Raw genomic sequence first — 230,686 nt, 5'->3', positions numbered from 1 at the left:
TATCGCATAACTAAATGGGTTAATATCAAAATCCCTGTCGTATGTTCCAAAAACCGGATTACTGTTTCTGCCCAATGTACCCGGCGCAACCTGATCACGCACAGAACCCTGAGTTAATAATTCGAATGTTAATTTTTCACTTAACTTAAATGTTCCTCTTAAGTTACCGGTAAAACGCTTAACGCCATCGCCAATCGTCCAGCCGTTATCATTTAAAAAACTTGTTGAAGCATAAAATTTAGATTTATCTGTTCCGGATGTTACACTTAAAGAATGCTCCTGTAATAAAGAATTTTTAAATAAAACATCGAACCAATCTGTATTGGCATTAGCATAACGCTGTAAATATGCTTTTTGACTAGGAAAATCATTTCTTAAAGCGTAAGTGTTTGTTGCTGCGTCGTAAATATACATTTGGTTGTACATTTTGGTAAACACACCACCATTTGCATTATTTGCAGTAACTCCCTGGTTTAACCAACCTTTACTCTGCATTTCCAGATAAACATTCATCTGGTCGGCAGAATTTAAGATATCGTAATTGCTGTAAGAAGGTTTTAAATAGCTTGAAAAGTTACCAGTGTATGATACCAAAGGCTTTCCTTCTGTATTTCTACCTTTTTTTGTGGTTACAACAACCACACCATTCATTGCCCTTGCACCATATTGTGCGGTAGCTGCTGCATCTTTCAAAATATTAAAGCTCTCAATATCATCAGCGTTTAATCCTGCTACCGATGAACCAATTAACGTATTGGCATCACCAGATGATAGCTGTTCGTTTGAAATATTCACCACATCTTCTAAAATCACACCATCTACCACCCAAAGCGGCTTGTTATCTCCTGAAATTGAAGTAGCACCACGCACACGGATTTTAGGAGCAGCTCCAAATGTTCCTGAAACGTTTTGCACGGAAACACCTGCTACCCGGCCTTCAAGCATCCTGCTGATATCGGTAATACCATCACGTTTCACATCAGATGCTTTTAATGCAGTGGCAGCACCTGTAAAAAGTTTTTTATTCAGATCCTGATAACCTGTTGAAATTACGTTTACTTCTTTAAGCTGTGCAGCATCTTCTTCTAAAGTTACATTAACCACAGTGCGCGAACCAATTTCTACTTCAAGTGTTTTGTACCCAATGTAACTAAAAACCAAAGTTGCATTTTCTTTAACAGAAATTGCATAATCACCTGCAGCACTGGTTGATACCGCATTTGCAGCACCTTTTTCCCTTACACTTACGCCAGGTAATACGGCGCCGTTTTTATCCCTTACTTTTCCACTTACTTTTACCGCAACAAAATATCCGATCACTTTATCAATAATCGATTTTTCTTTAGGTATAATTAAAATGGTTTTATCTTCAATGGTGTAGCTTAGGTCATTTCCGGAAGTAATCTTTGCCATTACCTCGTCGATAGTAGCATTGCTAAAATTGGCGTTAAAAGTGGTAGTACTTTTAATTTTGTTGGTAGATAATAGCACATCATAACCAGATTGCAGCCTGATTTCCCTGAACATTTTTTCTAATGTTACATTTTTTTCCTTTAATGTAACCAGCTGGCCAAATGAAGCTGCACTTACCTGCATTAAAGAGGCAAGTAATATGACCGTAACTAACTTCATAATTAATAGCAATTTAGGTATGTAGCGTCGATGCGTACATAAAATTCTAATATAAATTTTGTACATTTAATAGTCTGTTTTTGTGCGGAACGCAATAAAGTTTGGACGCCAAAAAGCGTTTCGCGGTTATCCAAGAAATAAATTGATTTTAATCGATTCCGGCTTACGGAATAGCTAAACAGATATAAAAGGGGTGTTGCAAGCACTCCTTTTTTTATTTATCCAGCATTGAATGGTCAGGAGTGTTGTCGAAGTTTATTCATGGTTGTTCAGTTAGGTTAAAGTTGATTAATTAGTTATTTTTAGAGATAAAGGTTAGTTACTTCTTCATCTGTTCTCGTTTATTCTTTGTAGACAATCAATTTATTGCCTTTAATATCAAAACGTACTTCTCCGGTTTGTTCAAACTTTCTGAGCACCTTCGATATTTTTTCAAAACGGCTTACGGTGCCGTAATACATCACTTCTTTTGCTTCCGGATCGGCATATTCTACTTCTACATTGTACCAACGGGCTACTTTACGTAAAATGCTTACCTGTTTTTCGTTATTAAACATGAAATAGCCATTTTTCCATGCTATTGCCTCATCTACATCAACTCCTCTTACATCAATGCCTGAAACGGATAAGATAGACTGCTCTCCGGGCTTTAATATTTCGCTTTGATTAGTATTTTTCTGCGAAACACGTACACTACCTTCAAGCAAGGTTGTTTTGGTTATAATTTCGTCGTTATAGCTGTTAATATTAAAATGAGTACCCAAAACCTCTACCGATTGTTTATCGGTTTCTACAATAAATGGATGTAATTTATCTTTAGCTACTTCAAAATAGGCTTCACCATCAAGTTTTACCACACGCTGTTTAGCTGTACCTATATTTAAAGGGTACCTGATAGAAGATGCTGCATTTAGCCAGACGGTTGAACCATCAGGTAAACGGATCTGCCATTCACCTCCGTTGGGGGTAGAAATGGTATTTAACCGTGTATCTTCAACATTTTCTGATTCTGCAATGTTATATACCAGCTGGCCATCAGCTGTTTTGGTGATAGAAAAGCCTGCTTCCTCTGCAATGTTACCGGTGGTGGCGTCAGAAAGTGAAATCTTTTTCCCGTTAGCTAAAGTTAAAATAGCTTTGTTTTTACCAGGAGCAACATCAGTAGCAAAAACGTGCTCCTTCTTTTTATTTAAAGAAATGTAAGCAGTAAATGATAAAACAATAAATACAACTGCAGCAGCGGCCCATTTTATGGTATTCATCAGCATTTTACGGGGTGAGCGGGCTGGTTTATCTACAGTGAGAATTTTATTTAGAACCGGATTCCATTTTTCATCAACAATATCAACAGCATTCTCCTCCTCTGCAACAATCATTTTCACGATTTCGCCGCTAAGAACCGGATTGCCATGATCAGCCAGTGCTAAAAGTTCTTCTCTTTCTGCAGGGCTTAATGTTTTAGCCGTAAATTGTTGTAATAGATAAGGTATGCGTTCTTCCATATAAAGATTCTGATACTAAGAAGCCGCTAAAGAAAATCAGGACTATCGGGATTTTACTTTTTTTTATTTTATTTTAAAAAAGAAGCAAACAATAGGAAAAACGAATGTAATTCCATGCTGATTTAAATGCAACCTTATCGATTTAAGCGATATTACAAGGGCATTTTTAACGGTATTTGGCGAAATATTGAGTATTTCAGCAATTTCAGGAATGCTTTTACCGTCACGCCTGCTTAACTGATAAATATTTTTGCGCTGTTCGGGCAATTTTTCTACTGCCACAGCAATAATCTTGGTAATTTCGTTTAAATTAATCTCTTCCGAGGTGTTATTGTGGCTATTTGGCTGCTTATTGGTAAAAGCGTCCATCACTTTATCTTCTTTAAGCTTTTTCCGCAGGTAGCTCAGGCACTCATTAGATACATATTTATAAAGATATGCTTTTACATTCTCTACTTCTGCTAATTTATCCCGGTTTAGCCAAACCCTTAAAAAAGCATCCTGAATAATTTCTTCGGCAGCATCATCAGATTTGGTGAACTTTGTAGCGAATATTTGAAGCACAGGAAGATACTTGAAAAACAAGACAGAAAAAGCCTGCTCATCTCCTTCAACAATTTTTTTCACAAGTATTTTTTCACCCTCAGAATCTTTAAAGCGCATATTGTAAAATAAATCCTTCCAACTCCCTAACCGAGTTTATAATTGGTTTGTTTACGAAGCGTTCCTAATAGAATAAGTAAAACGCATAGCCTCATATAGATTAGGTAGATATATCTATAAATATACAATTTGATTTGATAGCTGCATGGAATAAAATAAAAAACCTCGCTTTTTTAGGGCGAGGTTTTTTAAAATCCAAAACTGTTTTTAGGTTAAAAACATGAGCTTATGGCGCTGTTGTTAATCTGGGAATCATTTTAAACGTATTGTTACTGTTTGCATAATAACCTAAGGGATATTGAGAAGTTGCAGCAAAAAATGTTAATTTGTTTACTTTAACACCTTCTACTGTATATTCTTTATAAAATTCGATTCCTGTATCTGTTACAATATAAGAAACGGTTAGTGCTGGTGTAGTAGCTAAAGTAAAACTACGGTTTGGCCTTGAAGTACCATTTACCGTTGCAAGTGTTGGCACTCCTTGTAATGTTTTTCCATTAACTTCGATAGCAAAGCCTCTGTAGGTATTAAATTTAGTATTAGCTGTTTTGTAACTGGTAATAATCGTTGCAAGCTGATCGGATGCAACGGCCCTCATCTTCATTACATTGCCGTATTTTCTACCTTTTAATACCATAGAATCCTGACTTGAGCTCAACACTAAAAATTCAAATTCTCCTTTCATACCACTATCAGAGGCACCAATACCTAAACTGGTGCTGTTGCCGGTGTAATATCCGGGTAACGAAAAATAGTGAATAATGGAATTATAGGAATCAAACGTTAATATAGGACCAGAACCTGCATAAACCTTAAACGTACTGCTTTGTGTGGTTGTAGCATAATCAGCCTGTAAGGTTACATCAACTGATGTGGTGAAATTAGGAAAAAGGTTAAATCCTCCATACTCAACATTTGCCCCAGGATAAAAGCTGAAAATCCAGGTTTTTTTTCCATTTAAAGCACTGTATGCATCGTTAATACTGGCATTTAGCCTTGCCGCAGGGCTATCTTCAAATATCCGGTCTTTCTTTTTATCACAACCTGTAAATAAAAGAACAGCTAATACCGTTATCAATAAATATTGTTTTTTCATAATTCTTCTAATTAAGGTAAAGTTGTTTGATCGAATGTGGACAGGCCTGCAACTTTAGCCTGAATATTTGCACGTAATGCATCCATATCGATACCGTATTCATTTTTCATGTATGTTTTAACAACTTCCATTTTGGTGTTAATAATGGCTATGCCTGCAGCTGTACTTCCTGTCGAATTTAAATAGGCGGTATATTCACTTGCAGATAAAGTAATATAAAATGAATACAGCTCAGCGAAATCTTCTGTTGATTCTTTTGAGGCATATGGAGAAATAAAGCCGGCAGCAATTGCAGCTCCATCGGTAACATAGGTTGTGTTCCATACATCTCCCACGTAACCAACCCCGGAAATGGTATTAAAACTTGTAGGGAATGGTTTGGTTTGATTTAGAATGTGCTGAAACTCGTGATGGATAACATGAAAATAATACTTGTTTAAATAACTGATGCTGGTTGAATTTGCGGCCAGGTTATTTAAGTTGTACAGGTTGATTTTCTTGCCTCCTTCGGCTGTTCCCAATACGATTGTACCGTTACTTTTAACAGATGAAGTACCTATATAAGTTAAAATTTTCGGAAAATAAGCCCTCATAAAAGCTTTGCTTCCGGTAATATCATCATATGGCTTTAAACCGAAGTTTAACAGTAATTTAGTCATCCTGATCGAACCGTCGTAGGTTGCAGGTACCAGGTTGTAAGTCTGATCGGATTCCCTGTCGACATATTTATAAATGATATCGATATTGTAGGGAACCGTATAATTATTATAGATGTAGTTATCTAAAGCATTTTTTGGGAGCTGTGAATTTACAAAAACACTTTCTTCGCTTAGTTTTTCTTTTTTACATGAGGTGTAAATCAGACTAATCAGCACTAAGCATACCAGGTTATATTTTATTTTCATATTATCTTGGATTAGGGGTTAAACCTGCTGCAATTACATCTTGTGGCAATTGAATCGCCCGTCTTGGGTCTCTGATAATCAAAGTATTTGTTGAAACACTATTTACCACCGCGCCTGTTGTACTTCTTCTGGTAATTTCAATACCGTATCTTTTAACATCAAACCACCTTAAACCTGCACTGTAAGTTTCGATCCTTCTCATAAATAGAAGTGCGTGCAACATGTTTTCCTGTGTTCCGGCTTCAACTGGAAATTCGGGATTTAACTTTTTCTTTGGTGTTGGGGCTGTTGGCGTAAAGTAGGCGAAAGAATTTGCCCAGTTATTAATGCTTGTTTCGGTTAGCGTTGGTAAACTGGCAGTTGTATAGGTAAAACTTCCCCAGTACTGCATATCTGCTAATGCAGCGGTATAGTTTTTTAGCTGAATATTGGCCTCAGCACGGGTAAGCAAAGCTTCTTCGAACGTAAAAGGCGTAAATACCCCATGAGCATAACCTGTACGTGCAACCGGATCGGTATATTCGAACTGATAACTTAAATGAGCAAAAAGCACCTTGTTATTGCTTGATGAATATGAAAATGCCTTAAGCCTGTAACCAGTTGTACTGAAAGTTCCGAACGGGCCTTTTGCTGCTATGGTTTCGTTATTTGAAATTGCCAGACCGGGCACAAACCTCGATAAGGTGCTATAACCTCCAAAAAGAGTTCCCATGGTAGAAAATGAAGGTGTAATTAAAAAATTGGCTTTAATTCCGCTTCCATTATACTCACGCGCCATATCTGAAAATGATGCAGCGTAGGATGCAATTTTAGCATAATCTCTAACATAACTGGTTGGCGAATTGGCGAATGATGCAGAGGCATAAGTTACTGCTTTTGCCCACTGCCCCATGTATAAATAAACTCTTGCCGCAAATGCATTGGCTGCCGATTTGTTAAAATGGAATTTTGCAGCATTTGCATTTGCATATGATGCATCATTGATTAAGGGCACACCAGCTTCTAAATCCTGTACGATATAATCATATACTTCCTTTACCGTATTCCTGGTATATTTCGGATTTAAGGTATTTTCTGACTTGGTCATATAAGTTATGCCCAGATCGGTGGCAGAATTGGCAGGCGAGTAATGTTGAGCAAATACATTTACCAGGATAAAGTGGCCATAAGCTCTTGCTACCAAAGCCTCGCCTCGGGCTGCGTTTAATGAGCTTGGATTACCTAACTCTTCTATGGCCGTAAGCGCCTGGTTTGCACTTGCAATTGAACTGTAACAAGCCCCCCAGATTCTTTCAATGCCATCGTTACTGGTTTCAGTAATATCTTGCCAGCCATACATCTGCTCAGTTAACCTCGAACTCGTAAAATTAGGCCCGTAATCATCAACATTATCTGACGCTAGTTCTGTAGTTACCACATAAGCATTAGTAGGATAGGCTGAAACCAATAACCGTGATATTTTATCAGTTGTATTTAATTCGGCCCTGTTATCTGGCAATTCATCTAAATATTTCTTACACGAAGAAAAATTAAATAATATAACTGCACTAAGTGCGATGTATATAAATTTCTTTTTCATATTAATAAAATTTAAAGTCCTAATTTTAAGGTTAGCGTATATTGTTTTGCTAAAGGCAATGCTACACCACCTGAATTTACAAACTCGGGATCTTGCCCGTTTAACTTCTTATCTGCATAAATGAGCCACAGGTTAGAAACATTAAACCTCAAACTTGCTGAAGCCACCTTTACACGGGCTAAAAATGTCTTAGGCAGCTGGTAAGTAAGTGAAATATCTTTTAACCTCACAAAATCTCCTTTAGCCACTGTAGCAGAAGAATAATTGTAGGCATTATAGGCATAGCTGTATTGACTGTTACTGCGGATAAATCTGGTATCTAAAATTACCGGGATGTTGGTGGCATGTTCTTCACCCGGAACAGTCCATGCATCATAAAATTCTCTTGTTGTAGCATCTAAATCTGAATAATCTGTTTTATATACGGGGTTTAAACGCACTACATTACCAAAAGAGTAGGTAATATATGGTGTTAAGCTAAATCCTTTATAAGTAAAAACGTTACCAAAACCGCCTAAATCAGTTGGATCTGTTGGTCCTTCATATTTTAAGAAATCAAGATTTGTTCTGTTTTGGAAATATACGCCTGTAACGGTTGTGGTTTGATCTGCATTTGTAAATACTGGTAAACCGTCAGCCTGCAAACCAACAAAAGGAATAGAAAATAACGACCTTACCGGATAACCTTTAATGGCAAAACCATTACCAGTGATCAGATCGATAACCCGTTGCCTGTTCTCCAGATTGGTAACTTTAGTAGTTGCATGGGTGTAGTTAAAAGTAGATGTCCACGAGAAATCCGGCGTTTTAATGATTGTACCGGAAAGTGCGATTTCTAAACCACCTGATTTCATATTGGCAACGTTACCGTATTTACTGATCTGTCCGCCTAAACCCTGTGTATTTATTGGGCCGATAAGGTCAAACTGTTTTCTTCTATAAAAGTTAACTTCACCATTTAACCTGTTTTTGAACAAGCCAAAGTTCATCCCTAAGTTTAATTCGTACTGTTTTTCGTAAGTTAAAGCAGAGTTTTCCAAATCGCTGATCTGTAAACCAGTTTCATTATCTGTTGTACTTGGCCTCCATGGGTTATAACTTTGAATTACCACTAATGAGTTGGTTACATTAGATGGTCCACGGTCTGCCATTAAGCTGTAAGAAGTTCTGAAAGTTAAAGTAGATATCGGTGTATTTAAATCTTTAAAGAAATTTTCTTCGCTCGCGTTCCATAATCCTCCTACAGACCACGTAGGCATCCATCTTGCTGATGTACTCTTACCTAATCTGTTCGATCCTTCATACCTGCCGGTTACCTCAATACTATATTTCTCGTCGTAAGCATATGCTGCCTTTCCAAAGAAAGCAATTTCTTTACCTCTGGTATTACCAACAGAATAGTATTGACTATTTTCTTCCTGACCTCTTTTAAAAACGCGGTAATCAACAAATGGAATTTCACCTAAACCATACTGTAAGCCCCAGCCTCTATACCAGTTGTTGTTCCTTTGGATAGAATTAACCGAAGCACTTGCTTCTACGTCAAGTACATGTTTTTCGGCAAATTTATTGTGATACTTGGCATTGGCACGCAGATCGTTTACCAGGGCTTTATAATCTGTTCTGTTATAGATACCACCTGAAGGCAAAATTGATATTGGCACTGCATAAAGCACAGACGGATCGCGATATAAATATGGATTATTATCACGTATAACCGTTGTTCCCATTGAACGGTAAGCCATTGCCTGGTTAGATTCATCTTTAACGTAATGCTGTTGCGAAGTTTGCTGGTACCTTACGCTACCAAAAGCACTTAGCTCTACATTTTTAATGGCTTTCCAGTTTAACTGCCCCTGAAATTTAAGCTCAGCAACATTGATATCCATATAATTGTTTTCCAGCTCTTTTAAGATATTAAACGGCGCATAATTTCTGGTGTAGGTTTCGTTAGGATCAAGTGTTCGCGAACTATTTAAAGCATAGGCAAAGGGATTGATGTCAAAGTCTCTTTTAACTAATGCGGTTACCACGTTGGTAGACTGGCCAAGTGTACCTGGTGCTTTTTGAATCCTGTAGTTACCTGTTGTTAAAATGTTTAGTTTAAGTTTATCAGATATGTTATACGTTGCATTTAAATTGGCAGTATATCTTTTTACCTGCGATTGTTTAGACCATCCCGGATCAGTAAGTGCACTTACCGAAGCATAATACTGAGATTTATCTGTACCCGAAGTAATGCTTAACGAATGGTTCTGCATAATATCTGTACTAAACAACTGATCAAACCAGTTCGTATTTCTATATTCAGCCTCTCTTAAATAAGCATTACGTGCTTCTTCGGTATTTAACAACTGACCAGAGTTTATCAACTGGTACATTTTACCATAAACCCCGCTCGAAGAAGCATTTGAAACATCAGATAAGTTTAGCCAGCCTCTTTGAAAAAGCTGTTGATAAACTCCCATTTGTTCCTGTGAGTTCATGATGTTAAACGTGTTATAAGAAGGGATAGCCCTTGAAGTAAGCTCGGCCACATAATTAAGCGAACTGTAGCCTGCACGTCCTCTTTTTGTTGTAATTACAATTACCCCGGCTTTAGCCCTTGCACCATAAATAGAGGTAGCTGAACCATCTTTTAAAACCTGAAATGATTCTATATCGTTAGCATTTATGCCACCTACAGCAGAACTGATCAGGGTAAGTGCGTCGCCGCTCGAAAGATCATCGGCAGAAACATCAGCCACATCTTCTAAAATAGCACCGTCTACTACCCATAAAGGTTTCGAACTTCCATAAATTGACGTTGCACCACGTACCCTGATTTTAGGCGCTGTTCCAAATGTTCCGGTGGTATTTTGTACACTTACACCGGCTACCCTACCCTCAAGCATTCTGCTTGGATCGGGCAAACCACCAAGTTCGGCATCTTTAACAGATATTTTAGTAGTTGCACCTGTAAAGGTCTTTCTATCTACTGTGCCGCCGATACCGGTAACAACAACATCTTTTAATTGTCCGGCGTCATCTTCGATTAATACATCAATTGTTGTTCTGCCGTTAACTGCAACTTCTATTGTTTTATAACCAACAGATGAAAAAACCAGTATTGCACCATCTTTTACCCTGATCTGATATTCGCCGGATGAGTTTGTTGAAACAGCATTTGGCAAACCTTTTTCACGAACACTTACGCCAGGCATGGTAGAATTATCTTTTTTATCTCTAACATGGCCTTTAACGGTAATCTCTTTCATTTTGGATACCGATGGCTGGATTTTAAGAATTACCTGACTACCTACCCTGGTATAGCCAATGTTTTTTTGCTTTAACTGATCAAGTGATTCTTGTAATGAGCTTAGTTTGGGTGGTACATCCAGGATCATCATTTTACTGATCTCAGATGCATCGTACACAAAACTCAGCTTGTAAATTTGTTCTATCTTTTTCAGATAGTTTTCTAATCTTTCGGGTTGCAATTTGGCTTGCTGAGCATCAGCTTTGGCCAAAACACTCCAAAAAATCGCACAGATAAGCGTGACCATTCGGCCCCAACTTAGCACAGCATTTCTTTTGTAGAAATTTCTCTCCATAGTTTGGTTGTTTGATATTAAGTTAATTGGTTTATTTTAAGGCGTTTTAAGGACTAGTTGGGTTCCTTCTTTTCGAATTTTTACATCATAGGTTTCTTGTAAAACCTTTAAAATATCTTTTAAGTCTTCATTCTTAAAAGTGGCATTAAACTTCTTGGTAATGCGTTTACCCGGATCGAAGATGATTTCTACACCGTAGCAACCCGAAAGCTGTTTACAAACCTCTTCCAGTGGTGTATCTACAAATACTAACTCTTTTGTAATCCACGAATCTGAATTTTGAGATTGCCTTGCTACAAATTGCTTTTGGCTTATGTTATAGGTTAATCCTTGCCCGGCAGATAATATGGATGAAACGGCATCTTTGTATGGCAAAAACAATACCCGGCCGGTTTTCACATCAAGATCGATTTTTGATTTTGAAAAGATTAGGTTAAAAGAAGTACCCAGCACACTTACCCTCGACTCGCCCATATTTACACGAAATGCATGTTTTGGATCTTTCGATATCAGGAAAAAAGCTCTGCCTTTATCTAAGCTCACATCTCTGGTTTTTTCATGGAATTTACCAGGATATTTTATTATACTGTTTTCAGCTAAAATGATTTTAGATCCATCTACCAACGCAATGGTATCAATTTGGCCGGCACCGGTTTTTACTGTAATTAATTCAGTTTTAGTTTTAGTGTTAAAAAAGATTAATCCGGCACCTGCTATAAGAATACCTGCTGCAACTCCGCTTAACCACTTTGTAATACCCGATGAACGAGATGATACGGCTTTTAAAGAAAATTTGAAATTCCTTTCGGCATCTTTAACTTTAAGCAGATTAAGCCTGGATGATTTAGATGAAAGTTGCCAAATCCTCTCCACTTCTTTAAAATGAAGTTCATTTTCCGGGGATTCTGCTCTGTAAGAAGTTATTGCAGCATGAAGTGATTCATCCTGAGGATTATTTAAATACCGAACAATTAAGTTCAGGTATTCGGGATGGTTACGCATTAGTTAGTTTGGTTTGTTAATAGGTAGACAATTAAAAAACCAAAAACCCCTAGTGTTAAATTAAAAAAAATAAAATAATTTAAAATAAAGTTAAAATTGGGCTTAAAAGCTTAATAAAGGAAGATATTTACCAGAAGTAAATAGCCTTTACCTTTTTTATTAAGATTTTCATCATTCATAAAGCGGTCTCTCAGGATTTTGAGTGCATTACCAATATGATTCTCAACCGTTTTTTCAGAAATACCCAGCTGCGAAGCTATTTCCTTATATTTCAAATGCTCGAAACGGCTTAACTTAAATACTTTTCTGCATTGAACGGGTAATCGCTCTATTTCAGAATGGAGCAAAACAATCATTTCATTCTCATCATCCAGATCCCTGACATATTCATCAGAAAATTCGGCTACTAATTTTAAATGATGTTCCTCTATATTTTTCTGACGGTTTACATAATTAATCGAGGCATTAATTACCGCCTTGTATAAATAAGACTTGATAGATTTTACCTCTGAGATGTGGTAAGGGTTTTCCCAAATTTTAAGAAAAATATCCTGTACAATTTCCTCTGTGATAAAAACATCTTTAACATATTTATCACTTGCCAGCAAAAGTTTCTGAAAGTATGAGGTATAAAATTGGGTAAAAACCGATGTCCGATTTTTTTCAATGATTTCGATCAATTGTTGCCCCGATTCTATTTCTAAAACATCCATCAAAAAATCTGATTAAAGAGTTTTGATTTCAATATTACAAATTAATGGATAAAAATATAGGCTAAACAGAGATTTTTAACAATAAAACGGGGACAGATTTTCTTAATACTGATAATAAGGCGAAATCATCAGGTACACCACTACCCCGGTTACCGCTACATACAGCCAAAGTGGAAAAGTAATTCTCGCGATTTTTCTATGGCGATCGAAACGCTGGGCCAATGCCCTGACATAGGTAACCAATACCAAAGGGATAATGGCAATAGAAAGCAGGATATGTGTTAAAAGGATAAAAAAGTAAACATATTTTATGGTACCATCACCCCCAAATTTGGTAGATGGGGTGGTCATATGATAAGCAATGTACATTACCAAGAACAATAATGAACAACCAATGGCTGTTTTCATTAAATTTTGGTGCAGGGTTATTTTACCGTTTTTTATTGCCCATACTGCAACTACCAATAATACTGCAGTTATACCGTTAATGGTGGCGTATATGGGTGGCAGAAAAGGAAGTGTTGGTGCGTCGATACCCAGGTCTTTTAGCTTTACCACAAACAAAAACGCTACTGCTACAGGAATAAAAATGGAAAGGATGATGATCCACTTGCTATACTTTTTCTCAATCGGGCTATTTTCCATGAGTATTTTAAATCTCTTTTATATTTATTTAATGTATTCGACTACGGACTAAAGACTATCTACCGTCTTTAACGTTTCTTAAATACTCCGCAATAAGTACTTTTATTTCGTCTTCCAATCTGGCATTTGCTTCGGCATTATCTGCATCATACATGCCACGGATGCGGTGCAGATTGTCGATCAGGATAATTTTATTACTGAAAATGAAAGTTGGTTTCGCTTTTGTGTCATCTTCAATTACATCAAGCAATAAGCCTTGCTTAATCAGCGGATAGGTTTTACCAGTATCTCCGGCTAAGAAGTCCCATTTGCCTTCTTTTGCTTTAAAACCAGCGGCAAAATCTTTTATTTTACTTTGATCAGCAGGATCTACAGATAAGCTTAAAAACTTTACCAGAGGCTTCTGTTCATAACCATCAGATAGTTGCTTAATGTATTTGCCGGCCTGCTGGTTATTAGCGCCTGTGTAAAACAGATTAAGCACAACAATCTTATTCTCCAGTGTTTTCCATGTTACGGTATCATTCTGCTGGTTGATCAACTTAAAATCAGGAACCAGGTGGTAAATCGTATCAGGGATTTTCTTTCCTTTTACGCTATGGAATGTGGATGCGACGATCTTTTTGCCGAAAACAGGTAAACTCTTATACCGGTTTTTGGCAAAGTGTGGCAATAAGTAAAAAAACAAAAATCCCGGTATAGCTAAAATGCTTACCAGGATTATTACCTTTTTTATAGGGCTTCTTTTCATTAATGGTGCATCATGTGGATGTTTAAAAACCCACCTTCTGTTAACATTAAAACAATAAAGTAAATAATGAAAATGAATGATACGGTTAACGCAAGCTGTAAGCCCAGTTTCTCATACTTTAAGTGCATAAAGTATGCTACAATATAAAATGCTTTTAATAAGGTTAATACAATGTAAACGTAATTACCAAAATGTTGGGTCATAATTCCTTTCGGGATCAATACCAATGCGATAATAAACTCGATTACAGTAATTAATAAAAGAATACCAAAAACTTTCCAGATTTTACCTTTCGATAAACCTGCATGCTCTTCGTGCCCGTGTTCTTCTGTTGTATGTGAGTGCTCTGACATAGTAATATTTTTATAGTATGATAAATTAAACCAAATAGAAGAATGTAAATACAAACACCCATACTAAATCTACGAAGTGCCAGTATAAACCAACTTTTTCAACCATTAAATAGTGACCGCGTTTTTCGAAAGTACCATTAATGGTCATAATTAAAATGATGATATTAATGATTACCCCACTGAATACGTGGAAACCGTGGAAACCTGTAATAGTAAAAAATAAGTTTGCAAATTGTTGTGAAGCGATTAAAGATACATCTTCAGGTTTATTGAAGAAGTGTTTTAATTCTTCAGCTGAAGGGATATGTCCCCACCAGAAACCGTCATGGTGTAAGTGAGTCCACTCAATTGCCTGACAGCCCAGGAACATGAAACCACCGATGATGGTTGCAATCATCCAGCCGATAACTTCTTTTTTAGCACGTCTGTGTCCTGCTTCTACGGCTAATACCATAGTGACCGAACTCATGATCAATATAAAGGTCATGATACCCACAAATACTAATGGTGCACCATGTTCCATCACACCCGGGATAGATTGGAAAACCTTATCCGGAGCTGGCCACGTTAATTTAGAGAAACGCTGAGCGCCGTAGTAGATCAATAATGATGAAAAGGTAAAAGCATCTGACAAAAGGAAAAACCACATCATGATTTTACCATATTCTACCGACCACGGAGAACGACCACCATTCCATGGTCCGGTTTTAACTTGATCTAATTGTGATACTGCATTCATTTGGAAATAGTATAATAGTTTGTTAACAAATTTAACGGTTCAAAAGTAAAAAAACATACAGATATATCCATAATATATCTATAAAATGCCAAAAAATAGAAGCAATTTCCATTCTGTACTGGCTTTTAGCGGTAGGGATACTTTTATAACTCCCTGCTAATGCATTAATAATAAGGCCAACACCTGCAATAATGTGCAATAAGTGCATGCCTGATACCACATAAATAAAAGAAATGGCGGCATTGTTACCCACTAAGGTAGCACCTGTTCTAACCATGCTTCCCCAGGCATTAAACTGCATAACGCCAAAAGCAATGGCCAATATTACGGTAACCCATAACAGGTTGCGCTGTAAGCTGAAATTGAGTTTTCGTAATGCCCTGGAGGCTAAAAATAAGGTAATACTGCTTGCTATAATCACTAAGCTGGAGTAAATAAACGCATCAGGCAATACTAAACCATGCCCTTTACCTTTAGATGCTGCAAATACCAGGTAATAACTGGTAAAGCCCCCAAACATAATGGTAGATGATACTACAAATAGCCAAACAATAAACTTTCTGGGTTTTGGATCAAATGTATCCTGGATTTTTTCCATTGTGATAACCATAAGTTATTTTGCTATAAAATTTAATAATAAACCCAACTGTACGGCCGGGATGTAAAAAAACGAACAGAACATCACTTTCTTCGCGTCGATCAGTTCTCTGTTCATTAAAAGTTTAAATGCCAGCCAGCTAAATATCAATCCGGCAATTAATGATAAACCAGCAATGTAATAACCGCCAAAACCATAAATGGTTGGCAATAAACTCACTGGAATTAATATCAAAGTACTTAAAAAAGTAAGCAAAGCTGTCGTCTTATCTCTTTTCTTAGTAGGCAATAACCTAAAGCCAGCTTTTTTGTAATCATCATCCAGCACCCAGGCAATGGCCCAAAAATGAGGAAATTGCCATACAAACTGAATTAAAAATAAGATACCCGCGATGTAATAATCAATTTCGTGAAACATTTCTGCCTTTAAGCTACCAAAAGCAGCTAAGTAGCCGATAAGTGGTGGTAATGCGCCTGGTATTGCTCCCACAAAAACAGCAATCGGTGATTTTCTTTTCAAAGGTGTATAGGCAAAAGCATATAACAAAATTGAAAATACCGATAGCAAACCGGTCTCAAGGTTTAATTTACCCAATAACCAGGTACCTAAAAATGCCATAAATACACCAAGAATTAATCCTTGTCCGGTGGTCATTCTGCCAGCAGGCATTGGTCGGTCCTTTGTACGCGACATTAATTTATCCAGATCTTTTTCTATGATCTCGTTAAAACAGTTTGCTGCTGCTGTAACTAAAAATCCACCAGCAATCAGAATCAACCAGTTACCCCAATCAATATTAGGGATATGGCCTCTCCCAACCTGCATTTTCTGCCCGATCAGAAAAGAAATCGACGCCGAAAACACTACCGTAAACGATAGCCTGAATTTGATAAGTTTAGAAAAATCTGAAAGATATTGTTTCAATTTCCTTAAATATTATTGTTTATAGGTACTTGTACGGTAAACCAACAGGTACAGATAAAACTGTAAACTAAATAACAGCGTTGAGAACAGAATATGTACTGCCTGCGCTGCAGGTGGAAAAGCAATATAAGCTAGTGCAAAACCACTTAATAACTGAATCAGGAGCGTAATTAATATAAATCGTGCGGTTAATAATGGTGCCGCTTTACCGCTAAAACGGTCGATAACCATTTTATAAACAATGGCATTGGTCACTATTACCAGAATGGCCAGATCGCGGTGATAAGAAAATACTGATCCAACCTTCGAAATCCACGTTGCCTTACTGCCATAAGCAAGTGCTTTTGCAATTACATCTACCGCTTCCCTGACATCCGTTCCTAAAACAATCTGGATAATGCTGATCACCAGCGTAAAGAACAAAAATCCTTTCAGCCAGAGTATCCGGTACATAATTACAGAAGGCGCTTTATTAAGCTGTTTCGCGTAGTTATAGGTGTAAATGGATATCGCTAAAATAACAAGTGCTAAAAGCATGTGTACAGTTACCACCCATTGGGCCAGGTTGGTTGATACTACGATGGATCCTAACCAGCCCTGATATCCTACTACAAACAGGTTAAGAATACTTAGTACGATTATCCGCTTTGCCGTTTTACGGTAGGTAAAAGAGTAAACAACAGTTAAAAACAAAAATATTCCTGCAGCTACTCCAGCCAATCTATTTAAATACTCCGTCCAGGTTTTAGCTGGATTAAATTCTTCGGGGATGGTAATGCTCTTATCGTGCCTGATACTATCAGCAAGAGCTACTTTACCCATGCTCTCCAGGTATTTGGCAAATTTTTCATTCTTTTTCAACCTGCCTGCCACATATTTCTCTTTATAATTGGCAGGAAGCTGAGATACATCGGTTGGTGGGATATAACGGTCGAAACATTTAGGCCAATCCGGACAGCCCATGCCTGATCCGGTACTTCGTACGATACCGCCGGCAAGTATAACCAATAGCGTAACTATAATGGTTATAAGATTAATTCTAATGAAACGTTGTTCTGATCTACTGACCATATATCTATTAAGATGAAAAGGGTATCCGGATAAGCAGAAACTTAATCAGATACCCCTTTTAAAATTTTTATTTTAAGCTTAAACTAGCCTTTATTTTCTGCAACTGGATTAGCTAATTCCCAGTCTTGCTGAATTTTCTCTGCTTCTGCATTTCCTTCAAAATCGTGAGGTAAGTTAGAACTCATGGTTTGAGAGAAAGGAACAGTTTGAGGAATAAAGTCTGCATCATGACCAGGTTTGCTATAATCATATGGCCATCTGTAAACTGTTGGGATTTCTCCCGGCCAGTTACCGTGCAGGTGCTCAACAGGTGCAGTCCATTCTAATGTATTAGATTCCCAAGGATTTTGAGGTGCAACTTTTCCTTTAAAGATTGAGTAGAAGAAGTTAAACAAGAACGCTACCTGAGCAAGCGCGGCCATAATAGCTGCCCATGTTACAAACACGTTAACAGTTAACCATTTTTTCATAAACTCAAATTCGGTAAATGCATAGTAACGACGTGGTACACCATCTAAACCTAAGAAGTGAAGCGGGAAGAATACCAGGTAAGCCGCGATGAAAGTTAACCAGAAGTGTAAGTATCCTAGTTTAGCGTTCATCATTTTACCGAACATTTTTGGGAACCAGTGATAAACACCTGCAAGCATACCGAAGATTGCTGCAGACCCCATTACAAGGTGGAAGTGGGCAACAACAAAGTAAGTATCGTGTAAGTTAATATCCAAAGATGCGTTTCCTAAAAAGATACCGGTTAAACCACCAGAGATAAAGAATGAAACCAAACCGATAGCGAATAACATTGCCGGAGTGAAACGGATGTTACCACGCCATAATGTAGCTAAATAGTTAAATGTTTTTACTGCTGATGGTACTGCAATGATTAACGTTGTAATCATAAACACACCACCTAACAACGGGTTCATACCCGTAACAAACATGTGGTGACCCCAAACGATGAATGATAATACGGTAATACCAATTAAAGAGTAAACCATTGCATGGTAACCGAAGATTGGTTTACGCGAGTTTACAGAGATAACCTCAGATGAGATACCCAATGCAGGCATAATTACGATATATACCTCAGGGTGACCTAAGAACCAGAATAAGTGTTGCCATAAAATTGGAGAACCACCTTCGTTTGGTAAAATATCAGTACCCATTACGATATCTGATAAGTAGAAACTTGTTCCGAAGCTACGGTCGAATACCATTAATACCACACCCGCTACAAGAACAGGGAATGATAAGATACCTAAAATAGCAGTCAAAAAGAAAGCCCAGATGGTTAACGGCATTTTCCAAAGGTCCATACCTTTTGTACGCATGTTTAAGATTGTACTTACATAGTTGATACCACCCATTAAAGATGATGCTACGAAAAGTACCATACTTATTAACCATAAAGTCATACCCATTCCTGAACCCGGCATGGCCTTGGCAACAACAGATAGCGGCGGATAAACCGTCCAACCACCAGATGCCGGACCTGTTTGGATAAAGAATGATGACATCATGATCACACAGGCCATAAAGAAGAACCAGTATGAAAGCATGTTCAGGAATGGCGAAGCCATATCCCTTGCACCAATTTGAAGTGGAATCAGTAAGTTACTAAAGGTACCACTTAAACCAGCGGTTAATACAAAGAATACCATGATGGTACCGTGAATGGTTACCAAAGCCAGGTAAAAATCGGGTTTGATACGGCCACCTTCTGCCCATTTACCTAAAAATGTTTCTAAGAACGGGAAGTTTTTATCTGGCCATGCCAATTGAATACGGAATAAAATTGATAAGCCCATTGCAATTACCGCCATAATAATACCGGTAATCAAAAATTGCTTAGCAATCATTTTATGATCCATACTAAAGATATACTTTGAAATCAAAGTCTCTTTATGATGCCCATGATCAGTGTGATCGTGATTGTGTTCGTCGTGTAATGCTATTGTTGACATAATTCGTTCGCTCCTGCTTAATATTATTTATTTAAAGCCATTTGGTTAGTTTTAACAGCTGCTGAATCTGTAGCTGTTGAATCTGCTGCTGCTTTTGCAGGCGCAGGTGCCACTGGCAAATTAAATTGTTTTCTTAAATCGTCGTTTAAGTATGTTTTCTGCTCAGCAAGCCAGGTTTTGTACTCGGCTTCAGAAACTACACGTACTACTTTCTGCATGTTGTAGTGACCAGATCCACAGATTTTAGCACAGAAGAAAAGGTACTTAAAGTTAGGATCGTTAGTTTCCTGCTGCATTTCGGCAGTAGTTTTTGTAGGCGTAAACTCAAAGAAAACCCTCATACCCGGTACGGTATTTAACTGTACCCTGAAATGTGGCATGTAAAAACTGTGAATTACATCTTTACTGGTTAAAATTAATTTTACTGGTTTTCCAACAGGGATTACCATTTCATCAGCCATCTCATCATCACGAGAGTTCAAATCTTTAAAATCGATACCCAACGGGTTGGTAGCTGTAGTTAATTTGTAGTTTTTGTTACCAACTACACCATCGGCTCCAGGGTAACGGATAGACCATTTAAACTGCTCTGAAGTAACTTCGATCTGCAGTGGCTTATTTTTAGGATCTTCCACTTTGAAGAAAATTGATCTCCAGGTTAAGAAACCCATTAATACCAATACGGTTAATACTAAAGCAGGAACGATTGTCCAGATTTTTTCGATTGTATTGTTATGTGGATAGTAGTAAGCTTTTCTTTTAGCTGAGTATTTATAGATATAAGAAAATCCGAATAACAGGATGTGTGTAGCCACAAATACGATTGTGGTAATGATTAACGTTAAGTTAAACATTTCATCAATTTTCTTTCCGTGTTCTGATGCTGCAGCTGGAAGTAACATGGCGCCATGCACCGTGTATTCCCAATATACACCATATAAACCGATCACTAAAAACAGGGCAAATAAACTCGCATGGATCCTGTTCCAGTTAATACCCACAGCTTTACCCTGTGCTTCGCGGCTTAATTCATATACCCTTATTGCTTTACCAATAATTGCAATGAATAAGCATACGGCAAGGAAAACCAGAATATAAAATATTACAGATTTATAAACCTCGCCCATATCAACTTTCGGTGCCGCGGCAGCACCTGCTGCTGCATCTTGCGCAAATACGCTAGTGTTGGCAAAAGCAGTAATCAATACTGCTAAAGCTGCGGTCGTTTTATTCGTTATAAACTTTCTTAAACTCATTTTCTTAAAAGTAGTACGCTGTACTGCTAATTATAATAATAATTAAATATTTGCTCTATCCTATCACCACTATAGCTGATGATGCAAACTTTCCTGTAATAATGGGTGATTCTTTGCAATTAAAGGTTTTTTGCTTAATGCTGTTAAAACCGTAAAGGTAAACAATCCTACGAAACCTATTGCAGTACCAATTTCAACAATACCAAAACCATTATGTCCATCTTCTACCGCTCCTGGCATAATCATCTGGTAATAATCTACCCAGTGACCTAACAATACCACGATGGCAACGAATAATAATTTAGCGTCTGTTCTTTTGTTATCTCTGTCCATTAACAATAATACCGGCGCTAAGAAATTCATGGCAAGGTTTAAGAAAAACCAGAATTTGTAATATTCAAAGCGTTTATAGAAATATACTGTTTCCTCAGGCATGTTTGCATAGTAGATTAATAAGAACTGTGCAAACCATACATAAGTCCAGAAGATAGAGAAACCAAAGATAAACTGGCCTAAGTTATGCAAGTGGCTGTTGTTAACCCATTGCATGTAACCTGCTCTTCTTAATAAGATAATGATGATCGCGATAGTAGCTAAACTGCTTACCCACATTGCTGCGAAGTTATACCAACCGAACATGGTTGAGAACCAGTGTGCTTCTAATGACATGATGGTATCGAAAGCAAATACAGGTGTTGTAAAACCGTATATTACCAGGAAGATACAAGCATTTTTAAAGCTTTTTCTGTAAGAATTTAAACCACCTGCTAAATCTTCATTGTAAGAAAATTTAACAAACAAGGTAGAAAAGATACTATAAACACCTAAAAACACCACCTGACGACCTAAAAAGAAAGGCACATTCAGGAACACTGATTTACCGGCAATTAATGAATCGTAATTCGGGCTGTTCGGATCAGTTAATCCCTCAGCATGCCAGTGGTGATATAAATTGTGTGAGTACAAACCAGCTGAAATAACTACAATAAGTATTACAGCTGCTATAGGCAATGTTTTTGCCATAGCTTGTGGTACACGTAAAATTGATGCAGACCAACCCGCTTGAGCTACATATTGAACAGCAAGGAAAAATGTACCCGACATACATACGCATGCAAAGTAATATGCCATAAGCAACAGGTTAGCAAAAGTACGCTCGTGCATCACTTTATCACCAGCTAAGAAACCGAAAGCGATAGCAGCAGCACCTAAAACGATACCAACTATGCTTAATGTTTTTACTTTACCTGTAAACTCAAACTGTTCACTAAAATTAATATTGTGAGTTCCCATTTATATTCTGCTTTACTTATTGTTGTTTTTGTAATTCCTGAACATACATCACCACTTTCCAACGATCTGTTGGTGTGATTTGTGAAGCATGCGAACCCATGTTATTTACACCGTATGTAATGGTGTGGTAGATTTTACCGGCGGTAAGCGCTTTCATTTCTCCACCTCTTGATGAACTTCCTGAGAAGTACGAAGGTACACCACTAAATTTCTCAATTTTAACCAGGTGTCCTTGTCCATCGCCTTTTTCTCCGTGGCAAGGGCTACAGAAAACTTTGAACAGGTGTTGTCCCTGTGCTAAATTGATAGTATCAACAGGTAAAGGATTAACCATGCTCACACCTGCTGCTTCGTATCCTTCTTTTGTATTAGGAAACTCGTCATACTCAGTAAAACCTACCGGTTTGGTATGTGCAGGTGGCAACTGTGCAGTTTTACCATCTTTAAAATTCTTGTTTGGCTGATCCGGATTGTAAGCAATCGGATCATACATGTTTCTGGCATATTCCAAGCCAGTACTGCGCTTATCTTTACAAGCAGAAAAGGTAGCTGCAAAAGCGATAGCTAAAAACGCCGTGTAAACAAATTTATTCTTATTCATAGCTAATGTACTTCCTTTCATTATACTTTACTTCTAAAGCACCTGCATCTTTTAATAATCCATCAATTACAGTGTGCGCTGCATTGTCTTTTGCATCAACTGCAATTACAAAGCGGTCATCAGTAGCCCTTAAATCCATCACACGTGGTGCTCTTCCCGGAAATAAGTGTGTTGATGCATAATAAGTTAACACCATACCAAAAGCACAGAACAATACTGTAAGCTCGAACATTATCGGAATAAAATCCGGCAATGCGAATGATGGTTTACCACCTATGTTTACTCTCCAATCGATTACTGCGCAGAAATAAATCAAAGCGAATGCACAGCAAGTACCGGTAATACCAAAGCAAAAAGCTGCGATATCGATTCTAGATCTTTTAATTCCTAATTTGGCTTCTATTCCGTGTATAGGCATTGGAGTATATACATCATAAATGCTGATGTTATTTTCCTGAAGTTTTTCGATGCCGTGCATCATTTCATCAGGATCGCCAAAGCTGCCTAAAATATATTTGATATCACTCATTGTTATATTTTTGCGTAATCTTCTTGTTTAACACTATCAAATTTTTCTAAAGACTCTATGTACTCAGCTACATATTCTTTATTCTCATGTCCTTCTTTAATCTGTTTCATTTTAGCTTGCTCACTTGCAGATTTCAATAATAATTTAACCTCTGCGATAGCGATTGATGGCAATACCCTTAAGAATAATAAGAATAAAGTAAAGAACAGACCAATTGAACCTACGAATACACTGATATCAACCCAGGTTGGATAGAACATTGCCCAGCTTGAAGGAATATAATCGCGGTGTAATGAAGTAACGATAATTACGAAACGCTCGAACCACATACCAATGTTTACTACGATAGAAAGGATCCAGGTAGCACGAATGCTTAAACGGATTTTCTTAAACCATAATAACTGTGGAGAGATTACGTTACAAGTCATCATCATCCAGTATGCCCACCAGTACGGACCGGTTGAACGGTTAACGAATGCATACGATTCATATTCAGAACCTGAATACCATGCGATGAAAAACTCAGTTAAATAAGCCACACCTACGATTGATCCGGTTAAGATGATGATTTTGTTCATCGACTCGATGTGGAACATGGTGATATAGTTCTCTAAACCCAATACTTTACGTGCAACCAATAATAAGGTTAATACCATCGCAAAGCCTGAGAAAATCGCACCCGCCACGAAGTATGGAGGGAAGATGGTAGTGTGCCATCCCGGAATTACCGATGTTGCAAAGTCCATTGATACAATGGTGTGTACCGAAAGTACAAGTGGTGTAGAGATACCGGCTAAGATTAACGACACCGCTTCGAAACGTTGCCATGTTTTAACACTTCCACTCCATCCAAAAGAGAAGATAGAATAGATTTTTCTACGTGTGCCCACTGCACGGTCGCGGATGGTAGCAATATCTGGCAATAAACCTGTGTACCAGAATAATAATGATACAGAGAAGTAGGTAGAGATTGCAAACATATCCCACACCAATGGTGAGTTAAAGTTTACCCAAAGTGAACCGAACTGGTTTGGCAAAGGTAATACCCAATAAGCTAACCATGGACGGCCCATGTGTGATACTACGTAAGTTGCGGCACAGATTACGGCGAAAATCGTCATCGCCTCTGCCGAACGGTTGATGGAGTTACGCCAGTTCTGACGGAAAAGTAATAGTACTGCCGAAATTAGTGTTCCGGCGTGACCGATACCTACCCACCATACGAAACCGGTGATATCCCAAGCCCAACCTACTGTTTTATTTAAGCCCCAAGAGCCGATACCATTCCAGAAGGTGTAGCTTACCGCAACCACCCAAAGTAAAGCGCCTAATGAAGCAAAGGTGAAACCAATCCACCAGGCTTTGTTTGGCTTATTTTCTACCGGCATCAGAATATCATCCGTAATTTTAGCATACGTGATATTATCGCCGGTAATTAATGGTTCTCTAAGTATTGATTCGTTATGTCCTGACATAATTTGTATTTTCTTTATGCTAAAGCTTACGCTTGTACTTTTGTATCTGTATTTCTAATCTTAGTCATATATCCGATACCTGGTTTCACATTGATTTCTTCTAATACGTAGTAGATACGCTCAGAACGTAATGCTTTTGAAACCTCTGAATTAGGATCGTTTGAATCACCAAATATGATTGCATTTGCTGAACAAGCTTCTTGACAAGCCATTTTAATATCGCCATCTTTTAATGGACGTTTTTCCATTTTAGCCTGTAATTTACCACCTTGTATGCGTTGGATACACATTGAGCATTTCTCCATAACACCACGTGAACGTGTAGTTACATCAGGGTTTAAAACCAATTGGGTAAACTCGTTATTTAAATAGTTATCGAAACGAGAATCGTTCCAGTAATTGAACCAGTTGAAACGACGAACTTTGTACGGACAGTTGTTTGCACAATAACGTGTACCTACGCAACGGTTGTAAGCCATGTGGTTTAAACCATCACTTGAGTGTACCGTAGCCAATACCGGACAAACGGTTTCGCAAGGTGCGTGATCACAGTGCTGGCACAACATTGGCTGGTGAACTACAGAAACATGATCTAAGTCTTCTAACTTGGCAATTTCTTTTTCTTTGGTTACATCACCCGTTGGTGTTTCGTAGCTATAGTAACGGTCGATACGGATCCAGTGCATTTCGCGGCGACGGCGAACCTCATCACGGCCTACAACAGGAATATTGTTTTCTACGTTACAGGCAACAATACAAGAACCACAACCTGTACAGGCATTCAAATCGATTGCCATTACCCAGTTGTTACCTGGTTTTTCGTATTGATCCCAAAGATCGTAATCTTTATGCTCGCCTTTTTCGTTACCAGCACCTGGATTTTTTAAGTACTCTTTAAAAGTAGCTTCTTTAATCACTGCACGGCCCTCGAAAGAGTGGTGAGTTTGTGTTTGTGCAAGCTCATAGTAACCGCCTGTTGGGGTAATGGTTACGTTTGTAGCATATTGCATGGTTCCGTTTACGAAAGTAACGAAAGGGAAAGCATTTTTACCCACATTGTTACCAGCTTTACCTGCTTTGGCACGGCCATAACCTACTGCAATAGATGCAGTTCCCTGTGCTTGTCCTGGCTGGATTAACACCGGAAGATCTACTGAATATCCGTTGCTTCCTTTAACAGATACAACATCAAATTCTTTAACTTTTAATTTCTCTGCAGTTTTAGGTGCAAGGGCAACAAAGTTATCCCAGGTTACTTTAGATACCGGATCAGGTAATTCCTGTAAGAATGCGTTGTTGGCATTTTTACCATCACGCATCGGTACGTTTTCGTAAACCTGTAATTCTAACTGATCGCCACCTTTAGCTAAAGCTTTGCTGCTATTGATAATCGAAGTAGCAACGGCATTTAATGATAAAGTGAAGCTATAAGCTGCAGGAGTTTTAGCTGTTGCAGAAACTACACCCTTCTCTAAAATGTCGTTCCATTTTAAGCCAATTGCAGGAAGCATTTTAGCCTCCCAGTTGCTGCGTACAAACTGATAGTAATCTTTAACAGGAGCATCAGCCCATGTTAATAAACTTTCTTCTGCCTGACGGCTGTTGAAAACCGGATTGATGGTTGGCTGTACGATAGAATAATATCCTTCGTAAGCATTTGCATCACCCCATGATTCTAAATAGTTGTGGTTAATAGCGATTGCATCACAAAGCGTTGCTGTTTCATCAGCACGGTCTGAGAATGAAATCTTTGCAGGTACTTTAGCCAGTGCATCAGTAAATGCTTTTGCATTTGCTGCATCGTAAGCAGGGTTACTGTTTAAGAATAAAACAGCACCAACTTCGCCACGGCTCATTTCGGCAACAAAACCGTTAAATTCGGCATCGTTACCTGCATATAAATAACAAGGGTTATCTAAATCGATGGTAGTACCATAACTACCGATAGCGGCGTTAATGGCATTTACCAAAATCTGAGTAGAAACATCGTTCGAACCGCAAACTACAAGGCCTTTACCTTTATTTTGCAATAATTCTTTAGCAGCTAATTTAATTACTTTATCGGCAGTGGTGTTGTTACCCAATGTTCCGCCAGGTAAAGCAGCACCGGTAATTGCATTGTATAAAGCAATTAACGCAGGACCTTCTTCCGATAATTTAACCGGAACACGGGTATCTGCATTGGTACCAGTTAAGCTCATTCCACTTTCGAACTGAATGTGGCGGCTCATTTTTTTATTTTCTAACGATTTATAGTTACGGTTAGCAGTGTATTGTGAAGTAAATTCTTCGCCACTGATCCACGTACCTAAGAAATCGGCGCTGAAACTTACAATTAAGTCAGCCTTATCAAAGTTATATTTTGGTAAAACTGCTTTACCGAAACTGTTCTGATTGGCCTGGATAATACCGGTATAAGAAACAGCATCATATTGTACCAGTTTAGCAGCAGGATATTTAGTCACAAACTGTGCAATTACTGCATTGGTTGACGGACTGTTTACTGTTGATGCTACAATACGGATTTTCTTTCCACCAGCTTGTGCTTTTGCCAGCTCACCTTTTACAAAGCTGTCGATTTTTGCCCAGGTAGTTTCTTCAACCTGTCCGCCTTTTACAGTTGCAGGTGCTTTTAGTTTAGATACATCGTATAAATCCAATACAGAAGCTTGCGCTCTTGCATCTGTACCGCAGTTAAACTGACCCGCATTTGGGTTTGGTTCAATTTTAATCGGGCGGCCTTCTCTTGTTTTAACTAAAATACTCTGGCCATTGAAGCTTGAAGTATAGAAGTTAGGAATACCCGGAGTTACTTCTTCAGGTTTTACCAGATAAGGAATTGATTTTTTTAACGGTGTACTTTGGCAGGCAGCTAATGTAACCGCACCTAAACCAAAACCTAACGCCTTTAAAAAGTCGCGGCGGGGGGTAACGGTACTTAACCCTGCTTCATTTAAAACATCTTCTATTGGAAGTGGCTCGGCGAATTCGTTTTTGTTATTCTTAACAAAATCGGGTGTATTGTTATACTCCTCTAAGCCTTTCCAGTATTTTTTATTGCTTTCCATTTAAGCTATATTACTGTTTATCGAACGTTCTTACTAAACTCTAATCTATTAATAGTGGCACTTACCACACTCTAAACCACCCAATAACGCTGGTGTGATTTTCTCGCCTTTTTTAATTTTCTCGTGCGCTTCGATAACCTTAGCGTAGAAAGCATTGTTTTTCTGACCAGAAATATCTGTTTCTTTATGGCAGTTAATACACCATTTCATGGTTAACGGAGAATATTGATAAATTTCTTCCATGGTATTAACCGGACCGTGACAAGCGAAACACACAGGCTCATTTGGTTGTAATCCTTTTGCTTTACGGATTGCATCTTCTGCAACAACTACGTGCTGAGAGTGATTGAAGTAAGCAAAATCAGGCAGATTGTGTACACGTACCCATTCCATTGGTTTTGATTTGCTTTCGTCGTATTTCTGTGTTTCAGGATCGTAACCTAAAGCACTGTAGATTTTTTTGATCTCAGGAGAAATCTCACCATCATATTTATCTCTTGCCTGTACAGCCTTGTGGCAGTTCATACAAACATTTAATGAAGGGATGGTTGCATTTTTAGATTTAAATGCTCCGTTGTGGCAATACTGACAATCGATCTGATTAATACCAGCGTGCAACTCGTGTGAGAATTTAATTGGCTGAACTGGCTGGTAACCGGTATGAACACCAGTATTCCACATGCCCATCCAACCGAATGAACCTAAACAGATGATCAGACACAAGATAAAGAACATTACGAACTTCTTGTTTTTGAACATTTTGCGCACACCAACTTTTAATGGCACATCTTCTTCGATCTCGATACCTTGTTTCTGCAGAATCAAACGCTCTAACAATTTAGAGGCACGACCTAAGATTACCAGGATTACGATAGCTAATACTACAATAGCTACGATACCCGCAATTGATAAACCTGAAGTAGAATCATCTTTTGGAGCAGCAGCTGCAGCAGCATCGCCAGTTGGTTTTGGCTCACCTTCTTTAATGTAGGCTAAGATATCTTTAACTTTCGTCTCATCTAACTCAGGGAAAGTAGTCATTGGTACTTTACCGTTATCGTTAAATAATTTAACAGCTGCAGGATCTCCGGCAGCAATCATAGCCGCGTTGTTCGGAATCCATTTTAACAGGAATGCTTCAGGGTGACGATCGCTTACTCCTTCTAATGCCGGGCCAACAACTTTGTGATCTAACGCATGGCACGAAGAACATTTTGCTTTGAAAAGCGTTCTTCCTTCTTTAGCATCCTGCGCATTTACGGTAGAAACCGCTATTACGGAAATTGCTGAAAATACGAATAACGACTTCCAAACGCTTTTTAAAATCATCGAGATATCTCTCATAATGAACACTTTATACTTATTTAATTTACTTTTTGTTGTGAAATTGATGCCTGAGCCCAGATAGCCCCACCAAAACTTGAACAAAAGTATAACTTATTAATAAATCCCATGACATAATAGTGACTGGAAATACAATTTATAATCATTCTAAACAAATGTCGTTTCAAGCCATTCAGGCCATAAAAATGCCCATTTTTGATACGATATCTCAAATGGGCATACCAGAAACCAATTTGGTTTATTAAAATGTTACGTTTATTGTTTTAATATCCAGGCAAACATTAACGGCGCAACAATTGTAGCATCACTTTCTACAATAAACTTTGGCGTATTAATATCCAGTTTACCCCAGGTAATTTTTTCGTTTGGCACTGCACCAGAATACGAGCCGTAAGAAGTAGTTGAATCAGAGATCTGGCAGAAGTAGCTCCAGAAAGGAATATTCTCCATTTCCATATCCTGATATAACATTGGTACCACACAGATCGGGAAATCGCCGGCAATACCACCACCAATCTGGAAGAAACCGATTCCTTTGCCCCCACTGTTTGCAATATACCAATCGGCCAGCCAGCCCATATATTCAATACCGCCTTTTACTGTAGTTGCGGTAAGTTCTTTTTTCATTACATAAGATGCAAAGATGTTACCCATGGTAGAATCTTCCCATCCTGGTACCACAATTGGCAAATTCTTTTCAGCCGCAGCCAACATCCATGAATTTTTAGGGTCGATTTCGTAATACTGCTCCAAATCGCCGCTTAAAAGCATTTTGTACATAAACTCATGCGGAAAATAACGTTCGCCCGCAGCTTCGGCATCCATCCAGATTTTGTGGATGTGCTTTTGCAAACGGCGGAAAGCCTCTTCTTCAGGGATACAGGTATCGGTAACGCGGTTGTAATGGTTTTCTAAAAGATCCCACTCATCCTGCGGACTTAAATCGCGGTAATTAGGTACACGTTTATAATGTGAGTGTGCAACCAGGTTCATAATATCCTCTTCAAGGTTGGCACCTGTACAAGAAATAATAGACACTTTATCCTGGCGGATCATCTCTGCAAGTGAAATACCCAATTCTGCAGTACTCATTGCGCCGGCAAGTGTGATCATCATTTTACCACCCTCATCTAAATGCGTTTCGTATCCTTTAGCCGCATCCATCATTGCCGCAGCATTAAAATGGAGATAATTACGCTCCATAAACTGAGATATTGGTCCTCTTGTATTGCTCATTTCGTTTTGTATTGTTTGCCGCAAAAATAGGCATTTAGGCCGAAAGGTGAAAGCGTAAAAGCGTTTGTGTTAGTCTACAGTCCAGAGTTGGCAGCCCTTAGTCAATTAAACTACGTAAATTCCATTCAGCGATCGTGATCCTGAGCGTAGTCGACGGATCTTTTTATTTGAAAAGCACCTGCAGTAGCATTTATTAAAGATAGTCCGGCTTTCTGGTACAAGTCCTCGGCTCGTGCCTCACCTGCGGGCTTTCCCCTACAATCCGGTTTAGGTGGCGGCTGGCATTGCTTCGAATCTTGGTGATCGTCATCCCGACTGAAGCGCAGTCCCGAATATTCGGGAGAAAGATTTATCTAGAAAGATTTCTCGGCTGCGTTGCACTCTGCTCTAAATAACGATGACTTTTGGAATTTGGGAATGAGCAATCGCCCGGCACAGTTAACCGGTTAAACAATATGCATTGCTGTCACCAATGAACAAATGACCATTAACTAATGAACTATTATTAAATTTCCTTTTCTTTGTGCCAATGAAAAAATATTATCTGATTATTTTACTTGCGCTCGTTTCGGGAAGTGCTTTTGCACAGATGAAACTGATCAGGAAAATGCTCTCAAACGAAAAAGATACTACCCGTAAAGCCAGTTTTTTGCCGCTTCCGGCTTTTGGCTATAGCCAGGAAACCGGGTTTGAATTTGGCGTTGGTGCCATTTACTCATTTTATATCGATCGTAAAGATACACTGAACCGAAGTTCCAATTTCGCACTCAACACGACCTACTCTACTAAAAAGACAGCTAATTTTATGCTGAAGGGAGATATGTGGACGAAAGGAAACAAATATCATTTTATCGGGGATATCCGTTTCAAAAACCAGCCCTTCAATTTTTATGGTATTGGTAACAACGCTAAAAAAATCGACGAGGACAAATTAGACCAAAGGGTTTTTAAAACACTTTTCGACGCAGAAATGAATACCCTGCCAAAAGCCTACACCGGTATTTCATTAGGTTTTGAGAATTACCATTTTATCGACAAGTTAGCAGGAGGCATTTACAGTACCAATCCGCAGATTTTAGATAAAGACGGTGGCTCGGTAGCCTGGATTGGTGCATCGCAGAGTTACGATACCCGCAACAGCAACAATTACCCAACAAAAGGTTTTTTCGGTCGTGCAACCTACCAATATGCTCCTGATTTTTTTGGAGGTGAAAGTTTTAATGGTTCGCAGATTAAGTTAGATCTTCGTGGTTTCTTTAGCCTGGCGCCAAAAGTGGTTTTAGGTGTGCAGGGAATCTACTATACTATTCAGAGCAAAAACACTCCGTTTTATTTATTACAGCAGTTGGGCAACGACCAGATGATGCGTGGCTACTACAGTGGCCGCTACCGCGACGAAAACCTGATGGCTGCTCAGGCCGAACTCCGCTACCGTTTTATGAATCGTTTTGGAATTGTAGCTTTTGCCGGTACGGGTAAAGTATTTGCTAACGGCCAGTTTAATGGAGATGGGCTGAAACCTAATTTTGGTGTAGGTGGTCGATACTTTTTCGATCCGGCCAAAGGTTTAAGTGTTCGCTTGGATTATGGTATAGGCGAAAAACTATCAAATGAAAAACGCCAGGCAGGGTTTTATATCAGTTTAGCGGAAGCGTTTTAGAAGGGATGGATGATGTAAGAGGGAAAAAGGATGATGGAGTATTTCTATCATCCAACTTTTCAGTCGTCCTGAGCGTAGTCGAAGGATCCTTAACCACAGATATATACATATAATGTTATTGCCACGGAGGCACTGAAACACGGAGAATATTTTGCTAATAATCATTCTGCCAAGTTTGTCATTCTGAACGCAGTGAAGAATCTTTAACCACAAATACACACGGATAAACACAGATAATATATTGCATAGGAGGCACAGAAAACGCGAGAATCTTTGCTAACAATCATTCAGCCAAGTTTGTCATTCTAAACGCAGTGAAGATTCTTTAACCACAAATACACACGGATCAACACAGATAATATATTGCATAGGAGGCACAGAAAACGCGAGAATCTTTGCTAACAATCATTCAGCCAAGTTTGTCATTCTGAACACAGTTAAGATTCTTTATCTACAGTCATCCCTATTCCATCTTACATCATCCGTTTTCCATCATTCCTAATTGCTCCTTTTCCGCTCCTCTTCATTACCGGGCTTCCGATCCGGCTGTTTAATTTTTTCATTACCGAAATTATAGCGGAAAGTAATCCGAAGTTGGCGGATATCATAATAATTATTGTATTCCTGCCTGATATTGTTAACTAAACTGTTATAACGGTATCGATTTGTTTTAAAAACATCGCTGGCAGTAATTGCCAATTGTATTTTTTTATGGAGTAATAAGGTTTTAATCCCCAGATCAAGATTATACTGACTTTTATTCTGGTTCAGCCCATCAACCGAAGGCAATTGATACCAGAAACTAGCTTCGCCTAAAATGGTTTTTGATTGATTAAACACAAACTGGTTAAGCGTAGAAAAATAAGCACCAAATCCGTTCAGGCTACTTACGGTTTGGGCGATGCCCGAATTTGATGCCGTATAAAAAACATCAAGCTGATTGATACTTTCCCAGCCTTTAACCGCATTAAACGTAATGGTATTATTCCATTGATAGTGATAGGCAGTTATAAAATTAACCGGTTTGATCGCCTGAATGTTCGTTGAAGCATCAATAAAATTAACATCATTAAATCCATTTGTAGTTTTACTAAAAAACAACGAGGCAGTATATATAGTATAGGTATAAGAAAGCTCGATGTTATCATTATAAGAAGGCTTTAAGAAAGGATTACCTTCTGCATAGGAAAACGGGTTACTGTACCAACGAAAGGGATTCAGTTTGCGATAAGCCGGCCGGTTAATGCGTCGGCCATAATTTACAGAAAAAGTATTTTTATCATTGGCATGATAGATCACGTAAAATGTAGGGAAAAGTAGCAAATAATTATCTTTATTCCGATCGTTAACTGAAATTCCATCAATCTGTGTATATTCACCTCTTAATCCGGCCTGAAAATCCCATTTTTTAATTGTTTTGTTCAAATTAACGTAAAGTGCCTGGGTATTTTCTTTGTAACTAAACAGATTGCTTTGTTGTGGATCTATTTCATATCCTTCATTACGTGCTTTGTAAAAAGCAAGATCACTCTGATTTTTGATAAAACCCAGCTTGGTACCAAAAGATAATTTAAAAGTTTTATAAGGTAAATCTACATCAGCTTTTAAAGTATATAAACCGATGTTTTGTTTACTGGTTGAGAGGTATTCGGCAAAGGAATTCGGAATTGTTATTCCGTTTTGAAAATAACTGGTATTATTAAAAAATCTGTCTTTATCATCTCTATAGGTAAACCAATCGCCATTAATAGTGAGTTGCTTTCCTGTCGAATCCAGAGATTGTTTTAAGTAAATATTTGCCGAATGGTAATGAGATTTAATTTTTGCATTCGCATCAGAATTCAATACAGAATCTAAACCATTGCTTTGATTATAAATTTTGGTTTTAATATTTTCTTCAGAATGGAAATTTGTCAGTCCGCCATTATACGATAAACCCAGCAATGTTTTTTTGGAAACCTGATAATCCATTCCGATCTGTCCACTGGGGACCGTTCTAAAATTCCGGTCTTTATTGACAATATTCCAGGTTTGCTCGGGATAAAAAACATTACTTTGCTCAAAAGGAACAATCGATCCTTTTCTGATATTGAAATTTGAAGAAAGTGTGATTTTGTTTTTCCGGTAATTCAAATTTCCACCAGCAGATGCAGTGAAATAGCTTGCCTGGGTTGCAGCTAAATTTACCGAACCTTTGAAACCTTCTGATGTAGTTTTTTTGAGTATAATATTAATTAAACCATTATTTCCCTGTGCATCATATCTGGCTGGCGGATTGGAAATGACTTCAATTCTGGCGATATTTTCTGAGGAAATGGACTTTAAATAATTCGAAAGCTCATCTGCCGATAAAGGCACCAATTTATCATTAATCATCACATTAGCCAGGCCTTTACCCACCAATGAAACTTTATCGTTCAACACCCGTACTCCAGGGACTTTTGAGAGTAGTTCTAATGCATCGGTTCCTATTGCAGAAATACTGTTTTCTACATTAAAAACGGCCAGATCGATCTTTTTCTCAATCAACGCTTTTTTAGCACTCACCTGAACATCGGCAAGGTGATGTTGATTTCCCTTGAGCTGAATATGAATTATGGTATCCTTTGTTAGCGTAAATATTTGGCTCATGCTTTCGAAATTAATTGCAGAAAAAACAACCGAATATTTACCTGGTAGTAGTTTAAATTGGTAAGTGCCTGTACTGTCGGTTTGGGTATAAAATATTTTATTTTGAGGCCCAGAAATTTTCACCGTAACAAATGGCAACGTTTTAAACTCCTGACCGGTTACCTTGCCCGAAAGCTGAAATTGGCCCTGTGATGATAAGACAGAAAAAAATGCAATCAGGAAGAAAAGAGATCTGAACATTTAGCGGTTTAAATCTGCTCCGTATAATTTAGCCTTTTGGGTTTTTAAATCAAAAAATAAGCTATCCGCCTTCACTTTATTATCTCCCGAGCCCATTGTTGCATCATTTACAAGTATCGTATTATTTTTTTTATTGTAAACAATCCTAGATCCCGATAACTTTATCTTATCATAGTACAGATTTGCATTTCCAAATAAAGATATGATAAGCCTGTCTTTACTTATTTTAACCGAATCTTTGGCAACATATTCTACCTTATTATTTAGCATTGCTAAAAAAGACTTCTCATGCTCAGCATCTCGTGTGCTGGCTCCTACATTCCCTTCAGCATTTTCTGCGCTGTAACTCCCTTTATTGAGGTCGAAAGTGAATAGTTTTGATTTGATTTGTCCTTTCCCATCCGAAGTTTTAAGAGTTGCATTTTTGGCGATTAATTTATTATTGGCCTGATCAAACTCTACATATTCTGCTTCTAATCTGTTATTTATAACGTCCATCACTGCATTTTCAAGATAAGAAATGTTATTCCTTACATCACCCCGCATTTTAGTATATGAAATGATTCTAGGTTTAATGATGTCCGTAACGATAGCCGGTTCATTTTTTACCAAACCAACTTTCTGTTTACCATCAGTTAAATAAAAACGATTGTAAAGCGCTTCATTTTTGATCAGATATTTTTTTTGTTCAGAATAAAGCACAATCATTTTATCAGTTGCGTAGGTATTTTTTGCCACCAGCTTTTCGCCGATAAATTTTACCAATACCCGGTCGCCTGCTTTAAAGTTATGATCCTTTATATTTTGGGCTTTAAGGTTTAGGCTAATCGTGAAGACACCATCATTCAAAACAATCTTTTGAATCTTATTATCACCATCTTTTTGTATGGATCTAATTTGAGATGATGCAGAACGGGCCTTATTCGCTTCGTACAAAAAAGCATGCTTTTCTATTTTTTGCTCATAAATTAAGCGTCCAGTTAAAGTAGTCACTTTTGTTGCATTATAGATCGGCCCGTTGGTTTCTGCAATAACTTTACCGTCTTTATCCAATTTTTTCATATTAAAGCCGCTACCTGATAAATAAGCAATCAGTTCATCGCCAACTTTAATTTTTTCTTTAAAAGTAGTGGCTTCAACCGGATAAACCTTCCCATCCGATAATAAATAGAATGTATAAATATCTATAGCTTCTTTTTTAATATCAATAACTTTTCCTTTCAATATTCCTTTATAAAAATCGGGAGAAGGCTTGTTTTCTGCTTTTATATGTTGTGCATAAACTACCTGTACAGCAAACATCCAAACCAGGCTCAAAGCAACGGGTAACACCAATAAATAAACTAACTTTTTCATATTCTTAGATTTGGAATTAAACAACATTTTAATGCGGTCTTTAACCGGGCTTTTCACAAAATTGTGGATCAGTGGCATATTGCTTTTGGTTATCGCCAGTTTTAACAAGAGGCTGGCATAAGCCTGATTACCCAAATCCGCTGAAGTCATTTCGTCAGCTTCGTATTCGTGCACTTGTTCTAAAGCTTTATCGTACAGGTAAATAATGGGATTAAACCATAAAATTGATTTAAAAACCATCAGCATTATCTTATCTACAGAGTGGAATTGCCTGGCATGCACCTGCTCATGTTTAAGCAGCACTGTTAAATCGGTATTGCTTAAAGCCTTTTCATCAATAAAAACGTAATTAAAAAAAGAGCAGTTGGTAAAACCTTCATTTTTATTGATCAACTTTAAGCCATCTCCATTTTTGGTGTACTTACCGGTATATTTTAGTAATTTAAACAAACTCCATAAGCAAACCAGCAGCAATAGCGAAGCCGTAATGCCATAAACGCCATACATCAGCATCATCCAGTCAATTTTAGGGCTTACTTCTGGCTGATATTCAACCATAATGGGTTGAATAAGTTGTACAGGATCTGTAGAAACTGGCTTTATTTCGGGTACATTGGCCGAAACTTCGGTATCTGTTGCCACTATTTCCCGTTTAATTTCAAATTGCAAAACCGGAATGATAAAACTCAGCAACAAAGTACCCAACAGGTAAAAGCGGTTGATTTTAAAGAAAGTTAGCTTTTTTAAAAACAACATATAAAAACCAAAAAACAATGCCGTACAGGCGGTAACTTTAAGCAGGTAAGTTAATCCTTCCATAATTTTAATTAATTAGCTTCCGCGTTTTGAGAATTGCACAAAGCCATCCAGAATCAGGTTGGAAATTTTACGGATATTTTTTTCCTGACTGATGTAACCCAGTGTTTTCGCATCCGAAATATTTCCCATTTCAATTACAATGGCTGGCACATTAGATTCTCTTAATAGAAAAAGATTTCCGTTTTTTAAGGAATCCCTTACTGCAAAATCTTTTAACTGCCTTAGTTTATTTAAAATACCGCTACCAAGCGCTTCATTAGTACTGATCTTTGGATTAAGTTTAGAAACATAAACTTCTATCCCACCAAAGGGTGCTGCTTCATTTGGCTGCGTTACATTATGGTGGATGGAAATAAATGCTGTAGCCTCTTGCTTTGGTAAACGCTCACTTAAGGTTAAATACTCGTCGTCTTTTCTGGTTAATACTATTTTTATCCCTCTTTTAACGGCTTCTTCGGCCAGTATTTTTACGGCTCTTAAGTTAAGGTCCTTTTCTTTTTGTCCGTCAAACGCAGTTGAGGCATCATCTTTACCACCATGCCCGGCATCAATAATCAATACCGGGTCTGCTTCTTTAAAAGCAGAACTTGCATTTACGTTCACTTTGGTATTGCTGTTTAAGTATTTCCGGGTATGCACATCAGGCTTTTCGGGCGCCTCCACAGAGGATAAATTCTGAATTAACGTTTTCTCTACCAACACTTCTTTACGGTTTACAAATGCCATACAGCAAATCATTAGCACAGGAAGAATGGCCAGATAAACAAGCTTTTGAAACTTTACATTTGGTTGTTTGTACAACATCATAATTCTGTTTTTTAATGGAAGTTTACTGAAACTATTTACCACTAAAGTTTTAGCAGGCATGGCCAGGTTTAAAAGCAGTGAAGCATACGCTTTTTTATCAGCAAACCGGGTTGTTTCCCGATCGGCCAAAAATTCGTGGTTATGATCGATTGCGTTACGCCAGAAATAAATAATCGGGTTAAACCAAAGTATAGCGGTTATTAAATTCACCAAAAGTTTATCAACGGCATGCAATTGCCCCACATGTACTGATTCGTGCTTGATAACCAGGTTCCTTTGGTCAGTTTTCAGCGAAGAATCGACAATTATCCGGTTAAAAAAAGTACAGTTTTTTATGGCTGATTTCTCGTCGACCAAAATAACTGCACCATCTTTATTTACAACATGTTTTCGCAATTGGACCTGAATGCGCGCAACCATAAAAAGCATCCTGAATACAAGAGCGATTAAAACGAAGAAATAACCATACGCGAGCAATTTTTCCCGGTTTATGCTGCTGTTTACTACATTTCTTCCACCCTCATTGTCCTGCTCTACCAAACCATTGTCACTGTATTTTACTTTTAATGGAATCTCCTGATTGGCTGCCACCACTTCATGCCGACTTTCGATAGTAACGGCCGGAATACTAAAACTCACCACCAGCATCAATAATAAATAAGCACGGTTAAGGTTAAAAAAAGTGAGTTTGGCTAATAAAAATTGATAAACCGCAAAAAATATCAGCGTACAGGCAGAAACCTTTAACAGGTAGATTAAAATCATGACTTTGAATTTTGGTTAATGATTTTTTGAATTTCTTCTATATCTTTTTCGCTCAGCTTTTCTTCTTTTACCATGAAGGATAAAAGACTGCCTGGAGAGTTATCAAAATAGCCCGAGAATAATTTGGAGAAAGTGGTTTTGGCGTATTCATCTTTACTAATAGCCGGAAAATACTCGTAGGTTTTACCATAAGCTTTGTAATTAACGTAACCTTTCTTCTCCAAAAGCCTAACGATTGATGAAATGGTATTATAAGGAGGTTTAGGTTCGTCATCCAGCTCATCGATAATGTCTTTTACAAATGCTTTTTGCAGTTTCCATAAAACCTGCATAATACGCTCTTCTGCTTTGGTTAATTCTTCCATAATCAAATCTATAACTTATTTTTCAGTTTTACAACTATAAAATAAGTTACATTACTGAAAAATCAGTTTAAAAATATAATTAACTGATTATTAAATAGATAAAATATTCGTAAGTAAAAAAAATACTAATTAGGATGAAAGAGGGATTTATCTAATGCTCTCTCTGCTCCGTTGCATTCCGGCTGAGATTGACGGATTGAGGAATAGCGGTTCGCTCAGATGAGCTCAGGTGGTGTCAAAAAAAGATATTATGGTATTAGATGATTTTAAAGATCCTTTACTGCGTTCAGGATGACAAAAAAGGGTAGCTTTAAATTTCCCCCACTCCGTTGAACTTCGGTCGAGATGGTGAAACGTCTATTAATTTGGAAATGAATGTACAGTGGTTCCTGGCAATTGTAGTCCTGCCATTCGCTTTACTTCGTGTTCGCTGCTGTCAGGTTTATAATGAATGGTCTGCTCCAAGCAAGGTGCCAAAGGAGCCTAACTATTGTTAATAAACCCGATTGAAGTGGTAGCTGCCAGCTTCACGCCGGCACTACAAACGAAAAGCGGGACTGAAGACCGCCAAATCAACAGAATCGTTCATTTTCAAAAAAAATGTTGTGCTTAACAGGTTACAGATGCTTCGTACCTCTGCATGACAGCTAGGGAAACCACTTGGATGCGCTCAGATGGTCAAAAAAGAAATTATGGTATTGGATGATTTTAAAGATTCTTCACTACGTTCAGGATGACAAAAAAGGGTGCGCACTAGATCTCTCCACTCCGTTGCACTTCGGTCGATATGACGGATTGAGGGGATCGCTTATTTACTCAAACCTGCAATGGCATTGATGGTTAAAGCCACAATTACGGTATTAAAAATAAACGCAATTAAACTATGTAAAAGCGAAAGTCTCCTCAACTTCCGGTCTGAAATTTCTACATCCGATACCTGAAAAGTCATGCCCAGTACAAATGAAAAATAAGCAAAATCGATAAAATCAGGCTCATCATCACCGGGAAATTCCAGTCCCGAGCCTTTTTTTTCTGTATTACCATCCTTATCGTCGCCATAATAGAGGTGCGCATAACGCATGCTAAAAGTAGTATGCACCAAAAACCAGGATAAAAACATGCCCGCAATGGCGACCACTAAATCAATCGGTTCGATATCTTTATTGATGAGCAGTAAAACTACTGCAAGCAAGCCTGCAAAGGTTGAAACCAGCACAATGGCAAAAATCTCGCCACGGGTTTCATCCTGCATCCTGGCCTTAAGATGTGTTTCGGCTGCCGAGGTATGAAAAAACATATACCAATGAAGACTGATCAGGATTAAACAAAATACATCCCAACCTAACATGATATGTGCCAGCACACTCATTTTAATAAAAAGCGAAACCAGGTAAACAGCAATCCCCGAAAACAGACTGATCAGCAAAATGAATAAGGCCGATCTTTTTTGAATACCCTCTAATTTCGGTTCAACTTTCATGTTTAAAATTTAAGCTTAAAGTGTTCTTTTACCTGTCCTTTTTTAAAATAAGCCAACCCGATCCAGAACAAATCTACTGTTACAGTAACTTCAGGATGGTTTTTAATTTCTGTCCAGGCTTCTTTCATGCCTTCGCTCCAATAAATATCGTCAAAAATTAGCAGCGAATTTTCATTAACTTTTGGCAGGCACCATTTAAAATAATTCAGGGTAGCATCTTTACGGTGGTTTCCATCAATATAAACGAAATCCAAACTGGGTTGTTTAGCAATAATATCAGGTAAAATCAGGTCGAAATTACCTACATGAAGTTCGATATTATCAAGTTTTAAATCCTCAAAGTTCTTTTTTGCTACTTCAGCGGTTTGCGGACAGCCTTCTATGGTAATAATTTCAGTTTGCAGGCTTGTTTTGGCCAGATACGCGGTAGTAATTCCTAAACAGGTGCCCAGCTCTATTGCACTTTCAGGTTTGGTATTTTTAGCCAAACGGTAAATCAGTTTAGCCAAACGCGGACTTTTTAACGCATTTTTCGCAATCTGACTAACCTTTTTTGTACGGTTTTTATTCAGGTGAGAACCTGCCCCGAGGTCGGTAACGGTGATTATCGAATCGTCATTAAAAAGTTTTTTTCGCTGTTCTTCTATATTTTTGTATTCAGGTTTGTCGGTAAAATCGTAAATTACCTCATCAGCTAGCTTGTACACGAATGGCGAATGCGTTCCATGTCGGCTTTTTGCTGTTAAACGGTGTTTAAGGTAATCTGTAATAAATTGAAATAGCATAATATTGCAAAAGTAATTAAACGCCGCAAACGTATGTATGTTTTATGGAAAATAACGCAGAGATAAGTGCTTTAGTAAAATTATTGGATGATCCTGATGAGGAAGTGTTCCAGCATGTGGAGAAAAAACTGCTGGAATATGGCGGCTCTGTTGTCCATTTCTTAGAAAATGCCTGGGAACAATCTTTCGACGGGCTGTTACAGGAACGTATTGAGAATATTGTTCATCAGATTCAGTTTAAAACGGTTAAAGAAGATTTAAATTTATGGTATTTAAGCGGTGCCTTTGATTTATTGCAGGGTGCATTGATTATTAACCGCTATCAATACCCTGATCTTGACGAACAGAAAGTAATTAACCAGATCGAAGAAATTAAGCGTGATATCTGGCTTGGACTGCAATATGAAATGAGTTCGGTTGAAAAGGTGAAACTGATTAACCATGTGCTTTATCAGCAATATGGCTTTGGAGGGAACACTAAAAACCACCACGATCCGCAAAATTCTTATTTAAACCAGGTATTGGAAAGTAAAAAAGGCAACCAGATTTCGCTGGCCATTATCTATTCTACGCTGGCTCAAAAACTGGATCTTCCTGTTTATGGCATTAATTTGCCGCAGCATTTTATTTTAGGCTATATAGACGATAGCAAACAGGAAGGAAATGAATATGGAGTGCTTTTTTACATCAATGCTTTTAACCGTGGTAATATTTTCGGTAAGCACGATGTGGATCAGTTTTTACGCCAGCTTAATTTAGAAGCCCTGCCCGAATATTACAGGCCTTGCAGCAATACCGACATTATCCGTCGCGTGATTAGAAACCTGATTTCGGCTTACGAAAATGCGGGAGCGACCGATAAAGTTGCTGAATTGAATGAATTGCAGGATATTATTGCCGAAAAATAGTTTATCTAAACCTCATGCATAAAAGAAAGCCTGCCACTCCAACTGTTTTGTTCTGCATTGCAGCCATTATCTCATTATCATTTTTGAGTATCCAAGCTAAAGCTCAAAAAACAGTTAAACCGAATGTTATTGCTTATTATACAGGGCAGAATTCGGTAATCGATAGCTTTCCCATCGAAAAATTAAGTCATTTGATTTATAGTTTCGGGCATTTGAAGGGCGATAGTTTAAATATTAAATCGGCTAAGGATTCGGCTTTAATTAGCAAAATGGTTGCCTTAAAGCAACGGAATCCTGATTTGAAGGTGATGATTGCACTTGGCGGATGGAGTGGCTGCGCGCCATGTTCGGAAGTTTTTAGCAGGGCTGGCGGACGAAAAACTTTTGCCAAAACCACCAAAGAAATTCTTGATTTTTTTCATGCAGACGGTATCGATCTCGATTGGGAATACCCTGCGGTGATGGGTTATCCCGGGCACAGGTACACAATTGATGACAAGCACAATTTCACGTTACTGGTTAAAGAACTGCGAAAAAAACTGGGTAAAAAGGCTGAAATCAGTTTTGCAGCAGGCGGCACAAAAAACTGCATCGACTCCTGTTTCGAATGGGATAAGGTAATGCCACTGGTTAACAGGGTAAATTTAATGAGTTACGATCTGGTAAGTGGTTATGCGGTTAAAAGTGGTCACCACTCACCTTTATATGCCACTACTGAACAAGACTTATCGGGCGATTTTGGAGTAAAAGCTTTAATTAAATTAGGTGTTCCTGCACAAAAAATAGCCCTGGGCGCAGCTTTTTATGCACGTATTTTCGAAAACACTACCGATGCTAACCAGGGTTTATATCAGCCCACAAAATTCATCAGCGGGGTTTCTTATAAAAACTTTAAAAAACAGTTTTCGAGTGTAAACGGCTATAGCTATTACTGGGATGAAACTGCCCAGGCACCGTATTATTATAATCCTCAAACAAAATACCTCGCCACTTTTGATGATCCAAAATCCATATCTCTAAAAACAAGGTATGTGATTGATCAAAAGCTAAACGGCATTATGTTTTGGGAGCTTACTGATGATGCTTATACTGATGGTTTATTGGATGTGATTGACCAAACCATCAAAAAATTATAATTTGCTGCCAAAAGTTACTACCCAGTAATTTTGCGCCATCCCTGCTCCTGCTTCTGTGCTTTTAGCATCCATCATCGCTTTGCAGTGACTTACACTATTTTTCCAGGCGGCAATTACCTGATCGGCCTGACTGTATCCTTTAGCTAAATTTTCTGCCCGGAAATCGCCTGTATAACCAGCATTTAATGTCCTTTCTTCCGGCGTACCCCCTTCAGGAGATAAATGATCAAAATAGTTTCGCTGCGCCATATCATTAGCATGGGTATTTGCAGCATTTTGTAATTGGTTATTTAGTGATAAATCAGGTACTGGTGGCATATATGTTGTACCACAATTACATCCGCTTTGCCTTAATGTGTTAATTTTACTAATCACCAAATTAATATCCTGCTCTGGTAAAGCCAATTCGTCCTTTTTACATTGCACCAGTAAAATAAAGAGCCACATAGCAGCGAATATGCCGAGGTATTTTTTCATATTTTATTTATACTAAAGAAGGAGGCAACTGCAAAGTTACCTCCCCAACATGAACATTGAATTTTATAAATTAAAAGGCCCTTTCTCTGCCCATATAAACATTTTTACCGGTGTAAAGCGTATTACCAGAAGGGCCGGGAGAACCACTATCACCTTCCATTTGCATGTTGATGATGAGCCACATGGGTTTATTTACCGAATTGCTCATGGTATGTTTAGCTACCCAAACATTATCGATATAATAATGACAGTCTACATCGGTCGCGCTTACTTTATTGTACCAGCATTTGTAATTGTGGTATGAGCCTGCATTAGATACTTGGGTAAGTTTATTCTCCCAGCCACCATCGTAAGTATTCTGCCAATTGGTGTTATTGCCTTTAAACTCCATAATATCGCTCTCAGGTGGCCACGAATTAACACCTGTAATCCAGAAAGCAGGCCAGGTTCCTTTAGTTGTTGGCACAGCGAAATCGCCGGAAATGGTGTAACTGGGAAACTGATCGTTAATAAGCACCTGCTGTTTTGCATAACAGGCACCAGAATTATACCATATGGCTACATTGGTAAAGCCATTGGCTGTACTGTTTCCCGGTGAGGAAGCTAAACGTGTAGCTTTGATGGTAAGTACCCCGTCACTTAACGAAATCTGGTTATGGTTTGTAGTACTCCCCACCATACGTGCAGAACCGTTATGATCGGTACCCCATGGGTAATTGTAATTCCATTGTGCCTCGAAAGCACTATAACTGGCCAGCGAGTTACCATCAATTAATGTTTCCCAGGCTTTAACCTGCCCATTTTCTGATTTAACCCCTCCATTATCTTTTTTGCAAGATAAAAGGGTTAAAAATGCGCATGCAATTAGCATACACCACATTTTTTCATTTCTCATTTTTCTTTGAATTAGGTAAATATTTGGTTAATTGTAATGGGTAGCCATTGACCGGCAAATCAAATAAAATGCATAAACGCCTGAAAATCATTATTAATAAATCAGGTTGATATGTTTTTCATAAAATTGGTTAGATCAAGTGCATGGCAAACGGTTTCGAAACGACATTACTGTAAGCAAATATAGACATAGACTTGCCCAGAAATGAGGGGCTAAATCGTAAAATATGAGTGGTAAAATGAGCTTTTTAATCAGTCAGGTATATGAATAATTTAAAAAAACTGATTAAAACAAAAGCCTGATCATGGTTTATGATCAGGCTTTCTAATACTTTTAAAACCTTAATTACAAGTATAATTTAAAGTGTATTTTGCGTTATAAGTTTCAGTTGTAGAAGGTGCGCCAGTGGGGTAAAAGGTAGAAACATTTGAAAAGTTAAGTGAACTGGCATTACCCTTTGCATCATATTGCGAAGTGAAAGTGATTACATCATCACTAAATGGTTTACCATCCTGATCAACAGTTTTAGATACACTTTTGATGAGTACATTTTTTGATTGTTTGCCGAAATATCCTCCTGGAAAATAATCAACATGATATGAAAGCGGATCGGAGATTTCGTAAGTATTAACGGCAATATCGTTGGAATAGGAATAGATAGTAGTTTCAGTAAAGCGCAGATCTGCACTAACTGATACAGCTTTTACTAAATTCCCATTTGCGTAAGTTAAATTATCAGTTGTACTCAGATCGCCATTCAAATAATTCTTTACCTGAACAAGGTAACCATCACTATTATAGCTATATTTTCTGGTATCATCATAATAAACACCCCCAACTTTAATTATTCCCGCACTTCCACTCGATACGGCTCTTCCATTTTCCAGCACAATTTCGGCCATGTAACCACTCTCATCAACTGCAGTAATTTTGCTGGCAGAATAGGTATAAGTGTTTGTTTCAGGCCCCGTGGTTGCTTTCGATATCCGCCCTAAAGCATCGTAAGCAAAAGTGATGGTATAACTGCCCAAAAAATCCAGATCGGCCTTTAAGGTAGTGAGCTTACAACCGTTGCCTTTAGCAACCAGCTGTTCGTTATAATTAATTTCTTTTTTACAACCGGCTATGGTTATGATGGCTACAAAGGCTACCATAGCATACTTAATTGTGTTTTGCATCGAGATTTCTGGTTAAGAGGTTAAAATATCCGTAAAGATATTAAAATTTCTCTTTTTTCAACCAGTCAGCCAGCAAGTTAAACCAGTCTACATCCGATGTTTTGTTAATTAAACCAAAACCGTGACCACCTTTTTCATAAAGATAAATATCGGTATCCACGCCTTGTTTTTTTAATGCTTCGTTCATCAAAACACTATTTTCGTAAGGAACCGTCTTATCATCTTTTGCATGTACAAAAAACGTTGGGGGCGTTTTTTTAGTTACATTTTTATTGGCAGAAAAATAGTGTTTAAGGTTTTCAGGTGGATTTGGTCCCAATAAATTTTTCATCGTCCCGGTATGTACCGATTCTTCAAAGCTGATTACCGGGTAAATTAATGCACCAAAATTTGGTTTTAGGTTTATCTTTTCGGGATCAGCAATTTTAAGATCGTTATAATGCGTAATTAAAGTTGATGCAAAATGACCGCCTGCAGAAAAGCCCATAATGCCGATTTTATTGGCTTTGATCCCGTACTTTTTAGCATTCTTCCTGATGAGGTAAATGGCTTGCTGCGCATCTTGCAAAGGGCCATAGGTTTTATTCTCCATAATGGCATCGCTAGGTAAACGGTACTTTAACACAAAAGCCGTTATACCGATGGCATTGAATCTTTTGGCCACATCGGTCCCTTCGTGACTAAAAGCGAGGGCACCATAGCCTCCACCCGGACAAATAATTACTGCGGTTCCGGTAGCGATATTTTTAGGCGCTTCGAAAACAGTAAATGTAGGAACAGATACTTTGGTAACACTTAAAGTACCATTTGACCGTACTTCGGTATTTTCTAAATAATCAGCAGGAGTTGGTTTGGCACCAGGAATTTCTGCCTGATATAAGGGCACGATTTCCTGGGCATTTGCACTAATGGAATAAAGAAACATTATTGAAATTAGAAAAAGCTTATTCATAACTATAAATGACTTGGATTAATACATTTTAAAGATTTAACTTTTGCAAAGTCTTTATCATTATCTGCAATCAGTATAAGGTTATTAACCAAACAAGTTGCAGCTATTAATGCATCAGGAAGTTTTAGATTGTATGTTTTTCTAATCCTGATTGTCTCGGAAATAATCCCATTTTCCAGGCCTAAAATGGTTGAAATTGATACAAATTTTTGATACACAATAATGTCATCTGGATTTATTGGATTCCATACCTGCAATTCTATTTCTGAAATAAATGATAGTACGGGTTCTACATCTACAACATCATCGATATATTTCAAACCTTTTGGAGAGAAGCTTCCATTTAAATATTTTATTGCAGCCGATGTATCAATTAAATATCGCTCTGCCATTCCCCACGCAAATCATTTAACTGCGCATCAATAGCTTCAGCATTCATCCTGTTTTTAATTTGATTGCGGAGTTCAGAAGTTTTAACATCGTTTTTAATCACCCTAATAAGATGCAATTCTTCCAATTCCTTTAAAAGTTTATAAGCTTTTTGGTTAGTTAATTCTATAATCAATGTATCCATAAATCTGGCATTAATAAAGCTCCGTTTTACTCAAATATACAAAATTTACAATCAATTAATCTGAAGATGCCACTTAAAACTCCATTAAATATGCCTTTAAAAAATCGTTGATATCACCATTTAAAACCGCATCAGGGTTGGAAGTTTGATAATTGGTGCGATGATCTTTCACCCGCCTGTCATCCAGCACATAACTCCTGATCTGCGAGCCCCACTCAATTTTCTTTTTCGATCCTTCTATCAGTGCAGTTGCTTCATTGCGCTTACGTTCTTCGATTTCGTATAACTGCGATTTTAATAAACGGATGGCATTTTCTTTATTCTGCAACTGCGATCTCGACTCCTGGTTTTTTATGATAATACCCGATGGTTTGTGGTATAAACGTACGGCAGTTTCAACCTTATTTACGTTTTGTCCACCGGCACCACCAGCTCTAAAAGTTTCGAATTCTATATCTCCAGGGTTGATATCGATCTCTATCGTATCATCTACCAAAGGATAAACATATACCGAAGCAAAAGAAGTATGCCTGCGGGCGTTCGAATCGAATGGAGAAATACGTACCAAACGGTGCACCCCGTTTTCGCCTTTAAGGTAGCCGTAAGAAAAATCGCCATCAAACTGAAGCGTTACCGATTTTATACCCGCAACCTCCCCTTCCTGACTATCTTGCTCGGTGATTTTGTAGCCGTTTTTCTCGCCCCACATCATGTACATGCGCATGAGCATGTAAGCCCAGTCGCAGCTTTCTGTTCCACCGGCACCTGCGGTAATCTGTAGCACAGCCGAAAGCTGGTCTTCTTTGTTGCGCAGCATATTTTTGAGTTCCAGCTCTTCTACAGCGGTTTTGCCGATTTCGAACTGGTCTTTCAATTCTGCTTCCGATGCATCGCCTGATTGGAAAAACTCAAACATCACAGCGGTATCTTCAACTGCATTATGGGTTTGATTAAAACCTTCCGTCCATTTTTTCTTTGAACTGATTTCGGCAAGAATTTTTTCTGCTTTTTTTGGATCGTCCCAGAAATCGGGCGCCATTGTTAATTTTTCTTCTTCGCGTATGGCGTAAAGTAGCTCATCAACGTCAAAGATACCTCCTCAGCGACGTTACTCTGTCCCTTAAATCCTGAATTTGTTCTTTGGTCATGGAGCAAATATATAAAATCGCTTTGAGCATAGCGCATGTCGGAAAGCAATTTCAGTTAAAACTGCTTTGCTAACCATTTTATTCTCATTAATAATCCATCAGGAACTATGACTAATAAACCACCTTATTTCTTCATCCCCATATAATCCAAGGTTAAATTCGACAATAACTTAACCCCCAATACAAACCCGCTTTCATCAAGGTAAAAATCCGGCGTATGGTGCGATGGTGCTTTTAATGGATCTTTTCCTTTTGGCATTCCACCTAAAAACACAAATAAACCAGGCACTTTTTCCTGAAAGAAAGAGAAATCTTCTGCTCCTGTTACGGGTGGTTTTAATTTAACATGATCTTTACCTGCGGTAGCTTGCATACCTGGCAGCATTTTTTCGGTTAGGGCGATATTATTAAAGGTAACGGGATAATGATTGCTGTATGGAATTTTAATTTCAGCCGTTGCACCGCCGGCTTCGGCTGTTTTGGTTACAATGGTTTTAATACGCTCTATAAACATCGCCTCATCCTCTTTGCTAAAATTCCGAACCGTACCCAGCATCTCTACCTTTTCAGGGATAATGTTCGACCTTACGCCACCATTAATGGCTCCAATGGTAACCACACCGGGGTTTTCAGTTACGTTTAGGTTCCGGCTGACGATGGTTTGCAGGTTATTGATTATCTGCGCAGAAATTACCACCGGATCGATGCTGCTCCATGGGTAAGCACCATGCGCTTGCCTGCCGGTAACTGTAATTTTCATATCGTTTACCGCAGCCATGGTACCGCCCGGACGGTAAGTTACCTCACCAACCTCTGTTTGAGAGTTGATGTGCAAACCAAAAATTACATCTACTTTAGGATTTTCTAATACACCTTCTTTGATCATTAGAGCGGCACCGCCTTCCTCTCCTGCCGGAACACCTTCTTCAGCAGGCTGAAAAATGAATTTCACTGTTCCCTGGATATCTTTTTGCATTGATGCCAGTACCTCAGCTACGCCCATTAAAATAGCCACGTGGCTATCATGTCCGCAGGCGTGCATTACACCAACTTCTTGTCCGTTATATTGTGTTTTTACTTTTGAAGCAAATGGAACATCTACCCTTTCGGTAACGGGAAGTCCGTCCATATCGGCACGAAGCGCTACAACCGGGCCGGGTTTACCACCTTTCAAAATCCCAACCACACCAGTTTTGGCTACACCTGTAGTTACTTTTATGCCTAATGATTGAAGATGTTTTGCAATAATGCCTGCTGTTCTTACTTCTGTATTGCCCAATTCGGGATGCTCATGAAAATCGCGCCTCCAGGTAATTACTTTCTGTTCGATGGCATCGGCTTTTTTTGAAACCAGTGGTCTTAAATCTGATTTTTGAGCAAAGGCATTTAATCCCAGCAGGGAAAAACCGATCAGGTATATTTTCTTCATAAAATGGTAGTTTAGTTTAGGTGCCCTAATCTAAACAATTTTGAGGAGAGATGGAATTGTATAAAATGACAAAAGCCATCCTGATTAGGAATGGCTTTTGTGCAATTTAGATAAAGTAACGTTAACCTTTTTTGAATACGACTATCCTCCGGCCATAAACATCGCAGGCTAGAACATCTCCATTCGGGGCAATTGTGACATCTACTAAATTTAAAAATGAGCCAGCACCTATTTTTTCTTGTATATCTCCGTTTTCATCGGTCTTAATCACAACACTTTCACCCGAATTGGCTATATAAATGTTATCACCAAAAGCCCTTAATCCAAAAAGATACCCCTTTACAGCAAAAATTTTCAAGAATTTACCATTCTTGTCAAAAACTTCAATACGATTATTCCTTGTATCTGAAACGTATATTTTGTTTCTGAAATAGCATATACCAAAAGGGGCATCAAAGTCTCCTTCCGCTTTTCCTTGCTTTCCAAATTTCAAAAGGAGATTACCATTTTGATCATACTTTTTAATTCTGTGGTTTACTCCATCAACTATCCAGATATTTTGTTCATCATCAATTGTTAAACATTCAATATTTCCAAAATTGCTATCTCCTGTACCATAGGTCCCCCATTCCTTTAGCAATTGTTTATTCGGATTAAAGATCTGTACATAACTACTGCTTTGGGTACGTGTTGCAATATAATTTCCATTACTGAAAAACGCTACGGCTCTTGCTGCAGATCCACTATAAAACTGTTCAATAAAAGTTCCTGTAGCACTAAACTTTAAAACCCTGTTCAATCCTTCATCGCTAACATAAACATTTCCGGTCTTATCAACTTCAACATGCATATTGAAGTTAAACTGTGCAGCGCCTGTTCCTTCTGAGCCAAAGGAGAATGCTTTATAATAGCTTGACGAAGAAGTATATCCAAAATCGGCATCACTAAACCTGCTAAATGATTTCGCGCTATTGTAAGTTCTAACCTTGTAGAAATTTTTTGTTAAAGATTTACTAATCGCAGAATCATCAAAAGTAGTATCAGCCAGTTCTTTTAACAAAACATATTTTTGAGTCGTATTATCAAACTTGTATAATTGATATTTTTGAGCCAAAGGCATAGGTGTCCAGGATACGGTTATACGAGATCCGTAAATACCTTTTGTTGCTTTTAGATTTATTGGCCGGTCAACATCAAGCGTGTCGATAAGTCTTAGGGTATCAATTTTGGTCAACCCCTCTTTTTCACAAGAAGAAAAAAGAAAACAGGAAAAAAACAGGCAACAAGCTGCTATTAATGAGAGCGATCTAAACATATTTTTAAAATTTTGACGAAGATAATTATTTAACAACACTTGTTCAATAATTATCTTCTATTAGTGTTATCCAAACATCCCTTTTAATTTATCCATAATTCCGCCTTCACCTGTTTGGCCGGTTTGTGTTGTTTGTTTACCTCCGTTAAACATACCAATTACATCGCTCACATCAAACTTACCATCATTACCACCCAAACTCCCTAAAACATCTTTCAGGTTAAAAGAACTATCGTTCGGGTCATTTGTTTTTTGGGTAAATTTCGCAATAAGCCCGGGAATAATGCTCGCCGCTAAAGATTTTGCCGTATCAGCATTAATCCCCAATCTGCTTAATTTATCAATAAAACTTCCGGATGCCTGTTCGGCAACCTGGGTACCTTCGGCTTTGTTACCATTAAAAATATCCGTCAAAGCGCCAATATTACCTGATGACAACTGATTTTTCAGGCTATCGAAAATAGATCCTGATGCCGCCTGGATTACCGCTTCATTATGCTCGTTTGGAATAGCGGTATTGTTTACAACACTTTCCTGTACGTTTTCACGCACCATTTCATTTAAATTTTCTAACATAAGTGTAGAATTAAAAGATTAAAATAATTAATGAACTAACAGGGATGTTATTTTAAAGTTACTTTGTTTAACCGGAATTAAAAATTCTTAATGATTTTGAACATTAAAAAGACCGTTTTAAATTTTTGCTTTATTACTTTTACAAAAAAACAAAGATTATGTTACCTAAAGTAAATTTTACCGAAACTGAGGCCTACAAATATTTAGCCGATCATTTTATAGATATCAACCAGAAAAGCATTAAAGATCTTTTTGCTGAAGATGCAGATCGTTTTAATAAGTTTTCTGTTTTTTTTGAAGATATTTTGCTGGACTACAGTAAAAACCGCATCAGCGATGAAACCCTGGCGCTGTTAATTCAACTGGCACGTGAGTGTAAATTGGACGAGGCCATAAAATCGATGTATAACGGAGATAAGATCAACGAAACGGAAGATCGCTCAGTACTACACATCGCTTTACGCAACTTAAGCAATACGCCGATTCTGGTTGATGGTAAAGATGTAATGCCTGAGGTAAATGCAGTGTTGGCTAAAATGGAGAAATTTAGCAACAGCATTATCAGCGGTGAATGGAAAGGTTATACCGGTAAAGCCATTACCGATATTGTTAATATTGGTATCGGAGGTTCTGATTTAGGACCGGTAATGGTTACCGAAGCATTAAAGCACTATAAAAACCACTTAAATATCCACTTTGTTTCAAATATTGATGGTACACACATCGCAGAAACATTAGCAGATTTAAATGCTGAAACCACTTTATTTTTAGTAGCATCTAAAACCTTTACCACTCAGGAAACCATGACGAATGCGCACTCTGCCCGTACCTGGTTTTTAGAAAAAGGTGCTAAAGAAGACGATATTGCCAAACATTTTGCGGCACTATCTACCAATGCCAAAGATGTTTCTGCTTTTGGTATTGATACAGAAAACATGTTCGAATTCTGGGACTGGGTTGGTGGCCGTTACTCGTTATGGAGTGCTATTGGCTTATCCATCTCGTTAAGCATCGGTTTTGATAACTTTAAGCAATTACTGGCCGGTGCACATGCCACCGATAACCACTTTAAAACTGCTGAATTTGAAAGCAACTTACCCGTAATTTTAGGCTTACTTGGCGTTTGGTACATCAATTTCTATAATGCCGAAACACAGGTTATTTTACCTTACGACCAGTACATGCACCGTTTTGCTGCTTATTTCCAACAGGGTGATATGGAAAGTAACGGTAAACATGTAGATAGAAACGGAAATGAGGTGGATTACGAAACCGGACCAATTATCTGGGGCGAACCGGGAACCAATGGTCAGCATGCTTTTTACCAACTGATTCACCAGGGTACCAGGATTATTCCTGCCGATTTTATTGCCCCTGCACAAAGCTTAAATCCACTGGGCGATCATCACCCTATTTTACTGTCGAATTTCTTTGCGCAAACAGAAGCTTTAATGAACGGTAAAACCGAAGAGGAAGTTAAAGCCGAATTAAAAAAAGAAGGCAAATCGGATGCTGAAATTGAAAAAATTGCTCCTTTTAAAGTTTTTGAAGGTAACCGCCCAACCAACTCCATCTTATTGAAAAAAGTAACGCCATATACTTTAGGTAGTTTGGTAGCGATGTACGAACACAAAATCTTTGTTCAGGGGGTAATATGGAATATTTTCAGCTTCGACCAATGGGGCGTAGAACTGGGTAAACAACTGGCCAAAAAGATTCTTCCGGAACTGGCGGGCAACGAAAAAGTTTCAAGTCACGATAGTTCGACAAACGGTTTAATCAACCAGTATAAAGACTGGAGATAAAATTTCAAAAAAAATCATAAAAAAGCGGGTTTAATATCCGCTTTTTTTGTTTTAATGCATACTTTAGGACTTCCTTATTTTCCATTCCACCCTTTAGTGGAAAAATCCAAATTAACTTATAAAAGAAATAATCGCTTGCTCTTGCCTTTGATCATTTCGAAGTATTAAAAAACAAAAACTCATGAAAAAAAGAATTCTTTTTGCTTTGGTTATTTCGGGCCTGTGCTTAAGTGCTTCCGCACAAAAAGTACAGTTTACCGAATTTGATCTTGACAATGGCCTCCACGTTATTCTCCATCAAGACAAAACCGCCCCTGTTGTTGCCGTTTCGGTAATGTACCATGTTGGATCAAAAGATGAGGAAACCCAGCGCACCGGTTTCGCACACTTTTTTGAACATTTACTTTTCGAAGGCTCCGACAATATTAAACGCGGCGAGTTTATGAAACTGGTAAGCAGCAATGGCGGACAGAACAATGCCAACACCTCACAAGACCGTACTTTTTATTACGAAGTATTTCCTTCAAACCAATTAGAACTGGGTTTATGGCTGGAAAGCGAACGGATGTTGCATCCTGTAATAAACGAAGTTGGTGTAAAAACGCAGAACGAAGTGGTTAAAGAAGAAAAGCGTTTACGTATCGATAATGCCCCTTACGGAAAATTTACCGAGAAAATCTTTTCCCATCTATTTGATGGCCACCCTTACCGCTGGCAGCCTATCGGTTCGATGGAACATTTAGATGCTGCGAAACTAGATGAGTTTATTGCTTTCTTCAAAAAATATTACGTGCCAAATAATGCTGTTTTAACCATTGCCGGCGATTTAGATCTCGATAAAACCAAAGCTTTGGTAAAATCTTACTTTGCTGAGGTACCTAAGGGTGCGCCGATTGTGCATAAAGATTTCAAATTACCAGAAATTACCAAAGAAATTATCGATACCGCTTACGATGCCAACATTCAGATCCCTGCAATTTTTGCAGCCTACCGCGTACCGGGAATGAAAACCAGGGAAAGTAAGGTTCTGGGTATGATCAGTTCTATTCTGTCAGAAGGGGGAAGCTCGAGATTGAGCACTAAAATGGTCGACCAGAAGAAAACAGCCCTTCAGGTTGCTGCTTTTAATTATTCGCTTGAGGATTATGGCGCTTACATCACACTGGCTCTTCCAAATAAAGACACCCCACTTAATGATCTGTTAAAAGATATTGATGAAGAAGTTTTGCGCCTTCAAACCGACCTGATTAGTGAAAGCGATTACAAAAAGCTGCAGAATAAATTCGAAAACAATTATGTAAGTGCTAACAGCAAAATGCTTGGGGTTGCAGAAAACCTGGCGGATGGTTATACTTTCCATGATAAGGATACAAACGACATTAACAAAGAATTAGAGGTAATCAGATCCATTACCCGCGAAGAGATTAGAGATGTTGCCAAGAAATACCTGAACAAAAACCAAAGAGTTGTATTGTATTACTTACCTAAGAAATAAGCTGACCGCTTTTCATTTTAATTATTAAAAACATGAAAAAATTATTCATTATAGCTGCAGTTTCCTTATTGGCTCAAGGCATTTCAGCGCAAACCATAGATCGCAGCCACAAACCAAAACCTGGCCCGGCACCGATAATTACCATCGGCGATCCTGTTATTTATAAATTATCAAACGGCATTACTGTTTTAGTAGTAGAAAACCACAAACTGCCAAAAGTATCGGCCAGTTACAGCATTGATGCCGGACCAATTACCGAAGGCGCTAAGGCTGGTGTAGTAGGGTTAATGGGCAATATGTTAAATGAAGGAACCACCACCAAAACAAAAGCACAATTTGATGAAGCTGTTGATCAGCTGGGTGCCGACGTAAGTGCAAGTGCAAATGGCGGTTCAGCTTCGGCTTTAACCCGTTATTTTCCTCAGGCATTTGCTTTAATGGCAGAAAGTATCCGCAAACCGGCTTTTCCGGCAGAATCTTTCGAGAAACTAAAATCACAGACCATTACCGGGTTAAAATCGAGCGAAAAAAGCGCAAAAGCCATTTCTGCCCGTGTGGTAAATGCTTTGGCTTATGGCAAAAACCATCCGATGGGAGAATTTGAAACCGAAACTTCGCTTAATGCCATCACCCTGGCTGATGTTAAAGCTGCCTATCAAAAATATATTACCCCATCGAGAGGTTATTTAACTTTTGTGGGTGATATTAAACCAGAAGCAGCAAAAGCCCTGGCCGAAAAAGCATTTGGCGACTGGAAGGGAACAGCGCTAAGCTTACCGGTGTTAACCAAAGTAGCTAATCCCGCAAAAACAGAAGTCGATGTGATCAATGTAAGCAATGCGGTTCAATCAGAAATTACCGTGGTGAATTTAATTGATTTACCAATGAGCAATCCTGATTATTTCCCGGTTTTACTGGCTAACCAGATCCTGGGTGGCGGTTCTGAATCGAGATTATTCAACAATTTACGGGAAAAACATGGTTTTACATATGGTGCTTATTCCAGCACAGGCTCAGGCCGTTTCCAGTCTAAATTTTCAGCCAATGCGGCCGTTAGAAATGAAAAGGTAGATAGTGCTGTGGTAGAGTTTTTAAACGAAATCAATACCATCCGCACCACAAAAGTTACTGCAGATGAATTGCAGAATGCCAAAAACCTGTTTAACGGATCTTTTGCACTAGGTTTAGAAAACCCGGCACGTACCGCAGCTTTTGCCAGTAATATCCTGATTAACGGCTTACCAAAAGATTTTTACCGTACTTATTTACAAAAGGTAAATGCAGTAACCACTGATGATATTTTAAGGGTAGCTAAAAAGTATTACAACCATGATAATACCCGCATTGTGATTGTTGGTAAAGGTGAAGCTTTTATACCAGGATTATTGAGGGCAAATTTTACCCCAAAAGTTTTCGACAATTATGCAAACCCGGTTAAACCGCTTGATGTAACACTCTCTCCTCCACCTCCGGTACCCGCTCAGATTATCAGCAATTACATCAAAGCCATTGGCGGTGCAGAGGCGATCAAAAAAATAACTTCTTTACAACAAACCGGCGAGATGGAAGTACAGGGACAGAAACTAACGGTTAACATTAAAAACATGGCTCCTAATTTAAGCAGCATGGAAATGTTGATGGGTGGACAGACAGCTGTAAAACAAGTTTACAATGGCAAAACTGGCTACTCGATGCAAATGGGGCAAAAAGCCGAATTAACTGGTGATGACCTGGCTGAAAAGAAAGATGACAAAGGTTATGGCAGCCAATTGTATTATGCAACTGATGGAACTAAAATTGAATCGGCAGGAACAGCTAAAGTAGGCACAGCTGATGCATTTAAATTGAATATCACTTCTCCGTCAGGCAAAAAGAAAACCGAATATTATGATACAAAATCAGGTTTGCTTTTAAAAGAAGAAAGCACCAGTACAAAAGGTACTGTTGAAGTTAGCCAGTCAACAGAATATTCCAACTATAAAAAAGTTGGTGATGTATTGTTCCCATTCAACCTGGCACAATCCGTTTCAACCGTGCAAGGCTCACAGGAATTTTCGATTGTGATTAAAGACATTAAGATAAATCCGCCACTAAAAGCTGAGGATTTTAATTAAGTTATAGTTAACCCATTATGAAAGCCGTCCCGACGTAAAAATCGGGACGGCTTTTTTATTTTTTTTATTTCGCGGGCAACCCATTTACAAAAACTTACGTATCGACTAATATTTTGATGGAAGCACGATTTAAAAGTCAATAACCCCATCAAAACGGCAAATATTTCAAACAAACGAAGGATAAATTTTAAAAAAATCGAGCTATGAAGATAAAAAAGCAGGTAATCGCATCATTATTCGCTGCATTTCTATTTATGTTTTAAATATCTGCAAAAGCATAGTTAAATTCTTTATAAAAAATTTTCAAAACGATAAAAACCTAAATAAATCTACAAAATCAATTAAATGCCTAATCCAATCTACCATTACTTATGAAAAAACAACTTTCTATTTTTTTCTTAGCCACTTTTGCCGCATTTCTTTTTGCCTGCTCTAAAAAACAAGCAGAAGAAATAAAGCCTGAAACTCCAACCACTAATGGTCCTACACCTGTAACTACGGCTAACGTAACCTATACCAATTTTGCCAGCGCACTTTTTCAAACCAAATGTAATGGCTGCCACGGGCCTAATGGTGCACTCAAATCGATCTGGTTATTTAACGGTATCGCTTCGGTCAAAAACGATACACGCGTGGCCAATAGCATACTGGTTACCAAAACTATGCCTAAAGGAGGCACCCTAACGGTAAGCGAAAGGGAGCTGTTACAAGCATGGTTTGATAAAGGTATGCCAGAATAACCCATCCAGATTAACGCCGGTTTTATTAAGAACTTAAATACATTACAGATGCAAAAATTATTTTTCACACTAACAATCCTGTTTTTATGCACAGGTGTAAAAGCACAAATTTGGGTAAGCAAAAGCGTTAATTCTTCGTTTTTTTCTTCAACACCTGTAGAAGACATCGATGCACAGAGCAAAACAGGAGCTTCGGCCATTAATACTAAAACAAACGAAATTATTTTCAAGATCAATAATACTTCTTTTCAGTTTAAGAAAAAGCTGATGCAGGAGCATTTTAACGAAAATTACATCGAGAGTGATAAATTTCCTACCTCTGATTTTAAGGGAAAAATTGTAGAACAGATCGATTTTTCGAAACCCGGCACTTACCCTGTTACGGTTAAAGGAAACTTGCAGATCCACGGGGTAACCAAAGAATATACGGCAAAAGGATCGATGGTGATTACCAGTGATGAAGCGAAAGCCATCTCTACTTTTAATGTAAAACTGGCTGATCATGACATCAAAATTCCAACAATCGTTTTTAAACAGATTGCAGAAACTGTACAGGTAAAAATGACCGCTATTTATCAACCAAAAAAATAATTTTTATGAAATATCATCTAAAATCTCTTTTATACCTGTCTGTAATCTGCCTGCCCTCTTTGGCTTATGCCCAGGATTCGCTCGAAAAAGCATTACAGATGCCTACCGAAAAAAAGAATGTACAGGCGACTTTTAAGGCTACCAAACTAATCAATATCCAAACCAACGAAACCATCTATAAAAACGAACTGGATTTTAGGGTAGATCACCGTTTTGGCGATATTGCAGGCAGTGCAGGGGGAATAAAAAACTTTTTCGGGCTGGATCAATCAACAGATATCCGCATCGGTTTTGAATATGGAATCAGTGACAGGCTTTCGGTAGGGTTATCAAGGGCAAAAGGCGCAGTAGTAGTTACGCAATTGTACGAAGGAAACTTAAAATACCGCTTATTGGAGCAAACTGCCGATGATAAAATACCTGTTGCGGTAACTTTATTCGGCAGCACCACCGTTTCAGCAGCAAAAGCCTCTACCGATCCGACGGCAGCAAATGCATTCAGCGAATTTCAGGATCGTTTAACCTATGTGGTGCAGGCAGTAATTGCCCGTAAATTTAATTCGAACTTTTCGGTGTTGGTTATGCCTTCTTATGTACACCGGAATTTCACGGTTTTTGGCGATCAGAACGATATGCTTGCGGTATCAGTTGGGGGACGTATTAAAATCACCAAACGCATGGCTTTTGTGGCCGATTATACGATTCCGTTCAGGGATAAAGATAAAAAAGCTTATCTCGAAAATACATTGGGAACTCAATATTACAAAACGCTTGGTGCCGGACTGGAATTTGAAACGGGAGGACATATCTTCCACCTGAATTTTACCAATGCAACGGCGATACAGGAATCACAATTTATTACCGACACCAATACTTCATGGCTTAAAGGACAATACCGTTGGGGTTTTAGTATTGCGAGGAGATTCTCTTTTGATAAGAAAAAAGCAAAATAATTGAATTGCAAGAAAGTGTAAATTTTGTTTTTAAGGGTGAAAGCGGTATCGTAACGGTACTGCTTTTTTACGAAAGTATTTTTTAAACAGTAACGTTTTGGCCCTTAACATCAAAAGCATCACGCAGGCCAATGGCCAGCACGTTAAATGCGTAAACCGTAAGCATAATGGCTAAGCCTGGCAGAACAGCGAGGTAGGCGGCATCCATAATAATGTAACCATAATGTTCTTTAATCATGCTTCCCCAGCTTGGCATGGGCGGCTGTGCACCAAACCCCAAAAAGCTTAATCCGGTTTCTAATAATATGGCCGAGGCAAAATTAGAGGAAGCAACCACCAAAATCGGCCCGGCGATGTTAGGGAGTATGTGTTTAATAATAGTTCTGCTGGTACTAAAACCCAGAGCCCTTGCAGCTTCCACAAATTCGACTTCTTTAAGCGCCATTACCTGCCCGCGTACTAACCTCGCTACGTCTACCCAGGTAGATAAGCCAACGGCAATAAATATCTGCCAGAAACCTTTTCCAAGTGCAAATGAAATGGCAATCACCAGCAAAAGCGAAGGTAACGACCAAACCACATTCATAAACCAGCTGATGGCCGCATCTACCCTGCCACCAAAATAACCTGCAATGGCACCTAAACTCACCCCGATAAAAAGAGAAATGAGCACGGCCATTAAACCTACTGATAAGGAAACGCGGATACCTAAAATCAAGCGGCTTAATAAATCGCGTCCGTAAATATCAGTTCCCAGAATATAGGTTTGCTTATAGATATTGTTTTTCTCAAAAATTGCTTCGGGAGAACCAATTTTTGAAGGTAAAACACAATCCGGGCATAAATCTTTTAATTCGTACTCCGTTTCTCTGGCTTTTTCATCGTCCCCGATGTATTCCTGCACAAAAACAGCCTGATTTTTTATTTTATACGAGGTAATCGGGATACTTTTAAAAGCCGGTGTTTGCCCGTTGAGCATTCTGGAGAAAAAATTTACTTTTTCTACTTTAGGGTTCCGGTTGATGATTAAAAAAGTAAAAGTACTGCCTGGTTTCTTTTTGTTTAACTGAAGCGTTTGAACATTGGCGTCGGGAGAATGATCGGGCATAATTAAATAGCCCAAAATGCCCATCAGCATTAACAACAGGATAAAAATCAGCCCGCCGAACGCAAGTTTATTCCGCTTAAACTTTAACCATACTTTTTTTGATGGGCTATTATCCATTATCTAACCATTCTGCCTTTCCAATTGTATTTCCCGCTGTTTCCGGCAATGCCGATATATACCATATAAATAACATGCAGCACATTTAAAACAGGGATTAAAATGAGTAAACTGCGCCTTTTGGCAAAGCCGGTTACATCCCATAAAAATAAGGTTTCTAAAACCATTTTAATCAACAGTTGATAGAAAGTAAGGGTTAAAAAACCCGGAATAAACAGTCCTGTAACAAAGTTTGACAATATACTGAGATTGAAAATCCAGATGAGCACGCCCAAAACAATAATCGCTTTATTTTTATAACGGGTACTTTTTGAAGCCCAACGTTTACGCTGCTGGATAAAAGAACCCAGGGTTTCTTTTGCATGGGTATATACAATGGCATCCCTGTTTTTCAGAAAACCGATCTTATCCGGATATTTTGCGGCAATTTTATGCAATAATAATTCATCATCGCCCGATGCCAGGTCATCAATTCCCTTAAAACCGCCAACCTCGTAAAAAGTAGCTTTCTCATAAGCCAGGTTTGCACCATTACAGGTTGATGGTTTCTGGTTTCCAATGGTAGAGGCACCTAATCCAATCAGGTATAAAAACTCTAAGGACTGTAATCGTTCAAAAAAACTTTTCTCCTGAAAATAAGCGACCGGGGAAGAGATCATTTTATAGTTTTTTTCCTCATATAAATTAACGATGGTATTCAGCCAGTTTGGCCCCATTCTACAATCGGCATCAGTGGTAATGATCAGGTCGCCTGTACAGGTTCCGATAGCGGTTTGTATCGCTTTTTTCTTATAAGAATTTAACGCCCGGTCTTCATTCAGCTTAATCAGTTTCACATTACGGTCTGCATAGCTGAGTACAATTTCTGCGGTACGGTCGGTAGAATGATCATCAATAATAATGATCTCGGTTAAAGTTTTCGGGTATTGTTGTGCAATCAGATCGTCAATGGTTTTATTGATATTGGCTTCTTCATCCCTGGCGGCTACAATAATCGATACTTTGGTGTGCAGATCTGATTTTTGAGGGATAAAATAAACCAGCCTGTGCCATCCTCTTATAAAATAAAGGACTAAAAAACCATAGATTAGGGTTAAAACAGCAGATAATAGACTAATTAGATTTAGAATTTCCAAAAAAATTGAGTTTAAAAACGAAATAAGTGCCTAAGATAGCAGGAATTATGATATTTATAAGCCAAATACTGGCAGTACATGCAATAACAGCCACATGTTGATCGGTTACATGCTTAAATAATTCAACGGCAGTAACACTTCTGATGCCTACATCGAAAAGATCAAGCGAGGGCAGTGCCGATTGCACCAAAAAGAGCAAACAGGTCATCATTACGATATCTGCATAATGTAAACCGGGTACCAGCCAAACAAACAGAATGAAATATTGTGAACTAAATACCAGGTAACGTGCAAAACAGTAGGTGATGATTTTAAAAAGTTCCCTTTTTCTGTACCTCGCTAAAATGCCGTAAAACTTTTTGTACTTCCTGGTGAATTTAAAGGATAACAAAATTCCGTTCAGCCATCGGATATTAAAGTAGAAAATCAGAAAAAACAGGCAAAAAATTACCGCGAAAAATACCAGGGCGATAAATAGTACCCGATCAATCGGGATAAAGCGGTACACAAAAAAACACGCTGCAATAGCGCCAAAAACATTGGTTAATACCAGCTGACCGATGCTGCCCACGCTCATGGCCACTATGCCAACTATCCTTCTTTTGGGCGAAAGAAAAAACACCCTTCCTCCATATTCGCCTAACCTGTTGGGTGTAAAAATAGCTAATGTTAAACCGCAGAAAACAGATTCGATAGCCCTGTAAAAACTGATCGGCTCAATGTGGCTCATCAGGTACTTCCACTTACCGGCCTCTAAAAACCAGTTTACCAACATCAGGAGCACAACGATGCCAATCACGGAGATAATTTCTACCTGCGGAATATCTTTTAAAAGTGTACTAAAATCGCGGAGGTTTTTATTGGCAACGAGTTTATGGTAAATAAACCAAAAGGCAAATACTACAATTGCAGCTTTAATTAAAAGTGATAGTATTTTTTTGTGCTTGCCTGTCAAGATGCTCTTTTTATTTGCAAATATGCTTAATATTGCTGTAATGTTGAACGAAAAAAAGGAACGGATAATTATGGGCATCGATCCGGGCACTGCGGTGATGGGTTATGGCGTAATTTTAGAGAAGGGAAATAAAACGGAGCTGATTAGTTTAGGAGTGGTTAAAATGACTCATTTAGACGATCCTTTTCTTAAACTTCAGCGGATATTCGAAAAAACAGTTGTACTCATCGATCAATATAAACCAGATGTTCTCGCTATCGAAGCACCATTTTATGGTAAAAACATTCAGGTATTGTTAAAACTTGGCCGTGCACAAGGAATTGCGATTGCGGCTGCGCTATCGAGGAATATTTCCGTTACGGAATATTCCCCCAGGAAGATTAAACAATCGATTACAGGCAGCGGAAATGCCACTAAAGAGCAGGTGGCAGCCATGCTGCAACGTTTGCTAAACTTTAAAGAGACACCCGAATTTTTAGATGCTACCGATGGATTGGCTGTTGCGGTTTGCCATTCCTTTCAAAAAATTACTTCCGGGGGTAAATCCAAAACCTATTCGGGTTGGGAATCTTTTGTAAGCGATAATAAAACCAAGGTTAAAGGGATTGTAGTTAAGGCAAAGAAATAGTTTATTATATAAATGGTTCGTGGGGACACGAACCATGGCAAGATAAAAGATAATTTGCATAGTAAATTCCCTGATTCGTCATTGCGAACTGAAGCGAGGGGCACAGGTAACTGAGTGAAGCAATCTTTCATAATTAAATAATATGAAATGGTTCGTGGGGACACGAACCATGGCAAGATAAAAGATAATTTGCATAGTAAATTCCCTGATTCGTCATTGCGAACTGAAGCGAGGGGCACAAGTAAGGGAGTAAAGCAATCTTTCATAATTAAAGAATATAAAATGGTTCGTCAGAACACGAACCATGGCGCGGAGAATAGAATAATTGTCATCGTGAGCGTAGTCGAAAAATAAATTATTTTATGTTCGATTATAAAAAGACCTTAATTAAGCCCAGTTTGGCAATAAACGATATCCCCTTATTGCCTGGCACGATCAATAATATTTCTTGTGGCTTCTTCAGTAGCTAGCCTGTTCTTTCTGATAAAATGTTTTATCACAAAAAATACCACAAAACCAATCAATATTAGCATCCAGAGATTAGACACAGCAATAATGATTTCTTTAAAGATTGTCCACCCATTTACAATGCCCAACCAAAGCCTGTTTATAAATGCCGGACGATAATCATACAGGTTATCATTGGCAACAATCATCGTTTTAACCGTATTGTCCTGATAAAAATTAAGGGTTATGGTGCTAAATTTTACGCGGCTATCGATTTGCATATTCTCGATTTTCTTATCCACATAATCGTCTTTGATGTAAAGAGAAGATTCTACATTGGCACTTTTTTTCGTGGCTACTTTATTAATTTTTTCAATTGCATCAACCCGGTTCTGCGCCTTTAATTTATTGGCCAAATAGGCAATGCTCTGATCGTCCATCTTCATCGATTGATTGTCAACAAAGACAGCCATTTTTGCGATGGTGTTGGTAAATTCATCCAGTTTATCAGATGGTACCTTAGCTACCAGATAACCCTGGGTGCGGTATGAAGTAATTTCTTTTAGCGAATCCGTTGATTGTTTAATTTTATCGGTTTCCTGTATGGTACTTTCGATTGAGAACTCGGCAACTGTGCCGCCTTCGGCTTTAATGGTTTTGCTGAGCTGTTCTTTGGTTTGCTGCACATCTTTTACCCTAAACCGCATATCGGCAGTTTTGATGATTTTCTCTGTGGCAGTGCTATCTGAGATTTCCTTATTTAACTCATTTGATTCGACAGCATCAGCACCTGCGTACTTTTTATTTTCCTTTTGGCAGCCAAAAATGGTTAAAACGATGGCTATAGCAATAATATTCCTTTTCATGATTGTGTGGTTCTAAATAAATAATCATTTTAAATATTTGCTTCAAATGGCCATAAGAAGTACAGCGTATTGGTTAGTTTTTAACGCTGTATTTATCCTTAATACGAGAATTGTATTTAGGTAACCCAACGTTGAATTTGGAGTGCTGAGGTGGGAGTTTGGAGTAGTTACTTTAACCTTGCAGGTTTTAAAACGGCGCATCCCTCAATAGGCAATTAAAACAAATATACAATACGAATTACTTCTGCGAGGTTAAAATAGAAAAGCTTAAAGAATAATTTTTTCAGAAAATGTATGGTTCTGTTTTAATGGCAGAAGGCAGTCCCGCTATCCCTCCAAGTCCTCACTCGTACCTCGCTCCGGGCTTTTCGTTCTATCGGGTTTATTTAACAAAGCTGGTGATTCTTGGTATTTAAAAGAACCCGATTAAACCCGTGAGGTTTTTAAAACGGTGGGTTTTGCGTTAGGGATTGTAAGGGTTTAGTACCGATCCTTCATCGGTACCGGAGCGAAGCGCAGCCCTGTAAAGCCCGACCTTTGCAATGCTTAGGTAACGCCCAAATAAATCGGAAGTTGACAATCTACAGTTTTCGACTTTAAGTTTTTTTTCCAAACCTGTCAGATTTTAAAACCTGATAGGTTTGGGCAGTAAAACAAAAAAGCCGTCCCGATGTGAATCGGAACGGCTTTATATCTTGATAGCAAATTGCTTATGCGTCTAATATTTTGAAAACACCCTTAATAGCGATAATTGCACCGACAAATAAGATAATCCATGAAACTAAAGACATTTGCCAAGAATCGTGAGCGAAACGCAAATAAGTACCCACCATGCAAACCACTACACCAAAAATTATTAATTTATAAATTCCTGGCTGGTTAGCCGCTTTCATACTTTCTGTATTGTGCTTTAATTCGTTGTTCTCCATAATATTTATGTTTATGATGCTGCAAAAGTAATACTTATTGCTGAATAATTATAAAACTTAGTAACTTTTTAATCGTTCTAATCTTTGTTTCGCTTTATCTTTGTCGCTAAGCTTTTCGCCCTGATACAAAGGCTTTTCCCAATCGCCGTACATCGGGTTTGGCAATACAATATACTTCGTTCCAAATAAGGCCTGGTTTGTATTTACCTGCTCAAAGGTGTTTTTCTGTTCACGGTAAAAAATATTGCTGAAATCGCTCAGATTATCGCCACATAACAACATAATATTATGCGTTTCTGTTATTTTTTGCCTGCGCGGCTCCTTATTTGAGGTACCTTTTGAAACAATCAAATGTGCATCGTCTGCATAAGGGAATCCAAATTGCTGCAGGTTTTTTAAAGTAGCAGCATAATCTTTTTCATCGCGGTTGCTTACATAAAATGTTTCGATGTTTTTTGAGGCGGCAAATTTTAAAAATGCCAAAGCACCCGGAACGGTATCGGCTTTAGCCAGATTTGTCCACGCTGTCCAATCGGCGGGTACATAACTTTGACCTTTTTTAATTTCGTGTCCCTGAAAGGCAGAGTTATCCAGAACCGTTTCATCAATATCAACAATTACGCAGTTTGGTTTTCTACTTGTATCAGCCCATAATGCTTCTTTTAACGATAAACGGGCGAAGTTATAAGCCTGGAAACATAAGGCTCTGTACTCGCCCGAGGTTTGCTGCCAAAGCACTGCATTGGTATAATCTCGTGCCGGGTTTTGGGCCTTTACAAAGAATGGAGCGAGTAACAGGATAATAATGGAGTATCTTTTCATGATATATAATAAAGGACAAAGATAAAGTTTAACCGTTCAAAAAAGTTCCTCTATCAGTTTTTGATATCAACAATGTTTCTGCATCGGGATAAGCCTGCGTAAAAGTAACGGTATCTTGCTGTTCTATTTTCACCGTATTCTACATTCGAATCCATAAAAAACATAATAATTCTGGATTACAATCCATAAAAATCATAATAATTTTGGATTACATAAATCTTAAATCAATAAAAAAGCCCATTTCAATTAAGAAATGAGCTTTATATTTTATACAAATAGTATTGCTAATTCAAAACTAAGAACTGCAGACTATTATCCGTTTAATGCTGCTGCACCACTTACAATCTCAGTTAACTCAGTTGTAATTGCTGCCTGACGTGCCTGGTTGTACGAAAGTTTTAAAGCTTTCAATAACTCACCAGCATTTTCAGTTGCTTTATCCATTGAGGTCATACGTGCACCGTGTTCAGAGGCATGAGAATCTAAAACCGCTTTATATAATTGGATTTTAATTGATTTAGGAATTAACTGTTCTACAATTTCTTCCTGAGAAGGCTCTAAAATATAATCAACATTTGTTGTTTTCTTATCGGTTTTAAGATCCGCTGTAGTAGCTTCTGCTTTAGGCAAAGGCAATAACTGCTCAGTAGTAATAAACTGTACAGCTGCGTTTCTAAAACGGTTATAAACAACTTCTACTTTATCAAACTCACCTTTAATAAAACCAGCCATAATCGCATCTGTAATTTTGGTTACATTTTCGAAAGTTAAGGCCGAATATACTTCGTTATTGTTGCCAATAACATTATATTTACGTTTTTCATAAAAATCCTGAGTTTTCTTACCGATAGAAATAATGCTCACGTTACCGTTTTTCAGCTGTTCGCTATATTTCTCAGCAATTAAATTGTTGGCCGCTTTAATTACGTTCATGTTAAAAGCACCAGCCAAACCACGGTTTGAAGATACAGTAACAATTAAAACCTTATTGGGCTCACGCTCCTGGATAAAAGGCGATGACGATCCCTCTAAACTTGCCGACAGATTACCTAAAATCTCTTTCAGTTTAGTTGCATAAGGACGTAAAGCGATAATTGCATTGGTAGCACGTTTCAACTTTGCTGCCGAAACCATTTTCATAGCTTTGGTAATCTGCTGTGTTGATTGTACCGACGCAATCCGGTTTCTTACTTCTTTTAAATTAGCCATTCTTTATTTAGATGTGAGATGTGAGATATGAGATTTTAGACGTTTCTGCCCAATCTCAAATCTCAAATCTCATGTCTCAAATCTTATTAATATTTACTTGAAATCTCTTTTGCTACGGTATCTAATACACCAGTAATGGTATCGTCAAATTTACCAGCTTTTAATGCCGCTAAAGTTTCCGGATGACGTAATTCCAATTGGGTTAAAAATTCAGTTTCAAATTCTTTTACCTTGTTAACCGGAACACTACGCATTAAGTTTTTAGTACCAGCGTAAACAATTGCAACTTGTTTCTCAACAGTAAATGGAGAGAACTGTGCTTGTTTCAACATTTCTACGTTACGTGCACCTTTATCTAATACCGATTTAGTTGCAGCATCTAAGTCAGAACCGAATTTAGAGAAAGCCTCTAACTCGCGGTATTGAGCCTGATCTAACTTTAAAGTACCTGCTACTTTTTTCATTGATTTGATCTGCGCGTTACCACCCACACGTGATACCGAGATACCTACGTTAATTGCAGGACGGATACCAGAGTTGAACAAGTTCGACTCTAAGAAGATCTGGCCATCGGTAATCGAAATTACGTTGGTTGGAATATATGCAGAAACGTCACCCGCTTGTGTTTCGATAATCGGAAGTGCAGTTAATGAACCACCACCTTTAACGATATGTTTAATCGACTCAGGTAAATCGTTCATGTTTTTAGCGATATCATCGTTAGCGTTGATTTTCGCAGCTCTTTCCAATAAACGACTGTGTAAGTAGAAAACGTCTCCAGGATAAGCTTCACGGCCCGGTGGACGACGAAGTAATAGAGATACCTCACGGTAAGCTACAGCCTGTTTAGATAAATCATCATAAACAATTAAAGCTGGTTTACCTGTATCACGGAAAAATTCACCAATTGCAGCACCTGCAAACGGAGCATAGAACTGCATTGGAGCAGGATCTGCAGCCGAAGCAGCAACAACAACTGTATATGGTAAAGCACCGTTTTCTTCCAATGTACGTACAATGTTGGCAACGGTAGAGTTTTTCTGACCGATAGCTACATAAATACAGAACACAGGCTGGCCTGCTTCATAAAATTCTTTCTGGTTGATAATGGTATCGATACAAACGGCAGTTTTACCAATCTGACGGTCGCCGATAACCAACTCACGCTGACCACGACCGATTGGAATCATCGCATCAATTGCTTTAATACCTGTTTGTAAAGGCTCGTTTACCGGCTGACGGTAAATTACACCTGGTGCTTTACGCTCTAAAGGCATTTCGTAAGTTTCACCCAAGATTGGTCCTTTACCATCTAAAGGCTCACCTAAAGTATTAACTACGCGGCCAAGCATACCTTCACCAACTTTAATAGAGGCAATTTTTTTGGTACGTTTAATGGTATCACCTTCTTTGATTTCGTCTGAAGCACCCAAAAGTACCACACCAACGTTATCTTCTTCAAGGTTTAATACAATACCTTGCAGGCCGTTTGCAAATTCAACTAACTCTCCCGATTGAACTTTAGTTAAACCGTAAACACGGGCAATACCGTCGCCCACTTGCAACACGGTACCAACTTCTTCCAGTTCGGTTTCTGATTTGAAGCCCGCCAATTGCTGTCTGATAATTGCCGATACTTCGTCTGGTCTTACCTCTACCATAATTTTACTTTATATCTTTTTATAAATGTTTAGTGCTTAGCGCATGGCGCTTGGCGTTTTCCGTGCCATACGCTTATCGCAATACTCTTGTGTTTGGCGGTTTGCGTTTGGCGTTTTACCGCCAACACTTACGCTTCACTATATTTTTTTAGGCATTTTGCGAATCAACGCTAAACGCCTCACGCAAAACGTTATCCGCTATTGCGCAAATTCTTTTTTAAGTTTACTTAAACCGCTGGCAATACTTGCATCAAATTGCTTATCACCAACTTTTAATATAAAACCACCGATCAGTTTCTCGTTAATTTTTTCGTTAACAATAACCTGGTTGGCGTTTAGTTCTCTTTTTACAATTGCTACAATCTGCTCTTTAGCTGCAGGGCTTAAAGCACTTGCAGTAGTTACATCAGCAGTAACAATACCTTTGATTAGGTTATATTGTTGTACAAATTGTTTTGCAGTGGCAAATAAAATCGAAGAGCGACCTTTGCTAACTACAATCTTGAAAAACGAGATGGTTAGTGTACTTACCTTATCTGCAAAAATACCGTTTAAAATACCAGTTTTCTTATCTAAAGGTACAATCGGGTTTTTTAATATTGCTTCTAGTTCAGGGGTTTCATCAACCACTTTTTCAAACAAAACCATATCATTATAAGCGGATTCTAACGCGTTGTTTTCAACGGCTAAGTCGATTAATGATTTGGCGTATCTGCTTGCAACTTTAATTTCTGACATATTCTTAGGTGTGAGATGTGAGATGTGAGATGGAAGATGTGAGAACGAATCTCCTATCTAATATCTAGTGTCTCAAATCTATTTTCTCAAACTAGTTTAATTCAACGTCTTTTAATAAGTTAGCTACTAAAGCTTCCTGTTTGGTTTTATCATCTAACTGAGTACGCAAAACACGTTCTGCAATTTCTAATGATAACGTAGAAACCTGATCTTTAACTTCGGCTAAAGCTGCTTTCTTTTGGTTTTCGATCTCGATTTTAGCTTTCTCGATCAATTTAGCACCTTCAACCTGAGCCTGTTTTTTAGCTTCGTTTAAGATACCATCTTTCAAGGTTTTAGCTTCCTTTAAAATCTCATCACGTTCAGCACGCGCCTGTTGCATCAAATCCTGATTCTGGCTGGTTAAACGTGCCATTTCCTGCTTTGCTAATTCAGCTTTGTTAAGGGCTTCATCAATGCTTTGCTCACGCTCGTGAATTGCACCTAAAATAGGTTTCCATGCAAATTTTCTAAGTAAGATCAATAAGCAGATGAATGCTAACGACGTCCAAAAAACCAATCCTATGCTTGGGGTTACTAATTCCATTTTTATCTAATTTTTAAAAACAATCTTTTAATAGGGCTGGGTAAATAACCAATCGTTAAATACCCAACCTAATTTCTTCAGTGATTATTAACCGTTTAAGCCTAATAATGCAACTACCACACCGAATAAAGCAGCACCCTCGATAAGGGCAGCAGCAATAATCATTGCAGTCTGAATTTTTGATGCAGCTTCTGGTTGACGAGCAATACCTTCCATTGCTTTACCACCTACTTGACCGATACCGATACCTGCACCGATTACTGCTAAACCGGCACCAATTGCCGCGATTGAACCTACCATAACTAATTTAATTTATATTAATTTGTAAAAAATAGTTTTCTGTTAATGATGTTCTTCTACTGCCATACCAATAAACAAGGCAGTTAATAATGTAAAAATAAAGGCCTGTAAAAACGCTACCAGTAATTCCAGTACATCCATAAACAATACGAATGCAACTGAAACGGGAGCAATAGCCAATGTTTCGAAAATAAATATTAAGGAAATTAAACTTAATACGATAATGTGACCTGCAGTAATGTTTGCAAACAAACGAACCATTAAAGCGAAAGGCTTAGAAATAATACCAATCACCTCAACTACTACCATTAAAGGCCATAACCAAAATGGAACATCAGGTAAAAAGATGTGTTTCCAATAGTATTTATTACCATTAATGTTAACAATGATCATGGTACCTAAAGCCATAACAAAAGTTAAAGCAATATTACCGGTTACGTTGGCACCACCTGGGAAAATCGGAACTAAACCTAATAAGTTGTTAAATAAGATAAAGAAAAACGTAGTCAATAAATAAGGCATAAATTTAGCGTACTTATGACCAATGTTTGGCTTAGCAATATCATCTCTAACAAAAATGATAATCGGCTCAAAGAAAGACTGCAAACCTTTTGGCGCTTTACCAACACGTTTTTTATAAGCTCTGGCCACAGCAGCAAACACTATTACAATTACGAATATAGCGACAAACATTGCTGCTATATTTTTGGTAATAGACAAATCGATTACTGTATCAGATGCATTTTCATCAATCTGACCATCTGCACCAACAACTTTAATATTTTTATTAAACATATCTTTCGACATGCTTTGCTTTAAACCTGTTACCAGGCGGTATTTATTGTATTTTCCTTGATAATCTTCTTCGCCGTGATGAAAATGAGCTGAAGAAAACACTTCCAAACCATTAGCTGTATATAAAATTACCGGAAGAGGCAACGAAGTATGTCCCCAAAGGTGCCACACATGCGAATCAGCAATGTGCTCCATAATTACTTTGGTAGGCTCGAATTTTTCTTCACCGTGTTTAGCATCAGCGCCGTGCTCGCCAGAAACTGCATGAGCAGATTCGACAATAGCACTATCAACAGGTACAACAGCGCTATCAACTTGAGCGAAAGTATCAATTTTGATAGATAAAAACGCGATTAAAAGCGTAAAAACAATAGTTAGCCTTTTAACTTTAGACACAAAAACTCGGTTACAATCCATTTATTGGCAGTTTTTTACTTTAAATTTTGGTGGCGCAAGTTACGTAACAAACAGTAAATTTCAAAGGCCGTAAACAATAAATATAAAGAAAAAAAATTAAGCAGAAATACAAGCCCAATTCCCTTTGCTTTTATACTGTAAATCAGCACAAAAGCCATACAAAAAATCATCTTCACTGCAATTGATCCCATAATAGCCATAATACCCACTTCAGGATCCCGTTTTACACCAATATCTACCAACATGTAAGCGATGTAAGTAATACCGGCCAAAAAGCCGAACATCACCCAAAAATTGTTCACAAGAAGCTGTTTGTCGGGAAATAATAAAGGTAAAACGGCAACAACGCCTATCAATAAGCCTACGAAGATGAAATAGATACTGGTAAATTTGGCTAGAGTCAATGGAATAATTTCTTAGCAGATAAAAACTTTTGCAAAGATAAGGTTTTTAGGATCAAGTAACTAATGAAGATTGGTTAATTGCTAAATTGTTAGTTTGGTTAACTGTTTGAACTGGTTAATTGGTTAAATTGGATAATTGAGAGAGCTGAGGGCATTGGGCATAGTGTGGAGTTCCATCATCCGTTTTACATTTTACATTTTTTCTAATTGGTTAACTGATGAGAACCGTCAACTGAAAACCGAAAACCGGGAACTGTAAACTACCCCTTCGTAACCTGCCTAATGGCCTGATACAGCGCAATTCCCACCCCTGCCAGCGCAAAAGCTGCCGTAATTAAGTTGGTTTTACTATTTCTGTGTTCGTCAATCTTATAACCGATAAAAGTAAGCAGACCAATTGTAGCGATCATCTGGAAACCAATGGCAGAATATTTAGCAGCTGCATTTACCTTTTTCTTTGTATTTTCTTCTTTTGGTTTTTCCATTTTTTAATGCAATAATTAAATTAACTTTGGGATAATTAAAATTTGTTGCCAGATAAAATATTTTTCTATATATATTGTTTACTGTATATCAACTTAAAGAGATTTAACATCATTGAAAAAAAACGCGAACAAAAACTTAAATCCCTTCATCCTCCTTTTTAGCGCGCTCCTCATTTATGGTTGTGTTGCAAATAAAGATACCGCAATAGACCGTAGGTTTCAAAACTTAACGGCAAGGTATAACTATATCTATAACTCTAATGTTTTACTTACCGAATATAATGAGAGTTTATTGCAAAGTTATGCAGATAATTACGAAAAAACACTGCCTGTTTACCTCGATCCTGAGCCACAGGTAAATCTGGTGCTTACACCGGGCGTTGCCAATAAACAGCTTGATGATGTGATTACCAAAGGTCAAACCATCATTAACGATAAAAGTTTCAGTAATTATATCGATGATGCCTATATGCTTTTGGGCAAGGCAAACTATTTAAAGGGAAATTATTTTATCGCGTCAGAATATTTCGACTATACGGCAAAAACCTATAACAGCGACCTTAAAACGTTCATTATGGCCATGAACTGGAAAGCACGGAGCCAAATGCAGTTGAATAATATGGTGCTGGCCGATAAAATAATCGATACCATGTTACGCGCTTCTGATCAGTTAAAAAAAGATCTGGCCGAACCTGTGGCCACAGCTGCCCAGATGCGCATTTACCAGAAACGGAATAAAGAAGCCGTTTTATTTTTAGAATCTGCCATTGCCCTACCGGCAGAAAAGCAGTTGCGCATCCGTTGGCGCTTTATTCTGGCACAGTTGCAGGAAAAAGAAAAAAACATCGAGGATGCCTATGCCAATTTCACTAAAGTTGAAAAGAGCAATGCGCCTTTCGAAATGTATTTTCACGCCAATTTAAACCGGATTAAGCTAAAAGCATTCCTCAGCGGAGTAAAACTGAATAAAGAAGACCAGTTGCTGGCTTTATTAAAAGACGATAAAAACTTCGATTATACAGATCAAATCTATTATCAGGTTGGCGAACTTTTCTCTGCAGAAGGAAATTTTATAAAAGCAGAAGAAAATTACCATAAATCGGTTGCAAAAAGTACAAGAAACCAAACCCAAAAAGCATTATCATATTTAAGGATTGCAGATTTAAACTTTAAAGAGTTTAATAACTACATCAAAGCAAAACTGTATTATGATAGTACGGTAATGATTTTACCTAAAAATTTCCCTGATTACGATAACATTGTTAAAAAAGCCGATAATCTTCAGTATTTAACCGATCGATATACCATTATTGCCAGAGAAGATACAGCCCAGGCCATTGCAAAACTCCCAGCCGACCAACGCGAGGCTAAAGTAAAAGCTTATTTAACTCCAAAAGTTGAGGTGGCCAATACCGGAGGCGTAATCAACAATCAATTTTTAAACGATCCAGATTTTCCAAACAAGAGCTTAAATACCGGCAATAATGTTGCAGGAAGCACCTTTTATTTTAATAACAATGCTGCAATAAGTAGCGGGTTCGGCGATTTTAAAAAACGTTGGGGGAACCGTCAGTTTGAAGATAACTGGCGCCAGAGTGTGCGCTCATCGGCACAGGAAACTAGTCAGGTTTTAGCCGGAGGGAAAGTAGCCACGGATAATATTACCCCGGCAAACGGACAAACCAATACGGCGGCTTCGGATCAGACTTCGTTAGAAAAACAGTTTTCAGATGCTTTGCCCGTTACCCCTGCGCTATTGGCTACATCCGATCAGAAAATTATTGATGCTTATTTCGAAATCGCCAGTTTTTACCAGCAGGAACTTAATGATAAGCCAGAAGCAAATAAAATATACCTCGAACTGATTAAAAGATATCCTGATAACAACCATTTAGTAGCCATTTACTACAGTTTATACCTCAATTACAAAGGTACTGATGAAGTAAAATCCGATCAGTACAAACAATTGGTACTGACCAAATTCCCTGAATCTAATTTCGCGAAGAATATTTTAGACCCATCTTATTCGGCTAAACAAACGCAGATGGAAAATATTGCCATCAACAACTACAATGTTGCTTTTGATGCTTATGCGAAAAAAGATTATCCAAATGTGGTAAAACAGGCAGATGATAATATTTCAGCTTTCCCCAATAACGATCTGGCGCCACAATATGCTTATTTAAAAGCCATTGCAGTTGGCCGTACTGCCAAGGTTGATGCCTTACTTACTGAATTTAACCTGATTACCACCAATTATCCAAACGATAAAATTATTACCCCACTGGTTCGCGATCATTTAAAATACATCGAGACTAATCTGGATGAATTTAAACAAAGACCGGTTGCCCTTATCGATTTTGATGCCAACGAACCCCGCTTCGTTAGTCAGGCCGCCCCAATCGCCGTACCGACAAAACCGCTTGTGGTTGAAAATCCTGTAACAAAACCAGCTGAACCAGCCCCGGTTGTGAAACCTGTTGAAGTTAAACCAGTCGATCCAACCAAACCTGCCAGCATTTTCAGTTCGGCAAAATCAGAAGAATATTACTATGTAATCGACGTGGCCGATGCTACTTTAACCTTAAGCTCATCACGTTTCGGAATAGGCCAGTTTAACCGTGGAAATTACCCCGACAATGATTTGGTACACAAATTGGTGGAGCTGGATAACGATCAGCTGATTTATGTGACAAGTTTTATTGATCTTGAAGATGCGAAAATTTACGAATCAAGCATTACAGGGCAGTTAAAGAACATTATGAAAGTTCCGGCTAACCTATATAAAGGCTTTATCATCAGTAAAGAAAACTTCGAAAAGCTAACAGACCGGTCGCGGATTAACGAATACCTGGAGTTTTTAAAAGACAACTACAAATAAATATAGAAGGCATTTAGACTTAAGTCTGAAAATTGATTCTATAAAAATTAATAAATTTGCATCCAAAATTGCCATTCTGGTGATTTTGGAAAATAACAACACAAAATGAATAAATCCCTTTCTGCACAAGAAACAAAAAGATATAGTTTAATCATCTGGAAATTACTGATTGGGGGAATTGCCCTTTTCGCTATTTTTATTTCGATGATTGGTCTGGGTTTATTTGGAGCCCTTCCCTCTTTCAGGGATATTGAACACCCGAAAAGCAACCAGGCATCCGAAATTATTGCCGAAGATGGCCGTCCATTGGGTACTTATTTTGTTCAGAACAGATCGAACGTTACCTATAAAGATATTTCCGAAAATGTAATAAACGGTTTAATTGCCACAGAAGATACCCGTTTTAAAGAACACTCGGGGATCGATTTTAAACGTACGTTTTCTATTATCGGTTACAATTTAATCGGTAAAAAACAGGGGGCAAGTACCATTACCCAGCAATTGGCTAAAAACCTTTTTCCACGCGAATCGAACCTGAACTTCTTCTCTTTGGTGTTAACCAAATTTAAAGAATGGATTGTTGCTGTTAAACTGGAAAGGAATTACACCAAAGAAGAAATCATCACCATGTATTTAAACACGGTCGATTTTGGTAACCAGGCTTATGGCATTAAATCAGCCGCTAGGGTTTATTTCAACACTACTCCCGATAAACTTACCCTAACGCAGGCCGCGACTTTAGTAGGCATGCAAAAAGGGATTACCATGTATTCGCCAACCCGCCATCCTGAGCGTTCGAGAGACCGCAGGAACACGGTAATGGCAATGATGGTTAAATCTGAGCTTCTAACCCAACAACAATTTGACGAAGAAAAAGACAAACCTTTAAACCTGCATTTTAATGCAGCAACGGTTAATGATGGTATTGCACCTTATTTCCGTTCGGTATTAAAGAATGATATCAAAACCATTTTCCAGGAGCAGTCGATTACCAAACCGGATGGAACGCCGTATGATTTAGACCGCGATGGCTTAAAAATCTATACCACATTGAACTACGATATGCAGGTGTATGCCGAAGAAGCGCAAAAGGAATACATGAAAGTGTTGCAGGCACAGTTTATTGCAAGCTGGAAAGGCAGAAATCCGTTTAAAGATAAAGCATTGCAGATTGAACAGGGTATTAAAAGATCTGATCGTTATAAATCATTAAAACTGGAAGGTAAATCGGACGAGGAAATTACCAGCGATTTCAACACTAAAACCGAAATGACCATTTTTACCTGGAAAGGTAATATTGATACGGTTATGAAACCGATCGACTCTGTGCGTTATTATAAAATGCTTTTGCGTAATGCTATGATGACGATGGATCCGACTAACGGACATGTAAAAGCATGGGTGGGTGGAATTAACTACGAGCATTTTAAATACGATCAGGTTAAAATGGGAACCCGTCAGGTTGGTTCAACAGCAAAACCGTTTACGTATGCGGTAGCCATTGAAAATGGTTATTCGCCATGTTATACCGTGCCAAACGTTCCGGTAACCATAGATGGTTATGGAGAACCCTGGACGCCAAGAAACTCGGGCAAACCACTACCAGGTAGTATTACCTTACAAAAAGCGTTGGCCTACTCTCAAAACTTTGTTACCGCTTATTTAATGAAACAGGTTGGTCCCGTGGCTGTATCTACATTGGCTACTAAAATGGGTATCCCCAATGTTCCGGCCTTTCCTTCAATCTGTTTGGGCACATTTGATTCTTCTGTTTATAATATGGTGGGCGCTTACGGTGCTTTTGCCAATAAAGGAACCTATACCAAACCGATTTATTTATTGAGAATTGAAGATAAGAATGGCGTGGTATTATTTTCTCAAAAAGAAATACCAAAACCAATTATGAGCGAGGAAGTGGCTTACGTAATGACAAGAATGCTTAAAGGTGTGGTAACGAACGGAACCGGATCAAGGCTGAACTATAAATATAAAGTTAATGCACCAATCGGGGCAAAAACCGGTACCACTCAAAATAACTCCGATGGCTGGTTTATGGCCATTACCCCACAATTAGTAACCGGTATCTGGACGGGTTGCGAAGACAGGGCATTCCACTTTATCAGCACAAGCCAGGGTGAAGGTGCCAATACCGCCCTCCCTATTTTTGCAGGCTTTATAAAAAGGGTATATGCCAATCCGGCTTTAAAAATCAGTCATGCCGATTTCGAAGCGCCAAAATCGGGTGTTTCAATTACATTTGATTGTAACCAGTACCAGCAACAGGAAGAAGGTACCACTGAGCTTGATGAGAAGTTGGGATTTTAACTCTCAGGTTCTGCGTGAAGGATAGCAGTGGAAATCCTTTTGTTGCAAAATTGAGCGCAGCGAAAATGCAACAAAAGATTGTAACGGATAGCCTGACCCTTTGTGCAGCTTAGGGGCACGCCCAAATTATAAACACACTAAATTGGTTCATTATTCAAAATTTTCCCTCTCCATATCCTATTTTTGTAAGTAATGAGCAGTTTCGACCATAAAACAGCATTAACCGCAATTCCACATAAACCCGGCGTGTACCAGTACTGGGATGCCGATGGAAAGCTAATGTACATTGGTAAGGCGAAAGACCTGCGCAACCGAGTGGGTTCTTATTTTAACAGCGACAGAAACCAGTTTAATGGCAAAACGAGGGTGTTGGTATCCAGGATCCGCAAAATTACCTTTACCATTGTAGATACGGAGATTGATGCCTGGCTGCTGGAAAACAGCCTGATTAAAAAGCACCAGCCCAAATTCAACATTAATTTAAAAGACGATAAAACCTATCCATGGATTATCGTGAAAAATGAAAATTTTCCGCGTATTTACTGGACGCGTAAAGTAATAAAAGATGGCTCAACCTACTTCGGTCCATACGGCTCGATTGGTATGATGCATACCATTTTAGACCTGATTAAGGAAACCTATCCCTTACGTACCTGCAGTTTGCCACTAACGGAGAAAAATATAGATGAAGGCAAATTTAAAGTCTGCCTCGAATACCAGATCGGCAACTGTAAAGGTCCCTGCCAAAATTACCAGACGGAAACCGACTACGATAAAAATATTGCTGAAATTAAGGAAATCCTGAACGGTAAGATCGGAAATGTGATCCGTGACGTAAAAAGCGTAATTAAATCTGCCTCTGAAGATTTGAATTTTGAACTGGCGCATCAATACGCACGGAGGTTACAGGTTTTGGAGAAATACCAGAGCAAATCGACTGTGGTAAACAGCGCCATCACAAATGTAGATGTGGTAAGCATTGCTTCTGACGAGCGTTATGCTTTTGTGAATTACCTGAAGGTAATGAACGGAACAATTATCCAAACGCAGACCATAGAGGTTAAAAAACAACTTGATGAGAGCGATGATGAGATTTTAACCCTGGCCATGCTGGAGTTCAGAACGAAATTCAACAGTACCTCAAAAGAAATCATTGTCCCTTTCGAACCGTCTTTAGAAGATGAAAGTTTAAAATTTACAGTTCCAAAACTGGGCGAAAAGAAAAAACTTTTAGAGTTATCGCAAAAGAATGTGCTGTTCTTTAAAAAAGAGAAACTCAACCAATACGAAAAATTAAATCCCGATTTACGTACCGACCGGATTTTAAGCACCATGCAGAAAGACCTGCGCTTAACGCAGCTTCCGAAACATATTGAATGTTTTGATAACTCCAATTTCCAGGGAAAATATCCGGTTTCGGCAATTGTGGTATTTAAAGATGCCAAACCATCAAAAAAAGATTACCGCCATTTTAATGTGAAAACGGTGGAAGGACCAAACGATTTTGCGACCATGGAAGAGGCTGTTTTCCGACGTTACAGGCGAATGTTAGATGAAAACCAGACATTGCCTCAACTGATCATTATTGATGGTGGTAAAGGCCAGCTTTCGTCGGCAGTGAAGAGTTTAAAATTACTGGGCATAGAAAATAAAGTAACGGTAATCGGTATTGCCAAACGTTTGGAAGAATTATTTTATCCTGGCGATTCTTACCCTTTGTATTTAGATAAAAAATCGGAAACTTTAAAAGTTATTCAGCAGCTGCGTGATGAAGCCCACCGATTCGGAATTACCTTTCACCGTAAAAAGCGCGATCAGGGTACCCTCAAAACAGAACTCGAACAGATTGAGGGAATTGGTAAAACCACTGCTGATAAATTACTTACCCACTTTAAATCTGTTAAAAAAATTAAAGAGGCTACAGAAAAAGAACTTTCAGAAATATTGAACAAAAAACAGGTACTTACCCTGCTGGCACATTTTAAAGAAGCGTAAATCCGTTATGTAAACAATAACAGACGGATGCGTAAAAATGTTAACACTTAATTAATCTTGAATTGGCATAACTTAAATACTTTTTCTATAAATTAGGGCTGTTAATACCAGTAAAATACCCCTGTTTACATGAATAACAACATCCTGGCTACCATTACCAAACTTTTGTTGGGCGTACTGTATTTTAGCGAATCGGAAAGCCCTTTTAAAGTGGCCGATTGGGGCAAAATCGCACCATCAGACTTATTGCAGAAAATTGCAAGTCAATACCACTCTGATCTTTCCAGTTTAAAACAAGTTGATCAGGTTGCCTTTTTCGACCGTCTTATTTCAAAGGTTGATCCATCTGATGCACCAATGGTCGAAAATGCTCAGAAAATAGAAGCACTCCACGCCTTTCTAGAGCAAAACCTATCTAATATTTCAGTAATAAGAGTAGAAGGTGCCAGCAGGATTCCTGTCCTGATTACCGGCTATTTACCAGATGGCACCTGCCTGGTTCTTGAAACCCTCGCTGTAGAAACCTAAGAAAATTATCCCATCCATAAAATAATCCCAAACCAAAACAATGAAAGCATTAAAAAAATTAAGCTTACTGGCCGTTCTATGCCTTGGCCTGGCTGCCTGTAAAAAAGAAAATCAAACGCTGCCAGACTCCGGCCTATTCGAACAGAAATTAAACAGTAAAGCAGTTACGGCAAGCGCCCAGGCTATAGCTGCTGGTTTTCCCGAAACATTCGAATCAGGTACCAAAGGAAGTTACACAACTGCATCGGTTACCTTAAGTAGCGGAAGCTGGAGTCTTAATGATGCCTTAATCGGAAATTTAGCAGCCGATGCTAAAAATGGCAGTCAATCAGTGCGTATTCGCAACACGGGGATATTAAGCATGAATTTTGATGTAAACGGAGCCGATGTAGTTACCATTGCACACGCTAAATATGGTACTGATGCTAATAGTACCTGGCAGCTCTGGTATTCTACCAACGGCGGTTCGAGCTGGCAACAAACGGGCAGTACCATTACCAGTAGCACGACTACATTAGCAACAGCAACTTTTAACCCAGCCATTTCGGGGAATGTACGCTTTCAGGTCCGTAAAATCAGTGGCGGTACAGCCCGAATCAACATCGATGATTTTAGCATTTCGACAGGCGGTGGCACAACCACTCCTCCAACAACCACTCCTGGCGATAATAGCCATCTTTTACTGGGCAATCCGAGTAATGCTGTTGCCAGTATCTCTTATCCCGAAAATTACCTGATGGAACGCACTTACTATTCAAGTTCTTACAGCAAAAGCAGGGCTACACCTAATTGGGTAAGCTGGCACATCGGATCGTCTGACTTAGGCTCAACTCCCCGTCAGGATGATTTCAGGGCCGACAATACTTTACCTGCAGGCTGGTATCAGGTGTCCAGCAGCAGTTATTCAGGTTCAGGATTTGACCGTGGCCATAACTGCCCTTCGGCTGATAGAACAGCTTCAGTAGCAGCCAACTCTTCTACCTTTTTAATGAGCAATATGATGGCACAGGCACCTAATAATAACCAGGGGCCCTGGGCTGATTTAGAAAACTACACGCGCTCTTTAGTAACCGCCGGTAACGAAGTGTATGTAATCTGTGGTTCTTATGGATCTGGTGGTTCAGGAAGCAATGGCGGAACTACCTATACCATTGATAACGGCCGCGTTAATGTACCTTCAAACACCTGGAAAGTTATTGTGGTATTGCCTAACGGAAATAACGATTTAAGCAGAATTACTTCTTCTACAAGGGTAATTACGGTAAATATGCTCAATACCAACGGTTTAAACACCAACTGGAAAACTTATCGCACAACAGTTAATTCAATCGAATCTGCTACAGGTTACGATTTGTTATCGAACGTACCTACATCAATTCAAAATGCAATAGAGGCAGCTACCGATAACCAGTAGAGATCATCAGCCTTTTAATATAAAACGGTAATCCATAGATTGGGTTACCGCTTTTTGTATTATACTATTATGTCACTCTGAAAGCAGTGAATAATAATTTAATAAATTTGCTCAAAAAGCCTTCGTTGCACCGAGGATGACAAGACTAACAAAAGCGTCGTCATCTCGACTGGAACGCAGTGGACTGGAGAGATCTATCTCGCATGAAAAACACTGAAACAGGTTTAGGGTGACGATTTGCCAGAGAGATCTGTCTCTGGATAGGTTTCCGACTGCGCTTGAAATGACGGTATTGTGATGGGAATGCCCCAAATAAGAAAGCTCCGATTTTCATCGGAGCTTTCTATGTAAAATTAATATTCCCAAAGGCCTTGTTCGTAATCAAGAACGGCCTTTTTAATCCGCTCAGACTCGTACAATCTATCTTTAGGATTTGAAATGATATCCCTGATCTTGTTATCTCCAGGATTAGATTCTTTAACAATATAGCTACTGAATAAGCGACGGATAAAGAAATCATCAAAACTTAATGAAGATGCATCATTATTGGTATTGATTAAACGTTTCTTCGTCAAAATTTCCCTTGCTTCAGGATAGTACACCCAAAATACTGGTTGCCATTGTTTAGAAACCTCGTTGAATTTCAAAGGCGCAATACCTACAATGCGTGGTTCGAAAATAGAACGTTTAGTATCAAAAATCCAGTCTTCTTTAATCCTGAACTTCAGGAATAAATCTGCATTAAAATCATTAACAACTGTAGTAACCGTTCCGGTTTTATTATTTGAAACCTCCGCTGTTCCTAATGCTGATTTAGCTGCAGAATCTGCAGACATTGGATTAAGAAAAGCATCATCTTCGTTCAATGCGCTATCAATCGGAGAATAAGCAGTAAGCTCTTCTGATTTAATCGCAGCAATTAAAACATCGATTAACCTTGATTTTGGTGATCTTAATGGTGAATTTACAGTATCGCGTAAATCAATTTCCCTCCAGATCCTTTTTGCGTAAAAAACATCCTCTTCCCTTACATCAGCTAAAGGAACCATTTCAGTACTGTCAATGTCCTTACGGGCATAGAAACCATCTTTAGGCGGAACCTTTAGTTTCTTTTTAGCTGTTTTAACAGGAGCTTTTTTCGCCGTGTCAACTACAGGAGCAGTAACAGCGGGCGCAGCTTTTTTTGGTGCTAACTTAGCAGGCTTTTTTTGTGCAAAAGCAAACGTGGTTAACAAAACTAAAATAGCAATACTTAAAATCCTTTTCATCTTCTTTTTATTTTACACTAAACGCCAATGAAGGTAAAATTCTTTGACGGCCATCAGGACCAACAGAAACAATATCTTCAAAAAACACCCTTGTACCTGGCGTAACCGAGTTAATGGCACCTTTAACAGCACCGGCAAAGCTTCCGCCACTACCAGCAACGGTAATCGCATCCGAACGAGGTTTGATAATCGTTAATTTATAACGCTGAATCTTAAATTTAACATCGAAAGGAAAATCATCCAAATCTGCTTCAATTTCCGATTCACTTTTTAACTGTACCGAAGCTACATCACCTCCAGCGCGGCCACCAACCTTTGCTACCGGAGCAGGAATGGCTTTAACCCTGAATTTTTGTGAACCTAAGCTTACCGTTTTACCAGCATTACTTGCCGATACATTGATTGATACTTCTGAACCAACCATGCTGCCGGGAACATTTACATTATAGTTTCCGTTACTACCAGACATAGAACCGCCTGAAATAGAAGCACGAACACTTTCTAATGGAAAACCTGCGGCCGATACCGTAAACGGATTGGCAATACCTGCATAAATTACATTCAATTTTGTTGAAGCAACCGATGCCGACGGTTTAGCTACCTGGTAAGTTTGTGGCTGGGTTTTGTATTCTTTAACCTGTCCATCAGTTTGACGCACACGGATAGTACCTACCCATGTAAACTGACCAACGCTGCCCGTACCACCAGTGTACGTTCCTTTACCATCTTTAACCGATAATTTACTTCCGTTAACCGTGATATCAGGAGTTGATCTTGAATCACTTGCGGTTAAAAATACTTCAGCGGTATAAGGCTGTCCCTGGATTACGTAAGAAGTAGGTGCTACTGCAACTGCCGCAAACTGATCTAAGTTAACCTGCGCTTTATCCATATTTCCGAACAACTTTTTAACTACTTCTGCTTCAGCATTTTTAGTATCTGTTTGCAGTTTAGTTAAAATGGTCATTGCAGCAGTTAATGGCGTTCCCTCACCGAAGTAAGTTTCCTGCCAGTTACCTTTTCTTTTTCTCGCAGGATCTTTTGCTTCAAGAGAGAATGCAACACCTGCCCTATCCGCAGGATCTAATAAAGAAATCAGTTTTTCGCGTGTGGCGTTAATTCTTTTCTTTAATTCGTCTGCTTTCTTTTGATTGATCATGATATTCTGAGCAATATCCTGATTTGATCTGTTCACCAGGTCGTCGGTTTCAGGGTCTATTCCGTCACCAGCCTGGGTAAATTCTTTTTTAATGCTTTCAATGTAATTATTTAATTCATCAGCAGCCTTTTGTGCTTCTTTAGCCTTATCGTAAATAGGCTGCGCACGTGCCGGCTCTTCTTTCAGTTTCGAGTTTTCGAAAGCAGAAAATAACTGATTAATACTTGTATTTACATTGTTTTTAGAAGTATCCAAACTATCGTTGATATTTTTGAATGCATCTAAAATGGTATCTGATACGTTTAAGGCGAGCATGGCCAACAATACCAAATACATGATATTGATCATCCGCTGCCTTGTTGTTTCTTTTCCGCCTGCCATGTTTGATGTAGCTTTTCCTTTAAAAATTAAAAACTAAACAAATTATACACGTGGGCCATTCATGGCCGATAGCATATTGCCATAAATTGCATTAAGTGACGCCAGGTTTTTAGCCAGTTTATTCACCTCTTCTTTAAACTGTTTCGAATCTTCCATCGATTCGTTAAAGTTCTGCATGGTTAACGATAAGTTTGAATAGAATTTATTCATCGATTTTAAATGCGCGCTTGAATCCTGTAATTCCAGTTCGTAAACCGCGTTTAAAGCAGATAAATTCTTCGCCAAATTGTTAACCTGATCGTGGTAAGCCTGAGAATCTACACTGCTCTCGCCCATTGCTTTTAAATTAGCCGTAGCTTTTTCAAAAGACGCGCTCAAATTATCAAAACCAGCTGATGCCGTTTTAATTTTACCAGTAAATTCGTTAGTAGCTGTAGAAGCATCTGCAACATTAGAAATGGTTGCTACTTTATCACCAAACGTACGTAAACCTGTACCTAAACTTTCGATTAGCTCCGGACCGATTTTAGCATCTGATAACATTTTATCTAAAGCTGCCGTGTTCGAAGAAGTTACCGCTGCTACAGGTCTTGCTGATGCTGTTGGTAATTCTCCTTTAAAATCTTCTTTTAATTCAGGGTACACTCTTTCCCATGCTGGTTCTGGTTCTGGTGGGAAAAATCCGGTTAAGAAGAATAAAAATGCTTCCACTCCTAGACCAAGCCCAATCATGTAGTTACCCACAATTCCACCAATGTGTAGAATTTTAAATAACGCTCCGATAATTACAATACTTGCTCCCCATGAAATCGCTACGTGTAACCAGCCTGGTTGTTTCTTTGCTGCCATAAAATTTTGATGTTTTTCTTTAGTTTTTAGTTTGTTTGGTTTAATGTCTTAAATCGGTACCTGGGTAAGATGAAACACATCTGAAACCAATGTATGATCTTTGTGTATCCTGATATTCGTATGTTGCTACTGCATTTTGTAAAAAGTAGCCGGTATCTTTCCATGAACCACCTTTTACCACCTTACGTTTTTTGTACTTACTGTCGTTAGCACCTGCATCATAAGTAAAGTTAGGGTTCAGATCATGCAATAATGGACTGGCACCTTTATTATAGGCTGTTATTGTCCATTCAGAAACGTTACCTGCCATATTGTACAAGCCATAATCGTTAGGAAAATAAGATCTCACACCAACAGTATAGATACCACCATCGCTTGAGTAATCGCCACGGCCCGGTTTAAAGTTAGCCTGTAAACAGCCTTTGGTATTTCTGATGTAAGGACCGCCCCATGGATATTTTGTTTTGGTATTACCACCTCTTGCAGCGTACTCAAACTCTGTTTCTGCAGGTAATCTGTAATCAGATCTCGATCCAACTGGTAATCTTCTCGCTGTTGCAACTCCATCATACAACCTGGTTCTCCAGTGAGAAAAAGCCTTAGCCTGCTCCCAGCTTACGCCAACTACCGGATAATCATCATATGAAGGGTGGTTATAATAACCGCGAACCATCGGGTCGTTTTGTGAGTAAGAATAATCTGTTTTCCAAACCATTGTATCAGGGTAAATGGCAATGGTATAACGATCAATATAATCCTGGCGTTTGCTGTTTGGATCTTTATGTCCGATAGCCGCTTTTTCCATATTCAATTCGGCATAAGAATACTCGAATTTACGAACATCAAGTTCTTTTTTACCGGGAAGTGCATCAAGGCCAGAATAATACATGCCATCTAACTGACTGGCTTGAGCTGCTGCTGCACCTCTACCCTTGTTGCGCCAGATATTTACTCCGTTTGGTCCAACTTTTTTCCAATCAATATATTTATCGCCCCCAACAGCTGCCGCCGCATTGCCTCTTGGGGTTATCATAAACTGTTGTGGATTTCCCATCATCACAATGGCAATCGAATCGCGCACCCAATTGGTAAACTGGCGGTATTCGGCATTCGAAATCTCTGTTTGATCCATAAAGAACGCACTAATGGTGGTCATTCTACTCGGTCCATTCTGAGAAAATGTAATATCTTCATCCGATCCTCCCAATGGTGTATGCCCTGGCGGAATATAAACCATCCCCAACGGGATTCGATCATTTTTAAATTTGCGGTTATAAGCACCAACCAGCTCACCCTGACCACCATGGCCACAGCTAGCTAGCATTACAGTTATACCTACAATAGCTAGAAGGTAAATTTTCTTCATATTTTTTATGGTGTGCAGCGCACGATTAGGAGCAATTTTATCAAAAATCACTGAAATTATCAACAAAAACAAATATTTTACGTTAAATCATTACTACAAAGCGGTTAAAGTTACTTTAAGGAGTTTTAAGCTTTCACAATTTTGTTTAAAAAAAATGCGTAACTCCCTATATAACAGCAAAGTTACGCATTTATTGTGTTGACGTAAAATAATTTATTGTACGTATTATTTATTAGATATTTTGATGTAGTTTTCAATGGCCATCGTCATTGACGGTACGCCGGGAGTTGGTGCTGCAATGTCAACAATAAGATCCATATCGGCACATGCTTTACTGGTATTTACACCAAAAGCAGCAATCCGTGTATTGTTTTGTTTAAAATCAGGGAAATTTTTAAATAATGACTGTATACTTGACGGGCTAAAAAAAGCGATAACATCATAAAAAACTTCAGCCAGATCAGATAAATCGCTCACTACAGTTCTGAATAAAACTGCAGGGGTAAAATTATATCCGCTTTTTTCCAGAAATTTCATGGTATCTTCTGTAGCTACATCCGAACAAGGATATAAAAACTTCTCTCCAGCATGTTTTTTAAGCACTTCTGCCAAATCAGCTGCAGTTTGTTTACCAAAAAAGATTTTACGCTTTCTATATTGAATATATTTTTGAAGATACAAGGCAATTGTTTCAGAAAGACAGAAGTATTTCAGTTCTGCCGGCACATCATAACGCATTTCTTCACAGATCCTAAAAAAGTGGTCTGCTGCATTACGACTGGTAAAAATCACTGCCGTAAAATCGGCAAGGTTAATTTTATCCTTTCTGAAGTCTCTTGCTGGCACCCCTTCTACATGAATAAAAGACCTGAAATCAACTTTTAAGTTGTGTTTTTTGGCCAAATCGTAATAGGGAGATTTTTCGGTTTCAGGTTTTGGTAAAGTAACCAAAATACTTTTTACTTTGCGGATTCTAGAGTCGTTCTTTTCTTGCATTTTCCTTTTTCCTGCTACAGCCCTATCGTTTTAATTAGTATGAGGATAGGACATATTTCGAGGGCGCAAAAGTACAAAATTAAATGCATTCTAGAAAACTTATTATTAGAAAGTATCGTTATACCCGCCCTCAACAATTGGAAAGCAAATATTATGCCTAACAACAAGAACGCCAATACGATATAAACAGCCCCGTATTTAAGTGGCGACAATGCAAAAGCCACCACCAAAGGAATAAATAACAGCGATGCATTAAAGTAACTGAGGTATAATATGGAAATATATTCGCCTACTGGTTTTTGAACATTAAACAGGTAACCCAGAAAGCGCAAAAGGATTAATTTTAGCGCATAAAATGCAATTACGGTAATGGATATGCTAAAGAAAAATTTGAAGCCATCTTTAGCCTGGTACATATCGTTCCATTGTGCTACCAGAAAAAAGAACATCCCAAAAACAAAACCGAACTGCACAAAAAGCAATAAAAACGGCCACGAGCTAAAAAGGTTATCTTCCTTATTAATATTATTTAAAATCCGATTGCTGAAAAATGATTGCACAATGGCAGATAGCTGTTTGGAAAATGCATTTTTTAAGACAGCAAAAATAACGAGCATCCCAAAAATAAAACCCAGTAAACCTACATTGCCTTTAGGTATTTTTGTACCCAGCTGGTATGGATTTGCCTTTTTCTTTAGATGCTGGTATTTCTTATGCCAGGCCCATAAATCAAGGTTGGGAGAAAGATATTCCTTTTCAATCGTATCTAAAAGTGCATTTTTATTGATTAAACTATCAGGTAGCACCCAGGTATGATGAACCAAGGAATCGGTAGAAAATTTTTGTCGGGCAAGCGTTGCCGAATCGGGGCGGTATCTTCTATACCGGTATTGATTTACCACCGCACTATCTGTTTGAACAGGAACCTGCTGCGCTGCCACAAAATCTGCAGACCATAAAAAGGCAAACAAAAGAAAAATGAATTTCGGCATGCTGTAAATCAAAACTTAAAGTTGCAAAAGTAGTCGAATAATCATTGTTTACCTAAATAAAATAAATGGATTTAGAATATGGTGTATCTTTGCGCCAATGTCTGGTATCTATATTCATATTCCTTTCTGTAAAAAGGCTTGCCACTATTGCGATTTCCATTTCAGTACGTCTTTAAAATATGCTGATGAAATGGTCGATGCCATTTGCAAGGAGATTAAAATGAAAAAAGACCGGATAACAGGCCAGGTTGGAAGCATTTATTTGGGAGGTGGAACGCCTTCTATTTTATCACAGGCCGCTTTACAAAAGATTTTCGATACCATCAACCATACTTTTTCGGTAGATGCCAATGCCGAAATCACAATCGAAACCAATCCGGATGATTTAACCAGCCAGAAATTAAAAGAACTGAAACAATTGCCTGTTAACCGCTTTAGCGTGGGCATTCAATCTTTTTATGATGAAGACTTAATTTGGATGAACAGGGCACATCAGGCTCAAGAAGCGGAAAATTGCATCAGGAGAAGTCAGGATGCAGGTTTTGAAAACTTAACACTGGATTTGATTTACGGCTATCCTTTATTGACTGATCAAAAGTGGTTAAACAACATTCAAAAAGCGATTGAACTGGAAGTACCGCACATTTCAGCCTATGCTTTAACGGTTGAGCCGAGAACAGCTTTGGCGCATGCCATTAAAACAAAAAAGCAAATTCCGGTAAATGATAACCAAAGTGCTGCACAATTTGTAATTTTAATGGAGAAACTGGTAGAAGCCGGCTTTGAGCATTATGAGATTTCTAATTTTGCCAAACCCAACCATTATGCAGTACACAATACCAATTACTGGAAAGGTGTAGATTACATTGGCATTGGTCCGTCGGCGCATGGTTTTAACGGCCAGAACCGCTACATGAACCCGGCTAACAATGCTTTATACATCGAAACCCTGGAGCAGAATAAACTACCCGAAATGGTTGAAGAGCTGAGTTTGAACGATCGGTTTAACGAATATATAATGACCTCATTAAGAACCATGTGGGGCACTGATCTGCAGAAAATAAACACCGATTTCGGGAAAGATTTTTTAGAAGAAACAAAATACAATCTCAAAAATTTTGAGGATAAAGATTGGCTGATCATGGATGGAGATAAAATCCGTTTAAGCCAGAATGGAAAATTATTTGCCGATCATATTGCTTCGGAATTGTTTGTTGTTTAAAATGAGTGATTTCTGAATGAGAGAATGAATGAGTTAAATTGAGTGAGTTTTGAATCAGAGAATGAATGAGTTTTGAATGAGAGAATGAGTGAATGCTTTTGTAAAATCTATCATTCAATCATCCTCTAATTCGATCATCTCTAATTCAATAATTAAAAATATATGTCAAAAATTGTATGGATTACAGGCGCTTCATCAGGTATTGGCGAGGCCCTGGTATATGAATATTTTAAAGCAGGCAACAAACTGATTATTTCGGGAAGAAACCGTGATGAACTTTTTCGCGTAAAAGGAAATTGCCAAAATTCTTTTAATGTGCATGTTTTGCCATTCGATTTAAGCGAAACCGAAACACTCGAAAGCAAAGCCGCTGATGCCATCCGCATTTTTGGGAAAATAGATTTACTGATCAATAGTGGCGGTGTAAGTCAGCGGAGTTTAGCACTGGAAACCAACCTGCAAACAGAACAGCAGATTATGGACACCAATTTTTGGGGAACAGTTGTATTGAGCAAAGCGGTTTTACCATTGATGATAAGCAACGGCGGCGGACAGATTGCCGTAATCAGCAGTTTAGTCGGAAAATTTGGAACAAAGTTCCGTTCTACTTATGCCGCATCAAAACATGCATTGCATGGCTATTTCGACTCTCTCCGATCGGAAATTTACGACAAAAATATCGACATTACCATAATTTGCCCGGGGTTTATCAAAACCAATGTAACTTATAACGCACTAACCGCAGACGGAAAACCATTAAATATGATGGGAGATGCACATGAAAATGCGATGAGCCCTGCCGATTGCGCCAAACAGATAGTACAGGCCGTTAAAAACAAAAAAGAAGAGGTTTACATCGGTGGAAAGGAAACAAAAGGTGTATTATTGAAACGCTTTTTCCCTAAATTTTTCTCTAAAAAAATAAGGACTGCAAAGGTGAATTAGCCGGGCGTTTGGCGTTAAGAATGAACCCAAATACTTAAGCCCGATTGCAGCGATATCCTTTTGGCTGTTATCTATGTGCAAAATTCTTCTGAGTTACCGTCATTTCGAGCAGAGTGTAACGCAGTCGAGAACCCGAAGGCTCAGCGAAGCTAAATTTACCCAGATAGATCTCTCCACTTCGCGGGGCTCCGGTCGAGATGACACCCATGCTATGGAAGATTATCACTCTGAACATAAGCGACAAAAGTCAAGAAATTTAGTATAACAGGGCTACCCCCTCCCTAAGTTTTACCATATTACTTTTTCAAAACTAAAAAAACAAAAATTAAAACACTCAAAATCAATCAATTAAACAATAAATTTTATTTCTAAAAACCAAGTGTCTGTAAGCCATCGTAAATGGAATCAAATAACAGAAACTTAAAAATTAGAAATAATGAAAAATTTAATCCTATCAGTTTTTGCCGTAATTACCATGGCATTTACAACTCAAGTTTACGCTCAAAAAAATCCGATGGTTGGTGGCGCGGCCATGTATTCAACTAAAGATATTGTTGATAATGCGGTAAATTCAAAAGACCACACTACATTGGTGGCAGCAGTTAAAGCCGCAGGTTTGGTAGAAACTTTAAAAGGCGCTGGTCCGTTTACTGTTTTCGCTCCAACAAATGCAGCTTTTGATAAACTTCCTGCCGGAACTGTTGATAACCTGGTTAAACCAGAAAACAAAGCAACCCTTACCAAAATTTTAACTTACCATGTTGTTGCCGGTAAAATGGATAGCAAAGCAATTGCAGCAGCAATTAAAGCTGGCGGCGGCAAAGCAGAATTAACAACTGTACAAGGTGGTAAACTTTGGGCCTGGATGGAAGGCAAAAAATTGGTTTTAAAAGATGAAAATGGTGGAATGAGCACTGTAACCATTGCAGATGTTTATCAAAAAAATGGTGTAATCCACGTGGTTGATACCGTTTTAATGCCTAAATAATATATCGTATATCCTTATAATCAAATAAAACGTTCTGGCTTTTGCCGGAACGTTTTTGTTTTTGGCCAAATTACCGGAACATTATTCCCTATTCTTAACATCTGACTTTTTTTGATGAATTGTCAGTTTTTTCTCAAGTTTTCTCATTTCTGCTGCTTGCTGTTTTTTAACTATTTAATTTTGCTTCATTAATAGTTATTTAACATGAAATTCAATTTATCTCCGATAGATGTAGTTGAAGACATATCTAAATCAGATTTCGAGCTGAACTACCTTAAACCCCGTAAACCCCTGGTAATAAAAAATATGGCTAAAAAATGGCCGGCTTACCAAAAGTGGACGATGGAATACATGAAAGATGTTGTTGGGGATAAAACCGTTCCACTTTATGATAGTTCGAAAGCTGATCCTTCTAAACCGATTAATGCTTCGGCTGCCGAAATGAAATTTGGCGATTATATCGATCTGATTAAAGAAACCCCTACAGATCTGCGCATTTTTTTGTTTGATCCCATAAAATTTGCCCCAAAATTACTGGAAGATTATATTGCCCCAAAAGATTTAATGGGCGGCTTTTTAGACAGTTACCCCAATATGTTTTTTGGCGGAAAAGGTTCTGTCACTTTTTTACATTACGATATTGACCTGGCACACATTTTCCATACGCACTTTAACGGCCGCAAACATGTAATCCTGTTCGATTATAAGTGGAAAGAGCGTTTATACCAGATTCCCTACGCCACTTATGCGCTGGAAGATTATGATGTAGAAAATCCTGATTTTGATAAATTTCCGGCCTTAAAAGGTGTTCAGGGAGTAGAAGCGTTTTTAGAGCATGGTGATACCTTATTTATGCCTACGGGTTATTGGCACTGGATGAAATACCTCGACGGATCTTTCTCCATTAGTTTGAGGGCATGGGACAAAAGCTGGGCTGTGAAAGCAAAAAGCTTGTATAACTTAACTTTACAGCGTAAATTTGACGACTTTATGAAAGCAAACTACCGTGAAAAGTACATGCACTGGAAAGAAGAACTTGCAATTAAAAGAGCAGGTAAAGCGTTAGAAAAAAATTTACCAAGATAATAATGATAGAATGAATGTGTGTTGAATGATAGAATGAGCAGTGCTAAGCTTTATGCCAATTCACTAAATCAATCAATCTCTCATTCAAAATTTCAATTTCCTCATTCAAAACTCAATCATTCAATAATAAAATATGCATCCTAACATTATAAAAATACAAGAAAGCATCACGCCGCTTAAACAACAGATTATTAACCACAAAGTTTATTCGGCCATTAGCGAACTGGAAGATCTACGCGTTTTTATGGAACATCATATTTTTGCCGTTTGGGATTTCATGTCGTTGCTTAAAGCATTACAGATTAACCTTACCTGTACCAGTTTGCCCTGGTTTCCGGTTGGCGATCCGGTTACCAGACAGTTGATTAACGAAATTGTAGCTGGAGAAGAATCTGATGTGGATGCAGATGGCGCGATTAAAAGTCATTTCGAGTTATATTTAGATGCTATGGATCAGTGCGGGGCCAATACAAAACCCATTAATGATTTTTTAGATGCCTTAAAAAATGGTAAAGGTTTTAATGAGGCCTTCGAAATTGCCGATGTACCTTCTGCTGCCAAAGATTTTGTAAATGCGACATTCGATACCATTAATAGCGGCAAAACACATTTACAGGCAGCCAGTTTTACCTTTGGCAGGGAGGATTTAATTCCAAACATGTTTTACAGCATGGTAAACGACCTGAACAGTACCCAGGCTGATAAAGTTTCTATTTTTAAATATTATTTAGAACGCCATATTGAAGTAGACGGCGATCACCACAGCCATTTGGCACTCTCGATGACGGAGAAACTCTGCGAAAAAGAAGAAGCATTTTGGACAGAAGCAGAAGAAACCACAAAACAGGCTTTACAAAAGCGTATCGACCTTTGGGATGCCGCTTATGCCGAAATTGTTAAAAATAAAGTTGAAGCTTAATTATTAAATTGTTAAGTATTTGCTAATTTAGATTACGTGATTTTAGTCACATTTAACTGTTAACTTCAATTTTGTAAAATAAAATTTACACATTTGTTGTTCGGCACAAATAACCGATTTAAGCGCATGAGTTTCATTTTAAAACCTGTTGATATTGTTGAGAATATCACTCCTGAAGATTTTAAGAAAAATTATTTGAAAACTAAACGTCCGTTAGTCATCAGGGGCCTTACCAAAGACTGGCCTGCAAGAGAAAAATGGACGACTGAATATTTAAAAGAAATTGGCGGTGAGCTGGAAGTTCCGCTTTACGATAACTCTAAAGCTGACCCATCGAAACCGATTAATGCGGCTACTGCACACATGAAATTTGGCGATTACCTCGACCTGATTAAACGTGAGCCAACAGAATTGAGGATTTTCTTTTTTAACCTGTTTAAAAAAGTACCTAGTTTAATCAATGATGTAAAAATCCCTAAAGATTTAATGGGTGGTTTTATTGAAAGTATGCCGGCCATGTTTTTTGGCGGATCTAACTCGGTAACCTTTTTACATTACGATATCGATTTGCCGCACATTTTCCATACCCATTTTGGTGGTAGGAAACACATTGTTCTATTCGATAATAAATGGAAAGACAGGTTATATTGCTTACCAAATGCAACTTATGCTTTGGAAGATTATGACGTTGCCAATCCTGATTTCGAAAAATTCCCCGCACTAAACGGTGTTGAGGGTTATGAAGTTTTCTTAGAGCATGGCGATACCTTATTTATGCCTACAGGAATGTGGCACTGGATGAAATACCTGGATGGTTCATTCTCGTTAAGTTTAAGGGCCTGGGATCAATCAATTACCAGAAAAGTGGCCAGCGTTTGGAGTTTATTTACCCATGGCGCCATTGACAGCTTAATTAAAATGACTTTCAAAGAAAAATATGCTAACTGGAGAGAGAAAAAAGCAGTTAAAATTGCTGAAAGGGCTTTAGCCAAAGGCAGACCATAAGAATAGTTTTTCATGGGCGTTAAAAATCTGTTAAGCTGTGATTAACAAAGTACCAAAACGGGACGCTCAGCAATGAAGTCCCGTTTTTCATTTAAAGCACGCATGGCCGACTTTGATTTGAATCTATACATGAGACCGATGTTCGAAAATCATTTCTCCTTTTTAAAGGGGCATGGGTTTTCTGATTTTTCTCAAAAACCGCCGATGCACAACCCCCAGAGTAATTTTCACTTTGTCAGTGCCAATAAGCACGTTGAGATTGATATTTCGTTCGAATCGATAACCACTCCTTTCTATGCCAGCCTGAACAATTATGGCATCATAATGCTCGACCTCAACAATCAGACTATTGCAGCATACAATGCCAATTTCAATCCATTTAATTTTACCGATGCCTGTGATCAGCTTCATGATGAATATTTAGGCGAGATTGCTTCTATTTTACAACGACATATTAACGTTCTTTATGGCGATACTTCCCAGCTTGAAGAAAATACTCAAATTTATAAGGTAATGTTAGACATGGCGGAAATAGAACGAAAAATAAAGGAACAATTGTTCACCTGCACATTTGATAGTTCATGGGGCCCTTGCATTCACGAATCTGCTTCTCTCGAAGAGATCAGAACCTACCTTCTTCAATTAGACGAAGTCGTTACCAATATCAGCATGCATGACTGGAATGGAAATAAAATCGACTTCTCGTTATAAACTAACTTAACCACATTTCAAACCAGAATAAATCCATGGAACAAACAACCCTAACCGAAAAACAAAAAATGCTGGCAGGAAAAGCTTACCAGGCGGGTGATGCAGAACTGGCAAAAGAAAGATTAAAAGCCCGCGAAATTGTTTTCGAATTTAATAACCTCGCTCCAAAATTCATAAAACAGCGTAAAGAATTACTGAAAAGGCTGTTCGGTAAAACAGAAAAAATGTTTTATGTAGAGCCACCGTTTAGGTGTGATTATGGATATAACATCGAAATTGGTGATAATTTTTACGCAAACTTCAACCTCGTTATTTTAGATTGCGCCAAAGTGAGTATTGGCAACAACGTTTTTATTGCGCCAAACGTAGCCATTTATACCGCAGGCCATCCCATCCATGCACATTTGCGTGATCAGGAATATGAATGGGCACAGGAAATTACGATTGGCAATAGCGTATGGATTGGTGGTAACGTAGTAATCAATCCCGGCGTAAAAATCGGATCAAATGTAGTAATCGGATCGGGCAGTGTGGTTACGAGGGATATCCCGGATAATGTTTTCGCCGCAGGAGCCCCTTGCAGGGTAATCCGCCAGTTAACCGATGAGGACAAGGATTATTATTATAAGGATTTTAAGTTGGGTGAGTAAATTTCAATGCAACCTTAACCTACCGGATATCGTCTTAGGGTAAATTGATGTAATGAAAACAGCGCTACCTTTTTTATTTGTATTTTTTACTTTCTTGTCGGGTTTTGCACAACGGATTTCTAAAACAGAAGCCATTGCTGATATCGACTACCTCGACAAGGTAATCAGAGCGGCACATTACAACCCATTTTTATACACTTCAGAGGTTAAATACACACAAAAAATAAATCAGGTAAAAAGTACCATCCCCGATTCAATTGAAACCAGACCCTTTACCTTAAAACTTGGAGAAATAACAGGTCTTATTGATGATGCCCACACTGCACCCACTTTTATACAATCTATATTTAAGGCAGATTTCAGGAAACCTGTTTTTTTACCCTTAACATTTGTTGCTGATAAAAAAGGTAAAACCTATTCCGATGGAAAAGCATTACCGGGTATTATTCCTGCAGGTGCAGAAATCATTTCAGTAAACGGAACTTCTATTCAAAAGTTTTACCAGGAAAGTGCATTACGCGTTGGCGGACTTCAAACTTACCGCAATGAGATAGCCATTAAAATGCTTGGCTATAACTTATACCTTTCGGGTATAAGGCCCCCTTTTAAAATCACTTATCAGTATCAGCACAAAAAAGAAATTAAAACAATTGAAAATGGAAGTATTTTAAGAGATTTAATAGGCGACGCATTTCCAAACCTGGTTGGTAAGCCCTATTCATTTAATATATTGGAAGATAAGGTTGCTAACATTGAATTAAATACTTTAGAGGGCGATTACCATCCTTATCTGAAATTTTTCGATTCGTGTTTTACGGTAATAAAACAGAAAAAAATCAAAACCCTTGCCATTGATATCAGAAAAAATACAGGAGGCAATTCTATCAATGCAGATTTACTGTTAGGCTTTTTTAATTCAAAAAAATATACCTTATCTGGCGGGAAAAATTGGAAAATAAGTCAGCTGTATAAAGATCAATTAACTAAGCAGGGTGATACCAGTAATAATTACTTAAAACAATCTAACAATAGTATCTGGCAAAGGCACAACTGCGAGCCTTATGATCCAAAATACACCAGCGAACAAGCCTTTTTTAATGGCCAAGTTTATATTATTACCGGACCCATGACATTCTCGAGTGCAAATATGCTTGCAGATGGTGTAAAACAATTTAAACTGGCAAAGCTAATTGGCGAAGCTACGGGAGAAAACACAAACGATTTTGGTGAAGGTTACCGCTTTCAATTGCCTAACAGTAAAATCGGCTTCAATGTATCAACAAGTTTAGATTTTGGGGCTGATTGTAACAACAAAACCAAACACCCTGTACTACCCGATCGCCAAATCGAAACAAGTTATCTTGATAAAATTAAAGGTCTTGATCCTGTACTTCAATACATATTAAAGGTATCGGAATAATTAACTGCTATGATCAACGATCACCTTCCACTCCCCTTTTATTTTTTTGATCAACAGTGTAAAATATCCTTTTAATTCATCTTTCTCACGCTTTACATTCCAGCTACCCAATACAAAGGCAAGATCAGGTTTTAAAAATTCGATTTTTTTTATTCCAAATACCAAAAATCCCATGGCAGATTTATCCGGATAACCTTTTTTATAATTGTCCAGTGTTTTTTGCCAGCCATAAGTTGGTCCGCTTTTACCTACAAAAAGTAAACTGTCTGATTTTGCGTAACCCTGCATATAAGCTTCAACATCGCCTTTGTTCCAATCGCTGCGCTGTTTTTCGAGTAGGTTGAGAACAGCTTGTTTATCTTTTGCATTTTGAGCATAAGTGCTGAAAGAAATAAAAAACAGGGCAATAAAGAGTATTTTTTTCATGACGATTACAATTTTGGTAAAAATTAAAGATATGAAACAAAATATTTCGTTCCACCGGTAAAAATTGTTTATTTACATTTTTTATCAATCTACCATGCAAAATAAAGTAATTACAATTGGCGAAATACTGTGGGATATTTTCCCGGAGGGAAAGAAAGCTGGCGGTTCGAGTATGAACGTTGCCCTTAACTTACACAAACAAAGTATCGAAAGCAGTTTCATCAGCGCTGTTGGTGATGACGAAAATGGCAAAGAATTACTGAACTTTTTAACCGGCAATCATTTTTCAACAGATCTGGTACAGGTAAACACCGGATTACCAACCAGTACCGTTGTGGTACAGCTTGATGAAAACCATCAGGCCACCTATACCATTAAACAGCCGGTAGCGTGGGACGATATTAAAATTACGGATGAAAACGTAGCTGCTGTAAAACAGGCAGACGCCTTGGTGTATTGCAGCTTAACGTGTAGAGAAGAGCAATCTAAAAAAACAATTCTCGAACTTCTAGACCATGCAAAAACTAAAATATTCGACATTAATCTCCGCGCCCCTTTTTACAAGAAAGAATTAATCGGCGAGCTTTTAGCCAAAGCAGATATCCTTAAAATAAATGAAGACGAAATTGTTTGGGTAAAGGAATCGTTCGGTTTAACCGGAAATACTGATGAGCAGCTTTTAAAACAGCTTTCTAAGCAATTCAATATCGAAATCATCTGCCTTACACTTGGCGATAAAGGCGCCTGTGTTTTAAAAGACGGGAAATTATTTAAACATGAAGGTTACAAAGTTCAGGTTGCCGATACCGTTGGTGCCGGCGATGCCTTTTTAGCTACGTTTATTGCCTGCTATTTACAAGGCTACCCGATGGAAACCACTTTGGATAATGCCTGTAAGGTTGGCGCTTTTGTAACCTCACAGCCGGGTGCAAACCCTGATTACAATAAAAAGATTTATCACATGGCATTAGAGTGAGCTTTTTGCCTTTTGCCAAGGATGCACAGATTAACACGGAAAGTTTAAAACTTAAGAGGCTTGAGCTAAAACGGTGGGTTTTGCGTTAGGGATTGGAAGGGTTCAGTACCGATTTTTCATCGGTACCGGAGCGCAGCGCAGCCCTGAAAAGCCCGACCCTTTCCCGTATTCACGGGATTGGGGAACGCCTAAATTAGTTTACAGTTCTCAGTTGGCAGTTTTCAATTCTACCTGCTTTGCTCTTTCAGCTTTTACCTTTCTGCTTGGCCCCAAATATGACATGGCGCTTAAATTAATGCAAAGCGAAACTTTTATCTTCGGTAAATCGTTAATATAAGCACATGAGAGGTTTTCGTTTTTCTGATTATAAGCCGGGCGATGCGCCTAAGGGAGGGTTTGATGAACTGCTGAAATTATTTAGCGAATTGCTAAACTATACGGCAGGAGATGCGGCAGAGGCTTTAAGCTGGCTGAACGAGCTCGACAAACAATATAAATTAACCAATAATGATTATGGCATTGGTAATTTTATCGACGACCTGAAAGATAAAGGTTACCTGACGGAAGACAATCAATCGGGAGAATTTAAAATTACGGCCAAAACGGAACAGACCATCCGAAAATCTGCCCTGGATGAAATTTTTGGTAAACTGAAAAAATCTGGTCGTGGTAACCACAACAGCAACCAATCAGGCATAGGCGAAGAAAAAAATGCCGACAGGCGTGAATATAATTTTGGCGATAGTTTGGATCAGATTGATATGACCGCTTCGATCCAAAATGCGCAGATTAATCATGGTATCGGCGATTTCACCCTAACCGACCGCGATCTGGAAGTAGAAGAAAAAGATTTTAAAACCTTAACTTCTACAGTACTGATGATCGACATTTCGCATTCGATGATTTTATATGGCGAAGACCGGATTACGCCAGCTAAAAAAGTGGCCATGGCCCTGGCCGAACTGATTAAAACGAAATACCCTAAAGATACCTTGGATATTGTTGTTTTTGGAAATGATGCCTGGCCGATCAGTGTGAAAGACCTGCCTTATTTACAGGTTGGCCCCTACCATACCAATACTTATGCAGGTTTAGAACTGGCTGCAGATTTGCTCCGTCGCCGGAAAACCCATAACAAACAGATTTTCATGATTACGGATGGAAAACCCACCTGCCTGAAAGAAAATGGTAAATATTACAAAAATAGTATGGGTTTGGACCGTAAAGTGATTAACAAAACCTTAAACATGGCGGCGCAGTGTAAAAGGTTAAAAATTCCGATTACTACGTTTATGATCGCAAAAGATCCTTATTTACAGCAATTTGTACGTCAGTTTACTGAAATTAATGGCGGAAGGGCATTTTATAGCTCATTAAATGGCTTAGGCGAATATATTTTTGAAGATTACATTAAAAACAGACGTAAGACAGTTAAATAGTCGGGATTCAGAAGTCTTTAGTCCGGAATTGGAAGACATAAGGCATTAAAATAAATTAAGCATGGCTAAACGTACAAATAAATATAAGTTAACATTAGAAGAAATATCTTTAGCAAAAGAGGATGATGTAAAAAATGGTCCTTTAACACTCGAATTTGATAATCACGACAATATATTCAACATTATCAATGCCATTAAAAGTAAAAACATTTTTGATGATGAAAATCAAAGTACCGAGTTTGCCATTGGTTTGAAAATGTTTACAGAAGTAGTTTTAAAAAACAGAGACCAGGAACTTTTCAAAGAACTTCAGCCCGCAATTGGTGAGTTTATGAAAAAACTGAAGAGTAAATAACGAATAGTACAATCCCATATATGCAAAATACAACATTAGGCCAGTTAAAGGCTACAAATTATACATCAAGAAGCGTTAAGGAAGAGCTGAGAGAAAATTTGATTAAAGTTCTCCGCGATAAAAAAACCGAATTTGAGGGCATTATCGGCTACGATGAAACGGTTATTCCGGAGTTACAGACCGCTATTTTATCGCGCCACAATATTTTATTGTTAGGTTTACGCGGACAGGCAAAAACACGTATTGCCCGTTTAATGGTAAATTTACTGGATGAATATGTGCCGTATGTTGCCGGAAGCGAGATTTTTGATGATCCATTGAATCCAATTTCGTGGTACTCAAAAAATGAAATCGCTACTAAAGGTGACGACACCGAAATTGCCTGGTTGCACCGCAGCGAAAGGTACACCGAAAAACTGGCCACACCAGATGTTACGGTTGCCGATTTAATTGGCGATGTTGACCCGATTAAGGCCGCTACTTTAAAGTTAACCTACAATGATGAGCGTGTAATTCATTTTGGGCTAATTCCACGTGCACACCGAAGTATTTTCGTGATTAACGAGCTTCCCGATTTACAGGCCCGTATTCAGGTGGCCTTGTTTAACATGTTGCAGGAAAAAGACATCCAGATCCGTGGTTTCAAATTGCGTTTACCCTTGGATATCCAGTTTGTATTTACCGCAAACCCTGAAGATTACACCAACCGTGGCAGCATTGTTACGCCGCTAAAAGACAGGATTGAAAGTCAGATTTTGACCCATTATCCAAAAAGTATTGAGATTTCGCGTAAAATTACATTTCAGGAGGCAAAACTTACTGCAGAACAAAAAGCCAATATTGAGGCTGATGGCCTATTAAAAGACCTGGTAGAACAGATTGCTTTCGAAGCCCGTAAAAGTGAATATATCGATCAGAAATCGGGGGTTTCGGCCAGGTTAACCATTTCTGCTTATGAAAATCTGATCAGCACGGCAGAAAGAAGAATGCTGATTGCTGGAGAGAAAAATACATTCGTACGTTTATCTGATCTTGCGGGGATTATTCCGGCTATAACCGGTAAAATAGAGCTGGTTTACGAAGGTGAACTCGAGGGTCCGGCACACGTAGCTACTACTTTAATTGGCAAAGCAGTTAAAACTTTGTTTGCACGTTACTTCCCAGATCCCGAAAAGGCTAAAAAAACCAAAACAGCCAATCCTTATACCGAAATAACCGAATGGTTTACTGAAGGCCATAATGTAGATGTTACGGATACTTTGAGCAATGCGCAATACAAAAAAGCATTAATGCTGGTGCCTGGGCTTTATGATTTAGTAAAGAAATTCCATCCTAAACTGAGCGAAAATCAAACCTTGCTCTTAATGGAATTTGTGTTACATGGTTTAGCCGAGTACTCACAATTGAGCAAAAACTTTTTAAACGGTGGCTTCGGCTTTTCTGATATGTTTGGCAGCTTATTTAACGCCGAATTTGATGAGGAAGAGGATGAAGACGATTTCAGATAATATTGAATTTCTCTAATTTGATTAGCTTTGACAAATTCTTCCCTTAAAGAAGAATCTGTCGAAGCTTTTTTATTTACAAACCCGAATATATAATGGGAAGATTACCTTTTATTATTGCCGCCTGCATTTTTATTATTGCATTTGATATTTACTGTTATAAAGCCATTGTTTCTGTTTTTAAAAAATGGAAACCGGGCACAAAAAAAGCATTTGGCATTGCTTACTGGACCTATAGCGCATTATTGATTATTGGTGTGTTCTGTGGCATTTACCTTAATCTTTTCCTCACGTTAAGGGCCATTATCTTAGTGGCTTTCTTTTTAACGGTAGCCTGCAAAATGGCTATGTTGCCCTTTTTGGTACTGGACGATCTACGCAGATTGTTTATCCGCATTTTCAGGAAAAATAAAACGGCTCAACTTTCTACTACTCCCGTACAACAAGAAACAGCGGCAATACCAGGAGAGCCTATCACACGTTCAGCGTTTTTGGTAAAAGCCGGATTGGTGGCAGCTGCTGTGCCTCTAACCTCACTTAGCTGGGGCATTATTTCTGGTGCTTACGATTATCAGGTACGGCGGGTAAATTTAATCCTCCCTAACTTGCCTAAAGCCTTTGATGGCATTACCATGGGGCAGATTTCAGATATCCACTCTGGAAGTTTCTATAACAAAACAGCAGTAAAAGGCGGTGTAGAAATGTTGTTGAGTGAAAAGCCTGATTTTATCTTTTTTACGGGCGATTTAGTAAATAACCTCACCAACGAAGTAAGGGATTACCAGGATATATTTTCGAAGGTAAAAGCACCGCTGGGTGTATTTTCGTCACTCGGAAACCATGATTATGGTGATTATTATTTCGGTAAGGAATCTTCTCCGGCCAAAGTAAAAAACCTGAAAGATATGGTTGACGTACACAAAATAATGGGTTACGACCTGTTAATGAACGAAAACCGCAGGTTAAAAGTAGATGGCGAAGAAATTGGCATTTTAGGTATTGAAAACTGGGGCATGGGCCGTTTCCCCAAATATGGAAAAATGGAACTCGCTGTTCAAAATACAGATGATTTGCCGGTTAAACTTTTATTGAGTCACGATCCTTCGCACTGGCGTGGAGAGGTTTTACAGAAATATCCGCAGATAGATGCTATGTTCAGCGGCCATACGCACGGAATGCAGTTTGGCGTTCGCCTGAAAGAATATCAATGGAGCCCTGTGCAATATATCTACAAAGAATGGGCAGGTTTATACCAGGAGCAAAAACAACAGCTTTATGTTAACGTTGGCTATGGCTTTTTAGGCTATCCGGGCAGGGTTGGTATTTTACCGGAGATTACGATTTTTACGTTGAAAAGAGCTTAAATAAAAATGATTGAGTTTTGAATGATTGAATGAGAGAATATAGGCATTACGCTTAAACATTCACTAATTCAACCATTCTCTCATCCAATCATTCCCTCATTCAATAATTATCTCTATCCCGCATTAAAACGATAACCTACCCCTCTAACCGTTTGTAACAGCTGTGGATTATCAGGGTTCAGTTCGATTTTTTTACGCAAGCGTACAATATGCATATCAAGCGTACGGGTATTCACATCAGAGTTATATCCCCAAACCACCAGCATCAATTCATCACGGTTAATTACTTTGCCCGGATTGCGAAGGAAATAAAGCAGGATACGGTTTTCCAATATCGTTAACTCAATTTTCTTTCCGTCTCTAAACAAAGTGTGGATGTTCGGATGATGTTCCATGTTGCCAAACCGGTGAATCTCGGCAGAATCTTTATTCACGATAAATTTAACCTTGCTCTCTAACATGGCTACTAAAACGTCCATATTAAAAGGTTTGGTAATATAATCAGACGCACCAAAGTTATAGGCATCAATTTTATCTACATCCTGTGCCTTGGCGGTCATCATAATTATCAGGTTTTCAAAACCTTGCTTCCGCACATTTTCGCAAACTTCGGCACCTTGTTTACCCGGCATCATCCAGTCCAATAAAACAATATCGGGCTGATCGGTCAAAATCATTCTTTCACCTGCTTCGCCATCATTTGCTTCAAGCACCGTATAACCCTCAGCTTTTAAACGGTGGGCCACAAGAAAGCGAAGATTTTCATCATCTTCTACGATTAATATTTTTACTTCTTTAGACATTTATGTGTTTTTTTACTATTTTAATGTTGAAAAGTTCCAATGTTTTAAGGTCAAGTTCAACATTCCAACCTTTTAACGTGTAACTTTCAAACTTCTTTATTGTTGCAAGGGTTGAAAAGTTTTAAGGTTTGAATGTTAATTCAACTTTACAACCTTCCAACGTTTAACATTTCAACTATTAAATTTAACTATTATATGGCAGCACAATTTTAAACTCTGTACCACTTCCTACTTTACTCTTTACGGTAATTTCTCCCTCCATAAAGTTAACCAGTTCTTTGCAGAATGCCAAACCCAGTCCAACACTGCCCATTTGGTTATATTCATTCTGTATCCTGAAAAACTTCTTAAATATATTGTTTAATTCTGATGATGCGATACCAATTCCTTTATCTGTAAAACGGAACACCAGCACGCCTTTAATCAGTTTAGCGCTGATATGCAGTTTCTTCTGATCGGGTTTCGAATATTTGTAAGCATTTTCTGCCAGGTTATCGAACAAACTCCCTAATAACACCGGGTCGGTAATAAAGGTTTTAAAGCCAACAACCTCGTAAGTCATTTTAAAATCGGGGTGTTTTAAGGTATGCGATTCGATGGTACTCTCAATAAAATCAACAATATTTACCTCTTCATGATTCAGCTTGATTGCCTTATTTTCGATCTGTGTAAAGGCCAGCAGCTTGTTCATTAAACCATTAAGTTTATCGGCCTCTTCATCCAATATTTTACCATAAAGCTGCTGCTCCCTCTGGGTTAAAGCCGGAGCGCTTTTAATATTGTTCCCAGCGATTTTAATTACACTCACAGGGGTTTTAAATTCATGTGTAAGGTTGTTCACAAAATCGTACTGCAGCTTAAACATTTTACTGTTAATGTTCAGGTTACGGTAAATTAAAAAAGCAACCAGCAGAAGTACACCATAAACCAATAGTAGAACTAAGGCTATCGGCATAAAATAAATAAAAATCTCCTTTTTGATGTAAGATTTGGATGAAATCAGGTAAAATTTAAAATCGGAGAATGCTCCCGGCAATGCAATTTCAGTGGTAATGTTTTGATCAGATGTATCAATCGGATCGTAGGTAAGCGGCTCAATCCTGATGGTTTGGTACAATAAAGGACGGGTATTAACAATCTTTATCTGGTGTGCATCCAATTTGAAAACCATTACATCCTGCGGATAAACCGGGGCAGGATTAAGCTTACGCCTGATCATATCTTTATAAATCCTTAAATCTTCGCGACGGGGAATATTAAGGTAAGTGATTTTATTTTCGTTGGAATTAACGATAGAGAAATTGGTAAAAAGTTCTTCCTGGGTGGGGACGGAGGTCGTATCCAGATCTTCAACAAAAGTAGCCAGTTTAATTGCAATTGCGTTAAAATCGCTCCCCACGTTAAAAGACCGGGTATCATCTTCTGAGTACAGTGTTATTGAATCGGGTTTTACCCCTTTACCAAACTGATAAATGGATTTTGGGCCAATACCCAGGTGGTTTGCATTAATCCCGTCTTTAACCGGAACATTCTTCACCTCTGTATCGTAAAAAGTAACTTTTGAGATGAAGGGATATTTCAACATCACGGTATCAACAAACTTTGATGCAGTAGAAGAATCCAAAAAGCCGTTATAATAAGAAATTTCGGGCATTTTATTCTGAAAGAAGTCATTGTAAGGCTTAATACTCTGCTCAAGCACATTCACTTTCTCGGAAACAAAATCATTCTCAATCGATTTTTTGCTATAATTAAATGCAAGAAAAAGCGACAGGATAAATAAAATGGAAATGAGTATAATGAAAGTTACACCAAGGGAGAAGTTTTTACGGTAACTGCTTTTTTTATCTAAGGCCATACCTATTTCTTACCTAGATTTTCCTTTAAAAACTCTTCCAGGGCTTTATACAGTGCTGTTCTGCTCTGCTGGCGCACTACCGGATCCGGACCTTCTTCTTTTTCGATATAAGTAACCTGAACATTCCTTTTTTTAAGCTCTTTGATAAACTGTACCCCTTCTGCAACGTTAACACTAGGATCTTTTGGGTTTTGTGCAATAAAAATAGGTGCCTTAAACCGGTCTGCATGGAACACGGGCGATGCAAAACGCATATAATCGGTTTCGGTTATGGGGTTGCCTAAAATTTCGTAATACATCTGCAATTTGGCCTTTAAAAACGGTGGAAAGGTTTTCAGGTAACTAAACAGGTTAATTACGCCAGAATTTGATCCGCCACATTTATAAAGATCGGGATTTTTATATAAACAGTTTAAAGCAATATATCCGCCGAAACCATTACCATAAATGGCAATTTTTTTAGGATTGGCAATTTTTTCATCAATCAGCCATTTTACCCCATCGTTTACATCTTCCTGTATCTTATCGCTCCATTGTTTAAAACCGGCAGCATAAAATGTTTTTCCATAACCGGTAGAGCCACGGTAATTTACCTGCAGAACAGCATAACCACGATTAGCCAGAAACTGCACTTCGGCATTATACCCCCAGCTGTTTCTTGATTTTGGCCCGTTATGTGGCAGCACCACCACTGGTAAATTAATCGCTTTTTTATTTTTAGGTAAGGTTAAATAACCATTAATGGTCAGGCTATCGCGGCTTTTGAAACTGATCGGCTTCATGGCACACATATCTTCCGGTTTAATAGAAGGACTTACATCAGTAAGTTTTTTAAGCCGTTTATCTGTAGCGGTATATAAATAATAAGATCCCGGATTTTTATCGGTAAAGGTGCGTATTACAAATACTTTATCCGTTTTATCCTTATCCATAATTACCCATTCGGTGCCGGGTAAAAGTTTATCTATCTTAGAGTAAGCTACCCTGGTGCTGTCATCGAGGTAAAATTTTTCTCTTTTCCAGGTTTCGCAGGTAGCAAAAAGCATTTTTTTCCGGAAACGCGAATAAGTTGCATCCACTACGTTTAAGGTATCGTTTGCAAAAAGAACCTGTTTTTCTTTCCCGCTTTTTAAATCGATCGCAACCAATGCATTTTTATCACGGTTAACACCAGAGATGGCATAAAGTACATTCGGCTGGTCTTCAGAAAAAGCAATTGGCTGGAGGGTGGTTTCAAAATTATTGGTAATTACCGGAGCAAAAGCCTGACTTTCGCTTTCACGGTACATTAAGGTTTCATTCACCCCATCACTGGCCACTGCAATTTTAAGTACACCTTTGCTATCCGTCATCCATTTGGTAATATTACCCGGATTTTTTGCCGCAATTTCCATTTTCCCGTCACGCACATTTAAACGGTAGACGTCAAAAACGGTCGAATCGCGTTTGTTAGAAGCTACGATAATGTATTTATCATCAATTAGCTGATCTTCTATTACCCTCAACCGGTTTTTCTCGTTCGCACTTAACTGCACCTGTTTGCTTCCATCTTTATTAATCACAAAAATATCCGACCGGCGTTCTTTAGAACCATCTTCGGTATAATAAATAAGTTCGTTATTGCTTGTCCAGAAATGAAAACTGATGTTTTTCCCGTTTAAATGGGTCAGTTGCACACTATTTCCGGTAGCGAGGTCTTCAACAAATAGATCGAGTTTTTTATCCTGGAGTTTTAAATAAGACAGGCTTTTGCCGTCTGGCGATATGCGGTAATAGGCTTTATCCTGCGTTTTAAAAAAATCGTCCACAGGGATAGTATCACTGTTTGAACCCCTACAAGCCCAGATCAACACTACCATTAAGAATAGAAAAAACCTTTTCAGCATAAATAAATCCTTCACCGGATGACAAAAATAAGTAACCTGACAACTATACTGCGATTTACACCAACAATGTTACTTATGCAAATAATAATAAGTTGTTGCTCAATTTAGTATTTATAAAATTTAGTCAAAATAAAATACAGGTAACATTTAAAATACGTTTTATATCCATAACTGCTTTAGCTAAAGATGTATTAAAATGTTACATTTAAAACTTATAATTTAGGGTTATGAACCGCTTGCTTTTCATCATATTCTTATTGTTAACCTTCGGAGCCGGTGCGCAGGTTTTCCGTCCAAACCAACAGGTTGCACCTGATGAAAGCACTTTGGCCATACAATATTACCAGGATGGAGATTATGAAAAAGCAGTTGTGCTGCTCGAAAAACTTTATGCCATCCCCAATAATGATGCTTATTTCGACATTTATTTTAATGCGCTGTTAAAATTAAAGCGTTATGATGTTGCCGAAAAAGTGGTTAAACGCGAGGTTAAAAAAAATCCTCAAAGTGAGCTTTATCCGATCGCACTTGGCAAACTTTACCAGGAAAAAGGCGATGTGCAGGCGGCCAACAAAATTTTTAATGAGGTAATTGCGAAACTTCCGAAAGAAGAATACCGGATCAGAAATCTGGCCAACAGTTTTTATCGTTTCGAAAATTACGATTTTGCGGTCCAAACTTTTAAACAGGGAAGAAAACTGCTGGGCAACGATCAGGCTTTTGCTTTCGAACTGTTGAACATTTACCGTTTCAAAAAGGATAAACCCATGCTGATGCAGGAATACCTGGATGCAATGGCAACTATGCCACAGCTTTTGCCACAGGCCGAAGCGGTGTTATCATCTGTTTTTGAGGATAAAAACGATTATCAGACTTTCCAGACAGCGATTTTAAAGAAAATACAAAAAGAACCTGACGCCGAAATTTATATTCAGTTACTAACCTGGAATTACATTCAGCAACAGGAGTTTGATATGGCCCTGCGCCAGTTAATTGCTTTTGACAAACGCACCAAGGCCGATGGCGGCACATTATTTAATGCCATTTATACTTTTGTAGATAATGGTGCTTACGAAACGGCGATTAAAGCGTACGATTACCTGCTGACTAAAGGAAAGGATAACCAATATTACCTGCCATCGAAAATCGAAATGCTGAATACCAGGTACAATCTGCGTACTACTGGAAAATACACGGTTGCCGATCTTGATCTTTTAGCAAAAGATTACGAAGCCTTACTGGAAGAAAATGGTAAAAACAGGAATACCCTTTTCGCGATAAAAAAACTGGCCAACCTGCAGGCTTATTATTTAAATCAGCCCGGTAAAGCAGAAAAAGAATTGGAAGAAGCGATTAAAATGCCCGGCATAAATGAGCAGGAACTTGGTCAGCTGAAGCTTGATTTAGGCGACATTTACATTTTAACCAACCAGCCTTGGGAAGCATTTTTGGTGTACGAACAGGTAAGCAAACAGTTCGAAGGTCAGCTGGTGGGCAACGAAGCCCGTTTCCGCAGCGCGAAACTTTCTTTTTATCAGGGTAATTTCGAATATAGCAATGGACAATGTTTGGTTTTAAAAGCGGCTACCTCACAATTGATTGCCAACGATGCTTTAAACCTGAGTTTATTGATCAGCGATAATATCCAGACACCAGCCGACAGTAACGCTCTAAAAATGTATGCGGATGCAGAAATGCTTTTATTTAGAAACCTGCCCGAAAAAGCGGTAAAAAAAATGGATAGCATTGCAATTGCCTATCCGCAAAACAGTTTGGCCGATGCCATTATGATGAGTAAAGCCCGGATTTTTATTAAAGCGAACGATTTTCAGAAAGCAGCAGATATCCTTAAAAAAGTAACGGAAGAATTTAAAGACGGCATCTGGACAGACGATGCACTTTTTACTTTGGGCGATCTGTACGAAAAGAAACTGAATGATATTGCCCAGGCCAAAATTTATTTCCAGAAACTGATTACCGATTATCCCGGCAGTATGTTCAGTACCGAAGCGAGAAAAAGATTCAGAAATTTAAGGGGAGATGGGGTTTGATTAGTTCAGTCGTTCATTAGTCATTAGTTCATTGGGAACAGTGTCGTTGGTTAATTGGTTAACTGAATTGTAAACAACCAATTGCCAGCTGCTTATTGGTTAATGATTGATAGTTCATAGTCAAATTAGTTAACTGTTTGACAGTTTAATTGACCCCAGATGCTTATCGCGAAGCGCCAAACAAATCTATAGTTTCCAATTCCAAACCACCACATTCCACTCTACATCAGTATTATCAGTATAAGTGTGGATTACCTCGAAACCGATGCGTTTATGTGCATGCATCGATCGGAGATTAATACTTGCAATTTCAGTGATGGCGAAATCATATTTTCCTTTAAAATAATCTTTATAGGCAGTATAGCATTGATCAAATAAACCTTTACCACGATAATCTTTTCCTACGCAAACCTGTCCAACTACAATATAAGAATAATCTGAAACCGGTTTTTCCTGATAGATAATATGATCGAAACTTTCGTACATTTCAACCAGCCTCGGAATATCATTTTTTGATTGTACGGTCATTCCCAGCACGTAGGCTGCAATAACATCTCCGTCTTTTGCAATAATATTTGGTTCATACCAGTGCATCTTTTCCAGATCATCAAGCGAATGCGAAACCGTAACAAAACCCTGTTCTTTAATCTGTTGGGGAGTTAAATCCTGCTTTAGGTTTTGTTTTTGAAGTTCAAGAATTCCTTTGAGTTCTTTTGTTGAAGAAGATGTGGTAATGGTAATCATTTTTATATTGCAGCTAACTTAAGCATCCAATGCAATAATAGTTAAGGTTAACAACAAAATGAAGCAAATACTGGCTAAAATTAAAATTCTTGCACCATGCTGCCTGTCCATTAAAGAATAAGAAAACACCTTCTCTCCGGTGTACAGTGTCTTTTTTTTCTTCATGATATCCCAACCGATGACAAGACCTAAAACACCACCGAAAATTGCGGTGAGGTAACCGGTATAAATGTAATTGCGCGTGGAGTTATCGATTTTCTGAGAGGCGTTATTTCGTATCATGCTAATAAAGGGTATCACAAATTTAATTGAATCATGGCATTTAAAAGAATAAAAAACCATCATGCATACATTTTTTAGCATTTATATATTATTTACCTTTGCAACATGTATTTATATAACGTTACGCTCATCCTTGAGGATGCAGCAGCCGAAGAATGGTTACAATGGATGCAGGATATCCATATTCCTGAAGTAATGGCTACAGGCCTGTTTGTTTCTAACCGCTTGTTAAAGGTTGTAGATTCGCCAAACGAAGGCGTAACTTATTGTGCACAATATGTAGCAGAAACACTCGAACAATACAATAAATACCAGGAAGAATTTGCTCCGGCTTTACAGGCAGAGTTAAACGAGAGGTATAAAAACCGTTTTGTAGCCTATCGTAGCTTAATGGAGTTTGTACCCCCAACCCCCTAGAGGGGGCTTACAGCCTTAGAAATATAAAGTCCCCTTTAGGGGATTTAGGGGTTAAGCTTCTCATTATTCTTGTGCCTGTCTGCATCGCGGATACTTTTTTTCTCCAGGTTTTTTTCCAAAGCATCAGTCAGGTTGATGCCGGTTTGATTGGCCAGACAGATCAGCACAAACATTACATCGGCCATTTCATCTGCAAGGTTTACCTCTTCATCACTCTTTTTGAAAGATTGTTCGCCATATTTCCGGGCCATAATCCGCGCTACTTCTCCAACTTCTTCCATTAAAATGGCAGTGTTGGTTAATTCGTTAAAATAACGGATACCCGTGGTTTTAATCCAGCGGTCTACCGTTTCCTGTGCTTCGTTAATGGTCATTTTTTTCTTCTTCTATTTCTGATTTTATAATATCGGTTACTTGGGGTTTTGCATCTTCGAGTAAAAACACACCGGCACCTCTTTCTCTCGCGTAAGGCGTTTTTATTTCCCCGATTTTGGTAATCCTGCGAAAATATGGCTGCTCCCGCTTACGCTGCGGATCTTCATCTTTCCAATAGGTAATCATAATGAAATCTTTTACCGGCTTATCCATTTTAAACCAATACAGGTAATCGGCATTATAGGATACGGCGTTTATATTTTTATATTTTGAATAATAGTTAATCGCTCCGGCCTGTCCGTAATTATCGGCCCGTACCAGCAGGGTAGATTTATCTTTAACCTTTCCGTAAGCGGAATCAACTAACGCGGCCAATTCTTTCCATCCCTGCATATCGGCATAATCCTGAGGCAACTGGTGGTTTTTACCATCTTCCCAACGCAATGCACCTACACGCTCGAACCTTTTATGGTGGGCAATAATCTGCGCAGGACTATAAACGGGCATCAAAAGTGGCAGCAGATAAATAAATGAACCAACATTAAAAACAAACAATGCACCCGTTAGTATATATTTCTTTGCTAAAACTCGACTTATATAAACAGCGCCAAAAGCTAATAAAACGGGATACAAACCTAAGGCGTAATAATCTTTTGCCTTAAAATAGCTAAATACGATAAGGGTAATGAGGTAAGTAAGGATAATCCAGCTGTATTTCCTAAAATCTTTATAAAAAATCAAACTTCCTATTCCTGCTAAGAGGATAAATATGGAACTGAAAAAAAAGAGGAACTGCCCGATAAAAAAATCAATCCGGTTTACATGCACCAGTTGTGTGGCCTGCAAAATTCTCATATGGGTGACTACCGGAAAATGATGGCTAATTTGCCAGATTACATTGGGAGAAATAATTAAAAGTGCCAGTAAAACAGCCAGATAAAGGTGTTTATCTTTAAATATTTTCCGGTTTGGGGTAATGATGATGGCAGGTATTAAACCAATGATCAGAAATAAAATATTATACTTATTTAAGAAGCCAAGGGCTACAAAAACAGCAAAAGCGTAAAGGTATTTGGCTTCGTTTTTATCGAAATATTTTAACAAGTAATAAAATATAGCTGTCCAGGCCAAAACATCGAAAGAGTTGGGCTGATATAAAGTATTTAACCTGAGCAGAGAAGAACAGATGCAAGCTATGGCCACCAGACATTTGGCCAAAAGGTTTCCTTTTAAAAAATCTGCAATCTTCCAGCAGTAAAGGATAGTGAACACACCCATTAATGCAGGCACCAGTTTTACGATAAAAACGCCATTGCCAAAAGCTTTAATCAGCCACGAGAAAAGCGAAGTTAAAGGTGGAACTGAAGTAAAACCTTGAGCCAGGTGATTGGCCTGATCTAAATGCAGAAATTCATCGCGGTGTAATTCATAAACCGAATTAACCAGCAGAAAAGATAAAAAAACCTTTAAAATCAGAAAAAATACCAGACATCCATATTCAGTTAAGCGGTTCGGATTTTCTTTCATATTAGCTTAAGTTCGATTGAAATAGATTAATGCGATTTTTGACCATTCATTATCTGATTAGTTACGTTCAGCACATTAAATTTTAATTATTCCTTATCTTTTGTATCGATCAAAATCGTAACCGGCCCGTCGTTTAAAAGTGCGATTTTCATATCGGCACCAAAAATTCCAGTTTTTATTTTTTTCCCCGATAAAGCCGAGAGTTTTTCGATCATTTTCTCATAAAGCGGAATAGCAACATCCGGTCGTGCCGCCCTTGTAAAACCCGGACGGTTTCCTTTTTTGGTAGAAGCGAATAAAGTAAACTGGCTGATCAATAAAATATCTCCACCCACATCGGCAAGTGCTTTGTTCATCATTCCGTTTTCATCACCAAAAACACGCATTCCGATAATTTTCTGCGCCAGCCAATCCAGGTCTTCCATGGTATCGGCATCTTCAATGCCTAACAATACCAGGAATCCGCCTTCAATTGCTCCTGTTATTTCACCATCAACAGTGCAACTTGCTTGTGTAACTCTTTGTAAAACTGCCCGCATTTTATAGTACTTTTGCTAACAAAATTGATATGCGCAAGATAAGTATTTTAGTGATTTCTGTATTTCTCTTCTTCGGCTGCAAACAAAAATCAGTTGTTAATCCTACTTTTTACTATTGGAAAACGGATTACCAGAATAAGAAAGCAGAAACTGCTTATCTCAATCAGTTTAAATCAAAATCTTTGTATGTGCGGATAATGGATGTAGATTTTAATCCCGATCTGCAACTGCCCGTACCTGTTTCGCCCATTAAATTTTCGGATCCATTGCCCGAACAGACCGAAATTATACCGGTGGTGTTTATTGTTAACCAGGTTTTTGATAAGATTGATACCACGCAGAGTATAGTAATGGCCGATCGGATTGCCAAATTTGTAGCTGCGAAGGTAAAACAGGCAGGAAAACAAAGTTATCACGAACTTCAGATTGATTGCGACTGGACAAAGGGCACCAGAAACAGGTATTTTAAATTTCTGGAACAATTAAAGGATAATCGGCTTTTAAAAGGAAAAACCATTTCGGTAACCCTGCGTTTACATCAGGTTAAAAATATTGTATCGAGCGGTGTTCCACCAGTAGAAAAGGCAATTTTAATGTGTTATAACATGGGCAACCTGCGTAAATATGGCGAACAAAATTCCATACTGGACCAACATGAAATGGATGTTTATTTAAAAGATTATTTAGAGCAATATCCGCTGCCACTTGATGTAGCCCTGCCAATTTTTGAATGGGCTGTGGTGTTTAGAGATAGCAAGTATGCAGGCATTTCTAAACGTATTGATAAAAGCCGGATTGAAGATAAAAAACTATTTAAACAAAGGAAAAATTCCATTTTATACGATCTTTTGGTTGATTATCCTGAAGCAGGATTAAAAAAGGGTGATGTAGTGAGGTGGGAACAGATTTCTCCTGATGATTTACTTGTTACCTCTAAATTTTTATCCCGATATTTAGCCCCCAGAGACCGGAATCTCGTTTTCTACCATTTAGACACCGACCTATTAAAACATTTTACCAATGAAAACCTTCAAAAAGTTATCGCTAATTTTTAGTGTATTCCTGATTACTTTTTTCGGCGAAATTGCCGTAAATCTTGCCTGTGGCGGTGAGATAGATCCCTACGATTATTATATTTCCTATTTCCACAACAACGTTGAAGGTGACGAATATTCTCCGTTTGCCTATAATCAAATGGTGTACCTTAACAGTGAAACCGACATTGAAAGTGAACCTGATATCAACAGCCGCGAATGGGCAAAATACCTCAATGTAAAAAAAGAGGATGTGCTAAAAGTAATGTACAAAACCGATAGCGCCACCAATGTAAAACTAACCAATTTTGACGGCAATGTTTCGCAATTGCCTGATAGCTTACAACAAAACAGCTTCATTCAGGCTTTAAGCAAACGTAAAGAACCCTTAAAGTATTACCTGTTTGCGAAGCGCTGTGAACCTTTAGCCAACGTAGATTTTAGCCTTTGGGATCCGAAACCACGAGATACCACAACAATGGCGGACAAAGCCAAAGAAGGTTTAAAATTAACAGATGCTGAAAAAGATGATTTTCTAAAATTACGTTATGCGTATCAGGCAGAAAGGATGTTCCATTTTGCAGGAATGCATACCGAAAGTAAATCGACCTATGAGAAGTATATTAAAACCAGCAAGGTAAATAGTGCGGTTAAAGGCTGGGCTTTGGCTCTATATGCAGGATCTACGCGCAGGTTGGGAAACCCTGAAGAATCGGCTTTTTTATTTTCTAAGGTCTTTGCCAGCAATCCGGAGAGGAGGGTACAGGCGTATAAAAATTATTATTACAATAGTACTCCAGTTAACGGGGCATTAAAATATGCCAAAACCAATAATGAGAAAGCTAATATCTGGGCGATAAACGGATTTGGTGGTAACGATTCGGGGATAGAAAGCTTAAATAAAGTTTATCAGTACGAACCGAAAAGTCAGCTGAACGGAACATTGCTGGTGCGCGAAGTAAATAAATTAGAGCAGGATCTTATCGAAGCGAACGACATTGCCAAAATTGGTTATAATTATTACTTTTCGGATAATGGAAATCCTAAATATAAAGATAGTTTAAAAACAGTTAATCTAAAACGATTGAACGAAATCAGGAATTTCGCGGTAAAACTGGCAACAGAAAAGAAATATCCGCAACCTGAGCTGGGTACTTTAACAGCCGCTTATTTATCGTGGATGGAGAATAAAGATTTCCTGGCCTCAAATTACCTTGCCATTTTAAAGCCAGATAAACTGCCTGAAAGATTGCGCGATCAATACCGAATTACCGATTTACTGATCAAAGCTAAAAACATTAAAAAAGGTAATCCTTTTAACGAAAACGACCTATTGCCTACTCTAAAATGGCTGGATGAAAAACGTTTTGCTGAAAATAAAAATCAATCTAACGGGCAGTATTATGATAACGAAGAGGCGGAAAAGCGTTTCAGCAGAACGACAAGAAATTTTTACCAACAGATTTTAGCGCCTGCCTATTTAAATATGGGCGATACGGCCAAAGCAGCACTGGCAATGGTTAAAGGAGACTTGACCGCTAAAACCATAAAAGAAAACTCACTTTTTCAGAACATGAGTTATCAGAGTATCGCTTTTTGGCAGAAAAATTTAAGTCCGAAAAGTATGCAAGGACTGGCGGTTTATAAAACCAAAGCTGCGGGTAATGATGTTACCGGTTTATTAGCGTCAGCTTTAAACCAGCTTAAAAATGACGATTTTTATGAACTTTATGGCACTACCTATCTGCGAACGCATCAGTATGATAAAGCTGTGCAGATGTTTGCAAAAGTTTCGGCGAATTACAAGTATTTCAGTCCGGAGAACTGGTATGAAGATGAAGCTAATTCAAAATTGTATGCCAATCCTTTTATTGAGACCATTAACGATTATCCTAAAAAATATGTAACTGCAAAAGCATCTGTCACCAAAAAAGCCTTTGCTGCAGAAATGCTCCGCTTGCAGAAATTAACCGTTAGCGATAAAAAGAACGCAGCGCTGTATTATTATAAAATGGCCAATGCAGTTTACCAGACAGGTTATTTCGGTAATAGCTGGTTCCTGATCAGTTACGACTGGTCATCATACGACAATACCAATCCGGCAAAATATGTGTATGATGGCGATTACAAAAAAGCGCAAACCGCAAAAGCATGGTATTTAAAAGCGAGGGCTTTAAGCACCAATGCCGATTTTAAAGCAAAATGTACTTTTATGCTGGCCAAATGTTTGCAAAAGCAGATTATTATGAACGCCAATCCGCTATCATTTTATTATTATGATAAAAAGGATGTAAAATGGAGAAACTTTATCAAGGCCAATTATAATAATCCTTACCTTAAAGAATTGAGGCTTGATTATAATAAAACGCCTTTTTATGCTACTGCATCAGAAGAATGCAGTTATTTAGCTGATTTTATCAGGCCGAAAACGCAATAGACGGTTTCTACCATTAAGAATTTAAGGTAATTAAGAAAAGTGCAGTCGTCATCTCGACCGAAGCAACGCGGAGTGGAGAGATCTTTAGCTATAGATTTCCCGACTTCGTTGCACTCCGCTCTAAATGACGGATCTATTTTGATGAGGTAACTTTCTTATTTTACCTTAACTTGCTTGGCTTTTTGACAAAAGCTCCAAGCTCCAAGCTCCAAACCTACCACCTAATCAGCGCACTGGCCCAGGTAAAGCCCGATCCAAATGCTGCGAGGCAAACCAGATCGCCGTCTTTAATTTTGCCGGCTTCCCAGGCTTCGCATAAGGCAATAGGAACAGAAGCGGCCGTGGTATTACCATATTTCTGAATATTGTTAAAAACCTGATCGTCGTTTAAGCCCAGCAGTTGCTGTACATACTGACTGATACGCAGATTTGCCTGGTGTGGCACTAACATATCGATATCTTTCTCCGTAAGGTTATTTGCAGCCAAAGCTTCTTTAATTACTTCTGGAAATTTTACCACCGCTTTTTTGAAAACAGATGGTCCATCCATGTAAGGTAAGGCGGCACCACTCTCTAAAATCTCATTCGTCATAAACAATCCGCCCAATTCCTGTTCCGGATAAGCGGGTTTATCTTTTAGCCATTTATTGGCATGAGAACCCGGATAATACATGGCCAGGATTTCAGCATCGGCACCATCACTATGTAAATGTGTACTTAAAATTCCTTTTCCAGGCTCATCCGTAGGTTGCAACACCACTGCACCTGCACCATCACCAAAAATTACCGATACATTACGGCTTCGGGTTTCGAAATCCATCGCAAATGAATGTTTCTCACTTCCCACTACCAAAACATTTTTATACATGCCCGTTTTTACAAACTGATCCGCCACCGAAAGTGCATATACAAAGCCCGAACACTGGTTACGGATATCGAGTGCGCCGATTTCACCCATGCCCATCTCGCGCTGCAACAATACGCCGCAGCCCGGGAAGTAATAATCCGGACTGAGTGTTGCAAAAACAATAAAATCGACATCCTTAACAGTAATCCCTGCCCTTTCTATCGCAATTTTAGCGGCTTCAATGCCCATTGTAGTGGTTGTTTCCTCATTCCGATCGGCAAAACGACGTTCTTTAATCCCCGTACGTTCCTGGATCCAGGCATCATTGGTATCCATAAAACGACTTAAATCATCATTGGTATATACATTTTTCGGAACGTAGTAACCTATTCCCGCAATTTTAGACTGGTGCATGCTCGTATTTATTATTATTTGGTTAGCAAAGTTAGTTAATTAAAAAAAGATATGAGAGGTGCGATTTGAGATGTGAGATTTCATCCTAACGTCCTAAAATCTAATATCTCAGATCTAATATCTCAAATCTTCTAAATTATTGTTTATTTTTGCACCATGTCTACAGAAACCAAAGAAGAGACCTTTACGCTCGAAGAAATTTTAACTTCCTTAAAAACCGTACATCGCCTTATTTTGTGGAATGATGATATCAATACTTTTGATCATGTAATTTACTGCATGATGAAATACCTGGATTATAACGAATCGCAGGCAGAAAAAATTGCATGGAAAGTGCATAATGAAGGTAAATGCCCGGTTTTAGAGGGATCATTTACCGAAATGGAAGTGTATCGTAAAATTTTACAGCAAGAAGGATTGACGGTTTCTGTTGATTAAAAGGTGACTTTCTTTAAAGAAAGAAAATCACTATCTTAGATAAGCAATTACAGCTATGCAAGTTACATTGGAAATAAAGGATGATAACGCTTTTTCAATTCTAGAAACATTGAAAAGTATTAAGGGGGTTAAGATTAAGAACATTGAGCAATCAAATGAAAAATACCTCAATGAATTAGCCAATGCTTATAAAGAAACTGAATTAGCAGAAAAAGGAAAGATAAAATTAAAAAGGTTTGAGGATTTAATAAATGAAATTTGATGTATTTACATCATCCCTATTCAATAAAGAATTCAAAAAACTCTGTAAAAAATACAAATCTGCAAAAAGTGATATCATTACTTTTGTAGAAAATCTTAAGACAAACCCTATACAAGGCATTCCTATCGGTAACGAGTGTTACAAGATAAGAATAGCCATTTCTAGTAAGGGAAAAGGTAAATCGGGTGGCGTCAGGCTAATTACCAACGTTCGCGTGATTAATGAAAAAATTTATCTTTTATCTATTTATGACAAGTCTGAGAGAGATTCCATTTCGAATAAAGAACTCGAAGATATTTTAAAATCTATTGAGCTTTAATAATTCTCCAACCCTCTCAAAAGTTCTAATAACCCAGCCTGTGTCGTCAGCGTTTTATCTTTAGCATACCAGCCATGAAGTTTTTCTGCTAATACCGGCATTTCAGCGCTTTCTTTCTTCCATTCCTTTAATAGCTCCTGTAAAATTTGCGGTCTTGGGCCCCAGGTGGCTAAAACCTGATCTGCTGATTCATTCAAAACAATTAAAACCGGAATAGCCCTTCCGCCATTGGTTAAATGGGCATCAATTAAAGGAAGATTTTTATCTCTGAGCACAAATTTCAGATCAATTTTACCCAATGATGCCGTCGCGATTTTATTAAACACCGGAACAATCTGCGCAGCATCGCCACACCAGCCTTCAGTAATCACTAAAAATTTATAGTTCGCTTTTAAATGATCTACAGTTGAGGCTAATTCATCAGTTAAACTAACTGTTTTATCCACGCGGTTCATGCGCTGCACATTCATTTTGGTGTAGTGCAAATCGTAAGTTACATCACCAGTCGCTTTTCCTTCTAACAGAAGTTGGTCAATCAGTGCACGATAGGTTAAATAATCAAGACCTTGTTGTTCAAAAATTTCGCGATAATTTATCATGGTTTCCTAAAAATTACAGCGCAAAGGAAAGGAGAAATTAAAGGAAAATGATCATTATTTTGCAAGAATCGCAAGCGCAGGATAACACAGATTTTACGATTGACCAGATTTAAAATTGTGTTTCGGGCAATGTTCATACTAGTGAAACAGAACATTTGATTTAATGCACTATAGGAAATACATAAACCCGATTGAAATGGAAAGCCCGTAAGCGAGGTACGAGTGCGGACTTGTAATGAAAAGCGGGACTGCTGCAACCGAAATGAGCCGAAGCATGCTTTGCATATTTATAAAAATCGTTTTTTAACCAAAAGTGAATGTTAATTACACAGCCATCAACTTACTCACATGCTGCGTTAAGGCCACAAAATCAGCCACGGTTAACTGCTCGGCACGCTTTTCGAAATAAATATGATCGTCCATTTTATCTTTTGGCATTACCGCCGAAACCGCATTACGCAAGGTTTTTCTACGTTGATTGAAACCTGCTTTAACCACACGCCAGAATAATTTTTCATCACAATCTAAAGTCTCTACTTCGTTACGGGTTAAGCGGATTACGGCCGAATGCACTTTTGGCGGCGGATTAAACGTACCGGGTTTAACAGTAATCAGATATTCAATTTTATAATAGGCCTGAAGAAATACGCTTAAAATGCCATATTCTTTACTACCGGCAGGTGCAGCGCAACGCTGTGCAACTTCTTTTTGAAACATGCCCACCATCTCTACCACTTTATTGCGGTTATCTAAAATCTTAAATAAAATCTGCGAAGAAATATTGTATGGAAAATTCCCGATAATGGCGAATTGGCCTGGAAAAATATCATCAAAATTGAGTTTCAAAAAATCACCGTTAATTAACCTGTCGCCAAGCTGAGGATATTTTTCATTTAAAAAGTGGAAAGATTCGGTATCAATATCGATCAGGTAAGTTTCCAGGTCTTTCCGCTGCAGCAAAAAATCAGATAGAATTCCCATCCCCGGCCCAACCTCTAAAACCTGGTGGTATTTATCGGTATTTACCAGGGCCTCAACAATGCGGTTAGCAATGCCTTTATCGGTTAAAAAATGCTGACCTAAATGTTTTTTTGCTTTTACTAAACTCATCTTTACGCTTTATTTTGCCACGGAGGCACAGAAACCACAGAAAAATTTTGCAAAGAATGGGAAAAACCTTTCCCCTTCTCCGTGCAAACAGTGTTTCCGTGGCCACTCTATTTTGTACAAAATAACTAATTTTTATCCGGTAAGCACCTCTTTAAACGAAAATCAGTAATTTGCGCTAAAATTTTCCAGTAATTATGAGCGATAAACTTAAAATTGGCATCAGTATAGGCGACGTAAACGGTATTGGTTTAGAGGTAATTATTAAAACATTATCCAATCCTGCAATTTTAAATTATTGTACCCCAATTGTTTACGGACATACCAAGGTTTCATCTTTCCACAGAAAAGCAAATAACCTCGGCGATTTCAGTTTTAATGTGATCAATCATGCCAATCAGGCGCAGGTAAAACGTGCCAACATGATTAATTGCTGGGAAGAAGATGTAAAAGTCGAACTCGGTCAGGTTACGGCAACCGGCGGAAAATACGCGCTTTTATCTTTAGAGCGTGCCACTGCTGATCTGGTAAACGGCGATATTGATGCTTTGGTTACCGCTCCAATTAATAAACACAACATTCAATCAGATACTTTTGCCTTTCCTGGTCATACCGAATACCTGCAAGAGAAAAGTGGCAGCAGAGATGTGCTGATGTTCCTCATTAGCGAAAATTTGCGGGTGGGTGTAGTTACCGGCCATATTCCTGTTAAAGATGTTCCGGCTGCGATTACAAAAGAGAAAATTGTAAATAAATTAAAACTGATCAACGAAAGTCTGAAAAAGGATTTCTGGATCGAAAAACCGAAAATCGCAGTTTTGGGTTTAAATCCACATGCCAGCGACAATGGTTTATTGGGCACCGAAGAAGCAGAAATTATTACGCCTGCCATTCAGGAAGCTTACGATAAAGGCATTGTTTGTTTTGGTCCATATCCGGCCGATGGCTTTTTCGGCAATGGCAGTTATAAACAGTTCGATGCGGTTTTGGCTATGTACCACGATCAGGGATTAATTCCTTTTAAAACACTGGCTTTCCACAATGGCGTAAACTATACCGCAGGCCTAAACTTTGTGCGTACCTCTCCCGATCATGGTACAGGTTACGATATTGCAGGTAAAGATCTGGCAGATTCTACATCATTCACTGAGGCTTTATTTTCTGCCATCCACATTGTAAAAAACCGCAGAGAGCAGGAAGAAATGCTGGGCAACCAGTTACGTTCAGGTGGTAAGGTGGTAGAAACACAGTTCGATATTAAGGATGATGCTTCTTAGGAGGTAGAAGATTGAGGGTATAAGGTGGAAGGTTTTTAGAGCGAAAAGACCAAAGCTGAAAGACTAAAGTAGGAATAAGAAAGGTTATGTACCATTGACCTCTGACTTCGGACATCCGACCCCGGGCTTTCTAAAAACTAAGACTCAAGTGAATTAAGTAATGATTTTTTTGTAAAGCAAGGCCTGGTTTTCATCGGTTCCGGAAACCCTGCTATCCGTTACAATCTTTTTTAAACTTCTGTCATGCTGAGGCACGAAGCATCTGTTTTATAGGTTGCAGATGCTTCGTACCTCAGCATAAAGCATATTTAAGGTTACTGCAAACAAAAAAGGATTTCCACTGCTATCAGGTTTATTTTAGTTAAAATTGTGCATTAAATTTAAGATGAGCAGCGCTAAAAAACCCACTTATATCTTACCTACAATTGTTATTGCACAGTTCCTCTGCACTTCTTTATGGTTTGCGGGCAATGCCGTGTTACCCGATATCGTTAAAAACTTCCCTACCGAAACCAACCTTTTGGCCAACCTGACCAGCATGGTGCAGTTTGGTTTTATCAGTGGCACTCTAGTTTTTGCTTTTTTTGCTATTTCTGATATTTTTTCACCCTCAAAAGTGTTCTTTATCTGTGGAATTGCAGCTTCATTATTTAACCTGGGCGCCTGCCTTCCATTATCAGATGTACATTTATTATTGCTTTTTCGTTTTTTAACCGGTTTTATGCTTGCCGGCATTTATCCTGTCGGGATGAAAATCGCCTCCGATTACTTTAAAGATGGTTTGGGTAAATCGCTGGGCTTTTTGGTAGGTGCTTTGGTATTCGGCACCGCATTCCCGCATTTATTAAAAACATTCACCGCAAGTTTTCCCTGGCAATATGTAATTTTTGGTACATCCGCTTTATCATTAATTGGTGCACTGTCCATATTATTATTGGTACCGAACGGTCCATTTAGAACAGCGGGACAGAAGTTTAATTTCCGTTCCTGTTTTGATGGTTTTAAAAATCCAGGGTTCCGGTCGGCTGCTTTCGGTTATTTCGGCCACATGTGGGAACTCTATACTTTCTGGGCCTTTTTACCCGGCATGTTATTACTTTTTAACAGCAAACATCCCTCTTCGACTTTAAATATTCCTTTATTTTCTTTTTTGGTTATTGCATCAGGCGGAATCTCCTGTATGATCGGCGGACTGCTATCCCAGAAATTTGGCGCTAAAAGAATAGCAACCATCGCATTGGCAATTTCAGGCTTATGTTGTCTGCTCTCGCCTGTTTTCCTGTTCAGTGATTCAGCTTACCTCTTTCTTATCTTTTTATTTTGCTGGGGTTTATCAGGAACGGCCGATTCGCCATTATTTTCTTCTTTAATCGCCAAAAATTCTCCTGAAAGTTTGCGGGGAACTTCCTTAACATTGGTAAACTGTATCGGTTTTGCCATTACCATCATCAGCATTCAGGTGATCAACCTTTTATCAAAACAGCTTAATGTTCAATATCTATATATGGTACTGGCCATTGGTCCGGTTTTGGGATTGTGGGCTTTACTCGGCAAAAAATCACATTAGGTCTAATTTGCAAAATCTCTTATATTGCAAAAGCTTTGAGCCGATACATAATTGAATATGGAGAACAAATTATCACCCATTATAAAACCCGAAGAACTAACCTGGCTAAACCAGGACGACGAAATTGTAATCATCGATGCGAGTGCCGGCTCAAAAACCAGGTATGACGAGCAACATTTGGCAGGTGCTCTTTTTGCCGATGTAAATGAAGATTTGGCCAATATCGGAGATTTTGCGGTTGGCGGACGTCATCCTTTACCTACTGCCGAACAGTTTTCTGCCGTGTTACAAAAACTTGGGATTACCAAACACAGCCATGTAATTGTTTATGATGATAAAAATGGCGGTAATGCAGCTGCTAGACTCTGGTGGATGCTAAAAGCCATTGGACATGAAAAAGTACAGGTAATTGACGGAGGCTTTCAGGCGGCCGTTAAAGCGGGCTTCCCGACAACTGATAAAATAGAAATACCAAAATCTGTTGAAAAATACCAAATCACCGCCTGGAACCTGCCGTTATCAGATATAAACGAAGTGGAAAAAGTAGCCAAAACCGACGATTATATTGTAATCGATGTACGGGATGCCAGCCGTTTTGCCGGTTTAACCGAACCGATTGATTTAATTGCAGGGCATATCCCGGGCGCAGCAAATATTCCTTTTACCGAAAATTTAGATGCAACCGGTGCTTTCCTTGCGCCAGAAATATTAAAAGAAAAATACGCAGAAGCCCTGGCACATGTGAAACCCGAAAATGTAATTGTACACTGTGGTTCGGGTATTACAGCATGCCATACGCTTCTGGCCATGGATTATGCCGGTTTGCCTATCCCTAAACTTTATGTTGGTTCGTGGAGCGAATGGAGCAGGAATAATAAGGAAATGGTGCTGGCTGATTAGTAATTTTGTAGGTCGGGATTTGCAATCCCGACTAGCTGAGATGTGGATTTCCAATCCACCCAATGATTAAAAATTCTTTGTCTTAAAGCCCGGTTTGCAAATCCCAGTTAACCAGAAAACCTGTAAGGTCTAAAAATCAAGAGTTAACGCCAACAATTTTTAAAAAACATTTTTAATCTAATTTTTTTATCCCTACATTTGCAGGCTAAAATTTTACAGTACTTTGAACCCACTAAAACAATTTTCATTACCGTTTACCGGATTAAAATTGGGAACTCATCAGTTTGATTATGAGCTTGATGATACCTTTTTTAATGCATTTGAGTATTCGTTAATTAAAAGTGGAAATTTAAAGGTTGACCTGGAACTTGAGAAACAAGAGACCATGTTGCTTTTAAAATTTAAAGTTATTGGTACCGTAAATTTAGATTGTGATAAATGTTTATCAGAATTTGCTTACCCGGTAAACCTTTACGAAAGGCAGATTGTAAAGTTTGCTGAAGATGAACTGGAAAGCGATGATGAGGAAATTATCTCATTAAGCCGGAAAGATTCCGAAATTGATATATCGGGGCCTTTATACGAAATGATTAACGTAGCGGTACCTTATATCAAAAACTGCGATCAGGCAGGTAAAGATTGCGATCAGGAAATGATTGACCGCTTAAATCAGTTATCTATCGAAAAGCAGGACGAAGAAAATGAACAAACAAGCGACCCACGTTGGGAAGCCCTTAATAAGTTAAAAAAATAATTAGATTATACAGCAATGGCACATCCAAAACGGAAGATCTCGAAACAGAGAAAAAATAAAAGAAGAACGCACTATAAAGCTGTTACTCCTTCTTTAGCAACATGCTCGGCAACAGGTGCTATCCACGTACCTCACCGTGCTTACAACGTTGATGGTAACTTATACTACAACGGTAAACTGGTTATCGAAAATACTCAGATTGGGTAATTTTCTTAAAAAATTGTTTGTGTTTTCAGCGGCTTTAGTCATACCTTAGTCAACTGAAAAATTCAGGATTACACCTGACTTAACACAAACAGATTTTTTCTATGAAAATAGGCCTCGACATAATGGGCGGAGACTATGCTCCCAAAGCAATTGTTTTGGGAGCAATAGCTGCTCATCAATCGCTTAACGCCGGAGAGCATTTAGTTCTCATTGGCGATACCGAACAGATTAAACCCATACTTGCAGAAGAAGGTTTTAATCCAGATCATTTTGAATACGTTCATACTGATGAAGTAATTGGTATGGGCGAACATCCCACCAAAGCAATCGTTCAGAAACCGAATTCGAGCATAGCAGTTGGTTTTAACCTTTTAAAAGAAGGCAAACTCGACTCTTTTGCCAGTGCTGGTAATTCTGGAGCCATGTTGGTTGGCGCCGTATTTAGCGTTAAAACCATTCCGGGCATCATCCGCCCTTGTTTATGTACAATTCTTCCAAAAATTAAAGGCGGCACTGGCTTATTATTAGATGTAGGTGCAAATGCCGACTGTAAACCTGATATTTTATTACAATTTGGCGTTTTAGGCAGTTTATACGCAGAAAATCTTTTGCAGATCAACGATCCTAAAGTAGCCTTAATGAACATTGGTGAAGAAGATGAAAAAGGAAACATGCTGAGTATGGCTACTTTTCCGTTAATGAAAGAAACCAACCTGTTTAACTTTGTGGGTAATGTTGAAGGAAGAGACTTGTTTAATGAAAAAGCGGATGTAATTGTTTGCGATGGCTTTACCGGAAATGTAATGCTAAAATTAGCAGAATCGTTTTACGTACTTACCATCAAAAAAGGACTTAAAGATGAGTTCTTCGATCGTTTCAATTACGAACAGTACGGTGGAAGTCCGGTTTTAGGTGTTAACGCTCCAGTTGTTATCGGACACGGAATTTCCAGTCCGCTAGCTGTTAAAAATATGGTTCTCCAATCCAGAGAAATGATTACCACCGGATTGGTAGAAAAAATTAGAATGGCATTTAAATAATTTATTAAAATTCTTAAAATGAGTAAAATTCACGCTGCTATTACAGCAGTAAATGGTTACGTTCCCGACTATGTGCTTACAAACGCAGAGTTAGAAACCATTGTTGACACTTCGGATGAATGGATTACCAGCAGAACGGGAATTAAAGAACGTAGAATTTTAAAAGGCGAAGGTTTAGGTACTTCCGATATGGCGGTTCATGCCGTAAACGGTTTACTTAAAAAGAGGGGTATTGATGCAAGTGAAATAGAACTGATTATCTTTTGCACCACTACTCCTGATTTTACTTTCCCTGCTACAGCAAACGTTTTAGCTGATAAAATCGGAGCTAAAAATGCCTGGGGTTACGATTTGCAGGCAGCTTGTTCCGGCTTTATTTTCGGTCTTTCTACCGGTGCATCATTCATCGAATCAGGCAGACATAAAAAAGTTTTGGTAGTTGGTGGCGATAAAATGTCATCAATCATCAATTACGAAGATCGTACCACCTGCATTATTTTTGGTGATGGTTGTGGTTGTGCTTTGTTAGAACCAAATGAAGAAGGTTTGGGTATTCAGGATTCTATCCTGAGAACTGATGGCGCCGGAAGAGATTTTCTGGGCATGAAAGCTGGTGGTTCTGTTAAACCTGCTACACACGAAACTGTTGATGCAAGAGAGCATTTTGCACACCAGGAAGGTCCAACCGTATTTAAATTTGCCGTAACCAATATGGCTGATGTAGCTGCCGAAATTATGGAGCGCAACAGCTTAACTGCTGATGATGTTGCCTGGCTGGTACCACACCAGGCCAATAAACGCATTATTGATGCTACTGCAAATCGTATGGGTGTAACAACAGATAAAGTAATGATCAACATCGAACGTTACGGAAATACAACCAACGGAACCATCCCGTTATGCTTATGGGAGTGGGAAAGCAGGCTGAAAAAAGGCGATAACATCGTTTTAGCTGCCTTTGGTGGCGGTTTCACCTGGGGCTCAATTTACCTTAAATGGGCCTACGACTCTGAGTAACTGAGTTGGGAGTTAAACCGGTGCCTGATTAAGCACTATAACCATTAACTATCAGCCATTAAACCATCAACCTTAAAGGGTTGCAAGAAAAATAAAACAAAAAAAGTATAACTTAGTTAATTCAATAAACACTATTTTTTACATAACTAGCCTAAAAAATGGATATCAAACAAATACAGGAACTGATTAAATTTGTTTCTCGTTCTGGAGTAAATGAAGTTGCTATTGAGCAGGAAAACTTCAAAATCACGATCAAAACAAACCAGGCACCAACAGTTGTGCATGCTACCGTACCACAAGCTCCGCTTGTACAGGCTGCTGCACCAGTTGCTACAGCTCCTACTGCTCCGGTTGCAGCAACACCTGCTGTACCTGCCGCAGAAGACACTTCAAAATACTTAACCATCAAATCACCAATGATTGGTACTTTCTACCGCTCAGCTAGTCCGGATAAACCAATGTTTGTAAACGTTGGCGACGAGATCAGCGCAGGTAAAGTAGTTTGTATTATTGAAGCGATGAAACTTTTCAACGAAATCGAAAGTGAAGTTTCTGGCCGTATCGTTAAAATCCTGGTTGATAATGCATCACCGGTAGAGTACGACCAACCGTTATTTTTAGTAGAACCTATTTAATCGTAACGTTACCTTACGCCTCGGCCTGTGTGCTCACTGACCGAAATGCCGTAAAATTATGATGATCTTCAGTTTTGCATTTTAACAAACTGAAAAAATATAAATGGTTCGTGGCGACACGAACCATGACATTTAATTTAAAATTTGATTATATCGGTTTACATTACGCAAATGATCAGTGTAATCATATCATCGGTGTAATCATCAATTAAAAAATTATGTTTAAAAAAATACTAATTGCCAACAGGGGTGAAATCGCTTTGCGTATTATCCGTACCTGTAAGGAAATGGGCATCAAAACGGTTGCTGTTTACTCTACCGCAGATCGCGAGAGTTTACATGTACGTTTTGCTGATGAGGCTGTTTGTATTGGCCCCCCGCCCAGTAAAGATTCTTATTTAAATATTCCAAATATTATTTCGGCTGCAGAATTAACCAATGCTGATGCCATACACCCGGGTTACGGTTTCTTATCAGAAAACGCTAAATTTTCTAACATTTGCCGTGAGTATAACATCAAATTTATTGGTGCTACACCAGAGCAGATTAATGGCATGGGTGATAAAGCCTCTGCAAAAGAAACTATGAAAATTGCCGGTGTTCCAACCATCCCAGGATCGGAAGGTTTGCTTACCAGCGTTAAAGAAGGTATTGCTATTGCCAACGAAATGGGTTACCCTGTTATCCTGAAAGCAACTGCCGGTGGTGGTGGCCGTGGTATGCGTGTGGTTTGGAAAGATGAAGATTTTGAAAACGCCTGGGACAGTGCCCGTCAGGAATCTGGCGCAGCATTTGGTAACGATGGTTTATATTTAGAAAAATACATCGAAGATCCACGTCACATCGAGATCCAGATTATTGGAGATCAGTTTGGCAAAGCCTGTCATTTATCAGAGCGCGATTGTTCTATTCAACGCCGTCACCAGAAACTGGTAGAAGAATCTCCTTCTCCGTTTATGACCGAAGAACTTCGTGAAAGAATGGGTGAGGCTGCAATTAAAGGTGCAATGGCTGTAAATTATGAAGGTGCAGGTACAATCGAATTTTTGGTTGATAAACACCGCAACTTCTACTTTATGGAAATGAACACGCGTATCCAGGTAGAGCATCCGGTTACAGAAGAGGTTATCAACTTCGATTTAATTAAAGAACAAATTAAAGTAGCTGCCGGAATTCCGATTTCAGGCAAAAACTATACGCCAGAAATGCATGCCATTGAGTGTCGTATTAATGCAGAAGATCCGGCAAACAACTTCCGCCCTTCTCCAGGCAGAATCACCAATTTCCATTCTCCGGGTGGACATGGTGTTCGTGTAGATACCCACGTTTATGCCGGATATTCAATTCCTTCCAACTACGATTCGATGATCGCTAAACTGATCTGTGTAGCACAAACCCGCGAAGAAGCGATCTGTACCATGGAACGTGCGCTGAGTGAATTCGTAATAGAAGGGATTAAAACGACTATCCCTTTCCATTTACAATTGATGAAAGATCCAAACTTCAGAGCAGGAAATTTCACCACTAAATTTATGGAAACGTTCGAATTTTCAGAATAATAGAAATTACTATAAAATTCAAATCCCATTTTGGTAAAACGAGATGGGATTTTTCTTTGTTAAAAGTTTAAATTTATTTCAGTAAATTTGAATTATGGAAACATTAATTGTACATCCGGAAAATAAGGCCCAATTAAATGCCGTAAAGCAGGTATTAAAGGCCATGAAGATTTCTTTTGAAAAAAAAGAAAAGCCTTATAACCCAGAATTTGTAGAAAAAATTTTACAAGGGGATAAAGATTTCAAAGAAGGAAACTTCACAAAAGTTGACTTAGATAACTTATGGAAATAGTTTTTCTTCCGAAAGCTAACGATGATTTAGATTTTTGGAAGAAATCAGGAAATAGTATTGTACAAAAGAAAATTCATAGTCTTCTGGTTGCTATAAGCGATTCTCCATTTGAAGGCATTGGAAAACCAGAGCCACTAAAATATAATCTAACAGGCAAGTGGTCTAGGAGAATAAATTCAGAACATAGAATTATTTACGCTGTCTCATAAATTGAACAAATTATTAAAATCTATTCGCTCAGAGGGCATTACAATTAACTTTTAGTTTGAATTTGTCAATATATTCAAGCATTTCTCAGAATAATATAAACTATTTCTATATTTAACACGTAAATACCATTCTATTCAAATAGAATGGTATTTTTGTTTTCAACATGAGCGACACTAAAAAAAATCTACTTACAAAAGCTATCGGGCAAAAGAGCACTACATTAGAGGCAGAAATGTCTTTTTTCGATCACCTGGATGTTCTCCGTAAACACTTAATCAGAGCCGTAATTGCCATTGCCGTTTTTACGGGTATCGCTTTTTACTTCAATGAAGAGATCCTTGATAAAATAATTTTCGGACCGAAAAAACCAGATTTCTGGACCTATCGCATGATGTGTAAACTGGTAGAACATTTTCCATCATTGGGTAAGGATATGTGTATCACCAAAATCAACGGCGAAATTATCAATACCGAGATGGCCGGCCAGTTTAATCTCCAGCTAAACGTTTGCGTAATGTGCGGTATTATTCTCGGGTTCCCTTATTTATTATGGGAAATCTGGCGTTTTATTAAACCAGCCTTACATGAGAATGAGCGAAAATCAGCCAGCGGCTTTGTATTTTTTGCGTCTGTACTTTTTATCATCGGCATTATTTTCGGGTATTTTATTATTTGTGCATTGTCGATTAACTTTTTAACGGGTTATACGGTGAGCAGTGAAATTAAAAACACATTCACAATTGATTCATATGTTTCTTCGATAGCTACCTTAACATTAGGAACCGGAATTATTTTTGAACTGCCTATCATTATTTTCATCCTTTCGAAACTTGGTTTAATGACGCCAAAATTAATGAGATCGAGCAGAAGATATGCAACTGTAATTATATTGATTATCGCAGCTATTGTAACCCCAACACCTGATATCCTTACCATGCTAACCGTTGCAGCTCCGTTATTTTTATTATATGAAGCCAGTATTTTTGTTTCGGCATACATTGAAAGGAAGAAGAAAAAAGCCGAGGCAGCTTTCTATGCTAACTAACAAAAACATTACGAACGGATTTCATAATTCTCTATAAATTTGACAATGTCTGATACAAAAATTAAAATTGCTATTGGAGCGGATCACGCCGGGTTTGAATACAAAGAAATATTAAAAGATTTTTTACAGGAATACGAGCTAAAAGATTTTGGCACCTATTCTGAAAGTTCTGTAGATTATCCCGATTTTGCCCATCCGGTGGCCTCAGCAGTAGAAAACGGCGAATTTACTTATGGTATTTTGCTATGTGGCTCGGCAAACGGAGTAGCCATTACGGCTAATAAACATCAGCATATCAGGGCTGGTTTATGTTGGGAAAATGAAGTCGCTTCTTTGGTCCGCAAGCATAATAATGCAAATATTTTGTGCATCCCGGCAAGATTTGTATCAGAGGAACTGGCAAAAGAAATTACCACTACTTTTTTAACCACTGAATTTGAGGGCGGCCGTCACCAGAACAGGGTTGAAAAAATTTCGTGTTAATAATAAACTCAACTAACTATTATCATAATGAACAAAAAATTTTTAACCCTTGGTTTGGCGTCGCTCGTATCAGCGAGTTGCTTTAGCCAGATTACGCCCCTTAAGCCTAACCAGGATGCGATAAAATTCAGCAAGGCCATCAATCCTGAGAATGCTTACAAACACCTTTCTGTTTTAGCTTCTGATGAGTATGAAGGTCGCGAAACAGGAACTAAAGGTGCCTGGATGGCCGCAGATTATATCAGCAATTATTTTAAGTCGTTAGGCTTAAAAGCACCTGTAAATGGCAGCTACTTTCAAAAGATCGATCTGGTTAACGTTACTTTAAAAGAAAGCCAGTTAACCGTAAACGGTCAGCCGAAAGAATATCAAAAAGATTACCTTGTATCACCCAGCTTAATCAGCGATAAAGGTTTCACTTTCTCTACAGACGAAATTGTATTTATTGGTTATGGGATAAAAAAAGATAGCTACAACGATTTTGCCGGTACCGATATTAAAGGTAAAGTAGTAATGATGTTCAACGGAGGCGATCCAACCTTAAAACCAGGTACAAAAATCGACAGAGCAGCTTATCGCGCAACATTAGAGGCAAGAGCAAAATATTTTGCTGAAAACAATGTAAAAGCCATTATCCTGATTGATCCTGCTGTTGACAGAATAACCGAAAACACCAAACAAACCTTGAAAAAAGGCAGGGTGATGGTTAAAACCAATGCCGCTATAGAAGCTCAAAAGCAAAATGAAACACCTCGCATTTCGATATCAGTAGCTTTAGCAAATGAATTGTTTAAAGCATCTAATACTACTGTTGCAGATCTTCAGAAAAAAATAACAGAGAGCCAGGCTCCTGCTTCAAAAGTATTAAATGTACCTTTCTCCGCAAGTGCAGCAAAAACAGAAACCGCTGTTAGATGCGAAAATGTTTTGGGTTATTTAGAAGGTTCTGATCCGGTACTTAAAAAAGAAGTATTGATCCTTACAGGCCATTATGATCATATTGGTTTAGAAATTGATCCAAATGCAAAAGACAAAGTAAATAATGGTGCTGATGATGATGGATCGGGAACAACCGGCGTTTTATTAATGGCAAAAGCATTCACTGATGCTAAAAAAGCTGGAAAAGGTTCTAAACGCAGTATTCTTTTCATGACTGTTGTTGGTGAAGAAAAAGGGTTATGGGGTTCTGAATGGTATTCGGAGCATCCTGTTTTCCCTGTTGAAAACACTATAGCAGATTTAAATACCGATATGATTGGCCGTACAGGTGAAGAATATTTAGGCAAACCAGATTCAGCAAATTATATCTATTCAGTTGGTTCGAACATGTTAAGCAGCGATTTGGGTAAATTAAGTGAGCAGGTTAATGCAACTTACACCAAAATGAAACTGGATTATAAATATGACGATCCAAAAGATCCGGAGCAGATTTATTACCGCTCAGATCATTATAACTTCGCTAAACTGGGTATTCCGATCATCTTTTATTATGATGGCATGTTGCAACAGGACTATCACAAACCTGGTGATGAAGTGAGTAAAATCAACTTCCCACTTTTATCTAAGCGGGCAAAATTAACTTACTTTACCGCATGGGAACTAGCCAACAGACCTAAACGCCCTGTAGTAGATATGGACGGAAAAGGCAATCCAAAGAAATAATAAGTAAAAATACCAGGCCCCGGCAAAATGTCGGGGCTTTTTTGTGGTTGATACTTTTATTTCATAGCCGTCACCCTGAATTTATTTCAGGGTCCATCTCACAGAAAAGATGCTGATCCCGATAAATTCTATCGTATGGACACAAGTCTAAAGAATCTTTTTTCCACTCCTATGCCGCGGAGGCATGGTACTTTGGAGCGCCAAAGTACCCAAAGCGCTTCGTCAATCCAGCTAGGTGCTTCCACACAAGCCTATCTCACATCAAAAAAACAGCGGCACTCTGTTTTGTGCAGTAATATCGAAGAGTTTAAAGTTTTGCGAGATCTGCACAAAACCACTGCGTTTTAGGTTTGATAATGCCAATTGTACCGTTCTGCAACTGTTTTTTTGATTTCCATGCACTTGGGATTGACGGGCGTTCTTCGGTAAAACCAGGTTGTTGTTTAAAGCAAGTTTGCATAACGCCTTAAAAATATATGTCCACACATTAGGATAAATCGGGACAGCATGACGATCTTGTTAGTTACACAGGCTTAAATTAGTCGGTACGAATAAATATTAATCGAATTGAGGTTTATATTTTAAGATTAAAATGTTATTTTTAATAAAGCGGGTTTATGGATCAATTGCATATTTTAGAAAAAATTAAAACGATCCCTGTTGCCTACCAGCAACAAGTAGAAAACTTTATTGACTTTATTTTATACAAGGAAGTAAAAAAGAGGGATGCAGGAAAAACCACCAGAAAATTGGGTTTACTAAAAGGAAAAATGAAAATTAGTGATGATTTTAATGCGCCATTAAACGATTTCAAAGAATACACCTAAAAAAAGGCGTTTTTCTGACAGTATGGTTCAATTTTTATAAAAATAAACTCAGTACGGTTTCCTATCTTTGAATTTATAACGAAATAGCTAAAAACTAAAATCAGTTAATATTCGTTACCCTATTACAAAATAAAATTAATGAATATTGCCGAAGAATTTTTAGAGAAATCTGACGAGAAAGCTTTCGATTTACCGCATCGTAAAACCATAAACTATAATATTGGCAAATACAATGTAGCTGTTGAACGCGGCTTGTCAAAATTCGAAAATTTAGAGGCATCCAAAAAAAAGGCGCACGTTACCAAATGGCGTGTGATGGAAAACCTCGATAAGTTCCTGCCCGAATTCGAATCTAATTTCCAGCGTCGTGGTGGTAAGGTAATCTGGGCCAATGACGCAGAGGAAGCACAGCAGGAAATCCTCAGCATCATCAAAAGAAACAATGGTAAAACGGTAATCAAATCGAAATCGATGACTACTGAGGAAATCCACCTTAACGATTTCCTTGAAAAAAACAACGTTGAATCTTTAGAAAGTGATCTCGGTGAATACATTGTTCAGTTGCTTGGTCAGGCTCCATACCATATTGTTACCCCGGCCATGCACCTCAGTGCAACTGATATTGCACAGTTATTTCACGATAAATTTGGCACCCCAATAGATGCCACTCCACCACAACTTGTACAAAAAGCACGCGAATTACTCCGAGATAAATACCTGAAAGCCGATATCGGCATCAGCGGTGGAAATTTTTTAATTGCAGATACCGGAAGTATTGCCCTGACCGAAAATGAAGGCAATGCACGTTTAAGTACCACTTTTCCTAAAATCCATATTGCTATCGTGGGGATTGAGAAAGTAATCCCTTCTATGGCCGATCTGGATCTCTTCTGGCCATTATTAGCCTCACACGGAACCGGACAAAACCTAACCGTTTACAATACCATTTTAAGCGGTCCACGCCAGCCTAACGAAACGGATGGACCAGAAGAAATGTATGTCATTTTGCTGGATAACGGTCGAACCAATTTATTGGCACAAAAGGATCAAAGGCAGGCTTTATATTGCATCCGTTGTGGCGCTTGTTTAAATGCCTGCCCGGTATATAAAAATATTGGTGGCCATACCTATAATACCACCTATAGCGGTCCGATTGGATCAGTAATTACCCCACATTTTAAAGGCATGGAAGAGTTTAAACACTTAAGTTATGCCTCTAGCCTTTGCGGCAAATGTTCGGAGGTATGTCCTGTTAAAATCGATATCCATAAAATGTTACTCCTAAACCGCAGAGATGCCGCAGCTGCTCATGATAATGGGAAGAAAGAGGAAATTGGCTGGAGCATGTTTAACAAAATGATGCAAAAGCGTAAATGGATGGATTTCTTCGGAGGAAAGTTTAAAAATTTCATGCTCAAAAGTTTCTTTAAAAAGAGCTGGGGCAAATACCGCGAAATGCCAAAAGTAGCGGATAAATCTTTTGCTAAACAGTGGGAAGAGTTGAAAAAAAGTCGGGAGTCTTGAGTCCGGAGTCTTTAGTCCACGGTATTAAATCAGAAAGTATATTTAGTCAACCCCATATTTTGTATATTTGATATAGACACTAAAAAAATATGGACACGGTTTTGTTGCAAATCAAAAACGATAAAGCTTACAAACTTATACAAGATTTTGAGGCTTTAAGTATTGTTAAAATCTTAGGAAAAGATAACAAGCCAAAAGAAAATCTTCACAAAAGATTTAGAAGTTTTTTAAATCTGACTGATGAGGAATTTCAACAATCTGTAATTGATGGTAGAGGTAACAGTAATAACTCTTAAATTCCATTTAAGCCTTCAATCTGTGGGATATTTCTTAAAGATTCAATCAAAAACAACTTATGCATTTCAATCGGGGAAATAAAGACGACAAATTCTTACTGAATTTATACAAAAGATTGCTTTACCCTCGGATGGTTGAAGACAAAATGCTTAAACTTTTGCGTCAGGGGCGGATTGGCAAATGGTTTTCAGGGATTGGTCAGGAAGCCATTGCAGTTGGTAGTACCCTGGCCATGCAAAGCGATGAATATATTTTGCCCATGCACCGCAATCTGGGCGTTTTTACCTCACGCGATATTCCTCTAAAAAAATTGATGGCCCAGTGGCAGGGCAAAATAACCGGTTTTACCAAAGGCCGCGACCGCTCCTTCCACTTCGGTACGCAGGATTATAAAATTGTTGGGATGATCTCCCACCTCGGTCCACAAATGGCCCTGGCCGACGGTATTGCCCTAGCTGATCTTTTAGCCAATAAACAACACGCTACCTTAGTCTATACCGGCGAAGGTGCCACAAGTGAAGGTGATTTCCATGAGGCGATAAACGTTGCTGCCGTGTGGGGCCTTCCGGTTATTTTTCTCATTGAGAATAACGGATATGGACTCTCCACTCCCAAATCTGAACAGTTCAGGTGTAAAAACCTGGTTGACAAAGCGCTTGGTTATGGCATTGAGGGTGTTCAGATTGACGGGAACAATATTTTGGAAGTTTACAATACCATTAACCAGCTGGCGATGGAAATCCGAAAGGATCCAAGACCAGTTTTGGTAGAATGCCTTACCTTCAGAATGCGCGGGCATGAAGAAGCATCAGGCACCAAATATGTTCCGCAAGAATTATTTGATGAATGGGAAAAGAAAGATCCCTTGAGCAATTACGAAGCCTATTTAATTGAGCAGGCGATTTTAACATCAGATTCGGTAATCGACATCAAAATCCAGATCAAAAGAGATATTGAGTTAGAAGTTGAAGAAGCCTTTAACGAAGCGGAACCTGAAGCAAATGCCAATCAGGAAGAGGCTGATATGTATTTTCCTTATCAGCAGGAAGTTGTCCAGCCAAGTGGGTCTTTTACAGAACAAAGATATCTGGATGCCATAACCGATGGATTGGACCTGGCCATGCAAAAATACCCCAACCTGGTTTTAATGGGACAGGATATTGCCGATTATGGTGGGGCTTTCAAAATTACAGATGGCTTTACCGCGAAATATGGCAAAGACAGGGTTCGCAATACCCCAATCTGCGAATCGGCAATTGTAGGAGCTGGTTTAGGCTTATCGATAAACGGGTATAAAGCTGTTGTAGAAATGCAGTTTGCAGATTTTGTAACCGTTGGTTTTAACCAGATTGTAAATAACCTGGCCAAAACACATTACCGTTGGGGCGAAAAGGCCGATGTTGTGGTACGCATGCCAACAGGTGCCGGAACAGGTGCCGGACCATTCCACTCGCAGAGTAATGAGGCTTGGTTTACTAAAACCCCCGGATTAAAAGTCGTGTATCCCGCTTTTCCGGAAGATGCAAAAGGCTTGTTGCTGGCAGCAATTGAAGATCCAAATCCAGTGCTTTATTTCGAACATAAATACCTGTACAGAAGTTTAACAACGCCTGTTCCCGATGGCTATTATACCACAGAGATTGGAAAAGCTATTAAACTTAGCGATGGAAATAAATTCGCGATCGTTACCTACGGTTTAGGTGTTCATTGGGCTTTAGATTACCTTAAACAACACCCGCTAAGCAGCGCAACCTTAATTGATTTGCGTACACTTCAGCCATGGGATAAAGAAACCGTTCGTGAAGCAGTAAAAAATACAGGGAGAGTTTTAATTTTGCACGAGGATACCTTGACTAATGGCTTTGGTGCAGAAATATCAGCCTGGATCGGGGAACACTGCTTCCAATACTTAGATGCGCCGGTAATGCGTTGTGCAAGTTTGGATACGGCAATTCCAATGAGCAAAATACTGGAAGAAGATTTTTTGGCTAAAGCAAGATTAGCAGAAACGATAGATAAATTATTGAAATATTAATAGTTTTGCCACGGAGACACAGAAATCACGGAGAATATTGATTATTATTTCCGTGCAAATCCGTGTCTCCGTGGCTAATTTATATAAACAGCATGAGCAATTTTAAAGTCGAAGGAAATATTATCGACATCACCAAGCGGAATATTTTCTTTGGAGAAGTAGCGGTAGAAAAAGGCAGGATAAAATCCATCACCAAAATTTCCGATCAGCGTGATGGTGCTCATTTTATTTCTCCGGGCTTTATTGATAGTCATGTACATATAGAAAGCAGCATGTTAATTCCGAGCGAATTTGCAAGGCTGGCCGTTGTGCATGGTACGGTTTCTACCATTAGCGATCCACACGAAATTGCCAATGTTTGTGGCATGGAAGGGGTCGAATTTATGATCGAAAATGGCAATACTGTACCATTTAAATTTAATTTTGGTGCACCTAGCTGTGTTCCGGCCACGATTTTTGAAACCGCAGGGGCCGAATTAAATCACGATGATGTGAAAGCACTTTTAGAACGCCCTGAAATAAAATACCTCAGCGAAATGATGAATTTCCCGGGTGTACTTTATAAAGATGAAGAGGTTTTAAAAAAGATTGCTGCCGCTCACCAATTGGGCAAACCTGTTGACGGGCACGCGCCTGGCTTACGTGGAGATGCCGTACAACAATATATCGACGCAGGGATTTCCACCGATCACGAATGTTTTACCGCCGAAGAAGCGCTGGATAAACTGCAGCGCGGCATGAAAATCCTGATTCGCGAAGGAAGCGCAGCCAAAAATTTCGAAGCACTGATTGATTTATTGAACGACTGGCCTGATATGATGATGTTTTGCAGTGACGATAAACACCCTGATAGCCTGGTTGAAAATCATATTAATCAGCTTTGCGCGAGGGCGGTAGAGAAAGGCATCGATATTTTCAATATTCTTCAGGCAGCCTGCATTAATCCTATTCTTCATTATAAATTAGACGTTGGTTCATTGAATATTAACGATGATGCAGATTTTATCGTAATTGAAGATTTAAAACACTTCAAGGTTAAACAAACCTATATCGACGGATTATTGCTTGCCGAAAATGGTAAAACTGTGGGCGATTGGGTAAAGCATGTAGAAGATAAAGAATCGGTAAACCATTTCGATTGTAGCTTAAAAAAGGAAGTAGATTTTGTTTATCCTTTTACCGGACAAGAAGAAATCCCGGTGATTGAAGCCTTAGATGGACAGCTGATTACGAACAGGTTATCTGCTAAACCAAAAGTTTCAAATCAAAATATCATCAGCGACTTGGAAAACGATGTTTTGAAAATGATAGTCGTAAACCGCTATCACAATGCGCCTGTAGCTGTATCTTTCGTAAAGAATTTCGGATTAAAACAAGGTGCCATTGCCTCAAGCGTCGCCCACGATAGCCATAACATTATTGCAGTTGGTGCCGACGATAAGAGCATTTGTGAAGCCGTAAATTTAGTGATCAAGGAAATCGGAGGTGTAGTGGCGCTCGGCAATGGGAAAGAAGAAGTTCTGGCCTTACCTGTTGCCGGATTAATGAGTAATCAGAATGGTTACGAAGTAGCAGAAAGTTATACTTCGATAGATCAGTTTGCGAAAGAGCTGGGCTCAACTTTAGTCGCTCCTTTCATGACACTTTCTTTTATGGCACTATTGGTAATTCCACATTTAAAGCTCAGCGATAAAGGTTTATTCGACGGAGATGAATTTAAGTTTCTGTAGATGGAATGTCTCTATAATAAACTTAAATAAAAAAGGTCGTCATCTCGACTGGAACGCAGTGGAATGGAGAGATCCATCTCGAGGCAGATTTCTCGTCTTCGTTGCACTTCGCTCGAAATGACGATCTTGCGTTATTCCACTACAAAAACCTCTGCCAAAGGATTAAACAGATACAAACGTTTATCATCCAAACATATACAACGATACCGCTTCCTGATCCTTTCGCCTTTGGTAAAACGCCTGCCATCTTTAATTTTAAAGTTAGTATTAACCGGAAGTTGTTCTAAGTGTAAAGTCTCTGTTTGATTACGATCATACTTTTTTAAAGCACGCGATAAATGCAGATCGGAACAGCTCGATGCCGCCGGATTAGACATATAATTGTCAATCGCTTTATGGATATCATCAGGAAAAATATTTAATTCGAAAAAAGGAACCATCATCCGCTGAAAATTCTTTTTCCACTCAGATCCGTGAGGCTTTACCTTATTCTTAAAATCATTCCAGGTAAGCAAATGTGCAAACTCATGCACCGTAGTAACCAAAAAAGCGTAGTGGTTGAGGTTAAAATTTACTGAAATGCGGTGGCCTTTGCCCTGATATGGATGACGGTAATCGCCCAGTTTTGTAGAACGGGTTTTAGAGATCTTAAATTCGCACTGAAAATAATCTATCCACTTTGCAATTAGCGGCGCCGCAGGTTCGGGCATGTACTGCGCTAAAACTTTAACTTTCTCCACGGATGCTAAGATAAGAAATTGCTAAAATATTTGAACCATATGAGACATATAAGAACATTTAAGATTTATCATTGATATTAGCTTAATGCAATAATCTGTACAGATCATTTACATAGGTTTTTTGCCCACCCTCATAAATATTCAAACAGTTAAAATTAATTATCAATCCCATTGGCACCTCCAAAAGTTTCATATAGGTTAAAATTTGCGCCTCATGTATTGGTAATACTTTCTCAACCGCTTTTAATTCTACAACTATACTATTTTCAACAAACAAATCACACCATAATTCTGCCTCAACTAAAATTTCTTTATAGTAAACCGGTACTAACATTTCAGATTTGTAATTTATTCCACGAAGAGTCATTTCATGTTTCAAACATTTGTGATAAACACTTTCCAGTAAACCTGGCCCAAGTGCTTTATGAACTTCGATCGCTGCTCCATTAATTTTATAAATCATTGCTTTCAGATATTCTTTATTCACCATGGCTAATATGTTCTTATATGTCTTATATGGTTAAATAGCAAGCTTACTCCTCTGATGGAAACAACGATGCCAGCACCAGTTTAATCTCCCCAAACGAGTAATCTTTCCCTAAAAACTCCCTGATCGTTGCCATCGATTTTGTTTTCTGACTTTCTACAGCATCTGCAATATTTCTGATTTTATTCGCCTTTACCAGTTTGGTCACATCCAATTGCTGGGTTGATACATAGTAAGCCAAATGCCCTTCAATGGTACCCACAGAAAAACCTCGCTCTTTAGCAATTTCATCCATGGTTTTACCTTGCTCGTAAAGCTCAAAACTGACCAGTTTGGTATCGATTTTTGGTTCCTTTTTCTTTTTCTCTGCAGCAGATTTCACTTTCAGTGTTTCTCCTTTTAACTGAATAGCTTTTTGAAGCTGTTTATTCCGCTCAACTGTGTTTAGTAATGCATCGGTATCCGCCTTGCTAAATTCCTTACCCTCAATCAATGCCTGTAAAAGCGCTTTACTTTTGTGCATTTTTTTAAGTTGCTCATAAACCAGAATTTCGAGTTCGAGCAGCTCGGTTACGTAAGTTTTGATCTGCTTTTCTTCTTTTATAACTTCGATTTGAGCCAGAAAGCGGTCTGAAATCTCTTTAACCAGCGGATTAAAATATTTTAATGCGGCCACTACCCTTTTCGATACATTAAATAAAGTATGCTCTGTTTGTTGTGCAAATAGGTTTTTCAATTGGTTAACGAAGGTGTCGGCTGTTGCGGTTATTTTTTGGAAATCAGTATAAACGGTATCCGTCCATTCTTCATGCCTTTGCTTGGCCGATTTTTCACTTTTATCAAAAGTTTGACGGTGTTCTTTAAGATAATAACGGATCAGGTTCAGGTCGAAAGCTGCCAGAAGGTAACTGCGGATAAAAGTATAACTCTCTACGCTGATCTGCTCGTTAAGCACTTCGGAAGGTTGCTTGCTTTTAGAAAAATAATGAACATTCTGATCTTGTTGCAAGCCACTCTCACGCAGATGGGAGGTTAAAACAAGGCCTTTTAAAGAACGTAAACGCGATAGTGCCACATAAGCCTGTCCGGGGGCAAAAGCTTCGCCCACATCAATAATAGCCTTATCAAAAGTTAAACCCTGACTTTTATGTACCGTGATGGCCCAGGCCAGTTTAATGGGATATTGAATAAAAGAGCCGGCCACATTTTCTTTAATTTCGTTCGTTGCTTCATCCAGTTTATATTTTACGTTCTCCCAGGTGTAGGGTGAGATCTGGATCACCACTTTATCTTCCGGCAGTTCAATTTCAATTATATCTTTTTCTATGTGGTGCACTACGCCGATTTTACCATTGTAATAGCGTTTTTCGGCGGTCATATCATTTTTAATGAACATTACCTGCGCACCCACTTTTAATTCCAGGCTCTTATCATTCGGGTAGGCATATTCATTAAACTCCCCCTGAACTTTTGCCTCGAAAAAGTAAGATTTGTTTTTCAGCTGAGTCAACCGCTCACGGTTAATGCTATCCGCTTTATTATTATGTGTGGTTAATGTAATGTAATTCTCATCTGCCGAAGGTTTAAAATCCTGCTTAAAGTGTTGCCTTAGCAATGCGGTATCCTCAGCGGTGATTTTGTTGTTTCGCAGGTTGTTTAGCAGATCGATAAAAACAGCATCATCCTGACGGTATATTTTATCCAGTTCGATATAAACCGGTGGATTATCCTGCAGGGCCAGTGCATCAAAAAAGTAAATGCTCTTGTAAAATTTGGCCATAATGCGCCACTCGTCATTTTTTACTACCGGAGGTAACTGATGCAAATCGCCGATAAACAGCAACTGTACGCCTCCAAAGGGAAGATTTCTGTTCCTTCGCACATAACGCAGAGCGAAATCGATGGCATCGAGCATATCGGCCCGCAGCATACTCACCTCATCAATAACCAACAACTCTAATTCCTGTAGCATGCGGCGTTTATTGCCCTGCATGTTTAAATGTTTTACTAAAGTTTTGGGCGTATTAAAATTGAAATTGATGTTTTCGTTGATTAATCCCCCCGCAGCATCAGGAAAAAAAGCGCCAAAAGGCATCTGAAACAACGAATGAATGGTTACCCCGGCAGCATTAATTGCAGCAATGCCCGTAGGTGCCACAATCAGGGCCTTTTTATGCGTAAGCTGAATGAGTTTTCGCAAAAAAGTTGTTTTACCAGTTCCGGCTTTTCCGGTTAAGAAAACATGTTTCGAGGTGTAATTAACAAATTTGGCCGCAATTTCTGCGGGCATAGAAGTTTCTTCTAAAGTGGGCATCGGCAGTAAAATTTTAGTTAGCAATAAACGGAGGGACGAATAAAGCTAAACATTTTAGCACAAAACTAAAGAATGATTGATGAGAAATTTTAATTTTAAGTGGATATTTTTCGGACTAAGCCTTTGTTTAGCCAATAAAGGCTTAATTAAGTCGAATAAAAGGCGTTAATAGAATTACTACAAAAGCAACCTAAACCTGACAGAAACGGCAGCCTCCGATTTTTTCTATCGGAGCTACAGTGTATGGCAGGACTGCAGTAAAAAAGAACCACTGTACCTGCTTTCCAAATCTCAAAAAATTGCAATCACTTTTCAATTAAACAATTAAGTTTAAACAGTTAACCAAATTACTTATCTTTGCGGCCTGATGAAACAACAATATTCAAATCTTATCGCTGTTAAATTCCTTTAACAAGGTTTCATCTTTTTACACCCAAAATTTTATTATGCTTAACCCTGAAATAGAAAAACGTAAAACCTTTGCCATTATTAGTCACCCCGATGCGGGCAAAACCACATTAACAGAAAAATTTCTGCTTTTTGGTGGTGCCATTAACACTGCTGGTGCGGTAAAAAGGAACAAAGCGAACCAAAGTAATACTTCCGATTTTATGGAGATCGAAAAGCAGCGTGGTATCTCGGTTGCAACTTCGGTAATGGGTTTCGAATACAGCGGCAAACGCATCAATATTCTGGATACACCTGGTCACAAAGATTTCGCCGAAGATACTTACCGGACTTTATCAGCAGTGGATAGTGTGATTTTAGTGGTCGACTGTGTAAAAGGTGTGGAGGAACAGACTGAGAAACTGATGTCGGTTTGCCGGATGCGTAATACCCCGGTAATTATATTCATCAACAAAATGGACCGTGAGGGTAAAGAAGCTTACGATTTATTGGATGAGATTGAAGAAAAACTGAACATCAGCCTTTGTCCGCTTTCCTGGCCAATTGGTCAGGGGCATACCTTTAAAGGCGTTTATAGCATTTATAATAAACATTTAAATTTATTCAATTCGGATAAAACCAAGGTAACCGATTCGGTTGTGGCGGCAAACGATTTGAATGATCCATCTTTATTAAATTACCTCAAAGAAAACGAGATCAATACCTTAAAAGACGATGTAGAGCTTGTTGATGGCATTTATGGTAAAATAGATAAGGATTTATATACCGATGGTTTGGTTGCGCCTGTATTTTTTGGCAGTGCGATTAATAACTTCGGGATTAAAGAGCTTTTGGATACTTTTATCGATATTGCTCCAAGTCCACGCCATAGAGAAGCCGAAGAACGTGATGTATTGGTTGGAGAGAAAAACTTCAGTGGGTTTGTATTTAAAATCCACGCCAATCTCGATCCGAAACACCGCGATAGAATCGCATTTTTGCGTATTTGTTCAGGTAAATTTGAGCGTAATAAATTTTATTACCATACCCGCCAGGATAAGAAACTGAAATTCTCTAACCCGATGGATTTTATGGCGAACGAAAAAAGCATTGTTGAAGAAGCATGGCCGGGCGATGTGGTGGGTTTGTACGATAGCGGCAACTTTAAAATCGGCGATACCTTAACCGAAGGTGAAAAACTGCAGTTTAAAGGAATCCCGAGTTTCTCTCCGTCTATCTTCAAAGAGGTAGAAAACATGGATCCAATGCGTACAAAACAATTGGAAAAAGGTATTGAGCAGTTAACCGATGAAGGCGTGGCGCAGTTATTCGTGATGCAGCCCGGAAACAGGAAGGTGATTGGTGCCGTGGGCGAACTTCAGTTTGAGGTAATCAATTTCAGGTTAGAGCATGAGTATGGTGCAAAATGTCGTTTCCGTACCTTAAGTTATACCCGTTCGAGCTGGGTAACTTCTACCGACAGAAAAAAACTGGAAGAATTTGTAAAACGTAAGCAGCAGCACATCGGTTTCGATAAAGAAGCCAATCCGGTTTATCTGGCCGATAGCGAATACATGATTAATTTAACCAAACAGGATTATCCTGATATCGAATTCCATAAAACAAGCGAGTTTAAGAGTTAGAATTGAAGGGGAGAATGATTGAATGAGTGAATTTTGAATGAGAGAATAGCCTCATAGCTGCCAACATTCTCTCATTCAATCATTCATTAATGTAATTATTCATACTGGCTAAAAGTTTGCTCTAAACGTTTTTTAATTTTAGAAATCAAGAACCTCGGCGAAAGCACCTTAACGCATTCTCCAAAACCCAGAATTTCCCGTTCGAGTTCATAGTTTAATACGACATCGATCCGGAAAGTGGTTGTTTTATCATTTTTTGTTAAAATTACCTGCGATGAATGCAAAGGTTTGGTTACCACATAAGGTGCATGATCGTTGGTAAATTCAAGAATCACTTTCTGGGCACGATCTTTCTCATTTTTGGTTACACCGATTAAATCTTCGTAATACCGGTCGAAATCTACCCCTTGATAAGGAACAAATTCTTCGTTGGGCAATTCCTGAAATTCTATAATCCGATCCAAAGCTAAATTTAAGATCCCTGGTCGTTTTTTGGGCTTACAGATTAAAAACCATCTGTTTCTATACTCCTTTAATAAATATGGAAAATAAATACCCTGTTGCGATTGCTGCGCTTTAAAAGATTTATACTCAATTAATAACGACCGTTTGTTTAAAACTGCCTGGTACAAGGGTGGAATGCACTCTAAACCCTTAACCAGTTTATTGCTTTCCAGCTGGATATTATTCCCGCTCTGCTTGGTCGATTTGTAGAGGTTATTTTCCAAACGGGCAATCATATCGCTCATTTCGTCGAAATAATTAAAGGCATTAAACTGTTTCAGTACTCCAACAATTTCCTTCATTTTATCTACATCCGCATTGTTGATGGGCGCCTTGGTAATACTGAAATTTGGATCTTCGTAAGCATAAAAGCGTTTATCTTTCACTACTATTGGTGCATTGTAACCCAGTTTATCACTCCGCATCAGCTGAATATCGGCCTGAACGGTGCGTTTGCTCACCCCGGTGGTAATCCCTTCCAATTCGTAAAGCGTTTCCGATACTTTCTCGATAAGATCTTCTAATGTCCATTTCCGGAAACGGTTTCTCAAACAATCGTCTATAGTTTTATACCTGATGAGCGCTAATTTATTTACTGCCATTTTGGAATGGTTTTAGGTTTCTGCAAGATATCAGTTGATTTCATTAGGTATAAATATAGGAAAGTGCTTAACATCTACGCAGTGTAATTGCGCAGATTATGATAAAGAGAAACTTTTTTTAAGTAAAATAAAATTTATTTATCCAATTATCAAATAGTTAACTTATTTATTGTAAAATAATTTTAACTACGCAAATCAGCCGCGTAGAGGTGATGGCATCTTTGTAATGTCGCCAATCGATAAAGTTCTTTGAAAAATATTAATAATAACAATCTGATTTGTAAAATACAGTTTACCGTTTTAAATGATACGCGCTCTCTGTTATGCTGTGCTAGTTATCAGGCTCAGCAAGAAACCCCTGTTCCCGATAGGTGGAACAGGGTTACGTTAATGCAAATCAGATCATATAAAGAAATTCCGATAAATAATCGGAATGGCAATACTAAATAAAAAATTATCCAATGTTGTGGGTTTCTGAACAGCCCCAAAGTATTCGGGCACATTGCGTAGAATATACTGATAACGATTATGATAGATTGTCTGAACACGTTGTGTGCCGTGGGTTCGAATCCCACTTCCGGTTCTGCCGGAATAATTCAGGGGTAGAATAACAACACCAAAATGCAGGTTCGAATCCTGCTTCCAAACACCACTTGGAATCGCATAAGGGTAATGCAATGGATTTAGGTTCCATCTAAAAAGAAGGGCAACTTTTCAAACCGCCCACCAAAACCAGCGTTGCGCAACTGCATTTGGCTTAAAGATTTTTCGGAATCCAAAAAGCAAATCTGTGTTTGCTCTGTAAGGATTAGTGCAGCAGGAAAAGATTTAAAAATCAAATGGGTTAAATCGAAAAGGTAAAATGCTCCAAAGGCTATAAAACCAATAAGAAAAACCACCTTTCATTTTTAAACAAAACCTGATCAACTTTTTCTTCCGCAAAAAACAGATAAATGTTCTTGCGCAGCGCTTTTAAGAGAAAAATTAACATACCTATTTAAGTCCTCCTCTCAAGGGGAGGATTTAGGTAGGGCTAACTCCAAAAAACATGAAAAGAGTAACCATTAACACCAATTATGTTGGATTGGTGTTTAAAAAAGGAAAATTAAAAAACGTTTTAACAGCAGGAACCTACTGGTTAGGTTTTGGCGAAAGCATTGCTTTTTACGATATAGCCAAAGAGTACCATTACTCGGTTGCCGAATTGGACATCTTGCTGGAAAATGCAGATTTTACAGACCTGATCCATTTAGTAAGCGTTGCTGACAACGAATTGGCTCTAGTTTATCAGAACAAAAACTTTAAGTCTGTTTTAACCGCAGGCCGACATGCCATTTGGAAAGGTCTATCGGAATATACTTTTGTTAAAGTAGATATTAGTAATATTAATATTGACGGAACTATTGATAAAAATTTGCTGGAAAAGGTGCCCTTATTGAATTATATCAGGTCTTATAAAGTAGAATCGTTCGAAAAAGGGCTGTTATTTATCGATGGCAAATTCGAAAATGTGGTTGAAGCAGGAAATTATGTTTACTGGAAAAACAGTACCACTATTCAGCTTTTGAAAACCGATGTGAGACAACTGAATATGGAGATTATCGGTCAGGAGATTTTAACTAAAGATAAAGCGCAGTTGAGGGTAAACTTCAGTATCCAGTATAAAGTTGAGGATATTATCAAGGCATTACTGGATAACAAGGAATTCGAAAAACAATTGTACATCACCATGCAATTGGCATTAAGAGAGTGTATTGGCTTAATGACTTTTGACGAATTGATGGAAAGTAAGGAAAAAGTTGCCGAAATGGTAACTACAATTACCTTGGATAAGGTTGAAAACCTTGGCGTAAAACTAACCAATTGTGGTGTTAAAGACATCGTTTTACCAGGCGATGTTAAGGAAATCATGAACCAGGTTTTAGTTGCCGAAAAACGAGCACAGGCCAATATCATTACCCGGAGAGAAGAAACTGCCTCGACCAGAAGTTTGCTTAACACGGCCAAATTGATGGAAGATAACAGCATGTTGTATAAATTGAAAGAGATGGAATACGTAGAGAAAATCGCGGAGAAAATCAACAACATCAGCTTATCGGGCAGCGGACAAATTGTAGATCAATTGAAACAGATCTTCGTAAAATAAATTAAATTTAGAAACCCCTCGGTTAGGTGCATGTTGCCTGCCGGGGATTAAAAGTAAAACAATGAACAACAACATAACAGGTAATAACCTGATCGAAATAGGTTATACCGAAGGAAAAATAGTAGGCCTGGCCTTAAATATCCTGAAAGATAATTTTGCAGATATTGAAGAAAAAGAATTATTGGCCTTATTTAAAAAAGTAAAAGACTATCCCGAAAGTTTTTTGGACGACGAGGTATTGAATACATTGGCAGCAGCCGTGATTGAAGAAGCTAATCCAAAATCAGACGGATCTATCGAACTGATCAACGATGCTAAAAACTATTCTATTTTCGGCGCGGATTATATTGAAGAAGGTGCAAGAAATCAAATGAATATTGCCATGAAACTGCCTGTTTCGGTAGCGGGTGCATTAATGCCCGATGCGCATCAAGGTTATGGTTTGCCAATCGGTGGTGTTTTAGCCACCAGAAATGCAATTATTCCATACGGTGTTGGTGTGGATATCGGTTGCCGTATGGCTTTGAGTATTTTCGATATTCCTGAAAAACATTATTTCGGGAAAGACGCGATGTACAAAAGAGAATTGATTGCATTTACCAAATTCGGTGCAGGTCAGAATTTTAAAGACAATGAAAGGGCCGATCATGAAGTTTTAGAAGATGAAGCGTTTAACTCTACTCCTTTTCTTAAAAACTTACATGGAAAAGCTTGGGCACAATTGGGTACTTCGGGTGGCGGTAACCACTTTGTAGAATGGGGAATTATTGTTTTTGCTGAACGCGATGAGATTTTAAACATCGATAAAGGCCGTTATGTGGCTTTGTTAACCCACTCTGGTTCGCGTGGTTTTGGGGCTACTGTGGCAGATCATTATACCAAACTGGCAAAAGAGATTTGTAAACTCCCTAAAGAGGCTGCAAATCTTGCTTATCTCGATTTGAATAAGGCCGAAGGACAAGAATATTGGATCGCGATGAATTTAGCCGGCGATTATGCTTCGGCTTGCCATGAAGTGATCCATAAAAGATTAACAAAGGCAATCGGTGCAAAAGTTTTAGCTAAAGTAGAAAACCACCATAATTTTGCATGGAAAGAGATGTTTGAAGGTGAAGAAGTAATTGTTCACCGAAAAGGTGCTACCCCAGCAGGCAAAGGTGTAATGGGGATTATTCCGGGAAGTATGACGGCTCCAGGTTTTTTGGTGCGCGGTAAGGGCGAAACAAGCGCCATCAACTCGGCATCGCATGGTGCCGGACGTGCAATGAGCCGCTCCAAAGCCTTTCAATCGATTACGAAATCAGATATGAAAGCGATTTTAAAGGACCATAATGTAACTTTAATCGGTGCAGGTTTAGATGAAGCACCAATGGCTTATAAAGACATTAATAAGGTGATGGCAGCACAAACCGAACTCGTTGACGTAGTGGCTAAATTTGAGCCAAAAATGGTGCGAATGGCCGATGATGGAAGTAGAGAGGATTAGTCCCCGGTCTAAAGTCCTTAGTCTTAAATCTACAGTAAAATCCAATAAAAATGTCGTCATCTCGACTGAAACGCAGTGGAATGGAGAGATCTAATCTCGCAAAAAAGACGCTGAAACAAGTTCAGGGTGACGACTCGCTTTAATAATCGTTATCTCGATTAGAGCAATCTCAGAGCGGAGAGATCTATCTCGAGATAGATTTTGCTTCGCAGAGCCTTCGGGTTCTCGACTGAGTTATACTTCGTTCTAAATAATGATAAAACAAAAATCCTCTTCAATTAATTTTGAAGAGGATTTTTCGTTTTTTGTCTAACCGATCGGAACAAGCTTAACTTAAATAAACCTGATTGATGGGAAAAGCTCCCGATTTTTCATCGGGACTTGTACCAAAAAGCAGGACTGCAATAACCGATGAGCATTACAATTGCTTTCCAAAAAATTTATTAATACGGGCAATAGATAGTTCTATTTCAATTTACTCAAAGCTGTTTTAATCCTTGGCAACATGTCTTTGATATCCTGTAAAGTACAAGCACCAACAGATGCCCTGAACCATGGCATACTGTCTTCGTTCCCGAAAGCAGAGAATGGTACCAAAGCGGCTCCGGCTTCTTTGATCAGGTAGAAATTTACATCTGCACTATCTTTTAAAACTTTACCATCCTCGGTCGTTTTTCCGATATAATCGATTTTAATGGTTAAATAAATGGCACCCATCGGCTCCACGGCATCAACGTTAAAACCTTCGGCTTTTAGTTCGTTAAAACCATTGTATAGTGCATTTAAACTATCCTGGATTTGCGCTTTAAAGCTGGTCAGGAATGTATCAACCTGTGCTTTCTCGTTAAAATAATTAGACATGGCTACCTGCTCGGCTTTTGGTGCCCAGGCGCCCATATGGCCCACCAAAGCTTTCATCCTGTTAATAATATCTTCAGGACCAAAACCCCAGCCTACACGCACACCTGTAGCCGCCAAACACTTGGAGCTGCCATCAACAAAAACAGTAAATTCGCGCATTGCCGGACGTAATGAAACCGGATTGACGTGCTCTTTACCAAAAGTTAGAAGCGAATAAATCTGATCGTACATCATGTACAATGGTTTTTCATCGGCGCCACGCGTAGCATTTTCTTCTAAAACCGCATCGCAGATTTCGGCTAACGAATCTGCATCGAACATCGTTCCGGTTGGATTTAATGGTGAACACAAAGCCAATAAAGTTGCGCCTTTTAAATGCGGTTTCAACTGTGCTGCAGTTGGCATAAAATTATGTTCCGCATCAGTTTCTACTGCAATGGTTTTAGCAGAGGTTAAATGCGAGTAGTGGTTATTGTTCCATGATGGTGCCGGGAAAACCACAGTATCACCCGGATCGATCAAAGCCAGGTAAGTAGCATAAATCAAAGGACGCGAACCACCAGAAACCAAAATACTGTTGGTATTATATTCCAGTCCGAATCGATCTTTCAATAATTCTGAAACGGTTTCCCTTAAAGGCAAAACACCATCTGCAGGTGGATAATTGGTTTGATTTGCGTTATAGGCCTCTACAATCCCTGCTTTTAATTCAGTTGGAATCGGGTAGATGTTGGCATCGAAATCGCCAATGGTTAAATTGGCAATTGAAGCGCCTTTGCGTTTCATTTCGTTAACCTCATTACCAATTTTAATAATTTCTGAACCAATTAATGAACTGGCCAATACTGAAACTTTCATATGTATATATTGAAACTGCTTTTAGCAGATTTATAATGCTTTAATTATTTTTTGAAGTTCTTTTTTATCAATATTACGCTCTTCCGATTTATCATATAGGGTTAGCATACTGATAACGACACTATCCTGCATATTTGAAACCAAATAAGTTATTATTCTAAATCCACCACTTTTACCTTTACCCTTGCTTTTTACTGCTAGTCTGATTTTATATAGCCCTGCACCCAGATCAGTACCCTGTTGCGGATTCTCGAGAAGTTTCTCTTCAAGTTCATAGAGATCTTCAACTAAAGAAAGATATTTCTTTTTGTAGACTTTGGCTTTTTTGATAAAAACATCTGAATAAAGAACTTCATTAGCCATTAAATGTCTTTTAAACTTAAAGGCTTCCGTTTTCCTTGTTGCATTTCCTTAATCTCTTTTAAGGCTTGAGCAATTTCAGAGGTTATCGGGCTTGTTGGTTCAGATTTAACTTTTGCACCAATTTTGCTAAGGAATTCTTTTACAAAACCTGCGTCTTTATCCTTGATTTCTATTGTTAAAGTTGTCATAATTACAAATTTAGCATAATTTATTTAACCAGATGCTCTATTGCTTTATTCACTTTTCCGAAACCAAATTGCGAAAGCACGTCTTGCATTGCTGCACTAATTTGCTCATTACAAAGGTTGCCTATGCTTCCTTCGTGTGTATGATGTATTTGGCCAGATGGAGCAAAAGTACCATTTTCTATCTGTTCGCCAACAATTTTATAAGCCTCTCTAAATGGAACGCCTTGCAGCGCCAGATGGTTCACTACTTCAACGCTAAACAGGTAATCATATTTTTTGTCCTTCAAAATATCATCTTTGATGGTGATGTTCTGAAACATAAAAGTGGCGATTTCCAAACATTCGTTTAAAGAAGTAATCGCCGGAAAAAGGTTTTCTTTTAACAGCTGCAAATCGCGGTGATAACCTGATGGTAAATTGGTAATCATCATTGCAATTTCATTCGGCAGGGCCTGGATTTTATTGCAGCGCGAACGGATCAGTTCAAAAACATCCGGATTTTTTTTATGCGGCATAATGCTCGAACCTGTAGTCAACTCTGCAGGAAAGCTGATGAAACCGAAATTCTGGTTGATGAACAAGCAAACATCCATCGCCATTTTAGCTAAGGTTGCGGCCACTGCGCTCATGGCCTGTGCCAAAATCCTTTCGGTTTTACCACGGCCCATCTGCGCATACACTACATTGTAGTTTAAGCTTTCGAAGCCCAATAATTCGGTTGTTAGAGTCCTGTTTAAAGGAAATGACGAACCATAACCAGCAGCAGAACCCAATGGATTTTTATTGGTGATTTTCCAGGCAGCAAGCATCAGCTCCATATCATCGGCAAGGCTTTCGGCGTAAGCGCCAAACCACAAACCAAATGATGACGGCATGGCAATCTGCAAATGGGTATAACCTGGCATTAATTTGTCTTTATGCGTATTGCTCAGTTCAATTAACTGATTAAACAAAGTTGAAGTCTGATTAACCATATCTTCGATGCAGGCCCTGAAAAACAATTTCAGATCGACCAAAACCTGATCGTTGCGCGACCTACCGCTATGGATTTTTTTACCTGCTTCGCCAATACGCTGGGTTAAGAGCCATTCTACCTGCGAGTGCACATCTTCTACACTGTTTTCGATGGTAAAATTTCCGGCTTCGATTTCAGCATAAATGTTTTTAAGTTCCTGCTGAACGGTTTTTAATTCATCAGCAGTTAGGAGATTAATGGTCTCGAGCATTTGTGTATGTGCCAAAGAGCCCAAAACATCAAATTTTGCCATCTGCAGGTCCAGTTCGCGGTCTTTCCCTACCGTAAAACTTTCTACAAACTGATTAACATCTATATTTTTTTGCCAGATTTTCATTATAGTCTTTATTTTTTAACGGCAATGAAGCTTGCTACGCAGGTTTCATATTCCATTATTTACTGAAGTTCTAAACAAGAAAATTCATCCTGTTTAACAAAATCGTTTATTAATTCTTTTTTTTCTATTAAGGTTTTTGCGATTCCAGTGGTGGTATTATTTCCAAAACGAAGCCAGACTATTTTAGGAGGATGCCCATATAAGTTCGAAAATTCGTAAAAATCTGCATCGAAGGTTACAATTACATAGCTGTTCTGACCAGCAAAAGTCCAGATTTCCTTATCTGATTTGTTTTCTAATTTCAACCGTCTTATTTGATCACAAGCTGGAAAATCAGCCTCTAAAAGTTTTGTTATCCTATGTGATATGTTTTGGTCGAACAATAATTTCACTAGGCAACTCTTATATTATGTTCCCTGTCTGCAGAGTAGGCCAGACAGGCTAATACTTCCTCTTCTTTAATTTCAGGAAAATCTTCTAAAATATTCTGAATAGTCATTCCGTTAGATAACCAACTCAAAACATCATAAACAGCAATCCTGGTTCCTTTGATACAAGGTTTACCAAAGCGTTTATTCGAATTGATCTCTATGAAATTAGAATAAGTTTTCATCATGTAAAGATAAACAATATTATAAGAATTTACTCATAGGATACTTTTAAGCCTTTGATTTCGAACCGTTAACCTACAATAACCGGTTTCAGCATATTTACATAACCTGCAACTCCTTCGGCCACTTCGTGTACGTACAAAAACTCATCAGCCATGTGCGATCGACCTGAAAAACCTGGTCCACATTTTACCGACGGAATATCCAGTAAAGCCTGATCAGAGGTAGTTGGCGAGCCATAAGTAGTTTTTCCCAATGCCACACCAGCCTGAACTACCGGATGGTTTTTATCAATTGACGAAGGTTTTAAACGGATAGAACGCGGGGTAACATCACAATCAACATTTGCGCGGATAATTTCCAAAACTTCTTCATTGGTGTAGGCATCGGTAACACGTACATCAACCGTGAAAGTACAATTTGCCGGAACAACATTGTGTTGCGAACCTGCATTAATAATGGTTACCGTCATTTTTAACGGACCAAAAACTTCAGATACTTTAGGAAACTGATAATTTCTGAACCATTCGATATCTTTCAGCGCTTTGTAAATGGCGTTTTCTCCTTCTTCACGGGCGGCATGACCAGCTTTACCGTGAGATACACAATCTAACACCAATAAACCGCGTTCGGCAATGGCTAAATTCATTTCTGTTGGTTCGCCTACAATTCCGAATTCCAGTTCACCTAAATCGGGCAGAACCAGTTCTAAACCGTTATTGCCAGAAATTTCTTCCTCAGCTGTTGCGGCCAGACAGATGTTGTATTTCAGGTTTTCCTGTTCGTAATAATATAAAAACGTACCGATTAACGAAACCAGACATCCACCTGCATCATTGCTGCCCAATCCGAATAATTTGTCACCTTCAATTGCGGCATCATAAGGATCGCGGGTATAACCAGAATTTGGCTTTACCGTATCATGATGCGAATTTAAAAGCAATGTAGGTTTATTTGCATCAAAATGTTTGTTATAAGCCCAAACGTTGTTCATTTTACGCTGAGTCTTAATCCCTCTCTCCTCCAAAAACTGCGCAATTAAATTCGCCGTCCGGTCTTCTTCTTTACTAAAAGACTGGATGCGGATTAACTGTCGCAATAAATCCAGACTTTCTTTTTGTATATTTTCTAGTAACATAGTATCAAGTAGTTAGTATCAGTAGCAAGATAAGTTTTATCTTTAACCTGTTACTTTTAATTTTGGTTAGGTATATCATCCATCTTACCTTAACCATTTTACATCGATTTTAACCTTCTTTGGTATATAAATTCCCCGCTTTTAAAGCCGAGAGTTTAATACCTTTTATCAGTGATGAACTAAAACCGTTGTGCTCCATTTCGTTTAAACCGGCAATGGTACAACCTTTCGGCGAAGTTACTTTATCTATTTCTGATTCCGGGTGTGTTCCATGTAATAAAAGCAAATCGGCGGCACCTTTTGCAGTTTGCACGGCCATTTTTAGCGCCTCATCGGCGTGAAAACCAATTTCTACACCACCTTGCGATGCTGCACGGATTGCCCTTAGAAAAAATGCAATCCCACAGGCGCAAAGTGCAGTAGCCGAAGTCATTAAATCTTCGTTTATTTTAACCACAGATCCAACGGTTTCAAACATCCTGGTCACATTTGCTATGTTTTCCACCGAAGCATTATCACTGGCCATACAAGTCATTGATTGGCCGATGGCGATGGCCGTATTTGGCATTACACGGATTACCTCAACATCAGCTCCCAGTTTTTCCTTCACCGCAGCACAGCTCACACCCGAAATTACCGAAATAACCAAATGTTTAGCAGGAGCTATTGATGATTGAATTTCATCTAAAACTGTATTTAATTGCTGGGGAAGAACCGCTAAAATCACCACATCGGCATCAACAACAGCTTGTTTATTGTTATTACTTACCTTAAAACCGGCTTCTGCATACGATTTTAAATGGTCGATATTTCTACGGGTAAGTGTGATGTCGGCAGCTTGTGCAAAATTGGCTTTTACCAAACCTTTTGCTAAAGATAAACCGATATTTCCACTACCGATTATGGCTATTTTTTTTGTCATGTTTACTAATTTTCCTGCGGGTTGATTACACAGATGATTTGATTACACAGATTTATATTTTCCTTCGGTTTTTGAAAAGCAATTTCAGTAATTCTATTGATGTTCAGTCCTGCTATCCATTACAAGTCCTGATGAAAAATCGGGAGCTTTCCATTACTATCAGGTTTAGTTTGCAAAAGCAGTGGTAAATCGGTTTCTTTTTCCCTCCAAATGCCTATAAAATTTACATTCAGAAAGTTAGCACAACAAAGAATTACAAATGCAACTCGGTGCCTTTGTGTCCTGATTGTTAAAATCTTTTAGCGATGAGTTTATGCATCTCGACAACCCCCTCCGCTTTCTATCTTCCTGCCTTCTACCTCTACTTTAGCATTTTGGTTCCGAAAGTACCTTCGGCAAGTTCAGCCAGTTCATCGGCCTTACCAATATATACTGCTGAAACACCTTTTTTTATGGCTTCGAATGCATTGTGCAGCTTAGGAATCATGCCGCCTTGTACCGTTCCATCTGCTTTTAAACTTTCAAATTCATCAGCTCTGATTTCTCTTACTACCGAAGCATCATCGTTAACATCTTTTAGCACGCCTTTTTTCTCAAAGCAATATACCAAACGCGTTTCATATAATCCCGACATCGCCACTGCAACAGAAGAGGCAATGGTATCGGCATTGGTATTTAAAAGTTGCGTATCACCATCATGTGTAATGGCACATAAAACCGGAACGAAGCCAGCTTTTAACAAACTATCTAAAGTTGTTGAAGAAACAGAATTTTCATCCAGATCGCCAACGAAACCGTAATCGATTACGGCACCAGCCAATGGTCCTGGAGCTGAACCATGTGTTACGGTTTTTAACGGACGCTTGGTTGCTTTGATCACATTTCCATCTGCACCGCTCAATCCGATGGCATTACTTCCTTTAGCCTGCAGTTGCGCCACCATGTTCTTATTAATCAAACCAGCGTAAACCATGGTAACAATCCGCAGGGTTTCAATATCCGTAATCCGCCTACCCTCAACCATTTTGGCTTCAATACCTAATGATTCGCCTAGTTCGGTAGCAATTTTACCACCTCCATGCACCAGGATTTTATCACCGGGCAATGCGGTAAAATCCAGTAAAAACTGGTGCAGGTTTTCTGAATTATCGATTACGTTGCCACCAATTTTTATGATAGTGAGTTGTTTATTCTTCATTTTTATAGAAAATTTCTGAAAGCTGGTGTAGTTTTTCTACAAGTAACTTTTTATCAATGAGTTTAGTTTCATAATCTGCAATTAAGGCTGGCGACAAGTTTCTGGCCAAGGCATATTCCACAACTTCAACATCTTTACCTTTGCACAACAAGACACCAATACTTGGGTTTTCATGAGGCCGTTTAACATCTCTATCCAAAGCTTCGAGATAGAAATTTAATTTTCCCAAAAATTCCGGTTGAAATTCTTCTATCTTCAATTCAAATAGAACCATACACTGCAAATCGCGGTGATAAAATAATAAATCTGTATAGTAATCTTTATTTCCTACCTGCAGTCTGTATTCACTCCCCATATACGTAAAACCCTTTCCCATTTCTAATATGAAATTTTGCAGGTTTTTAATCAATGCCTGCTGCAGGTCATTTTCAGAATGAATTTCGGGTAAAGCTAAAAACTCAAAAACATAAGGGTCTTTAAAAATTCCTTTGGGTAATTGTTTCGTCATTGCTAAACTAAACTTACTACCAAGCATAGTCCGTTCAAAAGTAGCAGAATTTAATTGGCGCTCAAGTTCTCTTACAGATAATTTTTCTTTGATAGAATTATGGATATAAAATAGCTTTTCCTCTATAGTTTTGGTTTTGTTTAAAATGTGTAAATGAGAAGACCAGGGTATTTGTGTCAACACTGTTGTCACAAATTTATTTAACTCATTATCAGCATCTTGAAATTGTGCCATCAGTGTTGACACAATTTCCTTATCACTATAAACTTCATAAAATTGTTTCATTCTATAAAGCCCACGACGATTAAACCCTTTTAAAAAGGGTTGTTTATCTGCAATATAGTTTACTAAATCATTTACAGTCCCATCACCCCATTTCCCATTGGCAACTTTTTCGGAAACAATTTGACCAACACTAAAATATAACATTACTAATTCTGCATTCGCTTTACTGTAAACCCGGTTCCGGGCTTCTGTAATAAGCAAAATAATCTGCTCGAAATCTGTTGTTATATTTTTCATTGGCTTTCCCATCCAACTAATGCTATTTCAATTCCTCCAACATTGCCTTAATTACTGCCTGTGCAGCCCATAAACGGTTTCCAGCTTCGTGGATTACCAATGAGTTTGGCCCATCTAAAATTTCAGATGATAATTCTAAATCACGGCGTACTGGTAAACAATGCATTACTTTGGCATCGTTGGTAAATTTCAACTTTTCGTTGTTCATCATCCAGCCATCGGGGTAGGTTAACACTTTACCGTATTCTTTATAACTGCTCCAGTTTTTTACATACACATAATCTGCCCCGGCTAAAGCTTCCTCTAAATTATACTGAATATTGGCATTAGGCGTAAAATCTTCCGAAAGCTCGTAGCCTTCGGGCTGAGCAATGGTAAAATCGATCATACCTTCTTCCTGTGCTTTACACATCCATTCTGCAAAAGAATTGGGTACTGCCTGAGGCAAAGCCTTTACATGAGGCGCCCAGGCTAAAACTACTTTTGGTTTACGCCCGTCGGGTTGTTTTGTCCAGGTTTCGTGAATGGTAATAATATCAGCAAAACTCTGTAAAGGGTGACGTGTTGCACTCTCTAAACTCACTACAGGTACAGCACAGTATTTCACAAATTTATTGAAGAAATCTTCGCTGTAATCCTCTTCACGGTTGTTCAATTTCGGGAAAGAACGCAGGCCCAAAATATCGCAGTATTGCCCCATAACTGCTGCAGCTTCACGGATATGTTCAACGGTTGTGCCGTTCATTACCACGCCATCCTGTGTTTCTAAAGCCCAGCCTTCTTTGTCCATATTCATCACCATTACATTCATACCCAGATTTAAGGCGGCCTTTTGCGTACTTAACCGGGTACGTAAACTCGGGTTCATAAAAACCAAGCCCAGGGTTTTGTTTTTACCTAAATCCTGGTGGGCATATGGGTTTGCTTTTAACGCAAGCGCATCATTTACAAATTGTTTGATGCTTGGAACATCGTGTACGGAAGTGAACAAGTTCATCTTTTCTATGAGGTTAAAGGTGAGGGCTGAAAGGTTGAAGGTTTGTTCTCCCTCAATCTCGCCATCCCTCAAAATTTATAATTGCGATTAGTATCGCCTGATTTAATTTTTATTTTATAATTCTTAGCCTTTTCGCAGGCCTTCCACCCTGCTACCTTCCTGCCATCTAACTTATTTTACTAATTTTCTAAATGCCGCTAAAAATTCATCAGCGTGCGCTTTAGTCAAGTTTAAAGCAGGCAATAAACGAATTACGTTAGGTTTAGCTTCGCCAGTAAAAATATGGTGTGTAAATAATAGTTCTTTTTTAACATGTGCAAGTTCTTCGGGTAATTCAATCCCGATCATTAATCCGCGACCGCGTACTTCTACCACCTGCTCAAATTTTTTCAATTCAGCAATCAGGTAATTTCCAACTTCTTCGGCATTTTTGATCAGGTTATCTTTTTCCATCACTTCTAAAACCGCCAGTGCAGCAGCGCAGGCCAAATGATTACCGCCAAAAGTTGTACCTAATTCGCCATGCCAAGGTTTAAATTTAGGTGCAATGGAAATCCCGGCAACAGGAAATCCATTCCCCATTCCTTTTGCCATGGTATAAACATCGGCTTCGACACCCGAATAATCGTGTGAGTAAAAAGAGCCGGTGCGTCCGTAGCCACACTGTACGCTATCAGCAATATAAACGGCATTATATTCATCACAAAGTGAACGGATTTTTTGAAGAAAGCTTTTAGAAGCTTCTTTGATCCCACCAACGCCCTGGATTCCTTCGATAATTACTGCTGAAATATCATTGCCCTGTGCTTTAAAAGTTTCTTCTAAAGCAACTTCATTGTTGAAAGGCAAAAAGATTACATTTTCGGTCTGGTTAACCGGAGCCACAATTTTAGGGTTATCGGTTACAGCAACGGCCAAAGAGGTACGTCCGTGGAAAGCGCCTGTAAAGGCAATCACTTTTTTTCTTCCGTTGTAAAATGAAGCCAGTTTTAAAGCATTTTCGTTTGCTTCGGCACCAGAATTACATAAAAACAGCTGAAAATCTTTTTTACCTGATACTTCACCCAATTTTTCGGCAAGCTGAACCTGTAATGGAATTTTAACTGAATTAGAGTAAAAACCAACTTTATTTAACTGATATGTCAAGCGCTGTACATAATGCGGATGGGTGTGGCCAATTGAAATTACAGCATGACCACCATATAAATCTAGGTATTGTTGTTCGTTAGCATCCCAAACATTGCTGCCTGCTGCTTTGGTAATTTCTATATCGTTAAGTGGGTAAACGTCGAATAAGTTCATTTTTTAATAAGTTTAAAGACCAAAGACTAAAGACCAAAGCTTCCTGCAATATTTCATATAGCATCAAGCCTAATCTATTAGTATTCAATCTTGGTTATTGTCTAAGGTGTTTAATTAAGCCAATTAACATTGCTTTAACTTCACCAGCCATTTTATAAATTTCTAAATATTTGCTTTCTTCAAGATATTCTAAATCTTTTGCCAGAAAACAAGCGTATTCCATTTCTTGAACAGAGCCTAGAGCATTATCAAGAAAATGTGCAAAATCTTTTTCGGTCCGCCGCCCTGCCCCTTCAACAATATTTAATGGAACAGAATATGCCGCTCTTTTTACCTGACTTTGCAAATCGTATTTTTCATGAGCAGGAAAATCAGGCAAAATGAATTTATAGATATATAGAACCATCAAATGTGATTTCTTCCAAACATCCAATTTCTGATAATCTCTCATTTTCTAAGCTTAAAGGCAAAAGCAAAAAGACTAAGCTTAATGCGATATTTTAATCATTATTTAATTTATGTTGGCATCATGCTATATTCGCTTTGGTCTTTGGTCTTTCAGCTTTGATCTATAAGCCTTCTACCTAGAAATTAGCGGCCTTTAACTTAAGTCCCGCTGTTTCATCAAAGCCGAACATTAAGTTCATATTCTGAACGGCTTGTCCGCTGGCGCCTTTTAACAGGTTATCTATAATGCTGATGATAAATAATTTACCGCCATGTTTTTCTACATGAACCAGTGCTTTATTGGTATTCACCACTTGCTTTAAATCGATATTATTCCGGCTTACATGCGTAAAAGGATGCGCACTATAATACGCTTCGTAAATATTTTGTACTTCTTCCAAAGTTAAATCAGTTTCAAGGTACATCGCAGCCAAAATCCCCCTGGTAAATGCTCCACGCTGTGGAATAAAGTTTAAAGCATCAGAAAGTGATGGCTGTAACTGCAACAAACTCTCGCTGATTTCGTTCAGGTGCTGATGCTCAAACGCCTTATAAATGGAAAGGTTATTATTTCTCCAGCTGAAATGCGAAGTAGTTGATAAACTCTGTCCGGCACCGGTTGAGCCCGTAGTTGCATTGATGTGAACTTCTTTATTAATCAGGCCTTTTGCAGCCAGGGGCAATAAACCCAACTGAATGCAAGTGGCAAAACAACCTGGATTGGCAATATTTTTGGCCGTTTTAATTTTATCTCGGTTTAATTCCGGTAGTCCGTAAACAAATTCGCGGTTTTCGAATGCCGATTTTTCATGTAACCTGAAATCCTGTGATAAATCGATGATTTTAATGTCTTCGCTGATCGGATTAGCGGCTAAAAACTTTTTCGCATCGCCATGACCAACACAAAGAAAAAGTACATCAATATCCTGTGGAATATCGCTTACAAATTTTAAATCTGTATCGCCGATCAAATCTGTATGTACATCAGAAATCAGGTTTCCGGCGTTACTGGTACTATTTACAAAAGCAATTTCAACATTTGGGTGATTAACCAGGATGCGCAACATTTCGCCCCCTGTGTAACCTGCACCACCAATTATTCCTGCTTTAATTTTATTCATCTCTATGAGTTTAGTGCTATTTTATAAAGAAAAAATTCCTCGTCATTTCCCTGCTTTACAAAACCGATACTTTCGTACAGGTGCTGCGCAGTAAAATTGTTAATAGCGGTTTCTAATTGTACAAATGTAGACCCGTTGTTTCTGGCAAAATCCATGGCGGTTTTAATCAGTTTTTCGCCGATCCCCTGCTTGCGGTAATCTTCAGCAACATATAAATCGTTTAGGATCCAGTTTTTACTTAATTTTACTGAAGAATATTTTGGATATAACTGTGTAAAACCCACGGGCTGCAAACGATCATCATCAATGGCTACAAAAATGACCGATTCGTTGTGCTGTAAACGTTCATTGATAAAAGCACTGGCCATCCCGATATCCGAAAACTGCTTATAAAAAATACGATACTGGTTAAACAGGCCAACTATTAGGTGAGCTTCTGTTAATCCTATCTGTTTTATCGTTATATTATTCACAATCGGTTCTGTCATTTTGGGTTGATGGAGTTGAAAAAAGTATAAATTCTAAATCATCAACGCCAGTGTTCATGATTTTATGTTTATCACCGGCTTTAATCTGTAAACCTTTATTGGCATCAACTGTAAATGTTTCGCCTTCAATTAAAAAGGTTGCCTGTCCTTTCAATATGAAGAAAAATTGTTCTGCATAAGTATGGAAATGTAGTTTTTCTGCTGTTTGAGCCGGCATTAATTCTTGTTTAATTGCCGCCTCCGGCTTGTTCACAAAATTCCATCCATCACAATTATCGCCCCATTTATAGTGACTTAAACAGTTATCTTTTGAAAGGATTTCGTTCATTTATTTAAGGTGTAGGGTTTGAGGCTTAAGGTGTAAGGTTTAAGTTCATTCAGCCTTAAACCTTATACCCTTTACCTTATGCCCTTGATATTATGCTTCGTTATTTACCTTGTGCCAGATCATTACCTGGTTGCCGAATATTTTAGAGAAACCCTTAACATCTTCTCCACTCCAGGCGTTGTTCATTTCGCCGTAGCTACCAAATTTATTGCTCATTAAATCATGGTTAGATTCAATTCCGATAATCTGGAAACGGTATGGCAACAGCTCTACAAATACTTTACCACTCACAAATTTTTGTGTATCGGCTAAAAAGGCTTCGATGTTCCGCATAATCGGATCGTGGAACTGACCTTCGTGCAGCCAGTTACCATAAAAAGATGATAATTGCTCTTTCCAGCTTAACTGCCATTTGGTTAAAGTATGTTTTTCTAAAGTATGGTGTGCTTTAATGATGATGATTGGTCCGGCAGCTTCAAAACCCACACGACCTTTAATACCAATAATGGTATCGCCCACGTGGATATCCCTGCCAATACCGAAAGGTTGTGCAATAGCCTGTAATTTCTGGATTGCCCTTACCGGCGCCAGTTTTTCGCCATCAATGGCAACCAGTTCGCCTTTTTCGAAAGTTAATTCTACTTTACGTGCTGCTGTTTCGGTAACCTGGGTTGGCCATGCACTTTCAGGCAAAGTTTCATGTGATGTTAAAGTCTCTTTTCCACCTACCGAAGTTCCCCATAAACCTTTATTGATCGAGTATCTTGCTTTTTCGGCACTATATTCTACGCCATGCTGCGCCAGATATTCAATTTCTGCTTCGCGTGATAATTTTAAATCCCTGATCGGGGTAATAATTTCCACTCCCGGGATCAGGATATTAAAGATCATATCAAAACGTACCTGATCGTTACCTGCACCGGTACTACCGTGGGCTACATAATCAGCTCCGATTTTTTTAACATAGTTAGCAATAGCAGTGGCCTGACTTACACGTTCTGCACTAACCGATAATGGATAAGTTGCATTTTTTAATACGTTACCAAAAATCAGGTATTTAATACAATCATCATAATAACCCTCTGTTTCATCTACCACAGCATGCGATTTTACGCCCAAAGCATATGCCCTTTTCTCAATTTCCTGCAACTCTTCGTCAGAGAAACCACCGGTATTTACAATTACCGAGTGTACTTCCAATCCGCGGTCTTGTGCCAGGTAAATACAACAAAATGAGGTATCTAATCCTCCGCTAAATGCTAAAACAACTTTTTTCATGCTACTTAAATAAAAAGGTAAATAAAAATAAAAGGGCTTTTAAGCCAGTTTTTGGCTTTGGTTTAACAACTAAACGTTGTTTAATGCGCATAAAACGCTCGTATAATTTGGGTTTTTTCTGTAATTCTTCGGCAAATCTTTTAGCTGCATCGTGTTTTTGCGTAGCCGGATCGTAAAGCATAGCCGTACACATGCAGTTTTTACGTTCCTTCATTTTTAAGATCTCGAAGTTTACACAGCTTTGGCAACCTTTCCAAAATTCTTCATCCTGCGTTAATTCAGAATAGGTAACCGGCTCGTAACCTAAATCAGAATTGATTTTCATTACGGCTAAACCAGTGGTTAATCCGAAAATTTTGGCTTTTGGGTATAAAGTTCTCGAAAGTTCGAAAACTTTTTCCTTAATGGCGTGAGCTAAACCTGCTTTTCTAAATTCAGGAGATACGATTAAACCGGAGTTGGCTACAAACTGCCCGTGGCTCCAGGTTTCGATGTAGCAAAACCCGGCCCATGTGCCATCCTTATGGAAAGCAATTACCGCTTTGCCTTCGGCCATTTTGCCTGCAACATATTCCGGAGAACGCTTTGCGATACCGGTACCGCGTGCTTTAGCAGATTCGGCCATCTCGGTTACAATTTGTTCTGCAAATACACGATGTTCAGGAAGTGCAACCTGCACTATAAATTCGTTAATATCCATTCGTTTTCTAACGAAAAATTATAAGTATTCTTGTTAATTGGGTTTTTAGAGAGGATCAATTCCTCGTTACGTTTAGTTTAGGTACTAAATACGTGGAGTGAAATTTTGCCGGCTTGTGGGGTAATAAAAAACGGGCTGAAAATGATTAATAAACAAACCTTTCCCAGGCACCATTTGTGCTGTAGAAACAGAAAGTTTATGTAAAAATTGTTTAATCATTTCTTGCGTATTAAAACGGCTTTAACTCTATTGAGGTGCAAAGGTTTAAATAAAAATCGAGTTACACAATAATATCATGATTTTTTTATGTTAAGCTTTTGTTTTTTTTAAATTAACCTGACTTTATAAAGGTTTACAGAACTGTTCCCTTTTAATTTTTTTTTAATTTTATCTCTGCTGCCCCAATCAATATTAACATTGTTAAAAAGAAGCTTTAAACTTTAACATCTGCTTAACAACATTTAACATACTGAAACACGGTTAAAACACAATATTTGTATCGCTGTAGCGAATGCTGCCGAACTGTCGTTTTATTAATGTTTCTAAATATTAAATCAAATTTTAAAACTCCATGAAGAATTCTACTCCGTTTTGTTTCAAATCCCTTACTTTAATTTTGCTGATCGCTTTTACAACATTTACCGCTTGCAAAAAGACAGAAACTGCCGATCCGAACATAGCCTACATCAGAGTTGTAAATACCTCACCATCTTTAGCTACGTACAATGCTTATTTTAACAGCACCATGGTTAATACAGCTGCTTTACCTTTTGGTGGTGCAGCTTCTTATACCTCTTACGCAGCAGGATCATACAGTTTAAAATTTACAACGGCCAGCAGTACCGAAAGTTTATTAACCAAAACGGTTGCACTAAGTGCCAGCAATTATTATTCTACTTACTTAATTAACAAACCTGCAGCATTAGATATTTATACCATTGGTGATGACCTTTCTGTACCGGCAGCTGATAAAGCTTATATCCGGTTCATCAATTTATCGCCGGATGCAGCTGCATTCGATTTGGCCAAAACCAGTGCAACTACGGCTTTATTTACCAGTAAGACTTTTAAAAATGCAAGTGGTTTTATCAGCGTAGATGCAGGAACTTACTCACTTGATGCAAAAGAAACCTCGTCAGGTACGGTTAAAGCAACAACAGGTAGCACTACTTTTACCGCTGGTTTCCATTATGATGTGATACTAGGCGGTTTGGTAACACCTGCAAATGATACAGAACGCCCATTGAGCTTACAGGCCATTGTAATTAAATAAAAATATTTTTTTTCTAATTGCCCCAATATTATTGATTTAGTATGGGGCTTTTTTATGTTTAAATTCCTGAAAGATTCCTGTCTTTCAATATTTTTCAAATTCATCCTTCCGCCAATAATTTAACCAGAAATACAGATTTTTAGTATTGAAAATATAAAAAATGCCACGAATGAAAGTCTTTTTTCAATCGTAATACAATTTTAACATTTTATTATTTAGAATAATTCAAAATAATTTGGATAATAACATTTTCTCCCGTTATTTTGCAGCTCTTTAGAATTAATCCAAATAAATCTTATCATGTTTAAAATCAAACTTTTCAGTTTAACTTTTCTATTAACTTTTCTCAGCTTACTCTCCTTTGCCCAGCAGTTTTCTACCATCAGCGGTACCGTAACCACATCAGATGGAAAACCAGCAGCTTATGTTTCAGTAGGTTTAAAAGGAAAAGGCTTAGGAAATGTAACCAACGATAAAGGTGTTTTTGAAATTCAACGCGTTAAACCAGGCTCATACACTTTAAGGGTTTCGGCAGTTGGTGTACAATCAGTAGAAAAGCCCATTGTAATTACTGCCGGCGAAAATAAAACTGTCGATTTTGTAATCAGCCAAAATTCAAACCAGCTTAGCGAGGTAAATATCAATAAAGGCAGGGCCAATAAATATGGCGCACAAAAGAGTGATTATGTGTCAAAAATGCCGATTACCAATTTAGAAAACCCACAGGTTTATACCACCATTACCAAAGAAACATTTAACGATCAATTGATATTCTCGGTTGACGATGCAACACGTAATGCTGTCGGGATTCAAAAAATGTGGGAATCAACTGGTCGTGGCGGAGATGGTGGTGCATACTACGCATCAAGAGGCTTTATTGTTCAATCCAAACTCAGAAACGGCATTGCAGGTAATGTAACCAGCCGTAATGATGCTGCAAACATCGAAAGTGTTGAAGTAATTAAAGGCCCATCTGCTACCCTATTCGGTAGTACTTTAACGTCGTACGGAGGTTTAATTAACCGCGTTACAAAAAAACCTTTCGAAGGTATGGGCGGAGAAGTAACCTATTCGGCAGGTAGTTATGATTTAAACAGGGTAAGTACCGATTTCAATTTCCCTGTTGATAAAGCCAACCACATTTATGCACGTATTAATGCTTCTTATAACTACAAAGGATCTTTTCAGCAAAATGTATTCGACAGGGGCTTCTTTGTTGCTCCGAGTTTAGCTTATAAGGTAAACGATAAACTGGATTTTACTTTTGATGCCGAAATTGCCAATGGTAAAAACACGTTAAAACCATTCGTTTTCTTCTATTTCCCGGTAAAAGACCTGGGTTTTGACAGGGCAGATCAATCAGGCATACCTTACGACAAATCGTTTACCGGTGATGAGATGAAACAAAAGTATAACAGTACAAATTTCTTTGGTCAGGCAAATTATAAATTTAACGACAACTGGTCATCACACACCAGTTTCTCCTCCAGCTATAGTTTTTCTAACGGCCGTGGAACATATTTGTTTCTGGTTCCCAACAATTATCCCCCACTGGGTAACCTCACAGCTGGCCCAGGTGCTGATATGATATCCAGAGCCGATCAATCAACCGATAATAGCAAACTTTACAATTACGAAGTTCAACAAAACTTTAACGGTACTTTTAATTTAGGATCCATTAAAAACAGGGTTGTTCTGGGCTTAGATTATTTACGCCAGAATTCTGATCAATTGTTTTATTCGATCGATACTTTCGATTTAACCAACAAAAACGGAAATGGTGCTAACTATAACGATTTTACTGAGGTTAACCTGGCTGCATTTTACGCTTCGCACCCTTATTCTAAATACCTGTCTAACTTTAAATCCAATACCTACAGTGCTTATGCATCGGATGTAATTAATTTAACCGACAGGTTAATTGCTTTAGCCGCTTTAAGGGTAGATCGTTTTGATAACAAAGGAAATTCAGACCGTTCGGGTTCTGCACCGGTTGGCGCTTATAAACAAACGGCCTTCTCACCAAAATTCGGTCTGGTATTCCAACCCATTAAAGATCAGTTGTCGTTATTTGCCAATTACCAAAACGGTTTTAACAACGTTAACGGTATAGATTATAAAGGTGATGCATTTAAGCCGGAGCAGGCTAACCAGGTAGAGGGTGGTGTTAAAAGCAACCTGTTTAATGGTAAGCTAACCGGATCGGTATCTTACTATTATATTAAAGTGAAAGACATGGTTAGGGGCTATAACCAGGACCCATCGAACCCAAATGCACAGATCCAGGATGGTAACAAAATCAGTAAAGGTATAGAGGCAGAAATTGTTGCCAACCCTGTTAACGGTTTAAACATTATTGCAGGTTTTGCTTATAATGATAACTACCTGCAAAATGCTTCACCTGATGTTGAAGGACGCCGTGATGCTTATTCAGCTTCACCTTACTCTGCAAACTTATGGATCAGTTACAAATTTGCTGCAGGTTCGTTAAGAGGTTTTGGATTAGGTGCCGGCGGGAATTATGCCAGTGATAACAGAATCGTGAATAACTTAATCATCACGCCAACATCTACCACTGAAAACGTGTTTATACTTCCTGCTTACAAAGTTTTCAACGCATCGGTATTCTACGATCATCCAAAATTCAGGATCGGTGCTAAAGTAGATAATTTCACCAACCAAAAATACTGGACAGGTTACAGCACCATGAATGCTCAGGATTTAAGAACTTTTACCGGCAGTGTTACTTATAAATTTTAATTAAATCAATCGTGAGCAATTGGATCAGATCAATTGCTCACGGTTTTAAAAACCGAAAACATGAAAACTAAAATCTCTTTATTAGTATTATTCCTTGCGTTTAGCATTTCGAGCGCATTTGCACATGCTTTGTGGATAGAAACATCAGCAACGGGTAAAAAAGGACAGCCACAGGACGTAAAAGTTTTTTTTGGTGAGTATGAACACAATGAACCTGATACGGCAGCAAAATGGTTCAGCAACCTGAAAGATTTCAAATTGGTTTTAACCGCTCCCAATGGCACTACCAAAGTTTTAACAACTTCGCCGGATGTGCTTTTTTACAAAGCCAGTTTTACACCAGATCAGGATGGAACATACAAAATTTCTGTGGTACATGAGGTAGCAGCAGTTTACGAGAAAGCAAAAATTGAATATTATGCATTTGCAGATGTTGCAGTGGGTGCTTCAAAAATTAACACGGTTTTTCCTGCCGATGCTGCTTTAACCATCAGACCGGATAAACATGCTTTAAAGGTGGGAGAAACGGCTGTTCATGAAGTTATTTATAACAATACGCCTTTTGCAAACCAAAAATTAACAGTTGTTGGTCCTGATAAAAAAGGCCAGCCTACCGAAACCGATGCACAGGGTAAATTCACCTTTAAACCAGCAACAAAAGGAAGTTATTTCCTTGAAGCTTTTACAGAAGATAAAACACCGGGAAAACTGAACGGCAAAGACTACGAAAAAATCTGGCATTTGGTAACTTACACTACAGAAGTTAAATAACCAGATTAACTCAATTTTTACAACCAATTGGCAGCCAGATTGTCAATTGGTTCTTTTATTAAATAAAGCTTTAATGGCGCTTACAAAACCTATACAGAAAAAACCAAAGAAATCGCGGATAAGAAGAATCAGCGATTGGCTACACCTTTGGCTGGGCATCGCATCAGGTCTGGTGGTTTTTCATCTGGGTGTTACGGGTTGCATTTTTGCTTTCCAGACAGAAATTACCGAGTTTATCCATAGAAAAGAGTTTTTTGTTGAGGTACCGGCAAATAAAAAAACCATTCCTTTAAGTACATTAACGGCTACTGCAGAAAAAGCTTTAGGCGGAAAAAAGAAAGTAACTTTTCTGTCAGTTTATAGCAGGCCAGACAGGGCCTGGGAATTTATGACCTATAAACCCGGCGATCCTAAAGCTTTCTGGTATTTCGATTCGATAGATTATTACGATATCGTTCTTATCAACCCATACACAGGTAAGGTTACATTGGTTTCTGATTATAAGTATGAATTCTTTGGCATCATTAAAATGTTGCACTGGAGCTTTCTTATTAACCATCCCATCGGCCAGCAGATTATCGGTTGGAGCACCATCATTTTTGTTTTTCTGCTAATCTCCGGTATGGTGATGTGGTGGCCTAAAAATCTCAAAAAATCGAATTTCGATAAAAGTTTCAAAATCAAATGGAAGGCGAAATTTAAACGCATCAATTACGATATGCACAATGTACTGGGTTTTTATGTGATGACGATTTGCCTGATGCTGGCTTTAACCGGTCTGGTTTGGGCCTTTCAATGGTTTCAGGCAACAGTTTATGTTGTTGCATCAGGTAGTGTTAGCCCACCAAAAGAAGTAACAGCCAAATCAGATTCGACCAAAACCATCAAAGCCATTCCTTTCGATGTAGCCTTTGAAACGGCAAAAAAGACTTTTACAAATGCAGAACGCATTGGGATGTCACCCGCTGGTGGAGGTACAGCCCCCATTTATGCAACGGGCTACAAAGGAGAAGAAACCTTTTGGAATTTCGATGTTTTGCTATTCGATCAGTACACAGGCAAATTATTGGCACGTAAAAACCAAAGCGACAAAAATGGCGGCGAAGCACTTATTGGCATGAATTACGATATCCATGTAGGCGCTATTTTGGGCCTGCCTGGAAAAATTATGGCATTTTTTGCAAGCCTTATTGCAGCAAGTTTGCCCATTACCGGATTTATCATCTGGTGGGGTAAAAAGAAAAAGAAGAAAAATCCCGCAGTTGCGGAAAACTAAGCACACCCTAATTAATCATAAAAATGAAGTTTTTAAACCTGATTTTAGTATTAACCGGTTTGATCGCCCTTAATGCTAATGCACAAACGAAAGCAGATTCTCCGGAAGAAAAATTGGAAAAAGATAGAAAAGCCATTAAATCTTTAGCAGGCTTTTACGAAGTGAATTTCAATTACGGCGAAGTAACCGCTCCGGATCCAAATTACAAATTCAGCAAGCCTTACGAAAGCCATGGTAACGAATGGGCCGAAATTATTGTTGATGAGCCTAAAAGGATCGTGATCCAGCACATGCTGGCCATTAATGATACTACTGTAATTAAACACTGGCGCCAGGACTGGACGTATGAAGATACCGACATTATGCTTTACACCGAAGCTAATGCATGGAAAAAAGGCAACTTAACTCCTGCCGATGTAAAAGGAAAATGGACGCAAAAAGTTTATCAGGTAGATGATAGTCCACGTTATCAGGGTTACGGAACCTGGAGCCACGTAGGCGGACATGATGCTTGGCAAAGCGAAACCGACTCTCCACTGCCAAGAAGAGAATCGACCGTGCGTAAAGATTATAATGTATTAAACCGTGGCAGCAGGATTACCATCACTAAAGATGGCTGGATGTTCGAGCAAGATAATAAAAAGATTGTACGCTCGGCCAGTGGCGATAAATTATTAGCAGTTGAAAAAGGTTATGAAGAATTTACTAAAATAGATCCTAAAACTTTCGCCAATGCACAAAAATGGTGGGCCAGCCAAAAATCCTACTGGGCAGATGTTCGTGGCGTTTGGGCTGATATTATCGGATCTCAAAACACTTTTAAAGTACAAACCATGGCAAACGGTAAATTGCTTTACGAAACACTTTTTAGCTTAGGCGATCAGTCTATCAAAGAAAAATGGACTGCAGCTCAGAACAAAGAAAAAATTAAAACTGCTTTACAGCCTTATCTGGTAAAGTAAAATAGGCTCACTTATATGAAAAGGTTGGTGATTAATAGCATGGCTGTTAACATCAACCTTTTTTATGTTTAAACATGAAAATGTTTGCGCTCGTTTCCAAACGAGTGCATAAATAGCTATACGATTCTATCGTTTGTAAACGATAAATTATTCAACGCTCGTTAGAAATGAGCGTTAGCAGAAGATTGATGAGTAATGGCTATGCTGTTACTCGTCAACCTTTTTTTGAAATGTTAGTCGGGATTTGCAATCCCGACTTTATGAACTGTGGATTTGTAATCCACTAAAAGGATTAAAAATCCTTAGTACCAGGGTCGGGATTACAAATCCCGACCAACAGTTACTTTATTTTACTAAATTCAGGCATGAAAAAATCTGGCTTAATCTTCTTTCTATTTCTGACCATTAACAGTTTTGCTCAAGATTCTGTTTATACCCGTAACGTAATAAATACGCTTACATCAAAAGTATTTTGGGGCAGGGGTTATACCAAAGATGGCATGAAAAAAGCGGCCGACTATATTGCAGATGCTTACCAGCAAATGGGACTTTTACCTATGGGTAACAATTACAAACAGGATTTTTCTTTTCCAGTAAATACCTTCCCCGGAAAAATGATGGTTAGCATTAATGGCCAGAAACTTATTCCCGGTAAAGATTTCATTATTAATAACGAAAGCCCCGGCATCAAGCAACAAGCGAATTTAACCCCGCTGGACAGCCTTAATTACCAGGCTACGCCTTCGTTAACCGTTTCGTTAAAAGATAAACTCACCTGGTCTGTTGCAACCGAAGTCGGAGAAAAAACAATCATTCATGTTAATAAAAAATATTTTACATCCATACCAAAAGAAATCAGTGTTGATATCGAAAATAAATTCGTTCCCGATTTTCAGGCAGCAAATGTTTGTGCTTTTGTTAAGGGAACCAGATTTCCTGATTCACTTTTAATGATCACTGCACACTACGATCATTTGGGCGGAATGGGTGCCGATACCTATTTCCCCGGAGCCAACGATAATGCCGCCGGTGTGGCCACATTATTAAGTCTGGCAAAATATTATGCTGCCCATCCACAGCCCTACTCTATCGGTTTCATCTGTTTTGCGGGTGAAGAAGCCGGGCTATTAGGTTCGAGGTATTTTGTAGAAAATCCGCTCATTCTTTTAAATAAAATTAAATTTCTCCTTAACCTTGATCTTGTTGGAACAGGCGAGGCCGGAATGACGGTTGTTAATGCTTCAGTTTATCCAAAAGCATTTGCATTGCTTAATCATATTAACAATCAACACCGCTATATTTCAAAAATTAATTCGAGGGGAAAAGCGGCAAACAGCGATCATTATTTCTTTACAGAAAGAGGCGTTCCTGCATTTTTTATCTACACCCAGGGCGGCCCCTCAGCTTATCATGATGTATTTGATCAACCCGAAACTTTACCGCTTACCGAGTATAGAGATCTCTTTAAACTGATTGTTGGTTTTAACGAAAAACTAATGGAATAGGTTCTTTTTCAGGACCAAACCCTGAAACCACTATCCAAACCTTTTAATTCCCGTTTTACCGGATTGGGATAATATAATAAGCCTTTGGGATAATTAAATATAGCAGGCAAGTGCGTATGCTCATCTTTGAATCAACAAAAAACGAAACAAGATTCATTATGAAAATTATACAAAAACTTAGCCTGGCATTTTTACTATTAACCGCGATTGCGTTTAAATCGAATGCCCAAAACCAGCTCGAAATTGTTATAGTAGGCTCAGCCCACGATAATTCTAAATCGGCACAAAATTTTCAGGCCATCATCGATAAACTGAAAAACTTTAAACCTGATATGGTTTTTGGGGAATATTTACCGGAAAGCGATTATGCAAAGCTTGAACAAAGCAACTGGGCAGTGAAAGTCTTTAAAAAAGCCCACGATTATGTTGAAAAACTAAACCCTGAACCGGTAAAAAATATTGCTGCACAAATTAAAAAAGAACAGAAAGCACTTTCATCTTTTGCTTACTATCATAAAACCCGTATGGATTTAGCCGTTAATTATGCTAAAAACCGGGACAGGGCAAATGCGGAATACCAGATTTTTATACTCGAAAATTACATGAAAGATAAGTTTGGTAAAGAAGAGCAGGCACAGTATGTAAAAATGTTTGGCAGTGTAGATTCTTTAAAAAAGGCTGCCTTGTACAGGCCAGGAAGCGAATACAGCAAAATTTATTTTCCGCTTATTTATCAATTAGGTCAGGATCAGGTTTATAAAATGGATTGCCAGACTTATGATAAACCCTGGAACGAAGCCTGGGCCAAAACAGATTCGTTGTATAAAATCATGATCACCAAAGCCAAAGCTGATAGTACATCTGCCGAAGCAGCAACGGTTAAAGCCATCGAAACTTATTGGAGTTATAGTGATGAGGAATCTAAAGTTTTCAAGGCCGATCAATATGCCGGCATGAATACCGTAAAATATGGCGTATTAGATGAAGCCTGGAATTTTTATGGAGGATCTCATTTTTATGGTTATGCGGGTTTCCCTGCCGAATCGGTAAAAGCAATGATTGCCCAATGGATGTTAAGAAATGAGGGCATGTGCAAAAACATTATTGAGCAAGCGAGGGCACAAAAAGCAAAACGGGTTGTAGTGGGCGTTGGCGCTTCGCACCGTAAATGGATGGAAGAAATTCTGGCCAAAAATCCGGAGGTAAAAATTATCAATTATAACGATCTGCACTAATTGCCAGAATTTGTGTCTTCACAAACCGCTAATTTATAATGTTCATGGTCTGCGCGGGGCACAAACCATGAACATTTTTATTGAAAAATCTCAGCGAGCAATTCGTAGGATCTTATCCGGTCTTCAAAATGCTCGGTAATGGTAACGGCCATTAATTCATTTACGTCATAATCAGTAGCTAATTGGGTTAATCGTTCTCTAATTACAGCGGGTGTACCATAAATCATCCGCTGCTTATTGGCCTTAATCCGTTCCTGTTCAGCAGCATTGTAACTTACATCCTTAATATCGGCCCAGCCAACGGCAGGCAGTCCCTTCCCTTTTTCCAGTTGTAAAAACCGGTAATTCATTAAAGCTTCCTGCTGTTTTACCTTTTCTTCATCTTGTGAACAGAAAACATGGAGCGCTACATTTTCGACCGGCTTGGCCAGATCTACCGAAGGTTTAAAATGTTCCCGGTAATACTGAACCGCTTGTGCACCGCCTACCGGATTAATGAAATGCGCAAAAGAAAAACCCATCCCGAAATGTGCTGAAAACAAAGCGCTTTGTCCGCTGCTGCTTAACAACCACTGTTGCGGAACGGTTTCAGAAACTGGTATCGCTTTTATTTTTGCCTGTATGCCGCCATCAGAAGTATCATGTAAATAATGCTGCAGTTCGCGCAGTTGCTCTACAAAATCCTGTTCGCTCCAGTTGTTTGATGGATTGAGCATTGAGGCCGTAATCCGGTCGGTTCCTGGCGCACGCCCCATCCCTAAATCGATCCTGTTAGGGTGCATTACTTCCAATAAACGGAAACTCTCAGCAACCTTCAAAGCACTGTGGTTGGGCAGCATAATGCCTCCGGAACCTATTCTTAAAGTTTTGGTATGATTTGCCAAATGTGCAATTAAAACTTCTGGAGTAGAACCCGCCAGGCTGGTGGTATTATGATGTTCTGAAACCCAAAAACGGTGATAACCTAATTTTTCAGCTTCTTGTGCAAGTATAGTGGTTTCTTCAATGGCGCGACGGGCGGTAACACCTTTTCGTACCGGCGACTGATCTAAAACACTGAGTTTAATTTTTGTATTGCCCATAATCGTATTAAACAAATTTATGAGCCTGTTGATTTAAATCGACACGACAAAAAGCTTTATGACTTTTAGATTATTGGGCTAAAGTCAATTTGACCAAATACTGATCTTCTCCATCATCAAAAATCAGTTCAGCATCCCATCCTGTTTCTTTTGCAGTGCTTTTAATGGTTTCTTCATCTATATAAATCCAGTTGAACCAATTGCCTTTTTCCCCTTTATATTCGTACTGGTAAGATACTTCACCATAATATTGATTTTCCGGTTTTGGCATATCTTCGTATAAATAAGCGATATCCGAAGAATCGAAAATTACCTGCCCGTTGGGATTAATGAGATCTTTCAATCTGATTAGAAAATCTTTGAATCCGGGCAATGTTCCCGTCAGGCCAATACCGTTCATGAGCATAATAATGGTATCAAATTTCTCCTGATAGGTGAAAATATCCTGTACAAATGCTTTTTTAACGCCGCGATCTTTCATGATATTTACCGCAGCCTCAGAAATGTCGATAGCCGTAACATCAATGTTAAAAGCTTGTAAAAGCAGGGCATGACTGCCAACGCCGGCACCGATATCCAATACCTTACCACTGCACATCTGCAAAGCCTGCAATTCTAAAACCGGCATGTCTTCATCATCACGGAAGAAAAACTCTAAAGGCATTTCTTCAGGTTCGCCGTACGAATTATGCAGCCAAAGGGTATCTGCCTCGCCTGTTCTGTAAATATCTGTTAGCGCTTTACCAAAAACATCCATGGGGGCAAAGATAGGGAAAAAGGATGATGGACGATGTAAGATGGATGAGGTGTGGTGGACGGGGCAAGGAATAGTTAGTCGGGATTTGTAATCCCGACTTGAGAACTAAGGATTTTCAATCCTTACAAAAACAGATTAAAAATCTGGAGTACATGGGTCCGGATTACAAATCCGGACCAACGCTTAGTTTATATTACTCCAGCTCAAATACCTGATGATACTCGGGAATAGCAACATGTTTAAAACCTGTATTTTTTAACCTTGTAGCGAAATGCTGCTGCACCTCGTATTCACCATGAACCAAAAACAACTGTTTCACCTTTGCCGGATCCTGACAAGATAAAAAATGCAGTAAATCTTCATAATCGCCATGTGCACTCATCGATTTTATAGAACGCACCTCCGCTTTTACTTCATATTCATCGCGGAAAATTTCAACTACTTTTTGTCCGGCAATTAATTTACCGCCAAGCGAATTTGGTTCGCAATAACCCACCATTAAAATCGTATTTTTCTGGTTGCTGATGTTATTTCTGATGTGGTGTTTCACCCGGCCAGCCTCTGCCATACCCGATGCCGAAATAATTACACATGGCCTTGGATCTTCATTTAAAGCTTTCGATTCTTCTACACTTTCAATAAAACGCAGCCCTTTAAAAGCAAAAATGTCATGATCAACTTTTAAAATTTCCTTAACACCATTATTGTACACTTCAGGGTGGTTTTTAAGAATTTCGGTCGCTTTTGATGATAGCGGACTATCTACGTAATAAGGCACATCAGGCAATTTGCCTTTGAGTTCCAATCCGTTTAAAGCATAAAGCAATTCCTGTGTGCGGCCAACGGCAAAAGCGGGAATAATTACTTTGCCTTTTTTTACTTTACAGGTATTGGTGATGATCTCCAACAGCAAATTTTCAATCGGATCGAGGTCTTTATGCAACGAATCACCATAGGTAGATTCCATTAAAATATAATCGGCCTGATCAAACTGTTGCGGGCTTTTTAAAAGCAGGTCGCCATAACGGCCCACATCACCAGAAAAAGTAATACGTGTTGGTTTCCCATCTTCGGTGATGGTAAGATGAACCGCAGCGCTGCCCAAAATGTGGCCGGCATCGGTAAATTTCAAATGTATATCAGGTTCAATTTCAAAGTTTTCTTCATACTCCACAATCTTCATCAAACTTAATGTTCTGGTAACATCTTCTTCCGTATAAAGCGCTTCTTCCATTTCCTCTCCATGGCGGAGGTGGCGGTTAGCGTATTCGGTATCCTGCATCTGGATTTTTGCCGAATCCATCATCAGTATCCGGGCAAGGTCCATCGTGGCCGAAGTACAAAAAATTTTGCCTTCAAAACCTTCTGCAACCAGTTTGGGCAATAAACCACAATGATCAATATGCGCGTGGGATAGAACGAGGTAGGTAACTTTTTTGGCATCGAAACCAAAATAATCGTTTAATTTATCGGTAACGCGGCCCATCCCCTGGAATAATCCGCAATCTAATAATATTTGGGTACCGTTTTTTAAGGTAATAAGGTGCTTACTCCCCGTAACTGTACGGGCGGCTCCATGAAAAGCAATGTTCATCTAGAAATGTTGGTTAGAAAATATTTAGAATAAAAATGCCAGATATTTCCGGCACTTCCAATTCTTTAAGCATTTATTTCTGATGCTTTATCTTTAACCTTATCCACAACACTGGTGGCTTTCTCGGCCAATCCTGCTAATTTATCTTTCGAGGCATCTAAAAGATCAGCAAAAAAGTCTGTTACCTTACTTTTAAGATCGCTGGTAGAATCTGATGATAATGCCAATGCGATGGTTGCACCAAGTGCTGCTCCGGCTAATACGCCTACTATAATTTTTGTCTCTTTTTTCATGATCTTAGTGATTTACTTATTAAACATATTTAATCCACAGGTGTTTTATTTTTTTCATCTTACAAAAACCAATCCACAATGAAAAGTATATTTTTTATTGATCTCGACAATACCATTTATTTTACAAAGCCGAACGAAGAACAGTTAATGGGTGAATTATATCGCTTTTTAGAAAGTCTGGATTTAGGAATCAGTAACGAAGACTTTCAGCTCGCCAAACAGGATATGCTAAGAACCCCTTTTTTAAAAGTGGCTAAAAAATATGGTTTTAGGGAAGAAGTAATGCCCGAAGTGCTTTCTTACCTTGAAAACCGCGAAGTAAGCAAGCCTTTGAAACCCAGTGATGATTACCATTATATCAAAAGCCTGAAGGGGCGGAAATTTATTGTAACAGCAGGCTTTCAAAAACAACAGGTATCGAAAGTTAAAATGCTGGGCATTGCCGGTGATTTTGAGGAGGTGTGTGTTGTGGATGTTTCTGTTAATAATAAGAAAGACGTTTTTGAAGAGTTGATCGATCAGCACAATCTTAACGTTAACGACATTTTAATTATTGGCGATGATGCTGATTCAGAAATTAGGTACGGACTGGAACTGGGAATCAGCACTTTTTTACTCGATCCAGGAAATTTGCACCCAAATGCAGAAAGTACATTTAGAGGGAATGATTTGAGTAATTTACATGCAGCGGTGGGTCAGTAATTTAAACCATATTTTTCATAGACTGTCACTCCAAGCGAAGTCGAAGGTTAACATATCAGGATGAAAAATTAAATCACCTATCGCTAATTCCTATTATTAAGCAACAATATTTGTAGTTTTTTGGAGAGCAATTTTCTGCAACTATCTAAGCCTCTCCCGCTTTCCGTTTTACTTATCCCAGTGAAAAACTGGGATTACGTGTTCACTCCAACCGGGTCTGGTTGGCTCGTCAGGCGGTGCTATTTTTGGCTGGGTACTTATCTGCACAACCCTTTGTTTCTAAACCCGGTAGCAGCGGCAGCCTCCGATCCTTTATCGGAGCTATAGCGAATAACGGGATTGCCGTTTCAGAAGTACTACTGATCCTTAATTTACAAACTCAAAGATTTAATAACTCCATACATCCTTGCTGTTAAGCGATAAGATCTTTTAAACAAAAAAGTCCCGATTTTCATCGGGACTTTTCCATCTATCCTCTACCACCTCTTGATGGTCTTCCGCTTTCACCACCACCTCTTTGTTGAGGCGGAGCTTCCGATCTTCTTTGTTCTTGTCTCTGTTGTTGTTGCTGCTGTTGCTGAGCCCTCTGTTGTTGAGCCTGAGCATCACGCTGCGCTCTTTCCTGTTGCTGTTGTTGTGCCTGTTGTGCACGTTGTTGTTGCATTTGCTCATTACGTTGTTGCTGAGCCTGCGCATCGCGTTGTGCCCTTTCCTGCTGCTGTTGCTGTGCCTGTTGTGCACGTTGCTGCTGCATTTGCTCATTACGTTGTTGCTGTGCCTGCGCATCGCGTTGTGCCCTTTCCTGCTGTTGCTGCTGCGCCTGTTGTGCACGTTGCTGTTGCATCTGCTCATTACGTTGTTGCTGTGCCTGTACATCGCGCTGAGCCCTTTCTTGTTGCTGCTGCTGGGCTTGTTGTGAACGTTGTTGTTGAATCTGTTCGTTACGCTGGGCTCTCTGTTGCTCCATTTGAGCCGCACGTTGTTGATCATCTGCACCTCGTTGTGGCTGAACATCACGTTGCGTACGTTGCTGATCCTGGCTCATGCGATCCTGATTGCGCTGCTGCCTCATCTGCTCTAAACGTTGCTGATCCTGACCGCGGTTGGCATTATCCTGTCTGTTGCCATTATCAATACCATTGGTTCCTCCACGGCTAACACGTCCGTTTGCATCCCTGTTGTAAGCTTCGCCCCTGTTATTTGGCTGGTTGTTATCTCTGCCATTATTTCTATCAGGTTGTGTAGCATTGCGGTTATCCCTTGATCCGAAACGGTTATCGTTATTGCCTGGATTACCACCTCTCTGATCGCGGTTGGTATAACCTTCATTTCTTCCACTTCTGCTGAAACCCGCATTGCCCTGCTCAAATCTTTTAGGTGCAGCACTGCGGTTATCCACATTACGCTCTGGTCTTGGTCTGTAAATAGAAACCTCTCTTCCTCCAACCCTGCTTGCGCCAGGTCTTGAACTCTGAGCATACCTATAAACAGTTACATCCCTGTTGGTTGCACGTCTGATATCTTCAACCCGTGGTCCGCCATAATAAGTTCTTCTGTTATACACATAAGTATTATTGATGATGGTTGTGTTACGGATATACACATTGTTGCGGCCATAATCATATCGTGGGAAAGTATTGATATAAATATTACGCTGCGGAATAAAATTCCAGCAGAATTCCGGCACTACATAACGGCGGCCAAAGCTTAAATTAATACTGATGCTTGGTGCCATTGGTGCCCAGCCGTAATAACCATCGCCACTTCTCCAGTCAACCCATGCCGGTCCCCAATTGGTATCAGGCAACCAGATCCATTGTCTGTAACTGTTAATTACCCAACGGCCGTAGTGGAAAGGTGCCCAGCCCCAATCGTAATTGGAAACCCAGGTATTGCCATATTCTGTCATGGCCCAACGTCCGTTTGTATAGTATGGACGGAAATCACTTTGATCTACATCCGGACGCCAAACGTAGCCATATTGCGGATCCTGAATCCAGGTTCCATAAGGCGAAAGTTCGTCGTAAAAAGTTTGTAAAGAAACATTGCCAGTGCTGTAACCATCATCCTGGTAATCGTTTTGATAGTCTTGTGCCCTGACAAGGGTTGTGGTTCCGGCAAGGAGCGCAAAGAGCCCCAGCACAAGTGCCGTAGATTTCAGTGTTTTCATTTGTGTGTTTTATTTTTAATAACCTAATGTGTGTGTATCAATTAGAGAACCAAAAATGCAGATGGTTTAATATGCAAGCATAGTTTTTTGCGTTTTCCTTTAAATATTGCCCCGGAAGGCATATTTAACTAATATTTAACGTTTTAAGTACGTTTTAATTGTGCAGAAAATTAGTCAGTTAGAAATAAAATTTGCTACACCTTTACTTATAAAAGAGATTATATTGCCAGTACCCTAAAGTTTAGAACTTAAATTCTATTTATTGTGAGTATTTTTGTAACATGCAAAAAGGCACTTTATACCTCGTTCCCGTACCATTGGCAGAAGAGGTAGCACACAAAACATTTACTCCTTACCTGGTTGATACCATTAACCAGATTGATACCTACATAGTAGAAAACAGTAAAACTGCACGCCGGTTTTTAAAGGAGGCGGGATTAAAAACCCCTCAAAAAGATCTGATCGTACATGATTACGGCAAACATAACCGTACCGATTTGGGTCAGTTTTTTGTTGAGCTTAATGCCGGGAAAGATGTAGGTTTAATGAGCGAGGCAGGCTGCCCGGGCATTGCCGATCCGGGTGCAGATATTGTAGCTGAAGCACATAAACGCGGTATTAAAGTGGTTCCATTGGTAGGCCCAAGTTCAATTTTGCTTGCTTTAATGGCATCGGGTTTTAACGGACAGAGTTTTGCTTTCTGGGGATATTTACCTATCGACAAGGAGCAGCGTACCAAAAGAATTAAAGACCTGGATTTATCGGCAAGCCGTTATAAACAAACTCAGATTTTTATCGAAACCCCTTTCCGTAATAACCAGCTTTTCGAAGAGGTATTAAAAAGCTGCAAACCCAACACGCAGGTTTGTGTAGCCAGTAACCTCACAGCAGAAAATGAATTTATTAAAACCCAGAGCGTTTATAACTGGCGCAAAGAGGAGATAGACCTGCACAAACAGCCAACTATATTTTTGTTGTATTAAGGGGTTCATTCGTTTACTTGTCATTAGTTCATTGGTGGTTAACTGTTTAAATTGGTTAACTGGTTTTGCAACTTCCACGCTTCCGTCATCTCGACTGGAGCGAAGCGGAACGGAGAGATCTATTTCAGATAGATTTTATTTGACTACCACAACTTTCAAAAAATCAAAACATATCCAACATCACGTTGGTTGTTAATACAGCGCTCTGCAATATTATTCACCTAAATTTTACAGTTATGAAAAATACAGGCACACCAAAAAACAATCCAACGGTTCAGGGCAGTTCAATAGCAGATCGTGCAAATCATGATGTTAAAACGGATAAAAAAATCCAGGGTATAACCAATGGCGGCGGGCAACGGTCTGACCAGACTTCTAATAAAGACAATCAAAGGAAACAAGACAATAAGAAATAATAAAAAAAGGTGGTGATCGCGTGATCATCACCTTTTTTGTTAATCATAAATTACTAATCCGAAGGATGTCCGGGATAAACACCTTCTGTAGCAATGATATATATTGCACCTTCTACTGACGGAAGTTTAGGCAAGGCAAAGTTCGACATGCCATCGCCACCATACCTTGTTTTGAGGATAGAAAACAACTTTATATTTTTAGTAACGGACAGCAGCGAGCCATCACATTTAGCAAATCCTACCGGTGCATAATCACCGGCAAAAAGGGTTATAGCACCCAGCATTAAATCCATAGCGTTTTATTTAGTGTTTAATACTACTAAATAAGCAAATAATTCTTATTTCGCCATTACATTATAGAAATTATAATCCGTCATAGGTGCTCCTGTAATGCCTAAATTATGGCACATAGTGATGATCTGACCACGGTGATAAGTACTATGGTTAAAAACATGCAATACATATTCAAAATTCTGGAAATCGGATGTAAACCACGGACTCTGAATTTCTGTTTTCTCATTAAACTTATCTTCTCCAATAGCAGTAACATAAACAGCCAAATTTTCTGACTGCTTCAATAATGAATTAAAAACATCAGCTAAACTTCCATATTCCTGAAACTCAAACTCGGTTTTGGCAAGGATAGAATACCAATATTCCTGTGTTTGTAAAATATGCGCAAGGGTTAACTTTACACTTTTAAAACTCGACGGCACTTCTTGTTCCAGTAACTGCTGCGGATGTTTTTTTAACCAGTTTATCAAGGTCAAATTTGCCCAGAAATTGTAGTTAGCATAATTTTTCATCAAATAAACAAGGGAGGTTTCGTCCGTTGTTTCTGCGAATAATTGTTCTTGTACCATATCTTTTTTGTTTTAGTTATACAAAGAAAACACCGGGCACTGACAACCCTATGGCAGCGTAAAACCAGATTAAAAAATATTTTTTGCCCACTGTTTACTTCTTTTATTAAGGCAAAAAATGCATTGCAAAACTCTTTTTTAACAAAAAAATTATCCTGAAATACGATAGTTGACGTAAATTTTTAAATACAAATAAGATTTTAAATAATTACAACACATACTAATTAAGTTTTCGTGTAAAATTCTGATATAGGCCAAAATTTATGTAACACGTTCTGTTACATTTGTTTCATCAGCACTTAAGGATTAACTAACCTAAACAAAACATGAAAAAAAATCTAAAAAGAATCGCTATCGTTGCGATGGTTGCAATGGTAATTGCAGCCTGTAAAAAAAACCAGGAATCGGCACAAACAGTACCACAGGAAACTGTAAAAAATGCCGACAAAGTTTTGCAGTATATTAAAGATCTGGGCTTCCCTGCATCGAGTATCGTAGATAACGGAAGTGAATTTGTTGTAGAAGAAGATATTTTGTTTCCTAAAAACATGCAAATACCTGCTGATGGTGTTGGTACAAAAATCGAACAATATTATACCGGTAGTATTGTAAACGCAACAAAAAAACTGAACATCAGGATTTTTGTAGATCCATCTATGACATCTATGAGCAGCGAGATCAATAGTGCAATTGCTCAATGGAATGGTGTACCAAATTCTACCTTGCGTTTTAGTATTGTAACCACAGCCCCTTACGATATTTTAATTAAAGACGAAGCTTTAGCTGCATCTCCGGGATTCGTAACCTGCGGACAGGCACAATTTCCATCGGGAGGTAGTGCAGGAGCACTTGTACGCATTAATAAATCGGCTATAGCAGGTAATTCTTTTGCCCAACGTGCACGAACCATTTGCCACGAATTTGGTCACTGTATTTCTTTCAGACATACCAACTGGTCTGCCCAAGGCGAATCTACAGCAACAAATGTACCTGGCGTTCCCGGAACTGATGCCTCATCATTGATGAATGGTGGTCAATGCAATTCGGGTGCTACAGTATTATCGCAAAAAGATAAAGACGCAACAGCTGCCTTATATTAAACCCAAAATAATCAATTAACCTAAACCAAATCCTTAACCAGTTGAAGATGAGCTCGGGTATCTACACGATACCTGAGCTTATTCTTTAGCTAAAGCAATGATGTCTTTCCCTTCCAAAACACGTTTTTCATCGTTATGGCTTAAGGTGTTAATCATTGCCTGCCCCAGCTCGGCCATGGTACAGAAACCACCAGGGTAAATGGCCCTGCCAACCGGAAATAACCAGTTAATATACTTATAGAATTTATGTGCATATTTCTGCCCTGGCAATGGTTTAATAAAACCCGGGCGGAAATTAAAAACCTGCTCAAAAGGTAATTTTGTTAAATCGCTTTCGGTTTTGCCTTTTACCTGTGCCCATTTCAAACGGCCGTTTTCATTGGTTCCTCCGCCAGAAACATAACAAAAAGTCATATCATTATTGAGCTTACTTAATGTTTGCGCTACATGCATGGTGAGGGTATAGGTCATTTTGTAGTAGGTATTGTTATCAACGCCTACTGAAGTTATCCCTAAGCAAAAAAAACAGGCATTATAGCCGGTTAGCTCACTTTCTATTTTCGAAAAATCGAAAAAATCAGAATGAATAATTTCTTTGAGTTTTGGATGAACATAACCACATGGTTTGCGGTTAATGACTAATACGCTGTTAATTTCGGGACTATTCAGGCATTTCATCAATACGCCTTCGCCAACCATCCCGGTAGCACCGGTGATGATAACGTTATTCTGATCTCTGGTTTTTCCCATGATAATTATTTAAAAAATAAACCGACAGGAACGGGCATTGTTTACTATAATATAAAAAAAGAGCAACCGGTTAAAGCTGCTCTTAGAAATTATCTTGATGTTGGACTTTTCATCTGGTAATCTTTTGGAGGTTCTGCCCCTAAAAGGTTTTGGACAAAATAATCCCAGCGGCGACGCATCATGTAAGGTGAGTAAGCACCATAACCATGGGCACTGTTTGGAAAAATAACCAGGTCGAATGATTTATTGGCTTTTTCAAGCGCCTCCACTACCAATAGTGTATTATATGGCGGCACGTTGTCATCCATTAAACCATGCACCAGCATCAGTTTTCCTTTAAGGTTTTTAGCATAATTTTGATTCGCCTGAGCTTCATAATCTGAATTTTCTACCAGGCCGTTATAGCGTTCGCCCCAATCGTCCTCGTAGTTTCTGTTATCGTGGTTTCCTGATTCGGAGATACCTACTTTAAAGAAATCGGGATAACGGAACATGGCCGCAGCAGTAGCAAAACCACCACCAGAATGCCCCCAGATGCCAACTTTTGTAGTATCAATAGGATATTTTGCCGAAAGCTGTCTGATGGCAGCAATCTGATCTGGCAAAGTATTTTCGGCCATATTGCCATAGCTCATATCGTGGAAGCTTTTAGAACGGTCAGGATTGCTGGTTCCCTCTATCACCACTACAATAAAGCCGAGTTCGGCCAAAGCCTGGTTATCGCCACGCGATGCGGCAAATGCCCAGCTACCCACACTACCACCCTGCGGACCAGGATAGATATAATCGATAACCGGATATTTTTGACTGGCATCCATTTTTGTTGGCGTAAAAACCAAACCATAAATATCAGTTTTACCATCTTTAGCTTTAAGTGAAACCGGGGTTGGTGCTTTCCAGCCTGTAGCGGTTAATCTCGAAACATCTGTTTTTTCTAGCGTGTTGATCAGTTTTCCATCGATGCTCCTTAATACGGTAACAGGCGGCACATCTGGTTGTGAGTAACTATCTACAAAATACCTGAAAGACGGAGAAAATACCACCTGATGATTTCCGGCTTCTGGTGTTAAAAGGGTTAAATTTTTACCGTCGAAGCCAATTTTATACAGGTAACTGAAATAAGGATTACCTTTTTCGCGGTCATTGGCGAAAAAATATAGAGTTCTGGATTTTTCGTCCACTTTAACCAAACGCGAAACCACAAAATCACCTTTGGTAATCTGGTTTTTCAATTTTCCACTACCGGAATCGTACAAATAAAGATGCCCCCAGTTATCTCTTTCCGAGTACCAGATGATTTCTTTCGATGCCGGAAGATAGCGCCAGTTAATCGCGCCCTGACCCGACTCGAACTGTGTTTTTACGGTTTCTTCGAAAACTTCTCTGACCGCACCTGTGGTGGCATTGGCAATACGGAATTTTTCGTTTTTATGATCGCGGGAGGTGGACAAAAAGGCCACTTCTGAGCCGTCGGCTTTCCAATCGATATCATCAAAAGTACCGCTGCTCGAAATATCATCGCTTAACGTTGCGCGGTGCGGATCGGCAGGAATATTCAGTGAAATTACTTTTGGATTTTCTACATCAATGATTACCCTTCTGATGGTCGCGATTTGTTTATCACCCGGCAAAGGATATTTCCAGGCTTTTAATACCGGCGCGCCCACATTCGTGGTTACCAGGTACATATCTTTTGAATTGCGTTGATCTTGCTGAAAAGTGGCTATCTTTTTCGAATCAGGCGACCAGCGTAAAATTGGCGCATCGCTGTGTTTCCAGCCTGCGTTATCGGTGGCGTAACCGTAATCTTTAATGCCATCGGTAGTGAGTTGTGTTAATTTGCCGGAGGCCACATCTTTCATAAAAAGATTGTAATCTTTAATTAAAATGGCTTTTTTGCCATCGGGAGATAAAACCTCATTGCGGCCTCCCATGCGTCGTGATGGCATTTCGCCGCCTTTATAATCGGTAGTTGGGATTTTGGTTTTCTTTACCGGATCTACCAAAAAAGTTTGTTCGGTGCCATTGTTTTTGATACTGTACCAAAATTTATCACCTTCAAGCCAGTTGGGCTGCCCGCTGGCATTGTCAATGTACTTTGCGGTATTATAGCTCATAAAACTTTCTGCTCTTTCGTAATCGTTTACGGTTAAAGCTTTTTGCTGAGCATTTGCTGTAATGGCTAAAGTACAAGCCGTTACAGTAAGCCAATATTTATTTATCATGTTAGTTAATCTTGCGATAAAAATAATACTGTTTTGGCAAATGATTGGTATTAATCGTGATACAAAATTGGAGCGGAGAGCGTGGGGCGTTGAGCGAAGGGCGATTCTATTTGCGTCATAACTTAAGACTTTCGAACATCTGACCTCCGACTGATTTACTTTCCATTTTTACCGCAAAGGACACAGAGAGAATCCATAGAGGGTGCAAAGCTGGGCGGCTACTTAAGATACAACCAAACTTCGGACTTTCGGACATCTGACATCTGAATATTAACACAAGTAAGAAACAAACTTTAAACGTTTATCGCCAAACGCCCACGCTTTTTCAATTAAATTTACTACTTTAGCATAAACAACAGACATGAACAGAAAGAGCTGTCTTCCTCCTCCAACACCTTAATAAATAGCATTGCTATGTAATGGCATGGTGCTGGTTTATTACCGGTACTTAAACTTTGCCTAAACAATTTATTTATTAATTTATGCCCTACTGGGGACGACAGCTAGTTTTTTATGAAAAAATCATATCTGGTATTACACTTTGCGGTAATACTTGCAGGTTTTACCGGCATCTTCGGTAAACTTATTTCCCTTAACGAAGGTCTTTTGGTTTGGTATAGGGTATTCTTCTCGGCTATTATTTTATTGCTGGTTTTAAAACTGTTTAAGGTTGCAACCAATATTAAGTTCAAAGAAAAGTTTCATATCACTAAAATCGGGATGTTTATTACTGTACACTGGGTGTTTTTTTACGCCAGTATCAAATACTCGAATATTTCGGTTGGTGTGGTGTGTTATTGTTTAACCAGTTTTTTCACTGCAGTTTTTTCACCATTAATTAACAGGCAAAAATTTAACCTATCCGAACTTTTATTGAGTTTGCTCACCCTTTTCGGCATAGCCCTGATTTTTCATTTCGATTCTTCTTTTCAACTGGGAATTGGTTTAGGCGTGATATCATCAGCATTTGCTGCGCTTTATACAATTTATAACGAAAGATTGGTTAAGGTGTACGATAGCAGGCTGATCAACTATTACCAGATGCTTGGCGGAACAATTGGTTTAGGTATTTTACTTCCGGTTTATCTGCATTTCTTTCCGGTTGAAAGCATCATTCCAAATTGGAAAGATACAGCTTACCTGATTTTACTGGCTTCTTTTTGCACCGTTGGCCTGTACATTCTGTTTGCCGAATCTTTGAAAAGGATTTCTGCATTTACAGTAAACCTGAGTTTCAACCTCGAACCTGTATATTCCATTATACTGGCTTTTTTATTTTTTAACGAGGGCAAAGAGCTGAATTTATCTTTTTATATCGGTTTAGCTTTTGTAATGACATCTGTTATTTTACAAACGTTTATTTCGATCAGAAAATAGTTAGAATCTAATACCCAAAAGTGCTGATTGCGCTTTTGGGTATATTGAAAGTTAAAGGAGTTCGATATAACCCTCCGCACCATTTACCCTGATCTGTTGCCCATCTTTAATCAGTTTGGTTGCATTTTCTACACCAACAACTGCCGGTAAGCCATACTCACGTGCAATAACGGCACCATGAGTCATCAGGCCGCCAACTTCAGTAATCAGGCCTTTAATGGCTACAAATAATGGCGTCCAGCTTGGGTCGGTAAAGGTGGTTACCAATATATCTCCTTCTTCCAGGTCAGCATCTTCTATGTTTAAAATTACACGTGCCCGTCCTTCTGTTACACCAGATGATACCGCCAAACCTACAATGGCATTATCCGGAAGATTTTCATGGTGATATCTGCCTGAAATAATTTCACCATCAGAAGTGATTACACGTGGTGGATTAAGTTTTTCAAACAACAAATGTTCTTCTTTTCGCTGTACAATAAGATTTTCATCGAGTTTATGGGTAACGACAACTTCCTTTAATTCCTCGAAAGTGAGGTAATAAATATCAGATTTTTCGTTAATTACCCCGGCTTGTAAAAGCTTTTCGGCTTCTTTCATCAAGGCTTCTTTATAAATATAAAAACGACTAACGATTCCGTATTTTGGATATTCGCGATAACCGGCAAAATTGCGGAGCAGGCTGATCATTTCTTTGGTTTCACTGATTTTTTGTTCACTTTCTGGTAATAACGCGAGCCTGTCCAATAATTCTTTTTCTTTTTCCAAAGCCTGTGCTCTTCCCTGATTAAATTTCAGCTTACCGGCATCTGGCTCAAAATTTTTGATATTACTGAGGATAACCGGAATCAATATAGATGGTTTTTCTCTCCAACGCGTGTTTGTAATATCAATTTCGCCCGCACACCGCATGCCATACTTATCCAGGTAATCATCAATAGCATTTTTAACTATTTTTCCGCCCTGAAAGTGTAGCAGTTTATCCAAAAAATGATCGTCTTTAATATCTTGTAAATAACCGATGATTTCAGGATAAGGACGAACTACATCAGCTACATCCAATAGTGCCAAACCCATTTCGGAAGTGATATTATTTGATACGGATTGAGAAAGTACATCTGCTACGTTTTTTTCACCTAACCATTCGCCCATTTTTTCATTAATCCAGGATGCAGCGTTCATAGCGGCGATGATCACACTGATATGTTTCGAATCAAATGTCATCTTTTTTGATAGCCCGATGTCTTCAAGAATAAAATCAAATAGCTCCTGTCCTGATTTTGTACGGATATTTTGTTTTAACATTTCTATCGATGCTTCACTATGTTTAATCAGTTCAAAAACAATTGCCGGGTTATTGCCCACCTGTGCTAAAATATCAGGAGCTGATAATCCTTTGGTGCTTTTAACAAGCACAGGCTCTTTTCCATCATCCGGCAACAATTTTATAAAATCTTTGCGTTCAGTAATGGTAATCAGTGCATCTTTAATCAACGGATCGTGCTGCGCCATGGCCTCCAGTAAGCCATCCTTTCCTGCAGGGGTTTTCAGGTTATCTGTAACATCTACAAATAATCTTCCGCCCGCTTTAAACATGGGCCTGGCGGCTCTTAACTGCCATAAAGATAAACCGAGTGGCCTCATTGGGTCGGTCATCATTTGCTGATGACCAACAGAAATATAAACATGATTCTCCTCATTGCCTGCCTCAGGCACCGGATATAAAGTTGTGATTGGCCTGCTCTGAACGATATAAAACAGGCCATCGGCCAAACACCATTCGATATCTTGTGGCCGGCCGAAATGTGCTTCAATTTTTCTTCCTATACCTTCGAGTTTCAAAACCTGTTCAGCTGTAAGCGCTTTTTGATCTTGTTGTTCAGCTTCGATTTCTTTTGAAATGGTACCTCCCCCTTTTATGGCCTGAATGGCCAATTTTTTGAAAGATATTTTCTCACCAACAATTTTGCCATCATTAATCTGGTAACTATCGGCATTTACCAAACCCGAAACCATGGCCTCACCTAAGCCAAAACCGGCATCGATAGACGATACTTTCCGGTTACCGGTAATGGGATCGGCAGTAAACATAATTCCGGCTACATCAGCAAACACCATTTTCTGTATTACAACGCAAAGCCGGACTTTATGGTGAGCAAAGCCATTATGGATGCGGTAAATGATGGCCCGATCGGTAAATAAAGAGGCCCAGCACTTGCTGATATGTTTTAGGATAGCCGTTTTCCCAACAATGTTCAGATAACTATCCTGCTGACCCGCAAATGATGCTGCAGGCAAATCTTCTGCAGTAGCACTAGATCGCACTGCAAAAGCATCATTTTCATTAAATTTTTTGAGGAAAGCTTCAATTTCATCAGTTATATCTTTTGAAACCGGTATGTTTTCGATAATTGTCCTGATTTTTTTACTGATTTCGCTAATTACATTCAGATTTTCTGCCTCAAGCCCTTCCAATTCATCTAATAAGTTTTTTAGCTCCTCATTGTTTCCAATTATTTTTTTATAAGCTTCGGTGGTGATGCAAAAGCCATCAGGTACAGTTATGCCTTGAATTTTTGATAGTTCGCCCAGGTTAGCACCTTTCCCTCCTGTTGTTAAAAGATCTGACCTGCTGATTCCCTGAAAACCAATTATGTAATTACTCATATGTTTCTTTTTTTATCTGGTCGAAATTTCAATCCTCCTGATCACAGCAAGAAAAAACGCTGTATTTCAACACTTTAAACTATTAATCAGGAAGAAGAAAGGTCAAAAGTATAGGGTTAAAACTGCGAAAACAACGTTTTTTAACTATATTTTTCCAACCGCAATAAGGGTAGCCGTATCTACGTTATCCTTACAACAAACAGACAATATTTAATATCAATTCTCTTCAAAATATTCCTTGATTCTGAAAAATGATTTAGATGTTAGGCTCGATAAAATCCAGCCAATTTATCTGCAATTTTTAAAACGAAGACGTATTTCTCACCAGTGGAATTAAGGCAGTGGTTTAATGAGCAGTTCGTGTAACTACATTTTGTCAAAATAAGTGTTAACAAAACCGTTTATTTTGACATTTTTGTTAAATCAAATCGGACAGGGAAATTTTCTGGCAGTTATCTTTCTACAATTAGAATCCAGCCCGGTGATTGATTATTAGCTAAAATTGCAATTTTTACAACCTTAGATGAGAACCGACCTGAATAATGAGCTGGCCACCAAACCCCACTACCCCATACTAGACGGCCTTCGCGGTATTGCTGCCATAATCGTTGTTACCTTTCACCTTACCGAGCCTTTAGGAACAGGACACTTAGACATTCTGGTTAACCATGGTTACCTGGCAGTAGACTTTTTCTTTTTATTATCGGGTTTTGTAATGGGCTACGCTTACGACGACAGGTGGAATAAAATGACGGCCGGCAATTTTTTTAAACGCCGTATCCAGCGCCTTCAGCCTATGGTAGTTTTAGGAATGACCCTTGGCGCGATCGGATTCTATTTTACGGATTCTACCATATGGCCACTCATCCATACCATTCCTGTCTGGAAAATGCTGCTGGTAATGTTGATCGGTTATACGATCCTTCCCGTACCCTTATCGCTTGATATACGTGGCTGGGAAGAGATGCATCCTTTAAATAGCGTAGGATGGTCATTGTTTTTTGAATACATTGCTAACATTCTGTATGCCATCTGGATCAGGAAATTTTCCAAAACGGCTTTAAGTATTTTAGTTGTTATTGCGGCTATTGCACTTGCACACCTGGCCATCACAAACGGTGATGTAAGCGGTGGCTGGACATTGAATGTGGAACAGGTACGCATTGGGTTAACCCGTACCATGTACCCTTTCTTTGCCGGTTTATTACTCTCACGCATAGCGAAGCCTACCCAAATTAAAAATGCATTTTTATGGTGCAGCCTTTTGGTAGCCATTGTACTCTATATGCCGCGTATTGGAGGTGCAGAGCATCTCTGGATGAACGGGCTTTATGAATCTGTTTGTATTATCATCGTCTTCCCGCTGATAGTGTACCTTGGCGCGTGTGGGGTAATCCAAAGCCAGAGAGAAAACAGGATTTGCAAATTTTTGGGTGATATATCTTATCCGCTTTACCTGGTGCACTATCCGCTGGTTTATTTTTATGTTGCCTGGATCAGCAACCATAAAGGTATAACAATTGTTGAGGCCTGGCCTTATGCGCTACTCATTTTAACCAGTGCGATTGTTTTGGCCTATGCCGCATTAAAATGGTATGATGAGCCTGTTCGAAGATGGTTGCGAAAAAAGCTTGTTTAAAATGAGAAATGATAGCCTAAAAGTAACTATGGTTGTTTAAAGCGGAGAGGGCGGGATTCGAACCCGCGGTACCTTGCAGTACACACGCTTTCCAAGCGTGCTCGATCGACCACTCTGACACCTCTCCTTGTGGGTTGCAAAAATATATTTTTTATTGGTAAAAAAAATGCTCCCGATATAAAACCGGAAGCATTTTCTGAAATATCTGTCAGAAATTAATCTATAACTGTAATTTTCAACATATTGGTTTTACCTTTTGCTTCGATTGGAATAGCAGCAGTATTGATTACGATATCGCCCTGTTTAACCAGTTTTTTGCTTTTTAAGAACTCATTTACCTCAATAATGGTATTATCGGTACTTTCCCACTTATCATAGTAGAAACCTCTAACGCCCCAAAGTAAACTTACTGCATTTAATAAAGCCCTGTTGCTGGTAAAAATAAAGGTTAAAGCTTCCGGACGGTGGCTCGAGATTTCGAAAGCCGTGTAACCGCTTAAAGTCATTGATACAATACCTACCGCGTTGGTTTGTTTCGCCAAGAAACAGGCCGAATCGCAAATTGCATCACTTAAGAAAGACGGGGATTTTGGTTTTAAAAACTTATCAGGATTGAAAGGATAGTTGTTCTGTTCAATGTTCTGGATAATTTTTTGCATGGTTTCGATTACGATCAATGGAAATTCTCCAACTGAAGTTTCGCCACTCAACATCACCGCATCAGCACCATCCAAAACGGAGTTTGCAACGTCGTTCACCTCTGCACGTGTTGGACGAGGCGTAGTAATCATGCTCTCCAACATCTGTGTAGCTACGATTACCGGCTTAGATGCTGCCCTACATTTGGCAACAATCATTTTCTGTAACAATGGCACCTCTTCCATCGGACACTCAACACCCAAATCGCCACGGGCAACCATAATACCGTCAGTTACCGCAATAATCTCATCGATATTTGCAATGGCTTCTGGTTTTTCAATTTTTGCAATTACGCGTGCAGTTTTACCACGCTCTGCAATAATTTTTTTAAGCTCGATAATATCTTCAGCCTTACGTACGAAAGATAAACCGATCCATTCTACATCATTTTCTAAAACAAATTCTAAATTTTCGCGGTCTTCAGGAGTTAAAGAAGGGATAGAAACTTTAGTATTTGGAAGGTTTACACCTTTTCTGGAAGTTAAAATACCTCCGTGAACAATCTCGCAAACTACCTCATCTTTTAAATTGGTAGAAATTACTTTCATTTGCAGTTTTCCATCATCCAAAAGGATAATTTCGCCAGCCTGAACATCCTGAGGGAAGTTTTGGTAAGTAATATAAATACGTTCTTCGTTACCAACACATTCGTTGGTTGTAATTACGGTAGTTTTACCATTGATGAGGTTAATGCCACCTTCTTTTACCAAACCAATACGGATTTTAGGGCCTTGTAAATCGGCAAGGATACCTACATTATAATCGTATTTTTTGTTTAAATCGCGGATGGTATCCAAAACCGCCTGGTGATCTGCCTGCGATCCGTGTGAAAAATTTAACCGGCAAACATCCAGCCCTGCATTAAACATACTATATAATACTTCTGGTTTTGCTGATGCGGGCCCAAGCGTGGCAACAATTTTAGTTCTCGAATGAAAAGGTTTCATTTAATTTAATTGATTTTTAGCAATGCAGTTTAAGAAAGCACTAATTATTATCTAAAATAATCAAACTGCATTAAATTTTATATATTTTGTTCTTTTGTTCTTCGTTTGTAACCGTCAAATATAGTGTATTTAATACACCAAGTATATAATTTTTATATTACCAAATTCTCCCTGTTCTTCAACTTGGTCGGATCTATCTTTGCAGCTACCTGTATATCAGGCAGTTTATTCAGGCCATTGATCAGATACTCAAGATCTTCCTTATCAATAAATTCTTTAATGATAATAAAAAAATCAACCTTATTCATCTCCGGAATCAGGAAACCATCACTGCTTTTATTGCAGATTAAGTAGTATTCTACCTCGCCCTGCTCTACAAAAAAATAATATTTAGAGAAACTCCATGCCGGTTCATCAATATTAAAAAATATTTCATGATCCTCTATTTTTTCAAATTGTGTGTTTAACCGGGTATTAATTTTGTGGCAAAGCACATAGTCTTTTAGGGGTGCTGTGATCGCAATTAGTATAAAATCAAGGTCTAAGGTAAGTTTTAGGTAAGTCTTATTCAAAGCGAAATAAATTATTTACAGAACGAAATTAAAAAACTAATTCTATATTCGCTGTGTTATTGAGATACCAAAATTACGTATCGAAATAAAAACATTTGAAAATTGTAAGAATTTATTTTTCTTTGCACAGAATTATTTAACCATTAAATTATAAAATTATGTCTGATATTGCTTCAAGAGTTAAGGCTATTATCGTAGAAAAACTAGGTGTTGACGAAAGCGAAGTTACGCCAGAGGCTTCATTCACCAACGATTTAGGTGCAGATTCTTTAGATACCGTAGAGTTGATTATGGAATTTGAAAAAGAATTCAATGTAGCTATTCCTGATGATCAGGCTGAAACCATCGGTACAGTTGGTCAGGCGATTGCTTATTTGGAAAAAAACGTTAAATAGAATTACGCTTTTTCAGTATAAATGGAATTAAAAAGAGTAGTAGTAACAGGGTTGGGTGCGCTCACTCCTATAGGCAATAATGTTCCCGATTTTTGGGAAGGATTGACTAACGGGGTGAGTGGCGCTGCTCCTATTAAGGGTTTTAACACTGAAAAGTTTAAAACTAAATTCGCTTGCGAGGTAAAAAACTTTAATCCGGAAGATTTTTTGGATAAAAAAGAAGCCCGTAAATTAGATCCGTTTGTACAATATGCTCTTGTATCAACAGAGGAAGCGGTGAAGGACGGTGGTTTTGATTTCGAAAAATTAGATACCAACCGGATCGGCGTAATCTGGGGTGCGGGCATAGGTGGATTAAAGACTTTCCTTGATGAAATTTCAAATTTCGCCAAAGGAGATGGTACCCCAAGGTACAATCCATTTTTTATTCCTAAGATGATTGTAGATATTGCTCCAGGGCATATTTCGATCAAATACGGCTTACGTGGGCCAAATTTTGCAACTGTTTCGGCATGTGCTTCTTCTACAAACGCCATGATTGATGCATTTAACTATATCCGTTTGGGTATGGCCGATGTTATTATCAGCGGAGGTTCTGAAGCCATCATTAACGAAGCGGGTATGGGTGGTTTTAACGCCATGCATGCATTATCTACACGTAACGATGATCCGGCAACAGCTTCGCGTCCTTTTGATAAAGACCGTGATGGATTTGTAGCTGGTGAAGGTGCAGGAACCATTATTTTAGAAGAACTTGAACATGCAAAGGCAAGGGGTGCAAAAATTTATGCAGAACTTGTTGGCGGTGGAATGAGTGCAGATGCTAATCACATCACAGCACCACATCCTGAAGGTTTAGGTGCCAGAATGGTAATGACAAATGCACTAAAAGATGCTGGTTTAACAACTGCTGATATAGATTATATCAATGTGCATGGTACTTCTACCCCATTGGGTGATATTAGTGAAACCAAAGCCATTGGTACATTATTTGGTGAAGATGCTTACCGTTTAAACATCAGCTCAACCAAATCAATGACGGGTCACCTTTTGGGTGCAGCCGGTGCTATTGAAGCTATTGCAGCAATCCTTTCTGTTAAAAATGATATTGTTCCACCAACAATCAATCACTTTACAGATGATCCTGCATTTGACCCTAAGCTGAATTTTACTTTTAACAAAGCGCAAAAACGTACCGTTAGGGCTGCTTTAAGTAATACATTCGGTTTTGGAGGCCATAACGCTTCTGTAATTTTCAAGAAATACGAAGATTAATTTAAAACAGCGCTACTATATAATTTGTATGCTAATTAAAAATAGATAACTTAGTTAAATATGCTAATTAGCCGTTAATTGTGTTATTTATTTAATGCCGATCTTAAAATTATATAAACTTTATCTCTCTCCCGAAAAGGAGTTTGTTAAAAAGCTGAAAAATATCTTAGGCTTTGTTCCTGGCAATGTTACGCTTTATAAAATGGCGTTCAGGCACCGTTCTGTAGCAAAAGTTTTAAAAAACGGAAGCAGAAGCAGTAATGAACGTTTGGAGTTTCTTGGAGATGCTGTGCTGGGATCGGTAATAGCCGAACTGCTTTTTAAGCATTATCCATATAAAGAAGAAGGTTTCTTAACCGAAATGCGGTCTAAAATTGTAAACCGGGCTAATTTAAACCAGTTGGCAAAGAAAATTGGTTTCGATAAGCTTATTCAGTTCGATCAGCGTTCGGTAAGTATCCAAACCAAGCACAATTCGATGCTGGGTGATGCTTTTGAAGCCATTGTAGGTGCCATTTACATGGATAAGGGCTATAACTTTACCAAAGAGTTTTTATTGCGCAGAATTGTAAAACCGCATATCGATATCCACACCCTAGAACTTACGGAAACAAATTTTAAAAGTAAACTGATTGAATGGTGCCAACGCCATGGTAAGGACGTTATGTTCGAACTGGCAGAAAATGGCGAAGGTGAAAGCACTAAACTATTTACCATCAGCGCCGTAGTAGAAGGCGAAAAAGTAGGTACCGGAAGAGATTACAACAAGAAAAACGCAGAAAAATTAGCGGCAGAGAAGGCTTGTGAAGCGTTGAGTATCTAGAGATTGGTTAATCGTATAAATTGTTTAAATCGGTTAATTGTTCAATAGTCATTAGTTTATTGGGGATTTGGTTAACTGTATAAACTGGTTAAATGGTTAATTGTGCAAGCGTGTTAAAACCTATTGCTGAACTCCACACGCCAAGCTTATTGTTAGATGACAGGATATAAGGATATAAAGGCAGCTAAGACTTATAACTCCATACGCCCCACACTACCCCCCCACTCACAATTAATCACTTCAGACCTCCGACCCCGGACTTCGGACTTATTTATACACCCAAAACTCACCTCTCCAAACGCCCAACTCCAAACTACTTTCCTTTCCCAAGCGTATCTGTAAACTTTTTCGATGATTCTTTAATGTATTTAATGTAATCGTAACTGTTCCAATACTGGGCTTTATCAAATTCCGGGCGACAGTTGAGCATGTATTTTTCTAAAGTATCGCCCCTTAATTCAGTATTGCTTTTAATAATACTCTGGTTAAAATACACATCAATCTGCGATTGCTTGATTTCATTGTCGGCATAGCGGCCAAACCTCCGTGCATTTTTCGGATCGGTACCAAATAAATTATACAAAGCATTTAACGGGCTAAATATTGCCGATAGAACGGTTGTTTTACCGTCATTGTACACACCTTTGTTTTTAAATTCACGCTTAATATCGTCAAGATCCTGCTTCTTTGTATTTCCTACAATGGTTACGTCAGCCAGTGTGGTGCTTCCTCTCACCAGATAGATTACCAGGTCTTTTTCGCTGTTTACCACCACACGCTGATCAATCAAATCTCTCTTGATCACCAAAAGTGTATCGCCAATTTTAGCTTTAAGCTGGAACATCCCTATATCATTACTGCCCACGCCTATTCCGGTACGCAGATTGGTGATTTCTGATAAGGCAATCCTGATATTCGAACCTTTTTCGATCACCACACCTCTGATAATGAATTCCTGAGCCTGCGAAATGAAACCGATTGAGGTAAGAACGAGGAGTATAATGGCAAATTTAAAGTTTTTCATTGTAGTTAATTTGTGTGTTTCAAGGTATCGGTGTATTGCTTAGCCGATTCCCTGATGTATTTAACAGCATCGTAATTGTTCCAGTTGCTTACCATGCTGCGGGTGGGGTAATAATCGAGCAAAAATTTGTCGAGGTCTTTCCCTGTTAATGTGGTATTATTTGAAACCAGGTTTTTATTAAAAAATTTATCTACTTCAATTAAGCCTAATTCCTTTTTATAATAACGGTTAAAGTTACGTGCCCTGGCCGGTGTTTTTCCAAATAATTCGTAGAAAAACGTTAACGGGCTGCCACCGAAGGGATTTAATAAGATTAACGGAGGCTTACCTTCAAAAAATGATCCATTTCTTTTAAAGTCTCTTTTAATCGCTTCCATCTCCTGCTTTTTGGTTTGGCCTTTAACCGTAACCTCTTCAAGCGTGGTGCTTCCCCTGATGAGGTACACCACCAGGTCATCATCAGTATTGATCACCACTTTCTGATCGGTTAAATTTTTCTTCGTAACCAATAAAGTATCGCCAATACGGGCCTTTAACTGAAACATCCCGATATCATTACTGCTAGCGCCCATTTTACTGCGTAAATTAATTATCGCAGCTAAGGCAACACGCACATTAGAACCTTTTTCAATCACCACACCTTTCAGCACGAAATCCTGAGCTTTAATTTTTAAACCCTGCATTAGGATGATAAGTAACAGAAAAGCTTTGAAAGGTTTCATTTTATTATAATGAGCTGTTTAAAGTATCTAAATACTGTTTTGCCGATTTTTTAATGTAATCAGCGGCATCATAAGTATTCCAGTTCTTAATTTGTTTATATTTCGGTCTATAATCTAACATAAACTTATTCATTTGCTTCCCGGTTAAACCTGTATTATTTTTAACCATGCCAACATTGAAAAACCGGTCTATTTCCAACTCTTTTGTCTCGTTATCATAATAACGGTCAAAGCGTTTTGCATTTTTCCGTTCTGCGCTAAACAGCTCCATTATTGCGGCCAACGGGTAACGCATATAATAAAGCGGGTTTCTCTTTTTACCATAAAAATAAGTTTTCTTATGGTGCTCTAACCTAACAGCCGATAGGTTTTGTTGTTTGTTTTCTGCCTTAATTGTTACATCATCAAGCAGCATATCGGCCCTAACCAGGTTTATAACCAAATCCTCATTGTTCGGAACAACTACAAAAATTTTATTAAAATGCTTTTTGGTAATCAGTAAAGTATCACCAGGTTTAGCTTTAACCTGAAAGAACCCCATATCGTTACTTCCTACCGCCTGTTTATTATTGATATTGGTTACCACAGCCAGCGCAATGCGGATCTGCGTTCCTTTTTCTAAAATAACTCCTTTGACTGATGTAATTTGAGCGAGCGTTTTTTTAGGTAAAATGAACAATAGCAATGAAAGTGATAACGTGATCAAAAATGCTTTCATATCTATAAGATATTTTTTGTAAAATTAACATTTGTTAACCTTGCAAACTGTTAAAGAAACGTTAATCCCTATGAGAAAACTGTTTGGCGGATTTTATTTATTGTATTCGGCAATCGTGTTTTTCCTGCTTATGCTTATCGTTTGCCCTTTCATCATCGTTAGCATGGCCATATTTAATGAAAAAACGGGCAGAAAAATTTCGTTTTGTTTTTTAAAATGCTGGGCCTGGGGTTTTAGCTTGCTAACCTGCCTTTGGTTTTCGGCAGGAGGAGCAAAGATCGATACCACCAGATCGTATATTTATGTGGGTAACCACAATTCTTTTTTAGATGCCGTGGCCATTGTAATCTGCATCCCACAGGCTTTTAGTCCGCTGGGAAAAATCGAAATGCTTAAAATACCCGTATTTGGGTGGATTTATAAACGTTTGGTAGTAATGATCGACAGAAGCAGCAGGGAAAGCCGCGACCATTCTGTTGCCGAACTCAGAAAAGATCTGGCCGATGGACAATCGATCCTGATTTTTCCGGAAGGAACGATGAATAAATCGGAACTGCCCTTAAATCCTTTTTACGATGGGGCTTTCCGCCTGGCCATAGAAACACAAACGCCAGTTTTACCTTTTGCCATATTAAACAGCAGGGCGCATTTACCGAGAACAGATCCGCTTTTGCTAAACCCGGGACTGATTAGAACCGTATTCGGCGAAGCCATTGAGGTAAAAGGTTTGGTAGCAGAAGATTTGGAAGAATTAAAGCAAAAAACATTTAAGGCTGTTTTAGGGATGCTGGAATAATTGTCAAGTAGACAATAATTATAAGTTTCAAGAAATAATTTTTGAAATATTATTGTTACATTCGAGCCTAACTATTAATTAAAACATGCTGAAAGGAACAATTCAAAGTGGCTTAAATGCCGCTAAAAGACTTAATTCGTCCAAAAAAAAGGCACTGATTGCCACAACTTTACTCTTATCAATTTTTACATCTTGTAAAAAAGACGAATTAGAAACACTCACAAAAGAGGACGCTTTAAAAATTCCTCAGAAATTAGCGGTTATTACCACTAATACCAATTCTAGTTTAAACAAACCAATTACACTTGGTTATTATCCGAGCTGGAATGAAGGATGGTTAAATGACGATGGAATTAGTCCATTCACCTCCCTGCCATCAAGTGTAACCCATATATTTTTTGCATTCGCCAAACCAAATCTAACTTACATTAAAGGCTCTTATAATATTGCCACCTCAAATACTGGCTTAGAATGCTACTCAACACCTGATCCTAAAGATGGTGGTTTAATGCTTAAACGTGCAGTGGCCATCCTTAAACAAAAAGGTATAAGCGTAATATTATCGATAGGTGGCGAAACTTATTGGAATACAGAAGAAAATTTTAATGATGTCAATTACCAGCAAATTAAAGATTTGGTTGACGATATTGGTTTTGCAGGAATAGACTGGGATTTTGAGCCTAATGCTAGCTTTAGTGATGCTGGTAATGCCTTAAATGTTAGCCGTCTAACTAAATACATTACAGAATCCAGAAAATTGATGCCTAAAACTTCTGGTTATTTGATTACCACTGCTCCTTCCGGCGTGGGAGCTTTAGGCGGATTAAACAATGATGACCCTAGCTCACCATTTGCATATAATAAACGAAACGCCTTAACAAACGAAACTGATGCATTTTTATATAATTTTATTGATCCAACCAAAAGCATTGGCTTGTTTGGCTTTTCTTCTACAGGAGCGATGATACCAGTAATAAAAGCTGTTGGAGATCAACTAGATATCATTGCCTACCAGGCTTACAATACAGGGGCAGCACCTAACCGGAAATTGATGTATGATTCTTATGCTTATTACGCCAATCAATATGGCTTTAAACTAGCGCATGGAACACATGTACCTAGCGAACCTTGGGGACCATATTTTGAACATACGCCAGATGTTGTTGCAGATTTAGCAAAATATATTCACGACGGGGGTTCACAAAATAGAGCAGGAAAGAATGATGGGATTATGATTTGGAATTTAGCTTTATTATCAAACAAAAACACAAACTATACTGGGGTTACTTATCTAAATGTGGCCAATAAAATTTTAAACGGTCAAACTAAAGAAGCTGCACTAGCAAACGCCTTTGATTATAAAAATGAAACGACTAACCCTACCATTCCACCAGTTACACCACCTACCAATCCACCAACAAACCCGCCTGTTACAGGTACAGGAGGCTGTGGGATAGCAGCTTATGATGCAACAAGATCATACCCAATTGCAGGAACAAAAGTTTACTTTAAAGGTAAAATTTACAAAAACAAATGGTACGTAAACACTAACCAGGTGCCAGAAAGTGAAGAATGGGGGCCATGGGAATTTGTAGAAAATTGCGACCTGAACACTACTCCACCTACAACCACACCACCTACAACTCCACCAGTAGTACCGCCAGGAACATCGGGCAATGGCTGTGGAGTTGCAGTTTATGATACTACCAAAGCTTATCCGAATCCTGGAACAGAAGTATTTTATAAAGGAAAAATTTACAAAAACAAGTGGTATGCTAACGCTAATCAGGTACCAGAGGGAGAACAATGGGGACCTTGGGAATTTGTTAGAGTGTGTAGCTAAGTCTCAAGGTCATTACTTAAGCCATTGGCACAGGTAAAATAATTTATCCACTACTTGTACCGATTTTCGGTAGATAAAAAAGATGCACTGATATGAAAATCCGTATTTATCAGTGTGCATATGTGGTTAAAAGTCTTAATTTAATGACATTGAGTTAAGTCTGAAAGCATATTGAATAATCCGAGATAGGGAAACCATCTCGGATTATTTTTTTAGCGGGTTCTTATTTTTATTTGATAAAAAAACACTAAACCATCATTCAATAACTCCTCATTAATTTTTCTTACCTTTGCGCATGATAAAATCCATGACAGGATACGGCTTAGCAACAGCCGATTATGCAAATGCAAAGTATAGTGTCGAAATCAAATCGCTCAACAGTAAATTCCTGGAGCTGAATTTAAAATATCCTAAAGCTTTTTCTGATAAAGAACTGATCTTGCGCAACATCTGCAGCAAAGACATTGAACGCGGAAAGGTAAGTTTAAGCATCAATGTAGAACGTACCAACGGTGAAGTTACAGGTGCAACCATTAATACGGCCTTATTAAGCCACTATTACAAGCAACTTATTGCCGTTAATAACGAATTAGGCGCTGAGAGCAGCAACTTATTGCAAACGGCATTAACTTTTCCTGATGTAATCAGTTATAAGGAAGAAAGTGTGAGTGAGGATGAGTGGAATCATTTATTCCAGATTTTTACCTCGGCTTTGGCTAATTTTAATAAATTCAGGGAAGACGAAGGTGCAGTTTTAAAGGCTGATTTGGAGCTGAGGATAAAAAACATTCTTTCCTACTTTAAATCTGTTGAGGAACTGGAACCTAAAAGGATTTCGGCTATCCGCGATAAATTTACCCAGTTTTTGGATGATGCCGTGGGTAAAGTAAACATCGATCAGAACCGTTTTGAACAGGAATTGATCTATTATATTGATAAAATAGACATCACTGAAGAAAAAACACGTTTAAAAAGCCATTGTGATTATTTTTTGCAAACCTTGGCCAGCAAAGAGGCAAATGGTAAAAAAATGGGTTTCATTTCTCAGGAAATCGGACGGGAAATTAATACCATGGGTGCCAAAGCAAATGATGCCCAGATGCAACAGTTTGTTGTGGGTATGAAAGAAGAATTAGAAAAAATAAAAGAACAGTTATTGAACGTGTTGTAAGGTTGAAATGTTGTAAAGTTGCAATGTTACATGCAACCGTCCAACCTTTAACTTTTCAACCTTCCAACATTTTTAAAGCATGCAAGGCAAATTAATCATATTTTCGGCACCATCAGGAGCAGGTAAAACCACTATAGTACACCATTTATTAACAAAATTTCCTGAGCTGAGCTTTTCTATTTCTGCGACAACCCGCGAATTGAGAGGCGCTGAGACACATGAAAACGATTACTATTTTATTAGTAAAGAAGAGTTTTTACACAAAGTTGCCCGTCAGGAATTTGTGGAGTTTGAAGAAGTGTACAACGGAACTTTTTATGGCACTTTACGTTCAGAAATCGAACGAATCTGGAACGATGGCAAACATGTAATTTTCGATATTGATGTAGAAGGCGGTATCCGCTTGAAAAGAAAATACGAAGATGATGCACTGGCTATTTTCGTTCAGCCACCTTCTTTGGAGGTATTGAAAGAACGCTTAAGCGGTCGTGGAACGGATAGTCCTGAAAAATTACAGGAACGTTTTATCAAAGCAGAAAAAGAATTGCTTTACGCAGATAAGTTTGATGTGATTTTAAAAAATTATGACCTGGCTACGGCCTGTGCAGAGGCGGAGCAGTTGGTAGGGGATTTCTTAAGGAAATAGTTTTCGAAAAAAGACAGAAATGTTTATATTTGATTGATGACTGATATTCAATTATATAGCCAAATATCTTCATTGCCTTCAGACCTGGAGAAGCAAGTGTCTGATTTTGTCTCATCCTTAAAGAAAAAGCCGAAAGCCGGTAAAAAACTAAAAGAAAGACAATTTGGTTATGCTAAAGATTTCTTTAAAATGTCTCACGATTTTGATGAACCATTAGAATTCATTTAATTAAATAAATCCGTCATTGCGAACCGACGCGGCGGGAAAAGAGCAAAAGGGTGAAGCAATCTTTTTTGACGGATTAGATTGCTTCGGCTCCCTCGGTCCGGCCTCGCAATGACGACTAATAGATACTGAAAACGACAACATGAAAACCGGTCTTTTCTTCGGTTCGTATAACCCAATCCATACCGGGCATTTAATTATTGCCAATTATATGGCCAACCATACGGCACTTGATGAAGTATGGCTGGTAGTTTCTCCACATAATCCATTAAAAGATAAAAGTGGCTTAACCAACATGTATGATCGGTTGGAAATGGCAAAACTGGCTACCGAAAACGCAGAACATATCCGGGTGAGCGACATTGAATTTGCATTGCCGCAACCCTCTTATACCATCGATACGCTTACCTATCTCCACGAAAAATATCCTGAAAAAGAATTTGTGCTCATAATGGGTGCTGATAATCTGGTGTCCTTCAAAAAATGGAAAAACTACGAGGTACTGTTAAAAAACTACCAGATTTATGTGTATCCACGCCCGGGTGCAGATGTGAGCGAGTGGGAAAACCATCCTGCAATTACTTTTACCCATACCCCGTTAATGGAAATCTCTTCAACCTTTATCCGTAAGGCTGTTAAAGAGAAGAAAAATGTACAGTTTTTTCTGCCTGATAAAGTTGTCGATTTTATCGAAGGTAAGGGCATGTACAGGTAAAGATTCACAACATATTGTATTAAATCAATTACTTGGATTGGTTTTTGTTTTATTAAGCCTTAGATGATTAATTTAGCAGCTGATACAACAAAACACGTGAGAAAAAATTTACTTATCCTTATTGCCCTCTGTGGCACTGCATTTTCTGTAAGTGCACAACAAAAAACCTATTTAGAATTACTGGCCAATCAACCGAAATGGGTAGATTCGGTTTTTAACAGACTTAACCGTAGAGAACGAATTGCACAGTTATTTTTCGTTCGGGCACACACCAACCTCGGTAAAAAATATACCGATTCAGTTGGTCAGGTGATAAAAAAAGAGCAACTGGGCGGGGTAATCTTTTTTCAGGGAGGACCGGGCCGGCAGGTTTTAGCCACTAACGCCTATCAGAAATTAAGTCGTGTGCCACTTATCGTAGCAAACGACGGAGAATGGGGCTTGGGTATGCGTTTGGATAGTACCATTTCTTATCCATATCAAATGACGTTGGGTGCCATCCAGAACAAAGAGCTATTGTACAAAATGGGCCTGGAAGTGGCCAAAGATTATAAGCGCATGGGCATGCAGATGAATTTAGCCCCCGATGCAGATATCAATAACAACCCTAAAAATCCCGTAATCAATTACCGGTCTTTCGGTGAAAACAAATACAATGTTGCTACCAAAGTTGCCGCTTACATGAAAGGCATGCAGGATGGCGGTTTGTTAACTACGCTTAAACATTTTCCTGGTCATGGCGATACTGATGTAGACTCGCATTACGATTTACCCCAGCTTACTTTCTCAGCTACACGTTTGGATACGTTAGAGATGTATCCTTTTAAAGAGCTGATTAAACAAGGTGCCGCCGGGGTAATGATTGCCCACATGAATATCCCTTCATTAGATGCAACACCAAATCTGCCTTCTACCTTATCAAAACCTATCGTTACGGGCATTTTAAAGCAGAAATTAGGCTTTAAAGGTTTAATTATTTCTGACGCGATGGATATGAAAGGCGTAGTAAAATACTTCAAAGATGGCGAAGCCGATTTAATGGGCATCATCGCTGGTAACGACATTATAGAACTTTCGGAAAATAGCGACAGGGCGATTAAACTGGTACGTAAAGCGGTAAGGCAGGATCGAGTAAGTATGGCCGAAATTGATCAAAGTGTGCGTAAAATATTAACTGCTAAATATTGGGCTGGCTTAGCTAAACGCGACACGGTTGTAACCCAGGGTGTTGTTGCAGGTGTAAACCGCAATTCGAGTAACGCTTTGGTACAGGAGCTCGCCAACGCATCGGTAACGTTGTTAAAAGGTAAGGATTATATTAAACGTTTAATCCCGATCAGGAGAACGGCTATTATCAGCATTGGTGTTCCTTCGGTTACCACTTTCCAGAAAGAGGTTTCGAAAGGATATTACAACTCTGTTTATTATGTGCTGGATAAAGATGCAAGCGCTGCACAGATTTCGAACATTGCCCGCGAAATTGGTGCCTTTGATCAGGTGATTGTGGGTATTCACGATAGCAGATCACGTCCTGCAAATGGCATTCTTTTAAATGCGGGCGTAAAAAACTTTATTAAAGAGCTATCAGCTAAAAATGCGGTTTTTGCTTTATTCGCAAACCCTTATAATCTCGCTGGTTTATCCGGGTTAGAAAACAGTAAAGGTTTGGTTGTGGCTTATCAGAAAGAAGATTTTATGCAGATTTCTGCAGCTGCCGTGATTAACAACAGGTTGGTGCCAACTGGTAAATTACCGGTAAGTGTAGCCCCTTTTTATAAATTTGGGGAGGGGCTATAGTCCCTCCCAACCCTCCCCTAAAAGGGAGGGCTTAACGTTTTTTCATTCTGAGCGCAACTTGTACCGATTTTTATCGGTAGCAAATAATCTTTTGAAAAATAGCTACGCTAGCCACGGAGACTCAGATTTACACGGAATACACCTTTCTTTGGTCTTTCTCCTTTAGTCTTTCAGCTTTTTCCCAAAACAATTCTGCCTTCAAAACGATTATCTAATTATAAAATCTCAAAGTTATGATAGATCCAGAAGACGACAATTATTCAAATGATCCGAACGATGCTTTACGCAGAGAAGACGATGTAGAAAATATCAATGAAATTAGTGGCGATGACACCAGCATTGAACATGATAAAGATCTGCTGGAGCAAGCCGATGAAGCTTCAAGGGCCTCTTACGAGTTAAACCTTGACGACGATAGCGACGAAGACGAACTAGACGATTAACAAAAAAGCCGTTCCGATGTAAAATCAGAACGGCTTTTTTATTTTTTTAAGACTATCTGGTTTTCACCTTAAACTCTAGACCTTCTACCTTATTTAGCTTTCGCTTTATAAGTTTCAGGATTTACCGCTGTGGTAGTCCAGCCTTTTAAAAATGAAGTTATTTTTTTAACATCATGTCCAACTTTCTTTTTACCATTGGCTGCAATTTCATCTGTTTCCAGATAAGAAGAGTTTTCGATATGCAGTACTTTTCCTTTGCCGTCTAAAATTAAAAATACCGGGAAACCGAAACGTTGAGGATATCCTAAGCTGGCCAAAACGCTTTCGTTTTTATTTTCGGGACTGTAATTAACTAAAACGGTTTCAAAATTATCGTTAATGTATTTTTTCAATGTCGCAGTGCTGTCGACCAGATTATGAAACGCAATGCACCAGGTACACCAATTTCCACCAACCTGCAATAAAACATGCTTATTTTCTTTAGCAGCTTTGGCAACCGCAGCGGCAATTTCCGCCTTAGCATCAGCTTGTGGGTTATAGATATGAACACCTTCTTTTTTCGCCTGACTAAAAGCCGCAGTCGATATTAATACTGCCGTGAACAGAATGATTAATCTTTTCATGATTTTTTAGAATAATAATAAACAAATGTAATAAAGTCTAGTAATGTTATAGATGATTAGCAAATTCTTTACAGAGCGGAAACATTGGTCATTGGTCATTGGTCATTGGTCATTGGTCATTGGTCATTGGTCATTGGTCATTGGTCATTAATGGATTTGCACCTGGGAGTAAGGTTTAATTGATCGCAGTTTATTTTTCCATCATCCATCTTACATCCCACATCATCCATCATATATCTACATCATCCACCAAAACATTATCTTTGTTAATCAATGGATTTTCTAGATATACATACCCATAAAGTTGCCACCCAACCTGGGGTAATCAGCATTCAAAGCCTGTCGTTAACCAGCGATATCTTTTTGGCGATGCCTAAAACAAAGCCGATTTCTGTGGGACTGCATCCATGGTTTGCCAAAATCGATCACTTGGAACTGCAGATGAAGTATTTAAGCGTAGTGGCCAATCAAACCAATGTAAAACAGATCGGCGAGTGTGGTTTAGATCGCTTAAGGGGCGAAAATTTAGAAAATCAACTCATTATTTTAGAAAAACAGATCGAATTGGCAGAAAAAATCAATAAACCACTGATTTTACATTGTGTAAAATACTTTTCGGAGTTAATAGCGATAAAAGATCGGTTAAAAGTTAAAGTACCAATGATTATCCATGGTTTCAACAAAAATGAGGCGCTTGGTCAACAGCTCTTGGATAAAGGTTTTCTTCTTTCATTTGGAACAACTGTTTTAAAGGAAAATTCGGGTGCAGCAAAGTTAATTCAAAGTACGGATCGCTTTTTCCTGGAAACGGACGATGCAGATGTTTCCATACAGGATATTTATAAAGCAGCAGCCATTTTAAAAAAATGTACGGTAGATGAACTCAAAGCTCGTATTTTTGCCGACTGGAACAACTTAAAAAGTTAACCACCGAGACAGAACCATGGGAAAAATATTTCCGTGTTAATTCGTGTCTCCGTGGCCAAAATATAGTAAAAAACTAACCACAGATTAGCGCAGATACACACAGATAAATAAACATCTGTGTTCATCCTTTTATCCGTGGTAAATAAAAATAGATATGTCTGACGTTAGCTGGCTTTCGCGATCTGCCCTTCTTGTAGGAAATGATGGAATAGATAAACTCCAATCGAAACATGTTTTAGTAATCGGTTTGGGCGGTGTGGGCTCTTTTGCTGCCGAATTTATCTGCCGCTCTGGTATTGGCGAAATGACCATTGTTGATGGCGACGTGGTTGATCCGACCAACCGGAACAGGCAATTGCCTGCTTTGGCTACCAACCACGGCGTAAGCAAGGCTGCTATTATGCAGGATCGTTTATTAGCCATTAACCCAGAATTAAAGCTCCACGTGGTGAATACTTTTCTTACGCCCGAAAAATGCAGGGAAATTTTGGAATCAAAATTTGACTACATTATGGATTGTATTGATAGCGTAATGCCAAAAATCACATTACTATCTACCGCCCTGGAAAAAAATATCCCGATTGTAAGTTCGATGGGTGCGGGTGGTAAAATGGACCCAACACGATTACGGATTACACTTCTTCCTGACACTTACCAGTGCGTTTTTGCCAGCTATGTGCGCAAAAGGCTGAATAAACTCCCCAATGCAGCAAAAATAAAAGCCGTTTTTTCTACTGAAGAAATGGACAAAAATTCGATGATCATGACCGATGGAAGCAATTTCAAGCGTTCTGCTTATGGTACAGTTTCTTACTTGCCAGCAGCATTTGGTGGTGCATGTGCATCAGTGGTGATTCGTGATCTGCTAGGCCTTCCCATCGAAATGGCCGAACGCCCTGCGAGAATAAGCCATAAAACACTCAATAAAAAGAAGATGAAAAAACCGTAAACCGGATGGAATGTTGATATCATGATTTCGGGAAGATTTTAAATTGTTGTAAGTTTAAATTTCCGAGAAATATCACACTATGCCCCAACCCCTCAAAATTCTTCAGGCCTCTGCAGGTTCCGGTAAAACGTTCAGTCTTACTGCGCATTACCTCACATTGCTTTTTAGTGGCGACAATAAATACCGCGAAATTTTAGCGGTAACCTTTACCAATAAGGCCACAGAAGAAATGAAAACAAGGATTTTGGAGGTGCTGTTAGGCCTGGCAAAAGGCAATCCATCAAAAAAAATCGATGACTATCGGAAACTCATTTTACAAGCCTATCCGACATTAAGCGCGCAGGAATTACAACTTAAAGCGGATAAGATTTACCGGAAGATTTTGCACGATTACAGTCGCTTTTCTGTAAGTACCATTGATGGTTTTGTGCAGAAAGTAATCCGCGGTTTTGCTTTCGAGCTTGGACTTAATGCCGATTATAATTTAGAAATGAATTATGATAAGGTGAAAGATGATCTTGTAAACAAACTAGACGAAGCTTTAGACCATAATAAACAGCTTTTGCAATGGATAATCGACCTGGCCATCGAACGCATCAGCGATAATAAAAGCTGGAATTATAAGTTCGAGCTATATAACCTGATCGGTGAAATTTTCTCTGAGCGTTTCCAGATTTTTGAAGATGCAGTAAGTGCTTTAGGTTTAGAAAATATCGACGAATTATTCAAAAAATACATTAGTGTTACCAAGGCAGAAATCAAAAATTTTGAAGAGGAACTGATTTCCCTGGCAACTGAAGCCAATGAAGCGCTTAATGTAATCGGCGTAGAAACCGAACACCTAAAGGGAAAATCACGTAGTCCGTTGGCTAAAATTATTTTAGTCGCCAGAGGTGATTTTTCTAAAATCGAACCGCTTTTCAATTTAATCGACGAACCGGATGAGTGGTTTCAAAAAAATGCGAATTTCCCTGAGGCTTACGAAACAGTTAACCCAATTCTTCAAAAGTTAAAAACACATTATTTAACCCATCTTCCAAATTACAGTTTGGCTATCGCCTTTAATAAAAACCTTTATTATTTAAGGTTAATGCAGGAAATCGCAGTTCTTTTAAAAGAATACAGGGCCGAAAACGATAACCTGCTCATCAGCGATGCACAAAAACTGATTTCAGGAATTACTGAAGATGCCGGCGATAACCCTTCATTTATCTGGGAAAAAGTTGGCAACCGTTACCGCAATTTCCTGTTTGATGAATTTCAGGATACCTCCACCAGTCAGTGGGGAAGTTTCAAATCGCTATTGACAAACGCCATGGCTACGCCAAGCGAAGAACTGATCGATCATTTAATAGTAGGCGACACCAAACAATCCATTTACCGCTGGCGCAATGGCGACTGGAACATTTTGCATAAACATGCTAAGCTTGATGTTGGTGCAGAAAATGTTTTAGAAGAAAGTTTGGAAGAAAACTACCGGAGTGCCGAAAACATCATCACTTTTAATAATTTTCTTTACAAAGCGATTCCACTTACGCTGCAGAACGAGCTAAATGAAAACCTGGCTACCAAGCCCGAAAGTATCTCAAAATGGTGGCAGGAACAGCATTATCAACAGATTATAACCGATATTTATGGTGGATCGACTCAAAACTTCGCAACTAATACGCTAAAGGGTGGAACCATAAAGATCAAAAAGTTTGGTAAAGATCATGCCCCCAACGAAGCTCGTTTTACCGAAACCGTTTTTAGGGATATTGCCCTGGATGATATTGTTGCAGAAATAAATCACCTCAAAAATGAGCAGCAATATGCGCTAAAAGATATTGCCATTTTAGTAAGATCGAACAGTGAAGCATTATTAACTGTTAAAAAATTAATGGAGCATAAATTACCTGTTTTATCAGGCGATGCTTTATTGATTTCGAACAACTCGGCTATACAACTCATCATCAACACCTTAAAGATACTGATCGGTTTAGAAACCCAAACTGCCCTTTACAAAGCCAATTGTATTGCACTTTATCACTCTTTGCACGAAAAGGAAATTGATGCCAATTATTACCTTAACCTCACGAATAAACCTTTAAGCACGCTTACCGCGGTCTTACCCGTTGCTTTGTGCGAAAACTGGCAAAGCTGGCTGCAGCTTCCCCTACCGGAATTAGTGGAGATTTTAATTGAAAGCTATGGACTAAAAAATCTGACAGCCAACTTACCCTACCTGTTGGCCTTTAGGGATCTCACGGCTTCTGCCGGAAAACTGGGGGAAAAAGGCATTATTTCCTTTCTAACCTGGTGGGAAGAAGATGGCGTTAAAAAATCATTACCCTCGCCGGAAGGTGCCGATGCCATACAGATTATTACTATCCATAAATCAAAAGGTTTGGCCTTCAGGGCTGTTTTTGTCCCTTTTTGTAATTGGGAAATCAAAGGCAAACCCAATGGCACTTTCTGGGTATCTTCAGAAGAAACGGTTTATAAGGAGCTTAAAGGGATTCCATTAAAATATAATGAGGCCCTGGCCGATTCTGCAATTGCAAAAGCTTATTACGAAGAGCTGCTCTACAACAATATGGATGCCCTTAATATGCTTTATGTGGCCACAACACGTGCTAAAGATTACCTGTACATCGCTACAATGGCTAAAAAAGAATTGAAATTATCCAACATGGGCGATGTAATCAATTTCACTTTTGATGAGCAGTTTGATGAAAATGGTGTGTATGAAATTGTTGAAAATATAATTATTGAAAGTAAAACAGAAGAATCTGGTTTCATTAACCTAAATAGTTACCCAACTACAACCCGTTTGTCAGAACTCTATGTTCCTTCAGCAGAAAAACATTTAAAACACCTGGTTAACATTGAAAAATCAGGCAGAAAAGGCTCTTTATTACACGATATCCTGGCCAGCGCCACTAATACAAAAGAAGTAGAAGATTATACGATAAACCTGGTGTTGCAGGGCATTATCAAAGAAGAAGAAAAACAACAATTAATCAATTCTACACTTGAAGTGTTGAACAACCCGGAGCTTAAAGAAATTTTAGAAGAGGCAAGCGAAAGCATAGTAGAGAAAAACATCATCGATGCCAATGGAAAACTGCACCGCCCCGATCGGGTGTTGATCAATGCCGATGAAGTAATTATCCTCGATTATAAATTTACGTTAGAAGAAAGCGACAAACACATCGAACAGGTAAATAATTACAGGATTTTACTCACTGAAATGGGTTATCAGAACATTAAAACCTATCTTTTCTACGCAGTTAAAGGCAAACTGAAATTAGTATAATATGCAAGTGAAACCATTTTTACAGGAAGTTGCCGAAGATTTAGTTGCCCGGTTTGGAAATCAGCTGGAGAACTGTGCCATTGTTTTTAACAACAAACGTCCATCCGCTTATTTGCAAAAACATTTTGCCGATATTATTGGCAAACCATTTTTCAGCCCATCATTTTTTACCATACAGGAATTTTTTGCCAGTTGTACCAGTTATAAAATAGCCGATTTTTACTTACAGTTTTTCACCCTTCACAGGATTTACAACCAGTTACTTGCAGAAGAAAAGCTCGAAAATATATCCAGCCACAAGTTTTTCCCTTTGGCCAAGATCATTTTGAGCGATTTTAATCAGATTGATGCTGACCTGGTTGATGCAGAAAAATTATATCGTGACCTCGAAGATATTTCTGTAATTAATAAAGATTTTGATTATTTAAGTGCCGAGCAATACGAATTTCTTGCGCAATTCTGGACATCCTACTCTGAAGGAAAGCATAAAAAACAGCAGGAACTTTTCATTAAAATGTGGCGTAGAATGCCCAAGCTTTACCATAAGTACCATGCTACGCTTAAAGAGCAAGGCTATTTAACCAATGGTTCTGTTTATCGCTATCTGGCTGATGACATTACCAACCATCAGGAATTTATCTCCAATTTTGATAAGGGCAAAATCATTTTTGTTGGTTTTAATGCTTTGAGCAGTGCTGAAGCTAAAATATTTACCCAGCTCCAGGAAGCCGGCAAAGCATTGTTTTATTTCGATGCCGATACCTATTATTTAGACGATGTTTCGCAGGAAGCAGGTTTATTTTTACGTAAAAACATTAACCAGCTTGGTTTGATAAATGAATTTGCCAATCAGGCAAGTTTAATGAAATCTGCCCCTCACCATGTAAACGTTTATAAGGTTCAGGGACAATCTGCGCAGGCTAAAATCCTGAATAATATTTTAGCAGAAGATTACACCTCAGCAGAAACCGTCGGTAAAACAGTAGTGGTTTTGGCCGATGAAAGTTTGTTGATCCCTACTTTGCAAACCATCCCAACTACGCTAAATGGAAAAGAAATCGACCTGAACGTAACGATGGGTTTTGCCCTTTCCACCTCAAGTATTTTTGGTTTGGTTGATTTATGGTTAACCAGTCAGCTGGAGATTTTACAGCGCGATAAAGTAAGTTATAAAAATGTAGAGGCTTTTTTAACTCATCCGTTAACAGGCCTTACCCAGAAAATGCGCGATAAAATTTTAACTGCATTACTGGAAGAAAATCAGGTAGAGATTGATCATAAACGTTTAATACGTCAAAGTGGATTGTTTGAAACTTTCTATAAAAAAATCGACGATCCGCAGCATGTGGTAACCAATTTACTAGATGTGCTTGATTATGTGTTAACACGATTATCGAATGCAAAAACGCTCAAAAAAATCGATGCAGAGCTTTTTGTAAAAACCATACAGGAATTAAACAGGCTGCACGATACTTTTAGCAATCACATTGGGAAAGAGGAAATTCCTTTTGTGATCTATCTCGTTCAAAAATCGCTTCAGGCCATTGCAGTACCACTTTCAGGCGATCCGCTCAACGGCATACAGGTAATGGGATTACTCGAAACCCGGAACCTTAATTTCGATAAAGTGGTGATTTTAGGTTTCAACGAAGGCATTATTCCGAAATCATCTATTGGCAATAGTTTTATTCCAGATTCCATCCGCCGTGTTTATGGATTACCTGTATTAGAAAACCTGGATGCTATTTCATCTTACATGGTGTACCGTCTATTACAGCGGGCAAACAATATCAATTTTGTCTATAATAGCTTAACAGATGAATCTACTTCTGGCGAAGCCAGCAGAATTTTAAAACAGCTTGAGTACGAAAGCGGTTTCAATTTCAACTATAACGAACTTAATCTCGAAGTAAAAACTGAAGCTTTTAAAGAAGTCAAAATCGAAAAAACCAATAATGCCTTTATTCAGGAAACACTTCAAAAATACCTTGATAAAAAGAAGATACTTTCGCCATCAGCATTAACTCAATATATCTCCAACCCGATCGATTTCTTTTTCAATTACATTGCAGGCATTAAAGAACCTAAAGAAATCAGTGCAGTGGTAGAAGCCAATGAAATTGGTTCCATATTGCACAAAGTGATGGAGTATTTTTATGAGGATTTAAGGTCGGGTGAAATTACGGCAGAACGGATCAAAGAGAAGCGGAAACAGATTCCTGCTTTGATACAGAGAGGTTTTAATGCGGTGATGTTTAAAAATCCAGATACCGTGATGGAGTACAAAGGTATGCAAAAGGTAATTTTATCGATTGTAGATGCTTATGTAAACATTATTTTAAATCAGGACGAAGCCCAAACGCCATTCCATATCATCAGTCTCGAACAAAAGGTAGAGGCCGAAATCAGTTTCCCGCTCAGGGGAAAAGAAGCCAGCGTTAAAATATTTGGTTTTATCGACCGTGTTGATGTAAAAGATGGGGTGACCAAAATTATCGATTACAAAACCGGAAGTGACAAGTTAACCTTCAAGGATATACCTGAATTATTTAACTCAGACGGAAAACACATCAACAAAGCTTTAATCCAAACTTTATTATACACCTATGCTTACGAGCAATTCTCGGGTAAAACTTTTGTAGAGCCCAACCTGTACGTAGTAAAAACCATGAGCGTAGATGGCGTTTGGTTTAAATCGGGCCGACAAAATTTATCAGGGGCCTACTTAGAAGAAATTAAACCAGAATTTCTTTCCGAATTAAGAAAAAAACTAACCGAACTTTTCGAAGCCCCATATTTTGTAGCCAGCGCGGTTGAGGATAACTACAAATATTCTATTTATAAAACGCTGTTTGGGAAATAAGAAATAAATTCATAGCCGTTGGCTAAAGCCAACAGCTATGAATAGCGAGATGCTAAATAGGTTAAATAGGTATTTTCCATTTCTTGGCAGCCTGCTTCAGCTGGCTGCCTTAATAAATTCGATATAATGGCTTTAGCCAAAATAACCTTTAACACAAAGGGCTATTGGCTAAAGCCAACACCAAGCGAGATGTTAAATAAGCATTTCCATTTCTTTGCAGCTGCTTCAGCTGGCTGCCCTAATAAATCCAAGATAATGGATTTAGTAAAAATTTCTTATATTAGGTTAATCAATCTATTAAATATGTCGTATGTAAGAATTTGGGTTCACTTGGTGTTCTCAACTAAAAACCGACATCCCTATTTAACTAAAAACATCCGCTATAAAGTTCAAAAGCACATTATGGAAAATTGTAGAGAAAAAGCTATTTTTCTACAAGCTATTAATGGGTACACAGAACACATGCATTGTCTTATATCTCTAGGAAGAGAACAAACAATTTCTAAAATAGCTCAGCTCATAAAAGGTGAATCATCATTTTGGATCAATAAAAATATGCTAACAAAAATTCCCTTTATGTGGCAAGACGACTATTTTGCAGTATCAGTTAGCGAATCCGGCTTGCAAGCTGTTACCAATTACATCAAAAATCAGGAGATTCATCATGCAAAAAAATCATTTGATTTTGAGGTAAAAGAATTTGTAGATAAATATGGTTTTACATTGGAAAAAGAAGATATTTAAAAATGCTAACCTTAAATTTCACAAACTTCCCCGTACTCGAAACAGAACGTTTAATTCTCCGTGAACACGATCTTGCCGATGCTGATGCACTTTTCGCCATGCGCACCAACGAAATGGTGATGAAATACATCGACAGGGAAAGGCCAAAAGATATTTTCGAGATTAAAGATTTCATCTCCCGTTTCAGGAACGGTTACGAAAATGGCGATAATCTGGCCTGGGTAATTGCCTTAAAAGAAAACCCCAAACAAATGATTGGCTCTGTAGGTTACTGGCGCACTGACTTTGCCAACCACCGTGCAGAAATCGGTTATATGCTTCACCCTGATTATTGGCGACAGGGAATTATTTCCGAAGCACTAAAAAAATCAATTGATTTTGGTTTTAATGAGGTTAACCTGCACACCATAAGCGCAAACATTAATGTAGGAAATGATGCTTCGAGGCAAATGCTGATCAAACATGGCTTTAAAAAGGAAGCACATTTTAAACAGGATTATTATTTTAGAGGCCAGTTTTTGGATAGTGAGATTTATGGATTATTGAATCCAAATCATTAAATCAAGCTAAACATTTTTTATATTTGGGTATGTACCGTTTAGATAGAACTGCATTTAGTGCACAAGCAGCAAAAGAAGCTAGTAAAGCTGATCGGATTTATTATAAAAATCTGTCCTGGCAAGAACGTTTAAAGATTGCTAACTATTTAAATAGTGTTGCCTATAATTATCCTGAAAATGCTCCCCCCAGGATCGACAAATCAGTATTTTCTGTCAGAAGTAGAAAATAATGGGAAATATTTTCAACGAGGACTTCCGTGAATTTATTCACGCTTTAAATAATCAAAGCGTGAAATACATTCTAGTGGGAGGATATTCTGTAATCCTTCACGGATATTCACGAACAACTGGGGATATGGATATTTGGGTTGAGAGAACTGAAGATAATTATAAAAGGATATTTAATGCTTTTTTTCAATTTGGAATGCCTGTATTTGATATGACCAAAGAAAATTTCCTTCATCACCCAGATTGGGAGGTATTTAGCTTCGGACGGCCACCTATATCAATTGATTTGATGATTATTGTAAAAGGATTAAATTTTGATGAATGTTATTCAAACTCAATTTTTTTTGAAGAAGATGGGTTAAAGATCAGAACAATAAATTATAATGACCTTTTAGTTGCTAAAAAATCTGCTGCACGGGCAAAGGATATTAATGATTTAGAGAATCTATAAGAATGATTAAAACTACAATACTTATTCTTGTTTCAATAAACGGAAAGTTAAATAGATATTTACAGTGCATCAGATTTCTATTTTAAATAATAACGGTAATAATATTTGTTTTAACGAATATATTTCGAAAAAACACCCAGCTTTAGTACAAAAAGCTTAACAAAAACCCAATTACACAATAATATTTCTTCGTTAAACACATTACCAGAAATCACTCCTTAAAAAACGCCAAATAATTAAACAAAACACCTATAATTATTACAAAACATAGGCATTTTAGCCTTTGGTTTCAAAGCGATTAATAATTATATTTGCCACCGTTATTAAAATTTACAATGAGAGAAATCCAATTTAGAGAAGCACTACGCGAAGCCATGAGCGAAGAAATGCGTAAAGATGACCGCGTTTTTTTATTAGGTGAAGAAGTAGCAGAATATAACGGAGCGTACAAGGTAAGTCAGGGTATGCTTGACGAGTTTGGTGCGAAACGTATTATCGATACCCCGATTGCCGAATTAGGTTTCGCAGGTATTGCAACTGGTGCCGCAACAGCAGGCCTTATTCCAATTGTGGAATTTATGACCTTTAACTTCTCATTAGTAGCTATTGATCAGATTATCAATGGTGCTGCTAAAATTTTATCAATGAGTGGTGGTCAGTTCTCATGCCCTATGGTTTTCCGCGGTCCAACAGGTAACGCAGGCCAGTTAGGTGCACAACACTCTCAAAACTTCGAAAACTGGTTTGCAAACACGCCAGGTTTAAAGGTTGTTGTTCCTTCAACGCCTTACGATGCAAAAGGATTATTAAAACAAGCTATCATCGATCCGGATCCGGTTATTTTCATGGAATCTGAAGTAATGTATGGCGATAAAGGCGATGTTCCTGCAGAAGAATACTATATCGAATTTGGTAAAGCCAATGTAACCAAACAAGGTACTGATGTAACCATCGTAACTTTTGGTAAAATGTTAACACGCGTGGTTAACCCAGCCGTAGAAGAATTAACCAAAGAAGGAATCAACGTTGAGGTAATCGATTTACGTACTGTACGTCCTATCGATTATGATACCATTATCGCTTCAGTTAAGAAAACAAACCGTTTGGTTGTTGTAGAAGAAGCCTGGCCTTTGGCCTCTCTTTCTGGAGAGATTGCTTTTATGGTACAAAAACATGCATTTGATTATTTAGATGCTCCGGTTTTACGTATCACTTGTGCCGATGTTCCACTTCCATATTCACCAACTTTAATCGCAGCAAGCTTGCCAAATGCCGAGCGTGTTGTTAAAGCGGTAAAAGAAGTAATGTACGTTAAAAAATAAGTGTCAGTCTGAGCGTAGTCGAAGACCAAAAACATATAATCCTCCGGAGTAATTCGGGGGATTTTTTTATTCCTCTTTTCCGTGTCCTCTGTGTTTCCGTGGCAAATATTCGAAAATTTATGTTCAGTAATCCTTCGGTTTCGTCAGCCCCGCCATTCATTACAATCTTTTTGGATAATCTTGTTATGCTGAGGCACGAAGCATCTACCGCTTATGAAACAGATGCTTCGTGCCTCAGCATGACAGCATATTCATGGTTGCTGCAACCAAAAAGTATTTCCATTTCTGTCTGGTTTAGTTAACCCCTGTCTGTATAAGAAACACAATTCAGTTTCCTGCTCAAGCCAAAAAAACACACTAAATTTTTATATTCGTCGTAAAATAAATTCCTTACATGCCCGACAATTACATAGCCGACCAAACATTCGAAAAAGCAGATTTTACCTTACGCTCACTCCCAAAGGCTGAATACGAAAACTGTAAATTTATCAACTGCGATTTTTCCGGTTCAGATTTAAGCGGGGTTAAATTTTTAGACTGCGAATTTATTTCCTGTAATTTAAGTTTGGCTACCTTAACCAAAACCTCCTTTATTGATATCAGTTTTCAAGGCTGCAAAATGCTGGGATTAAGATTTGAAAATTGTAACGATTTTGGCTTGGCGTTCAGCTTTAACAACTGCAAGCTGGATCATTCTTCCTTTTATAAATTAAAACTGAAGAAAACCATTTTTAAAACTTCACAATTACATGAAGTCGATTTTTCGGAGAGCGATTTAGCCAATGCAACGTTCGACAACTGCGATCTGTTAAATGCTACTTTCGACCGGACAAATCTCGAAAAAGCAGATTTCAAAACAGCTTACAATTATTCGATAGATCCCGATAACAACAGGATTAAAAAAGCAAGGTTTTCTAAATCCGGACTTGCAGGACTGTTGCATAAATACGATATCCAGATCAGTGAATAGTTTTTGAGAAATTTTGTAAATTCAGCTTACAAAATCATCAGCTATGGAACAGCCAAAACCCGAAAACATTGATCAATATATTGCCAATTTCCCTGCTGAAACACAAAAACTTTTGCAACAGGTTCGCGAAACCATTCACCAGGCAGTACCAAAAGCTAAAGAGGTAATCAGTTATGGTATGCCGGCTTTTAAACAAAATACTGTGCTGGTATATTTTGCAGGTTACGCCAAACACATTGGTTTTTACCCAACCAGCTCGGGTATCGAGGCATTTAAAAATGAATTTGCTGATTATAAATGGAGTAAGGGCGCAGTTCAGTTTCCTTTGGATAAGCCTTTGCCATTAGAACTGATTACGAGAATCACAAAATTTAAAGCAGAACGGGATGTAGAGAAAGCAGCAAAGAAAAAAAACTAGGCAATCCAAACCTGGTCTTCTCTATCAAAAACCCATTGGCCATTTATTTTCTTTGCATAAATATAGGTACCCATTCCCCATCCACGATATTCGGAAATCATAATTGATTGTTCGAAATAGTACTTTGCCCTATTTCGTGCCTTGTTAAAAATAACCCGGCTGAAAGTGAGATTTCCATTATAATTAAGATCTGACTTCACAGTACCTATATTTGTATTTATAATTTCAAATCCATCGCTACTTATGCTTTTGAATGGCTTCAACCGGAAAGCCACTGTATTTTTAACATATTTCCCGTGCTTTTCGTAAGCAAGAGATTTAAATTGGTTTACTGAAAATAAAGAATCGGTAACTGAATATTTTCGTCTCCTCTTTACTTCCTTGTGTGGAAGATTCTTCGCTTCAGGATACATATCTTTAAAATCGTTTTTTGAAACCCATACAATCCCTTTTTCAAAAGTATTCAAGATCACCGTAACCTCTTCATTTACGTTTTCTTCTTTCTCAGGCTTTCCGTTTTGGCAACCAAAGCAAAATATTAAAGTTATAATAATAAAAGCGCTCTTCATTTTTTAAAGATGATGTGTTATTTGTTTTTCCATAAAAACCCGCATGTCCAAAAACTTACTCACAAATTTCGGTGGAAAACTTCATTTTAAAAATCCTTAATTCCCGCAAATCCTCATTAGCTTTGCTTCCTTTAATTTTACCCTTTAGGATATGCTAAGCCACCATAAAATAATTGCAGCCGAATTAAAAGTTGCAGAAAAACAAGTAACCGCAACCGTAAATTTGTTAGATGAAGGTGCAACTGTACCATTTATCTCCCGTTACCGTAAAGAGGCAACCGGCAGTTTAGATGAGGTTGAGGTAGCTGCAATCCGCGATCGGGTTTTGCAATTACGCGACCTTGACAAACGCCGCGAAGCGATTTTAAAATCGATGACAGAGCTAGGTAAATTAACACCAGAGCTTGAAAAACAGATTAACGAAGCAGAAACCATTTCGCTTCTCGAAGATATTTACCTGCCTTACAAACCCAAACGCAAAACACGTGCATCGGTTGCAAAAGAAAAAGGTCTGGAACCTTTGGCACTTCAGATCTTTGAACAAAATAGCTTCGACCTGGATACCGAAGCAGATAAATTTATCAATACCGAAAAAGGAGTAAACTCCCTTGATGAAGCTTTGGCCGGTGCCAGGGATATCATTGCCGAAATGATTTCTGAAAATGCTGAAGCCCGTACCAAAATGCGCACTTATTTTCAGGAAAAATCAGCTTTTAAATCAGAAGTGATCAAAGGAAAAGAAGAAGAAGGGATTAAATACAAAGATTACTTTGAATGGAGTGAGCCGGTTAAAACGGCAGCATCGCACCGGGTTTTGGCCATGCGCCGTGGCGAAAAAGAACTGATTTTAAGGTTAGATGCACTTCCTCCAGCAGAAGATGCACTTGCCATTTTAGAAAACCAGTTCATTTTAGGCAATAACGCAGCTTCAAAACAGGTACAGCAAGCTTTAGAAGATGGTTATAAACGTTTGTTGGAACCTGCAATGGAAACTGAGCTACGTGTATTAACCAAGCAGAAGGCCGATGAAGAAGCGATCCGTGTTTTTGCCGAAAATGCACGTCAGTTATTATTGGCTGCACCGATGGGGCAAAAAAATGTACTGGCCATCGATCCTGGTTTCCGCACAGGCTGTAAAGTGGTTTGTTTAGATAAACAAGGTCAGTTGTTAGAAAACACTGCAATTTACCCTCATACCGGACAAGGCAATGTAAAAAATGCCGAATTCACCATCCAACAGCTTTGTGAAAAATACGAAATTGAAGCCATTGCCATTGGTAACGGTACTGCGGGAAGAGAAACCGAGGCTTTTGTCCGTGCGCTAAATTTACCGCATATCACCATTGTAATGGTTAACGAAAGTGGTGCATCTATCTATTCGGCTTCGGAGGTGGCAAGAGAAGAATTTCCAACGCAGGATATTACTGTTCGCGGTGCCGTTTCAATCGGTCGCCGTTTAATGGATCCTTTGGCTGAGTTGGTTAAAATCGATCCAAAATCCATCGGTGTAGGTCAATATCAGCACGATGTTGATCAGAATAAATTACAGGCAAGTTTAGATGATACCGTAATCAGTGCCGTAAATGCCGTTGGCGTAGAGTTGAATACAGCTTCAAAACAAATTTTGGCGTATGTTTCAGGTCTCGGACCAACCCTGGCACAGAATATTGTTGATTACAGAAATACCCACGGTGCGTTTAAAAACAGAGAAAGCCTTAAAAAAGTACCACGTTTAGGCGACAAGGCTTATGAGCAGGCTGCAGGTTTCTTACGCATCCGCAATGCAGAAAATGTTTTAGATACCAGCGGTGTTCACCCTGAGCGTTATGCCGTGGTAGATAAAATGGCGAAAGATCTTGGCACTACCGTTTCGGCCCTGATGAAAGATACACAGTTGCAAAAACAGATCAAGCCGCAACAGTACGTTACCGACGAAATCGGTTTACCGACTTTAAACGATATTTTAAAAGAACTAGCAAAGCCCGGCCGCGACCCGCGTGAGCAGTTTGAAGCATTTAGCTTTACCGATGGCGTAAACGAAATTGCTGATTTAAGAACGGGTATGAAATTACCGGGAATTGTAACCAACATTACCAATTTCGGTGCATTTGTTGATATCGGCGTTCACCAGGATGGTTTAGTACATACCAGCCAACTGGCAAACCGTTTTGTGGCCAACCCAAATGATGTGGTAAAAGTGCATCAAAAAGTAGAAGTTACCGTAATGGAAGTTGATGTGGCCCGTAAAAGGATTTCGCTATCAATGAAAACTGAGGTTGGTCCGAAGTCAGAAGTCCGCAGTCAGAAGCCCAGAGAGCAAAAACCAAAACAAGATTACAAGCCGAATAATAAGCAAAACTTCAAACCGCGCAATGAGCCTAAAGATGCCGATGGTGATTTACAGGAAAAACTGGCAAAGCTAAAAGGGATGTTTAAATAAAAAAATCGTCATTTCGACTGAAGTTCAACGAAATGGAGAAATCTTTGAGTACATTCGAAATAGATTTCTCCACTACGGTCGAAATGACGATTTATCTATATCCCTAAACTCCAATCTTTTCTTCGGCAAGCTTTCCGGATAATGGTTTTGGATAAACGAAATCATGGCCTCCCTTACATAACACCTCAAATCGAAAGCCCTTGATGAGTTAGAAGCACTCATTAAAAAACGTACTTCTATGGCGCCATCTTTTGTACTATCCGTAACCTGCACTACATTTACACGCTTATCCCACAAAGGATTTAACGTTAATAACCTTGTCATTTCCTGTCGCATGGGTTCAATCGGAATGGTATAATCGAGGTATAAAAAAACAGTTCCCAACAGATCTGCCGAAACACGCGTCCAGTTTTGAAAAGGTTTTTCAATAAAATAGGTAATCGGTAAAATCAGCCTGCGTTGATCCCAGATATTCACCACCACGTAGGTTAAAGTTATTTCCTCCACCTTTCCCCATTCGCCTTCCACAATTAAAACATCATCAATCCTGATGGGCTGTGTAAAAGCAATCTGAAAACCTGCCAGTAAATTCCCCAGCGATTTCTGCGCCGCAAAACCAATAATAATTCCACCAATCCCCACTCCGGTAAGTAATCCGGCCCCTATTTTTCGCATGCTCTCAAAACTCAGCAAAATAATAGCAGCTGTAATTAAAATGATAAGCGAGACAATAAATTTCCTTACAAACTGTAATTGCGTACGGATTTTACGCTCCTTCAGGTTATTTTCTTTATTCAGATCGTATTTCAGGTAGAAATAATCTTCTAACACATTAATTAAACGCACTAATATTAAGGCAAAAGTGATGGTTAAAGCAATTTCCAGTGCTTTTGCAATAGGAAGTCTGAATTCTGGCTCCATCACCATTATTGTAAGCGAGAAATTCAATAACAGTAGCGGAATAAAAACTGCAACAGGCCTTCTTAAATGTTTAATGGTTGATTTTATAATAATGAAATCCCACCAACGAGAAAGCAGGATAAAAGTTTTGTGGATAATGAATTTGATTAAAATACCAAGTAACACTGCTGCTAAACCAATAATCAGGTTTTTAAAAAACAAAGGAATTGGATAACCGAAAATCTGGTCGATATACTGCATACACGAAATTTGCTGGTTAATAAATACGGCGATAAGCCAATAGATATTCTTATAACAGCTATATTTTTGGATTGTTTGCCAACTGAAAATCAATAGCCGCAAATAAATTATTTACATTAGCATTTTGTATATCTTCAAAATAAAAAGATGGATTTTTTTGATGCCCACAGTATATTTTTCGCGGTTCTTGGCTATAAAATGAGCTATCTGGAATTCTTTGCCGTAATTACCGGGGTTATTTCAGTTATTCTCTCCGCAAAAGCAAGTGTCTGGAGCTGGCCAGCTGGTATCGTTAACGTATTCTTGTCGGCCTTTTTATATTACCAAAGCCAGCTTTACCCTGATATGTTTCTAATGGTTTTCTTTTTTGTAACCAATATTATGGGCTGGTGGCGGTGGACAAACCCAAAACCCGGGGAAGAAGATAAAAATAAGGAACTCAAAATCAGTTTTATGTCGTTAAAGCAGTTTTTGATTTTATTGGTTGCAGGCATTTTGGGTACATTATTAATGGGTATTTTGGCTAGTCAGCTGCACAACTGGCTCCCTCTGCTGTTCAATTTACCGAGTGCCTATCCTTTTGTCGATTCGTTTATTTTCGTAATGAGTGTAATCACCACTTTTCTAATGATCCAGAAAAGAGTTGAGTGTTGGATTATCTGGCTGATTATCGATGTTGTGGCCACTTACCTGTACTTTTTAAAAGGTATTAAGTTTATGGGTATAGAATATTTCATTTTTACTATCATAGCTGCCTTTGCTTTATGGCATTGGATAAAAGAATACAGAAGTTACGCTAAAACGGTATGAAAAGAGGATTGGTAATCGGCAAGTTTATGCCAATCCATAAAGGGCATATTGCCTTGATTAATTTCGCTGCTACATATTGTGATGAGCTGATTGTATCGATGAGTTTTACACCTGAAGATAAAATTGACCCCGCTTTGCGTTTTGAATGGCTTAAGGAGATTTTTAAAGATCAGCCAAACATTAAACCAGCAATTATTCCTGATGATTTTGATGACGAAAGCTTGCCCTTAAATGAACGGACAAATATCTGGGCCGTCAGGATGCGGGAGGTTTACCCAAAAATCGATGTTTTATTTAGTTCTGAATTTTACGGGCCACCGTTCGCACTTAATTTACAGGCAGAACATATCTTGTTTGATGAACCAAGAAAATTCATTCCGGTTTCTGCTACTTTAATCAGAAATAATCCTTTTCAATACTGGGAATTTATTCCTGAAGTAGTGCGACCTTATTTTGTAAAGAAGATTTGTTTCTACGGACCAGAAAGTACCGGAAAATCGACCATGGCCGAAAAAATGGCTTTACATTATCATATTGTTTTTGTTCCCGAAGTTGCACGCGAAATAATCAGCACTAACGATATTACTGTTGACGACATTATCAAAATCGGGAAAGCACAAACACAAAGGGTGAAAGAAAAAACAGGCATTGCCAATAAAATCGTTTTTTGTGATACCGATTTAATTACCACAAAAATATATTCAAAATACTATTTAAAAGAGGTTCCGGATATTCTTAACGATCTTGAAAATGAAATTAAATACGATTTATATTTCTTATTGGATATTGATGTAGAATGGGTGGCCGATCACCTCCGCGATTTTGGCGACAGACGTTTGGAAATGTTTAATCTGTTTAAAAGTGAACTCGAAAAACGGGGCATTAACTATATCCATATCAGTGGAAATTATAACGAACGCGAAGAAAAAATCAAAAAAATTATAGATTCTATTCTGCTATAAATAATTCTATTTTTTGTATATTCAGCTCAAATCCAAAATGATATGACAGCTAAATAAGCGCTTCCTATCATCCCTGACAATACTGTAGTTAATAAAATTTACCAGCTAAGAGGACTAAAGGTGATGCTCGATAGCGACCTGGCCGAACTTTATGGTGTCGATACTAAGGTTTTAAATCAAAGTATTAGTCGAAACATTGAGCGTTTCCCGGATGATTTCATGTTCCAGCTAAGCACCGAGGAATGGGAATCCTTGAGGTCACAAATTGTGACCTCAAAAAAAGGGAGGGGTGGAAGAACCTATTTACCCAATGTTTTTACCGAACATGGCATATTAATGCTTTCGAGTGTATTAAACAGCAAACAAGCCATTCAGGTGAATATCCAGATTGTTCGGATTTTCTCTCGTATCCGTCAGTTTATTCTAGATAGCGGCGAACTTAAACTCGAAATTGAGGAGATTAAACAAAAGGTAAGCAACCAGGATAAAAACATCGAACTGGTTTTCACTTATCTGGATAAACTGATCGATAAGAAAATCGGGCCAAGGAAAAGAATTGGCTATATGCCCGATGATCTTTGATTATGAATGCATAAAAAAAATTGAAGTCGCAAATTGCGACCTCAAAATAAATAAGCTACAAAGTACTTCGTTTCGGATATCAAAATCAGTCACATTTATATTCAAAATTATAAATCGAATCCCAACTTCCTCTAATATAATTTGGTACCCCGGGACTAATATCTAAATGTGTGTTACTCAGTTTCATAGAAATGATTCTTCCTTCTGAATCTTTTGTATATAGAAAAGAATATAAAAGAGAATATCCATTACCAGAATTTGTTTGTAAACTGGTTTGTTTTACGCCACTTAACTGATTTTTACTTGTTTTACCAAAGAAACCGGGTATAACTTCAATAATATCAAGGTAATAAAGTGGGTTTGCATTACTTGTTAAATCAACAGCAATGTCATTGCTGTAAGTATATTCCAAAGTTTCACTATGTAACCCCAAAGAACTAATACCGGTTACCTTAACCAAATTTTCATTGCTATAGTTGAAAGTATATATAGTTTGACTGTTTGAGTAAGTATCAATCTTTGTCAATGTTGAAATATACCCTTCAGTATTATAATTTAAATTAGCCTTGATACTTCCATTATAAAACTCTACATAAATAACCCTACCCAGCCC

Annotated in this window: 211 protein-coding genes and 2 tRNA genes (2 of these 213 only partly in view); 98 read left to right on the top strand and 115 right to left on the bottom strand. The window is 38.5% G+C overall.

Annotated elements, in window-relative coordinates:
* The 25 genes from ACTJKC_RS17635 to ACTJKC_RS17515 form a co-directional block, all read right to left on the bottom strand.
* Window positions 1-1,632 carry the 5' end (the start) of a SusC/RagA family TonB-linked outer membrane protein gene (locus tag ACTJKC_RS17635; protein ID WP_440793939.1) on the bottom strand. Its footprint begins 1,983 nt before the window's first position, so the window shows 1,632 of its 3,615 coding nt (coding positions 1-1,632); it begins with the start codon at window positions 1,630-1,632; its stop codon lies beyond the left edge, outside the window.
* Between the two features lie 341 nt (window positions 1,633-1,973).
* Window positions 1,974-3,134, bottom strand: a complete 1,161-nt coding sequence (locus tag ACTJKC_RS17630) for a FecR family protein (RefSeq protein WP_440793937.1) — start codon at window positions 3,132-3,134, stop codon at window positions 1,974-1,976.
* A 63-nt stretch (window positions 3,135-3,197) separates the two neighbouring features.
* Window positions 3,198-3,761, bottom strand: coding sequence for an RNA polymerase sigma-70 factor (locus ACTJKC_RS17625; protein ID WP_440793935.1), 564 nt, complete (start codon window positions 3,759-3,761; stop codon window positions 3,198-3,200).
* Window positions 3,762-4,023: 262 nt separating this feature from the next.
* Window positions 4,024-4,893 carry a DUF4302 domain-containing protein gene (locus ACTJKC_RS17620; RefSeq protein WP_440793933.1) on the bottom strand — a complete coding sequence of 290 codons (870 nt, stop codon included), beginning with the start codon at window positions 4,891-4,893 and terminating at the stop codon, window positions 4,024-4,026.
* Window positions 4,894-4,904: 11 nt separating this feature from the next.
* Entirely contained in the window at window positions 4,905-5,798 is an 894-nt protein-coding gene (locus tag ACTJKC_RS17615; protein ID WP_440793931.1) for a zinc-binding metallopeptidase, read from the bottom strand.
* A gap of 1 nt (window position 5,799) precedes the next feature.
* Window positions 5,800-7,377 carry a RagB/SusD family nutrient uptake outer membrane protein gene (locus tag ACTJKC_RS17610; protein WP_440793929.1) on the bottom strand — a complete coding sequence of 526 codons (1,578 nt, stop codon included), beginning with the start codon at window positions 7,375-7,377 and terminating at the stop codon, window positions 5,800-5,802.
* A gap of 11 nt (window positions 7,378-7,388) precedes the next feature.
* Window positions 7,389-10,970: a SusC/RagA family TonB-linked outer membrane protein gene (locus tag ACTJKC_RS17605; RefSeq protein WP_440793927.1), complete on the bottom strand. Its 3,582-nt coding sequence runs from the start codon at window positions 10,968-10,970 to the stop codon at window positions 7,389-7,391.
* Window positions 10,971-11,006: 36 nt separating this feature from the next.
* Complete coding sequence (locus tag ACTJKC_RS17600) at window positions 11,007-11,972, bottom strand: FecR family protein (protein WP_440793926.1); 966 nt, start codon at window positions 11,970-11,972, stop codon at window positions 11,007-11,009.
* Window positions 11,973-12,082: 110 nt separating this feature from the next.
* Complete coding sequence (locus tag ACTJKC_RS17595) at window positions 12,083-12,685, bottom strand: RNA polymerase sigma-70 factor (protein ID WP_440793924.1); 603 nt, start codon at window positions 12,683-12,685, stop codon at window positions 12,083-12,085.
* A 102-nt stretch (window positions 12,686-12,787) separates the two neighbouring features.
* Entirely contained in the window at window positions 12,788-13,330 is a 543-nt protein-coding gene (locus tag ACTJKC_RS17590; protein WP_344852585.1) for a DUF420 domain-containing protein, read from the bottom strand.
* 55 nt (window positions 13,331-13,385) lie between these two features.
* Complete coding sequence (locus tag ACTJKC_RS17585) at window positions 13,386-14,081, bottom strand: SCO family protein (protein ID WP_440793922.1); 696 nt, start codon at window positions 14,079-14,081, stop codon at window positions 13,386-13,388.
* Window positions 14,081-14,434 (bottom strand): cytochrome C oxidase subunit IV family protein, encoded by a 354-nt coding sequence (locus ACTJKC_RS17580; RefSeq protein ID WP_344852583.1) that lies wholly within the window; start codon window positions 14,432-14,434, stop codon window positions 14,081-14,083. The genes ACTJKC_RS17585 and ACTJKC_RS17580 overlap by 1 nt, the downstream gene beginning before the upstream one ends.
* A 25-nt stretch (window positions 14,435-14,459) precedes the next feature.
* Window positions 14,460-15,173 carry a cytochrome c oxidase subunit 3 gene (locus ACTJKC_RS17575; RefSeq protein WP_344852582.1) on the bottom strand — a complete coding sequence of 238 codons (714 nt, stop codon included), beginning with the start codon at window positions 15,171-15,173 and terminating at the stop codon, window positions 14,460-14,462.
* A 31-nt stretch (window positions 15,174-15,204) separates the two neighbouring features.
* Window positions 15,205-15,771, bottom strand: coding sequence for a cytochrome c oxidase subunit 3 (locus ACTJKC_RS17570; RefSeq protein ID WP_084153072.1), 567 nt, complete (start codon window positions 15,769-15,771; stop codon window positions 15,205-15,207).
* 15 nt (window positions 15,772-15,786) lie between these two features.
* Entirely contained in the window at window positions 15,787-16,695 is a 909-nt protein-coding gene (gene cyoE, locus ACTJKC_RS17565) for a heme o synthase (protein WP_344852580.1), read from the bottom strand.
* A gap of 12 nt (window positions 16,696-16,707) precedes the next feature.
* Window positions 16,708-17,766: a COX15/CtaA family protein gene (locus ACTJKC_RS17560; RefSeq protein WP_440793918.1), complete on the bottom strand. Its 1,059-nt coding sequence runs from the start codon at window positions 17,764-17,766 to the stop codon at window positions 16,708-16,710.
* An 83-nt stretch (window positions 17,767-17,849) separates the two neighbouring features.
* Entirely contained in the window at window positions 17,850-19,637 is a 1,788-nt protein-coding gene (locus ACTJKC_RS17555; RefSeq protein WP_440793916.1) for a cytochrome c oxidase subunit I, read from the bottom strand.
* 116 nt (window positions 19,638-19,753) lie between these two features.
* Window positions 19,754-20,986, bottom strand: coding sequence for a cytochrome c oxidase subunit II (locus ACTJKC_RS17550; protein WP_344852577.1), 1,233 nt, complete (start codon window positions 20,984-20,986; stop codon window positions 19,754-19,756).
* A 69-nt stretch (window positions 20,987-21,055) separates the two neighbouring features.
* A complete protein-coding gene (locus ACTJKC_RS17545) occupies window positions 21,056-22,279 on the bottom strand; it encodes a quinol:cytochrome C oxidoreductase (RefSeq protein WP_344852576.1) in 1,224 nt (407 codons plus the stop codon).
* 16 nt (window positions 22,280-22,295) lie between these two features.
* On the bottom strand, window positions 22,296-22,901 hold the full coding sequence (locus ACTJKC_RS17540) for a c-type cytochrome (RefSeq protein ID WP_344852575.1): 606 nt from the start codon (window positions 22,899-22,901) through the stop codon (window positions 22,296-22,298).
* Window positions 22,873-23,409: a DUF3341 domain-containing protein gene (locus tag ACTJKC_RS17535; protein ID WP_039471449.1), complete on the bottom strand. Its 537-nt coding sequence runs from the start codon at window positions 23,407-23,409 to the stop codon at window positions 22,873-22,875. The genes ACTJKC_RS17540 and ACTJKC_RS17535 overlap by 29 nt, the downstream gene beginning before the upstream one ends.
* A gap of 2 nt (window positions 23,410-23,411) precedes the next feature.
* A complete protein-coding gene (gene nrfD / locus ACTJKC_RS17530; RefSeq protein WP_344852574.1) occupies window positions 23,412-24,884 on the bottom strand; it encodes an NrfD/PsrC family molybdoenzyme membrane anchor subunit in 1,473 nt (490 codons plus the stop codon).
* 26 nt (window positions 24,885-24,910) lie between these two features.
* Window positions 24,911-27,952 carry a TAT-variant-translocated molybdopterin oxidoreductase gene (locus ACTJKC_RS17525; RefSeq protein WP_440793912.1) on the bottom strand — a complete coding sequence of 1,014 codons (3,042 nt, stop codon included), beginning with the start codon at window positions 27,950-27,952 and terminating at the stop codon, window positions 24,911-24,913.
* Between the two features lie 48 nt (window positions 27,953-28,000).
* Window positions 28,001-29,296 carry a c-type cytochrome gene (locus ACTJKC_RS17520; protein ID WP_344852572.1) on the bottom strand — a complete coding sequence of 432 codons (1,296 nt, stop codon included), beginning with the start codon at window positions 29,294-29,296 and terminating at the stop codon, window positions 28,001-28,003.
* Window positions 29,297-29,551: 255 nt separating this feature from the next.
* Window positions 29,552-30,532: a deoxyhypusine synthase family protein gene (locus ACTJKC_RS17515; protein ID WP_344852571.1), complete on the bottom strand. Its 981-nt coding sequence runs from the start codon at window positions 30,530-30,532 to the stop codon at window positions 29,552-29,554.
* A 529-nt stretch (window positions 30,533-31,061) separates the two neighbouring features.
* Between ACTJKC_RS17515 and ACTJKC_RS17510 the strand changes: the two genes are divergently transcribed.
* Complete coding sequence (locus ACTJKC_RS17510) at window positions 31,062-32,192, top strand: BamA/TamA family outer membrane protein (RefSeq protein WP_440793910.1); 1,131 nt, start codon at window positions 31,062-31,064, stop codon at window positions 32,190-32,192.
* Between the two features lie 498 nt (window positions 32,193-32,690).
* Here ACTJKC_RS17510 and ACTJKC_RS17505 read toward each other — a convergent pair whose 3' ends face one another.
* From ACTJKC_RS17505 to ACTJKC_RS17480, 6 genes are all read right to left on the bottom strand, one after another.
* Window positions 32,691-35,063: a TonB-dependent receptor domain-containing protein gene (locus tag ACTJKC_RS17505; RefSeq protein WP_440793908.1), complete on the bottom strand. Its 2,373-nt coding sequence runs from the start codon at window positions 35,061-35,063 to the stop codon at window positions 32,691-32,693.
* Window positions 35,064-37,238, bottom strand: coding sequence for a M56 family metallopeptidase (locus tag ACTJKC_RS17500; protein ID WP_440793906.1), 2,175 nt, complete (start codon window positions 37,236-37,238; stop codon window positions 35,064-35,066). It lies immediately after the preceding gene.
* A 12-nt stretch (window positions 37,239-37,250) separates the two neighbouring features.
* Entirely contained in the window at window positions 37,251-38,810 is a 1,560-nt protein-coding gene (locus tag ACTJKC_RS17495; protein WP_440793904.1) for an N-acetylmuramoyl-L-alanine amidase, read from the bottom strand.
* Window positions 38,807-39,175, bottom strand: coding sequence for a BlaI/MecI/CopY family transcriptional regulator (locus tag ACTJKC_RS17490; RefSeq protein ID WP_344852567.1), 369 nt, complete (start codon window positions 39,173-39,175; stop codon window positions 38,807-38,809). The genes ACTJKC_RS17495 and ACTJKC_RS17490 overlap by 4 nt, the downstream gene beginning before the upstream one ends.
* Before the next feature lie 808 nt (window positions 39,176-39,983).
* Window positions 39,984-40,655, bottom strand: a complete 672-nt coding sequence (locus tag ACTJKC_RS17485) for a DUF1345 domain-containing protein (protein WP_440793902.1) — start codon at window positions 40,653-40,655, stop codon at window positions 39,984-39,986.
* Window positions 40,656-40,657: 2 nt separating this feature from the next.
* Window positions 40,658-41,440 (bottom strand): O-methyltransferase, encoded by a 783-nt coding sequence (locus ACTJKC_RS17480; protein ID WP_440793900.1) that lies wholly within the window; start codon window positions 41,438-41,440, stop codon window positions 40,658-40,660.
* Window positions 41,441-41,484: 44 nt separating this feature from the next.
* Here ACTJKC_RS17480 and ACTJKC_RS17475 point away from each other — a divergent pair, with 44 nt between their 5' ends.
* Both ACTJKC_RS17475 and ACTJKC_RS17470 read left to right on the top strand, forming a co-directional pair.
* Window positions 41,485-42,348 carry a transglutaminase-like domain-containing protein gene (locus ACTJKC_RS17475; RefSeq protein ID WP_440793898.1) on the top strand — a complete coding sequence of 288 codons (864 nt, stop codon included), beginning with the start codon at window positions 41,485-41,487 and terminating at the stop codon, window positions 42,346-42,348.
* Between the two features lie 14 nt (window positions 42,349-42,362).
* Window positions 42,363-43,484, top strand: coding sequence for a glycoside hydrolase family 18 protein (locus tag ACTJKC_RS17470; RefSeq protein WP_440793896.1), 1,122 nt, complete (start codon window positions 42,363-42,365; stop codon window positions 43,482-43,484).
* Here the strand turns inward: ACTJKC_RS17470 and ACTJKC_RS17465 are convergent.
* The 10 genes from ACTJKC_RS17465 to ACTJKC_RS17420 form a co-directional block, all read right to left on the bottom strand.
* Complete coding sequence (locus ACTJKC_RS17465; RefSeq protein WP_440793894.1) at window positions 43,479-43,961, bottom strand: CAP domain-containing protein; 483 nt, start codon at window positions 43,959-43,961, stop codon at window positions 43,479-43,481. The two genes, ACTJKC_RS17470 and ACTJKC_RS17465, sit on opposite strands and share 6 nt — an antisense overlap.
* 70 nt (window positions 43,962-44,031) lie before the next feature.
* Complete coding sequence (locus tag ACTJKC_RS17460; RefSeq protein ID WP_440793892.1) at window positions 44,032-44,856, bottom strand: glycoside hydrolase family 16 protein; 825 nt, start codon at window positions 44,854-44,856, stop codon at window positions 44,032-44,034.
* A 341-nt stretch (window positions 44,857-45,197) separates the two neighbouring features.
* The gene (locus tag ACTJKC_RS17455) at window positions 45,198-46,034 is read right to left on the bottom strand and encodes a hypothetical protein (protein WP_440793890.1); all 837 of its coding nucleotides are present in this window, start codon (window positions 46,032-46,034) and stop codon (window positions 45,198-45,200) included.
* 40 nt (window positions 46,035-46,074) lie between these two features.
* Complete coding sequence (locus ACTJKC_RS17450) at window positions 46,075-46,959, bottom strand: alpha/beta hydrolase (RefSeq protein ID WP_440793888.1); 885 nt, start codon at window positions 46,957-46,959, stop codon at window positions 46,075-46,077.
* 29 nt (window positions 46,960-46,988) lie between these two features.
* The gene (locus ACTJKC_RS17445; protein ID WP_440793886.1) at window positions 46,989-47,378 is read right to left on the bottom strand and encodes a type II toxin-antitoxin system VapC family toxin; all 390 of its coding nucleotides are present in this window, start codon (window positions 47,376-47,378) and stop codon (window positions 46,989-46,991) included.
* On the bottom strand, window positions 47,360-47,560 hold the full coding sequence (locus ACTJKC_RS17440) for a hypothetical protein (protein WP_440793884.1): 201 nt from the start codon (window positions 47,558-47,560) through the stop codon (window positions 47,360-47,362). The genes ACTJKC_RS17445 and ACTJKC_RS17440 overlap by 19 nt, the downstream gene beginning before the upstream one ends.
* Window positions 47,561-47,633: 73 nt before the next feature.
* Window positions 47,634-48,708 (bottom strand): peptide chain release factor 2 gene (gene prfB, locus ACTJKC_RS17435; protein WP_440793882.1). Its coding sequence is split into 2 segments (ribosomal slippage): window positions 47,634-48,647 and window positions 48,649-48,708, totalling 1,074 coding nucleotides; the frame shifts between segments, so codons are not numbered across the junction.
* A 124-nt stretch (window positions 48,709-48,832) separates the two neighbouring features.
* Entirely contained in the window at window positions 48,833-50,137 is a 1,305-nt protein-coding gene (locus ACTJKC_RS17430; RefSeq protein ID WP_440793880.1) for an amidohydrolase, read from the bottom strand.
* 121 nt (window positions 50,138-50,258) lie between these two features.
* Window positions 50,259-51,452, bottom strand: coding sequence for a hypothetical protein (locus ACTJKC_RS17425; RefSeq protein WP_440793878.1), 1,194 nt, complete (start codon window positions 51,450-51,452; stop codon window positions 50,259-50,261).
* Window positions 51,453-51,518: 66 nt separating this feature from the next.
* A complete protein-coding gene (locus ACTJKC_RS17420; RefSeq protein WP_440793876.1) occupies window positions 51,519-52,028 on the bottom strand; it encodes a hypothetical protein in 510 nt (169 codons plus the stop codon).
* A gap of 158 nt (window positions 52,029-52,186) precedes the next feature.
* Between ACTJKC_RS17420 and pgi the strand changes: the two genes are divergently transcribed.
* From pgi to ACTJKC_RS17390, 6 genes are all read left to right on the top strand, one after another.
* Window positions 52,187-53,833 carry a glucose-6-phosphate isomerase gene (gene pgi, locus ACTJKC_RS17415; protein WP_440793874.1) on the top strand — a complete coding sequence of 549 codons (1,647 nt, stop codon included), beginning with the start codon at window positions 52,187-52,189 and terminating at the stop codon, window positions 53,831-53,833.
* A 181-nt stretch (window positions 53,834-54,014) separates the two neighbouring features.
* Window positions 54,015-55,328: a M16 family metallopeptidase gene (locus tag ACTJKC_RS17410; RefSeq protein WP_440793872.1), complete on the top strand. Its 1,314-nt coding sequence runs from the start codon at window positions 54,015-54,017 to the stop codon at window positions 55,326-55,328.
* Between the two features lie 32 nt (window positions 55,329-55,360).
* Window positions 55,361-57,442: an insulinase family protein gene (locus ACTJKC_RS17405; protein ID WP_440793870.1), complete on the top strand. Its 2,082-nt coding sequence runs from the start codon at window positions 55,361-55,363 to the stop codon at window positions 57,440-57,442.
* Window positions 57,443-57,813: 371 nt separating this feature from the next.
* Window positions 57,814-58,182 (top strand): hypothetical protein, encoded by a 369-nt coding sequence (locus ACTJKC_RS17400; RefSeq protein ID WP_440793868.1) that lies wholly within the window; start codon window positions 57,814-57,816, stop codon window positions 58,180-58,182.
* A gap of 48 nt (window positions 58,183-58,230) precedes the next feature.
* On the top strand, window positions 58,231-58,773 hold the full coding sequence (locus tag ACTJKC_RS17395; RefSeq protein ID WP_440793866.1) for a YceI family protein: 543 nt from the start codon (window positions 58,231-58,233) through the stop codon (window positions 58,771-58,773).
* Window positions 58,774-58,778: 5 nt separating this feature from the next.
* Window positions 58,779-59,726 carry a DUF5777 family beta-barrel protein gene (locus ACTJKC_RS17390; RefSeq protein ID WP_440793864.1) on the top strand — a complete coding sequence of 316 codons (948 nt, stop codon included), beginning with the start codon at window positions 58,779-58,781 and terminating at the stop codon, window positions 59,724-59,726.
* A gap of 82 nt (window positions 59,727-59,808) precedes the next feature.
* Here the strand turns inward: ACTJKC_RS17390 and ACTJKC_RS17385 are convergent, their stop codons facing one another.
* Genes ACTJKC_RS17385 through ACTJKC_RS17375 form a run of 3 tightly spaced genes read right to left on the bottom strand, consistent with a single transcriptional unit; the run spans window position 59,809 to window position 63,042 of the window.
* On the bottom strand, window positions 59,809-60,951 hold the full coding sequence (locus ACTJKC_RS17385; protein ID WP_440793862.1) for an ABC transporter permease: 1,143 nt from the start codon (window positions 60,949-60,951) through the stop codon (window positions 59,809-59,811).
* Complete coding sequence (locus ACTJKC_RS17380) at window positions 60,951-62,087, bottom strand: glycosyltransferase family 2 protein (RefSeq protein ID WP_440793860.1); 1,137 nt, start codon at window positions 62,085-62,087, stop codon at window positions 60,951-60,953. The genes ACTJKC_RS17385 and ACTJKC_RS17380 overlap by 1 nt, the downstream gene beginning before the upstream one ends.
* On the bottom strand, window positions 62,065-63,042 hold the full coding sequence (locus tag ACTJKC_RS17375; protein WP_440793858.1) for a lysylphosphatidylglycerol synthase domain-containing protein: 978 nt from the start codon (window positions 63,040-63,042) through the stop codon (window positions 62,065-62,067). Before ACTJKC_RS17375 ends, ACTJKC_RS17380 begins: the two co-directional genes overlap by 23 nt.
* A gap of 40 nt (window positions 63,043-63,082) precedes the next feature.
* Between ACTJKC_RS17375 and ruvC the strand changes: the two genes are divergently transcribed.
* Window positions 63,083-63,670, top strand: coding sequence for a crossover junction endodeoxyribonuclease RuvC (gene ruvC, locus ACTJKC_RS17370; RefSeq protein WP_440793856.1), 588 nt, complete (start codon window positions 63,083-63,085; stop codon window positions 63,668-63,670).
* A 419-nt stretch (window positions 63,671-64,089) separates the two neighbouring features.
* Here the strand turns inward: ruvC and ACTJKC_RS17365 are convergent, their stop codons facing one another.
* The 11 genes from ACTJKC_RS17365 to ACTJKC_RS17315 form a co-directional block, all read right to left on the bottom strand.
* Entirely contained in the window at window positions 64,090-64,983 is an 894-nt protein-coding gene (locus ACTJKC_RS17365) for a DUF4349 domain-containing protein (protein ID WP_440793854.1), read from the bottom strand.
* A 710-nt stretch (window positions 64,984-65,693) separates the two neighbouring features.
* The gene (locus ACTJKC_RS17360; RefSeq protein ID WP_344852544.1) at window positions 65,694-65,912 is read right to left on the bottom strand and encodes a hypothetical protein; all 219 of its coding nucleotides are present in this window, start codon (window positions 65,910-65,912) and stop codon (window positions 65,694-65,696) included.
* A 57-nt stretch (window positions 65,913-65,969) separates the two neighbouring features.
* Window positions 65,970-66,734 (bottom strand): 5'-nucleotidase, lipoprotein e(P4) family, encoded by a 765-nt coding sequence (locus ACTJKC_RS17355; protein WP_440793852.1) that lies wholly within the window; start codon window positions 66,732-66,734, stop codon window positions 65,970-65,972.
* Window positions 66,735-67,046: 312 nt separating this feature from the next.
* On the bottom strand, window positions 67,047-67,943 hold the full coding sequence (gene atpG / locus ACTJKC_RS17350; protein ID WP_440793850.1) for an ATP synthase F1 subunit gamma: 897 nt from the start codon (window positions 67,941-67,943) through the stop codon (window positions 67,047-67,049).
* 86 nt (window positions 67,944-68,029) lie between these two features.
* Window positions 68,030-69,604 (bottom strand): F0F1 ATP synthase subunit alpha, encoded by a 1,575-nt coding sequence (atpA, locus tag ACTJKC_RS17345; RefSeq protein WP_344852541.1) that lies wholly within the window; start codon window positions 69,602-69,604, stop codon window positions 68,030-68,032.
* Between the two features lie 198 nt (window positions 69,605-69,802).
* Window positions 69,803-70,342 carry an ATP synthase F1 subunit delta gene (atpH, locus tag ACTJKC_RS17340; protein WP_344852540.1) on the bottom strand — a complete coding sequence of 180 codons (540 nt, stop codon included), beginning with the start codon at window positions 70,340-70,342 and terminating at the stop codon, window positions 69,803-69,805.
* Window positions 70,343-70,433: 91 nt separating this feature from the next.
* Window positions 70,434-70,928: a F0F1 ATP synthase subunit B gene (locus tag ACTJKC_RS17335; RefSeq protein ID WP_123207333.1), complete on the bottom strand. Its 495-nt coding sequence runs from the start codon at window positions 70,926-70,928 to the stop codon at window positions 70,434-70,436.
* A gap of 87 nt (window positions 70,929-71,015) precedes the next feature.
* Window positions 71,016-71,228: an ATP synthase F0 subunit C gene (gene atpE, locus ACTJKC_RS17330; protein WP_025144011.1), complete on the bottom strand. Its 213-nt coding sequence runs from the start codon at window positions 71,226-71,228 to the stop codon at window positions 71,016-71,018.
* Window positions 71,229-71,270: 42 nt separating this feature from the next.
* A complete protein-coding gene (atpB, locus tag ACTJKC_RS17325) occupies window positions 71,271-72,440 on the bottom strand; it encodes a F0F1 ATP synthase subunit A (protein ID WP_440793847.1) in 1,170 nt (389 codons plus the stop codon).
* 14 nt (window positions 72,441-72,454) lie between these two features.
* On the bottom strand, window positions 72,455-72,844 hold the full coding sequence (locus tag ACTJKC_RS17320; protein WP_244094992.1) for a hypothetical protein: 390 nt from the start codon (window positions 72,842-72,844) through the stop codon (window positions 72,455-72,457).
* Window positions 72,845-73,104: 260 nt separating this feature from the next.
* Entirely contained in the window at window positions 73,105-73,329 is a 225-nt protein-coding gene (locus ACTJKC_RS17315) for an AtpZ/AtpI family protein (RefSeq protein ID WP_344852538.1), read from the bottom strand.
* A 112-nt stretch (window positions 73,330-73,441) separates the two neighbouring features.
* On the opposite strand from ACTJKC_RS17315, the gene ACTJKC_RS17310 reads away from it, so the two are divergent.
* The 5 genes from ACTJKC_RS17310 (at window position 73,442) to ACTJKC_RS17290 (ending at window position 82,472) form a co-directional block, all read left to right on the top strand.
* Window positions 73,442-76,210 carry a tetratricopeptide repeat protein gene (locus tag ACTJKC_RS17310; protein WP_440793844.1) on the top strand — a complete coding sequence of 923 codons (2,769 nt, stop codon included), beginning with the start codon at window positions 73,442-73,444 and terminating at the stop codon, window positions 76,208-76,210.
* Window positions 76,211-76,315: 105 nt separating this feature from the next.
* Window positions 76,316-78,535 carry a transglycosylase domain-containing protein gene (locus ACTJKC_RS17305; protein WP_440793842.1) on the top strand — a complete coding sequence of 740 codons (2,220 nt, stop codon included), beginning with the start codon at window positions 76,316-76,318 and terminating at the stop codon, window positions 78,533-78,535.
* Window positions 78,536-78,727: 192 nt separating this feature from the next.
* Complete coding sequence (uvrC, locus tag ACTJKC_RS17300) at window positions 78,728-80,530, top strand: excinuclease ABC subunit UvrC (protein ID WP_344852533.1); 1,803 nt, start codon at window positions 78,728-78,730, stop codon at window positions 80,528-80,530.
* 129 nt (window positions 80,531-80,659) lie between these two features.
* Window positions 80,660-81,058 carry a nuclease A inhibitor family protein gene (locus ACTJKC_RS17295; RefSeq protein ID WP_440793840.1) on the top strand — a complete coding sequence of 133 codons (399 nt, stop codon included), beginning with the start codon at window positions 80,660-80,662 and terminating at the stop codon, window positions 81,056-81,058.
* A 40-nt stretch (window positions 81,059-81,098) separates the two neighbouring features.
* On the top strand, window positions 81,099-82,472 hold the full coding sequence (locus ACTJKC_RS17290) for a DNA/RNA non-specific endonuclease (RefSeq protein ID WP_440793839.1): 1,374 nt from the start codon (window positions 81,099-81,101) through the stop codon (window positions 82,470-82,472).
* A gap of 353 nt (window positions 82,473-82,825) precedes the next feature.
* Here the strand turns inward: ACTJKC_RS17290 and gldN are convergent, their stop codons facing one another.
* The 6 genes from gldN to ACTJKC_RS17260 form a co-directional block, all read right to left on the bottom strand.
* A complete protein-coding gene (gene gldN / locus ACTJKC_RS17285; protein WP_440793837.1) occupies window positions 82,826-83,740 on the bottom strand; it encodes a gliding motility protein GldN in 915 nt (304 codons plus the stop codon).
* A gap of 7 nt (window positions 83,741-83,747) precedes the next feature.
* Complete coding sequence (gldM, locus tag ACTJKC_RS17280) at window positions 83,748-85,280, bottom strand: gliding motility protein GldM (protein ID WP_440793835.1); 1,533 nt, start codon at window positions 85,278-85,280, stop codon at window positions 83,748-83,750.
* Window positions 85,281-85,322: 42 nt separating this feature from the next.
* On the bottom strand, window positions 85,323-86,129 hold the full coding sequence (gene gldL, locus ACTJKC_RS17275) for a gliding motility protein GldL (protein WP_440793833.1): 807 nt from the start codon (window positions 86,127-86,129) through the stop codon (window positions 85,323-85,325).
* Between the two features lie 40 nt (window positions 86,130-86,169).
* Window positions 86,170-87,495 carry an SUMF1/EgtB/PvdO family nonheme iron enzyme gene (locus ACTJKC_RS17270; protein WP_440793831.1) on the bottom strand — a complete coding sequence of 442 codons (1,326 nt, stop codon included), beginning with the start codon at window positions 87,493-87,495 and terminating at the stop codon, window positions 86,170-86,172.
* Between the two features lie 225 nt (window positions 87,496-87,720).
* Window positions 87,721-88,491, bottom strand: coding sequence for a uroporphyrinogen-III synthase (locus tag ACTJKC_RS17265; RefSeq protein WP_025143998.1), 771 nt, complete (start codon window positions 88,489-88,491; stop codon window positions 87,721-87,723).
* A gap of 14 nt (window positions 88,492-88,505) precedes the next feature.
* Window positions 88,506-89,483, bottom strand: a complete 978-nt coding sequence (locus tag ACTJKC_RS17260) for a DUF4271 domain-containing protein (protein WP_440793828.1) — start codon at window positions 89,481-89,483, stop codon at window positions 88,506-88,508.
* A gap of 97 nt (window positions 89,484-89,580) precedes the next feature.
* Between ACTJKC_RS17260 and hemW the strand changes: the two genes are divergently transcribed.
* From hemW to ACTJKC_RS17215, 9 genes are all read left to right on the top strand, one after another.
* Window positions 89,581-90,705, top strand: coding sequence for a radical SAM family heme chaperone HemW (gene hemW / locus ACTJKC_RS17255; RefSeq protein ID WP_440793826.1), 1,125 nt, complete (start codon window positions 89,581-89,583; stop codon window positions 90,703-90,705).
* A gap of 162 nt (window positions 90,706-90,867) precedes the next feature.
* A complete protein-coding gene (locus ACTJKC_RS17250; RefSeq protein WP_440793824.1) occupies window positions 90,868-91,650 on the top strand; it encodes an SDR family oxidoreductase in 783 nt (260 codons plus the stop codon).
* A gap of 436 nt (window positions 91,651-92,086) precedes the next feature.
* Window positions 92,087-92,638, top strand: a complete 552-nt coding sequence (locus tag ACTJKC_RS17245) for a fasciclin domain-containing protein (protein ID WP_440793822.1) — start codon at window positions 92,087-92,089, stop codon at window positions 92,636-92,638.
* Window positions 92,639-92,842: 204 nt separating this feature from the next.
* The gene (locus tag ACTJKC_RS17240) at window positions 92,843-93,724 is read left to right on the top strand and encodes a cupin-like domain-containing protein (protein ID WP_344852521.1); all 882 of its coding nucleotides are present in this window, start codon (window positions 92,843-92,845) and stop codon (window positions 93,722-93,724) included.
* 133 nt (window positions 93,725-93,857) lie between these two features.
* Entirely contained in the window at window positions 93,858-94,643 is a 786-nt protein-coding gene (locus tag ACTJKC_RS17235) for a DUF3050 domain-containing protein (protein WP_440793820.1), read from the top strand.
* A 126-nt stretch (window positions 94,644-94,769) separates the two neighbouring features.
* Entirely contained in the window at window positions 94,770-95,648 is an 879-nt protein-coding gene (locus tag ACTJKC_RS17230; protein ID WP_113947658.1) for a cupin-like domain-containing protein, read from the top strand.
* A 72-nt stretch (window positions 95,649-95,720) separates the two neighbouring features.
* Entirely contained in the window at window positions 95,721-96,359 is a 639-nt protein-coding gene (locus ACTJKC_RS17225; protein ID WP_440793818.1) for a hypothetical protein, read from the top strand.
* 35 nt (window positions 96,360-96,394) lie between these two features.
* Window positions 96,395-97,009 (top strand): sugar O-acetyltransferase, encoded by a 615-nt coding sequence (locus tag ACTJKC_RS17220; protein ID WP_440793816.1) that lies wholly within the window; start codon window positions 96,395-96,397, stop codon window positions 97,007-97,009.
* A 52-nt stretch (window positions 97,010-97,061) separates the two neighbouring features.
* Entirely contained in the window at window positions 97,062-98,429 is a 1,368-nt protein-coding gene (locus ACTJKC_RS17215; RefSeq protein ID WP_440793814.1) for a S41 family peptidase, read from the top strand.
* On the opposite strand, the gene ACTJKC_RS17210 is transcribed toward ACTJKC_RS17215, so the two are convergent.
* The gene (locus ACTJKC_RS17210) at window positions 98,430-98,855 is read right to left on the bottom strand and encodes a YybH family protein (protein WP_440793812.1); all 426 of its coding nucleotides are present in this window, start codon (window positions 98,853-98,855) and stop codon (window positions 98,430-98,432) included.
* Between the two features lie 94 nt (window positions 98,856-98,949).
* Here ACTJKC_RS17210 and ACTJKC_RS17205 point away from each other — a divergent pair, with 94 nt between their 5' ends.
* The 5 genes from ACTJKC_RS17205 (at window position 98,950) to ACTJKC_RS17185 (ending at window position 104,494) form a co-directional block, all read left to right on the top strand.
* Window positions 98,950-99,831 (top strand): carbohydrate kinase family protein, encoded by an 882-nt coding sequence (locus ACTJKC_RS17205; protein WP_440793810.1) that lies wholly within the window; start codon window positions 98,950-98,952, stop codon window positions 99,829-99,831.
* Between the two features lie 341 nt (window positions 99,832-100,172).
* Window positions 100,173-101,270 (top strand): vWA domain-containing protein, encoded by a 1,098-nt coding sequence (locus ACTJKC_RS17200; RefSeq protein WP_138818699.1) that lies wholly within the window; start codon window positions 100,173-100,175, stop codon window positions 101,268-101,270.
* Between the two features lie 61 nt (window positions 101,271-101,331).
* Window positions 101,332-101,625, top strand: coding sequence for a DUF3861 domain-containing protein (locus tag ACTJKC_RS17195; RefSeq protein WP_344852514.1), 294 nt, complete (start codon window positions 101,332-101,334; stop codon window positions 101,623-101,625).
* A gap of 20 nt (window positions 101,626-101,645) precedes the next feature.
* Window positions 101,646-103,133: a magnesium chelatase gene (locus tag ACTJKC_RS17190; protein ID WP_440793807.1), complete on the top strand. Its 1,488-nt coding sequence runs from the start codon at window positions 101,646-101,648 to the stop codon at window positions 103,131-103,133.
* A 92-nt stretch (window positions 103,134-103,225) separates the two neighbouring features.
* Window positions 103,226-104,494: a metallophosphoesterase gene (locus tag ACTJKC_RS17185; protein WP_440793805.1), complete on the top strand. Its 1,269-nt coding sequence runs from the start codon at window positions 103,226-103,228 to the stop codon at window positions 104,492-104,494.
* A gap of 113 nt (window positions 104,495-104,607) precedes the next feature.
* On the opposite strand, the gene ACTJKC_RS17180 is transcribed toward ACTJKC_RS17185, so the two are convergent.
* From ACTJKC_RS17180 to ACTJKC_RS17170, 3 genes are all read right to left on the bottom strand, one after another.
* On the bottom strand, window positions 104,608-105,297 hold the full coding sequence (locus ACTJKC_RS17180; RefSeq protein ID WP_440793803.1) for a response regulator transcription factor: 690 nt from the start codon (window positions 105,295-105,297) through the stop codon (window positions 104,608-104,610).
* 184 nt (window positions 105,298-105,481) lie between these two features.
* Window positions 105,482-107,155: a sensor histidine kinase gene (locus ACTJKC_RS17175; RefSeq protein ID WP_440793801.1), complete on the bottom strand. Its 1,674-nt coding sequence runs from the start codon at window positions 107,153-107,155 to the stop codon at window positions 105,482-105,484.
* A 2-nt stretch (window positions 107,156-107,157) separates the two neighbouring features.
* On the bottom strand, window positions 107,158-108,963 hold the full coding sequence (locus ACTJKC_RS17170) for a S9 family peptidase (RefSeq protein ID WP_440793799.1): 1,806 nt from the start codon (window positions 108,961-108,963) through the stop codon (window positions 107,158-107,160).
* Between the two features lie 305 nt (window positions 108,964-109,268).
* On the opposite strand from ACTJKC_RS17170, the gene ACTJKC_RS17165 reads away from it, so the two are divergent.
* Window positions 109,269-111,092, top strand: coding sequence for a tetratricopeptide repeat protein (locus ACTJKC_RS17165; RefSeq protein ID WP_440793797.1), 1,824 nt, complete (start codon window positions 109,269-109,271; stop codon window positions 111,090-111,092).
* 186 nt (window positions 111,093-111,278) lie between these two features.
* On the opposite strand, the gene ACTJKC_RS17160 is transcribed toward ACTJKC_RS17165, so the two are convergent.
* Complete coding sequence (locus ACTJKC_RS17160; RefSeq protein ID WP_440793795.1) at window positions 111,279-111,836, bottom strand: GNAT family N-acetyltransferase; 558 nt, start codon at window positions 111,834-111,836, stop codon at window positions 111,279-111,281.
* Window positions 111,837-111,854: 18 nt separating this feature from the next.
* Entirely contained in the window at window positions 111,855-112,118 is a 264-nt protein-coding gene (locus ACTJKC_RS17155) for a hypothetical protein (RefSeq protein WP_344852506.1), read from the bottom strand.
* A 105-nt stretch (window positions 112,119-112,223) separates the two neighbouring features.
* On the opposite strand from ACTJKC_RS17155, the gene ACTJKC_RS17150 reads away from it, so the two are divergent.
* Window positions 112,224-112,535: a DUF4286 family protein gene (locus ACTJKC_RS17150; RefSeq protein WP_440793793.1), complete on the top strand. Its 312-nt coding sequence runs from the start codon at window positions 112,224-112,226 to the stop codon at window positions 112,533-112,535.
* Window positions 112,536-112,579: 44 nt separating this feature from the next.
* On the opposite strand, the gene ACTJKC_RS17145 is transcribed toward ACTJKC_RS17150, so the two are convergent.
* The 3 genes from ACTJKC_RS17145 to dtd all read right to left on the bottom strand — a co-directional run bounded on the left by ACTJKC_RS17145 (window position 112,580) and on the right by dtd (window position 114,976).
* Window positions 112,580-112,909, bottom strand: a complete 330-nt coding sequence (locus ACTJKC_RS17145; protein ID WP_025143974.1) for a nucleotide pyrophosphohydrolase — start codon at window positions 112,907-112,909, stop codon at window positions 112,580-112,582.
* Window positions 112,899-114,437 carry a glycosyltransferase family 39 protein gene (locus ACTJKC_RS17140; RefSeq protein ID WP_440793791.1) on the bottom strand — a complete coding sequence of 513 codons (1,539 nt, stop codon included), beginning with the start codon at window positions 114,435-114,437 and terminating at the stop codon, window positions 112,899-112,901. Before ACTJKC_RS17140 ends, ACTJKC_RS17145 begins: the two co-directional genes overlap by 11 nt.
* 86 nt (window positions 114,438-114,523) lie before the next feature.
* On the bottom strand, window positions 114,524-114,976 hold the full coding sequence (dtd, locus tag ACTJKC_RS17135) for a D-aminoacyl-tRNA deacylase (RefSeq protein ID WP_440793789.1): 453 nt from the start codon (window positions 114,974-114,976) through the stop codon (window positions 114,524-114,526).
* Window positions 114,977-115,005: 29 nt separating this feature from the next.
* Between dtd and ACTJKC_RS17130 the strand changes: the two genes are divergently transcribed.
* Window positions 115,006-116,031, top strand: coding sequence for a hypothetical protein (locus ACTJKC_RS17130; RefSeq protein ID WP_440793787.1), 1,026 nt, complete (start codon window positions 115,006-115,008; stop codon window positions 116,029-116,031).
* On the top strand, window positions 115,997-118,447 hold the full coding sequence (locus tag ACTJKC_RS17125; RefSeq protein WP_440793785.1) for a hypothetical protein: 2,451 nt from the start codon (window positions 115,997-115,999) through the stop codon (window positions 118,445-118,447). The genes ACTJKC_RS17130 and ACTJKC_RS17125 overlap by 35 nt, the downstream gene beginning before the upstream one ends.
* Before the next feature lie 214 nt (window positions 118,448-118,661).
* On the opposite strand, the gene ACTJKC_RS17120 is transcribed toward ACTJKC_RS17125, so the two are convergent.
* Window positions 118,662-119,708: a 3-oxoacyl-ACP synthase III family protein gene (locus tag ACTJKC_RS17120; protein WP_344852499.1), complete on the bottom strand. Its 1,047-nt coding sequence runs from the start codon at window positions 119,706-119,708 to the stop codon at window positions 118,662-118,664.
* A gap of 156 nt (window positions 119,709-119,864) precedes the next feature.
* Between ACTJKC_RS17120 and ACTJKC_RS17115 the strand changes: the two genes are divergently transcribed.
* Genes ACTJKC_RS17115 through ACTJKC_RS17105 form a run of 3 tightly spaced genes read left to right on the top strand, consistent with a single transcriptional unit; the run spans window position 119,865 to window position 120,727 of the window.
* Window positions 119,865-120,146, top strand: a complete 282-nt coding sequence (locus tag ACTJKC_RS17115; RefSeq protein WP_025143968.1) for an ATP-dependent Clp protease adaptor ClpS — start codon at window positions 119,865-119,867, stop codon at window positions 120,144-120,146.
* Window positions 120,147-120,201: 55 nt separating this feature from the next.
* Window positions 120,202-120,408 carry a hypothetical protein gene (locus ACTJKC_RS17110; protein ID WP_344852498.1) on the top strand — a complete coding sequence of 69 codons (207 nt, stop codon included), beginning with the start codon at window positions 120,202-120,204 and terminating at the stop codon, window positions 120,406-120,408.
* Window positions 120,398-120,727: a type II toxin-antitoxin system RelE/ParE family toxin gene (locus tag ACTJKC_RS17105; RefSeq protein WP_440793783.1), complete on the top strand. Its 330-nt coding sequence runs from the start codon at window positions 120,398-120,400 to the stop codon at window positions 120,725-120,727. Before ACTJKC_RS17110 ends, ACTJKC_RS17105 begins: the two co-directional genes overlap by 11 nt.
* Here ACTJKC_RS17105 and ACTJKC_RS17100 read toward each other — a convergent pair.
* Entirely contained in the window at window positions 120,724-121,326 is a 603-nt protein-coding gene (locus tag ACTJKC_RS17100; RefSeq protein ID WP_440793781.1) for a thioredoxin family protein, read from the bottom strand. The genes ACTJKC_RS17105 and ACTJKC_RS17100 overlap by 4 nt on opposite strands.
* A 324-nt stretch (window positions 121,327-121,650) precedes the next feature.
* Window positions 121,651-122,436: a 16S rRNA (adenine(1518)-N(6)/adenine(1519)-N(6))-dimethyltransferase RsmA gene (rsmA, locus tag ACTJKC_RS17095; protein WP_440793779.1), complete on the bottom strand. Its 786-nt coding sequence runs from the start codon at window positions 122,434-122,436 to the stop codon at window positions 121,651-121,653.
* A 194-nt stretch (window positions 122,437-122,630) separates the two neighbouring features.
* Here rsmA and pdxA point away from each other — a divergent pair, with 194 nt between their 5' ends.
* The 19 genes from pdxA (at window position 122,631) to ade (ending at window position 141,494) form a co-directional block, all read left to right on the top strand.
* Entirely contained in the window at window positions 122,631-123,710 is a 1,080-nt protein-coding gene (pdxA, locus tag ACTJKC_RS17090; RefSeq protein WP_440793777.1) for a 4-hydroxythreonine-4-phosphate dehydrogenase PdxA, read from the top strand.
* A gap of 385 nt (window positions 123,711-124,095) precedes the next feature.
* On the top strand, window positions 124,096-125,277 hold the full coding sequence (locus ACTJKC_RS17085) for an MFS transporter (protein ID WP_440793775.1): 1,182 nt from the start codon (window positions 124,096-124,098) through the stop codon (window positions 125,275-125,277).
* A gap of 57 nt (window positions 125,278-125,334) precedes the next feature.
* On the top strand, window positions 125,335-126,177 hold the full coding sequence (locus tag ACTJKC_RS17080; protein ID WP_440793773.1) for a sulfurtransferase: 843 nt from the start codon (window positions 125,335-125,337) through the stop codon (window positions 126,175-126,177).
* 268 nt (window positions 126,178-126,445) lie between these two features.
* A complete protein-coding gene (locus ACTJKC_RS17075) occupies window positions 126,446-126,931 on the top strand; it encodes a YceD family protein (protein ID WP_440793771.1) in 486 nt (161 codons plus the stop codon).
* Between the two features lie 15 nt (window positions 126,932-126,946).
* Window positions 126,947-127,138, top strand: coding sequence for a 50S ribosomal protein L32 (gene rpmF, locus ACTJKC_RS17070; protein WP_025143959.1), 192 nt, complete (start codon window positions 126,947-126,949; stop codon window positions 127,136-127,138).
* 101 nt (window positions 127,139-127,239) lie between these two features.
* Complete coding sequence (plsX, locus tag ACTJKC_RS17065; protein WP_344852490.1) at window positions 127,240-128,178, top strand: phosphate acyltransferase PlsX; 939 nt, start codon at window positions 127,240-127,242, stop codon at window positions 128,176-128,178.
* Window positions 128,179-128,196: 18 nt separating this feature from the next.
* The gene (locus tag ACTJKC_RS17060; RefSeq protein WP_344852489.1) at window positions 128,197-129,195 is read left to right on the top strand and encodes a beta-ketoacyl-ACP synthase III; all 999 of its coding nucleotides are present in this window, start codon (window positions 128,197-128,199) and stop codon (window positions 129,193-129,195) included.
* A 158-nt stretch (window positions 129,196-129,353) separates the two neighbouring features.
* Window positions 129,354-129,830, top strand: coding sequence for an acetyl-CoA carboxylase biotin carboxyl carrier protein (accB, locus tag ACTJKC_RS17055; RefSeq protein WP_025143956.1), 477 nt, complete (start codon window positions 129,354-129,356; stop codon window positions 129,828-129,830).
* A gap of 218 nt (window positions 129,831-130,048) precedes the next feature.
* Window positions 130,049-131,389 carry an acetyl-CoA carboxylase biotin carboxylase subunit gene (gene accC, locus ACTJKC_RS17050; RefSeq protein WP_344852488.1) on the top strand — a complete coding sequence of 447 codons (1,341 nt, stop codon included), beginning with the start codon at window positions 130,049-130,051 and terminating at the stop codon, window positions 131,387-131,389.
* 94 nt (window positions 131,390-131,483) lie between these two features.
* Complete coding sequence (locus ACTJKC_RS17045) at window positions 131,484-131,681, top strand: DUF2683 family protein (RefSeq protein ID WP_113947624.1); 198 nt, start codon at window positions 131,484-131,486, stop codon at window positions 131,679-131,681.
* A complete protein-coding gene (locus ACTJKC_RS17040) occupies window positions 131,672-131,890 on the top strand; it encodes a Txe/YoeB family addiction module toxin (protein ID WP_440793767.1) in 219 nt (72 codons plus the stop codon). Before ACTJKC_RS17045 ends, ACTJKC_RS17040 begins: the two co-directional genes overlap by 10 nt.
* 164 nt (window positions 131,891-132,054) lie before the next feature.
* Window positions 132,055-132,936, top strand: coding sequence for a twin-arginine translocase subunit TatC (gene tatC, locus ACTJKC_RS17035; RefSeq protein WP_344852486.1), 882 nt, complete (start codon window positions 132,055-132,057; stop codon window positions 132,934-132,936).
* Window positions 132,937-132,981: 45 nt separating this feature from the next.
* Window positions 132,982-133,419: a ribose 5-phosphate isomerase B gene (gene rpiB / locus ACTJKC_RS17030; protein WP_344852485.1), complete on the top strand. Its 438-nt coding sequence runs from the start codon at window positions 132,982-132,984 to the stop codon at window positions 133,417-133,419.
* Window positions 133,420-133,446: 27 nt separating this feature from the next.
* Window positions 133,447-135,081: a M28 family peptidase gene (locus tag ACTJKC_RS17025; protein WP_440793765.1), complete on the top strand. Its 1,635-nt coding sequence runs from the start codon at window positions 133,447-133,449 to the stop codon at window positions 135,079-135,081.
* 617 nt (window positions 135,082-135,698) lie between these two features.
* Entirely contained in the window at window positions 135,699-135,908 is a 210-nt protein-coding gene (vapB, locus tag ACTJKC_RS17020) for a type II toxin-antitoxin system VapB family antitoxin (protein ID WP_344852482.1), read from the top strand.
* A gap of 138 nt (window positions 135,909-136,046) precedes the next feature.
* Window positions 136,047-137,432, top strand: coding sequence for a LutB/LldF family L-lactate oxidation iron-sulfur protein (locus ACTJKC_RS17015; RefSeq protein WP_440793763.1), 1,386 nt, complete (start codon window positions 136,047-136,049; stop codon window positions 137,430-137,432).
* Window positions 137,433-137,521: 89 nt separating this feature from the next.
* A complete protein-coding gene (locus ACTJKC_RS17010) occupies window positions 137,522-137,728 on the top strand; it encodes a hypothetical protein (protein ID WP_440793761.1) in 207 nt (68 codons plus the stop codon).
* Window positions 137,729-137,787: 59 nt separating this feature from the next.
* Window positions 137,788-139,764, top strand: coding sequence for an alpha-ketoacid dehydrogenase subunit alpha/beta (locus ACTJKC_RS17005; RefSeq protein WP_440793759.1), 1,977 nt, complete (start codon window positions 137,788-137,790; stop codon window positions 139,762-139,764).
* A 92-nt stretch (window positions 139,765-139,856) separates the two neighbouring features.
* A complete protein-coding gene (gene ade / locus ACTJKC_RS17000; RefSeq protein WP_440793757.1) occupies window positions 139,857-141,494 on the top strand; it encodes an adenine deaminase in 1,638 nt (545 codons plus the stop codon).
* 131 nt (window positions 141,495-141,625) lie between these two features.
* Here the strand turns inward: ade and ACTJKC_RS16995 are convergent, their stop codons facing one another.
* The 3 genes from ACTJKC_RS16995 to ACTJKC_RS16985 all read right to left on the bottom strand — a co-directional run bounded on the left by ACTJKC_RS16995 (window position 141,626) and on the right by ACTJKC_RS16985 (window position 145,035).
* Window positions 141,626-142,234 carry a SprT-like domain-containing protein gene (locus tag ACTJKC_RS16995; RefSeq protein ID WP_344852475.1) on the bottom strand — a complete coding sequence of 203 codons (609 nt, stop codon included), beginning with the start codon at window positions 142,232-142,234 and terminating at the stop codon, window positions 141,626-141,628.
* 82 nt (window positions 142,235-142,316) lie between these two features.
* Complete coding sequence (locus tag ACTJKC_RS16990) at window positions 142,317-142,724, bottom strand: GxxExxY protein (protein WP_440793755.1); 408 nt, start codon at window positions 142,722-142,724, stop codon at window positions 142,317-142,319.
* 43 nt (window positions 142,725-142,767) lie between these two features.
* A complete protein-coding gene (locus ACTJKC_RS16985; RefSeq protein ID WP_440793753.1) occupies window positions 142,768-145,035 on the bottom strand; it encodes a helix-turn-helix domain-containing protein in 2,268 nt (755 codons plus the stop codon).
* 446 nt (window positions 145,036-145,481) lie between these two features.
* Between ACTJKC_RS16985 and ACTJKC_RS16980 the strand changes: the two genes are divergently transcribed.
* Window positions 145,482-147,065: a peptide chain release factor 3 gene (locus ACTJKC_RS16980; protein ID WP_344852472.1), complete on the top strand. Its 1,584-nt coding sequence runs from the start codon at window positions 145,482-145,484 to the stop codon at window positions 147,063-147,065.
* Window positions 147,066-147,160: 95 nt separating this feature from the next.
* Here ACTJKC_RS16980 and ACTJKC_RS16975 read toward each other — a convergent pair whose 3' ends face one another.
* On the bottom strand, window positions 147,161-148,171 hold the full coding sequence (locus tag ACTJKC_RS16975; RefSeq protein ID WP_440793751.1) for a helix-turn-helix transcriptional regulator: 1,011 nt from the start codon (window positions 148,169-148,171) through the stop codon (window positions 147,161-147,163).
* 580 nt (window positions 148,172-148,751) lie between these two features.
* Here ACTJKC_RS16975 and ACTJKC_RS16970 point away from each other — a divergent pair.
* From ACTJKC_RS16970 to ACTJKC_RS16960, 3 genes are all read left to right on the top strand, one after another.
* Window positions 148,752-148,823 (top strand) — tRNA-Ser (locus ACTJKC_RS16970).
* Between the two features lie 396 nt (window positions 148,824-149,219).
* Complete coding sequence (locus tag ACTJKC_RS16965; protein ID WP_440793749.1) at window positions 149,220-150,317, top strand: slipin family protein; 1,098 nt, start codon at window positions 149,220-149,222, stop codon at window positions 150,315-150,317.
* A 61-nt stretch (window positions 150,318-150,378) separates the two neighbouring features.
* On the top strand, window positions 150,379-151,803 hold the full coding sequence (locus tag ACTJKC_RS16960; protein ID WP_440793747.1) for an RtcB family protein: 1,425 nt from the start codon (window positions 150,379-150,381) through the stop codon (window positions 151,801-151,803).
* Between the two features lie 465 nt (window positions 151,804-152,268).
* On the opposite strand, the gene ACTJKC_RS16955 is transcribed toward ACTJKC_RS16960, so the two are convergent.
* The 18 genes from ACTJKC_RS16955 to ACTJKC_RS16870 all read right to left on the bottom strand — a co-directional run bounded on the left by ACTJKC_RS16955 (window position 152,269) and on the right by ACTJKC_RS16870 (window position 166,985).
* A complete protein-coding gene (locus ACTJKC_RS16955; RefSeq protein ID WP_440793745.1) occupies window positions 152,269-153,522 on the bottom strand; it encodes a pyridoxal phosphate-dependent aminotransferase in 1,254 nt (417 codons plus the stop codon).
* A gap of 30 nt (window positions 153,523-153,552) precedes the next feature.
* A complete protein-coding gene (locus ACTJKC_RS16950) occupies window positions 153,553-153,885 on the bottom strand; it encodes a type II toxin-antitoxin system RelE/ParE family toxin (RefSeq protein WP_440793743.1) in 333 nt (110 codons plus the stop codon).
* Entirely contained in the window at window positions 153,885-154,073 is a 189-nt protein-coding gene (locus ACTJKC_RS16945) for a hypothetical protein (protein WP_440793741.1), read from the bottom strand. Before ACTJKC_RS16945 ends, ACTJKC_RS16950 begins: the two co-directional genes overlap by 1 nt.
* A gap of 20 nt (window positions 154,074-154,093) precedes the next feature.
* Window positions 154,094-155,425 (bottom strand): argininosuccinate lyase, encoded by a 1,332-nt coding sequence (gene argH / locus ACTJKC_RS16940; protein ID WP_440793739.1) that lies wholly within the window; start codon window positions 155,423-155,425, stop codon window positions 154,094-154,096.
* A 59-nt stretch (window positions 155,426-155,484) separates the two neighbouring features.
* On the bottom strand, window positions 155,485-155,817 hold the full coding sequence (locus tag ACTJKC_RS16935) for a DUF5615 family PIN-like protein (RefSeq protein ID WP_440793737.1): 333 nt from the start codon (window positions 155,815-155,817) through the stop codon (window positions 155,485-155,487).
* Entirely contained in the window at window positions 155,817-156,041 is a 225-nt protein-coding gene (locus ACTJKC_RS16930) for a DUF433 domain-containing protein (protein WP_440793735.1), read from the bottom strand. The genes ACTJKC_RS16935 and ACTJKC_RS16930 overlap by 1 nt, the downstream gene beginning before the upstream one ends.
* Window positions 156,042-156,106: 65 nt before the next feature.
* Window positions 156,107-157,174 carry a M20 family metallo-hydrolase gene (locus tag ACTJKC_RS16925; protein WP_440793733.1) on the bottom strand — a complete coding sequence of 356 codons (1,068 nt, stop codon included), beginning with the start codon at window positions 157,172-157,174 and terminating at the stop codon, window positions 156,107-156,109.
* 109 nt (window positions 157,175-157,283) lie between these two features.
* Window positions 157,284-158,096 carry a pyrroline-5-carboxylate reductase gene (gene proC, locus ACTJKC_RS16920; protein ID WP_440793731.1) on the bottom strand — a complete coding sequence of 271 codons (813 nt, stop codon included), beginning with the start codon at window positions 158,094-158,096 and terminating at the stop codon, window positions 157,284-157,286.
* A gap of 361 nt (window positions 158,097-158,457) precedes the next feature.
* Window positions 158,458-159,294, bottom strand: coding sequence for an acetylglutamate kinase (gene argB / locus ACTJKC_RS16915; protein ID WP_440793729.1), 837 nt, complete (start codon window positions 159,292-159,294; stop codon window positions 158,458-158,460).
* Window positions 159,284-160,324: a PDDEXK nuclease domain-containing protein gene (locus tag ACTJKC_RS16910; protein ID WP_440793727.1), complete on the bottom strand. Its 1,041-nt coding sequence runs from the start codon at window positions 160,322-160,324 to the stop codon at window positions 159,284-159,286. Before ACTJKC_RS16910 ends, argB begins: the two co-directional genes overlap by 11 nt.
* A gap of 22 nt (window positions 160,325-160,346) precedes the next feature.
* Window positions 160,347-161,321, bottom strand: coding sequence for an acetylornithine carbamoyltransferase (locus ACTJKC_RS16905; protein WP_440793725.1), 975 nt, complete (start codon window positions 161,319-161,321; stop codon window positions 160,347-160,349).
* Window positions 161,322-161,492: 171 nt separating this feature from the next.
* Window positions 161,493-162,623, bottom strand: a complete 1,131-nt coding sequence (locus tag ACTJKC_RS16900; protein WP_440793723.1) for an aspartate aminotransferase family protein — start codon at window positions 162,621-162,623, stop codon at window positions 161,493-161,495.
* 94 nt (window positions 162,624-162,717) lie between these two features.
* Window positions 162,718-163,074: a four helix bundle protein gene (locus ACTJKC_RS16895; protein ID WP_440793721.1), complete on the bottom strand. Its 357-nt coding sequence runs from the start codon at window positions 163,072-163,074 to the stop codon at window positions 162,718-162,720.
* A 133-nt stretch (window positions 163,075-163,207) separates the two neighbouring features.
* Window positions 163,208-164,191 (bottom strand): N-acetyl-gamma-glutamyl-phosphate reductase, encoded by a 984-nt coding sequence (gene argC / locus ACTJKC_RS16890; protein WP_440793719.1) that lies wholly within the window; start codon window positions 164,189-164,191, stop codon window positions 163,208-163,210.
* Window positions 164,192-164,193: 2 nt separating this feature from the next.
* Window positions 164,194-164,679 (bottom strand): GNAT family N-acetyltransferase, encoded by a 486-nt coding sequence (locus tag ACTJKC_RS16885; RefSeq protein WP_440793717.1) that lies wholly within the window; start codon window positions 164,677-164,679, stop codon window positions 164,194-164,196.
* On the bottom strand, window positions 164,657-165,007 hold the full coding sequence (locus ACTJKC_RS16880; RefSeq protein WP_440793715.1) for a cupin domain-containing protein: 351 nt from the start codon (window positions 165,005-165,007) through the stop codon (window positions 164,657-164,659). The genes ACTJKC_RS16885 and ACTJKC_RS16880 overlap by 23 nt, the downstream gene beginning before the upstream one ends.
* A gap of 90 nt (window positions 165,008-165,097) precedes the next feature.
* A complete protein-coding gene (gene argG, locus ACTJKC_RS16875; protein WP_440793713.1) occupies window positions 165,098-166,285 on the bottom strand; it encodes an argininosuccinate synthase in 1,188 nt (395 codons plus the stop codon).
* 1 nt (window position 166,286) lies between these two features.
* Window positions 166,287-166,985, bottom strand: coding sequence for a GNAT family N-acetyltransferase (locus tag ACTJKC_RS16870; protein ID WP_344852450.1), 699 nt, complete (start codon window positions 166,983-166,985; stop codon window positions 166,287-166,289).
* Window positions 166,986-167,556: 571 nt separating this feature from the next.
* On the opposite strand from ACTJKC_RS16870, the gene ACTJKC_RS16865 reads away from it, so the two are divergent.
* The 7 genes from ACTJKC_RS16865 (at window position 167,557) to ACTJKC_RS16835 (ending at window position 176,767) form a co-directional block, all read left to right on the top strand.
* Window positions 167,557-168,258, top strand: coding sequence for a DUF4397 domain-containing protein (locus ACTJKC_RS16865; protein WP_440793711.1), 702 nt, complete (start codon window positions 167,557-167,559; stop codon window positions 168,256-168,258).
* Window positions 168,259-168,558: 300 nt separating this feature from the next.
* Window positions 168,559-171,018 (top strand): TonB-dependent receptor domain-containing protein, encoded by a 2,460-nt coding sequence (locus tag ACTJKC_RS16860; protein WP_440793710.1) that lies wholly within the window; start codon window positions 168,559-168,561, stop codon window positions 171,016-171,018.
* Between the two features lie 60 nt (window positions 171,019-171,078).
* The gene (locus ACTJKC_RS16855; protein WP_440793708.1) at window positions 171,079-171,789 is read left to right on the top strand and encodes a DUF4198 domain-containing protein; all 711 of its coding nucleotides are present in this window, start codon (window positions 171,079-171,081) and stop codon (window positions 171,787-171,789) included.
* A gap of 73 nt (window positions 171,790-171,862) precedes the next feature.
* Window positions 171,863-173,065 carry a PepSY-associated TM helix domain-containing protein gene (locus ACTJKC_RS16850; RefSeq protein WP_440793706.1) on the top strand — a complete coding sequence of 401 codons (1,203 nt, stop codon included), beginning with the start codon at window positions 171,863-171,865 and terminating at the stop codon, window positions 173,063-173,065.
* A 23-nt stretch (window positions 173,066-173,088) separates the two neighbouring features.
* Window positions 173,089-174,027, top strand: a complete 939-nt coding sequence (locus ACTJKC_RS16845; RefSeq protein WP_440793704.1) for a DUF6607 family protein — start codon at window positions 173,089-173,091, stop codon at window positions 174,025-174,027.
* 365 nt (window positions 174,028-174,392) lie between these two features.
* Window positions 174,393-175,532, top strand: coding sequence for a M28 family metallopeptidase (locus ACTJKC_RS16840; protein WP_440793702.1), 1,140 nt, complete (start codon window positions 174,393-174,395; stop codon window positions 175,530-175,532).
* Window positions 175,533-175,690: 158 nt separating this feature from the next.
* Window positions 175,691-176,767, top strand: coding sequence for a DUF5694 domain-containing protein (locus ACTJKC_RS16835; RefSeq protein ID WP_440793700.1), 1,077 nt, complete (start codon window positions 175,691-175,693; stop codon window positions 176,765-176,767).
* Between the two features lie 77 nt (window positions 176,768-176,844).
* On the opposite strand, the gene ACTJKC_RS16830 is transcribed toward ACTJKC_RS16835, so the two are convergent.
* The 4 genes from ACTJKC_RS16830 to ACTJKC_RS16815 all read right to left on the bottom strand — a co-directional run bounded on the left by ACTJKC_RS16830 (window position 176,845) and on the right by ACTJKC_RS16815 (window position 180,493).
* Complete coding sequence (locus ACTJKC_RS16830; RefSeq protein ID WP_440793698.1) at window positions 176,845-177,849, bottom strand: LLM class flavin-dependent oxidoreductase; 1,005 nt, start codon at window positions 177,847-177,849, stop codon at window positions 176,845-176,847.
* Between the two features lie 70 nt (window positions 177,850-177,919).
* Complete coding sequence (locus tag ACTJKC_RS16825; protein WP_440793696.1) at window positions 177,920-178,606, bottom strand: class I SAM-dependent methyltransferase; 687 nt, start codon at window positions 178,604-178,606, stop codon at window positions 177,920-177,922.
* Window positions 178,607-178,799: 193 nt separating this feature from the next.
* Window positions 178,800-180,200 carry an MBL fold metallo-hydrolase RNA specificity domain-containing protein gene (locus tag ACTJKC_RS16820; protein WP_440793694.1) on the bottom strand — a complete coding sequence of 467 codons (1,401 nt, stop codon included), beginning with the start codon at window positions 180,198-180,200 and terminating at the stop codon, window positions 178,800-178,802.
* A 65-nt stretch (window positions 180,201-180,265) separates the two neighbouring features.
* On the bottom strand, window positions 180,266-180,493 hold the full coding sequence (locus tag ACTJKC_RS16815; RefSeq protein ID WP_344852439.1) for a YtxH domain-containing protein: 228 nt from the start codon (window positions 180,491-180,493) through the stop codon (window positions 180,266-180,268).
* 78 nt (window positions 180,494-180,571) lie between these two features.
* Here ACTJKC_RS16815 and ACTJKC_RS16810 point away from each other — a divergent pair, with 78 nt between their 5' ends.
* Complete coding sequence (locus ACTJKC_RS16810; protein ID WP_440793692.1) at window positions 180,572-181,195, top strand: HAD family hydrolase; 624 nt, start codon at window positions 180,572-180,574, stop codon at window positions 181,193-181,195.
* A 469-nt stretch (window positions 181,196-181,664) separates the two neighbouring features.
* Here ACTJKC_RS16810 and ACTJKC_RS16805 read toward each other — a convergent pair whose 3' ends face one another.
* Window positions 181,665-183,365: a DUF6600 domain-containing protein gene (locus ACTJKC_RS16805; RefSeq protein WP_440793690.1), complete on the bottom strand. Its 1,701-nt coding sequence runs from the start codon at window positions 183,363-183,365 to the stop codon at window positions 181,665-181,667.
* Window positions 183,366-183,646: 281 nt separating this feature from the next.
* Here ACTJKC_RS16805 and ACTJKC_RS16800 point away from each other — a divergent pair, with 281 nt between their 5' ends.
* The gene (locus ACTJKC_RS16800; RefSeq protein ID WP_440793688.1) at window positions 183,647-184,348 is read left to right on the top strand and encodes an SAM-dependent methyltransferase; all 702 of its coding nucleotides are present in this window, start codon (window positions 183,647-183,649) and stop codon (window positions 184,346-184,348) included.
* A 236-nt stretch (window positions 184,349-184,584) separates the two neighbouring features.
* Window positions 184,585-184,764: a hypothetical protein gene (locus tag ACTJKC_RS16795; RefSeq protein ID WP_344852434.1), complete on the top strand. Its 180-nt coding sequence runs from the start codon at window positions 184,585-184,587 to the stop codon at window positions 184,762-184,764.
* A 53-nt stretch (window positions 184,765-184,817) separates the two neighbouring features.
* Here ACTJKC_RS16795 and ACTJKC_RS16790 read toward each other — a convergent pair whose 3' ends face one another.
* The gene (locus ACTJKC_RS16790) at window positions 184,818-185,057 is read right to left on the bottom strand and encodes a phage tail protein (protein WP_440793686.1); all 240 of its coding nucleotides are present in this window, start codon (window positions 185,055-185,057) and stop codon (window positions 184,818-184,820) included.
* 45 nt (window positions 185,058-185,102) lie between these two features.
* A complete protein-coding gene (locus ACTJKC_RS16785) occupies window positions 185,103-185,627 on the bottom strand; it encodes a DinB family protein (RefSeq protein ID WP_440793684.1) in 525 nt (174 codons plus the stop codon).
* A gap of 326 nt (window positions 185,628-185,953) precedes the next feature.
* Here ACTJKC_RS16785 and ACTJKC_RS16780 point away from each other — a divergent pair, with 326 nt between their 5' ends.
* Window positions 185,954-186,727 (top strand): M57 family metalloprotease, encoded by a 774-nt coding sequence (locus ACTJKC_RS16780; protein WP_440793682.1) that lies wholly within the window; start codon window positions 185,954-185,956, stop codon window positions 186,725-186,727.
* 78 nt (window positions 186,728-186,805) lie between these two features.
* Here ACTJKC_RS16780 and ACTJKC_RS16775 read toward each other — a convergent pair whose 3' ends face one another.
* Together ACTJKC_RS16775 and ACTJKC_RS16770 are read right to left on the bottom strand one after the other, a co-directional pair.
* Window positions 186,806-187,477, bottom strand: a complete 672-nt coding sequence (locus ACTJKC_RS16775; RefSeq protein ID WP_440793680.1) for an epimerase — start codon at window positions 187,475-187,477, stop codon at window positions 186,806-186,808.
* An 89-nt stretch (window positions 187,478-187,566) separates the two neighbouring features.
* Window positions 187,567-189,702 carry a DPP IV N-terminal domain-containing protein gene (locus tag ACTJKC_RS16770; RefSeq protein WP_440793678.1) on the bottom strand — a complete coding sequence of 712 codons (2,136 nt, stop codon included), beginning with the start codon at window positions 189,700-189,702 and terminating at the stop codon, window positions 187,567-187,569.
* 513 nt (window positions 189,703-190,215) lie between these two features.
* Between ACTJKC_RS16770 and ACTJKC_RS16765 the strand changes: the two genes are divergently transcribed.
* Complete coding sequence (locus tag ACTJKC_RS16765) at window positions 190,216-191,079, top strand: DMT family transporter (RefSeq protein WP_440793676.1); 864 nt, start codon at window positions 190,216-190,218, stop codon at window positions 191,077-191,079.
* Window positions 191,080-191,130: 51 nt separating this feature from the next.
* Here the strand turns inward: ACTJKC_RS16765 and ppsA are convergent, their stop codons facing one another.
* Complete coding sequence (gene ppsA, locus ACTJKC_RS16760; protein ID WP_440793675.1) at window positions 191,131-193,746, bottom strand: phosphoenolpyruvate synthase; 2,616 nt, start codon at window positions 193,744-193,746, stop codon at window positions 191,131-191,133.
* A 523-nt stretch (window positions 193,747-194,269) separates the two neighbouring features.
* On the opposite strand from ppsA, the gene ACTJKC_RS16755 reads away from it, so the two are divergent.
* Window positions 194,270-195,385, top strand: a complete 1,116-nt coding sequence (locus tag ACTJKC_RS16755; protein ID WP_440793673.1) for an acyltransferase family protein — start codon at window positions 194,270-194,272, stop codon at window positions 195,383-195,385.
* 42 nt (window positions 195,386-195,427) lie between these two features.
* Here ACTJKC_RS16755 and ACTJKC_RS16750 read toward each other — a convergent pair.
* The 3 genes from ACTJKC_RS16750 to ACTJKC_RS16740 all read right to left on the bottom strand — a co-directional run bounded on the left by ACTJKC_RS16750 (window position 195,428) and on the right by ACTJKC_RS16740 (window position 197,603).
* A tRNA-Ser gene (locus ACTJKC_RS16750) sits at window positions 195,428-195,512 on the bottom strand.
* An 88-nt stretch (window positions 195,513-195,600) separates the two neighbouring features.
* Window positions 195,601-197,031 (bottom strand): pyruvate kinase, encoded by a 1,431-nt coding sequence (pyk, locus tag ACTJKC_RS16745; RefSeq protein WP_344854039.1) that lies wholly within the window; start codon window positions 197,029-197,031, stop codon window positions 195,601-195,603.
* A gap of 152 nt (window positions 197,032-197,183) precedes the next feature.
* Window positions 197,184-197,603, bottom strand: coding sequence for an IPExxxVDY family protein (locus ACTJKC_RS16740; protein WP_440793670.1), 420 nt, complete (start codon window positions 197,601-197,603; stop codon window positions 197,184-197,186).
* A gap of 158 nt (window positions 197,604-197,761) precedes the next feature.
* On the opposite strand from ACTJKC_RS16740, the gene ACTJKC_RS16735 reads away from it, so the two are divergent.
* The 3 genes from ACTJKC_RS16735 (at window position 197,762) to rnc (ending at window position 200,096) form a co-directional block, all read left to right on the top strand.
* On the top strand, window positions 197,762-197,998 hold the full coding sequence (locus ACTJKC_RS16735; RefSeq protein ID WP_008508386.1) for an acyl carrier protein: 237 nt from the start codon (window positions 197,762-197,764) through the stop codon (window positions 197,996-197,998).
* A gap of 21 nt (window positions 197,999-198,019) precedes the next feature.
* Window positions 198,020-199,273, top strand: a complete 1,254-nt coding sequence (gene fabF / locus ACTJKC_RS16730; RefSeq protein ID WP_025145352.1) for a beta-ketoacyl-ACP synthase II — start codon at window positions 198,020-198,022, stop codon at window positions 199,271-199,273.
* A gap of 94 nt (window positions 199,274-199,367) precedes the next feature.
* Window positions 199,368-200,096, top strand: a complete 729-nt coding sequence (rnc, locus tag ACTJKC_RS16725; protein ID WP_344854038.1) for a ribonuclease III — start codon at window positions 199,368-199,370, stop codon at window positions 200,094-200,096.
* 313 nt (window positions 200,097-200,409) lie between these two features.
* Here rnc and ACTJKC_RS16720 read toward each other — a convergent pair whose 3' ends face one another.
* Genes ACTJKC_RS16720 through ACTJKC_RS16710 form a run of 3 tightly spaced genes read right to left on the bottom strand, consistent with a single transcriptional unit; the run spans window position 200,410 to window position 202,560 of the window.
* A complete protein-coding gene (locus tag ACTJKC_RS16720; RefSeq protein ID WP_440793666.1) occupies window positions 200,410-201,120 on the bottom strand; it encodes a hypothetical protein in 711 nt (236 codons plus the stop codon).
* A gap of 5 nt (window positions 201,121-201,125) precedes the next feature.
* On the bottom strand, window positions 201,126-201,842 hold the full coding sequence (locus ACTJKC_RS16715) for a hypothetical protein (RefSeq protein WP_440793664.1): 717 nt from the start codon (window positions 201,840-201,842) through the stop codon (window positions 201,126-201,128).
* A gap of 4 nt (window positions 201,843-201,846) precedes the next feature.
* On the bottom strand, window positions 201,847-202,560 hold the full coding sequence (locus tag ACTJKC_RS16710) for a hypothetical protein (protein WP_440793662.1): 714 nt from the start codon (window positions 202,558-202,560) through the stop codon (window positions 201,847-201,849).
* Window positions 202,561-202,630: 70 nt separating this feature from the next.
* Here ACTJKC_RS16710 and ACTJKC_RS16705 point away from each other — a divergent pair, with 70 nt between their 5' ends.
* The 8 genes from ACTJKC_RS16705 to ACTJKC_RS16670 all read left to right on the top strand — a co-directional run bounded on the left by ACTJKC_RS16705 (window position 202,631) and on the right by ACTJKC_RS16670 (window position 210,196).
* Window positions 202,631-203,356 (top strand): lysophospholipid acyltransferase family protein, encoded by a 726-nt coding sequence (locus ACTJKC_RS16705; protein ID WP_440793660.1) that lies wholly within the window; start codon window positions 202,631-202,633, stop codon window positions 203,354-203,356.
* Window positions 203,357-203,441: 85 nt separating this feature from the next.
* Window positions 203,442-205,199 carry a hypothetical protein gene (locus ACTJKC_RS16700; RefSeq protein WP_440793658.1) on the top strand — a complete coding sequence of 586 codons (1,758 nt, stop codon included), beginning with the start codon at window positions 203,442-203,444 and terminating at the stop codon, window positions 205,197-205,199.
* A gap of 307 nt (window positions 205,200-205,506) precedes the next feature.
* A complete protein-coding gene (locus ACTJKC_RS16695; RefSeq protein WP_344854041.1) occupies window positions 205,507-206,370 on the top strand; it encodes a YicC/YloC family endoribonuclease in 864 nt (287 codons plus the stop codon).
* A gap of 79 nt (window positions 206,371-206,449) precedes the next feature.
* On the top strand, window positions 206,450-207,016 hold the full coding sequence (gene gmk / locus ACTJKC_RS16690) for a guanylate kinase (protein WP_344854031.1): 567 nt from the start codon (window positions 206,450-206,452) through the stop codon (window positions 207,014-207,016).
* A 36-nt stretch (window positions 207,017-207,052) separates the two neighbouring features.
* Window positions 207,053-207,244: a type II toxin-antitoxin system VapB family antitoxin gene (vapB, locus tag ACTJKC_RS16685; RefSeq protein ID WP_440793656.1), complete on the top strand. Its 192-nt coding sequence runs from the start codon at window positions 207,053-207,055 to the stop codon at window positions 207,242-207,244.
* Window positions 207,245-207,383: 139 nt separating this feature from the next.
* Entirely contained in the window at window positions 207,384-207,956 is a 573-nt protein-coding gene (gene nadD, locus ACTJKC_RS16680) for a nicotinate (nicotinamide) nucleotide adenylyltransferase (protein ID WP_440793654.1), read from the top strand.
* 96 nt (window positions 207,957-208,052) lie between these two features.
* Entirely contained in the window at window positions 208,053-209,753 is a 1,701-nt protein-coding gene (locus ACTJKC_RS16675; protein ID WP_344854028.1) for a glycoside hydrolase family 3 protein, read from the top strand.
* Between the two features lie 233 nt (window positions 209,754-209,986).
* The gene (locus tag ACTJKC_RS16670; protein WP_440793652.1) at window positions 209,987-210,196 is read left to right on the top strand and encodes a hypothetical protein; all 210 of its coding nucleotides are present in this window, start codon (window positions 209,987-209,989) and stop codon (window positions 210,194-210,196) included.
* Between the two features lie 89 nt (window positions 210,197-210,285).
* Here the strand turns inward: ACTJKC_RS16670 and ACTJKC_RS16665 are convergent, their stop codons facing one another.
* Window positions 210,286-210,819 (bottom strand): thioredoxin family protein, encoded by a 534-nt coding sequence (locus tag ACTJKC_RS16665; RefSeq protein WP_344854026.1) that lies wholly within the window; start codon window positions 210,817-210,819, stop codon window positions 210,286-210,288.
* A 273-nt stretch (window positions 210,820-211,092) separates the two neighbouring features.
* On the opposite strand from ACTJKC_RS16665, the gene ACTJKC_RS16660 reads away from it, so the two are divergent.
* The 11 genes from ACTJKC_RS16660 to ACTJKC_RS16610 all read left to right on the top strand — a co-directional run bounded on the left by ACTJKC_RS16660 (window position 211,093) and on the right by ACTJKC_RS16610 (window position 223,549).
* Entirely contained in the window at window positions 211,093-211,746 is a 654-nt protein-coding gene (locus ACTJKC_RS16660) for a TatD family hydrolase (RefSeq protein ID WP_440793650.1), read from the top strand.
* 154 nt (window positions 211,747-211,900) lie between these two features.
* Complete coding sequence (locus tag ACTJKC_RS16655; protein ID WP_440793648.1) at window positions 211,901-212,695, top strand: tRNA threonylcarbamoyladenosine dehydratase; 795 nt, start codon at window positions 211,901-211,903, stop codon at window positions 212,693-212,695.
* Window positions 212,696-212,774: 79 nt separating this feature from the next.
* Complete coding sequence (locus ACTJKC_RS16650; protein WP_440793646.1) at window positions 212,775-215,993, top strand: UvrD-helicase domain-containing protein; 3,219 nt, start codon at window positions 212,775-212,777, stop codon at window positions 215,991-215,993.
* A 1-nt stretch (window position 215,994) separates the two neighbouring features.
* A complete protein-coding gene (locus ACTJKC_RS16645; protein ID WP_440793644.1) occupies window positions 215,995-218,856 on the top strand; it encodes a PD-(D/E)XK nuclease family protein in 2,862 nt (953 codons plus the stop codon).
* Between the two features lie 126 nt (window positions 218,857-218,982).
* On the top strand, window positions 218,983-219,600 hold the full coding sequence (gene tnpA / locus ACTJKC_RS16640; RefSeq protein ID WP_440793642.1) for an IS200/IS605 family transposase: 618 nt from the start codon (window positions 218,983-218,985) through the stop codon (window positions 219,598-219,600).
* Between the two features lie 2 nt (window positions 219,601-219,602).
* Entirely contained in the window at window positions 219,603-220,160 is a 558-nt protein-coding gene (locus tag ACTJKC_RS16635) for a GNAT family N-acetyltransferase (RefSeq protein WP_440793640.1), read from the top strand.
* A 29-nt stretch (window positions 220,161-220,189) separates the two neighbouring features.
* Complete coding sequence (locus ACTJKC_RS16630; protein WP_440793638.1) at window positions 220,190-220,390, top strand: hypothetical protein; 201 nt, start codon at window positions 220,190-220,192, stop codon at window positions 220,388-220,390.
* A complete protein-coding gene (locus ACTJKC_RS16625; RefSeq protein WP_440793636.1) occupies window positions 220,390-220,839 on the top strand; it encodes a nucleotidyltransferase in 450 nt (149 codons plus the stop codon). The genes ACTJKC_RS16630 and ACTJKC_RS16625 overlap by 1 nt, the downstream gene beginning before the upstream one ends.
* 335 nt (window positions 220,840-221,174) lie before the next feature.
* The gene (locus ACTJKC_RS16620) at window positions 221,175-222,161 is read left to right on the top strand and encodes a pyruvate dehydrogenase complex E1 component subunit beta (protein WP_344854019.1); all 987 of its coding nucleotides are present in this window, start codon (window positions 221,175-221,177) and stop codon (window positions 222,159-222,161) included.
* A gap of 394 nt (window positions 222,162-222,555) precedes the next feature.
* Entirely contained in the window at window positions 222,556-223,131 is a 576-nt protein-coding gene (locus ACTJKC_RS16615; RefSeq protein ID WP_440793634.1) for a pentapeptide repeat-containing protein, read from the top strand.
* A gap of 43 nt (window positions 223,132-223,174) precedes the next feature.
* A complete protein-coding gene (locus tag ACTJKC_RS16610; RefSeq protein ID WP_440793632.1) occupies window positions 223,175-223,549 on the top strand; it encodes an iron chaperone in 375 nt (124 codons plus the stop codon).
* Here the strand turns inward: ACTJKC_RS16610 and ACTJKC_RS16605 are convergent.
* Window positions 223,546-224,118, bottom strand: coding sequence for a hypothetical protein (locus tag ACTJKC_RS16605; protein ID WP_440793630.1), 573 nt, complete (start codon window positions 224,116-224,118; stop codon window positions 223,546-223,548). The two genes, ACTJKC_RS16610 and ACTJKC_RS16605, sit on opposite strands and share 4 nt — an antisense overlap.
* Before the next feature lie 151 nt (window positions 224,119-224,269).
* Between ACTJKC_RS16605 and ACTJKC_RS16600 the strand changes: the two genes are divergently transcribed.
* Entirely contained in the window at window positions 224,270-226,558 is a 2,289-nt protein-coding gene (locus tag ACTJKC_RS16600) for a Tex family protein (RefSeq protein WP_440793628.1), read from the top strand.
* A 72-nt stretch (window positions 226,559-226,630) separates the two neighbouring features.
* On the opposite strand, the gene ACTJKC_RS16595 is transcribed toward ACTJKC_RS16600, so the two are convergent.
* Window positions 226,631-227,719: a mechanosensitive ion channel family protein gene (locus ACTJKC_RS16595; RefSeq protein ID WP_440793626.1), complete on the bottom strand. Its 1,089-nt coding sequence runs from the start codon at window positions 227,717-227,719 to the stop codon at window positions 226,631-226,633.
* A 147-nt stretch (window positions 227,720-227,866) separates the two neighbouring features.
* Here ACTJKC_RS16595 and pnuC point away from each other — a divergent pair, with 147 nt between their 5' ends.
* The 3 genes from pnuC (at window position 227,867) to ACTJKC_RS16580 (ending at window position 230,073) form a co-directional block, all read left to right on the top strand.
* Window positions 227,867-228,529, top strand: coding sequence for a nicotinamide riboside transporter PnuC (pnuC, locus tag ACTJKC_RS16590; protein ID WP_440793624.1), 663 nt, complete (start codon window positions 227,867-227,869; stop codon window positions 228,527-228,529).
* Window positions 228,526-229,491 carry an AAA family ATPase gene (locus tag ACTJKC_RS16585; RefSeq protein ID WP_440793622.1) on the top strand — a complete coding sequence of 322 codons (966 nt, stop codon included), beginning with the start codon at window positions 228,526-228,528 and terminating at the stop codon, window positions 229,489-229,491. The genes pnuC and ACTJKC_RS16585 overlap by 4 nt, the downstream gene beginning before the upstream one ends.
* Before the next feature lie 66 nt (window positions 229,492-229,557).
* Window positions 229,558-230,073: an ORF6N domain-containing protein gene (locus ACTJKC_RS16580; RefSeq protein ID WP_440794057.1), complete on the top strand. Its 516-nt coding sequence runs from the start codon at window positions 229,558-229,560 to the stop codon at window positions 230,071-230,073.
* Window positions 230,074-230,158: 85 nt separating this feature from the next.
* Here the strand turns inward: ACTJKC_RS16580 and ACTJKC_RS16575 are convergent, their stop codons facing one another.
* A protein-coding gene (locus ACTJKC_RS16575) for a hypothetical protein (protein ID WP_440793620.1) crosses the window boundary here: on the bottom strand, window positions 230,159-230,686 show its 3' portion. 312 nt of this gene lie beyond the right edge of the window; only the last 528 of its 840 coding nucleotides appear in the window; the start codon falls outside the window, past its right edge; the stop codon is at window positions 230,159-230,161.

This window comes from Pedobacter sp. 22226 (genome assembly GCF_052045455.1).
In the GTDB taxonomy this organism is placed as follows: Bacteria; Bacteroidota; Bacteroidia; order Sphingobacteriales; family Sphingobacteriaceae; genus Pedobacter; species Pedobacter jeongneungensis.
The sequence above is the reverse complement of the archived record's forward strand: the minus strand, read 5'-3'. Positions and strand labels throughout refer to the sequence as shown.

Excerpts from the sequence above, each read along its gene's own strand:
- ACTJKC_RS16855 (WP_440793708.1), top strand. The coding sequence starts at position 171,079 with ATGAAAACTAAAATCTCTTTATTAGTATTATTCCTTGCGTTTAGCATT.
- gmk (WP_344854031.1), top strand. The coding sequence starts at position 206,450 with ATGCAAGGCAAATTAATCATATTTTCGGCACCATCAGGAGCAGGTAAA.
- ACTJKC_RS17165 (WP_440793797.1), top strand. The coding sequence starts at position 109,269 with ATGAACCGCTTGCTTTTCATCATATTCTTATTGTTAACCTTCGGAGCC.
- ACTJKC_RS17140 (WP_440793791.1), bottom strand. The coding sequence starts at position 114,437 with ATGAAAGAAAATCCGAACCGCTTAACTGAATATGGATGTCTGGTATTT.
- gldM (WP_440793835.1), bottom strand. The coding sequence starts at position 85,280 with ATGGCAGGCGGAAAAGAAACAACAAGGCAGCGGATGATCAATATCATG.
- rpmF (WP_025143959.1), top strand. The coding sequence starts at position 126,947 with ATGGCACATCCAAAACGGAAGATCTCGAAACAGAGAAAAAATAAAAGA.
- ACTJKC_RS16795 (WP_344852434.1), top strand. The coding sequence starts at position 184,585 with ATGAAAAATACAGGCACACCAAAAAACAATCCAACGGTTCAGGGCAGT.
- ACTJKC_RS16990 (WP_440793755.1), bottom strand. The coding sequence starts at position 142,724 with ATGGTGAATAAAGAATATCTGAAAGCAATGATTTATAAAATTAATGGA.
- ACTJKC_RS17405 (WP_440793870.1), top strand. The coding sequence starts at position 55,361 with ATGAAAAAATTATTCATTATAGCTGCAGTTTCCTTATTGGCTCAAGGC.
- ACTJKC_RS17205 (WP_440793810.1), top strand. The coding sequence starts at position 98,950 with ATGCAAAATAAAGTAATTACAATTGGCGAAATACTGTGGGATATTTTC.
- ACTJKC_RS17155 (WP_344852506.1), bottom strand. The coding sequence starts at position 112,118 with ATGATACGAAATAACGCCTCTCAGAAAATCGATAACTCCACGCGCAAT.
- argG (WP_440793713.1), bottom strand. The coding sequence starts at position 166,285 with ATGAAAAAAGTTGTTTTAGCATTTAGCGGAGGATTAGATACCTCATTT.
- ACTJKC_RS16955 (WP_440793745.1), bottom strand. The coding sequence starts at position 153,522 with ATGAAAGTTTCAGTATTGGCCAGTTCATTAATTGGTTCAGAAATTATT.
- ACTJKC_RS16790 (WP_440793686.1), bottom strand. The coding sequence starts at position 185,057 with ATGGATTTAATGCTGGGTGCTATAACCCTTTTTGCCGGTGATTATGCA.
- ACTJKC_RS16700 (WP_440793658.1), top strand. The coding sequence starts at position 203,442 with ATGCTGAAAGGAACAATTCAAAGTGGCTTAAATGCCGCTAAAAGACTT.
- ACTJKC_RS16985 (WP_440793753.1), bottom strand. The coding sequence starts at position 145,035 with ATGCCCACTTTAGAAGAAACTTCTATGCCCGCAGAAATTGCGGCCAAA.
- ACTJKC_RS17385 (WP_440793862.1), bottom strand. The coding sequence starts at position 60,951 with ATGGATAATAGCCCATCAAAAAAAGTATGGTTAAAGTTTAAGCGGAAT.
- argH (WP_440793739.1), bottom strand. The coding sequence starts at position 155,425 with ATGAAAATCTGGCAAAAAAATATAGATGTTAATCAGTTTGTAGAAAGT.
- ACTJKC_RS17295 (WP_440793840.1), top strand. The coding sequence starts at position 80,660 with ATGAATAACAACATCCTGGCTACCATTACCAAACTTTTGTTGGGCGTA.
- ACTJKC_RS17620 (WP_440793933.1), bottom strand. The coding sequence starts at position 4,893 with ATGAAAAAACAATATTTATTGATAACGGTATTAGCTGTTCTTTTATTT.
- ACTJKC_RS17045 (WP_113947624.1), top strand. The coding sequence starts at position 131,484 with ATGGAAACATTAATTGTACATCCGGAAAATAAGGCCCAATTAAATGCC.
- nrfD (WP_344852574.1), bottom strand. The coding sequence starts at position 24,884 with ATGTCAGGACATAACGAATCAATACTTAGAGAACCATTAATTACCGGC.
- ACTJKC_RS16805 (WP_440793690.1), bottom strand. The coding sequence starts at position 183,365 with ATGAAAACACTGAAATCTACGGCACTTGTGCTGGGGCTCTTTGCGCTC.
- ACTJKC_RS17515 (WP_344852571.1), bottom strand. The coding sequence starts at position 30,532 with ATGAGCAATACAAGAGGACCAATATCTCAGTTTATGGAGCGTAATTAT.
- ACTJKC_RS17460 (WP_440793892.1), bottom strand. The coding sequence starts at position 44,856 with ATGAGAAATGAAAAAATGTGGTGTATGCTAATTGCATGCGCATTTTTA.
- ACTJKC_RS16945 (WP_440793741.1), bottom strand. The coding sequence starts at position 154,073 with ATGACAACTTTAACAATAGAAATCAAGGATAAAGACGCAGGTTTTGTA.
- ACTJKC_RS16630 (WP_440793638.1), top strand. The coding sequence starts at position 220,190 with ATGTACCGTTTAGATAGAACTGCATTTAGTGCACAAGCAGCAAAAGAA.
- ACTJKC_RS17260 (WP_440793828.1), bottom strand. The coding sequence starts at position 89,483 with ATGCCGAAATTCATTTTTCTTTTGTTTGCCTTTTTATGGTCTGCAGAT.
- pgi (WP_440793874.1), top strand. The coding sequence starts at position 52,187 with ATGTTACCTAAAGTAAATTTTACCGAAACTGAGGCCTACAAATATTTA.
- ACTJKC_RS17245 (WP_440793822.1), top strand. The coding sequence starts at position 92,087 with ATGAAAAATTTAATCCTATCAGTTTTTGCCGTAATTACCATGGCATTT.
- ACTJKC_RS17355 (WP_440793852.1), bottom strand. The coding sequence starts at position 66,734 with ATGAAAAGATACTCCATTATTATCCTGTTACTCGCTCCATTCTTTGTA.
- ACTJKC_RS16980 (WP_344852472.1), top strand. The coding sequence starts at position 145,482 with ATGCTTAACCCTGAAATAGAAAAACGTAAAACCTTTGCCATTATTAGT.
- ACTJKC_RS17100 (WP_440793781.1), bottom strand. The coding sequence starts at position 121,326 with ATGATAAATTATCGCGAAATTTTTGAACAACAAGGTCTTGATTATTTA.
- ACTJKC_RS16950 (WP_440793743.1), bottom strand. The coding sequence starts at position 153,885 with ATGGCTAATGAAGTTCTTTATTCAGATGTTTTTATCAAAAAAGCCAAA.
- ACTJKC_RS17540 (WP_344852575.1), bottom strand. The coding sequence starts at position 22,901 with ATGAAAGGAAGTACATTAGCTATGAATAAGAATAAATTTGTTTACACG.
- ACTJKC_RS16635 (WP_440793640.1), top strand. The coding sequence starts at position 219,603 with ATGCTAACCTTAAATTTCACAAACTTCCCCGTACTCGAAACAGAACGT.
- atpG (WP_440793850.1), bottom strand. The coding sequence starts at position 67,943 with ATGGCTAATTTAAAAGAAGTAAGAAACCGGATTGCGTCGGTACAATCA.
- ACTJKC_RS17500 (WP_440793906.1), bottom strand. The coding sequence starts at position 37,238 with ATGGAAGGATTAACTTACCTGCTTAAAGTTACCGCCTGTACGGCATTG.
- ACTJKC_RS17175 (WP_440793801.1), bottom strand. The coding sequence starts at position 107,155 with ATGGCCTTAGATAAAAAAAGCAGTTACCGTAAAAACTTCTCCCTTGGT.
- ACTJKC_RS17425 (WP_440793878.1), bottom strand. The coding sequence starts at position 51,452 with ATGTTTAGATCGCTCTCATTAATAGCAGCTTGTTGCCTGTTTTTTTCC.
- ACTJKC_RS17600 (WP_440793926.1), bottom strand. The coding sequence starts at position 11,972 with ATGCGTAACCATCCCGAATACCTGAACTTAATTGTTCGGTATTTAAAT.
- ACTJKC_RS16720 (WP_440793666.1), bottom strand. The coding sequence starts at position 201,120 with ATGAAAAACTTTAAATTTGCCATTATACTCCTCGTTCTTACCTCAATC.
- uvrC (WP_344852533.1), top strand. The coding sequence starts at position 78,728 with ATGAGCAGTTTCGACCATAAAACAGCATTAACCGCAATTCCACATAAA.
- ACTJKC_RS16660 (WP_440793650.1), top strand. The coding sequence starts at position 211,093 with ATGGATTTTCTAGATATACATACCCATAAAGTTGCCACCCAACCTGGG.
- ACTJKC_RS16820 (WP_440793694.1), bottom strand. The coding sequence starts at position 180,200 with ATGAACATTGCTTTTCATGGAGCCGCCCGTACAGTTACGGGGAGTAAG.
- ACTJKC_RS17085 (WP_440793775.1), top strand. The coding sequence starts at position 124,096 with ATGAGCAGCGCTAAAAAACCCACTTATATCTTACCTACAATTGTTATT.
- ACTJKC_RS17590 (WP_344852585.1), bottom strand. The coding sequence starts at position 13,330 with ATGGAAAATAGCCCGATTGAGAAAAAGTATAGCAAGTGGATCATCATC.
- ACTJKC_RS17430 (WP_440793880.1), bottom strand. The coding sequence starts at position 50,137 with ATGAAGAAAATATACCTGATCGGTTTTTCCCTGCTGGGATTAAATGCC.
- ACTJKC_RS16845 (WP_440793704.1), top strand. The coding sequence starts at position 173,089 with ATGAAGTTTTTAAACCTGATTTTAGTATTAACCGGTTTGATCGCCCTT.
- ACTJKC_RS17290 (WP_440793839.1), top strand. The coding sequence starts at position 81,099 with ATGAAAGCATTAAAAAAATTAAGCTTACTGGCCGTTCTATGCCTTGGC.
- ACTJKC_RS17130 (WP_440793787.1), top strand. The coding sequence starts at position 115,006 with ATGCGCAAGATAAGTATTTTAGTGATTTCTGTATTTCTCTTCTTCGGC.
- ACTJKC_RS16850 (WP_440793706.1), top strand. The coding sequence starts at position 171,863 with ATGGCGCTTACAAAACCTATACAGAAAAAACCAAAGAAATCGCGGATA.
- ACTJKC_RS16815 (WP_344852439.1), bottom strand. The coding sequence starts at position 180,493 with ATGAAAAAAGAGACAAAAATTATAGTAGGCGTATTAGCCGGAGCAGCA.
- ACTJKC_RS16870 (WP_344852450.1), bottom strand. The coding sequence starts at position 166,985 with ATGGATATTAACGAATTTATAGTGCAGGTTGCACTTCCTGAACATCGT.
- ACTJKC_RS16765 (WP_440793676.1), top strand. The coding sequence starts at position 190,216 with ATGAAAAAATCATATCTGGTATTACACTTTGCGGTAATACTTGCAGGT.
- pyk (WP_344854039.1), bottom strand. The coding sequence starts at position 197,031 with ATGAAACCTTTTCATTCGAGAACTAAAATTGTTGCCACGCTTGGGCCC.
- ACTJKC_RS17490 (WP_344852567.1), bottom strand. The coding sequence starts at position 39,175 with ATGGAAGAATTAACCAAAGCAGAAGAGCGTATTATGCAGGTTTTATGG.
- ACTJKC_RS16715 (WP_440793664.1), bottom strand. The coding sequence starts at position 201,842 with ATGAAACCTTTCAAAGCTTTTCTGTTACTTATCATCCTAATGCAGGGT.
- ACTJKC_RS16925 (WP_440793733.1), bottom strand. The coding sequence starts at position 157,174 with ATGTTACTAGAAAATATACAAAAAGAAAGTCTGGATTTATTGCGACAG.
- ACTJKC_RS17610 (WP_440793929.1), bottom strand. The coding sequence starts at position 7,377 with ATGAAAAAGAAATTTATATACATCGCACTTAGTGCAGTTATATTATTT.
- ACTJKC_RS16610 (WP_440793632.1), top strand. The coding sequence starts at position 223,175 with ATGGAACAGCCAAAACCCGAAAACATTGATCAATATATTGCCAATTTC.
- ACTJKC_RS17210 (WP_440793812.1), bottom strand. The coding sequence starts at position 98,855 with ATGAAAAAAATACTCTTTATTGCCCTGTTTTTTATTTCTTTCAGCACT.
- ACTJKC_RS17455 (WP_440793890.1), bottom strand. The coding sequence starts at position 46,034 with ATGCAAAACACAATTAAGTATGCTATGGTAGCCTTTGTAGCCATCATA.
- ACTJKC_RS17555 (WP_440793916.1), bottom strand. The coding sequence starts at position 19,637 with ATGGATCATAAAATGATTGCTAAGCAATTTTTGATTACCGGTATTATT.
- ACTJKC_RS17190 (WP_440793807.1), top strand. The coding sequence starts at position 101,646 with ATGCAAAATACAACATTAGGCCAGTTAAAGGCTACAAATTATACATCA.
- ACTJKC_RS16780 (WP_440793682.1), top strand. The coding sequence starts at position 185,954 with ATGAAAAAAAATCTAAAAAGAATCGCTATCGTTGCGATGGTTGCAATG.
- ACTJKC_RS17240 (WP_344852521.1), top strand. The coding sequence starts at position 92,843 with ATGAAATTCAATTTATCTCCGATAGATGTAGTTGAAGACATATCTAAA.
- ACTJKC_RS16710 (WP_440793662.1), bottom strand. The coding sequence starts at position 202,560 with ATGAAAGCATTTTTGATCACGTTATCACTTTCATTGCTATTGTTCATT.
- ACTJKC_RS16895 (WP_440793721.1), bottom strand. The coding sequence starts at position 163,074 with ATGAGAGATTATCAGAAATTGGATGTTTGGAAGAAATCACATTTGATG.
- ACTJKC_RS16775 (WP_440793680.1), bottom strand. The coding sequence starts at position 187,477 with ATGGGAAAAACCAGAGATCAGAATAACGTTATCATCACCGGTGCTACC.
- ACTJKC_RS17010 (WP_440793761.1), top strand. The coding sequence starts at position 137,522 with ATGGACACGGTTTTGTTGCAAATCAAAAACGATAAAGCTTACAAACTT.
- ACTJKC_RS17580 (WP_344852583.1), bottom strand. The coding sequence starts at position 14,434 with ATGTCAGAGCACTCACATACAACAGAAGAACACGGGCACGAAGAGCAT.
- rsmA (WP_440793779.1), bottom strand. The coding sequence starts at position 122,436 with ATGAGTTTAGTAAAAGCAAAAAAACATTTAGGTCAGCATTTTTTAACC.
- ACTJKC_RS16755 (WP_440793673.1), top strand. The coding sequence starts at position 194,270 with ATGAGAACCGACCTGAATAATGAGCTGGCCACCAAACCCCACTACCCC.
- ACTJKC_RS17080 (WP_440793773.1), top strand. The coding sequence starts at position 125,335 with ATGGAGAACAAATTATCACCCATTATAAAACCCGAAGAACTAACCTGG.
- ACTJKC_RS17360 (WP_344852544.1), bottom strand. The coding sequence starts at position 65,912 with ATGGAGAACAACGAATTAAAGCACAATACAGAAAGTATGAAAGCGGCT.
- ACTJKC_RS17525 (WP_440793912.1), bottom strand. The coding sequence starts at position 27,952 with ATGGAAAGCAATAAAAAATACTGGAAAGGCTTAGAGGAGTATAACAAT.
- ACTJKC_RS16655 (WP_440793648.1), top strand. The coding sequence starts at position 211,901 with ATGTCTGACGTTAGCTGGCTTTCGCGATCTGCCCTTCTTGTAGGAAAT.
- ACTJKC_RS17480 (WP_440793900.1), bottom strand. The coding sequence starts at position 41,440 with ATGCTATTTCAATTTATTACAGATTACCTTAAACACCGTTTAACAGCA.
- ACTJKC_RS17335 (WP_123207333.1), bottom strand. The coding sequence starts at position 70,928 with ATGGAATTAGTAACCCCAAGCATAGGATTGGTTTTTTGGACGTCGTTA.
- ACTJKC_RS16930 (WP_440793735.1), bottom strand. The coding sequence starts at position 156,041 with ATGATGAAAACTTATTCTAATTTCATAGAGATCAATTCGAATAAACGC.
- ruvC (WP_440793856.1), top strand. The coding sequence starts at position 63,083 with ATGTTGAACGAAAAAAAGGAACGGATAATTATGGGCATCGATCCGGGC.
- ACTJKC_RS16665 (WP_344854026.1), bottom strand. The coding sequence starts at position 210,819 with ATGAAAAGATTAATCATTCTGTTCACGGCAGTATTAATATCGACTGCG.
- tnpA (WP_440793642.1), top strand. The coding sequence starts at position 218,983 with ATGGCTTTAGCCAAAATAACCTTTAACACAAAGGGCTATTGGCTAAAG.
- ppsA (WP_440793675.1), bottom strand. The coding sequence starts at position 193,746 with ATGAGTAATTACATAATTGGTTTTCAGGGAATCAGCAGGTCAGATCTT.
- ACTJKC_RS16905 (WP_440793725.1), bottom strand. The coding sequence starts at position 161,321 with ATGAACTTGTTCACTTCCGTACACGATGTTCCAAGCATCAAACAATTT.
- ACTJKC_RS16695 (WP_344854041.1), top strand. The coding sequence starts at position 205,507 with ATGACAGGATACGGCTTAGCAACAGCCGATTATGCAAATGCAAAGTAT.
- ACTJKC_RS16880 (WP_440793715.1), bottom strand. The coding sequence starts at position 165,007 with ATGAACGAAATCCTTTCAAAAGATAACTGTTTAAGTCACTATAAATGG.
- ACTJKC_RS17505 (WP_440793908.1), bottom strand. The coding sequence starts at position 35,063 with ATGTTCAGATCTCTTTTCTTCCTGATTGCATTTTTTTCTGTCTTATCA.
- proC (WP_440793731.1), bottom strand. The coding sequence starts at position 158,096 with ATGACAAAAAAAATAGCCATAATCGGTAGTGGAAATATCGGTTTATCT.
- ACTJKC_RS17115 (WP_025143968.1), top strand. The coding sequence starts at position 119,865 with ATGTCTACAGAAACCAAAGAAGAGACCTTTACGCTCGAAGAAATTTTA.
- ACTJKC_RS17400 (WP_440793868.1), top strand. The coding sequence starts at position 57,814 with ATGAAAAAACAACTTTCTATTTTTTTCTTAGCCACTTTTGCCGCATTT.
- vapB (WP_344852482.1), top strand. The coding sequence starts at position 135,699 with ATGGATCAATTGCATATTTTAGAAAAAATTAAAACGATCCCTGTTGCC.
- ACTJKC_RS17485 (WP_440793902.1), bottom strand. The coding sequence starts at position 40,655 with ATGAAAGTTGAACCGAAATTAGAGGGTATTCAAAAAAGATCGGCCTTA.
- ACTJKC_RS17215 (WP_440793814.1), top strand. The coding sequence starts at position 97,062 with ATGAAAACAGCGCTACCTTTTTTATTTGTATTTTTTACTTTCTTGTCG.
- ACTJKC_RS17470 (WP_440793896.1), top strand. The coding sequence starts at position 42,363 with ATGCATAAAAGAAAGCCTGCCACTCCAACTGTTTTGTTCTGCATTGCA.
- ACTJKC_RS17110 (WP_344852498.1), top strand. The coding sequence starts at position 120,202 with ATGCAAGTTACATTGGAAATAAAGGATGATAACGCTTTTTCAATTCTA.
- fabF (WP_025145352.1), top strand. The coding sequence starts at position 198,020 with ATGGAATTAAAAAGAGTAGTAGTAACAGGGTTGGGTGCGCTCACTCCT.
- accC (WP_344852488.1), top strand. The coding sequence starts at position 130,049 with ATGTTTAAAAAAATACTAATTGCCAACAGGGGTGAAATCGCTTTGCGT.
- ACTJKC_RS17445 (WP_440793886.1), bottom strand. The coding sequence starts at position 47,378 with ATGGCAGAGCGATATTTAATTGATACATCGGCTGCAATAAAATATTTA.
- ACTJKC_RS17015 (WP_440793763.1), top strand. The coding sequence starts at position 136,047 with ATGAATATTGCCGAAGAATTTTTAGAGAAATCTGACGAGAAAGCTTTC.
- ACTJKC_RS17120 (WP_344852499.1), bottom strand. The coding sequence starts at position 119,708 with ATGCACCAGTCTAAAATTGCGGGAATAGGTTACTACGTTCCGAAAAAT.
- pdxA (WP_440793777.1), top strand. The coding sequence starts at position 122,631 with ATGAGCGATAAACTTAAAATTGGCATCAGTATAGGCGACGTAAACGGT.
- ACTJKC_RS17200 (WP_138818699.1), top strand. The coding sequence starts at position 100,173 with ATGAGAGGTTTTCGTTTTTCTGATTATAAGCCGGGCGATGCGCCTAAG.
- ACTJKC_RS17550 (WP_344852577.1), bottom strand. The coding sequence starts at position 20,986 with ATGAGTTTAAGAAAGTTTATAACGAATAAAACGACCGCAGCTTTAGCA.
- ACTJKC_RS17365 (WP_440793854.1), bottom strand. The coding sequence starts at position 64,983 with ATGAAAAGGAATATTATTGCTATAGCCATCGTTTTAACCATTTTTGGC.
- ACTJKC_RS17510 (WP_440793910.1), top strand. The coding sequence starts at position 31,062 with ATGAAAAAATATTATCTGATTATTTTACTTGCGCTCGTTTCGGGAAGT.
- dtd (WP_440793789.1), bottom strand. The coding sequence starts at position 114,976 with ATGCGGGCAGTTTTACAAAGAGTTACACAAGCAAGTTGCACTGTTGAT.
- argB (WP_440793729.1), bottom strand. The coding sequence starts at position 159,294 with ATGAAGAATAAACAACTCACTATCATAAAAATTGGTGGCAACGTAATC.
- ACTJKC_RS16865 (WP_440793711.1), top strand. The coding sequence starts at position 167,557 with ATGAAGAATTCTACTCCGTTTTGTTTCAAATCCCTTACTTTAATTTTG.
- atpA (WP_344852541.1), bottom strand. The coding sequence starts at position 69,604 with ATGGTAGAGGTAAGACCAGACGAAGTATCGGCAATTATCAGACAGCAA.
- ACTJKC_RS16770 (WP_440793678.1), bottom strand. The coding sequence starts at position 189,702 with ATGATAAATAAATATTGGCTTACTGTAACGGCTTGTACTTTAGCCATT.
- ACTJKC_RS17040 (WP_440793767.1), top strand. The coding sequence starts at position 131,672 with ATGGAAATAGTTTTTCTTCCGAAAGCTAACGATGATTTAGATTTTTGG.
- hemW (WP_440793826.1), top strand. The coding sequence starts at position 89,581 with ATGTCTGGTATCTATATTCATATTCCTTTCTGTAAAAAGGCTTGCCAC.
- ACTJKC_RS16810 (WP_440793692.1), top strand. The coding sequence starts at position 180,572 with ATGAAAAGTATATTTTTTATTGATCTCGACAATACCATTTATTTTACA.
- ACTJKC_RS17060 (WP_344852489.1), top strand. The coding sequence starts at position 128,197 with ATGAGTAAAATTCACGCTGCTATTACAGCAGTAAATGGTTACGTTCCC.
- ACTJKC_RS17220 (WP_440793816.1), top strand. The coding sequence starts at position 96,395 with ATGGAACAAACAACCCTAACCGAAAAACAAAAAATGCTGGCAGGAAAA.
- ACTJKC_RS17160 (WP_440793795.1), bottom strand. The coding sequence starts at position 111,836 with ATGATTACCATTACCACATCTTCTTCAACAAAAGAACTCAAAGGAATT.
- argC (WP_440793719.1), bottom strand. The coding sequence starts at position 164,191 with ATGAATAAAATTAAAGCAGGAATAATTGGTGGTGCAGGTTACACAGGG.
- ACTJKC_RS17450 (WP_440793888.1), bottom strand. The coding sequence starts at position 46,959 with ATGTTTCTTTATTCCATTAGTGCAAATGCCCAGGAAATCGTGCCCTTA.
- ACTJKC_RS17545 (WP_344852576.1), bottom strand. The coding sequence starts at position 22,279 with ATGGGAACTCACAATATTAATTTTAGTGAACAGTTTGAGTTTACAGGT.
- ACTJKC_RS17105 (WP_440793783.1), top strand. The coding sequence starts at position 120,398 with ATGAAATTTGATGTATTTACATCATCCCTATTCAATAAAGAATTCAAA.
- ACTJKC_RS16835 (WP_440793700.1), top strand. The coding sequence starts at position 175,691 with ATGAAAATTATACAAAAACTTAGCCTGGCATTTTTACTATTAACCGCG.
- plsX (WP_344852490.1), top strand. The coding sequence starts at position 127,240 with ATGAAAATAGGCCTCGACATAATGGGCGGAGACTATGCTCCCAAAGCA.
- ACTJKC_RS17185 (WP_440793805.1), top strand. The coding sequence starts at position 103,226 with ATGGGAAGATTACCTTTTATTATTGCCGCCTGCATTTTTATTATTGCA.
- ACTJKC_RS17180 (WP_440793803.1), bottom strand. The coding sequence starts at position 105,297 with ATGTCTAAAGAAGTAAAAATATTAATCGTAGAAGATGATGAAAATCTT.
- ACTJKC_RS16595 (WP_440793626.1), bottom strand. The coding sequence starts at position 227,719 with ATGCAGTATATCGACCAGATTTTCGGTTATCCAATTCCTTTGTTTTTT.
- ACTJKC_RS17440 (WP_440793884.1), bottom strand. The coding sequence starts at position 47,560 with ATGGATACATTGATTATAGAATTAACTAACCAAAAAGCTTATAAACTT.
- ACTJKC_RS16645 (WP_440793644.1), top strand. The coding sequence starts at position 215,995 with ATGCAAGTGAAACCATTTTTACAGGAAGTTGCCGAAGATTTAGTTGCC.
- ACTJKC_RS16585 (WP_440793622.1), top strand. The coding sequence starts at position 228,526 with ATGAAAAGAGGATTGGTAATCGGCAAGTTTATGCCAATCCATAAAGGG.
- ACTJKC_RS17235 (WP_440793820.1), top strand. The coding sequence starts at position 93,858 with ATGCATCCTAACATTATAAAAATACAAGAAAGCATCACGCCGCTTAAA.
- ACTJKC_RS16670 (WP_440793652.1), top strand. The coding sequence starts at position 209,987 with ATGATAGATCCAGAAGACGACAATTATTCAAATGATCCGAACGATGCT.
- ACTJKC_RS16900 (WP_440793723.1), bottom strand. The coding sequence starts at position 162,623 with ATGAACTTATTCGACGTTTACCCACTTAACGATATAGAAATTACCAAA.
- gldL (WP_440793833.1), bottom strand. The coding sequence starts at position 86,129 with ATGGCAGCAAAGAAACAACCAGGCTGGTTACACGTAGCGATTTCATGG.
- ACTJKC_RS16705 (WP_440793660.1), top strand. The coding sequence starts at position 202,631 with ATGAGAAAACTGTTTGGCGGATTTTATTTATTGTATTCGGCAATCGTG.
- ACTJKC_RS17395 (WP_440793866.1), top strand. The coding sequence starts at position 58,231 with ATGCAAAAATTATTTTTCACACTAACAATCCTGTTTTTATGCACAGGT.
- ACTJKC_RS17315 (WP_344852538.1), bottom strand. The coding sequence starts at position 73,329 with ATGGAAAAACCAAAAGAAGAAAATACAAAGAAAAAGGTAAATGCAGCT.
- vapB (WP_440793656.1), top strand. The coding sequence starts at position 207,053 with ATGACTGATATTCAATTATATAGCCAAATATCTTCATTGCCTTCAGAC.
- ACTJKC_RS17570 (WP_084153072.1), bottom strand. The coding sequence starts at position 15,771 with ATGGAAAAAATCCAGGATACATTTGATCCAAAACCCAGAAAGTTTATT.
- ACTJKC_RS16735 (WP_008508386.1), top strand. The coding sequence starts at position 197,762 with ATGTCTGATATTGCTTCAAGAGTTAAGGCTATTATCGTAGAAAAACTA.
- ACTJKC_RS16615 (WP_440793634.1), top strand. The coding sequence starts at position 222,556 with ATGCCCGACAATTACATAGCCGACCAAACATTCGAAAAAGCAGATTTT.
- ACTJKC_RS16825 (WP_440793696.1), bottom strand. The coding sequence starts at position 178,606 with ATGGATGTTTTTGGTAAAGCGCTAACAGATATTTACAGAACAGGCGAG.
- ade (WP_440793757.1), top strand. The coding sequence starts at position 139,857 with ATGAGCAATTTTAAAGTCGAAGGAAATATTATCGACATCACCAAGCGG.
- ACTJKC_RS16650 (WP_440793646.1), top strand. The coding sequence starts at position 212,775 with ATGCCCCAACCCCTCAAAATTCTTCAGGCCTCTGCAGGTTCCGGTAAA.
- ACTJKC_RS17560 (WP_440793918.1), bottom strand. The coding sequence starts at position 17,766 with ATGGTCAGTAGATCAGAACAACGTTTCATTAGAATTAATCTTATAACC.
- ACTJKC_RS16965 (WP_440793749.1), top strand. The coding sequence starts at position 149,220 with ATGAAAAGAGTAACCATTAACACCAATTATGTTGGATTGGTGTTTAAA.
- ACTJKC_RS17585 (WP_440793922.1), bottom strand. The coding sequence starts at position 14,081 with ATGAAAAGAAGCCCTATAAAAAAGGTAATAATCCTGGTAAGCATTTTA.
- ACTJKC_RS16910 (WP_440793727.1), bottom strand. The coding sequence starts at position 160,324 with ATGAAAAATATAACAACAGATTTCGAGCAGATTATTTTGCTTATTACA.
- ACTJKC_RS16830 (WP_440793698.1), bottom strand. The coding sequence starts at position 177,849 with ATGGGCAATACAAAAATTAAACTCAGTGTTTTAGATCAGTCGCCGGTA.
- ACTJKC_RS16960 (WP_440793747.1), top strand. The coding sequence starts at position 150,379 with ATGAACAACAACATAACAGGTAATAACCTGATCGAAATAGGTTATACC.
- ACTJKC_RS17390 (WP_440793864.1), top strand. The coding sequence starts at position 58,779 with ATGAAATATCATCTAAAATCTCTTTTATACCTGTCTGTAATCTGCCTG.
- ACTJKC_RS17195 (WP_344852514.1), top strand. The coding sequence starts at position 101,332 with ATGGCTAAACGTACAAATAAATATAAGTTAACATTAGAAGAAATATCT.
- ACTJKC_RS17005 (WP_440793759.1), top strand. The coding sequence starts at position 137,788 with ATGCATTTCAATCGGGGAAATAAAGACGACAAATTCTTACTGAATTTA.
- ACTJKC_RS16885 (WP_440793717.1), bottom strand. The coding sequence starts at position 164,679 with ATGACAGAACCGATTGTGAATAATATAACGATAAAACAGATAGGATTA.
- ACTJKC_RS17305 (WP_440793842.1), top strand. The coding sequence starts at position 76,316 with ATGAATAAATCCCTTTCTGCACAAGAAACAAAAAGATATAGTTTAATC.
- atpE (WP_025144011.1), bottom strand. The coding sequence starts at position 71,228 with ATGGTAGGTTCAATCGCGGCAATTGGTGCCGGTTTAGCAGTAATCGGT.
- ACTJKC_RS17420 (WP_440793876.1), bottom strand. The coding sequence starts at position 52,028 with ATGTTAGAAAATTTAAATGAAATGGTGCGTGAAAACGTACAGGAAAGT.
- ACTJKC_RS17595 (WP_440793924.1), bottom strand. The coding sequence starts at position 12,685 with ATGGATGTTTTAGAAATAGAATCGGGGCAACAATTGATCGAAATCATT.
- ACTJKC_RS17575 (WP_344852582.1), bottom strand. The coding sequence starts at position 15,173 with ATGAATGCAGTATCACAATTAGATCAAGTTAAAACCGGACCATGGAAT.
- ACTJKC_RS17535 (WP_039471449.1), bottom strand. The coding sequence starts at position 23,409 with ATGAGTGATATCAAATATATTTTAGGCAGCTTTGGCGATCCTGATGAA.
- atpB (WP_440793847.1), bottom strand. The coding sequence starts at position 72,440 with ATGGATTGTAACCGAGTTTTTGTGTCTAAAGTTAAAAGGCTAACTATT.
- ACTJKC_RS17495 (WP_440793904.1), bottom strand. The coding sequence starts at position 38,810 with ATGATTTTAATCTACCTGTTAAAGGTTTCTGCCTGTACGCTGATATTT.
- rnc (WP_344854038.1), top strand. The coding sequence starts at position 199,368 with ATGCCGATCTTAAAATTATATAAACTTTATCTCTCTCCCGAAAAGGAG.
- ACTJKC_RS17250 (WP_440793824.1), top strand. The coding sequence starts at position 90,868 with ATGTCAAAAATTGTATGGATTACAGGCGCTTCATCAGGTATTGGCGAG.
- ACTJKC_RS16600 (WP_440793628.1), top strand. The coding sequence starts at position 224,270 with ATGCTAAGCCACCATAAAATAATTGCAGCCGAATTAAAAGTTGCAGAA.
- ACTJKC_RS17630 (WP_440793937.1), bottom strand. The coding sequence starts at position 3,134 with ATGGAAGAACGCATACCTTATCTATTACAACAATTTACGGCTAAAACA.
- ACTJKC_RS17605 (WP_440793927.1), bottom strand. The coding sequence starts at position 10,970 with ATGGAGAGAAATTTCTACAAAAGAAATGCTGTGCTAAGTTGGGGCCGA.
- nadD (WP_440793654.1), top strand. The coding sequence starts at position 207,384 with ATGAAAACCGGTCTTTTCTTCGGTTCGTATAACCCAATCCATACCGGG.
- ACTJKC_RS16620 (WP_344854019.1), top strand. The coding sequence starts at position 221,175 with ATGAGAGAAATCCAATTTAGAGAAGCACTACGCGAAGCCATGAGCGAA.
- ACTJKC_RS16975 (WP_440793751.1), bottom strand. The coding sequence starts at position 148,171 with ATGGCAGTAAATAAATTAGCGCTCATCAGGTATAAAACTATAGACGAT.
- ACTJKC_RS17520 (WP_344852572.1), bottom strand. The coding sequence starts at position 29,296 with ATGAGAGATATCTCGATGATTTTAAAAAGCGTTTGGAAGTCGTTATTC.
- ACTJKC_RS16840 (WP_440793702.1), top strand. The coding sequence starts at position 174,393 with ATGAAAAAATCTGGCTTAATCTTCTTTCTATTTCTGACCATTAACAGT.
- pnuC (WP_440793624.1), top strand. The coding sequence starts at position 227,867 with ATGGATTTTTTTGATGCCCACAGTATATTTTTCGCGGTTCTTGGCTAT.
- tatC (WP_344852486.1), top strand. The coding sequence starts at position 132,055 with ATGAGCGACACTAAAAAAAATCTACTTACAAAAGCTATCGGGCAAAAG.
- ACTJKC_RS17265 (WP_025143998.1), bottom strand. The coding sequence starts at position 88,491 with ATGCAAGAAAAGAACGACTCTAGAATCCGCAAAGTAAAAAGTATTTTG.
- ACTJKC_RS16785 (WP_440793684.1), bottom strand. The coding sequence starts at position 185,627 with ATGGTACAAGAACAATTATTCGCAGAAACAACGGACGAAACCTCCCTT.
- ACTJKC_RS17125 (WP_440793785.1), top strand. The coding sequence starts at position 115,997 with ATGAAAACCTTCAAAAAGTTATCGCTAATTTTTAGTGTATTCCTGATT.
- ACTJKC_RS17615 (WP_440793931.1), bottom strand. The coding sequence starts at position 5,798 with ATGAAAATAAAATATAACCTGGTATGCTTAGTGCTGATTAGTCTGATT.
- ACTJKC_RS17150 (WP_440793793.1), top strand. The coding sequence starts at position 112,224 with ATGTATTTATATAACGTTACGCTCATCCTTGAGGATGCAGCAGCCGAA.
- ACTJKC_RS17410 (WP_440793872.1), top strand. The coding sequence starts at position 54,015 with ATGAAAAAAAGAATTCTTTTTGCTTTGGTTATTTCGGGCCTGTGCTTA.
- ACTJKC_RS17225 (WP_440793818.1), top strand. The coding sequence starts at position 95,721 with ATGAAGTCCCGTTTTTCATTTAAAGCACGCATGGCCGACTTTGATTTG.
- ACTJKC_RS16800 (WP_440793688.1), top strand. The coding sequence starts at position 183,647 with ATGCAAAAAGGCACTTTATACCTCGTTCCCGTACCATTGGCAGAAGAG.
- ACTJKC_RS17270 (WP_440793831.1), bottom strand. The coding sequence starts at position 87,495 with ATGAAGAAAATTTACCTTCTAGCTATTGTAGGTATAACTGTAATGCTA.
- rpiB (WP_344852485.1), top strand. The coding sequence starts at position 132,982 with ATGTCTGATACAAAAATTAAAATTGCTATTGGAGCGGATCACGCCGGG.
- gldN (WP_440793837.1), bottom strand. The coding sequence starts at position 83,740 with ATGAAAAGGATTTTAAGTATTGCTATTTTAGTTTTGTTAACCACGTTT.
- ACTJKC_RS17465 (WP_440793894.1), bottom strand. The coding sequence starts at position 43,961 with ATGAAAAAATACCTCGGCATATTCGCTGCTATGTGGCTCTTTATTTTA.
- atpH (WP_344852540.1), bottom strand. The coding sequence starts at position 70,342 with ATGTCAGAAATTAAAGTTGCAAGCAGATACGCCAAATCATTAATCGAC.
- ACTJKC_RS17475 (WP_440793898.1), top strand. The coding sequence starts at position 41,485 with ATGGAAAATAACGCAGAGATAAGTGCTTTAGTAAAATTATTGGATGAT.
- ACTJKC_RS16860 (WP_440793710.1), top strand. The coding sequence starts at position 168,559 with ATGTTTAAAATCAAACTTTTCAGTTTAACTTTTCTATTAACTTTTCTC.
- accB (WP_025143956.1), top strand. The coding sequence starts at position 129,354 with ATGGATATCAAACAAATACAGGAACTGATTAAATTTGTTTCTCGTTCT.
- ACTJKC_RS17145 (WP_025143974.1), bottom strand. The coding sequence starts at position 112,909 with ATGACCATTAACGAAGCACAGGAAACGGTAGACCGCTGGATTAAAACC.
- ACTJKC_RS17230 (WP_113947658.1), top strand. The coding sequence starts at position 94,770 with ATGAGTTTCATTTTAAAACCTGTTGATATTGTTGAGAATATCACTCCT.
- ACTJKC_RS16625 (WP_440793636.1), top strand. The coding sequence starts at position 220,390 with ATGGGAAATATTTTCAACGAGGACTTCCGTGAATTTATTCACGCTTTA.
- ACTJKC_RS16605 (WP_440793630.1), bottom strand. The coding sequence starts at position 224,118 with ATGAAGAGCGCTTTTATTATTATAACTTTAATATTTTGCTTTGGTTGC.
- ACTJKC_RS17025 (WP_440793765.1), top strand. The coding sequence starts at position 133,447 with ATGAACAAAAAATTTTTAACCCTTGGTTTGGCGTCGCTCGTATCAGCG.